The 226,432-nt window shown below is 67.4% G+C and carries 206 protein-coding genes and 2 tRNA genes (2 of these 208 only partly in view); 90 read left to right on the top strand and 118 right to left on the bottom strand.

Translation table 11 applies throughout. The features are described from left to right. Nucleotides 1–106, bottom strand: the beginning of a protein-coding gene (locus ACOTSS_RS03230; RefSeq protein ID WP_448690104.1) for a DUF1476 domain-containing protein. The gene continues 221 nt to the left of window position 1, outside the view; only the first 106 of its 327 coding nucleotides appear in the window; its start codon is at nucleotides 104–106; the stop codon falls past the left edge of the window. A 237-nt stretch (nucleotides 107–343) separates the two neighbouring features. Here ACOTSS_RS03230 and ACOTSS_RS03225 point away from each other — a divergent pair, with 237 nt between their 5' ends. The 7 genes from ACOTSS_RS03225 (at nucleotide 344) to ACOTSS_RS03195 (ending at nucleotide 19,107) form a co-directional block, all read left to right on the top strand. After that, nucleotides 344–3,415: a CHAT domain-containing protein gene (locus tag ACOTSS_RS03225; protein ID WP_448690103.1), complete on the top strand. Its 3,072-nt coding sequence runs from the start codon at nucleotides 344–346 to the stop codon at nucleotides 3,413–3,415. Between the two features lie 21 nt (nucleotides 3,416–3,436). Beyond that, on the top strand, nucleotides 3,437–5,506 hold the full coding sequence (locus ACOTSS_RS03220) for a CHASE2 domain-containing protein (RefSeq protein ID WP_448690102.1): 2,070 nt from the start codon (nucleotides 3,437–3,439) through the stop codon (nucleotides 5,504–5,506). Then, nucleotides 5,493–6,260 carry a hypothetical protein gene (locus ACOTSS_RS03215; protein WP_448690101.1) on the top strand — a complete coding sequence of 256 codons (768 nt, stop codon included), beginning with the start codon at nucleotides 5,493–5,495 and terminating at the stop codon, nucleotides 6,258–6,260. The genes ACOTSS_RS03220 and ACOTSS_RS03215 overlap by 14 nt, the downstream gene beginning before the upstream one ends. Before the next feature lie 180 nt (nucleotides 6,261–6,440). Beyond that, nucleotides 6,441–8,264 carry a ShlB/FhaC/HecB family hemolysin secretion/activation protein gene (locus ACOTSS_RS03210; protein WP_448690100.1) on the top strand — a complete coding sequence of 608 codons (1,824 nt, stop codon included), beginning with the start codon at nucleotides 6,441–6,443 and terminating at the stop codon, nucleotides 8,262–8,264. Nucleotides 8,265–8,294: 30 nt separating this feature from the next. Beyond that, the gene (locus tag ACOTSS_RS03205) at nucleotides 8,295–16,556 is read left to right on the top strand and encodes a beta strand repeat-containing protein (RefSeq protein ID WP_448690099.1); all 8,262 of its coding nucleotides are present in this window, start codon (nucleotides 8,295–8,297) and stop codon (nucleotides 16,554–16,556) included. Nucleotides 16,557–16,602: 46 nt separating this feature from the next. Beyond that, entirely contained in the window at nucleotides 16,603–18,063 is a 1,461-nt protein-coding gene (gene cysS / locus ACOTSS_RS03200) for a cysteine--tRNA ligase (protein ID WP_448690098.1), read from the top strand. Nucleotides 18,064–18,168: 105 nt separating this feature from the next. Beyond that, entirely contained in the window at nucleotides 18,169–19,107 is a 939-nt protein-coding gene (locus ACOTSS_RS03195; RefSeq protein ID WP_448690097.1) for a D-2-hydroxyacid dehydrogenase, read from the top strand. Here the strand turns inward: ACOTSS_RS03195 and ACOTSS_RS03190 are convergent. From ACOTSS_RS03190 to pyk, 9 genes are all read right to left on the bottom strand, one after another. After that, nucleotides 19,104–19,952: a phosphodiesterase gene (locus ACOTSS_RS03190; RefSeq protein ID WP_448690096.1), complete on the bottom strand. Its 849-nt coding sequence runs from the start codon at nucleotides 19,950–19,952 to the stop codon at nucleotides 19,104–19,106. The genes ACOTSS_RS03195 and ACOTSS_RS03190 overlap by 4 nt on opposite strands. 42 nt (nucleotides 19,953–19,994) lie before the next feature. Next, on the bottom strand, nucleotides 19,995–21,935 hold the full coding sequence (locus ACOTSS_RS03185; RefSeq protein WP_448690095.1) for a cytochrome c3 family protein: 1,941 nt from the start codon (nucleotides 21,933–21,935) through the stop codon (nucleotides 19,995–19,997). Nucleotides 21,936–22,112: 177 nt separating this feature from the next. Further along, complete coding sequence (locus ACOTSS_RS03180) at nucleotides 22,113–22,994, bottom strand: hypothetical protein (protein WP_448690094.1); 882 nt, start codon at nucleotides 22,992–22,994, stop codon at nucleotides 22,113–22,115. Continuing rightward, entirely contained in the window at nucleotides 22,994–25,432 is a 2,439-nt protein-coding gene (locus ACOTSS_RS03175; RefSeq protein ID WP_448690093.1) for an FAD-dependent oxidoreductase, read from the bottom strand. The genes ACOTSS_RS03180 and ACOTSS_RS03175 overlap by 1 nt, the downstream gene beginning before the upstream one ends. A 238-nt stretch (nucleotides 25,433–25,670) precedes the next feature. Beyond that, a complete protein-coding gene (locus ACOTSS_RS03170; protein ID WP_448690092.1) occupies nucleotides 25,671–26,060 on the bottom strand; it encodes a DUF3060 domain-containing protein in 390 nt (129 codons plus the stop codon). Nucleotides 26,061–26,141: 81 nt separating this feature from the next. After that, nucleotides 26,142–26,915, bottom strand: coding sequence for an arginyltransferase (locus ACOTSS_RS03165; protein WP_448690091.1), 774 nt, complete (start codon nucleotides 26,913–26,915; stop codon nucleotides 26,142–26,144). A gap of 244 nt (nucleotides 26,916–27,159) precedes the next feature. Next, a complete protein-coding gene (locus ACOTSS_RS03160; protein WP_448690090.1) occupies nucleotides 27,160–27,522 on the bottom strand; it encodes a hypothetical protein in 363 nt (120 codons plus the stop codon). 50 nt (nucleotides 27,523–27,572) lie between these two features. Next, nucleotides 27,573–28,370 (bottom strand): hypothetical protein, encoded by a 798-nt coding sequence (locus tag ACOTSS_RS03155; RefSeq protein WP_448690089.1) that lies wholly within the window; start codon nucleotides 28,368–28,370, stop codon nucleotides 27,573–27,575. A gap of 144 nt (nucleotides 28,371–28,514) precedes the next feature. Further along, on the bottom strand, nucleotides 28,515–29,966 hold the full coding sequence (gene pyk, locus ACOTSS_RS03150) for a pyruvate kinase (RefSeq protein ID WP_448690088.1): 1,452 nt from the start codon (nucleotides 29,964–29,966) through the stop codon (nucleotides 28,515–28,517). Between the two features lie 111 nt (nucleotides 29,967–30,077). On the opposite strand from pyk, the gene ACOTSS_RS03145 reads away from it, so the two are divergent. The 15 genes from ACOTSS_RS03145 to pal all read left to right on the top strand — a co-directional run bounded on the left by ACOTSS_RS03145 (nucleotide 30,078) and on the right by pal (nucleotide 39,714). Further along, nucleotides 30,078–30,407, top strand: a complete 330-nt coding sequence (locus ACOTSS_RS03145; RefSeq protein ID WP_448690087.1) for a DUF1244 domain-containing protein — start codon at nucleotides 30,078–30,080, stop codon at nucleotides 30,405–30,407. A gap of 54 nt (nucleotides 30,408–30,461) precedes the next feature. Then, entirely contained in the window at nucleotides 30,462–30,704 is a 243-nt protein-coding gene (locus ACOTSS_RS03140) for a DUF2312 domain-containing protein (protein WP_448691282.1), read from the top strand. A 31-nt stretch (nucleotides 30,705–30,735) separates the two neighbouring features. Then, the gene (locus tag ACOTSS_RS03135; protein WP_448691281.1) at nucleotides 30,736–31,053 is read left to right on the top strand and encodes a heavy metal-binding domain-containing protein; all 318 of its coding nucleotides are present in this window, start codon (nucleotides 30,736–30,738) and stop codon (nucleotides 31,051–31,053) included. Between the two features lie 72 nt (nucleotides 31,054–31,125). Continuing rightward, nucleotides 31,126–31,872, top strand: coding sequence for a YebC/PmpR family DNA-binding transcriptional regulator (locus ACOTSS_RS03130; protein WP_448690086.1), 747 nt, complete (start codon nucleotides 31,126–31,128; stop codon nucleotides 31,870–31,872). A 112-nt stretch (nucleotides 31,873–31,984) separates the two neighbouring features. Further along, the gene (gene ruvC / locus ACOTSS_RS03125; RefSeq protein ID WP_448690085.1) at nucleotides 31,985–32,458 is read left to right on the top strand and encodes a crossover junction endodeoxyribonuclease RuvC; all 474 of its coding nucleotides are present in this window, start codon (nucleotides 31,985–31,987) and stop codon (nucleotides 32,456–32,458) included. A 211-nt stretch (nucleotides 32,459–32,669) separates the two neighbouring features. Next, nucleotides 32,670–33,272 carry a Holliday junction branch migration protein RuvA gene (ruvA, locus tag ACOTSS_RS03120; RefSeq protein ID WP_448690084.1) on the top strand — a complete coding sequence of 201 codons (603 nt, stop codon included), beginning with the start codon at nucleotides 32,670–32,672 and terminating at the stop codon, nucleotides 33,270–33,272. Continuing rightward, entirely contained in the window at nucleotides 33,269–33,679 is a 411-nt protein-coding gene (locus ACOTSS_RS03115; RefSeq protein ID WP_448690083.1) for a GFA family protein, read from the top strand. Before ruvA ends, ACOTSS_RS03115 begins: the two co-directional genes overlap by 4 nt. Next, nucleotides 33,672–34,091 (top strand): hypothetical protein, encoded by a 420-nt coding sequence (locus tag ACOTSS_RS03110; protein WP_448690082.1) that lies wholly within the window; start codon nucleotides 33,672–33,674, stop codon nucleotides 34,089–34,091. Before ACOTSS_RS03115 ends, ACOTSS_RS03110 begins: the two co-directional genes overlap by 8 nt. A 6-nt stretch (nucleotides 34,092–34,097) precedes the next feature. Further along, entirely contained in the window at nucleotides 34,098–35,132 is a 1,035-nt protein-coding gene (gene ruvB / locus ACOTSS_RS03105) for a Holliday junction branch migration DNA helicase RuvB (RefSeq protein ID WP_448690081.1), read from the top strand. 100 nt (nucleotides 35,133–35,232) lie between these two features. Further along, the gene (locus tag ACOTSS_RS03100) at nucleotides 35,233–35,712 is read left to right on the top strand and encodes a YbgC/FadM family acyl-CoA thioesterase (RefSeq protein WP_448690080.1); all 480 of its coding nucleotides are present in this window, start codon (nucleotides 35,233–35,235) and stop codon (nucleotides 35,710–35,712) included. Continuing rightward, nucleotides 35,706–36,404, top strand: a complete 699-nt coding sequence (tolQ, locus tag ACOTSS_RS03095) for a protein TolQ (protein WP_448690079.1) — start codon at nucleotides 35,706–35,708, stop codon at nucleotides 36,402–36,404. Before ACOTSS_RS03100 ends, tolQ begins: the two co-directional genes overlap by 7 nt. After that, the gene (gene tolR, locus ACOTSS_RS03090) at nucleotides 36,404–36,868 is read left to right on the top strand and encodes a protein TolR (RefSeq protein ID WP_448690078.1); all 465 of its coding nucleotides are present in this window, start codon (nucleotides 36,404–36,406) and stop codon (nucleotides 36,866–36,868) included. The genes tolQ and tolR overlap by 1 nt, the downstream gene beginning before the upstream one ends. Nucleotides 36,869–36,904: 36 nt before the next feature. After that, on the top strand, nucleotides 36,905–37,702 hold the full coding sequence (locus ACOTSS_RS03085; protein WP_448690077.1) for a hypothetical protein: 798 nt from the start codon (nucleotides 36,905–36,907) through the stop codon (nucleotides 37,700–37,702). Nucleotides 37,703–37,707: 5 nt separating this feature from the next. Beyond that, nucleotides 37,708–39,084, top strand: a complete 1,377-nt coding sequence (tolB, locus tag ACOTSS_RS03080; protein WP_448690076.1) for a Tol-Pal system beta propeller repeat protein TolB — start codon at nucleotides 37,708–37,710, stop codon at nucleotides 39,082–39,084. A gap of 114 nt (nucleotides 39,085–39,198) precedes the next feature. Then, a complete protein-coding gene (gene pal, locus ACOTSS_RS03075; protein WP_448690075.1) occupies nucleotides 39,199–39,714 on the top strand; it encodes a peptidoglycan-associated lipoprotein Pal in 516 nt (171 codons plus the stop codon). On the opposite strand, the gene ACOTSS_RS03070 is transcribed toward pal, so the two are convergent. The 15 genes from ACOTSS_RS03070 to ACOTSS_RS03000 form a co-directional block, all read right to left on the bottom strand. Continuing rightward, entirely contained in the window at nucleotides 39,701–40,492 is a 792-nt protein-coding gene (locus tag ACOTSS_RS03070) for a prepilin peptidase (RefSeq protein WP_448690074.1), read from the bottom strand. The two genes, pal and ACOTSS_RS03070, sit on opposite strands and share 14 nt — an antisense overlap. 98 nt (nucleotides 40,493–40,590) lie before the next feature. Then, nucleotides 40,591–41,310, bottom strand: a complete 720-nt coding sequence (gene gspN / locus ACOTSS_RS03065) for a type II secretion system protein N (protein WP_448690073.1) — start codon at nucleotides 41,308–41,310, stop codon at nucleotides 40,591–40,593. Continuing rightward, entirely contained in the window at nucleotides 41,307–41,789 is a 483-nt protein-coding gene (gene gspM / locus ACOTSS_RS03060; protein WP_448690072.1) for a type II secretion system protein GspM, read from the bottom strand. Before gspM ends, gspN begins: the two co-directional genes overlap by 4 nt. Next, entirely contained in the window at nucleotides 41,786–42,937 is a 1,152-nt protein-coding gene (gspL, locus tag ACOTSS_RS03055; RefSeq protein WP_448690071.1) for a type II secretion system protein GspL, read from the bottom strand. The genes gspM and gspL overlap by 4 nt, the downstream gene beginning before the upstream one ends. Nucleotide 42,938: 1 nt before the next feature. Next, complete coding sequence (gspK, locus tag ACOTSS_RS03050; protein ID WP_448690070.1) at nucleotides 42,939–43,943, bottom strand: type II secretion system minor pseudopilin GspK; 1,005 nt, start codon at nucleotides 43,941–43,943, stop codon at nucleotides 42,939–42,941. Continuing rightward, on the bottom strand, nucleotides 43,940–44,518 hold the full coding sequence (locus ACOTSS_RS03045) for a type II secretion system protein GspJ (RefSeq protein ID WP_448690069.1): 579 nt from the start codon (nucleotides 44,516–44,518) through the stop codon (nucleotides 43,940–43,942). Before ACOTSS_RS03045 ends, gspK begins: the two co-directional genes overlap by 4 nt. A gap of 146 nt (nucleotides 44,519–44,664) precedes the next feature. After that, the gene (gspI, locus tag ACOTSS_RS03040) at nucleotides 44,665–45,039 is read right to left on the bottom strand and encodes a type II secretion system minor pseudopilin GspI (protein ID WP_448690068.1); all 375 of its coding nucleotides are present in this window, start codon (nucleotides 45,037–45,039) and stop codon (nucleotides 44,665–44,667) included. Continuing rightward, nucleotides 45,029–45,511, bottom strand: a complete 483-nt coding sequence (locus ACOTSS_RS03035; protein WP_448690067.1) for a GspH/FimT family pseudopilin — start codon at nucleotides 45,509–45,511, stop codon at nucleotides 45,029–45,031. The genes gspI and ACOTSS_RS03035 overlap by 11 nt, the downstream gene beginning before the upstream one ends. After that, nucleotides 45,498–45,989: a type II secretion system major pseudopilin GspG gene (gspG, locus tag ACOTSS_RS03030; RefSeq protein WP_448690066.1), complete on the bottom strand. Its 492-nt coding sequence runs from the start codon at nucleotides 45,987–45,989 to the stop codon at nucleotides 45,498–45,500. The genes ACOTSS_RS03035 and gspG overlap by 14 nt, the downstream gene beginning before the upstream one ends. A 2-nt stretch (nucleotides 45,990–45,991) precedes the next feature. Further along, on the bottom strand, nucleotides 45,992–47,209 hold the full coding sequence (gene gspF, locus ACOTSS_RS03025) for a type II secretion system inner membrane protein GspF (RefSeq protein WP_448690065.1): 1,218 nt from the start codon (nucleotides 47,207–47,209) through the stop codon (nucleotides 45,992–45,994). Further along, nucleotides 47,202–48,707 carry a GspE/PulE family protein gene (locus tag ACOTSS_RS03020; protein WP_448690064.1) on the bottom strand — a complete coding sequence of 502 codons (1,506 nt, stop codon included), beginning with the start codon at nucleotides 48,705–48,707 and terminating at the stop codon, nucleotides 47,202–47,204. The genes gspF and ACOTSS_RS03020 overlap by 8 nt, the downstream gene beginning before the upstream one ends. Then, nucleotides 48,704–50,863, bottom strand: a complete 2,160-nt coding sequence (gene gspD, locus ACOTSS_RS03015; RefSeq protein ID WP_448690063.1) for a type II secretion system secretin GspD — start codon at nucleotides 50,861–50,863, stop codon at nucleotides 48,704–48,706. Before gspD ends, ACOTSS_RS03020 begins: the two co-directional genes overlap by 4 nt. Nucleotides 50,864–50,868: 5 nt before the next feature. Then, nucleotides 50,869–51,747, bottom strand: coding sequence for a type II secretion system protein N (locus ACOTSS_RS03010; RefSeq protein WP_448690062.1), 879 nt, complete (start codon nucleotides 51,745–51,747; stop codon nucleotides 50,869–50,871). A 263-nt stretch (nucleotides 51,748–52,010) separates the two neighbouring features. Continuing rightward, nucleotides 52,011–54,692: a TonB-dependent receptor domain-containing protein gene (locus ACOTSS_RS03005; RefSeq protein WP_448690061.1), complete on the bottom strand. Its 2,682-nt coding sequence runs from the start codon at nucleotides 54,690–54,692 to the stop codon at nucleotides 52,011–52,013. Nucleotides 54,693–54,772: 80 nt separating this feature from the next. Beyond that, nucleotides 54,773–56,338, bottom strand: coding sequence for a hypothetical protein (locus ACOTSS_RS03000; RefSeq protein WP_448690060.1), 1,566 nt, complete (start codon nucleotides 56,336–56,338; stop codon nucleotides 54,773–54,775). Nucleotides 56,339–56,652: 314 nt separating this feature from the next. Here ACOTSS_RS03000 and ACOTSS_RS02995 point away from each other — a divergent pair. Beyond that, a tRNA-Leu gene (locus ACOTSS_RS02995) sits at nucleotides 56,653–56,739 on the top strand. Nucleotides 56,740–56,993: 254 nt separating this feature from the next. On the opposite strand, the gene ACOTSS_RS02990 is transcribed toward ACOTSS_RS02995, so the two are convergent. The 4 genes from ACOTSS_RS02990 to ACOTSS_RS02975 form a co-directional block, all read right to left on the bottom strand. Further along, the gene (locus ACOTSS_RS02990; RefSeq protein ID WP_448690059.1) at nucleotides 56,994–57,911 is read right to left on the bottom strand and encodes a TonB-dependent receptor domain-containing protein; all 918 of its coding nucleotides are present in this window, start codon (nucleotides 57,909–57,911) and stop codon (nucleotides 56,994–56,996) included. 292 nt (nucleotides 57,912–58,203) lie between these two features. Then, on the bottom strand, nucleotides 58,204–58,548 hold the full coding sequence (locus tag ACOTSS_RS02985) for an ATP-binding protein (protein ID WP_448690058.1): 345 nt from the start codon (nucleotides 58,546–58,548) through the stop codon (nucleotides 58,204–58,206). A gap of 217 nt (nucleotides 58,549–58,765) precedes the next feature. Further along, nucleotides 58,766–58,840: transfer RNA gene (locus ACOTSS_RS02980), tRNA-Gln, on the bottom strand. 53 nt (nucleotides 58,841–58,893) lie between these two features. Beyond that, on the bottom strand, nucleotides 58,894–59,979 hold the full coding sequence (locus ACOTSS_RS02975; RefSeq protein ID WP_448690057.1) for a branched-chain amino acid aminotransferase: 1,086 nt from the start codon (nucleotides 59,977–59,979) through the stop codon (nucleotides 58,894–58,896). A gap of 92 nt (nucleotides 59,980–60,071) precedes the next feature. On the opposite strand from ACOTSS_RS02975, the gene ACOTSS_RS02970 reads away from it, so the two are divergent. Continuing rightward, complete coding sequence (locus ACOTSS_RS02970) at nucleotides 60,072–60,584, top strand: MarR family winged helix-turn-helix transcriptional regulator (protein ID WP_448690056.1); 513 nt, start codon at nucleotides 60,072–60,074, stop codon at nucleotides 60,582–60,584. A 7-nt stretch (nucleotides 60,585–60,591) separates the two neighbouring features. Here the strand turns inward: ACOTSS_RS02970 and proC are convergent, their stop codons facing one another. Continuing rightward, complete coding sequence (proC, locus tag ACOTSS_RS02965) at nucleotides 60,592–61,422, bottom strand: pyrroline-5-carboxylate reductase (RefSeq protein WP_448690055.1); 831 nt, start codon at nucleotides 61,420–61,422, stop codon at nucleotides 60,592–60,594. Between the two features lie 35 nt (nucleotides 61,423–61,457). Continuing rightward, nucleotides 61,458–63,131, bottom strand: coding sequence for an alkaline phosphatase family protein (locus tag ACOTSS_RS02960; RefSeq protein WP_448690054.1), 1,674 nt, complete (start codon nucleotides 63,129–63,131; stop codon nucleotides 61,458–61,460). Nucleotides 63,132–63,256: 125 nt separating this feature from the next. On the opposite strand from ACOTSS_RS02960, the gene ACOTSS_RS02955 reads away from it, so the two are divergent. From ACOTSS_RS02955 to ACOTSS_RS02935, 5 genes are all read left to right on the top strand, one after another. Beyond that, nucleotides 63,257–65,302, top strand: a complete 2,046-nt coding sequence (locus ACOTSS_RS02955; RefSeq protein WP_448690053.1) for a protein-disulfide reductase DsbD family protein — start codon at nucleotides 63,257–63,259, stop codon at nucleotides 65,300–65,302. A gap of 115 nt (nucleotides 65,303–65,417) precedes the next feature. After that, on the top strand, nucleotides 65,418–66,152 hold the full coding sequence (locus tag ACOTSS_RS02950; RefSeq protein WP_448690052.1) for a TlyA family RNA methyltransferase: 735 nt from the start codon (nucleotides 65,418–65,420) through the stop codon (nucleotides 66,150–66,152). A 61-nt stretch (nucleotides 66,153–66,213) separates the two neighbouring features. After that, nucleotides 66,214–66,765 carry a TspO/MBR family protein gene (locus tag ACOTSS_RS02945; RefSeq protein WP_448690051.1) on the top strand — a complete coding sequence of 184 codons (552 nt, stop codon included), beginning with the start codon at nucleotides 66,214–66,216 and terminating at the stop codon, nucleotides 66,763–66,765. Between the two features lie 37 nt (nucleotides 66,766–66,802). Beyond that, nucleotides 66,803–67,129: an accessory factor UbiK family protein gene (locus ACOTSS_RS02940; RefSeq protein ID WP_448690050.1), complete on the top strand. Its 327-nt coding sequence runs from the start codon at nucleotides 66,803–66,805 to the stop codon at nucleotides 67,127–67,129. 138 nt (nucleotides 67,130–67,267) lie between these two features. Continuing rightward, on the top strand, nucleotides 67,268–67,774 hold the full coding sequence (locus tag ACOTSS_RS02935) for a YbjN domain-containing protein (protein WP_448690049.1): 507 nt from the start codon (nucleotides 67,268–67,270) through the stop codon (nucleotides 67,772–67,774). A gap of 48 nt (nucleotides 67,775–67,822) precedes the next feature. On the opposite strand, the gene ACOTSS_RS02930 is transcribed toward ACOTSS_RS02935, so the two are convergent. From ACOTSS_RS02930 to ACOTSS_RS02905, 6 genes are all read right to left on the bottom strand, one after another. Next, nucleotides 67,823–68,776, bottom strand: coding sequence for a right-handed parallel beta-helix repeat-containing protein (locus ACOTSS_RS02930; RefSeq protein WP_448690048.1), 954 nt, complete (start codon nucleotides 68,774–68,776; stop codon nucleotides 67,823–67,825). Between the two features lie 199 nt (nucleotides 68,777–68,975). Further along, nucleotides 68,976–71,594: a methionine synthase gene (gene metH / locus ACOTSS_RS02925; RefSeq protein ID WP_448690047.1), complete on the bottom strand. Its 2,619-nt coding sequence runs from the start codon at nucleotides 71,592–71,594 to the stop codon at nucleotides 68,976–68,978. 22 nt (nucleotides 71,595–71,616) lie between these two features. Next, nucleotides 71,617–72,141, bottom strand: coding sequence for an N-acetyltransferase family protein (locus ACOTSS_RS02920; RefSeq protein ID WP_448690046.1), 525 nt, complete (start codon nucleotides 72,139–72,141; stop codon nucleotides 71,617–71,619). Beyond that, a complete protein-coding gene (locus tag ACOTSS_RS02915; protein WP_448690045.1) occupies nucleotides 72,141–73,199 on the bottom strand; it encodes a homocysteine S-methyltransferase family protein in 1,059 nt (352 codons plus the stop codon). The genes ACOTSS_RS02920 and ACOTSS_RS02915 overlap by 1 nt, the downstream gene beginning before the upstream one ends. Then, nucleotides 73,196–74,137, bottom strand: coding sequence for a methylenetetrahydrofolate reductase (metF, locus tag ACOTSS_RS02910; protein WP_448690044.1), 942 nt, complete (start codon nucleotides 74,135–74,137; stop codon nucleotides 73,196–73,198). The genes ACOTSS_RS02915 and metF overlap by 4 nt, the downstream gene beginning before the upstream one ends. Next, complete coding sequence (locus ACOTSS_RS02905) at nucleotides 74,134–75,126, bottom strand: ArsR/SmtB family transcription factor (protein WP_448690043.1); 993 nt, start codon at nucleotides 75,124–75,126, stop codon at nucleotides 74,134–74,136. Before ACOTSS_RS02905 ends, metF begins: the two co-directional genes overlap by 4 nt. Before the next feature lie 238 nt (nucleotides 75,127–75,364). Between ACOTSS_RS02905 and ACOTSS_RS02900 the strand changes: the two genes are divergently transcribed. From ACOTSS_RS02900 to ACOTSS_RS02885, 4 genes are all read left to right on the top strand, one after another. Then, complete coding sequence (locus ACOTSS_RS02900; RefSeq protein WP_448690042.1) at nucleotides 75,365–75,694, top strand: hypothetical protein; 330 nt, start codon at nucleotides 75,365–75,367, stop codon at nucleotides 75,692–75,694. Nucleotides 75,695–75,885: 191 nt separating this feature from the next. Then, complete coding sequence (locus ACOTSS_RS02895; RefSeq protein WP_095388624.1) at nucleotides 75,886–76,182, top strand: entericidin EcnAB; 297 nt, start codon at nucleotides 75,886–75,888, stop codon at nucleotides 76,180–76,182. An 84-nt stretch (nucleotides 76,183–76,266) separates the two neighbouring features. Then, nucleotides 76,267–76,473, top strand: a complete 207-nt coding sequence (locus ACOTSS_RS02890) for a hypothetical protein (protein ID WP_448690041.1) — start codon at nucleotides 76,267–76,269, stop codon at nucleotides 76,471–76,473. After that, a complete protein-coding gene (locus ACOTSS_RS02885) occupies nucleotides 76,470–77,141 on the top strand; it encodes a DJ-1/PfpI family protein (protein WP_448690040.1) in 672 nt (223 codons plus the stop codon). The genes ACOTSS_RS02890 and ACOTSS_RS02885 overlap by 4 nt, the downstream gene beginning before the upstream one ends. 298 nt (nucleotides 77,142–77,439) lie before the next feature. On the opposite strand, the gene groL is transcribed toward ACOTSS_RS02885, so the two are convergent. The 4 genes from groL to ACOTSS_RS02865 all read right to left on the bottom strand — a co-directional run bounded on the left by groL (nucleotide 77,440) and on the right by ACOTSS_RS02865 (nucleotide 81,820). After that, nucleotides 77,440–79,083: a chaperonin GroEL gene (groL, locus tag ACOTSS_RS02880; RefSeq protein ID WP_448690039.1), complete on the bottom strand. Its 1,644-nt coding sequence runs from the start codon at nucleotides 79,081–79,083 to the stop codon at nucleotides 77,440–77,442. Nucleotides 79,084–79,145: 62 nt separating this feature from the next. Next, complete coding sequence (groES, locus tag ACOTSS_RS02875) at nucleotides 79,146–79,433, bottom strand: co-chaperone GroES (RefSeq protein ID WP_184096238.1); 288 nt, start codon at nucleotides 79,431–79,433, stop codon at nucleotides 79,146–79,148. Nucleotides 79,434–79,562: 129 nt separating this feature from the next. Beyond that, nucleotides 79,563–80,960: an MATE family efflux transporter gene (locus ACOTSS_RS02870; RefSeq protein WP_448690038.1), complete on the bottom strand. Its 1,398-nt coding sequence runs from the start codon at nucleotides 80,958–80,960 to the stop codon at nucleotides 79,563–79,565. Nucleotides 80,961–81,193: 233 nt separating this feature from the next. Next, on the bottom strand, nucleotides 81,194–81,820 hold the full coding sequence (locus tag ACOTSS_RS02865) for a Pycsar system effector family protein (protein WP_448690037.1): 627 nt from the start codon (nucleotides 81,818–81,820) through the stop codon (nucleotides 81,194–81,196). Nucleotides 81,821–81,919: 99 nt separating this feature from the next. Between ACOTSS_RS02865 and ACOTSS_RS02860 the strand changes: the two genes are divergently transcribed. The 3 genes from ACOTSS_RS02860 to ACOTSS_RS02850 all read left to right on the top strand — a co-directional run bounded on the left by ACOTSS_RS02860 (nucleotide 81,920) and on the right by ACOTSS_RS02850 (nucleotide 85,527). Then, the gene (locus tag ACOTSS_RS02860) at nucleotides 81,920–82,156 is read left to right on the top strand and encodes an acyl carrier protein (RefSeq protein WP_448690036.1); all 237 of its coding nucleotides are present in this window, start codon (nucleotides 81,920–81,922) and stop codon (nucleotides 82,154–82,156) included. 92 nt (nucleotides 82,157–82,248) lie between these two features. Continuing rightward, nucleotides 82,249–83,451 carry a serine palmitoyltransferase gene (gene spt / locus ACOTSS_RS02855; RefSeq protein WP_448690035.1) on the top strand — a complete coding sequence of 401 codons (1,203 nt, stop codon included), beginning with the start codon at nucleotides 82,249–82,251 and terminating at the stop codon, nucleotides 83,449–83,451. Between the two features lie 111 nt (nucleotides 83,452–83,562). Then, nucleotides 83,563–85,527 (top strand): ATP-binding protein, encoded by a 1,965-nt coding sequence (locus ACOTSS_RS02850; RefSeq protein WP_448690034.1) that lies wholly within the window; start codon nucleotides 83,563–83,565, stop codon nucleotides 85,525–85,527. Between the two features lie 145 nt (nucleotides 85,528–85,672). On the opposite strand, the gene ACOTSS_RS02845 is transcribed toward ACOTSS_RS02850, so the two are convergent. From ACOTSS_RS02845 to ACOTSS_RS02835, 3 genes are read right to left on the bottom strand one after another with little or no spacing between them, the layout of a single operon-like run. Then, entirely contained in the window at nucleotides 85,673–86,533 is an 861-nt protein-coding gene (locus ACOTSS_RS02845; RefSeq protein WP_448690033.1) for a hypothetical protein, read from the bottom strand. Between the two features lie 12 nt (nucleotides 86,534–86,545). After that, complete coding sequence (locus ACOTSS_RS02840) at nucleotides 86,546–87,517, bottom strand: diacylglycerol/lipid kinase family protein (RefSeq protein ID WP_448690032.1); 972 nt, start codon at nucleotides 87,515–87,517, stop codon at nucleotides 86,546–86,548. A gap of 2 nt (nucleotides 87,518–87,519) precedes the next feature. After that, entirely contained in the window at nucleotides 87,520–88,029 is a 510-nt protein-coding gene (locus ACOTSS_RS02835; protein ID WP_448690031.1) for a DUF2141 domain-containing protein, read from the bottom strand. 186 nt (nucleotides 88,030–88,215) lie between these two features. On the opposite strand from ACOTSS_RS02835, the gene lptF reads away from it, so the two are divergent. From lptF to ACOTSS_RS02820, 3 genes are read left to right on the top strand one after another with little or no spacing between them, the layout of a single operon-like run. Then, on the top strand, nucleotides 88,216–89,367 hold the full coding sequence (lptF, locus tag ACOTSS_RS02830; RefSeq protein WP_448691280.1) for an LPS export ABC transporter permease LptF: 1,152 nt from the start codon (nucleotides 88,216–88,218) through the stop codon (nucleotides 89,365–89,367). Next, the gene (gene lptG, locus ACOTSS_RS02825) at nucleotides 89,367–90,464 is read left to right on the top strand and encodes an LPS export ABC transporter permease LptG (RefSeq protein WP_448690030.1); all 1,098 of its coding nucleotides are present in this window, start codon (nucleotides 89,367–89,369) and stop codon (nucleotides 90,462–90,464) included. The genes lptF and lptG overlap by 1 nt, the downstream gene beginning before the upstream one ends. Before the next feature lie 12 nt (nucleotides 90,465–90,476). Then, nucleotides 90,477–90,752 (top strand): hypothetical protein, encoded by a 276-nt coding sequence (locus ACOTSS_RS02820; protein WP_448690029.1) that lies wholly within the window; start codon nucleotides 90,477–90,479, stop codon nucleotides 90,750–90,752. A gap of 30 nt (nucleotides 90,753–90,782) precedes the next feature. Here ACOTSS_RS02820 and ACOTSS_RS02815 read toward each other — a convergent pair whose 3' ends face one another. Beyond that, nucleotides 90,783–91,871 (bottom strand): fatty acid desaturase family protein, encoded by a 1,089-nt coding sequence (locus tag ACOTSS_RS02815; protein WP_448690028.1) that lies wholly within the window; start codon nucleotides 91,869–91,871, stop codon nucleotides 90,783–90,785. Between the two features lie 128 nt (nucleotides 91,872–91,999). On the opposite strand from ACOTSS_RS02815, the gene ACOTSS_RS02810 reads away from it, so the two are divergent. The 3 genes from ACOTSS_RS02810 (at nucleotide 92,000) to ACOTSS_RS02800 (ending at nucleotide 95,949) form a co-directional block, all read left to right on the top strand. Continuing rightward, a complete protein-coding gene (locus tag ACOTSS_RS02810) occupies nucleotides 92,000–93,169 on the top strand; it encodes an N-acetyltransferase (RefSeq protein ID WP_448690027.1) in 1,170 nt (389 codons plus the stop codon). Between the two features lie 218 nt (nucleotides 93,170–93,387). Next, nucleotides 93,388–94,824 (top strand): DUF1800 domain-containing protein, encoded by a 1,437-nt coding sequence (locus ACOTSS_RS02805; protein WP_448690026.1) that lies wholly within the window; start codon nucleotides 93,388–93,390, stop codon nucleotides 94,822–94,824. 3 nt (nucleotides 94,825–94,827) lie between these two features. Continuing rightward, the gene (locus ACOTSS_RS02800; protein WP_448690025.1) at nucleotides 94,828–95,949 is read left to right on the top strand and encodes a DUF1501 domain-containing protein; all 1,122 of its coding nucleotides are present in this window, start codon (nucleotides 94,828–94,830) and stop codon (nucleotides 95,947–95,949) included. 55 nt (nucleotides 95,950–96,004) lie between these two features. On the opposite strand, the gene xth is transcribed toward ACOTSS_RS02800, so the two are convergent. From xth to ACOTSS_RS02765, 7 genes are all read right to left on the bottom strand, one after another. After that, entirely contained in the window at nucleotides 96,005–96,775 is a 771-nt protein-coding gene (gene xth / locus ACOTSS_RS02795; RefSeq protein WP_448690024.1) for an exodeoxyribonuclease III, read from the bottom strand. A gap of 234 nt (nucleotides 96,776–97,009) precedes the next feature. After that, on the bottom strand, nucleotides 97,010–97,351 hold the full coding sequence (erpA, locus tag ACOTSS_RS02790) for an iron-sulfur cluster insertion protein ErpA (RefSeq protein ID WP_448690023.1): 342 nt from the start codon (nucleotides 97,349–97,351) through the stop codon (nucleotides 97,010–97,012). Nucleotides 97,352–97,438: 87 nt separating this feature from the next. Continuing rightward, nucleotides 97,439–98,080, bottom strand: coding sequence for a M23 family metallopeptidase (locus ACOTSS_RS02785; protein WP_448690022.1), 642 nt, complete (start codon nucleotides 98,078–98,080; stop codon nucleotides 97,439–97,441). A gap of 184 nt (nucleotides 98,081–98,264) precedes the next feature. Next, nucleotides 98,265–99,056 (bottom strand): ferritin-like domain-containing protein, encoded by a 792-nt coding sequence (locus tag ACOTSS_RS02780; protein WP_448690021.1) that lies wholly within the window; start codon nucleotides 99,054–99,056, stop codon nucleotides 98,265–98,267. Then, on the bottom strand, nucleotides 99,053–99,517 hold the full coding sequence (bcp, locus tag ACOTSS_RS02775; protein WP_448690020.1) for a thioredoxin-dependent thiol peroxidase: 465 nt from the start codon (nucleotides 99,515–99,517) through the stop codon (nucleotides 99,053–99,055). The genes ACOTSS_RS02780 and bcp overlap by 4 nt, the downstream gene beginning before the upstream one ends. Next, the gene (locus tag ACOTSS_RS02770) at nucleotides 99,514–102,222 is read right to left on the bottom strand and encodes a bifunctional [glutamine synthetase] adenylyltransferase/[glutamine synthetase]-adenylyl-L-tyrosine phosphorylase (RefSeq protein WP_448690019.1); all 2,709 of its coding nucleotides are present in this window, start codon (nucleotides 102,220–102,222) and stop codon (nucleotides 99,514–99,516) included. The genes bcp and ACOTSS_RS02770 overlap by 4 nt, the downstream gene beginning before the upstream one ends. A 226-nt stretch (nucleotides 102,223–102,448) precedes the next feature. Further along, entirely contained in the window at nucleotides 102,449–103,240 is a 792-nt protein-coding gene (locus tag ACOTSS_RS02765; protein ID WP_448690018.1) for a response regulator, read from the bottom strand. Nucleotides 103,241–103,451: 211 nt separating this feature from the next. Between ACOTSS_RS02765 and ACOTSS_RS02760 the strand changes: the two genes are divergently transcribed. After that, complete coding sequence (locus tag ACOTSS_RS02760; RefSeq protein ID WP_448690017.1) at nucleotides 103,452–103,622, top strand: NepR family anti-sigma factor; 171 nt, start codon at nucleotides 103,452–103,454, stop codon at nucleotides 103,620–103,622. Nucleotides 103,623–103,625: 3 nt separating this feature from the next. Here the strand turns inward: ACOTSS_RS02760 and tgt are convergent, their stop codons facing one another. From tgt to ACOTSS_RS02725, 7 genes are all read right to left on the bottom strand, one after another. Beyond that, the gene (gene tgt, locus ACOTSS_RS02755; protein WP_448690016.1) at nucleotides 103,626–104,750 is read right to left on the bottom strand and encodes a tRNA guanosine(34) transglycosylase Tgt; all 1,125 of its coding nucleotides are present in this window, start codon (nucleotides 104,748–104,750) and stop codon (nucleotides 103,626–103,628) included. 57 nt (nucleotides 104,751–104,807) lie between these two features. Further along, complete coding sequence (locus ACOTSS_RS02750; protein ID WP_448690015.1) at nucleotides 104,808–107,006, bottom strand: putative bifunctional diguanylate cyclase/phosphodiesterase; 2,199 nt, start codon at nucleotides 107,004–107,006, stop codon at nucleotides 104,808–104,810. 80 nt (nucleotides 107,007–107,086) lie between these two features. Beyond that, nucleotides 107,087–108,112: a tRNA preQ1(34) S-adenosylmethionine ribosyltransferase-isomerase QueA gene (gene queA / locus ACOTSS_RS02745; protein WP_448690014.1), complete on the bottom strand. Its 1,026-nt coding sequence runs from the start codon at nucleotides 108,110–108,112 to the stop codon at nucleotides 107,087–107,089. A 24-nt stretch (nucleotides 108,113–108,136) separates the two neighbouring features. After that, nucleotides 108,137–108,964 (bottom strand): peptidylprolyl isomerase, encoded by an 828-nt coding sequence (locus ACOTSS_RS02740; RefSeq protein ID WP_448690013.1) that lies wholly within the window; start codon nucleotides 108,962–108,964, stop codon nucleotides 108,137–108,139. A 196-nt stretch (nucleotides 108,965–109,160) separates the two neighbouring features. Continuing rightward, entirely contained in the window at nucleotides 109,161–109,667 is a 507-nt protein-coding gene (gene coaD, locus ACOTSS_RS02735; protein ID WP_448690012.1) for a pantetheine-phosphate adenylyltransferase, read from the bottom strand. Continuing rightward, nucleotides 109,667–110,548 (bottom strand): polyprenyl synthetase family protein, encoded by an 882-nt coding sequence (locus ACOTSS_RS02730; protein WP_448691279.1) that lies wholly within the window; start codon nucleotides 110,546–110,548, stop codon nucleotides 109,667–109,669. The genes coaD and ACOTSS_RS02730 overlap by 1 nt, the downstream gene beginning before the upstream one ends. A 45-nt stretch (nucleotides 110,549–110,593) precedes the next feature. Then, on the bottom strand, nucleotides 110,594–110,857 hold the full coding sequence (locus ACOTSS_RS02725) for an exodeoxyribonuclease VII small subunit (RefSeq protein WP_448690011.1): 264 nt from the start codon (nucleotides 110,855–110,857) through the stop codon (nucleotides 110,594–110,596). A 73-nt stretch (nucleotides 110,858–110,930) separates the two neighbouring features. Between ACOTSS_RS02725 and ACOTSS_RS02720 the strand changes: the two genes are divergently transcribed. The 4 genes from ACOTSS_RS02720 (at nucleotide 110,931) to ACOTSS_RS02705 (ending at nucleotide 115,208) form a co-directional block, all read left to right on the top strand. Beyond that, the gene (locus ACOTSS_RS02720; protein WP_448690010.1) at nucleotides 110,931–111,584 is read left to right on the top strand and encodes a hypothetical protein; all 654 of its coding nucleotides are present in this window, start codon (nucleotides 110,931–110,933) and stop codon (nucleotides 111,582–111,584) included. 79 nt (nucleotides 111,585–111,663) lie between these two features. Further along, complete coding sequence (purL, locus tag ACOTSS_RS02715; protein ID WP_448690009.1) at nucleotides 111,664–113,907, top strand: phosphoribosylformylglycinamidine synthase subunit PurL; 2,244 nt, start codon at nucleotides 111,664–111,666, stop codon at nucleotides 113,905–113,907. Beyond that, entirely contained in the window at nucleotides 113,904–114,461 is a 558-nt protein-coding gene (locus tag ACOTSS_RS02710) for a nucleoside 2-deoxyribosyltransferase domain-containing protein (protein WP_448690008.1), read from the top strand. The genes purL and ACOTSS_RS02710 overlap by 4 nt, the downstream gene beginning before the upstream one ends. Nucleotides 114,462–114,467: 6 nt before the next feature. After that, complete coding sequence (locus ACOTSS_RS02705; protein ID WP_448690007.1) at nucleotides 114,468–115,208, top strand: DUF72 domain-containing protein; 741 nt, start codon at nucleotides 114,468–114,470, stop codon at nucleotides 115,206–115,208. Nucleotides 115,209–115,220: 12 nt separating this feature from the next. Here ACOTSS_RS02705 and ACOTSS_RS02700 read toward each other — a convergent pair whose 3' ends face one another. After that, a complete protein-coding gene (locus tag ACOTSS_RS02700; RefSeq protein ID WP_448690006.1) occupies nucleotides 115,221–116,045 on the bottom strand; it encodes a Coq4 family protein in 825 nt (274 codons plus the stop codon). Nucleotides 116,046–116,277: 232 nt separating this feature from the next. On the opposite strand from ACOTSS_RS02700, the gene ACOTSS_RS02695 reads away from it, so the two are divergent. Beyond that, the gene (locus ACOTSS_RS02695; protein ID WP_448690005.1) at nucleotides 116,278–117,528 is read left to right on the top strand and encodes a DUF418 domain-containing protein; all 1,251 of its coding nucleotides are present in this window, start codon (nucleotides 116,278–116,280) and stop codon (nucleotides 117,526–117,528) included. On the opposite strand, the gene ACOTSS_RS02690 is transcribed toward ACOTSS_RS02695, so the two are convergent. The 6 genes from ACOTSS_RS02690 to panB all read right to left on the bottom strand — a co-directional run bounded on the left by ACOTSS_RS02690 (nucleotide 117,522) and on the right by panB (nucleotide 122,751). Next, nucleotides 117,522–117,926 carry an Hpt domain-containing protein gene (locus ACOTSS_RS02690; RefSeq protein WP_448690004.1) on the bottom strand — a complete coding sequence of 135 codons (405 nt, stop codon included), beginning with the start codon at nucleotides 117,924–117,926 and terminating at the stop codon, nucleotides 117,522–117,524. The genes ACOTSS_RS02695 and ACOTSS_RS02690 overlap by 7 nt on opposite strands. A 114-nt stretch (nucleotides 117,927–118,040) precedes the next feature. Next, a complete protein-coding gene (locus tag ACOTSS_RS02685; protein ID WP_095388588.1) occupies nucleotides 118,041–118,253 on the bottom strand; it encodes a sulfurtransferase TusA family protein in 213 nt (70 codons plus the stop codon). Next, a complete protein-coding gene (gene der / locus ACOTSS_RS02680; RefSeq protein WP_448690003.1) occupies nucleotides 118,243–119,628 on the bottom strand; it encodes a ribosome biogenesis GTPase Der in 1,386 nt (461 codons plus the stop codon). The genes ACOTSS_RS02685 and der overlap by 11 nt, the downstream gene beginning before the upstream one ends. Before the next feature lie 46 nt (nucleotides 119,629–119,674). Next, nucleotides 119,675–121,006, bottom strand: coding sequence for an outer membrane protein assembly factor BamB family protein (locus tag ACOTSS_RS02675; RefSeq protein ID WP_448690002.1), 1,332 nt, complete (start codon nucleotides 121,004–121,006; stop codon nucleotides 119,675–119,677). Between the two features lies 1 nt (nucleotide 121,007). Next, on the bottom strand, nucleotides 121,008–121,778 hold the full coding sequence (locus tag ACOTSS_RS02670; protein ID WP_448690001.1) for a tetratricopeptide repeat protein: 771 nt from the start codon (nucleotides 121,776–121,778) through the stop codon (nucleotides 121,008–121,010). A gap of 109 nt (nucleotides 121,779–121,887) precedes the next feature. Then, a complete protein-coding gene (panB, locus tag ACOTSS_RS02665; RefSeq protein ID WP_448690000.1) occupies nucleotides 121,888–122,751 on the bottom strand; it encodes a 3-methyl-2-oxobutanoate hydroxymethyltransferase in 864 nt (287 codons plus the stop codon). A 118-nt stretch (nucleotides 122,752–122,869) separates the two neighbouring features. Here panB and ACOTSS_RS02660 point away from each other — a divergent pair, with 118 nt between their 5' ends. Both ACOTSS_RS02660 and ACOTSS_RS02655 read left to right on the top strand, forming a co-directional pair. Beyond that, nucleotides 122,870–123,085 carry a helix-turn-helix transcriptional regulator gene (locus ACOTSS_RS02660; RefSeq protein ID WP_448689999.1) on the top strand — a complete coding sequence of 72 codons (216 nt, stop codon included), beginning with the start codon at nucleotides 122,870–122,872 and terminating at the stop codon, nucleotides 123,083–123,085. Nucleotides 123,086–123,144: 59 nt separating this feature from the next. Further along, complete coding sequence (locus ACOTSS_RS02655) at nucleotides 123,145–123,924, top strand: dienelactone hydrolase family protein (RefSeq protein WP_448689998.1); 780 nt, start codon at nucleotides 123,145–123,147, stop codon at nucleotides 123,922–123,924. A gap of 4 nt (nucleotides 123,925–123,928) precedes the next feature. Here ACOTSS_RS02655 and ACOTSS_RS02650 read toward each other — a convergent pair whose 3' ends face one another. The 4 genes from ACOTSS_RS02650 to ACOTSS_RS02635 all read right to left on the bottom strand — a co-directional run bounded on the left by ACOTSS_RS02650 (nucleotide 123,929) and on the right by ACOTSS_RS02635 (nucleotide 127,227). Beyond that, nucleotides 123,929–124,867, bottom strand: coding sequence for an aldo/keto reductase (locus tag ACOTSS_RS02650; protein WP_448689997.1), 939 nt, complete (start codon nucleotides 124,865–124,867; stop codon nucleotides 123,929–123,931). Beyond that, nucleotides 124,864–125,940, bottom strand: a complete 1,077-nt coding sequence (locus ACOTSS_RS02645) for a glycerophosphodiester phosphodiesterase (RefSeq protein WP_448689996.1) — start codon at nucleotides 125,938–125,940, stop codon at nucleotides 124,864–124,866. The genes ACOTSS_RS02650 and ACOTSS_RS02645 overlap by 4 nt, the downstream gene beginning before the upstream one ends. Continuing rightward, on the bottom strand, nucleotides 125,937–126,287 hold the full coding sequence (locus tag ACOTSS_RS02640) for an ArsC family reductase (RefSeq protein ID WP_448689995.1): 351 nt from the start codon (nucleotides 126,285–126,287) through the stop codon (nucleotides 125,937–125,939). The genes ACOTSS_RS02645 and ACOTSS_RS02640 overlap by 4 nt, the downstream gene beginning before the upstream one ends. A gap of 262 nt (nucleotides 126,288–126,549) precedes the next feature. Next, complete coding sequence (locus ACOTSS_RS02635) at nucleotides 126,550–127,227, bottom strand: Crp/Fnr family transcriptional regulator (protein ID WP_448689994.1); 678 nt, start codon at nucleotides 127,225–127,227, stop codon at nucleotides 126,550–126,552. A gap of 270 nt (nucleotides 127,228–127,497) precedes the next feature. Between ACOTSS_RS02635 and ACOTSS_RS02630 the strand changes: the two genes are divergently transcribed. Continuing rightward, nucleotides 127,498–128,871, top strand: a complete 1,374-nt coding sequence (locus tag ACOTSS_RS02630; RefSeq protein ID WP_448689993.1) for a class II 3-deoxy-7-phosphoheptulonate synthase — start codon at nucleotides 127,498–127,500, stop codon at nucleotides 128,869–128,871. 131 nt (nucleotides 128,872–129,002) lie between these two features. Here the strand turns inward: ACOTSS_RS02630 and ACOTSS_RS02625 are convergent, their stop codons facing one another. Both ACOTSS_RS02625 and ACOTSS_RS02620 read right to left on the bottom strand, forming a co-directional pair. Next, entirely contained in the window at nucleotides 129,003–130,514 is a 1,512-nt protein-coding gene (locus ACOTSS_RS02625; protein WP_448689992.1) for a M28 family peptidase, read from the bottom strand. A 201-nt stretch (nucleotides 130,515–130,715) separates the two neighbouring features. Next, nucleotides 130,716–131,525: an HpcH/HpaI aldolase/citrate lyase family protein gene (locus ACOTSS_RS02620; RefSeq protein ID WP_448689991.1), complete on the bottom strand. Its 810-nt coding sequence runs from the start codon at nucleotides 131,523–131,525 to the stop codon at nucleotides 130,716–130,718. Between the two features lie 82 nt (nucleotides 131,526–131,607). Here ACOTSS_RS02620 and ACOTSS_RS02615 point away from each other — a divergent pair, with 82 nt between their 5' ends. After that, a complete protein-coding gene (locus ACOTSS_RS02615) occupies nucleotides 131,608–132,522 on the top strand; it encodes an SPFH domain-containing protein (protein ID WP_095388576.1) in 915 nt (304 codons plus the stop codon). 1 nt (nucleotide 132,523) lies between these two features. After that, nucleotides 132,524–132,970 carry an NfeD family protein gene (locus tag ACOTSS_RS02610; RefSeq protein ID WP_448689990.1) on the top strand — a complete coding sequence of 149 codons (447 nt, stop codon included), beginning with the start codon at nucleotides 132,524–132,526 and terminating at the stop codon, nucleotides 132,968–132,970. A 45-nt stretch (nucleotides 132,971–133,015) separates the two neighbouring features. Here ACOTSS_RS02610 and ACOTSS_RS02605 read toward each other — a convergent pair whose 3' ends face one another. Then, nucleotides 133,016–133,546 (bottom strand): GNAT family N-acetyltransferase, encoded by a 531-nt coding sequence (locus ACOTSS_RS02605; protein ID WP_448689989.1) that lies wholly within the window; start codon nucleotides 133,544–133,546, stop codon nucleotides 133,016–133,018. Between the two features lie 39 nt (nucleotides 133,547–133,585). After that, the gene (locus ACOTSS_RS02600) at nucleotides 133,586–134,461 is read right to left on the bottom strand and encodes a metal-dependent hydrolase (RefSeq protein WP_448689988.1); all 876 of its coding nucleotides are present in this window, start codon (nucleotides 134,459–134,461) and stop codon (nucleotides 133,586–133,588) included. A gap of 75 nt (nucleotides 134,462–134,536) precedes the next feature. Between ACOTSS_RS02600 and ACOTSS_RS02595 the strand changes: the two genes are divergently transcribed. Next, on the top strand, nucleotides 134,537–135,145 hold the full coding sequence (locus tag ACOTSS_RS02595) for a TetR family transcriptional regulator (protein WP_448689987.1): 609 nt from the start codon (nucleotides 134,537–134,539) through the stop codon (nucleotides 135,143–135,145). A 58-nt stretch (nucleotides 135,146–135,203) separates the two neighbouring features. Continuing rightward, on the top strand, nucleotides 135,204–136,247 hold the full coding sequence (gene obgE / locus ACOTSS_RS02590; RefSeq protein ID WP_448689986.1) for a GTPase ObgE: 1,044 nt from the start codon (nucleotides 135,204–135,206) through the stop codon (nucleotides 136,245–136,247). On the opposite strand, the gene ACOTSS_RS02585 is transcribed toward obgE, so the two are convergent. Then, complete coding sequence (locus ACOTSS_RS02585; RefSeq protein WP_448689985.1) at nucleotides 136,248–137,309, bottom strand: class I SAM-dependent methyltransferase; 1,062 nt, start codon at nucleotides 137,307–137,309, stop codon at nucleotides 136,248–136,250. It abuts the gene before it with no gap. Between the two features lie 141 nt (nucleotides 137,310–137,450). Between ACOTSS_RS02585 and proB the strand changes: the two genes are divergently transcribed. From proB to sppA, 3 genes are all read left to right on the top strand, one after another. After that, nucleotides 137,451–138,557 carry a glutamate 5-kinase gene (gene proB / locus ACOTSS_RS02580; RefSeq protein WP_448689984.1) on the top strand — a complete coding sequence of 369 codons (1,107 nt, stop codon included), beginning with the start codon at nucleotides 137,451–137,453 and terminating at the stop codon, nucleotides 138,555–138,557. A gap of 118 nt (nucleotides 138,558–138,675) precedes the next feature. Further along, nucleotides 138,676–139,593: an SDR family oxidoreductase gene (locus ACOTSS_RS02575; protein WP_448689983.1), complete on the top strand. Its 918-nt coding sequence runs from the start codon at nucleotides 138,676–138,678 to the stop codon at nucleotides 139,591–139,593. A gap of 83 nt (nucleotides 139,594–139,676) precedes the next feature. Further along, entirely contained in the window at nucleotides 139,677–141,665 is a 1,989-nt protein-coding gene (gene sppA / locus ACOTSS_RS02570) for a signal peptide peptidase SppA (protein WP_448689982.1), read from the top strand. 25 nt (nucleotides 141,666–141,690) lie between these two features. Here the strand turns inward: sppA and ACOTSS_RS02565 are convergent, their stop codons facing one another. The 9 genes from ACOTSS_RS02565 to mdh all read right to left on the bottom strand — a co-directional run bounded on the left by ACOTSS_RS02565 (nucleotide 141,691) and on the right by mdh (nucleotide 153,562). Next, nucleotides 141,691–142,593: an alpha/beta fold hydrolase gene (locus tag ACOTSS_RS02565; RefSeq protein WP_448689981.1), complete on the bottom strand. Its 903-nt coding sequence runs from the start codon at nucleotides 142,591–142,593 to the stop codon at nucleotides 141,691–141,693. A gap of 13 nt (nucleotides 142,594–142,606) precedes the next feature. Beyond that, a complete protein-coding gene (locus tag ACOTSS_RS02560) occupies nucleotides 142,607–143,935 on the bottom strand; it encodes an oxygenase MpaB family protein (RefSeq protein WP_448689980.1) in 1,329 nt (442 codons plus the stop codon). A gap of 36 nt (nucleotides 143,936–143,971) precedes the next feature. After that, on the bottom strand, nucleotides 143,972–144,601 hold the full coding sequence (locus ACOTSS_RS02555) for a trimeric intracellular cation channel family protein (protein WP_448689979.1): 630 nt from the start codon (nucleotides 144,599–144,601) through the stop codon (nucleotides 143,972–143,974). 8 nt (nucleotides 144,602–144,609) lie between these two features. Beyond that, nucleotides 144,610–145,947 carry an amidohydrolase gene (locus tag ACOTSS_RS02550; protein WP_448689978.1) on the bottom strand — a complete coding sequence of 446 codons (1,338 nt, stop codon included), beginning with the start codon at nucleotides 145,945–145,947 and terminating at the stop codon, nucleotides 144,610–144,612. 26 nt (nucleotides 145,948–145,973) lie between these two features. After that, nucleotides 145,974–147,371 (bottom strand): dihydrolipoyl dehydrogenase, encoded by a 1,398-nt coding sequence (lpdA, locus tag ACOTSS_RS02545; protein ID WP_448689977.1) that lies wholly within the window; start codon nucleotides 147,369–147,371, stop codon nucleotides 145,974–145,976. Between the two features lie 97 nt (nucleotides 147,372–147,468). Further along, nucleotides 147,469–148,716 (bottom strand): 2-oxoglutarate dehydrogenase complex dihydrolipoyllysine-residue succinyltransferase, encoded by a 1,248-nt coding sequence (gene odhB / locus ACOTSS_RS02540; RefSeq protein WP_448689976.1) that lies wholly within the window; start codon nucleotides 148,714–148,716, stop codon nucleotides 147,469–147,471. A 21-nt stretch (nucleotides 148,717–148,737) separates the two neighbouring features. After that, nucleotides 148,738–151,551: a 2-oxoglutarate dehydrogenase E1 component gene (locus ACOTSS_RS02535; protein ID WP_448689975.1), complete on the bottom strand. Its 2,814-nt coding sequence runs from the start codon at nucleotides 151,549–151,551 to the stop codon at nucleotides 148,738–148,740. Nucleotides 151,552–151,644: 93 nt separating this feature from the next. After that, nucleotides 151,645–152,535, bottom strand: a complete 891-nt coding sequence (gene sucD / locus ACOTSS_RS02530) for a succinate--CoA ligase subunit alpha (protein WP_448689974.1) — start codon at nucleotides 152,533–152,535, stop codon at nucleotides 151,645–151,647. A 64-nt stretch (nucleotides 152,536–152,599) separates the two neighbouring features. Further along, nucleotides 152,600–153,562 (bottom strand): malate dehydrogenase, encoded by a 963-nt coding sequence (gene mdh / locus ACOTSS_RS02525; protein WP_448689973.1) that lies wholly within the window; start codon nucleotides 153,560–153,562, stop codon nucleotides 152,600–152,602. Nucleotides 153,563–153,876: 314 nt separating this feature from the next. Between mdh and ACOTSS_RS02520 the strand changes: the two genes are divergently transcribed. Together ACOTSS_RS02520 and ACOTSS_RS02515 are read left to right on the top strand one after the other, a co-directional pair. After that, complete coding sequence (locus tag ACOTSS_RS02520) at nucleotides 153,877–154,419, top strand: phosphatase PAP2 family protein (protein WP_095388558.1); 543 nt, start codon at nucleotides 153,877–153,879, stop codon at nucleotides 154,417–154,419. Between the two features lie 56 nt (nucleotides 154,420–154,475). After that, complete coding sequence (locus tag ACOTSS_RS02515) at nucleotides 154,476–155,519, top strand: polysaccharide deacetylase family protein (RefSeq protein ID WP_448689972.1); 1,044 nt, start codon at nucleotides 154,476–154,478, stop codon at nucleotides 155,517–155,519. On the opposite strand, the gene zapE is transcribed toward ACOTSS_RS02515, so the two are convergent. The 3 genes from zapE to ACOTSS_RS02500 form a co-directional block, all read right to left on the bottom strand. Continuing rightward, a complete protein-coding gene (gene zapE, locus ACOTSS_RS02510; protein ID WP_448689971.1) occupies nucleotides 155,469–156,611 on the bottom strand; it encodes a cell division protein ZapE in 1,143 nt (380 codons plus the stop codon). The genes ACOTSS_RS02515 and zapE overlap by 51 nt on opposite strands. Continuing rightward, on the bottom strand, nucleotides 156,608–157,099 hold the full coding sequence (locus tag ACOTSS_RS02505) for a PaaI family thioesterase (RefSeq protein WP_448689970.1): 492 nt from the start codon (nucleotides 157,097–157,099) through the stop codon (nucleotides 156,608–156,610). Before ACOTSS_RS02505 ends, zapE begins: the two co-directional genes overlap by 4 nt. Nucleotides 157,100–157,223: 124 nt before the next feature. After that, nucleotides 157,224–158,006, bottom strand: coding sequence for a succinate dehydrogenase iron-sulfur subunit (locus ACOTSS_RS02500; RefSeq protein WP_095388555.1), 783 nt, complete (start codon nucleotides 158,004–158,006; stop codon nucleotides 157,224–157,226). 117 nt (nucleotides 158,007–158,123) lie between these two features. Here ACOTSS_RS02500 and ACOTSS_RS02495 point away from each other — a divergent pair, with 117 nt between their 5' ends. From ACOTSS_RS02495 to ACOTSS_RS02485, 3 genes are all read left to right on the top strand, one after another. Next, nucleotides 158,124–159,656, top strand: a complete 1,533-nt coding sequence (locus tag ACOTSS_RS02495) for a lipopolysaccharide biosynthesis protein (RefSeq protein WP_448689969.1) — start codon at nucleotides 158,124–158,126, stop codon at nucleotides 159,654–159,656. Between the two features lie 160 nt (nucleotides 159,657–159,816). After that, complete coding sequence (locus tag ACOTSS_RS02490) at nucleotides 159,817–160,557, top strand: methyltransferase family protein (protein ID WP_448689968.1); 741 nt, start codon at nucleotides 159,817–159,819, stop codon at nucleotides 160,555–160,557. Nucleotides 160,558–160,561: 4 nt separating this feature from the next. After that, nucleotides 160,562–161,266, top strand: coding sequence for a nucleoside triphosphate hydrolase (locus ACOTSS_RS02485; protein ID WP_448689967.1), 705 nt, complete (start codon nucleotides 160,562–160,564; stop codon nucleotides 161,264–161,266). 108 nt (nucleotides 161,267–161,374) lie between these two features. On the opposite strand, the gene ACOTSS_RS02480 is transcribed toward ACOTSS_RS02485, so the two are convergent. After that, nucleotides 161,375–162,145: a nucleotidyltransferase family protein gene (locus ACOTSS_RS02480; protein WP_448689966.1), complete on the bottom strand. Its 771-nt coding sequence runs from the start codon at nucleotides 162,143–162,145 to the stop codon at nucleotides 161,375–161,377. Continuing rightward, nucleotides 162,142–163,038: an alpha/beta hydrolase gene (locus tag ACOTSS_RS02475; protein ID WP_448691278.1), complete on the bottom strand. Its 897-nt coding sequence runs from the start codon at nucleotides 163,036–163,038 to the stop codon at nucleotides 162,142–162,144. Before ACOTSS_RS02475 ends, ACOTSS_RS02480 begins: the two co-directional genes overlap by 4 nt. A gap of 309 nt (nucleotides 163,039–163,347) precedes the next feature. Here ACOTSS_RS02475 and ACOTSS_RS02470 point away from each other — a divergent pair, with 309 nt between their 5' ends. Genes ACOTSS_RS02470 through ACOTSS_RS02455 form a run of 4 tightly spaced genes read left to right on the top strand, consistent with a single transcriptional unit; the run spans nucleotide 163,348 to nucleotide 167,210 of the window. Further along, complete coding sequence (locus tag ACOTSS_RS02470) at nucleotides 163,348–164,178, top strand: diacylglycerol/lipid kinase family protein (RefSeq protein ID WP_448689965.1); 831 nt, start codon at nucleotides 163,348–163,350, stop codon at nucleotides 164,176–164,178. Continuing rightward, nucleotides 164,175–165,029, top strand: a complete 855-nt coding sequence (locus ACOTSS_RS02465; RefSeq protein ID WP_448689964.1) for a metallophosphoesterase family protein — start codon at nucleotides 164,175–164,177, stop codon at nucleotides 165,027–165,029. The genes ACOTSS_RS02470 and ACOTSS_RS02465 overlap by 4 nt, the downstream gene beginning before the upstream one ends. A 49-nt stretch (nucleotides 165,030–165,078) precedes the next feature. Beyond that, nucleotides 165,079–166,170, top strand: a complete 1,092-nt coding sequence (locus tag ACOTSS_RS02460) for a hypothetical protein (RefSeq protein ID WP_448689963.1) — start codon at nucleotides 165,079–165,081, stop codon at nucleotides 166,168–166,170. Continuing rightward, a complete protein-coding gene (locus ACOTSS_RS02455; protein ID WP_448689962.1) occupies nucleotides 166,167–167,210 on the top strand; it encodes a phosphotransferase in 1,044 nt (347 codons plus the stop codon). Before ACOTSS_RS02460 ends, ACOTSS_RS02455 begins: the two co-directional genes overlap by 4 nt. 306 nt (nucleotides 167,211–167,516) lie before the next feature. On the opposite strand, the gene rpsI is transcribed toward ACOTSS_RS02455, so the two are convergent. From rpsI to ACOTSS_RS02435, 4 genes are all read right to left on the bottom strand, one after another. Further along, nucleotides 167,517–168,014 carry a 30S ribosomal protein S9 gene (gene rpsI, locus ACOTSS_RS02450; protein ID WP_095388545.1) on the bottom strand — a complete coding sequence of 166 codons (498 nt, stop codon included), beginning with the start codon at nucleotides 168,012–168,014 and terminating at the stop codon, nucleotides 167,517–167,519. Further along, nucleotides 168,014–168,493, bottom strand: a complete 480-nt coding sequence (gene rplM / locus ACOTSS_RS02445) for a 50S ribosomal protein L13 (RefSeq protein ID WP_448689961.1) — start codon at nucleotides 168,491–168,493, stop codon at nucleotides 168,014–168,016. Before rplM ends, rpsI begins: the two co-directional genes overlap by 1 nt. Nucleotides 168,494–168,666: 173 nt before the next feature. Continuing rightward, entirely contained in the window at nucleotides 168,667–169,458 is a 792-nt protein-coding gene (locus ACOTSS_RS02440) for a hypothetical protein (protein ID WP_448689960.1), read from the bottom strand. Next, nucleotides 169,455–170,480: a COX15/CtaA family protein gene (locus ACOTSS_RS02435; RefSeq protein WP_448689959.1), complete on the bottom strand. Its 1,026-nt coding sequence runs from the start codon at nucleotides 170,478–170,480 to the stop codon at nucleotides 169,455–169,457. Before ACOTSS_RS02435 ends, ACOTSS_RS02440 begins: the two co-directional genes overlap by 4 nt. A 295-nt stretch (nucleotides 170,481–170,775) precedes the next feature. Between ACOTSS_RS02435 and ACOTSS_RS02430 the strand changes: the two genes are divergently transcribed. The 5 genes from ACOTSS_RS02430 (at nucleotide 170,776) to ACOTSS_RS02410 (ending at nucleotide 174,705) form a co-directional block, all read left to right on the top strand. After that, entirely contained in the window at nucleotides 170,776–171,702 is a 927-nt protein-coding gene (locus ACOTSS_RS02430) for a M48 family metalloprotease (protein WP_448689958.1), read from the top strand. Between the two features lie 56 nt (nucleotides 171,703–171,758). After that, entirely contained in the window at nucleotides 171,759–172,310 is a 552-nt protein-coding gene (msrA, locus tag ACOTSS_RS02425; protein WP_448689957.1) for a peptide-methionine (S)-S-oxide reductase MsrA, read from the top strand. A 136-nt stretch (nucleotides 172,311–172,446) separates the two neighbouring features. Beyond that, nucleotides 172,447–172,992: a YfiR family protein gene (locus tag ACOTSS_RS02420; protein WP_448689956.1), complete on the top strand. Its 546-nt coding sequence runs from the start codon at nucleotides 172,447–172,449 to the stop codon at nucleotides 172,990–172,992. Next, nucleotides 172,989–174,188 carry a diguanylate cyclase domain-containing protein gene (locus tag ACOTSS_RS02415; RefSeq protein ID WP_448689955.1) on the top strand — a complete coding sequence of 400 codons (1,200 nt, stop codon included), beginning with the start codon at nucleotides 172,989–172,991 and terminating at the stop codon, nucleotides 174,186–174,188. The genes ACOTSS_RS02420 and ACOTSS_RS02415 overlap by 4 nt, the downstream gene beginning before the upstream one ends. A 16-nt stretch (nucleotides 174,189–174,204) precedes the next feature. Further along, on the top strand, nucleotides 174,205–174,705 hold the full coding sequence (locus ACOTSS_RS02410; RefSeq protein WP_448689954.1) for an OmpA family protein: 501 nt from the start codon (nucleotides 174,205–174,207) through the stop codon (nucleotides 174,703–174,705). Nucleotides 174,706–174,730: 25 nt separating this feature from the next. On the opposite strand, the gene ACOTSS_RS02405 is transcribed toward ACOTSS_RS02410, so the two are convergent. Further along, the gene (locus ACOTSS_RS02405; protein ID WP_448689953.1) at nucleotides 174,731–175,510 is read right to left on the bottom strand and encodes a DUF2059 domain-containing protein; all 780 of its coding nucleotides are present in this window, start codon (nucleotides 175,508–175,510) and stop codon (nucleotides 174,731–174,733) included. Nucleotides 175,511–175,637: 127 nt separating this feature from the next. Here ACOTSS_RS02405 and galU point away from each other — a divergent pair, with 127 nt between their 5' ends. Continuing rightward, nucleotides 175,638–176,501 carry a UTP--glucose-1-phosphate uridylyltransferase GalU gene (gene galU / locus ACOTSS_RS02400; protein WP_448689952.1) on the top strand — a complete coding sequence of 288 codons (864 nt, stop codon included), beginning with the start codon at nucleotides 175,638–175,640 and terminating at the stop codon, nucleotides 176,499–176,501. Between the two features lie 42 nt (nucleotides 176,502–176,543). Here the strand turns inward: galU and aqpZ are convergent, their stop codons facing one another. Continuing rightward, nucleotides 176,544–177,269: an aquaporin Z gene (gene aqpZ / locus ACOTSS_RS02395; RefSeq protein WP_448689951.1), complete on the bottom strand. Its 726-nt coding sequence runs from the start codon at nucleotides 177,267–177,269 to the stop codon at nucleotides 176,544–176,546. Between the two features lie 156 nt (nucleotides 177,270–177,425). Here aqpZ and ACOTSS_RS02390 point away from each other — a divergent pair, with 156 nt between their 5' ends. After that, a complete protein-coding gene (locus ACOTSS_RS02390; RefSeq protein WP_448689950.1) occupies nucleotides 177,426–177,734 on the top strand; it encodes a hypothetical protein in 309 nt (102 codons plus the stop codon). Nucleotides 177,735–177,852: 118 nt separating this feature from the next. On the opposite strand, the gene pepN is transcribed toward ACOTSS_RS02390, so the two are convergent. Next, nucleotides 177,853–180,447: an aminopeptidase N gene (gene pepN / locus ACOTSS_RS02385; RefSeq protein WP_448689949.1), complete on the bottom strand. Its 2,595-nt coding sequence runs from the start codon at nucleotides 180,445–180,447 to the stop codon at nucleotides 177,853–177,855. Between the two features lie 166 nt (nucleotides 180,448–180,613). On the opposite strand from pepN, the gene ACOTSS_RS02380 reads away from it, so the two are divergent. Then, on the top strand, nucleotides 180,614–181,405 hold the full coding sequence (locus ACOTSS_RS02380) for an SDR family NAD(P)-dependent oxidoreductase (protein WP_448689948.1): 792 nt from the start codon (nucleotides 180,614–180,616) through the stop codon (nucleotides 181,403–181,405). A gap of 89 nt (nucleotides 181,406–181,494) precedes the next feature. Here ACOTSS_RS02380 and ACOTSS_RS02375 read toward each other — a convergent pair whose 3' ends face one another. The 21 genes from ACOTSS_RS02375 to pabB all read right to left on the bottom strand — a co-directional run bounded on the left by ACOTSS_RS02375 (nucleotide 181,495) and on the right by pabB (nucleotide 207,210). After that, the gene (locus ACOTSS_RS02375; protein ID WP_448689947.1) at nucleotides 181,495–182,745 is read right to left on the bottom strand and encodes a DUF445 domain-containing protein; all 1,251 of its coding nucleotides are present in this window, start codon (nucleotides 182,743–182,745) and stop codon (nucleotides 181,495–181,497) included. A gap of 92 nt (nucleotides 182,746–182,837) precedes the next feature. Then, nucleotides 182,838–186,443 carry an efflux RND transporter permease subunit gene (locus ACOTSS_RS02370; RefSeq protein ID WP_448689946.1) on the bottom strand — a complete coding sequence of 1,202 codons (3,606 nt, stop codon included), beginning with the start codon at nucleotides 186,441–186,443 and terminating at the stop codon, nucleotides 182,838–182,840. 41 nt (nucleotides 186,444–186,484) lie between these two features. Next, the gene (locus tag ACOTSS_RS02365; protein WP_448689945.1) at nucleotides 186,485–187,660 is read right to left on the bottom strand and encodes an efflux RND transporter periplasmic adaptor subunit; all 1,176 of its coding nucleotides are present in this window, start codon (nucleotides 187,658–187,660) and stop codon (nucleotides 186,485–186,487) included. A gap of 317 nt (nucleotides 187,661–187,977) precedes the next feature. Continuing rightward, complete coding sequence (locus ACOTSS_RS02360) at nucleotides 187,978–188,247, bottom strand: GlsB/YeaQ/YmgE family stress response membrane protein (RefSeq protein ID WP_448689944.1); 270 nt, start codon at nucleotides 188,245–188,247, stop codon at nucleotides 187,978–187,980. Between the two features lie 116 nt (nucleotides 188,248–188,363). Next, nucleotides 188,364–188,627, bottom strand: a complete 264-nt coding sequence (locus tag ACOTSS_RS02355) for a GlsB/YeaQ/YmgE family stress response membrane protein (protein ID WP_448689943.1) — start codon at nucleotides 188,625–188,627, stop codon at nucleotides 188,364–188,366. A 1,210-nt stretch (nucleotides 188,628–189,837) separates the two neighbouring features. Continuing rightward, the gene (nadA, locus tag ACOTSS_RS02350; RefSeq protein WP_448689942.1) at nucleotides 189,838–190,827 is read right to left on the bottom strand and encodes a quinolinate synthase NadA; all 990 of its coding nucleotides are present in this window, start codon (nucleotides 190,825–190,827) and stop codon (nucleotides 189,838–189,840) included. Nucleotides 190,828–190,897: 70 nt separating this feature from the next. Then, complete coding sequence (locus ACOTSS_RS02345; RefSeq protein WP_448689941.1) at nucleotides 190,898–191,608, bottom strand: adenylate cyclase; 711 nt, start codon at nucleotides 191,606–191,608, stop codon at nucleotides 190,898–190,900. 65 nt (nucleotides 191,609–191,673) lie between these two features. Then, nucleotides 191,674–192,288 carry a DUF4230 domain-containing protein gene (locus ACOTSS_RS02340; RefSeq protein ID WP_448689940.1) on the bottom strand — a complete coding sequence of 205 codons (615 nt, stop codon included), beginning with the start codon at nucleotides 192,286–192,288 and terminating at the stop codon, nucleotides 191,674–191,676. Further along, on the bottom strand, nucleotides 192,285–193,205 hold the full coding sequence (locus ACOTSS_RS02335) for an MBL fold metallo-hydrolase (protein WP_448689939.1): 921 nt from the start codon (nucleotides 193,203–193,205) through the stop codon (nucleotides 192,285–192,287). Before ACOTSS_RS02335 ends, ACOTSS_RS02340 begins: the two co-directional genes overlap by 4 nt. Nucleotides 193,206–193,484: 279 nt before the next feature. After that, nucleotides 193,485–194,780: an acyl-CoA dehydrogenase family protein gene (locus tag ACOTSS_RS02330; RefSeq protein WP_448689938.1), complete on the bottom strand. Its 1,296-nt coding sequence runs from the start codon at nucleotides 194,778–194,780 to the stop codon at nucleotides 193,485–193,487. Nucleotides 194,781–194,922: 142 nt separating this feature from the next. Beyond that, nucleotides 194,923–196,254, bottom strand: a complete 1,332-nt coding sequence (locus ACOTSS_RS02325; protein ID WP_448689937.1) for a phosphotransferase — start codon at nucleotides 196,252–196,254, stop codon at nucleotides 194,923–194,925. Nucleotides 196,255–196,328: 74 nt separating this feature from the next. Continuing rightward, nucleotides 196,329–197,204: a TonB family protein gene (locus ACOTSS_RS02320; protein WP_448689936.1), complete on the bottom strand. Its 876-nt coding sequence runs from the start codon at nucleotides 197,202–197,204 to the stop codon at nucleotides 196,329–196,331. A gap of 69 nt (nucleotides 197,205–197,273) precedes the next feature. Next, nucleotides 197,274–198,056: an enoyl-CoA hydratase gene (locus ACOTSS_RS02315; RefSeq protein WP_448689935.1), complete on the bottom strand. Its 783-nt coding sequence runs from the start codon at nucleotides 198,054–198,056 to the stop codon at nucleotides 197,274–197,276. A 71-nt stretch (nucleotides 198,057–198,127) separates the two neighbouring features. Further along, complete coding sequence (locus tag ACOTSS_RS02310; protein ID WP_448689934.1) at nucleotides 198,128–199,057, bottom strand: electron transfer flavoprotein subunit alpha/FixB family protein; 930 nt, start codon at nucleotides 199,055–199,057, stop codon at nucleotides 198,128–198,130. Then, nucleotides 199,054–199,803: an electron transfer flavoprotein subunit beta/FixA family protein gene (locus ACOTSS_RS02305; RefSeq protein ID WP_448689933.1), complete on the bottom strand. Its 750-nt coding sequence runs from the start codon at nucleotides 199,801–199,803 to the stop codon at nucleotides 199,054–199,056. Before ACOTSS_RS02305 ends, ACOTSS_RS02310 begins: the two co-directional genes overlap by 4 nt. 234 nt (nucleotides 199,804–200,037) lie before the next feature. Then, nucleotides 200,038–201,246, bottom strand: a complete 1,209-nt coding sequence (sucC, locus tag ACOTSS_RS02300) for an ADP-forming succinate--CoA ligase subunit beta (RefSeq protein WP_448689932.1) — start codon at nucleotides 201,244–201,246, stop codon at nucleotides 200,038–200,040. Between the two features lie 114 nt (nucleotides 201,247–201,360). After that, on the bottom strand, nucleotides 201,361–201,675 hold the full coding sequence (locus tag ACOTSS_RS02295) for a hypothetical protein (protein ID WP_448689931.1): 315 nt from the start codon (nucleotides 201,673–201,675) through the stop codon (nucleotides 201,361–201,363). Between the two features lie 63 nt (nucleotides 201,676–201,738). Next, nucleotides 201,739–202,881, bottom strand: coding sequence for a class A beta-lactamase (bla, locus tag ACOTSS_RS02290; protein WP_448689930.1), 1,143 nt, complete (start codon nucleotides 202,879–202,881; stop codon nucleotides 201,739–201,741). Between the two features lie 142 nt (nucleotides 202,882–203,023). Beyond that, on the bottom strand, nucleotides 203,024–203,710 hold the full coding sequence (gene msrA / locus ACOTSS_RS02285; RefSeq protein WP_448689929.1) for a peptide-methionine (S)-S-oxide reductase MsrA: 687 nt from the start codon (nucleotides 203,708–203,710) through the stop codon (nucleotides 203,024–203,026). 340 nt (nucleotides 203,711–204,050) lie between these two features. Then, the gene (locus ACOTSS_RS02280; RefSeq protein ID WP_448689928.1) at nucleotides 204,051–205,262 is read right to left on the bottom strand and encodes a pyridoxal phosphate-dependent aminotransferase; all 1,212 of its coding nucleotides are present in this window, start codon (nucleotides 205,260–205,262) and stop codon (nucleotides 204,051–204,053) included. Nucleotides 205,263–205,377: 115 nt separating this feature from the next. After that, nucleotides 205,378–207,210 carry an aminodeoxychorismate synthase component I gene (gene pabB, locus ACOTSS_RS02275; protein ID WP_448689927.1) on the bottom strand — a complete coding sequence of 611 codons (1,833 nt, stop codon included), beginning with the start codon at nucleotides 207,208–207,210 and terminating at the stop codon, nucleotides 205,378–205,380. 119 nt (nucleotides 207,211–207,329) lie between these two features. On the opposite strand from pabB, the gene ACOTSS_RS02270 reads away from it, so the two are divergent. From ACOTSS_RS02270 to ACOTSS_RS02250, 5 genes are all read left to right on the top strand, one after another. After that, complete coding sequence (locus ACOTSS_RS02270) at nucleotides 207,330–208,997, top strand: AMP-binding protein (RefSeq protein WP_448689926.1); 1,668 nt, start codon at nucleotides 207,330–207,332, stop codon at nucleotides 208,995–208,997. A gap of 188 nt (nucleotides 208,998–209,185) precedes the next feature. Next, on the top strand, nucleotides 209,186–210,832 hold the full coding sequence (locus tag ACOTSS_RS02265) for an acetolactate synthase large subunit (protein ID WP_448689925.1): 1,647 nt from the start codon (nucleotides 209,186–209,188) through the stop codon (nucleotides 210,830–210,832). 136 nt (nucleotides 210,833–210,968) lie between these two features. Beyond that, nucleotides 210,969–212,402 (top strand): aldehyde dehydrogenase family protein, encoded by a 1,434-nt coding sequence (locus tag ACOTSS_RS02260; RefSeq protein WP_448689924.1) that lies wholly within the window; start codon nucleotides 210,969–210,971, stop codon nucleotides 212,400–212,402. Nucleotides 212,403–212,632: 230 nt separating this feature from the next. Further along, nucleotides 212,633–213,514, top strand: a complete 882-nt coding sequence (locus ACOTSS_RS02255) for a UDP-2,3-diacylglucosamine diphosphatase (RefSeq protein WP_448689923.1) — start codon at nucleotides 212,633–212,635, stop codon at nucleotides 213,512–213,514. Next, a complete protein-coding gene (locus tag ACOTSS_RS02250; RefSeq protein WP_448689922.1) occupies nucleotides 213,511–214,557 on the top strand; it encodes a glycosyltransferase family 4 protein in 1,047 nt (348 codons plus the stop codon). The genes ACOTSS_RS02255 and ACOTSS_RS02250 overlap by 4 nt, the downstream gene beginning before the upstream one ends. Here ACOTSS_RS02250 and ACOTSS_RS02245 read toward each other — a convergent pair. Beyond that, complete coding sequence (locus tag ACOTSS_RS02245; RefSeq protein ID WP_448689921.1) at nucleotides 214,554–217,061, bottom strand: TonB-dependent receptor plug domain-containing protein; 2,508 nt, start codon at nucleotides 217,059–217,061, stop codon at nucleotides 214,554–214,556. The two genes, ACOTSS_RS02250 and ACOTSS_RS02245, sit on opposite strands and share 4 nt — an antisense overlap. Nucleotides 217,062–217,256: 195 nt before the next feature. On the opposite strand from ACOTSS_RS02245, the gene guaA reads away from it, so the two are divergent. The 10 genes from guaA to ACOTSS_RS02195 form a co-directional block, all read left to right on the top strand. Further along, complete coding sequence (gene guaA, locus ACOTSS_RS02240; protein WP_448689920.1) at nucleotides 217,257–218,846, top strand: glutamine-hydrolyzing GMP synthase; 1,590 nt, start codon at nucleotides 217,257–217,259, stop codon at nucleotides 218,844–218,846. 304 nt (nucleotides 218,847–219,150) lie between these two features. Then, entirely contained in the window at nucleotides 219,151–220,353 is a 1,203-nt protein-coding gene (locus tag ACOTSS_RS02235; RefSeq protein WP_000954590.1) for a tyrosine-type recombinase/integrase, read from the top strand. 147 nt (nucleotides 220,354–220,500) lie between these two features. Continuing rightward, a complete protein-coding gene (locus ACOTSS_RS02230) occupies nucleotides 220,501–220,722 on the top strand; it encodes a helix-turn-helix transcriptional regulator (protein ID WP_001179606.1) in 222 nt (73 codons plus the stop codon). Nucleotides 220,723–220,726: 4 nt separating this feature from the next. Next, nucleotides 220,727–221,554 carry a helicase RepA family protein gene (locus ACOTSS_RS02225; RefSeq protein ID WP_001162384.1) on the top strand — a complete coding sequence of 276 codons (828 nt, stop codon included), beginning with the start codon at nucleotides 220,727–220,729 and terminating at the stop codon, nucleotides 221,552–221,554. Next, nucleotides 221,541–222,422, top strand: a complete 882-nt coding sequence (repC, locus tag ACOTSS_RS02220; RefSeq protein WP_000743064.1) for a replication protein C, IncQ-type — start codon at nucleotides 221,541–221,543, stop codon at nucleotides 222,420–222,422. Before ACOTSS_RS02225 ends, repC begins: the two co-directional genes overlap by 14 nt. Nucleotides 222,423–223,454: 1,032 nt before the next feature. After that, nucleotides 223,455–223,643 carry a FitA-like ribbon-helix-helix domain-containing protein gene (locus tag ACOTSS_RS02215; protein ID WP_000024442.1) on the top strand — a complete coding sequence of 63 codons (189 nt, stop codon included), beginning with the start codon at nucleotides 223,455–223,457 and terminating at the stop codon, nucleotides 223,641–223,643. Between the two features lie 140 nt (nucleotides 223,644–223,783). Continuing rightward, nucleotides 223,784–224,563: a P-type conjugative transfer protein TrbJ gene (gene trbJ, locus ACOTSS_RS02210; RefSeq protein WP_000836966.1), complete on the top strand. Its 780-nt coding sequence runs from the start codon at nucleotides 223,784–223,786 to the stop codon at nucleotides 224,561–224,563. Between the two features lie 12 nt (nucleotides 224,564–224,575). After that, on the top strand, nucleotides 224,576–224,812 hold the full coding sequence (trbK, locus tag ACOTSS_RS02205) for an entry exclusion lipoprotein TrbK (protein WP_000718002.1): 237 nt from the start codon (nucleotides 224,576–224,578) through the stop codon (nucleotides 224,810–224,812). A 10-nt stretch (nucleotides 224,813–224,822) separates the two neighbouring features. Further along, a complete protein-coding gene (gene trbL / locus ACOTSS_RS02200) occupies nucleotides 224,823–226,250 on the top strand; it encodes a P-type conjugative transfer protein TrbL (RefSeq protein ID WP_001405816.1) in 1,428 nt (475 codons plus the stop codon). 4 nt (nucleotides 226,251–226,254) lie between these two features. Beyond that, nucleotides 226,255–226,432: the 5' portion of a hypothetical protein gene (locus ACOTSS_RS02195; protein WP_000213809.1), read on the top strand. 71 nt of this gene lie beyond the right edge of the window; only the first 178 of its 249 coding nucleotides appear in the window; the start codon lies at nucleotides 226,255–226,257; the stop codon falls past the right edge of the window.

Genomic DNA, 226,432 nt, shown 5'->3' with positions numbered 1-226,432 from the left:
ATTCGCCGAGCAGCCGGTTGCGCCGCGCGGTGATGCGGAACAGCACGTCCTGATCGCGGGCAAACTTCGCTTCATGGGCCCGTTCGCGGTCGTCGAATGCGCTCATCTCGTCCTCGTCTGGTGAAAATCCGTTCCAGTCGCAGATAGGTCGCGTGCCCCCGCGGCGCAAGCCGCCTGTGCGGCTGATCACTTCCCTTTTGCGAACAAAGGGTTTAGGGTCCGCGTCACGGGATGGGTCGTACCGCAGCACTATAAGACTGCGCCTTGCCGCCAAGCTGCCGCAGGGTCGAATTGCGTATGGCTTTGGGGGATTGCGACGATGACCGCTCGATATGGCTTTCCTATGCTTTTGGCCGCCCTCGCGCTCGGTGGGGGCAGCGCCGCGCGGGCGCAGGGCGACGACCCGACGCTGCGCGACAGCTTCGCGATCGGCAGCCAAGGCGGCTCGCTGTGCGAGGTGCAGGCGACCGTACGCGACAGCGTGATCGAGGGCATGTTCGATCGCGCGTGGATGATCCTGTGCCGCGACGCGAGCCAGCCGGTCGGCTATATCCGCATGCTGCGCGCGACCCCTGCCGAGGCCCAGGCGCGCGTCGAGCGCGGCCGCGCCGGCACGATCGATTGCGACGCAGCGGGCACCTGCACCGTCAAGGGCAGCGATGTCGCGTGGCGCACCCGGATCGAGGCCGATGGTGATACCAGCTATGCCGCCGAGGGCTTCGCGGCTTATGGCGATGCACTCGACCTCGCGCTCGAATCGATCCGCCGCCGCGCAGTCGTCCCCGGCGTGATCAAGGTCGCGACCACGTCGGTCGGCGGCGACGATGGCTTCGCGCGCACCCTTGCCGGCACCATAGATGTCGACAAGGCGCTCGCCGAGGGATACCGCCGCAACCACAGCGGCGATTATGCCGACGCCGCCGAATTCTTCGAGGCGCTGTCGCGCCGCGCGCCGGGCGAGCAACAGACCGCCGGGATCGACCCGACCGAATTCACTCTCAACCGCGCGCTTCAGAAATCGAACCTCGGCGAATTCGCCGAGGCGGAGCGGCTGTTCGCCGAGGTCGAGGCGATTCCCACCGGCGATCCGGTGCAGCAGCGCCTGCGCCGCAATTTCCGCGCGATCCATGCGCTCAACCAGCGCGATTACGACGGGGCGGCGGCGATCCTTCAGACGCCGATCCCGCCGCTCACCAGCGCGGTGACGGTCGAAGGCAACGCGGTGACGCTGACCCCCGAGATCGTCGCCGGGGTCAACGGCGGCAGCTCGGCGAGCGCGATCCAGCAGACCTCGGATCGCGAACGGCTGACCCCCGCCGAGCGCGCGACGATCATCGACGCGCAGGCGACGCATCTGCTCGGCACGGTGGAGCGGCTGCGCGGCAATGCCGAGGCGGCGAAAGCGGCGCAGCTCAAGGGGCTCGCCGACGCGATGGCGGTGCGCGAGGGGCGCGTGACCTCGATCGTCCGGCTGCGCTCGCAGATGCTCGGCGAACTCGCGCTCTCCGAGGAGGCGCTTGGCGACAATGGCGCTGCCGACGCGCGCTTCCGCGAATCGGTCGACGCACTCGCGGTCGAATATCCCGAAACCAACGCGCTCGCGTCGGCGCGCGCGCGCTATGCGGCCTTTCTGTCGCGGCACGGGCAGGACGAGCAGGCGCTGGGCATTTATCGCGAGGTCGTGACCGCGCTCGCGAACTCGCAGCGGTCGACGACCGGCATGGCGAACATGATGGCGCCCTATTACCGGCTGCTCGCGGCGCGCGCGGCAACCGATCCCTCGGCGATCGGCGACTTCTTCGTCGCCAGCCAGCTCCAGATCCGACCCGGCGTCGCCGACACGCAGGCGGTGCTCGCGCGCGAGCTGTCGGGCGGCGATGGCGAAGGTGCGCGGCTGTTCCGCCAGGCGACCAATCTCAATCGCGACATCGAGCGCGCGCGGATCGAGGATGCACGGCTCGCGCAGCTTCCCGCGACCCCCGAAATCGGCGCGCTGCGCGCCGATCTCAAGACGCGGCTCGACAATCTCGGCTTCCAACAGGCCGAAACGATCGCGCGGCTTTCGGCCTTCCCGCAATATCGCGTCGTCGAACCGGGCAAGCTCGACCTCGCCGAGCTCCAGCAGGTGCTGCGCGGCGACGAAGCCTATCTGAAGATGCTCGTCGTCGGCGACGCCGTCTATGCGATGCTGATCGGGCACGACGATGCCAAGCTGTGGCGCGCCGACATCGGCGCGGCGGGGCTGGAGAATGCGGTCGACGCCATCCGCTCGACCATCTCGATCGTCGAGAATGGCCGGCGCGTCACCTACCCCTTCGACGCCGCGACCGCGCGCAAGCTCTATACGCAATTGTTCGGCCCCGTCGCCGACCGCCTGCCGGGGATCGCGCATCTGATCTTCGAACCCGACGGCGCGATGCTGCGGCTGCCGATCACTCTGCTCGTCACGTCCGACCAGGGGCTTGCCGATTACGAGCAGCGGCTGCTCGATGCCAACGCCGACCCGTTCGACATGCGCCAGATCGCATGGCTGGGGCGGACGGTGCGGCCGAGCACCTCGGTCTCCGCGCTCGCCTTCCGCAATGCGCGGCAGACCGCGCCGTCGCACGCCGCCAACGAATATTTCGGGCTCGGGCAGAACCAGCCGGTCACCGGCGCGCTGCTCTCGACGGGAACGCGCGGCGGCGAGATGTCGGCGGTCGACGGCGACTGCCAGTGGGATATTTCGCAGTGGAGCCGCCCGATCTCGGCCGACGAGTTGGTCACCGCGCGGAACGCGATGGGCCGCGACGCCGCGACGCTGCTGACCGGCAGCGCCTTCACCGACACGGCGGTCAAGACCCGCGCCGATCTCGACCAATATCGCATCATCCATTTCGCGACGCATGGTCTGGTCACCGCGCCGCGGGCCTCGTGCCCAGCGCGCCCGGTGCTCGTCACCTCGTTCGGCGACGGCGATTCGGACGGATTGCTCAGCTTCCAGGAAATCTACGACCTCAAGCTCGACGCCGACCTCGTCATCCTGTCGGCGTGCGACACCGCGGGCGCGGCGTCGGTCGCCGCAACGCGCGAAGCCGGGGTCGCAAGCGGTGGTGGCAACGCGCTCGACGGGCTGGTCCGCGCCTTCATCGGTGCCGGCGGCCGCTCGGTGATCGCGAGCCACTGGCCCGCGCCCGACGATTTCGACGCGACCAAGCGGCTGATCGGCGGGCTGTTCACGGCACCGAAGGGCGAAAGCGTCGCCGACGCGCTATGGGCGACGCAGACGAAGCTGATGGACGACAAGCAAACCTCGCACCCCTATTATTGGGCGGGCTTCGCGATCATCGGCGACGGCGGACAGGCGCTGCTCCAGGCCCCAGCGACCACCGCCGCCGCGCCGCAGGCCGGGGAGGCCGCGGGACACGCGGGCTGAACGATGGCTCGGGGGGAGGATATGGTGACCGCGCCCGACCCGGCGGCGGCCGAGGATCGCCCCGCGGCGGTCCCGCTCGGCAAGCGCGTCCGGCGGCTGGCGACCCAGCTCGGCCCGTCGCGCCTCGCCGCAACGATCCTGTTCCTCTGCCTTGCGGTGCTGATCGCGCGGCTCGGCTGGCAGTTGCCGCTCGCGCGCGATGCCGAACGCGCGCTCTACGACGCGCGCGCGACCGCGATGGCGCCGCATGTCGGACAGGACAAGCGCATCGTCATGATCACCTATAATGACGAGACGCTGTTCAACACCGGCATCCGCTCGCCGCTCGACCGCACGCTTCTCGCCCGCGCGCTCGCCAATATCGACCGGATGGGGGCGAAGGCGATCGGCATCGACATCGGCTTCGATTCGCCGCGGCCCGACGACGAACTGCTGAAGACTCAGCTCCGCGCGATGCGGACGCCGACCTGGCTCGCCTATGTCGAGCAGGCGAGCAATCCCGACACGATCTTCTATGAGCAGCAGAAATTCCTGCAATCCTTCATCGCCGAGGTGACGACCGCCAGAACCCGACCAACGAGCGTACTGTTCCACACCGACGACGATGGCGTGATCCGCAACTGGCCCGAGCGGCCCACGGGACTACCGCCGCTGATGGCCAATGCGCTGGCGCCGGTGGATCCCGCACACGCCGACTATCGCGGCGCCATCCGCTTCCTCCTTCCCGCGCGCGCGGAGGCTGGTCAGGAAGAACCCGTGTTCGCCAACCTCCCCATCGACGCCTTCGCGATGCCGATGGATGACGAGACGCGCGCCGGCTTCGCCGAAATGGTCAAGGGGCGCTATGTGCTGATCGGCGGCGACATCATCGACGTCGACCGGTTCAACACCCCGCTCAGCCGCTTTCCCGACGCCGTGACCGGGCGCCACGAAACGATGATCGGGCTGGAGGTTCACGCGCATATGCTGGCGCAGCAGCTCGACCGGGCCTGGCTCGATCCGATCCCCGGTCCAGCGCTGTGGGTCATCGCGATCCTTGTCGTCGTCGCCGGCGGGCTGACCAGCCTGATCGACCTGCGCGCGCGGTGGGTCGCGCTCGCCTTCCTCGGCCAGATGGCCTTTTTCGTCGCCTTCCCCTTCTGGGTGCAGGGCCGGGGAGTCGACACCACGACGCTCCCCGCCTTCGGCTGGGCGGTCGGCTGGTTGTTCGGCTATGCCGCGGTCGGCACCGCGGCGCGCACGATCGGGTCGCGCCAGCGCGCCTTCGCGCAATCGGCGCTCGGCAAATATCTGCCCGCCGACGTCGCGGCGCAGATCATGCGCGACCCCGACCAGTTGTCGCTGCACGGCGAGCGCCGCAACATCTATTGCGTCTTCACCGATCTCGAGGGCTTCACCAAATTGAGCCACGCCGTCACCCCCGAAACGGTGGCGCGGCTGCTCAACGAATATCTCGACCGCCTGTCGGACATCGTGCTCGACCATGGCGGAACGATCGACAAGTTCGTCGGCGACGCCATCGTCGCCTTCTGGGGCGCGCCGATCAGCCGGCCCGACGACGGCGAACGCGCGGCGGCGGCGGCGGTCGCCATGTATCAGGCGGGCGAGGCCTTTCGCGTCGACATGGCCGAAGGGGTGCCGCCGCTCGGCATGACGCGCGTCGGGCTGCACGTCGGCGACGCGATCGTCGGCAATTTCGGCGGCGAGGGCCGCATCCAGTATACCGCGCTCGGCGACAGCATGAACACCGCGTCGCGCCTCGAATCGGCGAACAAGAGCCTCAACACCGGTGTGCTGATCTCGGCCGAGGCCGCCGAGCATGCCGGGCGCGACGATCTGGTGCCGATGGGCCGTGTCACGTTGCGCGGACGCGCGCGGCCGGTCGATGTCTTCACCCCGCGCCCCGATCTGACGGGCGAGCAGCGGGCGCGCATCGCGGCGATGGTCGCCGCGCACGAGGCGGGAGAAAAAATCGCCTTTGTGACCTGTGCCACAGCGGCGCAGGCCGAACATGCGCAGGATGCCGCCATCATGCTTCTGGTAAAACGCCTGAACGAGACCGAGAGAGGAGAAAGCTATGTTCTGTCCTGACGCCCGGATGCGCCGCCTGGGGCTGGCCGCCGCGGCCGCCGTGATGGCGGTCGCCGTCGCCGGAACCGCTGCCGCCCAGTCGATGGTCGTCCGTTCGACCGGCCCGTCGGCGAGCAAATATCCGACCGGCACCAAGCTCAAGGCCAGCGACAAGGTCACCCTCGTCGCCGGCGACCGCGTCGTCCTGATCCAGGGCGGCAAGACGCGCACGCTTTCGGGGCCGGGCAGCTACAGCGCGAGCGGCACCGTCCAGGCGAGCCAGACGACGGGCTCGACGGTCGCGCGCATGCTCGCCTCGGGTCCGCAAGGCCGCGCGCGCGGGGGCTTCACCCGTGGCGATCCGGCCGGTCCGCCGCCCGCCGATATCCATGCGCCCAACCTCTGGCTGCTCGATTATCGCGAGAGCGGCACCTTCTGCGTCGCCGATCCGGCGACCCTGCTTCTCTGGCGTCCGCATATGGGCAGCGACGAGCTGCTCAAGATCGAGCAGGGCGACCGGAGCGAGACCGTCGCCTTCGTCGCTGGGGCCAATTACCGCAAATGGCCCACCGAGACGGTCCCGGTGCAATATGGCGTCGACTACCGGCTGTCGGGCGCGGGGCTGGCCGCCCCCGTCTCGATCCGTTTCGCGCCGCTCGACGCGATGCCCGAAGGCGCCGAAGGCGCCGCGGCGATGCTGGTCGCCAAGGGGTGCCAGCCGCAGCTCGACCGGCTCGTCGACGCAATGGCGGAATCGGAAGCGGCGGGAGGCTGACGGGATCGGGTTGTCGTTGAATCGGCCCGATCCATCTGATAATAGGAAAAGAAAGCCGCCATTCGAGCGGTCCCTCCTTTCCTTGGGTCGAAAACTTCCTGCTGCCGGAATTCCGGCGGTATCGGAATGAATTTGGCGCGAGGTCGCAGCGGCGACCTTGCCGGCACGCAAGGGGTGGACATGGGCGACGCGGGGCTTTGGAATATCGATGAAGCGGCACGGCCCGCGCAGGTCGGGAAATATGCCGCGCTGATCTGCGCGGCGGGGCTGATCACCGCCGCGCTGCCCGCGGCCGCCTGGGCGCAGGCGACACCGCAAATCCCCACGCGCGAGGAGATCCAGCGCCCGACGCTGCCCCCCGCTGTCCCGCCCGCCGAACGGATCGTCGCGGCCGACGACAGCATCGAACGCGCGCCCTGCCCGCTCGCCGATCCCCAATATGCGAACGTCCGCATCGCGCTCCGTCAGGTGCAATTCTCGAGCGTCGAGGGGATCGACCCCGCCATGCTCGATTCCGCCTGGACCGACCGGGTCGGGCAGGATCTCCCCATATCGGTCGTCTGCGATATCCGCGACCGCGCCGCGACGATGCTGCGGTCGAAGGGTTATCTGGCCGCAGTCCGTGTGCCGCCCCAGACGATCGACGACGGCATCGTCCGGCTCGACATCCTGGCCGCGCGCATGACGCGCATCGAAGTGCGCGGCGATGCCGGCGCCAACGAAGGGTTGCTCCAGCGCTATCTGGCGCGGCTCGACGACCAGCCGGTGTTCAACATCCTCGACGCCGAGCGCTATCTGCTGCTCGCGCGCGACATCCCCGGCATGGACGCACGGCTGACGCTGCGCCCCGGCGCCAATCCCGGCGAGGTCGTCGGCGAGGTCACGGTCGTCCGCACCCCGCTGATCTTCGACGCCAGCATCCAGAATTTCGGATCGCACGACGTCGGCCGCTGGGGCGGCATCGCGCGAGCGCGCTTCGCCGGCATTACCGGCATGGGCGACCTGACCACCGCCAGCATCTATTCGACCGCCGACCTCAAGGAACAGCAGGTGGTCCAGCTCGCACATGAATTCCGCGTCGGCGGCGAAGGGCTGCGGCTCGGGGGTAGCTATACCTACGCGTGGACGCGTCCCGATCTGACCGGGCTCGCTATCAAGTCGAACACCCAGGTCGTTAGCCTCTTCGCCTCCTATCCGCTGACGCTGACGCAGGCGCACCGGCTGACGCTCGGCGGCGGGCTCGACTTCATCGACCAGGACATCCGACTCGGCGGCGTGCCGCTCAATCGCGACCGGCTGCGCGTCTTCAACCTGCGCGCCGACGCGAGCTGGATCGACCCGTCGTCGATCGCCGGGCGCAGCGGTTACAGCCCGTCCGAGCCGCGCTGGGCGCTTGCGACGTCGCTGGAGGCGCGCCAGGGCGTCAGCTTCCTCGGCGCCAGCGACGACTGCGGCCCCAGCGGCGTAGCCTGTTTCCTGCCCGGCGCGGTCCCGCTGTCGCGCATCGAGGGCAAGCCCGATGCCTTCCTGCTGCGCGCCAATGCGCTCGCCGAATGGCGGCCGGTCAAGGCGTTCACCCTGTCGGCAGCGCCGCGCGCGCAATGGGCGAGCGATCCGCTGCTCGCCTATGAGGAATTTTCGGGCGGCAATTTCACCGTCGGCCGCGGTTTCGACCCCGGCACGGTCATCGGCGACAGCGGCGCCGCGGTGTCGCTCGAGGCGCGCTACGGCTCGCTCGTCCCTGCCAATACCAAAAGTTTCGCGGTCCAGCCCTTCGCCTTCTTCGACGCGGCCTGGGTGTGGAACAAGGACAGCGCCTTCAACGGCCTCAACCCCCAGAAACTCTATTCGGCGGGAGGAGGCGTGCGCGTCACCTATGGCGACCTCGCGCGGCTCGACGTCACTTTCGCCGCCCCGCTCAACCGCCCCGCCCTGCTGGCCAAGCGGCCCGACCCCCGGCTGCTCGTCACGCTGACGACGCAGTTCGGCGTCCGGGCGCGCTGATCCATGACTTTCGAATCGAGGACAATTGCCATGCGCGCCACCTCCACCCCTTCGCCCGTCCGTCAAGGCAGACGGCGTCTGCTCGGCAGTTGCGCCATCGCGGCGGGCCTCGCCGCGCTTGCCTTCGGCGGCCCCGCGATGGCGCAGGTCGCCGGCACCGGACAGATCGTCAGCGGGAGCGGCACCATTTCTCCGCCCGACCCGCTCGGCCCCACCGCACCGCCCAATTCTACCCAGGTGCAGGTGACGGGTGCGGAGACGATCATCAACTGGACCCCCACCGACAACGCCCCGACGGGGGGTGCGATCGACTTCCTTCCCGCAGGCAACACGCTCGAATTCTATGGCCCCGGCCAGTACACGGTGCTCAACCGCTTCACCGACGCGAGCGGCGGGTCGATCGGCCGCCAGGTCGCGCTCAACGGCACGGTCAACAGCTATATCGGCTCGCGCTTCGCCACCGGCGGCAATGCGCAAGGCGGCAGCATCTGGTTCTACAACGCCGGCGGCGTGCTGATCGGCAGCACCGGGGTTCTCAACGTCGGCAGCCTGGTGCTGACCGCCAACGACATCGACACGACCGGAGGGCTGTTCGGCTCCAACGGCGAAATCCGCTTTCGCGGCGCCGCGGGAACCTCGACGGTCGAGATCGCGTCCGGCGCGAGCGTCAACGCCGCCTATCCGGGCAGCGTCCTCGTCGGCGCCAATCCCGGCGGCAGCTATGTCGCGCTCGTCGCGCCGCGGATCGTCCAGAACGGCATCGTCACCACCGACGGGTCGACCGCCTATGTCGCCGCCGAACAGGCCGACATTCGCATCAACGGCGGCCTGTTCGACATCAATGTCCTGGTCGGCGCGCAGGGCGGCACGGTCATCACCCACGGCGGACGCACCGTCGGCCCCGCGCACCAGCAGGGCGATAGCGATCAGAACCGCATCTATATGGTCGCGATTCCCAAGAATAATGCGGTGTCGATGCTGGTGTCGGGCCAGATCGGTTATGACGAGGCAACGACGGCGCAGACCGAACCCGACGGGTCGGTGGTGCTGTCGGCGGGCTATAACGTCAACGCCGGGACGATCGATGCCGCCCCGGCGAACGGCGTCGCGGCCAACATCACCCTCCACGACGTCTTCTTCGACAATGATACCGAAGCGCATGCCAGCGGCGCCTTCGTCGGCCAGCCGCTCGGTCAGATTCCGTCGGGGCCGCCCACTACCTTTTTGCCGGTCGGCCCCGGCCTGGTCGCGGTCGACGGCAATGCCACCTTCATCGGCGATGCCAGCGCGAGCCTGACCGTCGGCAATGGCGGCAGCGGGCAGACGATCGGCGCGACCGGCGACCTGACACTGCTGTCGGGCGGCGCCAATGGCGCGCCGGGGAGTGCGACGGTCACCGTCAATAACGGCGGCACCCTGGTCGCCGGCGGAACCCTGACGGTCTCCGCCGATGGCGCACTCGACGCGGCGACCGGCGACAGCCAGGGCGGCACCGCCAACTTTACCCAGAACGGCGGCGTCGTGTCGGCGGGCCAGCTTCGGCTCAGCGCCGACGGGATCGGCAGCACCGACGTCGGCAGCAGCACCGGCACCGGCGGCACCGCGACGATGAACCTGCTCGGTGGTACGCTCAATGTCGTGAGCCTCGTGGTGCAGGCCGACGGCGTCGGGGGCACGGGATCGGACGGCACCGACGACAGCTTGCCCCCGACCCCTGCGGGCGCCGGTGGCGCCGGACAGGGGGGCAGCGCGACGATCACTGTCGGCGGCACCGCAGCGGTCACTGCCGAGAATATGCAGGCCCACGCCGATGGACAGGGTGGCGCCGGCGGGGATTTCAGTGCCTTCGCGGGTGTCGGCGGCGATGCCGGCGCCGGCGCGAACGGCACCGGCGGCACCGCGACGATCAATATCGCCACCTCCACGCTCAATAGCGGCAGCGTGACCGCCAGCGCGAACGGTACGGGCGGCAATGGCGGCAACGTCTTCTCGTCGAGCAGCGGCGGCCCGTCGACGGGGTTGGGCACCGGGGGAACCGGCGGCACCGGTCAGGGCGGCACCGCGATGGTCAACACGAGCGTCGATATTCCCATTGCCAGCAACGCCCGGGGGCTCGGCGGCAATGGCGGCTTCGGCATCGCGGGCGGTGATGGCGGCAGCGCCGTCGGCGGGCTCGCCCATGTCATCGTCAATGATTTCGATGCGGGACTTGGCAACATGACCGTCGACGCCTCCGCCCAAGGCGGCAATGGCTCGATCTTTTCCGAGGCCGGCGCGGGCGGCGACGGCGGCGACGCAACGGGCGGCACGGGGCGCATCGAGGCGACCGGCCCCAACGGCGCCGTGACGCTGAACCAGTCGCAGTTCATCACTGGCGCAACAGGCGGCACCGGCGGCGATGGCGGTGCGGGCTTCTTTGCGACCTTCCCGGTCGGTCCGGCGGGCGGCCAGGGCGGCGACGGAACCGGCGGCACGATGGAAATCGTCGCCAGCAATGGCGCCACTGTCACACTCGGCAGCGATTCGCCGGGCTTCGTCCCGCTGGGCAGCGCGGGAACGGGCGGCGTCGGCGGCGCCGGCGCCTACAACGGCTTTGCAGAAGGCTCGGTCGGCGGCGCGGGGGGGGATGGCGGCGCCGGGGTTGGCGGCACCGTACACCTGCTGGCGAATGGCGGCACCATCACGTCGGGAACCGATACGGTCGCCATCGACGTCGCCGGCACGTCGGGAAGCGGCGGGGTTGGCGGTACCGGCGGCGCGACGGGCGGCAACGGTGCGGCAGGGAGTCAGGCTGCCACAACAGGCGGCCGCGTGGTCATCGAGATCGCGCCCGGAACCTCGCCAGGACAGATCAATCTCGGCGCCACCAGCCTGACCGCCAACGGCGACAACGCCGGGCGCATCGAACTGCGCGCGAACGGCGGCGGAATCAGCATGGCCAGCCTGACTGCGCAGGCGTCGGGGCTGGCCGATCCGACCAGCAACAACGCCGGAGTGGCGCCGGCCGGGATTTTCCTGGCCGCCAATGGCGGCGCGATCACCACCGGCGGCGACATGACGCTGACCACGGGCAGTTCGGTCGGCGCCTATAGCACGGCAAACGGGACGATCGGCGTCGGCGGCGCGCTGGCGATCACCGCCGGCGACCAGATCGACATTCGCCACGACGGCCGCACCGGCACCGCCGCGACCATCGGCGCCGACGGCAATATCACCGCCACCGCGACGAACGGCATAAGCGCGGCGACGGGCAGCCTGATCGACGCGGGCGGCACGTTATCGCTGACCGCCTCTGCGGGGCCCATCGCGGCCGACCGCCTGCACGGCGCCGACATCGTGCTGAGCAGCGGGGGCGCGACCACCGTCGAGCACGCCGAAGCGGACAATGATTTCATCGCCAACGCGGCGAGCTTCGCGACCGGGCTCAATTCGATCATTACCGGCGGCGACATCGACATTTCCGCCGTCGGAGCGGTCGACCTCGGCAATTCGACCGCGGGCGGCTATGTTTCGGTCCTTGGGGATTCCATCGACTTCAATGCGATCGACGCCGGGACGACGGTATCGCTCTATGCCGATGGCGCTGCTGCCAGCGGCATCACGGGCGGCGACATCACCGCGGGGGGCGCCATCAGCCTGACGGGCCAGGCGATCAACCTGTCGGGCACGGTCCAGACCCCGGCGTCGCTGTCGGCCTTTACGATCGACGGCGATCTCGCGATCGGCCTCGCCGATGTCGCGGGCAATATCGGGATATTCGCCAACGGCGACCTGACCGGCACGTATCGCGCCGGAGGCAACGTCAACCTGCGCGCGACCGGCAATGCGACGGTCGAAGCCGACGCTGCCGGCACCTACCTCAACCCGTCGGGCATCCCTTCGGAAGGCTATGTCTTCCTCGATGCCGCGGGCAATGCGACGCTGACCGACAGCAGCGCGGCGACGATGCTCGGCGTGCGGTCGGGCGGCGCTACGAGCATCACCGGCGGCAGCGCGGGCGAGGATATCTTCGTCCTCGCCGGAACCACCGCAACCCTCGCCAATCTGACCGCGGGCGACGACCTCGACGTGACGTCGGGCGGCGCGATGACGATCAGCAACGCTGCGACCCTCGGCACCGGCGCCGACGATCGCCGGGTCGTTTATGAAACCGGCCCCGCATCGGGTTCGAGCCCGCCGGTGACGATCCTGCAAATCCAGTCAAGCACCCCCGACCTGTCGAACGCCACCCTGTCGGCGCCGACCGCGACGATCGACGCAACCGACGTGACCGCCTTTTCCAACCTGACCGCGACCGCGGGCGGGACAGTGACCGGGGCGGGATTGCTGCAGTCGGGTCTCGTGACGAACATCAGCGGCAGCGGCCTGTCGCTCGAAGCCGTCACCGCGGGGACCGACGCCGTGCTGACCGCGACCTCGGGCGGCGTCACCGCCACCGGCGCGATCGCGGCAGGTCACGACGTGACGATCGGCGCGCCCGGCAATATCGCGGTCGCCGAACTCGGCGCGGGCGACGACATCCGTCTCGACGCCGGCGGCACGCTCAGCGCCGGGGCGGCCTTCGCCTATGGCACCGGCCTCGACAATGAAAGCGACGGCAGCAACGTCGTCGCAACCGCGGCCAGCACGCTGGGCTTTACCGGCGGCATCAGTGCGGCGAACGGCACCACGCTCACCGGCGCCTCGATCGCCGCGCAGGCGATCGACGCCGGCGGCGATATCACCCTCACGACAAGCTCTGGCGGCAGCGGCGCGATCGGCTTCACCGATGCGAGCGCGGGCGGCGATTTCCGGGCCACCGGCCAGTCGATCGCCTTCGCCAGCATCGATGCCAATGCGGTCGATCTCATCGCCAACGGCGCCACGGCGGGCGCCGCGGGTATCAGCGGCGGCGCGATCACCGGCGGCGACGACATCAACCTTTACGGCAACAGCATCGTCCTGACGGGACTGGTGCAAGCCAATGAAGACTTGTCCGCGACCGCCTTTGGCGGCAGCGCGAGCTTCGGCACGATCAATGCCATCGGCAGTGTGGACATCGACGCCGATGCCGACATCAGCGGTACCGTCCGCTCGACGGGCAATGTGACGCTGAACGCGGGCGGCAATGTCACCGGTTCGGTTCGTGCCGACGGCGGCGGCCCCGATCCCGACGGCTTCCCCTATGAAGGCAATCTGTTCGTCGATGCGGGCGGCAACATCACGCTGACCGACAGTGCGGCGGCGCGCCTGTTCGGGGTTCACGGCGACGGCAGCGTCTCCATCGCCGGCGCGACGGCGGGCGAGGATTTGTTCGTCAACGCCGGCACCACCGCGACGCTATCCGGCGTCACGGCCGGCGACGATCTGACGGTCGAGGCGGCCGGCGCCATCGCCGTTACCAATTCGGGAACGACCGGGGCCGGGGCCGACGGGCGCGAAATCTTCTATGCGCCCTGCTGCTCCAACCCGCTGTTCTTCGTCCTGCAAACGGTCGACGTCGGCCCCGATGGCTCGAACGTCGCGCTGACCAGCAGTGCCGGGAACATCGTCGCGAGCGACATCTCCGCGTTCAACGCGCTGACGGCGAACGCGGCGGGCACGCTTTCAGGAACCGGCTTGCTAAGCGCAGGCAACGACATCCAGCTCATCGCGGCCGGTGCGGTGGATATCGCCGACGCCGACGCCGGCAACACTCTGTCGATCGACGCCGCATCGATCAGCTTTAGCGACCTGTCGGCGGGCGACGGCACGGGACTGTTCGCCACCGGCGCCATCGCGGGCGGCACGATCACCGCCGGAGCCGATATCCAGCTCAGCGGCGCGAGCATCGTGGTGGACGGCATTGACGGCGACGGGTCGCTAAACGCGCAGGCGGCCGCCGGAGGCGTCGCCATTACCCAGGCCGACATCGCCGGCTTCGTCGATGTGGTCGCGACCGGGACCGTCGGCGGTTCCTATACGGCGGGCGGCGACATCCGGATGAGCACCACCGGTTCGATCAACGCCAGCGTCAATGCGCTCGGCGGCTATCTCGACCCGAGCACCGACACCCCGGCTGCCGGGAACGCCTATCTCGACGCCGGCGGCAACATCGTCCTTGCGGACAGCAGCGCCGCCGACATGCTCGGCATCCGCGCCGGCGGCTCGGCCAGCGTGACGGCGGCTTCGGCGGGTGAGGATGCGCTGGTCATCGCCGGCACGACCGCGAATCTGTCGGAGCTCAGTGTTGGCGACGACATCGACGTCCGCGCGGGCGGAGCGATCACCGCGGACGACGTTCGCGCGACGGGTGACGGGCCCGATGGCTTCGCGCTCTTCTATTCGTCCGGATCGGGCTTCACCATCGGCCAGGGTGAAGGCGTCTCGACGCTGGATGGCGCCGACATCGACCTTAATTCGTCGGGCGGCGCGATCAATGCGAGCGGGCTGTCGGCGGGCGACGATATCTTCCTCACCGCCGCGGCGGCGATTAGCTTCAACGGCGGCGGAACGCTGGGGCTCGGCGTCACCGGCGGCGACAGCAGCATCCGCACGCAAAGCGCGACCGCGACGCTCGGCAGCCTCAACGCCGCCGACGATGTCGTGGTGACCGCCACCGGCGCAGTCGGCGTTACCGCCCCCGTGACCGCGGGGCGCGACATCGCGATCACCGCCGGCTCGGCCGATCTCGCCACGTTGATGACGCCCGCGGGCGACCGTGTCGACACGCTCCGCGCCGTCGGCAATGTCGCGGTAACGACAACCGACGCCATCGATGGCGGCGCGATCGCCGCAGGGGGCAATGTCGCGCTCGATGGCGCAGGCGGGGTAACCGTTGACGCCATCGCCAGCCAGGGCACCACCAGCCTGACGAGCAACACGGGCGCGATCGGCGTCGGCAGCCTCGCATCGGACGGCGCGGTCGACGCGCAGGGCGACAGCGTCGAGATCAGGGGCAGCGGGGACCTCGTCTTCGCGAATCTGGTCACCGATGTCGGCGACGCCACGGTGCGGACCGACGGCAACCTCTCTGTGACGAATGGCGACGTCGCGGGGCTCGCCACGCTGGGCAGCGACAACGCGCGCCTGACGGTGACCGCGCTGACCGCGGGCGATACCCGGCTCGAAGCCTTCGACCAGATGGCGCTGACCAATGTCAACGTCGACGGCGATGTCTCGGTTTACGGCCAGTCGGCACTGCTTATCGACGGCGTCGTGACCGGCGAGTCCATCTCTCTCGCCTCGGCCGACATTTCCATCGGCTCCACCGCGCGCGTCGGCACCGCCGGCGTCACCGGAAGCCTGGGGATCACGAACAACGACAACAGCCGCCAGACCTTCATCGGCGGCGACGGCTCGGGCGACGGCTATAATATCGACGCCGGCGAGCTGAGCCGCATCTATGGAAGCGACGTCACCGTCCACGCATCGGCGGTCGACATGTCGAACGCCCGCTTCATCGGCAGCGGCCCGCCCGATGTCGTGATCGACGATTTCACGATGACCGCGGGCGGATCGACGTCGAACCTCGGCGCGAACGGATCGCTCACGATCGACACCGACGGAACGGCGCGGGTGATCGGCGACGTCGCGCTGACCGGCATGTCGGATGCCAATACGCTCAACATCCTGGCCGACGAATCGCTCGAGATCGTTCTGGGTGAAGGGTCGATCCGGCTGTCGGGCGCCAGCAGCAATGCGCCGGCGGGGATGCTCAACCTGGCATCGGAGGACGTCATCGTCGCGACCCTCGCAGCGATCGACGATGTCGCCGCGGCCACGACCACCGACGCGATCGAGGAACGGCTGGCGCAGAATGACGGGATCATAAGCGACGACGGCGCGCTCTACGCGGGCGGCATCAACGTCAGCGTCTTCAATGGCTTCTATGTCCAGAACAGCGGCGCGGGCACCGATTATGGCGAGCGCCGCGGCCTCACCTTCGGCGCGGGCGGTCTCAACGTGAACACCGAAGGGTCGGGAACACGGATCGTTATCAACGGCGTCCACCTCGGCCCCCAGGGGCCGGTGACCGGGCTCGACACCATCCCGTTGCTGACCGCCGGCGATTTCGATGAACGGTCGACCTTCAACGGCTGCGTGATCGCCAACACCGGCGCTTGCGCCATGGTCGTGGTCCCGAACGAAAGCGGCTTCCCGGTGCAGGATGTCATCGAAGAGGAAAGCAACGACGACGATGGCGACGGCACCAGCCTGCCGACGGCGCTGATCACGATGCGCGCGATCGATCCGCTGACCGGCGAGCCGCTGCTCGACGATCCGGTGACCGGCGCGGGCAACGACGATCTATGGACGCCCCCCGCCGAATAGGGGTTTCGGTTGACGGGGTGCCCTGGCGCAAGGCATGGGCGCGGCGATGACCGATGCCTCTGCCCCCGCGCCGCTGCGGCTGTTCAACAGCCTGACGCGCAGCCTGGAAGACTTCCGGCCCGTCCACCCCGGCGAGGCGCGCGTCTATTCGTGCGGGCCGACGGTCTATAACTATCCGCACATCGGCAATATGCGCGCCTATGTCTTCGCCGACACGCTGGGGCGCACACTGTCGTTCAAGGGCTACAAGCTCACCCACGTCATCAACATCACCGACGTCGGCCATCTGACCGACGACGCCGACGCGGGCGAAGACAAGCTGGAGAAGGCGGCGGCGGAAAAGGCCCAAAAAGGCGAAAAAACGTCGATCTGGGATATCGCGCGCCATTATACCGAGGCTTATTGGGCCGACGTGAAGGCGCTCAATATTCGCCAGCCCGCGCACTGGTCGATCGCGACCGACTATGTCCCAGCGATGATCGACTTCGCGAAAGCGATCGCGGACAAGCATTGCTACGAGCTCGACAGCGGCCTCTATTTCGACACCACGACCGTCGCCGACTATGGCCGCCTCGCGCGCCACGGCAGTGATGAGGGCGAAAGCCGCATCGACCCCGTCGACGGCAAGCGCCACCCCGCCGATTTCGCCATCTGGCGCAAGACCCCGCCGGGCGAAAAGCGCCAGATGGAATGGGATTCGCCCTGGGGCCGCGGCGCGCCCGGCTGGCACCTCGAATGCTCGGTGATGTCGGAGGCGCTGCTCGGCTTCCCCTTCGACATCCATACGGGCGGCATCGATCACCGCGAGATTCATCACCCGAACGAGATCGCGCAGAACCAGGCGCACGGCTGCTCGGCCGACAGCGGCGCACGCCTGTGGATGCACAATAATTTCCTCGTCGACCGCAGCGGCAAAATGTCGAAATCGAGCGGCGAATTCCTGCGCGTCCAGCTGCTGATCGACAAGGGCTACCACCCCCTCGCCTATCGGCTGATGTGCCTGCAGGCGCACTATCGCTCGGAACTCGAGTTTTCGTGGGAAGGGCTCGGCGCGGCGCTGACGCGGCTGAAGCGGCTGGTGATGGCCGCGGCACCGGCCCGCGAAGCCGAAGCCGCGCCGGTGACCGACCACCGCCTCGCCGACCTGCTCGCGCGCTTCGACGCGGCGATATCCGACGATCTCAACACGCCCGTCGCGCTGACGCTGATCGAAGACGTGGCGGCGATGAAGAAGGTCGACGCCGGACAGAAGCGCGCGGCGCTCGAAACGATGGATCGCGTGCTCGGTCTCGAAATCCTGACCCTGTCGCGCGCCGACCTTCGCATCCGCCCCAGGGCCGCGACGATCACCGAAGCTGAAATCGAAACCACGCTCGCCCGCCGCAAGGACGCGCGCGCCGCCAAGGATTTCGCTGCCTCCGACGCGCTGCGCGACGAACTCAACGCCGCCGGGGTCGAGGTGATGGACGGCGACCCGCTCGGCTGGGACTGGCGGCTGGAGCCATAGTTCCCCTCTCGCTTGCGGGAGGGGTCAGGGGAGGGCATGTAGAGCCAACCCGCAGCGGACGACAGGCCCTCCCCCGGGCTCTCCCGCAAGCGGGAGGGGAGATATATGACCATCACCGTCCTGTCCGGCCTGATCCGCCCGCTCGTCGAGAACCGCCTCCCCGACTGGGTCGAACCGCGCTTCTTCATGAGCAAGGAAGAAGCGATGACGCTCGCCCCCGAAGCCGAAATCGGCTGGTTCGACATGTACGACAAGAAGGACATGGCGGCAGCCATCGCCGCGGCGGCGAAGCTCAAATGGCTCAACTCGATTTATGCCGGGGTCGACGGCATGCCGCTCGACTTGCTGCAACAGCGCGGCACCGTCGTCACCAACGGCGCGGGGATCAACGCGATCACCATCGCCGAATATGTGGTGATGGGGATGCTGACCGTCGCCAAGGGCTATCGCGACGTCGTGCGCGCCCAGGAGCGGCGCGAATGGCTGATCGAGTCGCCCGGCAAGGTCGAGCTTTACGGGTCGAAGGCGCTGCTGCTCGGCTATGGCGCGATCGGCAAGCTGATCGAAGAGCGGCTGAGGGGCTTTGCGGTCGACGTGACGATCGTGCGCCGGTCGCCGGGCGCGAACAGCCTGTCGCCCGACCAGTGGCGCGCGCGGCTCGGCGAGTTCGATTGGGTGATCCTCGCTGTCCCTGCAACGCCGGAGACCGACGGCATGATCGGCCCCGCCGAGCTCGCCGCGATGAAGCCGAACGCGACGCTGATCAACATCGCGCGCGGCAGCGTCGTCGATCAGGATGCGCTCGTCGCGGCGCTCGACGAGCGGCGGATCGCCGCCGCCTTCCTCGACGTGACCACGCCCGAACCGCTTCCCGCCGACCACCCGCTGTGGAACCTCGACAATGCGCATGTCACCATGCACCTGTCGGGCCGCGCGCAGGACAAGATGTTCGTCCGCGCGGCGGAGCGCTTCCTCGACAACCTCTCCCGCTGGCGGCGCGGAGAGCCCGTCGCGCCGCAGGTCGACCTGACGCTGGGTTATTAGACCGGCCGCTCGGCCTTCAGCTCGCGCACCAGCGGTTGCAGCCGCTCGTCATATTTGGCGAGCATCGTGTGCCCACCGGCATGATCGTAGAAGCTGACGAGTTCGCGCCCGTTCCAGTGGTGGAGCGCATAGGCGGGGTCCTCGGCGACGATCATCGGGCGGTCGTCGGGGCGATCCTCGTCGATCGGGCGGAGATCAAGCGACACTTGCGGAGCGGTCGATGAGCAGATCGCGACGGTGCGGCCTTCCCAGGCGACGGTGACGCTGCGGTGGAGATGGCCGCAGATCAGCCCGCGTACCTGGAGATGGCGCCGCACGACCGCGGTGAAGCGATGAACCCAGGGCTCGTCGCTGTGCGTGTTCATCCAGTCGATGCCGCATTCGACCGGGGGATGGTGCATCACGATATAGGTCGGCTTCGCCGCATCCTTCGCCAGCTCGGCGTCGAGCCACGCCGCGCGCGCGTCGCAAAAGGCGCCGCCGTGGCGCCCCTCCTCGAGCGTGTCGATCGTGACCAGCCGCAGTTCGGGGAGGTCGATGCTGTACTGGATGAAGCCATTGCCGTCGTCGAAGCCGGGAAAATGATCGCGAAAATTGTCGCGCAGGTCGTGATTGCCGACGCTCGGCCACACAGGAAAGGGACAGCGCGAAAAGGCGGTCGCGAGGCGGCGGTAGCTTGCGGGATCGCCACGGTCGGTGATGTCGCCGGTGGCGAGCAGCAGGTCGGGCCGGTTGGGGCCCTTCATCAGCACGTCGAGCACCTCGTCGAGGCGCTTGCGGTTATATTCGGCCGGATTGTCCGGATCGAAACCGATATGGATATCGGTGATCTGGGCGATCAGCATCTCCGTCCCCTGCTCCGTGCCGGCGCGCCGGCCGGCCGATGATTAGCCACCCCCTCGCGTCCGACTCAAGGCCGGGGCGCGCCATGTCGCATCGTAAAGGTCCCGGCGTTCGAGCCCTGTGATCTGGCGCACAGCATAGACGCCGTGCGGCGGCCGATCTGTGATGGCGGTCACAGCCTTGCGACGCTGGCGCTCGGGCACCCAAGGCTTGCCGCCGTCGTCATGATATTCGTGGCACATCGCGCAGGGCGAAGCGGTCGCGGTCTCGACCTTGGCCGTCGCCAGCCGCGCGCCATCGCCGCCGACGTGGCAGGTTCGGCACTGCGCGAGCCCCGGCACGAGCAGCTCGCTCGCCTGCTTCGATCCCTTTGCGGCGGTGTGGCAGTCGGCGCAGTCGGTTTCCTTGTGCGCTGCATGATCGAACCAGCCCTTTTCGAGGAAGCGCGGCGTCTGGTGCACCGCCATCACGCGCCATTTGTTGCCCGACTGCGGCGCGAAGATGGTGTGGCAGTCGTAGCAGGCGCCCCCCTTCGAGAAGACCGCGCGCACCGCATCCTCCGCCCGGCCCGGGCGCACCGCCGCTTCGCGGAAATAGATGTTGTAGACCTGCCCCTCGGCATATTGGCCCGGGCGCCGGCGCGCCATGCCGCCGAGCTGGAGCGGCCGCGCCGGCGGGGTCGAGCGATAATAGGCATAGAGGTCGGCGACGACCTGATCGGGTTCGCCATGGCGGAGCGTGCGGGTGACATTGCCCACGGTCTCGAACGCGAGGCTGTGGCACATCGCGCAGTCACGCTCCATCGCCACCGGCGCGATGCGCACGCCGTCGGCCTCGGGCCGGTGGCAATTTTCGCACTCGAGCTTTTGCCCGAAGCCGAAGCGGCCGCGGAAGCTCGTCGCCATGCGCGCGACGCCGCCCCCGGCCTGAAGGTGAAGGTCGTGCGGGAATTTGAGGCCGTCATGATCGAGAGCGGGCTTGCCTGCCATCGCGCGCATCGGCCTGGCGCCCGGCGCGGCGCGGACGAGCGGGCGGAAGCCGGGATGGTCGGTGCCGAAATCGCCCGCGTCGGCGACGCTCGCCTTGAACCCCGCGGCCGTCAGCCGCGCCGCCATGCCCGTATGGCAGTCGGCGCAGAAAGCCTGTGGCGTCGCGGGCATCGGCCCCGCGCCCTCATGCTCGGTATGGCAGCTGACGCAGCGCCCCTGCGGCTTGTTGAACGCCTTGGCAAAGCCCGCCAGCACCGCCTCGCCCATCCCCGGCGGCGCGCGCGCGGCGAGCAGCATCGCGGTCGGAGCGCCGGCATGGCTCGCACTCATCGCCTTGTGCTCGCCGGTATGGCAGCCGACGCACGCCTTGTCGGTGACCGCGACGAAGGGTTCGACATGGCAGGCTTGGCAGTCGTTCTTCAGATTCGCATGCGCGCTCGACAGCGGCCCCGACAGCCAGGCGCTGTCGGCGTGATAGCCCTGCGGCCGTTCGTCGACGCCCTTGTAGCTGTGCCACGCCCAGATCGGCCCGATCAGGAAGGCGAGCAGCACGAACAGCGCGAAGGTCCAGGCGCCGACGCGCTTGCCGGGCATGGTGCCCGCGAGGGAGAAGGCCTTGGCCTCGTCGACATCCTTTGACGATTGCGACAGCTCGTCGATCCGCTCGACGAGCAGGATGATAGTCTCGCCCTCGCGCGCGATCGTCAGCCGGTGGCCGCCGAAGCGCAGCTCGGCGCCCGCGGCGCTGTCGATGTCGGCGCTGTCGAGCGTCCGCCCGTTGAGATCGAAGCCGAGCCCTTCGAGCGCGGCGATGCGCACGTGCCGCCCGTCGGCGCTCGCGATCGTGGCGTGATGCGGGTTCACCGCGAGATCGGCGATGTGGATCGCGTTGCCGCTGTCGCGCCCGAGCGAAATCGTGTCGCCCGGCAGCGCGAGGTCGCGGACGATCTGCTTGCCCGTCTTGGTCGTCGCGATGCGGCGCAGGATGAAGCTCATGACGTCGCTCCCCCAGCCGCAGACGCTTCAAACCCCCATGTTCGCATCCCCGAGCCAAGACGAGGGGCTCGTTCGAGCGAAGCGAGAACCGCAACACCGCAGCCTCGACTTCGCTCGGCTGGCCCCCTCGTCTTGGCTCGGGGATGCGGGGTTGGAGGCTGGTGTCTCATTCCGCGCCTACCAATAGAAGAAGACGCTGATGATGTGCGCCGACAGCGCCGCGATCAGCGCGAAGGTCAGCGGCACATGCACATAGAGCCAGATTTCGAGCAGCGCGCGCAGCCGGAGATGCTCGCGCAGCCGCGCCAGCGCCGCTTCCTTCTGCGACAGCAGCGCGATCACCTTCGCGCGCGCCTCGGCATCGCCGCCCAGGGCTTCGGCCAGCGCCGCGCGCGCCGCCGCGGTCGCGCGGTTGGGATAGCGCCCGGTCAGCCGTGCCGCGATCCCGCCGGCGAAGGGATCCTGTTCGAGCGAGGCGAGAACCGGCGCCGCCTCGTCCGGCGGCAGCGGCTGCGCGGCGGCGTGGAGCTGGCGGTCGAAGGCGCGGATCGCCTCGAGCATCTGCATCTGCGTCATCTGCTCGCGATTGTTCGACAGCGCCTGCGGCAGCAGCGCATAGACGGCGACGCCATAGAGGCCCGAGAGGATCACGAGCATCATCAGCGCCCAGGCGAGCGTGTGGACATTCCAGCCGAGCTGGAAGCCGGTGTGCCAGGTACCGATGACGATCAGGCTGAGCCCCAGATAGACATGCGCCGAGGTCCACGCCTTCAGCGACCAGAAATCGCTCGTCATCCGGCGCTTGCGATAGCCGAGCGCGGTGAGCCAGAGGATCAGCAGCGCGCCGATCGTCCCGAGCGTATAGCCGTACCAGCTGCCGCCATTGGGCCGCGGGGTCACGTCGATCAGCGTATAGGAGACGATGACGAGCAGGCAGAGCCCGCCCGAGATCTTCGCCCAGCGGAAATTGGCGTGGCGCAGGAAGCCTTCGTGCCGCCGCTCGCGCACCCGCTCGGTCTGCGTCGCTTTTGCGCGCCGACGACGAAAGAGCGTCGCCATCAGCCGGCGTCCTCTTCGAGCCGCGCGATCGACAGAAACTCCTCGGGCGACACGCGGATCGCGGCGCCGGTGGGACACGCCCGGACGCAGGCGGGACCGCCCGCCAGCCCCTTGCACATGTCGCATTTGACGGCGATCTTCTTCGGCTTCTTGCCTTCGGGCATGTTCGCCTTGGTCCATTTGGGCGATGGCTCGCCGGGCCCCGGCCCACGCCCCAGGAGCAGCCAGCTGAGCAGTCCCGGTTTCGGCGGCGGCGCCGCCTCCATGCGGATCACGCCATAGGGACAGTTGCGCATGCAGTTGCCGCAGCCGATGCAGCCCTCCTCCATGAACACCTCGCCGTCGGGGCCGCGGTGGATCACGTTGGGCGGGCAGTCGGCCATGCAGTGCGGATGCTCGCAGTGGCGGCAGCTCGTCGGAACATGCAGGTGCGCGAAGGTCTTGCCGGCCTCGCGGTCGAGCCGCGACAGGCCCTCGTGGCTGTCGGCGCACGCCTTTTCGCAATTGTCGCAGCCGACGCACAGATTCTCGTCGATCAGCAGCGCGTCGGTCGCCTCGCCGAGCCCCTCCTTCATGATGAAGCTCGCGGTGTCCGAATAAAGGTCGACCGCGCTCGAATAGCTCGCCTTGCGCGATTCGATGAAGCTGTTCATCTGCGCGCGCTCGGCGACCGCCTTTTCGGTCGCCTCGCGCACCTGCGGCCGCGCCGCGAGCATCGCCTGGAACCCCGCGCCGGTCAGCTTGATCACCTCGCTGCCGACCGCCGCCTTCACCGTTGCGTTGCGGGGCGCGCCGCTCAGCACCGCCATCTCGCCGAAATAGCTGCCGGCGGGCAGGTAGCGGAGGAAGATCGGCTTACCGCCGATGCCCTTCTCGACCACCATCGACCCCGAGCGGACGACATAGACGTCGTCGCCCTGATCGCCCTCCTCCAGCACCGCCTTGCCTGCGGGAACGCGGATAACCTCGGCGCCGTCGACGACGGGCGCGAGATCGTCGACGGTCAGCCCGCCCTTGAATATCTGGAGCAGCTGGCGTTCGAGCGAGATGCGCTCGATCACGCGCTTCGCGCCCGGCACTGCCCCCATCAGCTTGAGCGCCGCGGTGCGCGACACCTCGACGAAGATGCTGTCCTCGCCCGCGCGGATCGTCGCGCCGCGCTTGCGGCCCGAGATCAGCCCGACCTCGCCGAAGATCGACCCCTGCTCGATCGGCACCGTCACCCCCGGCGCGACCTCGACCAGCGCCTCGCCGTCGGCGATCGCGAACAGCGACGATCCGGGCTCATCCTTTTCGAACACCACCTCGCCCTTGGGATAGAAGGCGACCTTCGAATCGAGCATGAACTCGCGCATCTGCAGCGGCGACACATCAGCGAAGATGCGCACGCGCGTCCGCAGGAATTCGAGCCATTCGCTGACCGATTTCCGCCCCGGCAGGCCCGCGAAGATCGCCGCCAGATCCTTTTCGTCGGCGGGGGTCAGCGCGGCGTTGCCGTTCAGGAATTCGACGACGTCATAGCCCTGGTTCATGCAATGCTTGATCAGCGGATAGCCCGCGAGCGCGCCGATGACATAGATGCCCGGCACCACCGTTTCGAAGGTCGGCGACAGCTTCGGAAAGGCTTCGCGGTCGGGGCCTGTGAATTCGATCCCCATCGATTCGACGAAGGCGCGCGGCGCGACCGAGCCGAGGCGCGCGACGATGACGTCGCACTGGATCTTCTCGTCGCCGGTCGGCGTCTCGAGCGTCAACCAGCCTTCCTCGACCAGCTTCGGCTGGGTTTCGGTGCGGACGCTGATCGCGCCATTCTCGCCCGCTTCCATCAGATCGGAGACATTCTTGGCCTTGGCGCGTGCGAAATCCTTCGATCGATTGAGGATGGTCACCCGGTTCTCGAGCGCCTCCTCGGCGACGCCGAGCGCATTCTCGATCCCCGCGTCGCCCGACCCGACGACGGTGATATGCCGGTCCTTGAAATCCTCTGGGTCGTCGACCTGATAGATGATGTGCGGCAGGTCGTTGCCGGGGCAGCGCATCCGGTTCGGATTGCCCTGCGTCCCGATCGCGAGCACGATCGTCTCGGCGGCGATCGCATCACCCTTCGCCGTCTTGATCTGAAAGGCCCCCTTCGCGCCCGTCACCTCGACGACCTCGGCGCGATAAAGGATGTTCACCTTGTTGGTCGCGGCATCCTCATCCCAGATGCCCAGAATCGCCTCGCGCGAGCCTTCGTCGAAGCGGCAGTCGGAGCGCAAGTCGAGGCGATTGGGCGTCGCCATGACATGCTTGCCCTTCTGATATTTGAAGATGGTATCGGAAAGATGGTCGGTCTTTTCGAGCAGCACGTGACTCAGCCCGAGCTGCGCCGCGCGCGCGGCGGCGCTGAGCCCGGCCGGGCCCGACCCGATGATCGCGACCTTGACCAGCTCGCTCATGCCGCGAACGCCATGACGCAGGCCGCGCTTCGCGACCGATTCCAGTGGATGCAGACAAACGCGCGCACGGGCATCCTACCCCCCATCGCCAGCCCCCGGCGATCAATAACGGATGCGACCCGGACTTATGTCCTGGATGCGAAGCTATGCCCTTGAAAGCGGGAGGAGGTCAACTGGTGACGAAGCGAGCAAAATCCCCGTCGCATTTCGAACTGCGTCATCACCCGCGTCGCCGGCGCTAACGCGCCGGCCGTACCTGATTGTCGACCCCGCTCACCGCGAGGCGCGGCTTGCCCTTTCCGGCCACCCGCCAAGTCACGACATTGTCGACGCCTGACACGCTGAGCGGGGCGCCGGGGCGCAGCGTGATGCTGATCTGATTGCCGACGCCGTTGACGGTCAGGCCCGGACAATCGCCGACGAAATCGATATGGTTGTCCGAACCCGACACCTGAGCGGGCTGCCCGCCGCAGTCGATCCGGTGCGCCTGATCGACTCCGCTGACGGCCGCGCCGTCGCGCGTTCCCGTGCCGTTGTTCCGCTGAGCGGCAAGCGGCGCGGCGGTGAAGGCGAGGCTGGCAGCCAAGGCGGGAAGCAGATATTTCGCGGCAGCATGATAGCGGAACAAGGTCGTCTCCTTCGTTCCCCGCCCCGAAATTCCCTTCGCGTTCAATGCTATGGAAAAATGCCCGCGTCAACGGGCCGTGTGTCAGGCGAGTTCGAAGATCGCGGCGATCCGGTCCGATGCGATCGGCTCGAAGCGCGACCAGCCGTCGGGGCCCAGTTTTTCGAGCGGGCGGAACCGCGCCTTGTAGGCCATGCGCGCCGAGCCCTCGATCCAATAGCCGAGATAGACATAGGGCAAACCCGCGCTTGCCGCGCGCTGCACATGGTCGAGGATGATATAGGTGCCGAGCCCCTCGCGCAGCGGATGCGCTGTGTCGAAGAAGCTGTAGATCATCGACAGTCCGTCGCCCTGCCGGTCGGTCAGGCAGCAGCCGACGAGGCGACCGCGGCTGCCGTCGGCCGTCGGCTCGCGATATTCGATCATATAGGAATCGACGGGGGTCTGCTCGACCATGTCGGCGAAATCCTGTTCGTCCATGTCGGCCATGCCCCCATTGGGGTGGCGCGACTGGAGATAGGAACGCAGCAGCGCATATTGCTCGTCGGTCGCCCAAGGCTTGCACGCAGTGGCAGCGAGGTCGCCGTTGCGGCGCAGGTTGCGCTTCTGCGACTGGCTGGGCGCAAAATCGTTCGCGCATACCCGCACCGAAACACAGGCGGAACAGTCGGCGCAGCTCGGCCGATAGGCGACCGACTGGCTGCGACGAAAACCGATGCGGCCGAGCGCGTCGTTGAGCTCGTTCGCGTTATGGCCGCCGAGTTCGGTGAACACCTTGCGCTCGGTCTTGCCCGCCAGATAGGGGCATGGCGCCGGGCTGGTGACGAAGAAGCGCGGAAAACGAAACGGCGCGGACACGCGAGACAGGCCTCCGGACTATGGTGCGGGCCGCCCCACGCGCGGCCCCGACGGACTAGATGCAGCGACTATGCCGCGCGCCGTCAATGGTGCAAACATCATTTACCATTTTTGTCCGTCCCGAACTGAATCAGAAGCGAAATTTTCTGAATCGCGCGGTAACTTTTGTGCCGAACTGAATCAAAATCTGCGTCAACCGCCAAACGGAACGCAGCTCAGCTATAACCCTTGAGGCCGTCGCCGGTTAGCGCCAGTGGATCTGCGCTCCGGGTTCGATAAGGGCTTTGAGCTTCTGGAGCTCGGATATCAGGACGTCCAGGCTTTCGCGCTTGAAAACGAACGGCAGTTCGGCCCCGCCGCGAAGCGTCATGAACAGCATCGGCTCACCCTGCTCCGTCTTTCCGGTCTGCATCCCGACCGGGCGGAGCAACTGCGCTTCACGCTCCGGCCCGTCGAGCTTTTCGAATTCGGCGACCAGCGCACCCGCCAGGATCGCGGAACATTCGGCACCCACCTCAAAGCGGTGAAGCGCCTGGTCCTCATCCTTCATGGTGAAGTGAACGCCGCCGTCCTTCGCCGACCATTCGACAACCTCGACATATTTCAATGTAAATTCCTCTTGATTCGACAATCATTGCGCAGGCGAACCGGGACCGCTCAATCCTTGGCGTAGAGCAGCCTCGCCGGCCGGCGCTCGCGGGCCGTCTTGAACAGCGAATAGGTCTGCCCGACGATTTCGGTGACGCCCGTAATCGACGCCATATAGCTTTCGAGCTCGGGCGTCTTCTTCGCCTCGATCAGCCGCGTCGGCGCCGCCGGATCCGGGCCATCGAACCGGACATAGAAAAGCGGTTCGCCGCGCCGCAGGATCAGGTCCTTCGTCGTGTCGTGCCACTCGAACGCCCACTGCAAGGGGCGCGGCCAGATATCGATCGGAAAGCGGCCGCTGATCTGAATGCCCGGCCGGTCGGGCGTATAATGGAATAGTGGCGGATACTGATTGACATAGACCGGGTCGTCCGAAACGAAGACATAGGACGTCAGCATCTGCAGCACAGGGCGCTCCGGGTGGCGCCATTCGTGCCGCGGCTGGAACACGATCCACCGTTGCAGCGCCTCGGCGCGAATCGGGCTTTTGTCTGCGAGCACATTCGTGATTTCCATCCCTCCGCCCGTCAGGTTGAGCCGCAGGTGGACGTCGATGGGGCAATTGATCACGAAATGGCGGCGGTCGAAATCCAGCACGGAGGGGCATTGCCCGACCGATCGGGGGTCCTTGCTCTGCGACTCGATCCGTACCGGCCGCGGAGTGTCCCAGATGACGCTGGCGCCTTCGACATTGAGCAGCCAGCCGACGGTATAGGCGCGGGATTCGCTTGCCGCAGGCCCTTCGGAACTTGGCTCAGGTTCGGTCTCGGTGGCGGCCGCACCCTTCGAAAACAAATTCCTCAACATATGCGAACGGGCACCCTTCTCTCACCGCTGCCGGGACCAGCGCATTACCGTATCGACCTTTCGAATCATAGACAGGAGATTCGGACGGGACGCAGCATCCCCGAACGGAAAAGCCGCACCGGGCTTCCCCATTCTGCCGTCACATCATCCATATCCCTTCAATTCATCGCCGGTCAGCGTCGCGACGTGCAGCACGTTGGTCGATCCCGGCGTCCCGAAGGGAACTCCCGCCATCATCACCAGCTTGGCGCCCGCGCGGCCGATGCCGTGGCGCAGCGCCATGCGCTTGCCCTTGGCGATCATCTCCTCGAAGCTGCCGATGTCCTTCGTCGGAACCGCATGCGCGCCCCACAGCAGGCCGAGCCGCCGCGCCGCCTCGCGCTTCGGCGTCAGCACGAGCAGCGGCGCGCCCGGACGTTCGCGCGCAACGCGGCGCGCGGTCGATCCCGACGCGGTGAAGCAGATGATCGCGTCGGCGCCGATCGTGCCGATGATGCTCCCCGCCGCCTCGGCAAGCGCATCGGCGGTCGTCGCGTCGGGAAAGGTCTCGGTGAAATGGAGCCGGCGGTAATAGTCGGGGTCGCTTTCGACCGAGCGCGCGATCGAATCCATCATCGTCACCGCCTCGACCGGCCAGGCGCCCGCGGCGGTTTCGGCCGAGAGCATGATCGCGTCGGCGCCGTCGTAGATCGCGGTCGCGACGTCGGACACTTCGGCGCGGGTCGGGGTCGGCGAGACGATCATCGATTCGAGCATCTGCGTCGCGACGACCACCGGCTTGCCCATGGCCCTCGCGGTCGCGACGATGCGCTTCTGGAGCGGCGGCACCGCCTCGGGCGGCAGTTCGACCCCCAGGTCGCCGCGCGCGACCATCGCGGCGTCGGCGATCTCCAATATCTCCTCGAGCCGCTCCACCCCCGACGGCTTCTCGAACTTGACGAGCAACGCCGCCTTGCCGCCGATCAGCCGCCGCGCCTCGGCGACGTCCTCGGGACGCTGCACGAAGGACAGCGCGATCCAGTCGACATGCTGGTCGAGCGCGAAGGCGAGGTCCCTGCGATCCTTCTCGGTCAGCGCCGCGAGCGGCACGACGACATCCGGGACATTGACCCCCTTGCGATCCGAGATCCGGCCGCCGACCTCGACGATCGTCTCGATGCGATCCGGCGACACGCTTTGCACACGCAGCACCAGCTTGCCATCGTCGACGAGCAGGCGCGTACCGGGCTCGAGCGCGGCGAACAGCTCGGGGTGCGGCAAATGGACGCGCGTCGCGTCGCCCGGCGTCTTGTCGGTATCGAGAACGAAGCTCTCGCCCTTCACCAGGTCGGCGGGGGCCTTGAAGGTCCCGACGCGCAGCTTCGGCCCCTGCAGGTCGACGAGGATCGTCGTCGGGCGGCCGGTGTCCTTTTCGAGCGCGCGGATCGCCGCGATGACCTTCGCATGGCCTTCGTGGTCGCCGTGGCTCATGTTGACGCGGAAGGCATCGGCGCCGGCGCGGTGCAGCGCCGCGATCATTTCGGGATTCGCGCTCGCAGGACCAAGGGTCGCCAGGATGCGCACCTTGCGCTGGCGGGGGGTGAAACTCTGGACCACGATTGCTCCGCTTGTCATTTTGCCGTTACGGTTCTTGCGGGGCATGGCGCGTTGATCGCGCCAAGGCAACCGCCGTATAGCTATTCAGTCCCCAAAGGAGAGAAACGCCCGATGTCCTGCAGCGAAGACCAGACCGCCGCCGCCGATGCGCTCGACACCCTCGACGACGCCATCGCGGCGGCCGCCTTCCGCCGGCTGGTGCGACTGCTCCGCCATCGCCACGATGCGGCGAACATCGACCTGATGGGCCTCGCCGGCTTCTGCCGCAACTGCCTCGGCGACTGGATCGCCGAGGCGGGGGACATGGACAAGGAAGCGGGCCGCGCGATCGTCCACGGCATGCCGACCGCCGAATGGAAGGCGCGCCACCACACCCCCGCGACCGAGGAACAACTTGCCCGGATGGAAGAAAGCATGGCGAAGAATCCCGGACCCCGCTAGGTGGGCGCCGAGGCGATTCTCGCCGCGCAAAATCCAACCCCAGCGGAGTCCAAAATGAGCGAAGCCACCACTGCCGACGAACAACTGCGCCTTTTCATCGAGCGCATCGAGCGGCTGGAAGAAGAGAAAAAGGGCATCGCCGACGATATCCGCGACGTCTACAACGAATCCAAGTCGCAGGGTTACGACCCCAAGATCATGCGCCAGATCGTCCGCTTGCGCAAAATGCCGATCCACGATCGCAAGGAGATGGAGGCGATCCTCGACGTGTATAAATCGGCGCTCGGCATCGACTGACGCGAGCGCGAAATCATCGGGAGACGATATGATGTTCAGCACCACGACCAACGCCGTCGAGGGCCATCCGGTCCGCGAATATCTGGGCATCGTCACCGGCGAGGTGATCGTCGGCGCGAACATCTTCCGCGACCTGTTCGCCAGCATCACCGACATCGTCGGCGGCCGATCGGGCAAATATGAGGACGTCCTTGCCCGCGCCCGCAAGGAAGCGATTGCCGAGATGGAAGCCGAGGCCGCGCGTCTCGGCGGCAATGCGGTGATCGGCGTCGACCTCGACTATGAGGTGCTCGGCCAGAACGGGTCGATGCTGATGGTGTCGGCGAGCGGTACCGCGGTCGTTCTCTGACACGGCGGTTGTCTCGAAAAGCCGCGCAGGCTAGGGCGGCGCCACATTTTTCCATATCGATGGAGGTAGGCCGTGGCCGGCCATAGCAAATTCAAGAACATCATGTACCGCAAGGGCGCGCAGGACAAGAAGCGCAGCGCCCTCTTCTCCAAGCTCGCGCGCGAAATCACCGTCGCGGCCAAGATGGGCCTGCCCGATCCCGACGCGAATGCCCGTCTTCGCGCCGCGGTCAACGCGGCGAAAGCGCAGTCGATGCCCAAGGATAATATCCAGCGCGCGATCGACAAGGCGTCGGGCGGCGAAGGCGAGAATTACGAGGAAATCCGCTACGAGGGTTACGGCCCCGGCGGCGTCTCGCTGATCGTCGAGGCGCTGACCGACAACCGCAACCGCACCGCGACCAACGTCCGCACCGCCTTCGCCAAGAACGGCGGCAACCTCGGCACGTCGGGCAGCGTGTCGCATGGGTTCGACCGGCTCGGCCAGATCACCTATCCGGCGGGCGCGGGCGACGCCGACACGGTGTTCGAGGCCGCGCTCGACGCCGGCGCCGACGACGTCGAATCGTCCGAGGACGGCCACGAGATCTGGACCAGCGTCGAGAATCTGCACGAGGTCGCCAAGGCGCTCGAAGCCAAGCTCGGCGACGCCGAGGGGGTGAAGCTCGCCTGGCGCCCGACGCTGAAGAGCGAGGTCGCCGACGAAGCGACCGCGCAGACGCTGTTCAAGCTGATCGACACGCTCGACGACGACGACGACGTCCAGACGGTGTGGGGCAATTACGATATCCCCGACGCGGTGATGGAGAAACTGGGGTGAATTTATCCCCCCTCCCCTTCAGGGGAGGGGTCGGGGGTGGGGTCCATCGGCCTCGCGCAACCTCGACAGCCCCCACCCCAACCCCTCCCCCGAAGGGGAGGGGCTTCCGGTCATGATCATCCTCGGTCTCGACCCTTCGCTCTCTTGCACCGGCTGGGGCGTGATCCGCGTCGAGGGCAGCCGGATCAGCCACGTCGCCAACGGCCAGGTCAAGACCGACGCCAAGGCCGCGCTGCCCGACCGGCTCGCCCATCTCGACACCGTCCTCGCCGCGGTGATCGCCGACCATGCGCCCGTCTCGGCCGCGGTCGAGGAAGTGTTCGTCAACGACAATCCGCAATCGACCCTCAAGCTCGCGCACGCGCGCGGTATCGCGCTCCTTGCCTGCGCGCGCGGCGGCCTCCCCGTCGCCGAATATGCCCCGCGCCTCGTCAAAAAGGCGATCGTCGGCACCGGCGGCGCGGCGAAGGAGCAGGTGCAGGCGATGCTGCGCGTGCTGCTGCCGGGCGCGAAGGTCGCGGGCGCCGACGCGGCGGACGCGCTGGCAGTCGCGATCTGCCACGCCAATCATCGGAGCCTGGGATAAGCATATTCCAAAGTTCAGGAAAGTTCAGCCCAACGACGTCCCCCTTGGCCTTCCGTAATGCGCCCGACTCGACCAGCCGCATCCTTCGCCTGAAAAGTCCGATGAAGGCTGACACGGCCGAACAATGTAGGAAAGGCCTAATTGACGGTGCGAAGGAGACGGCGGCGGGAAATTGATTCCCTTTTCGTTCCCCCCGCGCTAGCACCGGTCCATGATCGCAAAACTGACGGGACGGCTCGATTCAAGCGGCGCAGGCCATGCGGTGATCGACGTCGGCGGCGTCGGCTATCTGGTCGAGGCGTCGGCGCGCACTTTGGACGCGCTCGGCCCCGCCGGCGGCGAGGTCACCATCCACACCGAAATGCTGGTCGGGGAGGATTTCCTGCGCCTTCTGGGCTTCGCGCGCGCCGAGGAGCGCGACTGGTTCCGCCTGCTCATCAGCGTCCAGGGCGTCGGCGCCAAGGTCGCGCTCGCGATCCTCTCGGCGCTCGAAGTCGCCGAGTTGCAACGCGCGCTCGCCGGCGGCGACAGCGCGATGATCGCACGCGCCAACGGCGTCGGGCCGAAACTGGCGCAGCGGATTACGCATGAACTGAAGGACAAAGCCGGGGCGCTGGGCGGTATCGCCGGGGCCGCGGGCTCCGCGGCAGCCCCCGCGTCGGGCCCGCTCGGCGACGCGGTCGCCGCGCTCACCGGCCTCGGCTTCAAGCCCGGCGAAGCGAGCAGCGCCGTCGCCGCCGCGAACGAGGAACTCGGCGCGGGCGCGACCCTCGACGCGCTGGTGCGCGTCGCCCTCAAAAAGGCAGCGAAATGACCGAAACCATCCGCCACGCCTCCTGCCGCTGCGGCGAGATCCGCATCGCCTGCACCGACGAGCCGATCCGCGTGTCGGTCTGCCACTGCCGCGAGTGCAAGGCGCGGAGTGGCAGCGCCTTCGCCGCGCAGGTCCGCTTTCCGGCCGAGCAGGTCCGCATCGAGGGCGAAGCGAAAACGAAGATGTGGCAATATACCGGCGCCAGCGGCAACACGGCCGACTTCTTCTTCTGCGGCACCTGCGGCTCGGGCGTCTGGTATCGGGCGCGGCCCTATCACGACGCCTATGCGATCCCGCTCGGGAATTTCGAGCCCGGCCACGGCTTCGTGCCCGACTATTCGGTCTACGAAGAGCGCAAGGAGCCTTGGGTTTCGATCGCCGGCGAGGCGATAGAACATTATGACTAAGCGCCGGGATCATCTTGGATATCCCGCGCAAGGTCTGTCACCCTATGCAATGGGCTGGGTTGCGTTGGCGCTGGAAGGACTGGCCTTTATAGCCATCGCCGCTGCCGCCCTGCTTGCAATGTGGGGGCTGTTCGGCGACCGGATCGCAGAATGGCTTCCATTCCTCCCGCCGGCGGCATGGTCGACCATAATTGCTGTCGTGTTGCTCAAGCTGGTCATGCCATGGGTCCATCCGGTCACACGTCGGGTGAGCCTGTGCCCCTCGTGCGGCAAGCCTACGCTGCTGACCAGCCCCGATCTCGACGAATGGAATGTCCGCGCCAACCCCAATGGCCACGCCGCAGGCGATCGCCGCTTCCATCCCGAAGAACGATGCTCGCAGTGCCATGCCGACTTGCGCAAAGCCGCATAGCGGGGGATGAGCGAAACCGTGACCGACCTCACCACCCCCCTGCGCACCCCCGAGGACGCCGACGCGGCGCTGCGTCCCAAGTCGCTCGCCGAATTCGTCGGGCAGGCGGCGGCGCGCGAGAATCTGCGTATCTTCATCGAGGCGGCGAAAACCCGGTCGGACGCGCTCGACCATGTGCTCTTCTTCGGGCCGCCGGGGCTCGGCAAGACGACGCTGGCGCAGATCGTCGCGCGCGAGCTTGGCGTCGGCTTCCGCTCGACCTCGGGGCCGGTGATCGCCAAGGCGGGCGACCTCGCGGCATTGCTCACCAATCTCGAGGACGGCGACGTCCTGTTCATCGACGAGATCCACCGGCTCGCGCCCGCGGTCGAGGAAATTCTCTACCCGGCGATGGAGGACCGCGCGCTCGACATCATGATCGGCGAGGGGCCATCGGCGCGCAGCGTGCGGATCGACCTGCCCAAATTCACGCTCGTCGGGGCGACGACGCGGCAGGGCCTGCTGACGACGCCGCTGCGCGACCGCTTCGGCATTCCGGTGCGGCTCAATTTCTATACCCATGCCGAGCTCGAACAGGTGATCGGCCGCGCAGCGCGGCTGCTGGGCCTCGGCATCGCGCCCGACGGCGCGCTCGAAATCGCCAAACGCTCGCGCGGAACGCCGCGCATCGCCGGGCGGCTGCTGCGCCGCGTACGCGATTTCGCGACGGTGGCGGGTGCGGCGGTGGTCGATGCGAAAGCCGCCGATGCCGCGCTCAACCGGCTCGAGGTCGACGCGCTCGGGCTCGACGCGATGGACCGGCGTTACCTCACGATGATCGCCGACATTTATCGCGGCGGCCCGGTCGGGGTCGAGACGCTGGCGGCGGGGCTTTCGGAGCCGCGCGACACGATCGAGGACGTGATCGAGCCCTATCTGCTCCAGGTCGGCCTGATCGCCCGCACCGCGCGCGGGCGGATGCTCAACGCGAGCGCGTGGAAGCATCTCGGGCTCAATCCGCCGGCGGGCACGCAGGACGGGCTGTTCGACCAGGGAAAATAGGCCGGAAAACCGCCGCTCCTTCCGCCAAATGCCGCTGGCCTGCGACGAATGGTGAAAGGGGGGTTTGCGACGAGTCGTGCACCGGCTATCGGTCTGAGCAATGGCTGACGTCCCTCCCCCCTTCGTCCCCGGCGCTTTCGTGGGGGCCGCGCATCATTACCGGGCGCGCGTCTATTTCGAGGACACCGACCTCAGCGGCATCGTCTATCACGCCAATTATCTGCGCTATATGGAGCGCGCGCGGTCGGACATGCTGCGGCTCGCCGGTATCGACCAGCGTGCGGCGATGGAGGCGGGCGACGGCGCCTGGGCGGTGACCGATCTCGCGATCAAATATCTGAGGCCCGCAAAGCTCGACGACGACCTGCTGGTCGTCAGCACCGTCGAGGCGGTGCGCGGCGCGAGCGTCGTCATCGCCCAGCGCATCCTTCGCGGTCATCATACGTTATCGGGCGAAATGTTGACGGACGGCCGCGTCACGGCGGCCTTTCTGTCGCCCGAAGGTCGGCCGCGGCGCCAGCCGGCGGGCTGGGCCAGCCGTTTCACCGCGATCATGAATGGAGAGAGCATCCCTTGCTAGACAATATCAAGCTGGCCGCCGACGCGGCGACCCTGTCCCCCGTCGCGCTGTTCCTGCAGGCCGACATCATCGTCAAGGCCGTGATGATCGGCCTGCTCGCCGCGTCGGTCTATGTCTGGGCCACCATCTTCACCCACGGTCGCGGCGTCGGCAAGCTGATGCGTGCGTCGGAACGGTTCGAGCGCGATTTCTGGCGCGCGGGCAATATCGACAAATTCTATGACGAGAACGGCCGCGAGGAGCTGCCGAGCGCCAAGGTGCTGGCCGCGGGCATTTCCGAATGGCGCCGTTCGACCGCAGGCAAGACGGTCGACCGTGACGGTACGCGCGAACGGCTGGGCATCGCGATGAACAGCGCGATCGCGGGCGAAGTCGACCGACTCGCGGAGAAGATCGGCACGCTGGCGACGATCGGATCGGTCGCGCCCTTCGTCGGGCTGTTCGGCACCGTCTGGGGCATCATGCGCAGCTTCACCGCGATCGCAGCGGAGAATAACAGCAGCCTCGCGGTCGTCGCGCCGGGCATCGCCGAGGCGTTGTTCGCGACCGCGATCGGGCTGTTCGCGGCGATTCCCGCGGTCATCGCCTACAACGCCTTCTCGCAGCGGCTGAACCGCCTCGAATCGCGGCTCGGCCGCTTCGCCGACGGGCTGCACGCGACCTTCAGCCGCGAACTGGAGGTCGAGGCCTGATGGCGATGTCCGGCCCCTCTGGCGGCGGCGGCGGACGCCGCAGGCGCGGCGGGCGGCGCACGCCGATGTCGGAGATCAACGTCACCCCGCTCGTCGACGTGATGCTGGTGCTGCTGATCATCTTCATGATCACCGCGCCGCTGCTCACCGCCGCGGTGCCGATCGACCTGCCCGACAGTCGCGCCAAGCCGCTCGATACGGAGGAGCGCGAGCCGGTGCAGCTGTCGATCGGCGGCGACGACACCATCTATATCGGCGAGGATCCGGTCAGCGAGGCCGAACTGCCCGCGCGGCTCTCGGCAATCGCGCAGACGGATGCGGGCCAGGACCGGCCGCGCCAGATCATGCTGCGCGCCGACAAGGGACTCGACTACGGCCGGGTGATGCAGGTGATGGGCGAGCTCAACCGCGCCGGCCTGTCGCGCATCGCCTTGGTCACGACGGGTTCAGAAACCGGGCAATAGGCTAGGAAAATGGCCGAACAACGGGCATCAAGGGGCATGGAAAGGAACGGCGTCGCCATCGCGGTGGCGCTGCACGTCCTCGTCATCGGCCTGCTCTCGGTGCAATGGACCGCCGGCGACCGGCGCTTCGACAACCCGCCGATGGAGGTCGACCTGATCGCCGAGACCGCCGCGACCTCGACCGCTCCCGAGATCAGCGAACTGCCGCCCGCGGCGCGGCTGGGTGAGGAATATGCGACCGACATAGCGGCGCCCGAGCCCGTCCCCACGCCGCCGCTCCCCGAACCGGTTGTCGCACCGACCCCCGCTCCGTCGCCGAGGCAGGTGACGCGCCCCAAACCCGCGCCGCCCAAGAAGCAGCAACCGGCGCAGAAAGCACAGCCCAAACCCTCGCCCAAGGCGACGCCGAAGCCCAAGGACCGGCCGACGCGCCCCACCGGCCGGCTCGACGGCATCGCCGAGGGATTGTCGCGGTCGCAGCCCAAGCAATCGTCGAGCAAGGGCGCCCCGGCGGCAGCGACCGCCGCCGAGGTCAAACGCTCGATCGACGTCAGCATCAAGGCGGCGGTGGGGCCGCGCTGGAACAGCTGCCGCGTTTCGGGCGTCGACGTCGATCAGCTCAAGACCGTGGTGAAATTCCGCCTGACCCGGTCGGGCGCGCTCGCGGGCTTCACGAGCGTCACCACCACCGGCGAGAACGACAGCAACACATTCCAGATCAAGCGTCACCAGGAATGCGCGAAACGCGCGGTCGAACTCGCCGCACCCTTCGATCTGCCAGCCGAGAATTATGATTTCTGGCAGAATTACACGCTCGATTTCATCAAGAGGTAAGAGAGATGACCCTCCGCCCACTCAGCCTTTCGCTCGCGCTTCTGCTCACCGCCGCGCCGGTTTTCGCCCAGGAGACGGCGCCCGCCGCGCCGACCCCGCCCGCCGTCACGCAGACCACCCCCCACGAGACGATCGAGGGCCAGCTGTCGCAGGAACGCACGATCATCGCGGTGCCCGCGCTCGCGACCCCCGCGGTCGCGACCGTCGCGGGGCTGCGCACCGATAATCTCGGCCGCCAGATCGCCGAGGTGATCGCCGCCGACCTCGAGCGCAGCGGGCTTTACGCGCCGCTCGGCCCCGGCAGCGTCCGCGCGATCACCATGCCCGAGGTCACCGCGCCGCGCTTCGCCGACTGGAAGGCGCGCAATGCCGAGAATGTCGTCCAGGGCTTCGTTCGCACCAGCGGCACCGGCGGGCTGATCGTCGGCTGCTACCTCTACGACACCGCGCTCGGCAGCGAGCTGGTGCGCCAGGGCTTCGAGATCCAGCCGGGCGACTGGCGCCGCGCCGCGCACAAATGCGCCGACGCCATCTATTCGCGCCTGTCGGGCGAATCGCCCTTCTTCGACAGCCGCATCGCCTATATCGCCGAGAGCGGCCCCAAGGGGAACCGCACCAAGCAGCTCGCGATCATGGATTCGGACGGCGGCAACCACAAATTCATCACCAACGGCCAGGCGCTCGCGCTGAGCCCGCGCTTCTCGCCCGATTACAAGAAGATCGTCTACGTCAGCTATCTGGCCGACCGCGTCCGCGTCTTCATCTACAATGTCGATACCGGGTCGCAGAAGCTGGTGACCGAAAGCCGCAACGCGACCTTCGCGCCGCGCTGGTCGCCCGACGGCCGCCAGATCCTCTTTTCGATGGCGGTCGGCGGCAACACCGACATCTATCGCATCTCGGCCGAGGGCGGGACGCCGGTGCGGCTGACCAACACCCCCGGCATCGACGTCGGCGGCAGCTTCTCGCCCGACGGCAGGAAGATCGTGTTCGAAAGCGACCGGTCGGGCAGCCAGCAGCTCTATACGATGAACATCGACGGATCGAGCCAGCAGCGGATCAGCTTCGGCGGCGGGCGCTACGCCACCCCCGAATGGTCGCCGCGCGGCGACCTGATCGCTTTCACCCGCATGGGCGGCGGCGAGTTCCGCATCGGGGTGATGACGCCCTCGGGCGGCGGCGTGCGCATGCTGACCAACAGCTGGCAGGACGAGGCCCCGACCTGGGCGCCGAACGGCCGCGTGATCCAGTTCTTCCGCACCACGCCGGGGCGCGACGGCAAGTCGAGCATCTGGCAGGTCGACCTGACCGGCGTGAACCTGCGCCGCCTGCCGACCCCGCGCGACGGATCGGACCCGAGCTGGGGCCCGATCCGGCCCTGACGCAGCGGAACCAAAGCGCGCCCCTAGGGTTCAAAAGGGGTTCCGTAATCACTTCAACCTAGGTTAACCCCGCTTCGTGCGGATGAAATGCACAACAACAGAAGGACCGATGCCATGACGATACGCAAAACCACCGCCATGATCGCGGCCATCACCATGCTGGCGGTCGGCGCCTGCTCGAAGAAGGCGCCCGAAGTCCTGCCCCCGGCGCCCGAAGGCACCGACACCGGTTCCGCCGACAGCGGCATCGGCAACGCGGTGATCCCCGGATCGCAGCAGGATTTCGTCGCCAACGTCTCGTCGGATCGCGTCTTCTTCGATTTCGACCAGTATAATGTCGATGCCGAAGACCAGGCGACGCTGCAGAGCCAGGCGCAATGGCTGCAGCGCAACCCCGCCGTCCGCGTCACGCTGGAGGGTCATGCCGACGAACGCGGCACCCGCGACTACAACCTCGCGCTCGGCGAGCGCCGCGCCAATGCCGCGAAGAACTATCTCGCTTCGCTGGGGATCGACCCGAGCCGCATCCAGGTCATCAGCTATGGCAAGGAACGTCCGGCCGAGCTCGGTTCGAACGAAGCCGCCTGGGCGAAGAACCGCCGCGCGGTGACGGTCGTCATCGGGCAGTAAGGTCCGCGAGCCACGGCCAGAGCGGCACCGCCGCGAAGGCCGCGACACACAGGAAAACACCGAAGGGGACCCGCCGCGACGCCAGCGGCCGGTCCCCTTCTCTTTGCGTGACGAGCGCCCAGCCGATCCCGCCGAGGCTGGCGAGCAACAGCAGCAGTGGCAGCGGCTGCCAGCCGAGCCAGGCGCCGATCGCGGCAACGAGCTTGGGGTCACCGCCGCCCATAGCGTCGTGCCCGCGCGCGCGGCGCCAGCCCCAGGCGACGAGCGCGAGAGTCACCCCGCCGGCGAGCGCGCCGATCCAGCGGTCGAACAGCGCGGTGCCGAGTAGCGGGCCTGCTAACGCCAGCCCGACAACCGCGAGCAGGGCGTTGAGCGGGTCGGGCAGCCAAATATGGCGCGCATCGAGCAGTGTCAGCGGCAGCAGCAGCCAGCCGAACAGCGCCCAGAGCCAACCCGAAGTGCCCGGTATTACAGCTAACGCGAGCGCGCCGATGAGCGCGGACACGAGTTCGACGCGGCCGTGAAAGGGATCGATCGGTGCACCGCACCGGCGGCAGCGGCCGCGCAACCGGAGCGCCGACAGCAGCGGCACGAGATCGCGCGCGCCGAGCGGTGCGTCGCAGCCGTCGCACCGCGACCGCCCCGCGAGCGAGCGCCCGGCGGGCCAGCGCAGCACGAGGGTCGCGATGAAGCTGCCGAAAATCGCGCCGATCAGCGCCGCGAGGGCGATCCCCGCGCCGATCGGGAGCGCATTCAGGAACGCAGAACCCGCTTCCACTACCCTACCCCGTTCGCGTCGAGCGAAGTCGAGACGCCCCTCGATCCAGCATGGCGTCTCGACTTCGCTCGACGCGAACGCAGGGAAGAAGGCATGTCCTAGAAGCGGCCGCTGGTCGCGAGCCGGAAGCCGCCCTGTCCGGCCCGGAAGCCGAGCGCGACAAGCGCCGCCGCCATCGCGGGGTCGTCGTCGACGTTGATCGCGAACTCGGCCCGCCAGGCGCCGCTGCCGTCGAAGGAGAGGATCAGCCGCTCCATGCCCGACTGGCTGGCGAGCGCCGCCTGCGCCCGCCCCTTCGCGCAGGACAGCGGGCCCGACAGGCCGCGCGACAGGTCGAGCCCCGCGATCGGCGCCGCGACCGACAGTTGCAACCGCCCGCCCGCCTCGACGCATTTCCCCGCCGCATCGAAGCGGACTGTCGCGCCCTCGAACCGCAGCGTGTCGACCGGAATCACGCCGAGGCCGCCCGACAGGCTGGTCACGCCATTGACCTCCGAAAGGCCGCGGGGGTCGCTGCCGTGCAGCCGCCCCGCGAGCGCGCCGAGCCGCTCGTCGCCGCGCTCGAAGGCCAGCTCGGTGCGCCCGCTCAGCAGCGCGAGCGGCGACAGGCTGGCGTCGAGCGTGCCGAGCGGCAGGGCGCCCAGCCGCGCGTCGACCAGCTCGGCCGACCAGACCGACCCGCGCACCGCGCGCGCGCTGAACCCGGCGTCGGACGCGCCCGACAGGGCGAGCGCGAGGCGCATCGGAAAGGTCGCGGCGATCAACAGCAGCGCGAACAGCGCCGCCGCGACGATCCAGCGCTTCGTGCCGCGCGTCATTGGCCGCCCTTTCGAAGTTCGGCGGTCATGCCGACCGTGCCGTCGGCGGCCGGCGTGATGGTGAGCTGGTCGACGACGAAGCCCTGCGTCTCGAGCGAGGCGAGCCAGTCGGTCAGCACCGGCGCCTTGGCCGTCGCGATCGCTATGGTCGCCTGCGCCGCGCCGCGCGCCTCGTTGCGGTCGAGCGTCAGCCCGATCTCGCCCGCCGACTGCGCGAGATATTGGTCGATCGCCACCGCGTCGACCGCCGCGGCGACCGATTTCGCGGGGCGCCGCGCGAGCAGGGCGACCTTGGCGGCGACGCGCCCCTCGCGCTCGATCGCGGCGCGGTGATCACCCTCCAGATCGGCGAAGGCGGCATAGGCCGGACGCCCGAGCGCCCACAGGAGCACGCCGAGCGCCAGCGCGCCCGCGATGCCGACCAGCCAGCGCTCGCGCAGCGACAGTCCCGTCCACCAGCTTTGCACCCGTTCCATCATGGCACCGCCCGGATCGTGATATTCGCCATCTGCTGCCCGTCGGCGCCCGCCATCGGCTGCGCGGTGACGCGGTAGCCGCGCGTCTGGAGCGCAAGCAGCACCCGGTTGAGGTCCTCGACGCGCGGCGCCGCCAGCGACGTCGTCAGCGTGCCATCGGTACGGTGCGACAGCGTCTTCAGCGTCACCCCCGGCGTGTCCTGCATCGCGTCGTAGAGCGCCGACGCGGGCACCGAAAAGGCGAGCGGCCCGCCACCCGCCGCCGCGAGGCGCCGGTCGATCTCGGCTTCCGCCGCCTCGGCGTCGGGAGCGGCGACGCCCGCTTTCTTCGCCATCGCGACGACCGCCGCGTCGGCGCGCCGCGTGTCGGAACCGAGGCGGATCGCGTGGACGAGCGGGATGGCGAGGCTGACCGCGACGAGCGCGAGCAGCAGCCGCTTTCCCCACAGGACCAGTGCGGGATCGACCGCCCAGCGCCGCTTCGGCTTCCACGCGCCGCTGAGCAGGTCGAGCGGCGGCGCGGCGAGCGACAGCAGCAGCGCCTCGCGCATCCGTTCGGCATCGAGCGGTATAATGGTGCGTCCGGCGGCGATCAGCGCATCGAGCTCGGGGTCGGAGACATAGGCGCGGTCGTCGGTGCGGACGATCTGTTCGCGCCCCACCGCGGCGGTCCACAGCGTATCGGGCTCGGGCGGCGGCACCATGGCGCCCGCCGGCACGATCGCCGCGGGGTCGAGGCCGCGCGCCTGCAGCCACTCGGTCCACGCCGTCATCGCCGCGTGCGTCGTCACCGCGACCGGCACCGCCTGCCCCGCGGTCGCGGGTTGCCCCGCGGCGATGTGGAGGTCCGCGGGATCGCCGAGACAGTGTTTCAGCGCCTCGATCCGCGCCGCCGCCGCCGCCTGCGCCGGCGCGGCGTCGGGGAAATGATGCCAGCGAACCGGAACGTCGGCGGCCGGAGCAAGCGCGATCAGCCGAGCCTCGCCGCGCGCGTCGTCGCGGGGTCGTTCCCACGCATCGACCCAGCCGTCATCCTGCCCCGAATCGACGACGACGCCGTCGTCGACGCGCAGCCACGCGATGTCGGCGGCCGCGGAGGCGGCATCGAGCGCCGCGAGCGGCGGCAACCAGAGAATCAGCGTCGACGTCATCTCAATCGCTTTCGCCCCAGTCGCGGCGCACGATCGCCGGGGGCGCGGCTCCGGCCGCCGGTGCGCCGCCCCAGGCATCGATGAGAGATTGTGCCGTCAAATCCCCGTCCCCCATCGTCACATGCGTCGTCAGCGCGAGCCACCGGCTGGTCACGCCCGCCTGTTCGTCGACCCCGTTCGGCGGCGCGAACCGTTCGAGCGCGCGCGTCTGCCAGAATCGCACGCTGCTGCCATAGCCGCCGGCGGGCCGCGCGGCCAGCGCCGCCCGCGCGTCGGCGAGGCCGATTTCGCCGGGCATCAGCATCGCGATCAACGGCGCTTGTTCGGGAGCGAGCGTATTGACGTTGAGCTTCACCGGATCGGCGGCGGGCAAGGCGCAGATCCACGGTTTCAGCCGCGCATGGATTTTGGAGGTCACGCCGCGCACCGCGCGCCATTCGCTGACGTCGGCCATCATGCGGTTGGCGGGCAGGTAACTCGTCTCCAACCCGCGATAGACGCCGTCCTCGGCACCCAGCGGACCTTCGTTGCTGTCGCTGTCGATCCAGTCGGCGGTCGCGCCGGCGATCGATTCCGCCTCGCCGCGATCGACGCCGAGCAGCGCCATCAGCTCGGCGAACTGGCGAACCGCCACCGCGCGCTGGCTGAGCCGGCCGGGTGCCGCCTCGATGACCAGACTGTTGAGATTGAAGCAATTGTTCGCATCGGTGAGCCGCGCCGTCCCCTGCCCGCCCGGCAGCGGCAGAACGAATTCGCGCCCCAGCCAGTCGCCCGCGAGCGTCAGCCTGGCGGGGTCGCGCGCGACGAGATCGGCGACGCGGCGCAGCGCGATCTGTTCGGCGGCGAAACTGTAGGCGCGCCCCTGGTCGACCGCGGCGGCGCTGCCCGCGATCCGCGTCGCGAGCGTCAGCCGGTCGAGCGCGGTCGCCGCGATCACCGCCATCACCGCGACGAGCAGCAGGACGCTGAGCAGCGCCGCGCCGCGTTCCTGGGGTCCGCGCGTCATGGTGCCGGAACCTCGACGCCGGGCGGCGGAGGCGGGGTCGGCGCGGTGAGGAAGAGGAGGACCAGCGGCGCGCGGCCGGCGCGCGTCAGCCGCAGCTCGAGCGCGCGCGGCAGGCGATCGGCGGGCCCCGAATTCCACGTCTCGCTCCAGCTGCCGGCCTCGTCGCGATAGCGGATCGCGGCGCCGGTCACCTCACCCGCCAGCCGGTCGCCGTCGCCGAGCGCGGTGCCGTCAAGCATCGGCTGCGTCGCGCGGCGCCACTCACCGCCGACGAGCGCATAGCCGACGCGCTCGACCGCGGGGCGCGGCCCCGCATCGAGCGCGCTCGCGCCGCCGTGCACGAAGGCGAAGCCGGTCGCCGACCCGACGAAGGCGGGCACCGCCTCGCCCGAGGGGCCGCGCGTCGCGCGCGGCAGCGCCTGTGCCAGATCGTTCGCCATCACCGCGCGCAGCCGGTTGATGCCGCCCATAGCCTTCAACCGCCCCTGCACGGCATCCTGCGTGTCGACGCTGCTGCGCAAGAGGCCGACGCCCATCGCCGCGATCGCCGCGAAGATCGACAGCGCGACGAGCATTTCGACGAGCGTGAAACCGCGCTGCCCGTCAGAGCGGCGCGCCCCGGCGGAAGCCGGGGCCTCCAGAGGCCGCGCGGACCGTCGCTTTGCAGCGCTCTGGACCCCGGCTTTCGCCGGGGAACACGGGAATGGTAGTCGACGATGCCTCATCGCGACGGCCGGATGATCGTCAGCACCGCCTGCCCGCGCCCACGTTCGGGTCGCACGGCGAGGTCGATGCGCAACAGGCTGTCGTCGGCGGTCTTCGCGACGCGCTGGTCGATCCGCCAGCTGCGGCCGCCGTTGGCGACACGGCTGGTGCTCGCGCCGATCGTCGGCGGCGCGGGGTCGGTCCAAAGCTCGACCGCGCGGTTCTGCGCGACGATGCCCGCCATCGTGCTTTCGTCGAGATCGCCCGCGGTGCGCACCGCATAGGCGTCGAGCCGCACCAGCGTCAGCGCCGCGATGCTGATGATGCTGAGGGCAACGAGCATTTCGAGCAGGGTGAAGCCGCCTTCGCCCGCCGGGACGTCACGGACCACGGCTGACCTCCCCCGTCGCCGAGACGCGCACGACCTCGCGCGCGTCGCCGCCCGTCAGCACGACCGCCTGCGGCGTCGGGCTGGTGCCGACGCGGTCGAAGAGGATGCGCGTCACGCCCTCACCGCTGGCTGCGATGAAGCGCAGTCCGCCCGGCCAGTTCCGCTGTTCGAAGGCGCGGCCGGGGAGCGGCTGCCACGCGCCGCTCACCCGCCGCTCGAAACCATAGCCCGACGGCGCCAGATTGACCGCGACGCTCCGCCCCTCGATCACCGCGACGTCGCGCGCGGCGGCTAGGCGCGCGGCGAGCCGGTCGGCCTCGCTCCGCACATCACGTTCCTCGCCCGGAATGGTGAGCACGACCGCGGCGGCCGCGAGCGCGAGGATCGAGAGCACGACCATCAGTTCGACCAGCGTGAAGCCGTTCGCGCGCGGCTTGCCGTCACCGGGCCGTCCGGCCCTAGCGGTCTCCACCGTGGATGTCCGCATTGTCATCGGCCCCACCGGGCGCGCCGTCGGCGCCCAGCGACCAGACGTCGAAGGCCGCGCCATTCGGCCCCGGCGCCTGATAATTATAGGGGCGGCCCCACGGGTCCGCGGGCAGCTTCTTGATATAGCCGCCGCGGCGATAGCGTTCGGGTTGGGCGAGCGACGGCGGCGCGGTGACGAGCGCGTTCAGCCCATCGGTCGATGCGGGATAGGTCAGATTGTCGAGCCGATATTGTTCGAGCGCGTTTTCGAGCGTCGCGATATCGGCCTTCGCCTTGGTGACCATCGCGCGGTCCTGGCTCGGCAGTACGTTGATCATCACCACCGTCGCGAGCAGCCCGATGATGAAGATCACGACCATCAGCTCGGTCAGCGTGAAGCCGCGCTCGCCCTTGCGGCGGCGCGGCGCGGCGGGGCGCGAGGTGTCGAGCATCAGGCGAAAGATTAGCTTCATCAGCGACATTTTCATAGTCCTGCAAGGTTCTGCAACTGGAGGATGGGCAAGAGGATGGCGAGGATGATCAGCGCGACGCACGACCCCATAACGACAATTATGACAGGTTCGAGTAGGGCCATAGAGGCGGCGGTGAAGCGGTCGAACTCGCGCTCCAGATAGTCCGCCGCGCGCTCGAGCATCTGCTCCAGCCGCCCCGCGCTCTCGCCGCTCGCGGTCATGTAGACGAGGAGCGGCGGGAAGACCCCGGCGTCGCGCAGCGCGGCCGACAGGCTGCCCCCGGCGCGCACCTGGTCGACGAGCCCCGCGGTCGCCCCGGCGAGCGCGGCATTGCGGATCGTCGGGACGGTCAGGCGCAGCCCCTCGACCAGTGGCAGGCGGCTCGACACCATCGTCGACAGCGTCCGCGCGAAGCGCGCGGCATAGAGATCGCGGAGCAGCCGCCCGATCAGCGGCAGCCGCAGCAGCCGCGCATCGACGCTCGCCTTGAACGCCGGGCGCCGCATCGCGCTGACCCAGCCGAAGGCGGCGGCGGCGATCAGCAGCGCGATCAGCCACCACCAGTTCGCCGCGAAACTCGACAGCGCGATGACGGCGCGGGTCAGGAAGGGAAGCTGCTGCCCGACGTCGGTGAACTGTTCGACAACGCGCGGGACGACGAAGATCATCAGCGCCGCGACGACGCCGATCGCGACGACCGCGAGCACCAGCGGATAGGCGAGCGCCGCGACCAGCTTGCCGCGCACCGCCGCCTGGCGTTCGAGCAGGTCGGCGAGGCGCGCGAGGATCACCGTCAGGCTGCCTGTCGTCTCGCCCGCCGCGACCATCGCGCGATAGAGCGGCGGAAAGCTCGGCGCCTGCCGCGCCATCGCATCGGCGAGGCGGCGGCCTTCGAGGAGGCCGGCGTGGACGTCGCCGATGACGAGCCGCGCGCTTTCTGCCTCGCTCTGGCGGGTGAGCGTCCTCAGCGCCTCCTCGAGCGGCGCGACCTCCGCAAGCGTCGCGAGCTGGCGGGTGAAAAGCGCGAGTTCCTTGGCGGACAACCGGTTCCGGCGAAAGGCGAGCAGCGAGCGCCCCGCCGAGGCGCGCGACCCCGCGGGTTCGACCGCGACGATGTGGAAATGCCGCCGGATGAGGTCGGCGCGCGCGGCGGCGTCGTTGGCCGCGGTCAGCCGCCCCTTGCGCTCGCGGCCCTGGCGGTCGATCGCCACATAGCGAAAGTCAGGCATCGACATCCTCGCGCCGCGCGACGCGGATCGCCTCTTCGGGCGTCGTCAGCCCCTTGGCGACCATCGCGCGCGCCGCACTGGCGAGCGTCGGCGCCTTCAGGAAAGCATGTTTGGCGATCATCGCCTCGTCGCCGCCGGCGTAGATGTAGCGGCGGACGGTCTCGTCGACCTTGATCGCCTCGAACACGCCGATTCGGCCCTTGAAGCCCGTGTGGCCGCACTGGTCGCAGCCCTTGGGGCGCCAGATGACGGTGCCGATATCGAGCCCGAGCATCGCCGCGATGCTGTTGTCGGCCTGCACCGGCTCGCGGCAATGGTCGCAGAGCTTGCGCACGAGGCGCTGCGCGATGACCGCGCGGAGCGTCGAGGCGAGAAGGAAGGGCTCGACCTTCAGATCCTTGAGGCGCGTGATCGCGCCCACCGCATCGTTGGTGTGGACGGTCGACAGCACGAGGTGGCCGGTCAGCGACGCCTGCACCGCGATGTCGGCGGTCTCGCGGTCGCGGATTTCGCCGACCATCACCACGTCGGGGTCCTGACGCAAAATAGCGCGCAGCCCCGCGGCGAAGTCGAGCCCGACCTTGGCGTTGACCTGCGTCTGGCCGACGCCGTCGACCGCATATTCGACCGGATCCTCGACGGTCAGTATGTTGCGCTGGCCGTCGTTGAGCTGCTTCAGCGCGGCATAGAGCGTCGTCGTCTTGCCCGATCCGGTCGGGCCGGTGACGAGGATGATGCCGTTGGGCTCGGCGAGCGCCTCGCGCAGGATGCGGTCGGCCTCGCCCGACAGGCCGAGCACGTCGAAGTCGATCCCCGCCGTATCCTTGTCGAGGATGCGCATCACGACGCGCTCGCCCGCGCGGCTGGGCAGCGTCGAAACGCGGACGTCGATCGCTTTCCCGGCCAGCGTCAGCGCGATGCGCCCGTCCTGCGGCACGCGGCGCTCGGCGATGTCGAGCCGCGCCATCACCTTGATGCGGCTGACGACGACGGGCGCCACGTGGGGCGGCATGCGCAGATGCTCGCGCAGCACGCCGTCGGTGCGCATCCGCACGACGAGCCCGCTTTCATAGGGCTCGATATGGATGTCGCTGACGCCCTGGCGGACGGCTTCGGCGATGATCGCGTTGATCAGGCGGATCGCGGGGGCGTCGTCGGCGCTGTCGAGCAGATCCTCGGCGCTCGGCAGGCTGAGGTCGAGGTCGCCGCCATCGAGCGACCCCGCCATCGCGCTCGTCGCGTCAACGGCATAATGGTCGGAAAGCAGCCGGTCGAAATCGGCGGCGTTGGCGCTCACGACGCGCAGCGGCTGCGCGAGGTGGCGCTTGACCTCGATCAGCACCGCGGCGTCACTGCCCTCGCGCAGGGTCGCGAGCCAGCGGCCCATGTTGTCCGGGGCGCCATCGGGCGCGATCACGACGCCATGAGCGCGCGCGAAGCCATAGGGAATGTCGACCGGCGCCGCGGGCGGCGGCGCGGCCGGATCGCCGTCGCTCACGGCTGTTCTCCATCGGCGGCGGTCGAGGGCGGGATGTCGACCGGCACGGGCGGCGCGGGGGCTATGGTGACGTCGGCGGCGGTCGGCGCGCTCGGCGCCGGCGGCACGGTGCCCAGATAGTCGCGCACCAGCGCGTCGATCGCGGGCTCCCGGTCGGGGTTCCGCTGGGCCTGGAAGTCGCGGATATAGCCATAGCGGCGCGCGGTGAGCGCGGCATTGTCCTCGCGATTGCGGAGGATCGTCGGGCGGATGAAGACCATCAGATTGGTCTTGGCGCGGCTGCGGCTCCGCGACTTGAACAGCTCGCCGATCAGCGGAATGTCGCTCAAGAGCGGAATCCGCTCGATCGTGCGGCGCTCGTCGTCGTTGAGCAGCCCGCCGATCGCGAACATCTCGCCGTCGTCCACGGTCAGCACCGTCTCGAACGAGCGCTTGTTGAGGATGAGGTCGCTGTTGCGCGACGACACCGGGCCGGCGACGCTCGACACCTCCTGCCGGATGAACATCTTGACCTCGCCCGCACCGTTGACCTGCGGCGTGACCTCGAGCTTGATGCCGACCTCTTCGCGCTGGACGGTACGGAAGGCGTTGTCGAAATTGTCGGACAGCGCTTCGCCGGTGGTGATCGGCACCTCCTGCCCGACGAGGAATTTCGCCTGCTGGTTGTCGAGCGTCACGATATGCGGGGTGGCGAGCAGGTTCGACGTGGTGTCGGACTTCACCGCGTTGATGATCGCGCCGAACACGGTGTTCTTGCCGATGTCGCCCGCGAAGCCCGCGAAGCCGCCGGTCGCCGACAGCAGCGACGCCGCGGCGGCCTCTTGCAGGCTGTTGCCGAGCGAGCTGTTCTGCTGGGTCACCACCGTGTCGCCGTTGACCGTCGTCGTTTCCTGCGACAGCTGGTGCGCGGCATAGGCGCCGCCGAGCGTCAATATGTTGGGCGAGGCGTTGCCGTAGCTCGTCGCGGCGAAGGGGATGTTCTTGCCGCCGAGCAGGAACTGGACGCCGAGCTTCTTCGCGGCGTCGTCGCCGATTTCGACCACGATCGCCTCGACCAGCACCTGCGGGCGCCGCGTGTCGAGCTGGCGGATCAGTTCGCCGAGCTGGCGCTGCACATCGGCGTTGGCGGCGACGATGATCGCATTGGCGCCTTCGTAGCGGGTGATGATCGCGGGCCCGCGCGTCGCGATGCTGCCGCCCGAGCCGCTGGTCGAAGCGGGCGTCGTCGCCGCCGGGGCGGCAGCGGGCGCCGCCGCGCCGCCGTCGGAAGAGGACGACGAAGCCGGCGACAGGCCGGCTTTCTGCGCCGGATCGCTGCCGCCGCCGACCAGCTGCTGCAAGGTCGGAAGCAAGGTTTCGGCATTGGCATGTTCGAGCCAGTAGACGCGCAGTTCGGTGCCGCCCGCCGCCTTCTGGTCGAGGTCGTTCGCCATCGCGACGAAGCGCGCGACGAGCGCCTGATCGCCCCGCAGCGCGATCGCGTTGCTGCTGTCGATCGGCACGATCGCGACCGGCGCTTGCGCGCCCTCGCCCGCCGCCGGGACGAGCGCCTGCAGCGCGGCGGCGATCTCGCGCGCGCCGGCGTTCTTCAGCGTCACGATCTGGCTGGTCGAGCTGTCGCGGTCGATGCTCGCCGCGAGCGCGCGGATGCGGCGGATATTATCGGCGAAGTCGGCTACGACCAGGCTGTTGGCGTTGCGGTTGGCGGTCAGCGAGCCCTGCGGGCTGACGAGCGGGCGCAGCGTTTCGACCGCCGCCACCGCGTCGATATGCCGAAGGCGGATGATCTCGGTCACGAACTGGTTCTGCGCCGCGCGCGCGCTGCCGATGCGGCCCGGCTGCGACGCCGCGCCGTCGATCGGCTGGATGCGGTAGCTGCCGTTCGGCCCCGGCACCGCGACGAGCCCGTTCGAGCGCAGCGTCGCGAGGAAAATCTCGAAATATTCGCTTCGCGACAGCGGCCGGTCGGTGACGACCGACACCTTGCCGTTGACGCGCCCGTCGATGACGAAGGTGCGCCCGGTGATCCGGGCCGCATCCTGGATGAAGGCGCGAATGTCGGCGTCGCGGACGTTCAGCGTATATTGGGCGAATACCGGTGCCGGCGTGGCGGAAACCAGCGCGGCGGCGAGCATCAAGGACAGTTTGAGACGCATAAACCCTATTGCTTCGACAGGAAGATGGCGACGGGGAGGACATTGGCGCCGCGCTCGACTTCGAGCGAGAGGCGCGCGCCGGGGGTGAACTGGCCCGCGAGCCCGGCGGCGTCGCCCGCCGAGCCGATCGGGCGGCCATTGACCGAGCGAATCACGTCGCCGGGACGCAGGCCGGCGGCGCGGAAGGTCGCCCCGTCACCCTGCGGCTGGACGACGAGCCCGGTCACCCGGCCGTTTTCGGTGCGCGGCGCGAAGCCGACCCCGGCCTTCAGCGCCGCGGGCGACAGTTCGCCGCCCGCGTTCGGGGCGCCCGCCGAGCCCGGCTCGGGGGTCGGCGCGGGCAGCGGGGTCGCCGGATTGGCGACCGGTGCGTCGCCGCTCTGGTCGAGGAACAGGCTTTCCTGCGCGCCGCCGCGATCGAGCGTGACATGATCGAAGGCGACACCAGCAAGCCGGACCCCCGGGGCGATCTCGTCGCCGACGGCGTGGCTCGCCTGCACCCCGTCCTCGCCCGCGATGATCGCCGACCCGCCGCCCGTCGCCTCGTTGAGGTTGATGCCGTAGAGGGTGAGTCCGAGCGAGGTGACCGTCGCGCTCGCGGGGCCCTGCGCGCCCGTGCGGAAAAAGGGATCGAAGCCCGCGAACAGCGCGCGCCGTTCGGCGGGCGAGGCGATCACCGCGGTCTGCGGCTGCCACGCGCCGAGCGGCGACAGCGGAACGATGAGGGTCCAGAGCAGGCGCACGCATTGCCAGACGAGCAGCGCACCGAGCAGCGCGAGGACGAGCCGCGGTCCCAGATCGCGCGCCGACCGCGCGCGGGGACGCAGCCAGGCGGGCAGCGCACGCGGCAGCCGAACGGCCGATCCGGACATCAGCGTCGCCATGAAATCTTCCTGTCCCCCAAAAATTGCCGTCTCGCGAATCGCCTAGGGGCGATTGGTGACAATCGGTTGACAGGAAGATTACAGTTTTTTGTCAGAGGGGCGAGTCCGGCCTCGCAAAGCCCCTCCCCTTCAGGGGAGGGGTTGGGGTGGGACTATCGGCCTTGCGCAAGGCCGATGGGCCCCACCCCGCTCGACTAAGGCCCGGCTAACGCCGGACCAAGTCTCTCTGCCCCTCCCCTGAAGGGGAGGGGCTTGTTTTCTTGTCAGAACTTCACCGACGCGCTCAGCGAGAAGCTGCGCCCCAGCTTGTAGCGGTTGAAGTAGATGCGGTTGTCGCCCGCTTCCTGCACTTCCTTGTAGCTGCGGCCGGTCAGGTTGCGCGCCTCGAACTTCAGTTCGATCTCCTTGCCCATCAGCTGCAATCCCTGACGCGCGACGAAATCGAGCGAGATGCCCGGCTTTTCGAGGAGGTCGGGCTGCCCCGAGGGGCCGCGGCTGGTGACGCGCGGGCTGGCATAGGTGAGGAGCAGCGTCTGCTGCGACAGCCTGTCGGTATCCTCGAGCCCGATCTGGACGTTGACCAGATGGTCCGACTGGCCGGTGAGCGGCGAGCCGTCGAAGAAATAATCGCCCGCATCGTGCACCACGCCGTTGATCGTGGTGGTGTCGCCGTCGCGGACCTGAATGTCCGACTTGGTATAGGTGTAGTTGCCGATCAGCACGAGGCGGCGGCTCTGCCAGAAGGCCGCATCCGACATGGTATCGAGCGGGATATATTTCTGCAGCTCGAACTCGGCGCCATAGAGCGTCGCCTTGGGGGCGTTCGCATAGCTGGTGTTCACCGAGGAATCGGAGATCGAGGTATAGGCCTCGATCGGATTGTCGATCGACTTGTAGAAGGCGGCGGCCGAGAAGCGCTGGTCGCGGTCGAAATACCATTCGTAGCGCGCCTCGGCATTCCACAAAGTGCTGTCGGTCAGCGAGGGGTTGCCGCGGAACAGGCGGTTCGATTCAGGATCCTGATAGACCTGCGCGACCAGTTCGCGGAACTGCGGACGCGCGATCGTCTTCGACCCGTTCAGGCGAAGCTGCATGTCGGGCGCGACTTCCCAGGTCAGGGTGATCGCGGGCAGCCAATAGTCGTTCTTGAGGTTGGTCTGCGCGATCGCCGACGAACCGCTGTTGAACAGGTCGATCGGCGCGACCGTCTGCTTCGCATCCTCGTAGCGCACGCCGGCGTTGACGTTCAGCCCCGCCATCAGCTCGGCCTGGAGCTGGGCATAGCCCGCGTGGGTGGTCAGATTGGCGTCGAACGCCGCGGTGCCGTCCTGCGCCGAGGTTTCGAGCAGCGTGATGTCGTAGAGCTGGATGGTCGCGTCGGAAAGCAGATAGTCGGGGCGCAGCTGCTGCACGGCGACCGGCAGGTTCGAGGCGCGGTACTGGAACGAGCGGCGCGACGAGACGCGGTGCGTGTCGCTATAGGCATAGCCGACCGTCGCGGTGAGCTGGGGCGCGAGTTCGTAGGAGAGGTCGACGCCGCCCGACCACAGATCCTCGTTGAGGTCCGAAAAGGCGATCGTCGCGTCGCCCTTGTTGCCGCCGAGGTCGTTGACGAACTTGTCGCCGGTCGGGTCCTGCTCGACGGGAAGATTGGTGCGGACATAGGTGAAGCTGCGCTCATAGGGCGCCTCGCGCTGCGAATTGGCGTAGCCGCCGCGCAGGTCGACGCTCAGCCGGTCGAACTGGAATTCGCCGACGAGCTGCGTGTTGATGAGCTGGCGTTCGTACCAGGCCGTGTCCTGCTTCATGATATCGCGGTCGGACTGGTTGCGGTCGGTGCCGAGCGCGAGCCGCGCCTGTTTCAGCGTGTCGCGGATATAGAGGTTGGTCCAGCGGATCTTGTGGTCGCCGAGTTCGAGCCCGAAGCCGAGCAGGCCGTTCACCACGACGCGGTTGTCGGTGACGACGCGGTTGTAGCTCGTCTGCGGATCGCCCGACAGGTCGGCGTTGACCGACGTCTGCTGCAGCGTGTCGCGCGTGCGCCACTTGTTGCTGATCCCCGCGGTCGCGATGATGCCGAGTTCGCCGCCCGCCAGCGCGATCGTCGTGCCGCCGGTGAGGCCCGCCGACCAGTTCACCGGAATATGATCATTCTGCTGGAGCAGCGTCGTCGGCGCGTTGACGAGATCCATCGCGATCGCTTCGAGATCCTCGTCGCTGAAGTCGGCACCCTCGAGGATCGGCTTGCCGCTGGCGAGCGCGGCGGCGAGCGAGTGCGGAATGTCGCGCGTGCCGTCGTCGAAGCCCGTCCAGTCGGTGTCGCTGCCATAATAGGTGTAGCCGAGCTGGTTCGTCGTCTCGCTGTCCCAGCCGATTCCCCCCGACACGGTGAGGAAGGTCTCGCGCGGGCTCGCCTTGGTCGTGAGGTTGATCACGCCGCCACCGAATTCACCGGGGAAGTTCGCCGAATAGCTTTTCTGGACCAGCGTCGAATCGATGACGTTCGAGGGGAAGATATCGAGCGGGACGACGCGCTTCAGCGGTTCGGGGCTGGGCAGCGGCGAGCCGTTCAGAAGCGCGAGCGAATAGCGGTCGCCGAGACCGCGGACATAGACGAAGCCGCCGCCGACGACGCTGAGGCCGGTGACGCGCTGGAGCGAGCCCGAGATGTCGCCTTCGCCGGTGCGGGCGATGTCGGCCGACGACAGCACCGAGACCACCTCGGGCGTCGCGCGCACGACATTGGGGGTGAAGCGGCCGGTGACGACGATCTCCTGCCCACCGCCGCCGGGGATCGAGACGTCGCCCTGCTCGTCCTCCTGCGGCGCGGGTTCGTCGGCCGCCTGAGGGGCCGGCTCGGCCGCCGCCTCCTGGGCCAGCGCCGCGGGCGCGACGAGAGCGGAGCTGAGAAGGAGCAGGCTGGCAAAGATCGGCCGCTTGGTCATGTCGAATGTCCCTGAGACTATGCAAGAAGGGGAGCGGGCCGCCCTCGGGCACGCCCGCTCCCCGAATGGATCGCGGGCGATCAGGTGGTCGGCAGGCTGGCGCAGCTGCCGCTGCTGGTGCCGAAGTCCGCGGTCGCAGAGTTGCAGGTCCAGCCCTGATACCAGGTGTCATTGGCGTCGCGGACCGCGCCGACATAGGCCGTGGTGTCGAAGAAGCTGTTCAGCGTCTTGGCGTCGAAGGCGGCGAAGCCTGTCTCGGTCGCGCCATTGACGAACAGGTTCGACAGCGATGGCGCATAGTCGAAGCGGTTGTTCGTGCCCGCGGTGAAGATCGTCTGCACCTCGGTATCGGTGACCGCCGGGCTGCCGCCGCCGCGGAAGGGGCGGCTGCCGCACTTCAGCGAAACCGAGAAGAACTTCGGCGGACCCTGCTCGTCCGCACCCGTCGTCTGCGTCGTCGAGGTGCTGTCGATGCGGATGCACGAAGTGTCGGAGGTCATCAGGCCGTTGACGAACGTATAGTCTGCACCGCCGCGGATGCGGATCGCGGCGGCGTTGCTCGCCGCGGCGTTGCGATGGATGAAGGTGAAGTTGGAGATCGTCACATTCTGGCGCGGCACCGCATTCTCGTTGCCGTCCGAGTCGATTTCCATCATCGAGTCGCCCACCGAGCCACCGGCGCGCTGCACCGCAATCGCATATTGGATGTTGCCCTTGTAGCCGACGTCGGTGTCGAAGCTGTCGTCCTCGGCGCCGGTCACGACCATATATTTGAAGTTCGGACGGCCGCCGAAGACTTCCATGCCGTCGTCCGAGCTGTTGTGAACCTGGACATGGTCGATCTGGGTGCCCGAGCCGACGCCCGACGGGGTCAGGCCCTGCAGTTCCTTGTCGGCGCTGAGGATGAAGCCCGAATAGCGGATCTGGACATAGGAGAGGCGCCCCGAATTGTCCGCGGGCTGCGCGCCGCCATAAAGCGCGTTCGACGTGCCTTCGGTGTCGCGCTCGCACGCGACGGTGCCTTCGGCGGCGCCCGGCGCGAGGCAGTCGGTGACCGGCGCGCGGCCGAGCAGCACGACGCCGCCCCAAAGCTGCGACGTATTGTCGGTCGCCGTGCCGACGATGTTGCCGCGGCCGGTGAAGATGATCGGCTGGGTCGGCGTGCCGACCGCGTCGATGCGGTTGCCGCGGTTGACCACGAGATAGGAGACGCCCGTCGAGCCGAAGACGATGACGCCCGGGTCGATCGTCAGCGTGACGACATTGTTGGTGCTCGCGGCACCCTGGTCGGTGCCGACGTCGACGCGGCCGGGCAGCGAATAGACGACACCCGCGACCTTCGGAATGGCGGTCGACGCGGTGAAGCGCGACGGGAAGCCGCAATTGCGCCACGTGCCTTCGGGGCCCGAAATGGTACCGAGATCGCTGAGCTGATTGCTGCCCGGAATCGTCGGGCAATTCGCGGCGGGGGTGACGCCGGTGGGCGTCGGGGTCGGGGTGGGGGTCGGCGTCGGGGTGGGGGTCGGCGTCGGAATGACGATCACGCCTTCGCCGGGCGATGCGACGCCGTCGGCCCCGCAGGCCGCCAGAATGGAACAGGCCACGCCGCTGAGCATGACCAAACGAACGCGTGCGAAAGCCGCCATGAAAATCTCCGTTCCCGGTGCACGCCCGCCGGGCGGGCGCCCCTGATGAAAAAGCCACCGGCAAACGAGCAAGGGATTGGCCCCGCGCCCCCGGTGACGCCGCCACTAGGGCGATTCGATGACGCTCTGACGGTAGAGCGATGACATTTCGGAGACTCTTCGGCGTCGGTTCGGTGACAGCGGCCAAGGCGGCGCCTTTCGCGTCTTCGCGCCTGCCATGAAGAAATGCGGCGAAGCTCGCTTGCATCGCCCGGAAAGCTTTGCTAGGCGCCCGCTCCTACCTGGTACCGGATGCGTCCGGACCATCATGATGTGCGGTCGTGGCGGAACTGGTAGACGCGCAACGTTGAGGTCGTTGTGGCCGAAAGGCCGTGGAAGTTCGAGTCTTCTCGACCGCACCATTCTCCCTTGGAAAACAAGGATTCCTTGAAGTCCTTGGCATGGATGCCATCGACCGGGGGCCATCGCCGTCCTTGCGCCCCCCAACCTCGCGCGCCGCATGCAAGAAGGCCGCCGTCCCGTGCCGGGACGGACGGGGGCGGCGGCCAGTTGTCCCTCAGGGGAGGGAGTGCGAGAGAGGTTTTCCGGTCCAGAAAACCGGGCCGATGCTTGCCCGGGAGCAAACACCGGCCCGAGGCTGCCCTGTGGAGAGGGTCTAGAATTTCTTCGCGATGCTGAACCCGATGATGCGCGGGTCGAGGGTGAAGACGTTGGTGGTCAGGCCGCTGTCGTCGCTGTTCAGAAAGGCATCGGTGATCGGGGTCGAGTTGAAGACATTCTTGACATAGGCCTCGATCGACAGGTCGTCGGGGCCGTCGACGCGGAGCGAGAGGTTGAAGTTGGTCCAGCTTTTCAGCCGATCATAGGGATCGAAATTATAGACGCGCGCCCAGCTCTTGGCCTGCCAGTATCCGTCGACGCGGATCGTTGCATTCCAGTCGCCATCGAACGGGATAGAATATTGCGCTCCGATGTTTGCGGTCCAGTGCGGGGTGTTGGGCAATTCAGTGCCGGAAAGATCGGTATAGAAGCCCGCTCCACCGTTGATCTCCGGGTAGTTCGCGGGGTCATAATCGGCTCCGGTCGCGGGGTCCGTGAGCGGGAATCCGAAAAAACCCACCAGGCCGCGCACGCCGCCGCACATCGACCAGAAATTCTGAATGCCCTCCGACCGCTGCAGCCAATCTTCGGCGACACCGATGGGAACGACACAATTCGAAGGTAATTGTACCCACGGCTTGGCCACGACGAAATCGGGATTGCCGAGGGTTCGATTCATCGGGTCGATCGATTTTTCGCCATCGGCGATACGGGTGTGCGTATAGCCGATATTGGCATTGATCCGCAGGCGTTCGGTTGCAGCGAAATCGGCCTGCAATTCGGCGCCATAGATGGTCGCGTCGAAATTCTGGTTCACGGCACTGCGGTCGCGAATCTGCGAAACCTGATAATCCTTGTAATCATAGTAGAATGCACTGGCATTCAGCGTCAGCCGACCGCCGAGCATGCTGTTCTTCATGCCGATCTCGAGCGCGTTCACATATTCGGGCTTGAAGGTCGGCCCATAATCCACGTTCGGAAGCTGCAGGATCGGATAGATGGGATAGGGTGATTCCGCATCTGCATCCGCCTCTTCCTGCGTTATCAAACCCGCATCGACCAGGTCCTGTGTGGTGGCGAACCCGGGAAGTGTCAAACGGCGTTCAAAAGGGACCCCCTATCGGCGTCGAAGAGGGACCCCCTTTTCGGATATGATGCCGGTTAGTTGAAGGTCGCCTTGCGCTGCGTGCGGCGGAGGGCGGGCGTAGCCCGACCGGAGGCGCGCGCAGCGCAAGATAGATTTTTGAAGGGGCCGAAGGTGGCGGTCAGCTGCGGTTTTTGAAGCGCCAGCTGTCGTTGCCCGTCTCGATGATATCGCAGTGGTGGGTGACGCGGTCGAGCAGCGCCGTGGTCATCTTGGGATCACCGAAGACGGTAGGCCACTCGCCGAAGGCGAGGTTGGTGGTGATGATGACGCTGGTGCGCTCATAAAGCTTGCTGATGAGGTGGAACAGCAACTGCCCTCCGGAGCGGGCGAACGGCAGATAACCGAGCTCGTCGAGCACGATCAGGTCGAGCCGCGACAGCTGCGCCGCCAGGGTCCCGCCCTTGCCGATCCGGGTCTCCTCTTCGAGGCGTGTCACCACCTTGATGACGAGGTTCGTGAGCATGGCACAGCCTTTCCCGTCACGCGAACAGGTTCGAATCCTGCGCGCGCGAAATTTGTTGGTAGAAGCGGAATTGCTACCAACAATCTGTCGAAAAACGGGTCGCGCTGCAAGGGGACCCCCTGAGCGGAATCGCGAATCCGTCTCAAGATAACTTATTGTTTTTATTGGTTTAGATGAGGCGACCTGAGCGCTTCTGGAGCGCTCTGGAAACACCGGCTGGCTGGGGCGGCAGGATTCGAACCTGCGCATGCCGGTACCAAAAACCGGTGCCTTACCGCTTGGCTACGCCCCAACAGCCGGTGCGAGCGCGTCTATAGCGGCTCGCCGATGATTGGCAAGGCGGCCTTAGAGCCGCATGACCCAGCCGTGGGGGTCGGGGGCCTGGCCGCGCTGGATGGCGACGAGCCTGTCCTTGAGCGTGCCGGTGACCTGCCCCGGACCGCCGGCGCCGATCGTGAAGCTCGCGCTTCCGCGCGTCACCTTGCCCACCGGGGTCACCACCGCGGCGGTGCCGCAGGCGAAGCTTTCGGTCAGGCGGCCGCTTTCCGCATCGGCCTGCCACTGGTCGATCGCATAGCGTTCCTCGCGCACCGTCAGCCCGGCGTCCTTCGCGAGCGTGATGATCGCGTCGCGGGTGATGCCGGGCAGGATCGTGCCGGTCAGCGGCGGGGTGACGAGGCTGCCGTCGTCGAACACGAAGAACATGTTCATGCCGCCCAGTTCCTCGATCCAGCGATGCTCGGCGGCATCGAGAAAGACGACCTGGTCGTGCCCCTTGGCGATCGCCTCGCTCTGCGCGACGAGGCTCGCGGCATAGTTGCCGCCGCATTTGGCGGCGCCGGTGCCGCCCGGCGCGGCACGGGTATAATCCTCCGACACCCACAGCGACACCGCGGGGGCGCCCGACTTGAAATAATTGCCGACCGGCGAGGCGATGACGAGGAAATGATATTCGGCCGCGGGCTTCACCCCCAGGAACACCTCGCTCGCATACATGAAGGGGCGCAGATAGAGCGCGCCGCCCGCGACCGGCGGGAACCAGTTCGCGTCGACGCGGACGATCTCCTTCACCGCCGCGATGAACAGCTCCTCGGGCAGTTCGGCCATCGCCATGCGGCGCGCGCTGGCGTTGAAGCGCGCGGCATTGGCCTCGACGCGGAACAGCGCCATCGACCCGTCGTCGAGGCGATAGGCCTTCAGCCCCTCGAAAATCTCCTGCGCATAATGGAGCACCGCGGTCGCGGGATCGAGCGACAGCGGACCGCGCGGCATCACCTGCGCATCGTGCCAGCCCTTTGCCTCGCTGTAGCGGATCGACACCATATGATCGGTGAAGACGCGCCCGAACACCGGATCGGCGATCGCCGCCGCGCGGACATCGTCCGCGACCGGAGCGGGATGCGGCAGATGGGCGAAAGCGGGAGCGGACATGGACGGAAAACCTTGTGGCTGGGGTTGCGGGTCAGGATCGACCGGTGCGCGCCTCTTGCCAAAGCCGGGCGCCCGGCGCAACGGTAGTGACCATGCCCGATGAAAATTTTCTTTCACAAGTTCCCGCTGCCTCTGCCCTTTTCTTGCGCGAAGAAGAAGTGCGCCGCGGCATCGAATATCTGTTTTTCGCGCATGGCGCGCTGTGGCGGGCGATCGACGCGCGGCTCGCCGAAAAGGCGCTCGGCCGCGCGCATTACCGCGCGCTCTATTTCATAGCGCGCCAGCCCGGGCTGACGATTTCGGACCTGCTCGCGCTGCTCGGCATCACCAAGCAGTCGCTGGGGCGGGTGGTCAAGGATCTCGAGGCGCGCGCGTTGCTGACGACGCGGCCGGGGGGCCGCGACCGGCGGCAGAAGGAGCTGCGGCTGACGCCCGAGGGTCGCGCACTCGAAAGCGCGATCTTCTCGCAACTGCGCGACACGATGAGCCGTGCCTATACCCATGCGGGCCAGGCGGCGGTCACCGGATTCTGGCAGGTCAGCGAGGCGCTGCTGCCGCCGCGCGACCGGGGACGGGTGGCGCGGCTGGGCCAGCCCCCCGATTGAGCGGCGGCTACCCCTCGCCGCGCGCGAGGTCGGCGAGTTCGCGCCCGCGGTCGCGCGCCGCGCGCAGCACATTGGTCATCAGCGCGACGAGCTGTCCGTCGGCATCGAGCACGTCGAGCCCGGCCTGCGTCGTGCCGCCCTTGCTCGCGACCTGCGAGACCAGCGCTCCGGGCTTCTCGCCGCTGCCGGCGAGCAGCGCGGTCGCGCCGGCGAAGGTCGCGGTGGCGAGCTTCAGCGCATCGTCGGCCGACAGGCCGAGCCGTTCGCCCGCGGCGGCATAGGCTTCGATCAGCCGGAAGACGAAGGCGGGGCCGCTGCCGGTGAAGGCGGTGACGAGGTCCATCGTCGAATCGTCGGCAAGCGGAACCACCGTGCCGAGCGGTTCGAGCAGCGCCGTCACCGCCGCATCGTCGGCATCACCGAGGCTGGCGACCGCCGACACGCCTGCGCCGATGCGCGCGGCGAGGTTGGGGAGGATGCGGACCTGCGCCTTCGCCTCCGGGAAGCGCGCCGCAAGATCGGCGAGCGACACGCCCGCGAGGATCGAGAGCAGATGCGTCCCGCTGTTCGCCACCGGCGCGAGGTCGCCCGCGACCTCGCCGAGCTGCTGCGGCTTCATGCCGAGCATCACCCATTCGGCGGCGCCGTCCGCGGAGAGCCAGTCGGCGAGCGACGCGAAATGGGCGATGCCCTCGCGCGGCGCCGCGAAGGGGTCGACGATTGCGACCTGCGACGGGTCGAGCCCCGCCGCCAGCCAGCGATCGAGCATCGCCCCGGCCATATTCCCGCAGCCCACCAGCAGCAGCCGGCCGGTAAAATTCCCCAATATCTTCGTCATGGTCCCTGGTCTTCTTTTCTGGTCGTTGTGCTTTTCTAGCGGCAACTGCTTTCCGGCCCCGACAGCAGGTCGAGGCAGCGCCCGTCGATCTTGCCCGCATCGACCGGCAGGCCGATCAACGCCGCGAGCGTCGGCAATATGTCCACCGTCATGACCGCATTCGGCTGCTCGAAACTCTCGATTCCCCGGCGCCAGAAGAGAATCGGAACCCGGCGATCATAGTCCCATACCGACCCGTGCGTCGCGACATAGCCGATGCCCGGTTCGGGGATCGGCGTGACTCGCGGCTTGAGCGCGATGATGAAATCGCCGGAGCGCTCCGGATTGTAGGAGGCGCGCAGCTTGTCCATCAGCGTCCAGACGTCGGCCGGCCGGTTCGAGATCGGATGGGCGGCCAGTTCCTCGGCCGTCACCACCGCCTCGACCTGCGGATGCGCGCGCAGCCGTGGCAGGATGTCATCGAGCGCCGCCTTGCGCTGCGCCGGCGTCAGCGCCTTCGACAGATAATAATCGCCGCCGTCGCCATAGAGCAGGGGCTGCGGCAGGCCGAGCTTTTCGGCAACCGCCTTGCCGATCTTGTCCGGGTCGAGCGCGCGGTCGACGCGCTGCGCGTCGGGCCAGGCATTCTGGCGATTGCGTTCGGGCAGGTCGTGCCCGCCATGATCGGCCGTCAGCGCCACCAGATAATCGATGCCGGTCGCGTCGAGCCGCGCGAAGAAATCGCCGAGTTCGCGGTCGAGCGCCAGCATCTGCAGGCACATCTCGCTGCCTTCGGTACCCGTGCCGTGACCGATATAATCGGTGGCCGACAGGCCGACGATCAGCAGGTCGGTGCCCTCTCCCTCGCCCATCTTGCGGGCCTGCCGTAGCGCGGCCGCGGCCGCGAGCACCGCGCCGTCGGCCTGGGGCGAAGCCCGGAAGGCACGGAAATCGCCGCCCTCGCGCGCGAAGCGCCCGGTTCCGACGCTGCCGCCCTTGCCGCCGTCGAGCGGGATGGCGATGTCGTGCGCCGCGCAATCGGCGGGCAGCGTCAGCCCCGGCTGCGGCGCGGCGATGGCGGCGGCGATCGCCGCGCTCGCCTGCTGGGCGACTGGCGACAAGGTCGTACCGCGATAGCTGGTGAGGCCGGTGGGGGCGAGCCACATCAGCTCGTCCGCCTTGTGCCCGCCCATCATGATCGCGGAGCGGTCCTTGCCCGACACCGACACGACCTGCGCGCGCGGATCGCGATCCTTCATCAGATCGCCGAGGGTCGGCACGAGCAGATGCTTTGCCGACGGCGCATATTGATCGCCTTTCGACGAAGTGCCGGGCACCGTCTCGTCCTCGGCGCAATAGAGGCGCTTGTCCTCGCGCGCCGCCGACAGGTCGAAATAATTATTGGCGATGATGCCGGTGTGCGCGGGATGGTTGCCGGTCAGGATCGTCGAATGGCCGGGGCAGGTCTCGGTCGCGCCGTGCGCCTGATAGCCCGAGGGGAAGACGACCCCCGAGGCGAGCCGCGCGAGGCCGCGGGTAAAATGGCTGCGATATTCGGCGAACAGGTCAGCGGAAAACTGATCGACCGCGATCATCACGATCAGTTTGGGCGGCGGGGTCGCCGCCGTAACCTTTTGCACCGGCGCGACCGAATCCTGTGCGAAACCAACGCCGGCACCCGCGACGCAAAGGGCAGCGGCGAGGGTGGCGGTAAGGGTCTTGAGCTTCACGGGCGGAGTCTCCGTTGGACGAGGGTGTCGGCGCGGGCTGTCCTCTCGGCCAAAGCCGCCTATATGGCAAGCCTCGAACGACGGACAGGTGCGGGATGGGCATGGATCGGCTGAGGGACGACTTTATGACAGCGGCGTGGCGCGCGGTGCTCGCCCTGGTGACGCTCGCGCTGCTCGCGCTCGCCCCCGCCGCCGCACAGCCCACGCATATCCAGCCGAAACTCGTCGCCGAATCGCCCGCGCCCGCGCCGGGCGGATCGACTGCGGTCGCGCTGACCATGGCCCCCGACAAGGGCTGGCACGGCTATTGGTCGAACGGCGGCGACGCCGGCTTCGGCCTGCAGGTCGAATGGAACGCGCCGGAGGGGGTGACGGTCGGCGCCTTTCGCTACCCCGTCCCCGACGCGCTGATCCTCTTCGGCATGATGAACCATGTCTATGAGCATCCCTATGCGCTGATTGCCGATGTTCGCATCGACAAGAGCGTCGCGCCGGGAACCGACCTGACGCTGTCGGGCGTCGCCAACTGGCTCGCCTGCACCGACAAGGTGTGCGTACCTGAAAAGGCGGTGATCGCCGTCGCGCTGAAAGCGGGCGACGGGACGATAGCTGCGACCTCACGCAACAGGTTCGATGCTTGGCGCGCCAGGCTGCCGCAGCCGCTCGACCGCGCGGGGGCGTGGGAACGCAAGGGTGCAACGATACGCTTCGGTGTGCCGCTTCCCGAAGGGACGATGCTGAGCGAGCCTCATCTCTTTCTCGAAACGCAGAATCTCGTCGACTATCCCGCCCCGCAAAGTTTCAGTCGCAACGGCGACTGGATCATCATCGAAACGCGCGGCAAGGGCGATGCGACCGGGACCGCCGAGGGGCTGCTCAAGCTGTCGGACGGACGCGGGCTGACGGTTCGTTTCGAGCCCGCCGCGGTCCGCCGCGCCGGCGACCCGATCGCCGCGGCGCCCAACGCGGTCGATATCGGCCTGTTCTGGGCGGCGCTCGGCGGCGCGATCCTCGGCGGGCTGATCCTCAACCTGATGCCGTGCGTCTTTCCGATCCTGAGCCTGAAGGCGCTGAGCCTCGCGCGGTCGGGGGGCGAGGCGCGCACGGCCGAGGTCGAGGCGCTCGCCTATACCGCGGGCGCGGTCCTCGTCTGCCTGGCGCTCGGGGGGATTCTCCTGGGCCTGCGCGCGGCGGGCGAGCAGGTCGGCTGGGCGTTCCAGCTTCAGCATCCCGTGAGCGTGCTGATCCTGCTGCTGCTCGCCGTCGCCATCACGCTCAACCTGTTCGGCACCTATGAGCTGCCGTCGTTCGGCGGCGGGCAGAAACTCGCGAGCCAGGGCGGCGCGGCGGGCGGTTTCTGGACCGGCGCCCTCGCCGCCTTCGTCGCGACGCCGTGCAGCGGGCCTTTGCTGGGCGCGGCGCTCGGCGCGACGTTGGTGCTGCCGGCCTGGGCGGCGCTGCCTGTCTTCGGCGGGCTGGGGCTGGGGCTCGCCCTTCCCTTCCTCGCGATCGGCTTCATCCCTGCGCTACGCAACCGCCTGCCTAAACCGGGGCCGTGGATGGCGAAGTTTCGCAAGTGGATGGCGCTGCCGATGGGACTGACCGCGCTTGGGCTCGCCTGGCTCTTGTGGCGGCAGGTGGGGGAGAGCCAATGGGTAAGCCTCTTCCTCGTTTTATTGACGCTCATCAGCTTGCTCGAAGCCTGGGGTCAGAAGCAGAAGGGGAAAGCGCGGTCAGCGACGGCGATTTGGGTTTTTGCTATCCTTTTTGTCGGGAACCTGACCGTGTCGACCCTCTTGATAGTCCAGAACGAAAGGACCGCACCGGCGACCGTGGGGGCCAATTTCTCCCCCGCCGCGCTCGCCAAGGCGCGCGCGACCGGCAAACCCGTCTTCGTCTATTTCACCGCCGACTGGTGCCTGTCGTGCAAGGCGAACGAGGCGGGCGCGATCGATCGCGCGGCGGTGCAGGAGGCGTTCCGCGACAAGGGCGTCATCACCCTCGTCGGCGACTGGACGAACGGCGATCCCGTCATCACGCGGACCCTCGCCGAACATGGGCGCAACAGCGTGCCGCTCTACCTCTGGTATGCGCCGGGCGCCGAAGCACCCGTCATCCTTCCGCAGATCCTGACCTCCGGCACGCTGATTGAGCAGGCAGGCGCGCAATGATTTTTCCTCATCGTCATTGCGAGCGAAGCGAAGCAATCTCCAGCCGTCGCACCGCCTTGCCGATAGCTGGAGATTGCTTCGTCGCTGCGCTCCTCGCAATGACGGAGAATGCATGATGGCCAAGCAGCGCGCTGATCAGCTGCTCGTCGACCGTGGGCTCGCCGAAAGCCGGACGCGGGCGCAGGCACTGATCCTCGCGGGGCTCGCCTTCGTCGGCGACCGCAAGATCGACAAGGCGGGGCAGCAGATCGCCGATGATGCCGACATCAGCGTCAAGGGCCGCGACCACCCGTGGGTGTCGCGTGGCGGGATCAAGCTCGACCACGCGCTCGCGCATCTCGGCTGGGACGTCGCGGGCACGGTCGCGATCGACGTGGGGTCGTCGACCGGGGGCTTTACCGACGTGCTGCTGAGCCGCGGCGCGGCGCGCGTCTATGCAGTCGATTCGGGCACCAACCAGCTCGCGTGGAAGCTGCGGCAGGACGATCGCGTCATCGTCCACGAACAGACGAGCGCGCGCATCCTGACCGCCGGCCACATTCCCGAGCCGGTCGACCTGATCGTCTGCGACGCGAGCTTCATCGCCCTGTCGAAGGTTCTGCCGGTGCCGATGTCCTTCGCGCGCGGCGGCGCGCGGCTGGTCGCGCTGATCAAGCCGCAGTTCGAGGCCGAGCGGCACGAGGTCGGCAAGAAGGGCGTGGTGCGCGACGCCGCGGTCCACGCGCGCGTTTGCGGCGAGGTCCGGGCGTGGCTGGAGGGCGAAGGCTGGCCGGTCGCCGATCTGGTCGAAAGCCCGATCACCGGACCCGAGGGCAATGTCGAATTTCTGATCGCCGCCCAAAAGCGTTGACGCGGGCGCTGCGGGCCGCAAAACCCTTGCACGACCGAATTTTGCGCAAGGGGGCGTGTGCATGACCGAATTGGCCACTCCGGGGCAGCTTCGCATGTCCTATTGGCGCTGGGCGATGGTAACGGTTCCGGCGATCGTGTTGATCGGCAGCCTGTCGGGGCTGCTCTCGAACAGCGGCTATGGCAATCGCTGGTTCGCCGCGCTCGACCTGCCCGCGATCACCCCGCCGGGATGGGTGTTCGCGACCGTCTGGCCCGCTCTCTACGTCTGCCTCGGCCTGTCGCTCGCGATGGTGCTCCATGCGCGCGGCGCCAAGGGGCGCGGCTTCGCGCTGCTGCTCTTCTTCGTCCAGCTCGCCGCGAACCTCGCCTGGTCGCCGCTCTTCTTCGGCGCGCATCAGGTGACGACCGCGCTCTACCTGATCATCTTCATCCTGATGGTGACGGTCGCGACCGCCTTCGCCTTCTCGCCCATTCGCAAGGCGGCGGCATGGCTGCTCGTTCCCTATATGGCGTGGCTCTGTTTCGCCGCGATCCTGAATTTCCAGATCGACCAGCGCAATCCCGATGCCGAAACCCTTGTCCCCGCCGCCGCGAGCACCCAGATAGGGTGACGGCAAGGGGGCACTCCCCCACAAAGGAATTTTTGACATGCAAAGCGAGAACCGGATTTTCGACGACTTCGCCAAGATGGTGAACGGCATCGCCGGGACCGTCGCCGGCGCCGGCCGCGAGGCCGAAGCGGCGATGCGCGAGCGCGCGAAGGAATGGATCGGCCGCATGGACTTCGTCAGCCGCGAGGAATTCGAGGCGGTGAAGGAAATGGCCGCGAAGGCGCGCGCCGAGGCCGAGGCGCTGAAGGCGCGGCTCGACAAGCTGGAGGGCGCGGCGAAGCCCGCTGCGGCACCGAAGGCGGCAGCAAAACCCGCGACGGCGTCGAAGGCAGCGACGAAACCCAAAGCCGCCCCAAAAAAATGATCGTCACCCCGGCGAAGGCCGGGGTCTCGACCTGGCGTCCGGACGCCCCATTTGAGATCCCGGCCTCCGCCGGGATGACGATCGATGGGGCCGTTTGCAGACTCGCGTGCGACTGCAAGAACGTCTAGGGCGATGGTCATGAGCGACGATATCTACGACGATGACGACGGCCAGGAAGCGGCGCCGATGGAGATGCTGGCGTCCTATTTCGCCGCGCACGACTGGCCGCACGAGATGGTCGGCGAGGACGAGATCGTCGCGACCGCGCAGGGGAGCTGGACGACCTACGAACTGCGCGCGGTGTGGCGCGCCGACGATGGCGTCATCCAGTTGCTCGCCTTTCCCGACATCCGCGTCGTCGAGGACAAGCGCGCCGTCGCGCACGAGGCGCTGGCGCTGATCAACGAGCAATTGTGGCTCGGCCATTTCGAGCTGTGGTCGAACAGCGGCACGATATTGTTCCGCCACGGCATGCTGATCGGCACCAACGCCGCGCTGCCGCTCGACCTCACCGAAACCCTGGTCGAAAGCGCGATCGACGAATGCGAGCGCTTCTATCCCGTGTTCCAGTTCGTGCTGTGGGGCGGCAAGTCGCCTGCCGAGGCGCTGGCGGCCTCGCTGATCGAAACGCGCGGCGAGGCTTGAGCCTTTTTTTGCTCCGACGCGGTCTGAATCAATGACGGGACCGAAAAGCTAGCGCCTCTCGAACTTCGTCAGCCGCGGTCCCAGCTCGTTGGCGCCGATCGCCAGCGGCTCGCCGCTCCAGTCGGCGACGAACACCGACGGCCAGCTCACCCCTTCGGACAGGCGCGCGCGATTGCCCGCGATGGCGAGGCCGCGCGAGGAATTGTCGCGCCTCTCGGCCGCGACCGCGATGAAGGCCGAATGATTTTCCTTGTCGCTTCCCTGCACGAACAGATTGTTCGCGATCCGCCCGGTCGATCCCGACGGCAGGTCGATCATGTAATTGGTCGCCTGGCCCTGCGTGTCGTCGAAGCTGTTGTCGCTGACGTCGACGCGGACCGCGTGCGTCTTCAGATAATGGCCGCCGCTGCCCTTTTCGAAGCGGCTGTGGGTCACGGTGACCTGGCCGTAGGTGCCGGTATAGACGCTATGCGCGCAGCTCAGCCCGCGGTCGCAGCGGCCGAGGCGCGAGAAGGTCGAGCGGTCGATCGTCAGCGCCGCCTGCGGGTCGTCGGCGGTCAAGATGCCCTGCTCGCTGGCCCGAAACAGGCTGTTCACGACCTCGAGATCGCTCTTTTCGAGCCGGATGCCCGCACCGTTGCCGTCGGGGACGCGCATGTTCTGGAAAACGATGCCGTCGACCCGCGCGCCCGCGCCGCGCAACACCAGCGCCGCCTTGCCCTCGCAGGTCACGCCGTCGAAGATCGCACGGCCCGGTTCGGCGGCGACGAAGGCGATGCGCCCCGCGGTCTGCACCGCGCAGTCGCGGTGATAGCCGGGCGCGATGCGGATCGTCCCCTCGCCCCCGCCGAGCGCGTCGACCGCATCCTGCAGCCGCGAAAAGCCCCTGCCGTCAACACTGTAGGGCGCACTACCCGACTGCGCGGGCGACGGCACCGGCGCGAGCAGGAGCGGAAGGGCGAAGAGCGGCAGCAGCGGCCGGCGAAAGAGCGATTTTGCCATGAACGACTTATAGCCAATCTCGCGGGGCCAGTCGTTTGCAATGCTGGTTAATCCGGGGGCTGTATCGTTATCGGACAAGCTCCGGCCCAAATCTTGCCGTTCCCCCGCGAAAGCGGGGGCCCAGGGCGCCCTCCAAGCAAACGCCGGTGTTCGGACGCCCGGGGTCCCCGCCTGCGCGGGGACACTCAAAGGGACAAGATCAATCGAGGTTCGGCCGAAGCCAGCGCGTCGCGGTCGCGAGGTCGACCCCGCGCCGCTCGGCATAATCGGCAAGCTGGTCCTCGCCGATCCGCGCGACCCCGAAATAGCTCGCGTCGGGATGGCCGAAATAAAAGCCCGACACGGCCGCCGTCGGCAGCATCGCGAAATGATCGGTGAGCGTCGCGCCCGAATTGGCGCCCGCGTCGAGCAGCTCGAACAGGATCGGCTTCAGGCTGTGGTCGGGGCACGCCGGATAGCCGGGCGCGGGACGGATGCCGCGATATTCCTCCTTGATGATCGCCTCGGGCGTCAATTGCTCGCCCGGCGCATAACCCCACAATTGGGTGCGGACATGCGCGTGGAGCCGCTCGGCGAAGGCTTCGGCGAAGCGATCGGCGAGCGCTTTCAACAGGATGTCGCTATAATCGTCGTGCGCCGCCTTGAAGCGCGCGAGATGCGGCTCGATGCCATGGATCGCGACCGAAAAGCCCCCGATCCAGTCGCCATCGGGGCTGATGAAATCGGCGAGGCACATGTTGGGGCGCCCCTCGCGCTTGGCGATCTGCTGGCGCAGGAAGGGGACGCGGACATGCCGCTCCTCTTCCTCCAGATGGATGATGACGTCGTCGCCCTCGCGCCGGCACGGCCACAGCCCCGCGACGCCGCGCGCGTGAAGCCAGCCCTCGGCGATGATCGTGTCGAGCATCGCGCGCGCGTCGGCGAACAGGTTGCGCGCGCTCTCCCCGACGATCTCGTCGTCGAGGATCGCGGGATAGACGCCCGCAAGCTCCCACGCGCGGAAGAAGGGCGTCCAGTCGAACCATTCGGCAAGCTCGGCGAGGTCCCAATTGTCGAATGCGTGCACCCCCGGTTTTTCGGGCGGAAAGGGCCGGATATGCTCGTCGATCGCGAAGCCGTTGGCGCGCGCGTCGGCAATGGGGACGAGCGCGCTCTGCCCCTTGTTCGCGCGCACCTCGCGGATATGCTCATAATCCTGCTTGTAGCCGCCGACGAAGGCCTCGAATCCTGTGTCGCTGACCAGCGCGGTCGCGACGCCGACCGCGCGGCTCGCGTCGAGGACATGGAGCACCGGACCTGCATAGGCCGGGTCGATGCGCAGCGCGGTGTGGACCCGCGACGTCGTCGCGCCGCCGATCAACAGCGGCATCGTCATGCCCGCGCGCTGCATTTCCTCGGCGACGGTCACCATCTCGTCGAGCGACGGGGTGATCAGGCCACTGAGGCCGATCATGTCGGCGTCATTCTCGTTCGCCGCCTCGAGGATTTTCGACCAGGGCACCATCACGCCGAGGTCGACGATCTCGAAGCCGTTGCACTGGAGCACGACGCCGACGATATTCTTGCCGATGTCGTGGACGTCGCCCTTGACCGTCGCCATCACGACCTTGCCCTTGCCCTTCGCGCCGGGCTCCTTCGCCGCCTCGATGAAGGGGAGCAGGTGCGCGACCGCCTTCTTCATCACGCGCGCCGATTTCACCACCTGCGGCAGGAACATCTTGCCCGAGCCGAACAGGTCGCCGACGACGTTCATCCCGTCCATCAGCGGGCCTTCGATGACCTCGATCGGGCGGTCCATCGCGAGGCGCATTTCCTCGGTGTCCGCGACGATATGCGCGTCGATGCCCTTGACCAGCGCATGTTCGAGCCGCTTGCGCACCTCCCAGCCGCGCCATTCCTCGGCCGCCTTTTCCTGCGCGGCGTCCTTGCCCTTGTAGCGTTCGGCGAGCGCGATCAGCCGTTCGGTCGGGCTTTCCGCCTCGCCCTCGACCTTGCGGTTGAGGATGACGTCCTCGCAGGCGTTCCGCAGCTCGGGATCGATCGTGTCGTAGACGTCGAGCTGGCCTGCATTGACGATCGCCATATCGAGCCCGGCGGGGATCGCATAATAGAGGAACACGCTGTGCATCGCGCGGCGCACGACTTCGTTGCCGCGAAAGCCGAACGACAGGTTGGAGAGGCCGCCCGAGAAATGCGCGTGCGGACAGCGGACGCGGATTTCCTTCACCGCCTCGATGAAGTCGACCGCATAATTGTCATGTTCCTCGAGCCCCGTCGCGATGGCGAAGATATTGGGATCGAAGATGATGTCCTCGGGCGGGAAGCCGATGCCGGTGAGCAGCTTGTAGGCGCGTTCGCAAATCTCGATCTTGCGCGCTTTCGTGTCGGCCTGCCCGACCTCGTCGAACGCCATCACGACGACCGCAGCGCCATAGGCCATGCACTTACGGGCGTGCGCGAGAAAGGGCTCTTCGCCCTCCTTCATGCTGATCGAATTGACGATCGGCTTGCCGGGCACGCATTTGAGGCCGGCCTCGATCACGTCCCATTTCGACGAGTCGATCATCACCGGCACCCGCGCGATGTCGGGCTCGGCGGCGATCAGCTTCAGGAAGGTGGTCATCGCGCGCTCGGCGTCGAGCAGCCCTTCGTCCATGTTCACGTCGATGACCTGCGCGCCATTCTCGACCTGCTGGCGCGCGACCTCGACCGCGGCGGTGAAATCGTCGGCGAGGATCAGCTTCTTGAACGCCGCCGATCCGGTGACGTTGGTGCGCTCGCCGATGTTGACGAAACTGGAGGAGGCGGCGGTTGTCATGGGGTAATCCTGAATATGAATATTAGACAGCAAGCGGGCGGGCGAGGACGCGGTCGTCGTAGAGCTTGCCCCCGACGTTGAAGCGGCGCGTTCCGATGTCGGCGAAGCCCTGCTTGCGGTAGAAGGCGAGCGCGCGTTCGTTGCGGGCATAGACGCCGAGGAGCAGGCGGCGATGACCATCGGCCGCCGCGACCGCCTCCCGCATCAGCGCGGCGCCGAGGCCGCTGCCGTGGAAGCGCGACAGCGAATAGATGCGCTTGAGCTCGATATCGCCCTCCTCCGCCGCGTCGAGGTCGGGCTTGCCGACGAGCGCGAAGCCGATCGGCGCGCCACCGGGCTGCGCCTCGGCGAGCCACGCCCGCGCGCCCGACGCCAGCCGGGCGCGATAGGCGCCCGCTTCATGCTGCGCGGCGCAATGCGCGACGATCGCCGCGCCGTCGAGAATGCCGGCGAAGGTTTCGAGGAAGGTCGCCGCACCGATCAGCGCGAGCGCGGCGGCGTCATCCTCTCCGGCCTCGCGGATCGTCCATGTTGGTCCGTCGTCCATCAGGACGCGGCCGCCATGGTGAAGGGTTCGAGCCCGGCCAGCCGCGTGCGCACCGGCACGTCGGGGACATAGCGCGGCGCAAGACCCTCGACCGCCTTCGCCATCGCGGCGATGTGCGCCGGCGTCGAACCGCAGCAGCCGCCGAGGATATTGACCTGGCCATGCTCGGCCCATTCGCGCACCAGCCCGGCGGTCGTGTCCGGCATCTCGTCATATTCGCCGAGCTCGTTGGGCAGCCCTGCGTTCGGATAGACCATCACCAGCGTGTCGGCGAGGTCGGAGAGAACGCGGACGTGCGGGCGCAGCTGCGCCGCGCCGAACGAGCAGTTGAGCCCGACGGTCAGCGGCCGTGCGTGGCGCACCGCGTACCAGAAGGCCTCGACCGTATGACCCGACAGGTTGCGGCCCGACAGGTCGGTGAGCGTCATCGAGATCATCAGCGGCAGTTCGCGCCCCACCTTGGCCTCGGCTTCGAGCGTGGCGGCGATTCCGGCTTTGGCGTTCAACGTGTCGAAGATCGTCTCGATCAGGATGAAATCGGCGCCGCCCTCGGCGAGCGCGACCACCTGGTCGAGATAGACGTCCTTCAATTCGTCGAAGTCGATCTCGCGATAGCCGGGGTTATTGACGTCGGGCGACAGCGACAGCGTCTTGTTCGTCGGCCCGACCGCGCCGGCAACGAAACGGCGGCGGCCGTCCCGCGCCTGAAACTTGTCGGCCGCCTCGCGCCCGAGCCGTGCGCTTTCATGGTTGATGTCGGCGACCAGCGCCTCGGCGCCATAGTCGGCCTGGCTGATCCGGTTGGCGCTGAAAGTGTTGGTCGATACGATGTCGGAGCCCGCCGCGAGATAGGCTTCGCCAATCGCCGCGACCACGTCGGGGCGGGTCAGCGCGAGGATATCGTTGTTGCCCTTCTGGTCGTGGGACAGCCCAAGGCTTCCCGCATAATCGGCCTCGCCGAGCTTGCGGAGCTGGATCTGCGTGCCCCAGCCGCCGTCGGTGAGGAGGATACGCTCCTTCGCGGCAACCTGCAGGGCTTCGCGGGCGCTGGTCGTCATGCGGCTTGTTCCTTCGCGGGGGCTGCGGCCGGACGCAGGCCGAGCAGATGGCAAATGGCGTAGCTCAGCTCCGCCCGGTTGAGCGTGTAGAAGTGGAAATCGCGCACCCCGCCCGCATAGAGGCGGCGACACATTTCGGCGGCGATCGTCGCGGCGACGAGCTGGCGCGCCGCGGGCAGGTCGTCGAGCCCCTCGAACAGCGACACCATCCACGACGGGATCGCCGCGCCGCACATATCGGCCATGCGCCGCGTCTGCGACACGTTCGACACCGGCAGGATGCCGGGAAGGATCGGCGCGTCGATACCCGCCGCGGCGGCGGCATCGCGAAAGCGCAGGAAGGCGTCGGGCGAGAAGAAGAATTGCGTGATCGCGCGCGTCGCGCCCGCATCGAGCTTGCGCTTCAGATTGTCGAGGTCGGCCTGCGGGCAATCGGAATCGGGATGGACCTCGGGATAGGCGGCGACCGAAATGTCGAACGGCGCGATAGCCTTGAGCCCCGCGACCAGTTCGGCGGCATTGGCATAGCCTTGCGCGTGCGCGCGATAGGGCTCGCCACCCGGAACGTCGCCGCGCAGCGCGACGATATGGCGCACCCCGGCGTCCCAATAGGCGCGCGCGACCGCGTCGATCTCCTCCTTCGAGGCCTCGACGCAGGTCAGGTGCGCCGCGGGCGGCACCGCGCTCTCCGCCGCGATGCGCGCGACGGTCGCGTGGGTGCGCTCGCGCGTCGACCCGCCCGCGCCATAGGTGACCGAGACGAAGCTCGGGCCGAGCGGCTCCAGCGTGCGGAACGTGTCCCACAGCTGCGCTTCCATCTTCTCGCTCTTGGGCGGGAAGAATTCGAAGCTGACGCCGATGTCGCCCGCAAGATCGGCGAACAGCGGCGATGCGGCGGCGCGGCGCGCCTCTGCGATAGAATTGAGGGGCGATGTCATGCCGCAAGCCTTTTACGCGGGCCGTCGCCTTCGCGGGCGACCGGCGGTTGATCCTCGTCGCTGCGCCGGCGGCCGAGCCAGAGCTTCACGGCCAGCTCCCCGCCTTCGAGCGTCTGGGTGGTTTCGAGCAGCAGGCCCGACGAGGCGAACCAGCCGCGGATCTGCGCGTCCGAAAAGCCGAGGCGCGCGTGCGCCGCGAGCGTGCGCAGTTCCTCATCCTCGTGCGGCGCGAAATCGACGACGAGCAGGTGTCCGCCGCCACGCAGCACCCGGCCCGCCTCGGCGATGACGCGGTCGGGTTCGTGCGCGAAATGGAGCGCCTGATGGATGACGATGCTGTCGATGCTCGCGTCCTCGACCGGCAGGTTCAGGAAGTCGCCCTGGACGAGGTCGATCGGCACCGGCTGGCCGGCGAGCTTCGCCCGCGCGATGCGCAGCATGTCGGGGCTGCGGTCGAGCGCGGTGATGCGGCGCACCGTCGGCGCGAAGATTTCGGCCATGCGCCCGGTGCCCGTGCCGATATCGAGCAGGTGCCCGAGCCGGCGCCCCGCAACCATCGCGAGCATCGCCGCCTCGACCTCGCTCTCGGCGACGTGGCGCGACCGGATCGCGTCCCATTCGGCGGCATGCTCGGCAAAATAGCGCTCGGCGGCGGCGACGCGGTCGGTTCGCACCGCCGCGAGCCGGTGCGCATCGTGCGCGACCACCAGCGCCTCGCGCGCCGAAAAGGGCCACTCGTCGGCGCGCGCGATGATGTCGCTCACCGGCCCCTCCTCGACGATGCGCAGGAAAACCCAGCTCCCCTCGCGCCGACGCTCGACGATTCCGGCGTCGGCGAGGATGCGGACGTGGCGCGATACGCGCGGCTGGCTCTGCTCGAGCACGACCGCCAATTCGCCGATCGCCAGCTCCATCTCGCGCAGCAAGGCGACGATCCGCAGACGCGTCGGATCGGCCAGAGCGCGGAAAATGTCGAGCAGCTCGGTCATGAACCTACATATAAAGCTTTCTTTATATCCGGTCAACCGGACAAGGGCCCGCCTTTTCCTGCCGCTTGCACGGGCAACGCGACGCGCGATGCGACGAATAGGGCGCGCCGGCTCCAAAAAGGTCGTTGCACGCTATTTGGCGAGATTGTAGCTCTAAGCGCGATTGGCAATGTGCCGGGGCGAAAGGGTTCGCGTCCGAATGCCGGTCGATCAGTTCAATCGAGAGGGATATGCCCAAATGAAGAAATCGATCACTCTGTCGCTCGTCCTGGCTGCGTCGCTCGGCCTCGCCGCTTGCGGTGAAAAGGCTGCCGACGATGCGGCGGCGACCGCCGACGACACCACGGCGACCATGGAAGGCGCCGCTGACGGCGCGATGAACGCCGCCGAAGGCGCGACCGACGCCGCCGCCGCCGCCGGCACCGCCGCCGATGCGGCTGGCGACGCCGCCAACGCTGCCGCGGCCGGCGACACCGCCGCCGCAACCGACAAGGCCACCGAAGCCGCCGACGCCGCCAAGGAAGCGACCGACGCGGCCAAGGGCGCGATGGAAGAAGCCAAGAAGTAAGCTTCTTTCCGGCGTTCGAGCCGAACAGAAAAGGGGGTCGCCGGCAAGGTTCGGCGGCCCCTTTTTTCATTCCGGAACAAGCAACAAGAAGCGCGATCGGCGCTACATAGTTGCCAAGGAGTTCATCTGGGGTTAGGTCTTCGCGCTTGGCGGACGGAACCGGATCGCCAAGCCATTCGAAAGGAATTACCATGCGCAAGTTCATCATCGTCTCGATGGCCGCCGCGGCCTTCAGCCTCGCCGCTTGCTCGGAGAAGGCGCAGCAGGAAACCTCGGAAGCCGGCGCTGCCGTCGCTGACGATGCCGCCGCCGCGGGCGATGCGGTCGCCGAAGGCGCTGCCGATGCCGCCGACGCAACCGCCGACGCTGCGAAGGACGCGGGCAACGCCGTCGAAGGCGCGGTGAACGCCGCTGGCGACGCCGCCGCGACCGCCGGCGACAAGGTCAAGGAAGAGACCGCGAAGGCGGAAGCCAACGACAAGCAGTAATCGGGCTTGCGCGCCGCGGCGCGCAGTCGGAAAACAGGGGCTCCATTCCACGCGAATGGAGCCCTTTTTCGTGAGAGGCGAGCGATGGCGATACGGATATGGCGCACGGCCCTGCTGGCGGCCGCGCTCGCGGCGGCAACAGGATGCAGCCGCACCGACAACGAGCCCGGCCCCGGCGGCGTGACGGTCAGCGAGGCGAAGGCGCTCGACCAGGCGGCGGAGATGCTCGAAAGTCGCGATAGTCCGCCGCCATCCGATGCGGCCAAGCCCGTCGAGGAGCCGCCCCGGTGACGGACCCCATCACCATCGTCTTTCTGCTGTTCCCCGGCATCACCCAGCTGGACTTCACGGCGCCGGCGCAGGCGCTGAGCCGCATGCCAGGCGCACGGCTGGCGGGCGTGGCGGCGAACCTCGACCCGATCGCGACCGACAGCGGCTTCGCGATCGTGCCGACGCATGATTTCGGCCATGCACCGCAAGCCGACATATTGTGCATCCCCGGCGGGCACGGCGTCGCCGACGCGCTCGGCGATGCCGCAACGATCGATTTCATCGCCCGCCAGGCCGCGGGCGCACGCTGGGTGACGAGCGTGTGCACCGGCGCCTTTCTGCTCGGCCGCGCCGGGCTGCTTCGGGACAAGCGCGCGACGACGCACTGGGCCTACACCCATTTGCTGCCGCTGGTCGGCGCCGAGCCCGCTCCCGACCGGGTCGTCGAGGACGGCAATCTGGTGACCGCCGGCGGCGTGACCTCGGGACTCGACTTCGCGCTCACCCTGATCGCCCGGCTCCGCGGCGACGCGGTCGCCCAGGCAATCCAGCTTGCGATCGAATACGACCCCGCCCCGCCCTTCGCCGGCGGCCACCCCGACCGCGCGCCGGTAGCGGTGACCGAAGGGTTGAAAGCGCGAGTCTATGACGCGGCGGCGGCGCGGATGGAGGCGGCGCTGCGGGGCTGAGGGGTCGAGTGTGCGTCGGCTTTGGTGTGGGGAGCTGACGTTGCATCCGATAAGCCCCTCCCCTTCAGGGGAGGGGCAACGCAGACTTGGCAGCTTGCTGCCTAGTCGTAGTGGGGTGGGGTCTATCGGCCTTGCGCAAGGCCGATAGACCCCACCCCCTCCCCTGAAGGGGAGGGGCTTTCTCTCTGCCTATGGCCGCTACCGGCCGTTAGCAGACCCACCCTCACGCAAAAAAAGGCCGGAGAGTTTCCTCCCCGGCCCTTTCTGTCAGCTTGCGCCGAACGGCAGGTGCAGGACTTTAGAAGTCCATGCCGCCCATGCCACCCATGCCGCCGCCGCCCATCGGCATCGCCGGCTTGTCTTCGGGCAGCTCGCTCACCGCCGCTTCGGTGGTGATGAGCAGGCCCGCGACCGAAGCCGAGTCCTGCAGCGCGGTGCGGACGACCTTGGTCGGGTCGATAACGCCGGCCTTGACCAGATCCTCATAGGTGTCGGTCGCGGCGTTGAAACCGAAGTTCGCGTCCGACTGGTCGAACAGCTTGCCCGCGACGACGGCGCCGTCGAAGCCGGCGTTCTCGGCGATCTGGCGGACCGGAGCCTGCAGCGCGCGACGGATGATGTCGATGCCGCGGGTCTGGTCTTCGTTCGCGCCGGTCAGGCCTTCGAGCGACTTGGTCGCATAGAGGAGCGCGGTACCGCCCCCGGGGACGATGCCTTCCTCGACCGCGGCGCGGGTCGCGTGCAGCGCATCGTCGACGCGATCCTTGCGCTCCTTCACCTCGACTTCCGACGCGCCGCCGACCTTGATCACGGCAACACCGCCGGCGAGCTTCGCCAGACGTTCCTGCAACTTTTCACGGTCATAGTCGCTGGTCGTCGTTTCGATCTGGGCGCGGATCTGTTCGACGCGGCCCTTGATCGCGTCGGCTTCACCGGCGCCATCGACGATCGTCGTGTTGTCCTTGTCGATGGTGACGCGCTTGGCCTGGCCGAGCATGTTCAGCGTGACCGATTCGAGCTTGATGCCCAGATCTTCGCTGATCATTTCGCCGGCGGTCAGGATCGCGATGTCCTGCAGCATCGCCTTGCGGCGATCGCCGAAGCCCGGCGCCTTGACCGCCGCGACCTTGAGGCCGCCGCGCAGGCGGTTCACGACCAGCGTCGCGAGCGCTTCGCCCTCGATATCCTCGGCGATGATCAGGAGCGGACGGCCCGACTGCACCACGGCTTCGAGAATCGGCAGCATCGACTGGAGGTTCGACAGCTTCTTTTCGAAGATCAGGATGTAGGGATCGGCGAGCTCGACGAGCATCTTTTCCGGGTTGGTGATGAAATAGGGCGACAGATAGCCACGGTCGAACTGCATGCCTTCGACGACGTCGAGCTCGAAATCGAGGCCCTTGGCTTCCTCGACGGTGATCACGCCTTCCTTGCCGACCTTTTCCATGGCTTCGGCGATCTTCTCACCGACCTCCTTGTCGCCGTTGGCCGAGATGATGCCGACCTGGGCGATTTCGGACGAGCCCGAAACGGCCTTCGACTGGCCCTTGAGCGTGTCGACGACCTTGGTCACCGCAATGTCGATGCCGCGCTTCAGGTCCATCGGGTTCATGCCGGCGGCGACCGACTTCATGCCTTCGCGCACGATCGCCTGGGCGAGGACGGTCGCGGTGGTGGTACCGTCGCCCGCCTTGTCGTTCGCCTTCGACGCGACTTCGCGCAGCATCTGGGCGCCCATGTTTTCGAACTTGTCCTTGAGCTCGATTTCCTTGGCGACGGTGACGCCGTCCTTGGTGATGCGGGGGGCGCCGAAGCTCTTGTCGATCACGACATTGCGGCCCTTGGGGCCGAGGGTGACCTTCACCGCGTCGGCGAGGATGTCGACGCCGCGCAGAATGCGTTCGCGCGCGTCGCGGCTGAATTTAACGTCTTTCGCAGCCATGTGCTAATTCCTTTCAAGGCGCAGAAAACTACGCAACTTCACACTGAAATCGATGAACAGGCTCAGGCGATGACGCCGAGGATGTCCGATTCCTTCATGATCAACAGCTCTTCGCCGTCGACCTTGACTTCGGTGCCCGACCATTTGCCGAACAGGATGCGGTCGCCGGCCTTGACGTCGAGCGGCGTGACCTTGCCGTCCTCGGCCTTGATGCCGGTGCCGACGGCGACGACTTCGCCTTCCTGCGGCTTTTCCTTGGCGGTGTCGGGAATGATGATGCCGCCAGCCGTCTTTTCTTCGGCTTCGATGCGGCGAACGAGCACGCGGTCGTGCAGCGGACGAAATTGCATGGATATCCCTCCAGAGGTGCAATGGATGTCATTTTAGCACTCACGCGGGGCGAGTGCTAACAGGCGGGCATATGGGTCGAGGGCCGGGGGGCGTCAAGCGGGCGCAGAGATTCTTTTTCGCCTTTTTCGTCAGGCCGGGAGAAGGCCGAGACGAGCCCGCATCCGCCAGCGGGTGAGGAGCAGCCCGGCGACGACGACGAGCCCGACCGCGAGGCCGATCCAGATGCCGACGCCCGCGAGCGGGGTCCAGAAGCCGAGATAGATGGCGGTGCCATAGCCCGCGAGCCAATAGCCGCACACCGCGATGATCATCGGGACGCGCGTGTCCTGGAGGCCGCGGAGCACGCCCGCCGCGACCGTCTGCGCGCCGTCGAAGAGCTGGAAGGCGGCGGCGACCACCAGGAACTGCATCGCATAGCCGACGAGCGCGGCGTTGCGCGCCGCGTCGACGTCGACATAGATCGACAGCACGAGCCGCGGGAACAGCCACATCGTCGCCGCGGTGAGGATCATGAAGCCGATGCCGAGGATCAGCGACGCCCGCCCCGCAAGCGCGATGCCGTGCGCATCGCGCGCGCCGTAGGAAAGGCCGACGCGGATCGTCGCCGCCTGCGCGACGCCGAAGGGAATCTGAAAAGCGAGCGCCGCGACCTGGAGCGCGATCGTGTGCCCCGCGAGTTGCACCTCGCCGATCCGGCCCATCAGGAAGGCCGCGCCGGTGAACAGCCCCGCCTCGGCGAGGATGATCAGCCCGATCGGCGCGCCGATGCGCAAAATCTCGCGAAAGCGCGCCCATTCGGAGCGCCACCAATTGCCGAACAGATGATAGCGGCGAAGCTGGCGGTCGGACTGGATCACGACGACATAGGCGAGCAGCATCACCGTGCTCGTCGTCACGCTCGACAGTGCCGAGCCATGGAGGCCCAGCGCGGGCAGGCCGAGATGGCCAAAGACGAGCGCCCAGTTGCCGAGCGCATTGACCCCGAGCGCGAGGAAGGTGATCGCGGTCGCGATCTTCGGCCGGCCGAGCGCCGAAACGAAGATGCGCAGCACGCTCGCCGCGACCATCGGGAACATGCCCCACATCAGGATGAGGAGGAAGCTTGCCGCGTGCGCCGAAATATCCGCCGCCTGCCCGGTCGCGATCATGATCGGCCCGCCCGCCGCGCAGATGCCCATCGCGGCGATCGACACGAGCAGGCTGAGCCACAGCGCCATGCGCACCGTGCGCCGCACCTCGCGCACCGCATGCTTGCGGCGCCCGAGCTCGGCGGCGATCAGCGGCGCCGACGCGCCGACGAGCCCGGTGCCCGTCCACAGCAGCAGCCCGAAGATCGACACGCCGAGCGAGGCCGCCGCAAGCTCCGCATCGCCGAGCCGCGCGACGAAGATCACGTCGACCGCATGGACCATCATCTGCAGCAGGTTCGCCGCCGCGAGCGGCCAGGCAAGCGCCAGCGTCGCGCCGAACTCGGCGCGCAGGCTCCGCGGGGCGTCCGCGGTCAGGGGGTGGGCCTGCTGAAGCATAGCCGGCCCGGATAGGCGGGCGAATATGACGGTTCAATAGCGGGAGAGCGCGGCGCCGCATTTGGGGAGCGGGGGGTAGCAAAAAGGCAACAGCGACGCCCTGCCGCTCCTTTCACCGTCACCCCGGACTTGATCCGGGGTCCATTCACGCCGGCGCTCGGACAATGGATCCCGGATCAGGTCCGGGATGACGAAAGGGAATGGGGCATCGCCTCACCGAAAGCGCGGCGGCGTCATTGGCTCCACAGCATCGCCATCTCATAGGCGAAGGCGAGGAAAGTCAGCGTCAGCCCGACGACGAACAGCCGGTAGGCATAAGCGAGATATCGATATTTGCGCCGCGCGAGGACGACGCCATTCTGGTAGGTGTCGCGCAATATGGTCTCGTAGAGATCCTCTTCGGTCCGCATCCGCGCCTTCACCGCCGCGATGAATTCATCCTCCTCCATCTGCGCGAAGCGGCCGAAGAAGAGGATGTTGCTGTGGTCCTTGCCGTCCTTGGAGACGATCGGCGGCGCCTGGCCGACGCGCGGCAGCACCGCCGAGACCGCGAGCAGCGCCGACAGGAAGGAAAAGGTCGCGAGGATCGTCAGCGGCATCGCGAACGCCCCCGCGCCGGCGCGCGCCTGCCCGACCGCGAGGGTGAAGACGACGAAGGTGGCGCCCATCAGGATCGACGCCTTCTGGTCGGCCATCTGCGACAATTGCATCGTCAGCTGCTGGTTGGTGCGCGCGAGATGCACCGCATTGGCCGGAAAGCCGGTCGCGCCCGGCGGAGCCGCCGCAATGTCCTGCCGGTCGTCCTCCATCGGCACATCCCCTGTTCCCGACCCGGCCCAGCGATGGCATGTTCGGCGCATATCGGCAAGATGCTGCCCGATTGCCGCCGCAATCGCTTGCCAAGCGAAAGCTGGCGCGGCATTCCCGCGCGCAAGTTCACCATTTTAGGGACGCACCCCATGAGCACCGCCCTCACCGACCGGATCCACGGCCTGATCGAACCCTTCAACAAGAAGGGCGTCGAACTGACCGACGCCACCACCTTCGCCGGCGACCTCGAATGGGACAGCCTGACCGTCATGGATTTCGTCGCCGAGGTCGAGGACAGCTTCGACATCATCATCAGCATGAACCAGCAGGCCGAGATCGAGAATGTCGGCCAGCTCGTCGCCGCGGTGGAAAAGCTGCAGGGCTGAAAGCCCTGTATCCCGGCGAAAGCCGGGATCTCCCGCGAGATCGCGCAACCTGTCTGGACCCCGGCCTTCGCCGGGGAACATGGAAACCAAAGATGACCGACCTCTTCTCCAAATTCGACCCGCTGATCCAGCAGCGCGAGGCGCTTCTCGCGACCGGGGTCACCGACCCGTTCAGCCTGGTGATGGAAAAGGTGCTCTCGCCGACCGTCGCGATCTGCAACGGGCGCGAGACCATCCTGCTCGGCACCTATAATTATATGGGCATGACCTTCGACGAGGATGTCATCGCCGCGGGCAAGGACGCGCTCGACAAATTCGGCAGCGGCACCACCGGCAGCCGCGTCCTCAACGGCACCTATCAGGGGCACCGCGAAGTCGAGGAAGCGCTCAAGGACTTCTACGCCATGGATCACGCCATGGTCTTCTCGACCGGATACCAGGCGAACCTCGGCATCATCTCGACCATCGCCGGCAAGGGCGACTATGTCATCCTCGACATCGACAGCCACGCCTCGATCTATGACGGGTGCAAGATGGGCGACGCCGAGATCGTCGCCTTCCGCCACAACGACATCGAAGCGCTCGAAAAGCGCCTGAAGCGCCTGCCGCCCGAGGCAGGCAAGCTCGTCGTGCTCGAAGGCGTCTATTCGATGCTCGGCGACGTCGCACCGCTGAAGGAGATGATCCGCGTCTCGAAGGAAGCCGGCGCGATGGTGCTGGTCGACGAGGCGCATTCGATGGGCTTCATCGGCGAGCACGGCCGCGGGGTCGCCGAGGCGCAGGGAGTCATCGACGACGTCGACTTCATCATCGGCACGTTCAGCAAGAGCGTCGGCACCGTCGGCGGCTTCTGCGTCTCGAACCACCCGAAGTTCGAGATCATGCGGCTGGTCTGCCGTCCGTACGTGTTCACCGCCTCGCTGCCGCCGAGCGTCGTCGCGACCGCCGCGACGAGCATCCGCAAGCTGATGCTTGGGAGCAACAAGCGCGCGCATCTGTGGGAAAATTCGAAGACGCTGCACAAGGGGCTCAGGGATCTGGGCTTCACGCTCGGCACCGACGAGCCGCAGTCGGCGATCATCGCGGTGATCATGCCCGACCTGGAGCGCGGCGCGATGATGTGGGAGGCGCTGCTCGAGGAAGGGCTTTACGTCAATCTCGCCCGCCCGCCCGCGACCCCCGCGGGCATGACGCTGCTGCGCTGCTCGCTGTGCGCCGAACATTCGAGCAAGCAGGTCGGCGAGATCCTCGGCCGCTTCGAGCGCGCCGGCAAGCGCATCGGCATCATCAGCTGAACCGGACATCCGCCGACCAGCGGGCGCATTTTCGGGGCGAAACGAAGGAGGCGGCCGCTTCGGCGCCCTTCCCCGCTTTGCGGCGCCCCGGTGAAACGGTAAGAGGGGCGCGTGTTCGAGAGGGATAGCGACCATGAGAGCGAGGGCCGCCGGGAGCGTCTGCGCTTCTGGCTGACGATCGGCGTCGGGACGATCCTGACCGGGGTCGTCGCGGCGCTCGTCCTGCTGCTGATGCGCGCCAACGACGCCTATGACCGCTCGCTCGGCTGGCAGGCGCACAGCCTCGAGGTGATTTCGCAGACCCGCTCGCTCGACGCCGCGCTCGCCCGCGCCGAGGCGGCGCTCGGGCGTTTCGCGGTCGGCCTGCAAAAGGACGACGGCCGCATCTATCAGCAGCAATATGGCGTCGCGATGCAGTATCTGCGCCTGTTGCAACGCAACGTCCGCGACAGCCCCGAGCAGGCCGAGCTGGTGCGCCAGCTCGGCGTCGAACTCGAGCGGCGCGGCGAACAGCTCGGCGACGCAGCGCTCAGCGCCAACTACCGCCAGACCATCGCCGCCATCTCCAAATACAACGCCGCAGCGCACGATCCGGCACTGGGGCGGATCAACAAGCTGCTCGCGCAGCTGATCCGCGACGAGCGCCAGCGCCTGTCGGAACGCAACCGGATCGCGGCGTCGGACCGGGCGAGCCTCAACCAGGCGATCATCATGTTCTCGCTGCTCGGCGCCGCCGCGGCGATCATCGCGATCGCCGCGACCTTCTCGCTGCTTCGCGTCGAGGGCGACCGGCGGCTCGCGCGGCGCGAGCAGTTCGCCGAAAGCGAGCGCGCGATGGAACTCGAGGCCGCGGTCGAGGCACGGACCGCAGAACTCGAACGGGCGAACGTCGCGCTGCGCAGCGAAATGACCGAACGCGAAACCGCCGAGGCGCGGCTGCGTCAGGCGCAGAAGATGGAAGCGGTCGGCCAGCTCACCGGCGGCATCGCGCACGACTTCAACAATATGCTCGCGGTGGTGGTCGGCGGGCTCGAACTCGCGCAGCGCTGGCTGTCCGAAGCCCCCGACAAGGCCGAGCGGCATATCCACAACGCGCTCGATGGGGCCAACCGCGCCGCCGACCTGACCCGGCGGCTGCTGACCTTCGCCCGCTCGGAGCCGGCGCGGCCCGAAATGACCGAGATCGACGCCTGCATCGCCTCCTTTGCCGAGCTGATCGAACGGACGATCGGCGACCGCATCGCGCTGACGCTCGACCTCCAGGCAGACGGGCTCGCCTGCTGGGTCGACCGGCAGCAGTTCGAAAATGCCCTGCTCAACCTCGCGGTCAACGCACGCGACGCGATGGACGGCCATGGGTCGCTGACCATCCGCACGCTGCGCGACGAGGAGGAAGAGTCGGCGGCGCTCGCGGTGCAGGTGATCGACACCGGCTGCGGCATGTCGCCGGAGGTGCTCGAACGCGTCTTCGACCCCTTCTACACCACCAAGCCCGCAGGCCAGGGCACCGGCCTCGGCATGAGCCAGGTCTTCGCCTTCTGCCGCCAGTCGGGCGGCGAGGTGCAGATCCAGTCGACCGAAGGCGAAGGCACCAGCGTCGCGATGCTGCTGCCGGTCGCCAGGCCGAAGGCGGCGGGCGTCGAGGACGATGCCGGCGACGGGGCCCTTTCGCCGGCGGATCCCGCCGACATGTTGAACATCCTGGTGGTCGAGGACGATCACCGCGTGCTCGCGGCGACGGTCGACGCCGTCAGCGAACTGGGTCACAAGGCGGTGGCCTGCGGCAACCCGCTCGAAGCCGAGGCAATGGTCGAAGGGCATGGCGGCTTCGACCTGATCCTGTCCGACGTGCTGATGCCCGAACTGACGGGGCCGGAGATGGTCGCGCGGCTCAAGCAGCGCTGGCCCGACCTGTCGGTGCTGTTCGTCACCGGCTATGCCGGCGATGCGAGCGAGGACGCGAGCTTCGGCGACCACGACGTGCTGCGCAAGCCCTTCACCCTCGCCGCGCTCGACCGGGCGATCCGGCGCAGCGGCGATGCACGCGCGGTCGAGGCTCAGCGGCTCGCGAGCTGATTAGGGCATGATCGGGTTAGACTGAAACACGGCCCCACTTATCTCGTCATCCCGGCGAAGGCCGGGATCTCGCCGGTCCGTCAGGCCGAGGCGATGAGATCCCGGCCTTCGCCGGGATGACGGTTCCATAAAGAACGATCATATTCTATCGTATCGCCCCGCTCTTCATCAAGCGCGGCACGAGCGTCAGCGCCGCGACGAGCGGCCAGCGGCGCTGCCACGGCTTGATCTCGATCTTCGTGCCGGCGTGGCGATTGATCTTCCACGCGAGATAATCGATGCCGCCGGCATAGGTCAGGCTCGCCTTCGCGAGCCGGGCGATGCTGAGCAGCTTGCCCTCGATGCGCCGTCTTGCCCAGCCGCCGCTCGGCGCCCCCGCCGGAATCGCGGCCATCGCGGGCGCGCTGAAGCGCAGATAGCGGCCGGGATCGGCATCGACGACCGATTGGGCGCGCGTCGTGCGTTCGGCCCTGAGTTCGACCGAATAAGTAAGGCCGAAGGCGCGGCGCCACCAGTCGAGCGGTTCCTCTCCGTCGCGCGGTCCCGCGGCGGCGAGCAGCGTCGGCGCGGCGCGAGATACGGCGGCGACCGCGCGGCTCCGCGCGGTGTCGTCGACCGCCCACACCAGCCGCGACGGTTGCGCGAAGCGCGCCCAGACCGACACATTGCGCGTCCCGGGCCCGTTCAGCCGCTCGAAGTCGGCTTCGCTCAGCACCGCATATTTGGCGATCAGCCCGCCCGACTGGAAGGGAAAGACATTGGGCGGGATCAGCCGGTTGGCGAGCCGCAGCCAGCGCTTCGGATAGGCGTCGGCATAGTCGGAGACGATCAGGTAGAAATCGAGCATCAGCCCGTCGAGCTGCGTTTCGCGGAGGCAGCTTCCGTAGAAGAGCACCGCGCGCGCGCTGCCCGGATATTCGGCCGCGACCGCCGCCGCCATCGCGGCGACGCGCGGATCGACGGGCGTCGACAGTTCGTCGCGGACCAGATCGGCCAGAGCGGACATTGTGGCGCCCCGTCAGGCCGCGAGGCGCAGGAAAGGCACCGGCTGCGTCGAGGTCAGGATGATCGGCCGGCCGCCCGTCGCCTCGAAAATTTCGCCGTCGAGGATGACGTTCGAGCGTTCGCCCTCAATGCGAATCTCGTCGCCCTGCTGGAAATGGACGCCTGCGAGTTCATTCTGCCCCAGCGTGCCGCGCCATGTCGCGCCGAGCATGCGGAACAGCGCGCCGACGCTGCTTTCGGTCGCGAGCAGCTTCATATGGCCGTTGGTGCCGTGCTTGTCGCTGGTGCGGATGCTGAGCAGCAGCTTTTCGAGCGTGGTGACGATCAGCAGCGAGAATTTGCCCTTGAACTCGCCCTGGCGAACGAGCGACACCGTCATCGGCTCGGGCTTGGGCGGCAGCCGCCCGCCACCGATACCGAACAGGATCGAGAAGAAGGCGAGCATCGCCGCCAGGAAGTGCGACACGCCGTTGGGCAGGCCAAGCGGATAGATGCGGTGGCGGCAATAGAGCATCACGTCGGCCAGATAGGCGCCGCCGAGGAACATGCCGAGCACGGGACGCGCGCCGCCGCTGTCGAGCGCGATGAGCTGGCGTTCGATCACATGATCCTCGAGCCGGCCGTCGCCGACCAGCTCGACCACGCGTTCGAGCGCCTTGATCGGATCGCCCTCGGCGCCGAGGTCGAGCGCGATCAGGTTGGTCTTGCCGTTGGGCAGCACCGCGACCGGCGGCGGCGAACCGCCGAAATGGCCGCCCGAGTAAAGCTCGGTCAGCGCCGCCTGGACGGTACCGTCGCCGCCGTTGATCGCGACAACGCGCGGGGACACCATCGCGATGGTGCGGATGGCCTCGCCGATCTGGTCGACGGCCTCGACCTCATAGTGGAAGATGTCGGGATGCGCCGCGCAATATTCGCGCACTCGGGGCAACAGCGAGCGGTTGCCCGTCGAGCGTGGATTGGAAAGGAGCGCGACGCTGGCCACCTTCAGACCGGATCGAACGACAGGCCGTTGACGTAGTTCAGCGTGATCGGCACCCGCTTGGTGGTGCCGCCGACCGCGAAGCTGACCTGCGCCAGCTTGGGCTTGCGCTTGAAGATGAAGTCGGTGAGCTTCATGTCAGGGTTGCCCGACAGGCCGCCGCCGTCGCTCTTGTCCGACTTGCCGTTGCCGTTGATGTCGTGACGGACCGAAACGACATAATTGCCCGGACCCTTCACCGGCACGCAGACCTGCACCGCGCCGTTGCGCACCGGAACGTCGACCCGCTCCAGCCATTTGCGCTTTTCGAGATAGCTCTTGTCCGCGTTGTAGATCTGCACGCGCAGCGTCCCCGTGCGCGCCTTGAATCCGCGCACGTCGACCAGCACGGCGGTCGCGTTGCTGTTGCAAAGGGCGGCCGCCGGACCCAGCGTGGCGCCCTGCGCCGCGACGGGCGCGATCAGCGCTCCTGCGGCGCCGGCGGCGAGTATCCCGGCGAAAAACATTTTCGACATGACCTCAATACCTCCAGAGGTTATAGCCACGCCAGCCGCGCGAAAGCGCACGCCGACATGGGTCCCTGTCGCCCTTGAATCGGCATATCGGAAACATTTGCGGCCAAATCATGGTGATGGGGCGACGAAAGCTTGAACAAGATACCCGCCATCGACCGCTATATCGCGCGGCTCATCTTCTTTCCCATGCTCGGCACGCTCGTCCTCTCGGCCATGCTGCTGGTCCTCGAAAAGATGCTGCGCCTGTTCGATTTCGTCGCGACCGAGGGCGGCCCGGTCAGCGTCGTGTGGCGGATGCTCGCCAATCTGATCCCCGAATATCTGTCGCTCGGCATCCCGATCGGGCTGATGCTCGGCATCCTGCTCGCCTTCCGCCGCCTCGCGACGTCGAGCGAGCTCGACGTGCTGCGCGGGGTAGGGATGAGCTTCGGGCGGCTGATGCGCATCCCCTATGTCTTCGCCTTCGCGCTCGCGCTGCTCAACCTCGCGATCGTCGGCTTCATCCAGCCCTATGCGCGCTACGCCTATGAAGGGCTCCAGTTCGAGCTGAGGTCGGGGGCGCTCGGCGCGTCGATCAAGGTCGGCGAATTCACCAAGCTCGGCAGCCGGATGACGCTGCGCATCGAGGAAAGCTACAACGACGGGCGCAGCTTGCGTGGCATTTTCGTGCGCGGCGAGAACAAGGACGGGCAGGCCGTGTCGGCGACCGCGTCGCAGGGGCAGTTTCTGGCCACCGATGATCCCGATACGATCATCCTGCGGCTGACACAGGGGGTGCTGATCCACGAATCCCCGAAATTCGCTGTCCCGCGCGTGCTGACCTTCGACAACCACGACCTGCCGATCCCGCTGCCCAAGATCGAGGCGTTTCGCACGCGCGGCGGCGGCGACCGCGAAATGACGATCCCCGAGCTGTTCGTCGCCGGCAAGGACCAGAGCGAATCGGCCGCCACCCGGCTGGAAGTCCGCGCGAATTTCCATTTTCGCATCGTCGAGGTGATGTCGATGTTCCTGATCCCGCTGATCGCGATCGCGCTCGCCATCCCGCCCAAGCGATCGACCTCGTCGCTGGGGGTGTTCCTGTCGATCGTGCTGCTCGTCACCCAGCACAAGATCAACCAATATGCGGAGGATATGGGCGCGCGCGGGGTCGTCGACCCGGTCATCGCGTTGTGGGTGCCCTTCCTGCTGTTCGCGGCGCTCGCGGTCTGGATGTATTATACGCTCGCGCATGTTCCCGGCGGCCAGCCGATCGGCGCGCTCGAACGGGTCGCGGCAAAGGCCGGGCAGAAGGTGCGCGCGCTGGCGCGCCTCTTCCAGCGCAAGCAGGCCGCCTGATGCACCAGCTCCACTTCTTCCCCTCGCGCACGATGGCGCTCTATGTCGGGCGGCTGTTCCTCGTCCGCAGCTTCGCGATCCTGTTCGCGCTGGTGCTGATCCTGCAGACGCTCGACCTCCTCGGCGAAAGCGGCAAGATCCTGGCCGTCGCGGGCAACAGCGACAGCGACGTGTGGCGCTATGTCGGCATGCGGATGCCGCAGATCATCGAGACCTTCCTGCCCTTTTCGGTGCTGCTCGGCACGATCCTGACGCTGATCACGCTCAACCAGAACAGCGAGGTCATCGCGATGAAGGCGTCGGGCATGTCGGCGCATCAGGTGCTTGCGCCGCTGTTCCTCGCCGCGTTGCTCGTCGCGGGCATCAGCTTTGCCTTCAACGAACGCATCGTCACGCGCGCGAACGCCGCGCTCAGCGCGTGGCAGAAGGTGCAATATGCGCAAGTGCCCAAGGACAGCGGGGTGCGCAGCAACATCTGGGTGCGCGCCGGCGATGACCTGATCAATGCCCAGACCGTACAGACCGGGGGCCCCGTGGTCGTGCTCGGCAAGGTCGCCATCTACGAACGCACCCAGGGCGTGCTGTCGTCGATCCTGTCGGCCGACAGCGCGCGCGCGGTGGCCGGCGGATGGGAACTGACCAACGCGAAACGCTTCCTGCGCCGGTCGGGAACGCTTGAACCGCTCGGCAATATCGTCGCCGCGAAGGGCGTGCGGCCCGACCAGTTCACCCTCGCGCAGGTCGACGGCGACGAATTGCCCTTTCTGAAGCTCCAGTCGGCGATCGCCGATCTCGAAGCCGCGGGACGCCCCGTCGACTCGCTGAAGGGCGTGCTGTGGCACAAGATTTCGGGGCCGCTCTCGGCGATCCTGATGCCGCTCCTGGGCGCAGTCGCCGCCTTCGGCCTCGCGCGGTCGGGCAAGCTGTTCGTGCGCGCGATCCTCGGGATGGCACTGGGCTTCGCCTATTTCGTCGCCGACAATTTCGCGCTCGCGATGGGCGACCTCGGCGCCTATTCGCCTTTCCTCGCCGCGTGGGGCCCCTTCATCCTCTTCGCGCTGATCGGCGAGATGATCTTGATCCGAACCGAGGAATAGGCGTTTCGACGAATGGATCCCTACCCGTCAGCCCGGAGCGTTCCCTCGACCACAGCCGAACGCTTGCTCCTTGGCATTTGGGGGGCGACATCGCTGGGCTCGATCATCGTCTTCGCACTGATGATGTTACGTCACCCCGAAGATGCGCGGCTGATGCTCGGCTCCGCGGGTTTTGCATTGATCTGGTGCGGATTATTCGGGGTTGCAGGATTTCTGCTTCGGAGAAGGCGGCTCAAGCGCCTCGCCGCGCGAGAAAAGTTTATCGCTTCGCTCGCCAATCTGCCCTGAGCATCTGCTCTGACCCCAGTTCGGGATGGTTCAGACCGCCCCGCCCCGCGCCGACCCCGCAACCAGCTTCGCGACCAGCCCCGGCAGCCCCTTGTAGTTCGCCTTGTGATATTGCGAATCCTGCGGCAGCGCCTCCTTCAACCGGCGGTGCGCCTCTGCCAGCGAATGATAGGGTACGCCCGGCAGCAGGTGGTGGAGCGCGTGATAGCGCAGGCCCACCGGCGCCCACAATTCGGGGAGCAGGCCCGGCGGCGGGACGTTGACGCTGTCGAGGAACTGCGCGGTCACCGTCAGCACTTCGCCGTCATTCTCCCACAGATGCGCGACGAGGGTGCGGATCTGGTTGAGCACGATGCTCGCCGAGGCGATGCCGCCGAAGATCAGCAGCGCGCGCAGCGGCACCCAGCCGAAGACGGCGGCGGCCACGAGCAGGGTCGACCACGCCCAGGCGCCGCCCTCCTGCCACGCCCATTGGCGGCGGAACTCGCCTTCGGGGGGCTTGCGGCGGAACATCGGGTTGATGATCAGCCCCGAATAGCGCTCCATCACGATCCGGCGCAGCGGCGGGATCAGGAAGGACAGCGGGGTCAGCACCGCATAGCGGAAGACGAGCGCGATCGGCGCGAACGCCGCGGCGACGACGAACAGCGGCACCGTCCACGGCTTCATCAGCGCGAGCGGCAGATATTCGGGATCCTCGACCGTGCCATATTTGGTGCGGTTGTGGTGGAGGCTGTGGATCCCCTCGTACATGAAGGAGGGGATCAGCAGCGGCACGCCGGCGAGGACATTCCACCAGAGGCGAAAACCCGGCAGCGCATTCTTGCGGATATGGGTGATCTCGTGGATGAAGCTGCCCGCGCGGTAGAGCGCGAGCACCGCGACCAGCGCCGCAGCGAGCATCCAGGGGGTCGAGGGCGCGAGGATCGCGGCGGCGACGCCGGCATAGCCGGTGAAGGCCGAGGCGAGGAAATCGGCCCAATAGATGCGCGCGCTGGGCGCGACGAGATCGCGCGTCAGCTCCGACGCCGCGCGGATCATCGCCATATCGTCGGCGATCGCCGACTTCGGAACCGGCGCCGCGGGCGCGGCCGAATGCCGGTCGACAAGGGTGTTCATCGCAAACATATCGGGGTCTTCACCATGATTTCGTGGCAGCAAGATGGCCAAATGCGGGTCGCCAGCGCCGCAGCTATGCCCTAATGCGTCGCGCATAAACATAGGAAGTCCAGTTCAGGAAACCAGCCATGGCCGCGCACACCCCAGGTCCGATCACCATAATTCCCGTCCAGACCAAGGCCGACAAGCGCGAGTTCGTCGAGCTCGCCTTTCGCCTCAACCGCGGCGATCCGGCGTGGGTGCCGCCGCTGAAGGGCGAAGTTTACGGCCTGCTGACCCCAGGCAGGAATCCCTGGTTCGAGCATGGCAAGGCGCAGCTGTTCCTCGCGCGCCGCGACGGGCGGACGGTGGGGCGCATTTCGGCGCATATCGACGCGCTCGCGCTCGCGCAGCCCGCCGAGCAGGGGATGGGGCCGGGCACCGGCAACTGGGGTCTGCTCGAAGCCGAGGATGCAGAAACCGCGACCGCGCTGCTCGCCGCGGCCGAGGATTGGCTGCGCGGCCAGGGCATGCATCGCTCGCTCGGGCCGCTGTCGATCTCGATCTGGGACGAGCCGGGGCTGCTGATCGAAGGCTTCGACACCCCGCCGACGATCATGCTCGGCCACAACAGCCCGCTCTACCGCGCCTGGGTGGAGGCGGCGGGCTATCGCCCGGTCAAGCGGCTGATCAACTATTCGGTCGCCATTACCGACGGATTTCCGCCGATCGTCAACCGCATCGTCGCCGCGGGCGAGAAGAACGACCGCATCCGCATCCGCCGCGTCGACAAGAGCCGCTTCGACGCCGAGGCGAAGCTGATCATGGGCATCTTGAACGACGCCTGGTCGGACAATTGGGGTTTCGTGCCGCTGACCGACAGCGAGATCGCCTATGTCGGCAAGAAGCTGAAAACCCTGGTGTTCGAGGATCTGATCCGCGTCGCGGAGGTCGACGGCGAACCCGTCGCCTTCATGATCGTGCTGCCGAACATCAACGAACTGCTGATCGACATGGAGGGATCGCTCCTCCCCTTCGGCTGGGCGCGGCTGCTCTGGTGGCTTCGGAAGCCCAAGAGCCGCGTGCTGCGCGTGCCGCTGATGGGCGTGGTGAAGAAATTGCAGAACAGCCGCATGGCGAGCACCCTCGCCTTCATGATGATCGAATTCATCCGCCGCGACGGCGTCGCCCTCTATGGTGCGCAGCAAGGCGACATCGGCTGGGTGCTCGACGACAATCAGGGGATGATCGCGGTGGCGAAAGCGATCGAGGCGACCGAGAATCGCGTGTACCAAATCTACGACAAGCCGCTGGATTAGGGTCGGGACGAGCAGGCATTTCCTTCTTTCGTCATCCCGGACCTGATCCGGGATCCATTCGTCCAGCGCCGGCATGAGTGGACCCCGGATCAAGTCCGGGGTGACGACGGGATATATTGCGTTCGATCGTTGATGGCTGCACGAACCCAAATCCCGCACTGGGATAGCTTTGCGACAAACGCGCGCCAACCTGAGCCGTCATCAGGAAGGGCTTTGTCATGGCGATCCACTATCTCGCCGCCAACCGCTTCGGCCTCGGCCGCCGTTATGACGATCTCGCGCCCGCGGGCGCCGCGCGCGCGGCGCTGATCGCCGAGCTCGGTGCTTTCGACCCCGCGCCGCCGCTGATCGCGGCACTGGCGGGACGCGCCGCGATCGCCGATGCCTATATCGAATATCGCGACGAACGCGCCGCGATGCGTAGGACCGCAAAGGACGCGCAGCCGGTGGACGCGGCGGACAAGGGGATGCCGCCCGAGCTGCAAGGCCTGTCGCGCTCGGCGATCCGCGGCCATTATGTCGACGCGGTGCGCGCGCGCCTTGCCGCCGCCGTCGCCTCGCCCACCCCCTTCCCCGAGCGGCTCACGCATTTCTGGGCCAATCATTTCGCGGTGTCGGCCGACAAGCTGCCGGTGATCGGCTTCGCCGGCAATTTCGAATATGAGGCGATTCGCCCCCATATCCTCGGCAAATTTTCCGACCTGCTGATCGCCGCGGTGCGCCACCCGGCGATGCTGCTCTATCTCGACCAGGCGCAGAGCTTCGGCCCCGACAGCCCCGTTTCGACCCGCATCCGTACCCGCCGGGGCCGCCCCGGACCGGGGCTCAACGAGAATCTGGGGCGCGAGATATTGGAACTCCACACGCTGGGGGTGCGCACCGGCTATACGCAGGCCGACGTCACCGCCTTCGCCAAGGCGCTGACCGGGCTGACCGTCGCGGGGCTCGGGCGCGGAGCGGGGCAGCGGCTGATGCCCGCCGACGCGACGCCTGGCGATACGGTGTTCATCGACCGGCTGCACGAGCCGGGGCCGCAGACGATCCTCGGCAAGCGTTACGACCAGCCCGGCGCGAAACAGGCCGAGGCGGTGCTGCGCGACCTCGCGACCCATCCCGCGACCGCGCGCCACATCGCGACCAAACTCGCGCGCCATTTCGCGGGCGACACGCCGCCCGCGGCGCTGGTCGACCGGCTCGCGGCCGATTTTCAAGCGACCGGCGGCGACCTCTCTTCGCTCTACCGCACCCTCGTTGCCTCGCCCGAGCCCTGGGCGGCCGAGCCCGCGATGTTCAAATCGCCGTGGGACTGGACGGTGTCGATGCTGCGCGGCCTGAAGGCCGAGGCGCTCGGGCCGCGCCAGAATATCGCGGCGATGTTCACCCAGCTCGGCCAGCCGCTGTGGCGCCCGGGCTCGCCCGCCGGCTATGACGACAGGGTCGCGACCTGGGCGGGCTCGGCGGCGCTGATGCAGCGCGTCGAACTCGCCAGCCGCGTCGCGGGGCGGATCGGCGACCGCGCCGACGCGCGCGCCCTCGCGCCGCTGCTGCTCGCCGATGCCCTGACCCCCGCGGCCGCGAAGGCGATCGCGCGCGCCGACAGTCCGGGACAGGGCCTCGCCATGCTGTTCGCCACCCCGGCCTTCCTGCGGAGATAGGCTATGATATTCTCGCGCCGCACTCTCCTCCTTTCGGGCCTCACCGCCGCCGCCGCGAGCGCGATGCCGCGCGTCGCCTGGGCGGCCGCGGGGACGGCCAAGCGTCTCGTCTTCGTCATCCAGCGCGGCGCCGCCGACGGGCTGTCGATCGTCGCACCGACCGGCGACCCCGCCTTCGCCGCCGCGCGCGGCGCGCTCGCCGAGGATGTGGCGGGCGGCGCGAAGCTCGGCGGGCTGTTCACGTTGCACCCCGCGCTCGCCACCGGCGCGACGCTCTATGCCGCTCGCCAGGCCCATTTCGCCCATGCCGTCGCCACCGCCTATCGCGACCGATCGCATTTCGACGGCCAGAATGTCCTCGAGGGCGGCGGGTCGCGCCCCTATGAACACGCCGACGGCTGGGTCGGGCGGCTGCTCACCCTGCTCCCCGAGAGCGAGCGTGACGCCCTCGCGATCGCTCCGGCGGTGCCGCTGGCGCTGCGCGGCGACGCGCCCGTCGCCACCTATGCGCCGAGCCGCCTGCCCCAAGCCGACGCCGACCTGATCGCGCGGCTGACCGCGCTATACGAAGGCGACGCGCTGCTCCACCCGCTTTGGGAGAGCGCAGTCAGGACGCAGGAACTCGCGAGCGACATCGGCGGCAACAACGGCCGCAACGGCGCCGACCTCGGCACGCTCGCGGCGTCGCTGATGACGCCCGCCGACGGCGCGCGGGTGATGATGGTCGAAACCGGCGGCTGGGACACGCACAGCGGCCAGCGCGGGCGCCTGAACGCGCAGCTCCGCGGGCTCGACCGGCTCGTCGGCGCGCTGCAGGCGGGGCTGGGGCCCGCATGGACCGACACGCTGGTGATCGTCGCGACCGAATTCGGCCGCACCGTCGCGGTCAACGGCACCGGCGGCACCGACCATGGCACCGGATCGGCCGCGATGTTCTTCGGCGGCGGGCTCGCCCAGGGTGGGCAGGTGTCGGCCGACTGGCCGGGGCTCGCCGTGGCGGCACGCTTCGACGGGCGCGACCTCAAGCCGACGCGCAGCCTCGAAAGCGTGATCGCGGCGGCGATCGCGCATCATTATGCGCTCGATCCCGCCCGGGTGACGAAGACGCTCTATCCGGACGTTTGAATGGAATCGTCATCCCGGCTAAGGCCGGGATGACGAATGGTGAGGCGATCGAAACCTAGCGCAAAACCACCCAGGTCGGCGCATGGTCGCTCGCCTTTTCGCGGCCGCGATGGTCCTTGTCGACGCCGGCATCGACCAGCCGGTCGGCGAGCGCGGGGCTCAGCAGCAGATGGTCGATGCGAAAGCCGTGATCGCGCTGCCAGCCGCCCGCCTGATAGTCCCAGAAGGTCCAGACGCCTCCGGCCGGGTGGCGGCTGCGGATCGCGTCGGTCCAGCCGTCGCCGAGTATCCGGAAATACGCGTCGCGCGAATCGGGCTGCATCAGCGCGTCGTTCGCCATCGCGCGCGGGTCCCAGACGTCATCATCGTGTGGGATGACATTATAGTCGCCGGTCAGGATGGTCGGGATTTCGGCAGCGAGCAGCGCCTGCGCACGCTCGCGCAGCCGCTTCATCCAGCGGAGCTTGTAGTCGAATTTCGGGCCCGGCTGCGGATTGCCGTTGGGAAGGTAGATCGACGCGACGCGGATGCCGTGGACGTCGGCCTCCAGATAGCGCGACTGCTCGTCCTCGGCCTCGCCGGCGAGGCCGCGCTGAATCTCGACCGGCTCGGTCCCGCGCGCGAGGATCGCGACGCCGTTGAACCCCTTTTGCCCGTGATAGAGCATGCCGTACCCCGCCGCCTCGATCTCGGCCGTCGGCATCGTCTCGTCGCTCGATTTCAGTTCCTGCAGGCAGGCGACGTCGGGCTGGGTTTCCTCGAGCCATTCGACGAGACGCGGCATCCGCGCCTTGATGCCGTTGATGTTGAAGGTGGCGATTTTCATCGCCCGTCTATGGCAGGAAGACAGGGCCGATCCCAGTCCCTTCGTCACCCCGGATCAAATCGGCAATTATCCCGTTCGCATCCGCTACCTCGTCATTGCGAGGAGCGAAGCGACGAAGCAATCCAAAGCGGGGCAAGGCCGCTCTGGATTGCTTCGCTCCGCTCGCAATGACGAATTGGGAAGAGGTCGTGGATACTGAAACAAGTTCAGCATGACGGGAAAGAGGGGCGAGCCTTAGATCGAGAAGCTCGATCCGCAGCCGCAGCCCGAGGCGGCGTTCGGATTCTCGACCTTGAACGACGATCCGCCGAGCGAATCGACGAAATCGACGGTGCAGCCGCGCACCAGGTCGATGCTGACGGGGTCGACGACCAGCTTCACCCCGTCGGTCTCGGTGACGATGTCGTCGGCGTCGATGGCCTCGGCCAGATCGAAGCGATAGGTGAAGCCCGAGCAGCCGCCGCCGTCGACCGCGAGTCGCAGCGCGGGAAGATCAGCGCCCTTGCGCTCGGCGATCCAGCGCACGCGCGCCGCCGCGGCGGGGGACAGGGCGATATCGGAAAGCTGGGTGGCCATGACGCCAAGATAGGGCTTCGGGCGCAAATGAAAAGGGCGCCCCGGCCTTTGGCCGGAGGGCGCCCCTCCTCTCCGACCCTGAAAGCCTTATTCTTCGGGACCACCCATCGCGAGCGCCTTGCCGTCGCCCGAGAGCGCGGCGATCGCCATCGAGTCCGAGCGGACGAAGGGCAGCGGGTTGACCGGCGCGCCGTCGATGCGGACTTCATAGTGCAGATGGTTGCCGGTCGAACGGCCCGTCGAGCCGACATAACCGATGATTTCGCCCTTCTTCACCTGCTGCCCCGGATGGACGATGTAGGAGGACATGTGGCCGTAGCGCGTCTCGATCGCGTTGCCATGCTCGATCTCGACATAATTGCCGTAGCCGCCGAGGCGCTGGGCGCGGCCGACAATGCCGTCGGCGGTCGCGTAAATGGGAGTGCCGCGGGGCGCGGGAATGTCGATGCCGTTGTGGCGCGCGACGCGGCCCGTGATCGGGTGGGTGCGCATGCCATAGGAGGAAGAGAGCGACATCTGCTCGATCGGGCGGCGCGAGGGCACCGACACGCCGAGCGAGGCGGTGAGGCCGGTGTCGAGGCGCTTCCACGCCTGGAACACCGCGCGCGCCTCGCCGTCTTCCTTGACCGAGGGGGTCACGCCCGCGTCGAAGCCTTCGTCGTCGGGCTCGTCGGGGACGGGAACGCCAGCGGCGGCGCTCGTTTCGACCGCGTGCGCCGGGGCGGTCATGCCCATCGACGCCAGCGCGCAGAAAATCAGTCCGAGATGAAACCTTTGCGTTCGTGTCGCGTTCCGCACGTATCGACCCCGCTCTTAGCCATGTCGCCGACGGTGTTTTTGCTCCGCCGGTGCCGGTTGTTTGTCTGGATGGGATAATTCCCTGCCCGCGGAAGCCCTGGTGCATGGGCAAAGGTTACGAAGCAATAACCGCGTAGTATTCTTGCGTTAAACCGGCGTCACGGCGCGCCGAGTCGTTGAACGGCGGCTTCAATATCCCGCGAAAGCGCGATTTTACGAGGCTTTGCCACGTTTCGACCGCGTTGAATCCCCGTTCGTCGCACAGCCAGCCGAACCAGGCTGTGCCCGCGCGCACATGCCGGATTTCATCCTTGTAAATGCGCGATAAAATCCGCGCCGACGCCTCGTCGCCGACCGCGCGGAAGCGATCGACCGTCGCCGGGGTGACGTCGAGCCCGCGCGCCTCGAGCACCATCGGCACGATCGCGAGCCGGGCGAGCGCATCGTCGGCGGTCGCCGCTGCCGCTTCCCAGAGGCCGGCGTGCGCCGGAAGCGCGCCATAATGGCTGCCGAGCGCGCGCAGCCGCCGGTCGAGCAGCGCGAAATGCATCGCCTCGTCGGCCGCGACGCCGAGCCAATCGTCGACGAAGCCGCGCGGAAATGCGCTGCCGAAACGCCCCACGAGGTCAACCGCGAGGTCGATCGCGACGAATTCGATATGCGCGAGCGCGTGGAGCATCGCGATGCGGCCGCGTTCGGACCCGCCCTTGCGGCGACGCGGCATCTGGCTGGGCGCCAGCAATTCGGGCGCCGCGGGCCACGCCGGCTGGTCGGGCATCGGCGTATCGCAGCGATGATCGAGTGCGCCGCGCCGCCACGCCCGCGCCAGCGCGCGCGCCGCGCGGCGCTTGTCGTGCGGATCGGGCGTCAGCAGGACCGCCCGCGCGGCTTCGCCGAGGCTGTTCAAAGCGCCTTCGCCGCCTCCAATACCGCCTCGGCATGCCCCTTCACGCGCACCTTGCGCCATAGCTTCGCGAGTTTGCCGTCGGCGCCGAACAGGAAGGTCGAACGCTCGATCCCCATATAGGTGCGGCCGTAATTCTGCTTTTCGACCCAGGTGCCGAACGCCTCGCACACCTTGCCATCCTCGTCCGAGGCAAGCCGCACGGTGAGCCCATATTTATCGCGGAACTTGCAGAGCTTCGCCGGCGCGTCGCGCGACACGGCGAGGACCTGCGCGTTCAGATGCGCGAACTCGGGCGCGAGGCGGGTGAAATCCTGCGCCTCGACCGTACAACCCGGCGTATCGGCCTTGGGATAGAAATAGACGACCAGCGGTGCGCCCTTCAGCGTCTTCAGGTCGATCGCCGCGCCGTCGGCATCGAGCAGCGTCACGGCGGGAATGGCATCGCCGATGGCGAGAGTCATGGCTTGGTCTCCTGCTGCGGCGGACGAATCGAGGCCCACCAGTTCGCGATCTCCTGCCGCGCGGCGTCATGCGCGGCAAGCAGTTGTGGCCAGCCCGGCTCGCCGCAGGCGCTCGCGACGAGCTGACGCGCGGCGGGGGTCGCGGGTTCCCCGTCGGGCGCGGTCAGCCGCAGCATCACGAGCATCCGCCCGAGCAGGCCGTGCGCGTCGCACACCTCGGCGGGCGCGAGCCCGCTCGCCTTCAGGCAGGCGAGCGCCGAGCCGATATTGGGGTCGTGGCACTGGCCGCTCGCGAGCTGCGTGACCTGCATCGCGAATTCGAGGTCGACGAGCCCGCCCGGCCCGCCCTTGATGTCGAGCGGGCCTTTCGCGGGCTTGTGCGCGGCGATCTTGTCGCGCATCTCGGCGGCGTCCCGCGCCAGCTTTGCGGGCTCGCGCGGGGCGGCGAGCAGATCGTCGACGATGCGCTGCACCGCCGCCTTCGCTGCGTCCGAGCCGTAGACCGGCCGCGCGCGGAGCAGCGCCATATGCTCCCACGTCCACGCCTCCTCGCGCTGATAGCGTTCGAAACTGTCGAGCGTGACGACGAGCGGACCCTGCGCGCCCTGGGGGCGCAGGCGCGTGTCGACGTCGTAGAGCTTGCCCGCCGCCGTCGGCACCGACATCGCCCCGGTCACGCGCTGCGCGAGGCGGTTGTAATAGGTCGTCGCGCCGAGCGGCCGCGGCCCATCCGATTCGGCGAGATGATCGCCGGTGAAGAGATAGATGAGGTCGAGGTCCGACGCGTGGGTCAACGCCCTGCCCCCGAGACGGCCGAGCGCGAGCACGACCAGCTCGCTTCCCGGAACGCGCCCGTGCGCCGTCTCGAACTCGGCGACGGTCGCGTCGGCGAGCACCTGCAGCGCCGCCTCGGCGAGCTCCGAATAGCCGCAGGCGATCGCCATCGGGTCGGTCGCCCCGGCGATGAGCTGCACCCCATAGGCGAAGCGCCGCTCGCCGACGCGGTCGCGCGCGCGGTCGAGCAGCCGCTCATAGTCGAGCCCCGCGAGCCCCGGCGCCCATTCGGCCAGCAGTTCGGCCTTGGTCGCGGGCGCGTCGAAGGCGCGCTTGTCGATCAGCCCCTCGATCAGCTCGACCCGCGCCCCGAGCGCGTCGGCGAGCGTCGGGGCGATCGACAGGATGCGCGTCGCGATCTTCGCGAGCTCGGGCTGAGCCGCGAGCAGGTGAAAGAAGCCCACCGCGCTCGGCAGCCCCGCGACCAGCTTGTCGAAGCGCACCAGCGTCGCCTGCGGATCGGGCGCCGCGCCGATCGCCTTGACCAGTTCGGGAAGCACCGCCTCGAGCGCTTCGAGCGCCGCGGGGCTGCGCAGCGCGCGCAGCTTGCCGCCGCGCCATTCGGCGATGGCGCGCAATGCCCCGTCGGGTGGCTCGAAGCCCGCCGCCATCAGCGTCCCCGCAAGCTCGCCTTCATCGCGGGGGAGCCCGCCGGTCGCGGCGCGCTCGACCACCAGGCTGTCGTAGCAGGCACCAACGTCGGTCACGACGGGCAGAAGCGTCGCGAGCAGCCCCGCGCCATCGGCCTCGCCGTCGAGCCGCGCGACCGCGTCGAGCGCATCGGGCTGGATCGGCAGGCTGTGCGTCTGCTGGTCCTCGATCATCTGCAGCCGATGCTCGATCCGGCGCAGCGTGGCGTAATGGCCGGTCAGCCGCGCGGCGACATCGCCATCGATCCGCCCGGCCTTCGCGAGCGCGGCGAGCGCGTCGACTGTCGCCGGAACCCGCAGCGACGGGTCGCGCCCGCCATAGATGAGCTGGTGGACCTGCGCGAAGAATTCGATCTCGCGAATGCCGCCACGCCCGCGCTTGAGGTCGTAGCCGGGACCGAATTGCTGGCCTTGCGCGAAATGGTCGCGGATACGGTCGCTCATCGCGCCGATTTCCCTGAGTTGCCGGAAATCGAGGCTGCGGCGCCAGATGAAGGGCTGGATCGCGGCGAGGAAATTCCCGCCGAGCGCGCGGTCGCCCGCCGACGCGCGCGAGCGGATGAAGGCCGCCTGCTCCCACGCGAGCGCCTCGGATTCATAGTAAGAGATCGCCGCACTCACCGGCAGCACGATCGGCGTCACCTCGGGATGCGGACGCAGCCGCAGGTCGACACGCAGCACATGGCCGTCGGCGGTGCGCGCCGAGAGGATTTCGACCATCCGCCGCGCGATCCGCACCGCCGCCTCGTCAGGGTCGTCGCGCGAGCGCCGGGGCAATGTCTCGGGGTCGAAGATCAGGATCGGGTCGATGTCCGACGAGTAATTGAGCTCGTGACTGCCGAGCTTGCCGAGCGCGATCACCGAAAGCCCGCGCGGCTCCTCGTCCGGCACCCGCTCGGCGAAGGCCGCGGCGAGCGCCGCGTCGCACGCCTGGTCGGCGAAGGCCGAGAGCAGCCGGGTGGTCGCGGCGACGTCATGCTCGCCCGACAGGTCGCCGAGCGCGAGGAGCAGCGCGATGCGCCCGCGCCACTGACGCAGCCCGCGCATGACGTCGTCATCCGCGGGCGGCGGCGCAACGCGCGCGAGCGCCGCATCGGTGCCCTCGGCCAGATAGCGCGCGACATCATCGGGATAGAGATCGGCGAGCCGCGCGAGGAAAGGTGCGTTGGCGGTCAGCCGGGCGAGCGCCGACTGGCGGGCGGAGGCGTCGGATGCGGTCATCGCCCGCCGCTATCGCCTGCCCCTGTCCACGGGGCAACCCCAAGTGCGTCATTGCAACGCTGCCGTCCCCAACCTCGTCACCCTGAACTCGTTTCAGGGTCCATGGCCTGCCCTCGAATGTCGGGGTCGCCTGGAAGGAAAGACCTGGCCATGGATGCTGAAACAAGTTCAGCATGACGAAGCGGTGATGATGGCGTTTCGCCCAACAGGAGCGACCCGCCCGCCCTCACGCCGGAACCGTACTCTGGTCGAAGAACAGCACCTGCGATACCGCGGCGCGGAGTGTCGCAGGCTGATAGGGCTTGGTGAGCAGGAAGGCGGGCTCGGGCCGGTCGCCGGTCAGCAGCCGTTCGGGGAAGGCGGTGATGAAGATGACCGGCACCTTCAGATCATTCAATATCTCCTGCACCGCCTCGATCCCCGAACTGTTGTCGGCGAGCTGGATGTCGGCGAGGACGAGCCCCGGCTGGTGCGCCTGCGCCTCGGCCACCGCCTCGCGATGCGTCGTCGCGACCGCGACCACCTCGTGCCCCAGGTCGCGGACGATCATCTCGATATCCATCGCGATGATCGGCTCGTCCTCGATGATCAGGATGCGCGCGCGCGTCTGGCGGTCGATCTCGTCGAGCGCCTCGGCGATCAGCTTGTGCACCGCGTCAGCGTCGCGCCCGATGATGCGCCCCGTCTCGGCTTCGCCGAAGCCTTCGACCGCGGTGAGCAGCAGGGCCTGGCGGGCGAGCGAGGGAATGCGCCGGAGCCGCGCGTCGGCGATCGCGATATCGGCGGCCGTTTCGGCGTCGGGCGGCGCCTGTTCGCTCGCAAGGCCGAAATTGTCGTGAACCATGCGATAGAGCTGGATGCGAAGGTCGGGGCCGGTGCTGACGGCGTCCGGATTGGCGACCAGCGTTTCGAGCAATTTGGCGACCAGCGCGTCGCCGCTCGTCTGGCTTCCCGAAATGGCACGGCCATAGCGCCTCAGATAGGGAAGATGCGGCGCGATTGCCTGACCCAATGACATATGAAAACCTCCTGATACAGGCCCGGAAACCTGCCTCGAACCCCAATGATACGGGCGCTTCCACCCCAGCGCCACCCGCGCCCGGCATAATTGCTCCGTAGCGGAACGATTTAGCCGCAGATTAGTTTCATGGGAAAGCAGCAAACGCGCCATTGCTCTTTGGTGAAGGCGCGGTTAGCAGAAGGCCCCATGTTCAGCGGATATCTCGACAATGTCGTCTGAATCCGGATCGCCTCAACCCAAGGCTTCCGGAAAAGGCGCCGAAAAGAAAAATCCCCGGAAAGGTCAGGACGTCAACATCGCCCTGCGCCGCGCTTACGAGTCGGCGGTCGACGAGACGATTCCGCAGTCGATGCTCGATCTGCTCAACAAGCTGAACTGATCCTCAGCGCCGGTAACGCGCTTCGAAATCCGCTTGGAAGGCGGTGAAACGCCCCGCCGCGATCGCATCGCGCATCGCCTGCATCAGTGCCTGGTAGAAATGCAGATTATGCTGGGTCATCAGCATCGCGCCGAGCATCTCGCCCGAGCGGACGAGATGGTGGAGATAGGCGCGCGACCAGGTGCTGCACACCGGGCAGTCGCACGACGCATCGAGCGGGCCCAGATCCTCGGCATGCTTCGCATTGCGAATGTTGACCGGCCCGTCCCAGGTGAAGGCCTGGCCGTTGCGCCCGGATCGCGTCGGCAGCACGCAATCGAACATGTCGACCCCGCGCGCGACCGCACCGACAAGGTCGTCGGGCTTGCCCACCCCCATCAGATAACGCGGTTTGTCGGCGGGAAGCTGCGCGGGCGCATAGTCGAGCACGCCGAACATCGCCTCCTGCCCCTCGCCCACCGCAAGCCCGCCGATCGCATAGCCGTCGAAGCCGATGTCGACGAGCGCCGCGGCCGAACGCGCGCGCAGCCGCTCGTCGAGCGATCCCTGCTGGATGCCGAACAGCGCCGATCGCGCCGCATGGTCTTCGCCCGTGTCGAAGCCCGCGCGGCTGCGGGCCGCCCAGCGCATCGAACGCTCCATGCTCGCCTCGGCGCGCTTCGCGTCGACGCCGTTCGGCGGGCATTCGTCGAACGCCATGACGATGTCGCTGCCGAGCAGGCGCTGGATCTCCATCGAGCGTTCGGGGGTCAGCATGTGGCGCGAACCGTCGAGGTGGCTCTTGAACGCCACCCCTTCCTCGCTCTGCCTGGTGAGCGCGGAAAGGCTCATCACCTGATAGCCGCCGCTGTCGGTCAGGATCGGCCGGTCCCAGCCCATGAAGTTGTGTAGCCCGCCGAGCCGCGCCATGCGTTCGGCCGTCGGGCGCAGCATCAGATGATAGGTGTTGCCGAGGATGATGTCGGCGCCAGTCGCACGCACTTCGGCCGGCCGCATCGCCTTCACCGTCGCCGCGGTGCCGACGGGCATGAAAGCGGGGGTACGGATCTCGCCGCGCATCATGCGGATGACGCCGGTGCGCGCGGCGCCGTCGGTCGCGGCGACCTGGAAGGCGAATCTGTCGGTCATGGCGCGCGCCCTATGACGGGAGTGGCGCTGAAAGTCGAGACGGCGGGAGAGGCGCGGTCAGGCGGCTTGCCAGTCGCTCGTCGTGGTGAAGGCGGGCAGCGCCATCGCCGGCGTGTTCTGGGCCGCCGCGGCGATCAGATAGGGCGAGACGCGGTGGCGCGTGCACAGGCCGCCATTGCCGTCGCTGACCAGCGACTGCTCGAATTCGATGCCCTGCTGATGCTTCATCGAGCGGCGCACGACCGCGGTGACGAGCTGCCCCTCGCCGAAATCGATCACGAAGCGGGTGCCGACCGGAACCTCCAGCAGCCCCTCGATGAAGGCGCCCGACGCCGACAGGTTGCGCATCACGACGCCATAGCGATGATTGTCGTGGATCGCGGCGACCTTGCGGAACAGCGAGACGCGGTCGGTGCGCTGCTTGGCGGGGCCCGCGGGCTTGATCATCCACGACCCGGCCTCGGCATGCTCCAGAAGCTCGCCATGCGGCACCGGCTTGCTGTAGACGAAGCCCTGCACATGACTGACGTGGAGCTTGCGGATCAGGTCGAGCTGGTCGAGCGATTCGATGCCCTCGGCGGTCGTTTCCATCTCCAGCGCCTCGGCCAGTGCGACGATCGCCGCAATGATCGCCCCGTTCCGTGACCCCCTGACCGTCGCGCCGCGCACGAAGCTCTGGTCGATCTTGATCTTGTCGAACGGCGCTGACTGCAGATAGCCCAGCGACGAATAGCCGGTGCCGAAATCGTCGAGCGCGAGCCGGACGCCGAGCCCCTTCAGCGCCTTGAACATGCGCGCGGTCTCGTTCGAATCGCCAAGGAAGACGCTTTCGGTGATCTCGAGTTCGAGCCGGTCGGGTTCGAGGCCCGTCGTCGCCAGCGCGCTCGCCACCACCCTCGGCAGATCCTCGTTCGCGAACTGGATCGGCGAGACGTTGACCGCGACGCGCATGTCGCCCGGCCAGCGCGCGGCGTCCTCGCACGCCTTGCGCAATACCCATTCGCCGAGCGCCCAGATCAGATTGGCCTCCTCGGCGATCGGGACGAACAGCGACGGCGAGATCGGCCCGCGCTCGGGGTGGTTCCAGCGCACCAGCGCCTCGACGCCGGTCACCATGTTCGACTTCGCCTGCACCACCGGCTGGTAATGCAATTCCATCTGTCCCCGGCCGAGCGCGTCGCGCAGATCCTCTTCGAGCGCGCGGCGGTCTTCGGCCGCCTGGTGGAGGTCGCTCGAATAGAAGCGGAAACGGCCGCGGCCGCCACCCTTCGCGGCATAGAGCGCGAGGTCGGCGTTGCGGACGAGGTCGTCGCTGGCCACGCCGTCGAAGGGGCTGATCGCGACGCCGACCGAGGCGCCGATGATGCAGCGGCTGCCCTCGACCGAATAGGGTTGCGACAGGCTGGCGATGATGTCGGCGGCGACGTCGCCCAGCTTGCCGCGATCCTCCTGATCGGGGAGGATGATCTGGAATTCGTCGCCGCCGAGGCGGCTCACCATTTCCTTGTCGCCGACGATCTTGAGCAGCCGCTCTGCGACCTGCTTGAGCAGCGCGTCGCCCGCTGGATGGCCGAGCGTGTCGTTGACCTGCTTGAAGCGGTCGAGGTCGAGCAGCATGATCGCGCACGACCGCTGCTGCTGCGCAAAGGCGGCGAGCGTCGAATCGAGCTTCTTCGAGATGTGGAAGCGGTTGGCAAGGCCGGTGAGCGAGTCGTAGAGCGCGAGCCGCGACGCGTCTTCGGCCGACCGGCGCTGCGCCGTGATGTCGGTGCCGCTGCCGCGATAGCCGGCGAAATCGCCGCCGCCGCCAAAATGCGGACGTCCCGACACTGCCCACCAACGCTCCTCGCCGTCGGCGGCGGCGCTCGCGGCGCGCAGCGGCAGATCGTCGAACTTCGACTGGCGGGTGAGGAGGAAGGGCAGCGTCCGCTGCCGCTCGCCATTGCTGTCGGCAGGCAGGAAGAGGTCGACGAAGGGCGTGCCGAGCAACTCGCCGCCGCTCCGGCCCATCAGCCGCGCGACCGCGTCGGTGATATAGGTCAGGCGCCCCGCGGCGTCGGTCGACCAGAACCAGCCCTGGCGGCTTTCCTCGTAGTTCTGGAGCAGCAGCAAGGCTTCGCGCGTGTGCAGATTGGGCGCGGAATCGTTCCGCCCCTTGCCGATGCGCGCGCCGAACCGGCCGAAAAAACCGCGCTGTTCCGCGTCGTCGGCATTCCCCTCAACGTCGCCCGCATCGATCCGCGATGCCCTGTCCATCGGCTCAAAAACTCTTGCTGGCCCCAACCAAGCGCCCGCTATGCCCGGAATGCCTTGCAATAATGTAAATATACGCCCGCTCAGGGGAGCAGCAGGCTCGCGTCGCCATAGCTGTAGAAGCGATAATTTTCAGCGATCGCATGGGCATAGGCCGCCTGCATCGTCTCCAGTCCCATCAGCGCGCTGACCAGCATGAACAGGGTCGAGCGCGGCAGGTGAAAGTTGGTCATCAGCCCGTCGATCGCCTTGAAGCGATAGCCGGGGGTGATGAAGATCGCGGTATCGCCTTCGAACGGCGCGATGACGCCGTCCTCGCGCGCCGCGCTTTCGAGGAGGCGGAGGCTCGTCGTGCCGACCGCGATGACGCGCCCGCCCGCCGCGCGCACCGCGTTGAGCCGGTCGGCGGTCGCGGCATCGATGCGGCCCCATTCGGCGTGCATGACATGGTCTTCGGTGTCGTCGGCCTTCACGGGCAGGAAAGTGCCGGCACCGACGTGAAGCGTCAGCGTCTCGCATCCGATCCCGGCGGCGGCGAGCGCATCGAGCAGCGCGGGGGTGAAGTGCAGCGCCGCGGTGGGCGCGGCGACCGCGCCGTCCTGCCTCGCGAACATCGTCTGATAGTCGCTGCGGTCGGCGTCGTCGGTCGCGCGCTTGCCCGCGATATAGGGCGGCAGCGGCATCGTGCCTGCGCGTTCGAGCAAGATCTCGACCGGCTCATCGCCGGCGAAGGCGAGGATGAAGCTGCCGTCGGGAAGTCGCTCCTCGGCGAGCGCCGCGACCCTCGCGCCGAAATCGACCGTCTCGCCGACGCGCAGCCGCTTCGCGTTGCGGACGAACGCCTGCCAGCGGCGAAGGTCGATGCGCTTGTGGAGCGTCGCGCCGATCTTTGCTTCGCCGCGGTGCCCCTCGAGCTGCGCCGGGATCACCCGCGTGTCGTTGAAGACGAGGCAATCGCCGGCGCGCAGCCGGCCGGGAAGGTCGCGCACGACCGCATCGCCGATCGTGCCGCCCTCGACGACGAGCATCCGCGCCGCATCGCGCGGCCGCGCGGGGCGGAGCGCGATGCGTTCCGGCGGCAGCTCGAAATCGAAGGCGTCGACGCGCATGAGGGTCCGCGCGTCCTTGCCCGGTTACTGCGCGATCGGCGCGTTGAGCTGGTCGGCGGTGATCGCGGGCGCGGCGGGCTGCGTTTCGGTCAGCATCGCGGCGGGCGGCACCGGCTTGTTGTCGGCGGCGACCGACACCTGCACCATGCGCGACATCAGCGCGGGCGGCTCGCCCTTCTGGATCGCATCGACATATTGCATCCCCGACACCACGCGTCCGAACACCGTATAGCGATGGTCGAGCGCGAAGCGCGGCTGGAACATGATGAAGAACTGGCTGTTCGCGCTGTCCTCGCCCTCGGCGCGCGCCATCGACACCGTGCCGCGCAGGTGCGGCATGTCGTTGAATTCGGCCTTGAGGTCGGGGAGCTTCGAACCGCCCTGCCCGGTCGCGGTCGGATCGCCCGTCTGCGCCATGAAGCCGTCAATCACGCGGTGGAACTTGACCCCGTCGTAAAAGCCGGCGCGCGCGAGTTCCTTGACCCGTGCGACATGGTTCGGCGCGACGTTGGGATAGAGCTGGATCACCACCCGCCCCCCGGTCGAGAGATCGAGGTCGAGCATATATTCGGGATTGTTCAGATATTGGTCGGGCGTCATCGCCGGGATCACCGGCGGCGCGACCGCCGGAGCCGCATCGGCCGCGGCCGGGGCGTCGGCCGGCGGCGTCTCGGCCGGCGGCGCTTCAGGGGGAGGCGTTTCGGCGGGCGGCGGCGGAGCCGGGATTTCGGTCGGGGCCGGATTTCCCTCTGGCGTCGGCCCCGGCGGCGGCGGCGCTTCCTGCGCGACGGCCGAAGCCGCGAGGCCGAGCGCCATCACCGTCAGGATCATGGGGCGAAAAGTGAATTTCATACTATATCGGCCTTTGTCAGTGAATCCGGTTTGCGCCCCGTCGGCGCGACCTAGCGGGAAAAAGCTGAACGCTCAATGATTGCGTATGAATGAAGCGGCACCGGCCCGCTCCTCCACCCGGCCTCCCACAGGCTACTATCGTCGGGGAGGCCGAGTGGGGGAGCGGGCCGGTGCCGCGCATTCCAGAAAATAACGATCAGCCTTCGCCCTGCCGAAGCCCCCGTTCGGCGATGCGGCCGACGACCGCCTCACGCACCGCGGGGGTGACGAATTTGTGGATCTCGCCGCCGAAGATCGCGATTTCCTTGACCAGCCGCGACGCGATCGGCTGCAGGCCGACGTCGGCCATCAGGAAGACCGTCTCGATCCGGTCGTTCAATTGCTGGTTCATCCCCGCCATCTGATATTCATATTCGAAGTCGGCGACCGCGCGCAGGCCGCGTACGATGACGCTCGCGCCCTCGCGCTCGGCGAAATCCATCAGCAGCGCGTTGAAGCCGACGACGCGGATGTCGCCTTCGATCGCCGCGACCTCGCTGCGCACCATCGCGATGCGCTCGTCGTCGTCGAACAGCGGCGATTTGGTGATGTTGGTCGTCACCCCGATCACGAGCCGGTCGACCAGCTTCGCGCCGCGGCGGATGATGTCCATATGCCCGAGCGTGATCGGGTCGAACGTCCCGGGATAAACCCCAATGCGCATCAACGGTCCCTTTCCACCACATAGCGCGCGATGGCGCGCAGCAGCGCGGCCTCCTCGCCGAAACCCGACAGATGGGCGATCGCCTGGTCGACGAGCAGCGCCGCCTGTTCGCGCGCGCGCTCGATCCCCATCAGCGTGACGAAGGTCGCCTTGCCCGCGGCGGCGTCCTTGTGCAGCGCCTTGCCCGCCAATTGCTCGTCGCCCTCGATGTCCATGATGTCGTCGGCGATCTGGAAGGCGAGCCCGATGTCGCGCGCATAGCCGCGCAGCGGCGTGCGACCCTCTGCCGGGATGCGGGCGAGGATCGCGCCCGCCTCGACCGAGAAGCCGATCAGCGCGCCGGTCTTGAGCTGCTGCAGCCGCGTCACGGTCGGCAGGTCGAAATCGGCGGTTTCGGCGGCGAGGTCCATCATCTGCCCGCCCGCCATACCGGCCGGCCCCGCCGCGCGCGCCAGTTCGCGCACCAGCTCGCCGCGGACGAACGGGTCGGCATGGGTCGCGGAATCGACCAGCCACTCGAAGGCGAGCGCGTGGAGCGAATCGCCCGCGAGGATCGCGGTCGCCTCGCCATAGGCCTTGTGCACCGTCGGCTTGCCGCGGCGCATGTCGTCGTCGTCCATGCAGGGCAGATCGTCGTGGATCAGCGAATAGACGTGCATCGCCTCGACCGCCGCCCCGACACGCAGCGCCGGCGCGCGGTCGACATGATAAAGGTCGCCCGCCGCGCGCACGAGCAGCGGGCGCAGCCGCTTGCCGCCGCCGATCGCGGCGTGGCGCATCGCTTCGTAAAGCGGACCGCGCGGGTCGGTCGGGATGGCGAGCAAGCGGTCGAAAAGCCCGTCGATTCCGTCGGCGACCTCGGCCTGCGCCGCGCGCACGATGAGCGCGTTCGCCTCCGTGCCGCCCTCGACGAGCGCCGCCACGGGTCAGGCTTCGCCGAAGGGCGCGGTTCCCGCGGGCTGACCGTCGGCGCCGAGGCTGACCTGTTCGATACGCGCCTGCGCCGCGGCGAGCCGCGCTTCGCAATGCGCGCGCAGCGCATGGCCGCGTTCGTAGAGCGCAACCGATTCCTCGAGGCTGACATCGCCGCTTTCGAGCCGCCGCACGATCGTTTCGAGCTCGCCCATCGCCGCCTCGAACGACAGCGAGGCGAGTCCAGCGGCGGCGGCGGGTTCGGGGGTGTCCGTCATGGCGCCTGCTTTGGCCTCTTCGGCCCCATGCGGTCAAGCTTGACGTCGCCCGGCGCGGCGATAGGCTCGCATCATGTTCGTCGGTCATTTCGCCCCGGCGCTGGTCGCCGCCGCCCGCCCCCGCGCCGCCGGGCTCGGCACTTTGTTCGTCGCCGCGCAGATCGTCGACATCGGCTTCGCGGCGTTGCTGATCCCGGGCGTCGAGGCGATGCGGATCGTCCCCGGCATCACCGCGATGAACCCGATGGACCTCTATCACATGCCCTATACGCACAGCCTGCTCGGCGCGCTGCTGTGGGGCGCGGTGTTCGGCGGGCTGGTCGGGCTCGCGACGCGGCGGCGCACGGCGGCGATCGGCGCGGGGCTCGTCGTCCTTTCGCACTGGCTGCTCGACCTGATCGTCCATATCCCCGACCTCACGCTGTTCGGTGCGCCGCCGAAGCTGGGGCTGGGCCTCTGGAACCATCCGCTGATCGAAATGCCGCTGGAGATCCTGCTGACCGGCGGCGCGCTCGTCTATTATGCGGCGCGGACGCGAGCGCCCTCGGGTCCTCTGCGGCTGTGGGTGCTGGCGGGGCTGCTCGCGCTGTTTCAGGCGATCGACTGGTTCGGCCCGAAGGAACCCGCCTATTCGCTCGCCATCCCCGCGACGATGCTTTTCGCCTATGCGCTGCTCGCGCTGACGGCCTGGTGGGCGGGGCGCAACCGCGTCCCGGCCGCTGCCTGAACCGGCGATCGCGCGGCCCGATCCCAAAAAGGACGCATGGGGTCTGTTCCTATCGCGCGCGCGCGGCTAAAGGCGCGCCATGACTCAGCCCGCAACCGCCATCACCCCCGAAATCGTCGCCGAGCACGGCCTTTCGCCCGAGGAATATGATCGCGTCCTCCACGCGCTCGGGCGCGAGCCGAACCTCGTCGAACTCGGCATCTTCTCGGTCATGTGGTCCGAACATTGCAGCTACAAAAGCTCGCGCATCCATTTGAAGAAGCTGCCGACCGAGGCGCCGTGGGTGATCTGCGGCCCCGGCGAGAATGCCGGCGTGATCGACATCGGCGAAGGCCCGGACGGCAAGAAGCTCGCCGCCATCTTCAAGATGGAGAGCCACAACCACCCGAGCTACATCGAACCCTATCAGGGCGCGGCGACCGGGGTCGGCGGCATCCTGCGCGACGTGTTCACCATGGGCGCGCGTCCGGTCGCGAACCTCAACGCGCTGCGCTTCGGCAGCCCCGACCATCCGAAGATGAAGCATCTGATCTCGGGCGTCGTCCACGGCATCGGCGGCTACGGCAATTGCGTCGGCGTCCCGACCGTCGGCGGCGAGGTCAATTTCCACAAGGCCTATGACGGCAACATCCTGGTCAACGCGATGACCGTCGGCGTCGCCGAGCAGGACAAGATCTTCTATTCGGCCGCGAGCGGCGTCGGCAATCCGATCGTCTATGTCGGCTCGAAGACCGGCCGCGACGGCATCCACGGCGCGACGATGGCGTCGGCGGACTTCGGCGAAGATGCCGAGGAAAAGCGTCCCACGGTGCAGGTCGGCGACCCCTTCACCGAAAAGCTGCTGATCGAAGCGTGCCTCGAGCTGATGGCGTCGGACGCGATCGTCGCGATCCAGGACATGGGCGCCGCAGGCCTCACCTCCTCGTCGGTCGAGATGGCGTCGAAAGGCGGCGTCGGCCTCCACCTCAAGATGGACGACGTGCCGCAGCGCGAGACCGGCATGACGGCGTATGAGATGATGCTGTCGGAAAGCCAGGAACGCATGTTGATGGTCCTGAAGCCCGGCCGCGAGGACTTCGCCGCCGCGATCTTCCACAAATGGGAGCTCGACTTCGCGGTCATCGGCACCGTCACCGACACCGGGCGCATGGTGCTCGAGCACAAGGGCGAGATCGTCTGCGACATCCCGCTCGCCCCGCTCGCCGACGACGCGCCGCTCTATGACCGCCCGCACGTGCCGACCCCGAAGCAGGCCGAGCTCGCGAACGTCCCCGAGACGAAGGATGTCGCCGCCGACCTCAGGACGCTGATGGGCACCCCCGACATCGCCAGCCGCCGCTGGATCTGGGAGCAGTATGACAGCCAGGTCGGCGCCGACACGGTGCAGACCGGCGGCGACGCCGCGCTCGTCCGCATCCACGGCACCAATCGCGCGCTCGCGATGAGCACCGACTGCACCCCGCGCTATTGCTACGCCGACCCGGTCGAGGGCGGCAAACAGGCGGTCGCCGAAACCTGGCGCAACATCACCGCGGTTGGCGCGACGCCGCTCGCGATCACCAACTGCCTCAACTTCGCCAACCCGCAGCGGCCCGAGATCATGGGCCAGATCACCGGCTGCCTCGACGGCATGGGCCAAGCGTGCCGCGCGCTCGACTATCCGATCGTGTCAGGCAACGTCAGCCTGTATAACGAGAGCAAGGCGACCGGCGGCGGCAGCGCGATCCTGCCGACCCCCGCGATCGGCGGCGTCGGCGTGATCGACGACCTGTCGAAAGCGGTCGGCATCGGCTTCAAGCACACCGGCGACATCGTGCTCGCGGTCGGCGAGCGCGCCGGGCACCTCGGCCAGTCGGTGTGGCTGCGCGAAATCCTCGGCCGCGAGGAAGGCCCGCCGCCGCCCGTCGACCTGAAAGCCGAAAAGCGCACCGGCGACTTCATCCGCGGTGCAATCAATGCGGGATGGATCACCGCCTGCCACGATGTTTCCGACGGCGGTGTCGCGGTGGCGCTCGCCGAAATGGCGCTCAAGTCGAACATCGGTGTCCTCGTCAGTGAAGAGCAGCCCTTCGGCATCGCCGAGAGCTTCTTCGGTGAGGATCAGGGTCTCTACCTCGTCACCGTCTGCGACACCTGCCTCGCCGACTTCCTCGACGCCGCGGGCCGCGCCGACGTGCCGGTCGACCCGCTCGGTCGCACGATCAAGGACCGCATCGTCTTCGAGCTGCCCGAGAGCGATCATCAGGTGACGCTCGCCGAGCTTCGCGACGCGCATGAGGGCTTCTTTCCGAACCTGATGGGGGCCGACGCGGCGCTCGCATGATGCGCAGCGCGCTGACCGCCCTTGCCCTGCTCGCGGTCGGCGCGCCCGCTTATGCCGCGCCGCCGGTCGTGACCTCGCCGCGGCCCTTGCCGACCGGACACGATCGGCCGCGCATCTTTCTCGGCGGCAGCATCGACATGGGGCGTGCGGCCGACTGGCAGGCGGAGCTCGTCCGGTCGCTCGGCGACCTCGATGTGGTGTTCCTCAACCCGCGGCGAGCCGACTGGAATCCGGATTGGAAGCCCGTCGCGGAAGAACCCGAATTCCGCCGCCAGGTCGAATGGGAACTCAGCGCGCTCGAATCGGCCGACATCATCGTCATGTATCTCGCGCCAGGATCGCAGAGCCCGATCAGCCTGCTCGAAACGGGGTTGCATGCGCGCGGCGGAAAGCTGATCCTGCTCTGCCCCGACGGCTTTTGGCGCAAGGGCAATGTCGATATCACCGCCGAACGCTATGGCATCGAGCAGGTCGCGACGATGGACGAACTCGCCGCGGCGGTGCGGCGGCGGGTGGCGGGCTGGACGATGCCGGAGACGGCTTCGCAGGAGTGATGGACCATGGGCATCTACGTCGGAATCGGGGGCTGGACCTATGAGCCGTGGCGCGGCCCCTTCTATCCGCCCGGCCACCCGCAAAAGCGCGAGCTCGAATATGCCGGGCAGCATCTGACGGGCATCGAGATCAACGGCACCTATTACGGCAGCCAGAAGCCCGAAACCTTTGCGAGCTGGGCCGAAGCGGTGCCCGATGGTTTCAGGTTCAGCGTCAAGGCGTCGCGCTTCGCGACCAACCGCAAGGTGTTGGCCGACGGCGCGGGTTCGATCGAGAAATTCCTGACGCAGGGGCTGACGCGGCTCGGCGACCGGCTCGGGCCGATCCTGTGGCAGTTCATGGCGACGAAAAAGTTCGAGCGCGACGATTTCGCGGCTTTTCTCGACCTGCTGCCCGAAACGCAGGACAGCCTGCCGCTCCGCCACGCGCTCGAGGTGCGTCACGAAAGCTTCCGCGACCCGGCCTTCGTCGACCTCGCGCGCGAGCGGAACATGGCTATCGTCTTCGCCGACAGCGACGAATTTCCCTGCATCGACGAGGATACGGCGGATTTCACCTATGCGCGGCTGCAGCGCAGTCAGGAAGACGTCGAAACCGGCTACGACGACAAGGCGCTCGACGCCTGGGCGAAGCGCGCGCGCGATTGGGCGAAGGGCGACCGCGACGTCTATCTCTTCTTCATCGCGGGCGCGAAGGTGCGCAATCCGGCAGCCGCGCAGGCGCTGCTCGCGAAATTGGGTGGATGACGGCGGCGGCCGTCAGGCCGCCTTCGCCAGTTCGGGTTGCGCCGCTGCCGCCGCGGCCTCGGCCGCCTTGGTCCCGAGCAGATCATATGGATCGATCCCGTCGGCACGCATCATCGCATGGACCTGCTTGTAAACCGTCGGCTCCGTGATGCCGAGCCGGACGCGTGCCGCGTCGAGCGGCTCGGCGAGGAGCGCACGGATGTCCTGGTGCGCGATCTGCTGGGCGACGCGGCCGATGCGCTGGCCCTCGCGAACCGCGGCGTAGATCGGATAGCGGCGGCCGAAGCCCTTGCGGATCTCGCGCGCGCCGGCCCAGGCGATGAACAGCGTCCCCCAGCTCGGGGTCTGGCTGTAGGAGAAGGCCAGCACGCATTGCTCGCCGAGCGCGTCGCGGCCGTAGCCGGTCAGAATGTGGAACAGGTCGTGCGTGTCGCGCAGCCGGTCGCCGTAGAGCTCGAGCATGTCGTCATAGCTCGGCTTGCCGCGGCGGAACTTCAGCGATTCGTCGACCAGCCCCTGCGCGGTCAATCCCTCGCGCTCCATGAAGTCGACATAGACGCGCCCGACGCTGCCCTCGGGCAAGCGGCGCAGCGCGTCGTGATCGTCGAGCATCGCGGGGAGATAGGGGCGCTCGGCCAGAATCTTCCTGCCCTCTTCCGTGGCGAAGAATTTTTCGACCGAGCGGCCGAAGCGATTGTCGCGCAGCGCGTCGATGATGTGGAACACCTGCTCGGTGTCCTCCTTGTCGGCGATCAGCTTGCGGAAGTGGCTCAGTGCCTTGAGCGGACGAAAGCCGGCGTCGGTGCGGTCGGGGTGGGAGAGCGGCAAGCTTGTCATGTTCGGTCTCGCTGAGAATCGATGTGGAATCCCAATTAGCACTACTGACACAAATGTCAATACTGTCCCGGCGCGTGATGTCGAGGGCGTCTGGCTTGGAAGGCTCGATCCCCTCCTCGTCACCCCGGACTTGATCCGGGGTGACGAAGCTCTCCAAACCCGGTCACCACCTCGCACTGGACGCCGCCACCCATCCACCGTATCGCCCCCGTAAGACAGCAAGGGGCAGGCCATGAACGCGGTGACGAACGAGCGCTTCGAAAGCCTCGACGCGATCCGGGGCGTCGCGGTGATGGGCATATTGGCGATGAACATCGTCGCTTTCGCCCTGCCCTTTTCGGCCTATTCGAATCCCGCCGCGGGCGGGCCGCCCGGCACCGTCGACCTCGCCGCCTGGTTCTTCAATTTCCTGTTCGTCGATTCGAAGATGCGCGGGCTGTTTTCGATGCTGTTCGGCGCGAGCACCCTGCTCGTCATCGAGCGCGCCGAGGCGTCGGGGCGCAGCCCGCCGCGCGCCCATTATGCGCGGATGCTCTGGCTGGCGCTGTTCGGGCTCGCGCATTATTATTTCATCTGGTTCGGCGACATATTGTTCCTCTACGCCGCGTGCGGCCTGCTGCTCTTCCCCTTCCGCCGCCTCTCCGTGAAGGCGCTCGGCTGGTGGGCGGCCGGCTTCTTCCTGATCGGCGCCGCGCTCTTCCTCGCGCTCTGGAGTTCGCTCCTCGCCGCGCAGGCGGGCGCGCTGCCGGGCGATGGCGGCGCCGGGATGCGCACCGCGCTCGACCAGGTCGAAGCGGCGATGGGCGCGAATTCGCCAGATTATGCGAAGGACGTCGCGCTCTATCTCGGCAGCTATGGCTCGATCGTCGCGCATCGCACCACCGAGACCGCGGGCGAGCCGGTGCAGGGTCTGATCATGATGCTTTGGGAAAGCATGGGGTTGATGCTCGCGGGCATGGCGCTGTTCAAGTCGCGGATGCTGACCGGCGAGTGGCCGGCGGCGCGCTATCGGACGTGGGCGATCGTGTGCTTCCTCGTCGCCGCGCCGCCGCTCGCCGGGCTCGCCGTCTATCAGTGGAACGCGGGTTTCGACGGCGTGGCGGTGTTCGGCGGGACGGCGGCGCTGTCGATGCCGTTCGACATCGTCATGACCTTCGGCTGGGCGGCGCTCATCCTGTGGCTGATCCGGGTCGCGGCGAGCGACGCGGTGCGCGCGCGGCTCGCCGCGGCGGGGCGCATGGCCTTTACCAACTATCTGACGACGTCGATCGCGATGACGACGATCTTCTATGGCTATGGCCTCGGCCTGTTCGGCAGCGTCGGCCGCGCCGCGCTCTATCTCTTCTGCTTCGGCATGTGGACCGCTATGCTGCTCTGGGCGAAACCGTGGCTCGACCGCTTTCACTATGGCCCGTTCGAATGGCTGTGGCGCAGCCTGTCGCGCGCGAAGCTGCAGCCGATGCGGCGCGCTCCGGCTCAGTAACCGACGGCGCTGCCGAAGCTCGCGGGACGGCGCTGGACCAACGGATTGGCCTCGCGTTCGAGCGCGGCGAGCGTCTTTTCGAACAGCGGGCGCAGTTCGACGACACGCGGCAGATATTCCTCGGGGCTGACCTGGCTTTCGACGCAGCGGCGCGCGAACATCTCGATATCCTCGGCCAGTTCGCCCAGCTTTTCGGCGCCGAACTGCCGCGCTTCGCTCTTCAGAGTGTGCGCCGGCATGACGAGTCCGCGCGCGTCGCGCGCGCGCATCGCCTCTTCGATCACGGCGACCGACTTGGTGCCGTCCTCGCGAAAATAGCCGAGAATCCGGACGAAAGCGGCGCCCAGCTGGGCACGCGTCGCGCGGAATTCATCCCAATCGACCAGGATCTCGTCCAATGTTCCGTCCCTTGGTGTTCAATTTGGTCCTTGGTCCCTGCCGCCTCCATGACGAACTTGGGTAAAAAAGCCGTTACGGCCAGCGGAGCGCGGCGCGAAGCGTCCCGGAACGGGTCAGCGGCCGACCCGCCAGCGTCCCTCGCCCTCGGCGTCGACCGTCCAGCCATGACCGGCGGCGAGCGCCGCGACCTCGCGCGCCGCCTGCGGATCGTCGGCGAGCAGGACGACATGATGCTCGCTGCGCATCGCGCGCGCGAGGCGCAGCGCCGGCCACGGACAGCGCATGCCGCGCGCATCGACCACCGCGGCGGCCGGCTCATTCGTCATAGGGATTGCGCGAATTGCGGAAATTGAGGCGAACGGGGACGCCCTGGAAGCCCAGTTCCTTGCGCATGCCGTTGACCAGATAGCGTTCATAGCTTCCCGGCAGCGCGTCGGTGCGAGTGCCGAAGACGACGAAGGTCGGCGGTCGGGTGCGCGCCTGGGTGATATAGCGCAGCTTGATCCGCTTCCCGCCCGGCGCCGGCGGCGGGTTGGCGTCGACCGCTCCCTCGAACCAGCGGTTGAGCTTCGCGGTCGAGACGCGATTGGTCCAGATCGCGCGCTGTTCGAAGGCGACGCGGACCAGCGTGTCGATGCCCTTCCCCGTCGCGCCCGAAATGCTGAGCACGGGCACGCCCTTGACCTGGCTGAGCCCGTCGTCGAGCGCATTTCGCACGCCATTGAACAGCGACGAGGGATCTTCGGCGATGTCCCATTTGTTGAGCGCGACGATCAGCGCGCGCCCTTCCTGCAGCACCCGGTCGGCGATCCGCAGGTCCTGCGCCTCGAGCCCCTTGGTGGCGTCGAGCAGCAGCACCACGACCTCGGCGAAATCGACCGCGTGGAGCGCGTCGGCGACCGACAGTTTCTCCAGCTTGTCCTGCACCTTGGCGCGCTTGCGCATCCCCGCGGTGTCGAACAGCTGGATTTCGTGGACCTCGCCGTCCTGTTCCCACTGCCAGTCGACGCGGATCGAATCGCGGGTGATCCCCGCCTCGGGCCCGGTGATCAGGCGGTCCTCGCCGATCATGCGGTTGATCAGCGTCGACTTGCCAGCATTGGGCCGCCCGACGATCGCGAGCTTCATCGGGCCGAGCGGCGCGTCTTCATCCTCGTCGCCTTCGGACGCGGGCGGCGCTTCGCCTTCGGCCGCGTCATAGGCTTCGACGATCGGGCGCAGCGCGTCGAACAGATCGACCACGCCTTCGCCATGTTCGGCGCTGAGCGCGATCGGGTTGTCGAAACCGAGCGCATAGGATTCCATCAGGCCGGTTTCGCCCTGCTTGCCCTCGGCCTTGTTGACGATCAGGATGATCGGCGTGTCCTCGCTGCGCAGCCAGCGCGCGATTTCCTCGTCGAGCGGAGTGACCCCGGCGCGGCCGTCGATCATGAACAGCGCCGCGTCGGCCTCGCGCACCGCTTTCTCAGTCTGCACCCGCATCCGGCCGGGCAGCGTCGCGGCGTCATGATCCTCGAAGCCCGCGGTATCGACGATGCGGAATTCGAGCCCCAACAGCTTGCCGTCGCCCTCGCGCCGGTCGCGCGTCACCCCCGGCTGGTCGTCGACGAGCGCCAGGCGCTTGCCGACGAGCCGGTTGAACAGCGTCGATTTGCCGACATTGGGCCGGCCGACAATGGCGATCGTCGCGGATCGCGCCATGCTTCTATCCTATCCGTCGGCCAGGCCGCACGCGGCCGAGCCCCTGTTACCGCCAGGCGGTGATGCGTCCGTCGTCCGCGAGAATGTAGAGCGTCTGGTTCGCGACAACCGGGGTCTGCGACAGCGGCGTCTTGAAATCGGTCGTCGCGAGCGTCGAACCGTCGGTCGGCGAGAATTCGGCGAGCTGGCCCTCGCTGTTCACCGCGATCAGCCGTCCGCCGGCGAGAATCGGCCCCGTCCAGCGGATCGGATCCTTCTTCTTCTTTTCGGTCTCGACGCGATAGCGGCGCAACTGCTGGATCCAGCGGATCTTGCCCGACCCGCGCGCGACGCAAAGCAGCTTCGCATCGTCGGTCATCGCATAGACCCACTCGCCGACCACATAGGGGGTCGAGATGCCCGCGATCGAGATTTCCCAGGTGCGCTGGCCGGTGTTGAGCTCGTAGCTCGCCATGCGGCCGCCCTGCCCGAGCGCGAAGACACGGCCGCGGTCGATGACCGGATCGGCGTCGACATCGGTCAGGGTCGAAACCGACAGCGCCATCGAGGTGCGCGCGAGCGCATCCTCCCAGAGGTCGCGGCCGTTCTCGTAGCGATAGGCCTGAACCTCGCCCGACGAGAAGCCGGCGACGATCGTCGCTTCGCCCGCGGCGGGCGACGCCGCGCCGAACACGCTGCCCGCTTCGAGCGAAGCGGTCGCCTGCCACAGCACCGCGCCATTGGCGGCGTTGAGCGCGAGGATCTGATTGTCCTGGGTAATCACATAGACGCCCCCGAACGCGATCGTCGGCGCGCCGCGCAGCGGCCCTGCGGGCTTGACCTTCCAGATCACCGATCCGTCGCTCGCCTTGAGCGCCGCGACGTCGCCGACGCCGCTGGTCGCATAGACGATATCGCCGTCGACCGCCGCGCCGCCACCGAACAGCGAATCCTGGAAATCCTTGCCTGTGCTGCCGATCGCGGCGCTCCACAGCTTCGCGCCGGTATCGGCGGCAAAGGCCGACACGACCGCGTCGGTGTCGACGACGAACAGGCGGTTGTCGGCGACGACCGGCGACGAGGCGAGGCGCTGCTTCTTGGTGCTGCCCGCGATCGTCGCGGTCCACGCCTGACTGCGCGAGGCCGCGAGCGCGAGGTGGCCCATCGATTTCGACGCATTGCCGCCCGACTGCGCCCAGGCGGCGTTGACCACCGGTTCGGGCAACACGACCGCGGTCTCGGCGAGCGCGGGATCGACCTTGATGCTGTTGTCGTTCGACAGGATGGAGATGCGATCGCCGACGGTCGGAGTCTTTGGCCCGCCATTGCCCTTGAGCACGCCGCAGGCCGCGAGCGGCAGCGTCAGCAGCGCCGCGTAGAATACATACCGGCTTTTCATCCTATTTGGCTTCCTCACTCTTCGCGGCCGCTGCCTTGGGCGCGGCATCACCTTTCGTTTCGGCTGCTGCGCTGTCGGTCGCACGGTCCGCGACCGCGTCGACACCCAGCATCCCCGCCATCTGAACGGCGCGAGACTGCAGCGACTGGGGAATATCGGGCAATTTGGCGATGCGGCCATAAAGCGCGCCCGCCTGATCGAACTGGCCGAGCTGATAATGCGCGATCGCGCTCAGCTCGGCGGCGCTCGCGAACCAGCTCGACGCCGGGTCCTTGGCATCGACCATCGGCTTCATGCGCGCGATGACCGTTTGGGGTTTCAGCGTGTCATATTCGAAGGCGGTCTGGCGGATGAGCGCGAGGTCGCGCAGCGCCTGGTCGGCCTTTGTATCGCCCGCGACCTTCGCCATCAGCGCGGCCGCCGCCTTGAGGTCGCCCGTCTGCGCTTTCAGATTCGCCTGCTGGATCAGCGCCGCGGCGCGATAGGCAGGGCCGCCGTCGGCGATCAGCTTGTCGAGCTCGGCGGACGCGGCGCGCGGCTGGCTGGTCTTCGCCTTGTCGAACGCCGCGAGCAGCGCTTCGGCCTGTTCGCCGCGTTTCGCTTCCTGCGTGTGATTCCAGAACAGATAGCCGCCGAAGGCCAGCACCGCCGCGATCACCGCGACGACGATCCAGCGTCCGTAATCCTTCCAGATCGAATCGAGCCGGTCCTTGCGGACGGCTTCGTCGACTTCCTGCAACAGCGCGGCATTATTGGTCGGGCTCAGCGCCAATCAAACCTCCATCTCGTCCATCCGGCTTTCGGGCACGCGTCCCGCCGGTCGCCTCCTTAGCGGTGGCACCGGAAAAGGCCAAGCGATTCACTCGATCCGCGGCGGCGCGTCAACCGGCGTAGATCTGATCCTCGGTCGGGAATGAACGGGACCTGACCTGGTCCGCATATTCCTGGACGGCGCCGCTGACGACGCCCGCCATGTCCTGATAACGCTTCACGAATTTGGGGACACGTTCGAACATGCCGAGCATGTCGTCGGTCACCAGCACCTGCCCGTCGCATTGCGCCGAGGCGCCGATGCCGATCGTCGGGCAGGCGACCTTGTTGGTGATCTCGACCGCGATCGATTCGAGCACGCCCTCGATGACGATCGAAAAGGCGCCGGCCTGCGCGACCGCGATCGCATCCTCGACGATCGAGCGGGCTTCCTCGTCGCTCTTGCCGCGCACGCCATAGCCGCCGAGGATGTTGACCGCCTGCGGGGTCAGCCCGACATGGCCCATCACCGGAATGCCGCGCTGGGTCAGGAATTCGATCGTCGGGGCGAGCACTTTGCCGCCCTCGACCTTGACCGCGGCGGCGCCGGTTTCCTTGAGCAGCCGCGCGGCATTGTCGAACGCCTGCTGGGGGCTGCCCTCATAGCTGCCGAAGGGCATGTCGACGATGACCGCGGCGTGATAGCTGCCGCGCACGACCGCCGCGCCGTGCAGCGACATCATGTCCATCGTCACCCCGACCGTGTGCGGCAGGCCGTAGATCACCTGCGCGAGCGAATCGCCGACGAGCAGCATGTCGCAATGCGGGTCGAGAAGCTGCGCCATGCGGACGGTGTAGGCGGTCAGCATGACGAGCGGCTCGCCACCCTTGCGCTGGCGAATCCGCGGCACCGTCAGCCGCTTCATCGGCTGCGGCGTCGGATTGGCGCGGCTGGTGGAGGTGGGAAGGGTGAGCGTCTTGGGGAGCGTGGACATGGCTCGCGGCTTAGACCCGAATGTTGCAGTGCAAAAGCGGTTCCACCGTTTGTGTATTTCTTATTTTACTCTATGTTAGATATATATAACATTTACACAGATCACAGAGAGGATCGACGTGGCGAGGCCACCCTTCACCAACGACATCCGCACATTGCGCTTTCTGGCCGGCGAGATGACGCAGGGCGAACTCGGCGAGCGGGTCGGCGTGACGCGCCAGACGATCGCGGCGATCGAGCAGGGCAAATATTCGCCGTCGCTCGAAGCCGCCTTCCGTATCGCGCGCGTCTTCGGCCGGCCGCTCGAGGCGGTGTTCCGGTGGGACGAGGGCTGAGGCCCGACTTGGTCGGCAGCGCGATCGGGCGTAAAAGAGCGGGCGGAAAGGACTCCGCCATGCGCTCGCTGACGCTACTCTGCCTGCCTCTCTTCCTCTCCGTGGCACCCGCCGGGGCGCAGGACGCGCTTCCCGTCGACCTGCACCTGATCCCTGCTACCGCCGATACGAAACCGCGCCCGTGGGCGATCTTCTTCCCGCGCGCCGAAGGCATCGGAAAACTCGCGCCCGGCAATCAATATGCCGACCTCGCCGCCTTCCTGAACCAGCGCGGGATCGACGTGCTGGTCGTCGACGACGATGCGGCGCTCAAGCGGCTGAAGCCGCCGGGATCGGCGGGCGAGAAGCGGGCGGCGATCGCCATCGACGCGCTCGCCAGGCTGCGCGCCGCGGGCCGCTTCGACATGCGCTGCCCCGGCGTCGCCGTCGGCTGGTCGCGCGGCGGCGAGGGCGCGCTGACGCTCGCCTCGACGCCGGGCGGCCCCGACAGCGGCTTTCGCGCCGCGATCGTCTATTACCCCTCGGTGCGCGGCCAGCCCTCGCCCTGGCCGCAACGGTTGCCGGTGCTGGCGCTGCAAGGCACGGACGACGGCACCGCACCCGCGAAACGGCTCGAAGCACTCGCGGCGACCCGCGTCCGCAATCCCGAATATCCGTTCGTTCTCAACCTCTATCCCGGTGCCGGGCACCGCTTCGACGTCGCGCACCCGGTCGACGATCCCGGCAGCACCAGGGCGCCCGGCGATTTCAACGCCGCCGCGCATAAGGCGGCGCTGGAGGCGATCGACGCCTTCCTGACCGAGCGCGCGATCGGCGGCGCAAGCTGCGCGCTCGACTAGGCGACTAGGCCTTGCCGGCCCCGGTCAGCGCCGCGAGCTGCTCCGGCGACAGGCGCAGGGCCTCGCTCCCCATGATCTCGTCGAGCTGTTCGACGCTCGTCGCGCTCGCGATCGGCGCGGTGACGCCGGGCTGGACCGCGACCCAGGCGAGCGCGATCTGGGGCAGCGTCGCGCCGGTTTCGCCCGCGATCCGTTCCATCGCCGCAAGCACCGCCGGCCCGCGTCCCTCCATATAAGGCTGGACGCGCGCACCGCGGGGGCTCTTCGACAGATCGCCCGCATCGCGATACTTGCCCGATAGATAGCCCGAGGCGAGGCTGAAATAGGTGACGACGCCCAGCCCCTCGGCGATGCACAGTTCCTGCAGCGCGCCCTCATATTGATCGCGGTCGAGCAGGTTGAGCTCGGGCTGCATCACCGTGAAGCGCGGCAACCCCGTCTCTGCCGACACGCGCAGCGCCTCGGCAAGCCGCTCGGCCGAATAGTTGGACGCGCCGATCGCGCGCACGGTGCCCGCATCGACCAGCTCGCCGAACGCGCCGAGCATTTCATCGAGCGGCACGTCGGGATCGTCCTTGTGCGCGAAATAGAGGTCGATGACGTCGACGCCGAGCCGGTCGAGCGAGCCCTGCACCGCCGCGCGGATGCGGTCGGGTTTCAGCCCGCCCTCCATCATCCCGACCTTGGTCGCGATGAGGATCCGGTCGCGCGCGCCGCTCGCCTTCAGCCATTCGCCCATCATGGTTTCCGATTCGCCGCCCTTGTGGCCCGGCACCCACGCCGAATAGACGTCGGCGGTGTCGATCATCCCGCCGCCGCGCTCGACGAAGCGGTCGAGCACCGCGAAGCTCGCGGCGCGGTCGGCGGTCATGCCGAAGACGTTGCCGCCGAGGACGAAGGGGCGGACGGCAAGGCCGCTCCGGCCCAAAGCGCGTTCGGTCATCGCGTTTCTCCTTGTTTCGCCGCGGGAACGGCCTCGCGGGGATTGTCGCTGAACAGGCCGTCGATGCCGGTCTTCAGATAAACGCGGATCTCGGCAGCCAGGTCGCCGTGCCCGGCGGGATTGATGCCGCCCTTGTCGGCGAACGGCAGGAAGTAATTTTCACGGCGGAAGGTCCACGGATGCACCTTGAGCCCCGCGGCATGCGCGTCGCGCACGAGCGAGGTCGGCTCGCCGAGCGTTCCGAGCGCGCCGCTCGGGATGACCATGTCCTTGTTCGGCCCGATGCCGTCGGCATAGGCAGCGACGGCCTTCAGCCCCGCGGGCGTCGCCATCGCGGCATAGCTCGATTTCGGATCGTCGGCCGGCCCGCCCTCGCCGTCCATCAGCTGGATCAGCGGCAGGTCGCTCTTCGCCCGGATCGCCTTCAGATTGCCGACCTCGAAGCTCTGGATGAACACCGGCGCGGCGCGGCCGCGATAGCCGTATCGGTCGAGCAGCGCGAGCATGGGCCCCTCGTGCGGCAGGCCGATCGCGGCGAAATAACTCGGATGCTTGGTCTCGGGATAGACGCCGACCCGATGCGCGCGCCCCTTGTTGACGCGGGCGAGAAGGTCGAGAATCTCCTCGAAGGTCGGAATCGCGAACTTGCCGTCGTTGGCCGTCCCGCGCAGCTTCGGGATGCGCTCCTTCGCGCGCAGCGTCTTCAATTCGGCAAGGGTGAAATCCTCGGTGAACCAGCCCGTGACCTCCTTGCCGTCGATCCGCTTGGTCGCTTTTCGGTTCGCATATTCGGGATGATCGGCAACGTCGGTCGTCTCCGAAATCTCATTCTCGTGCCGCGCGACGAGCACCCCGTCCTTCGTCAGCACCAGATCGGGCTCGATGAAGTCGGCGCCCTGCTCGATCGCCAGCTCATAGCTCGCGAGCGTATGCTCGGGCCGCTCGCCCGACGCGCCGCGATGCGCGATGACGATCGGCGGCTTGCCGCCCAGCGTAGGCTCCGCCGCCATCGGCTCAGCCCCGCAGCCCGCGAGCGCCAGCAGCGCGAGCGACGCGGCGCGCCAGCGCCTCATGCCGCAAAGCGGGCCTGCCAGTCACTCTCGGAAAATCCGACGCTGACGCCGTCCGCCGCCTCCACCACCGGGCGGCGGATCATTGCCGGCTGGTCCAGCATCAGCGCCTTGGCCTTCGCCGCGTCGAGCCCCGCCTTGTCGGCATCGGGCAGCTTGCGAAAGGTCGTTCCGCCCTTGTTGAGCAGCTTTTCCCAGCCGACCGCGTCGATCCAGCCCTGCAGCTTCGCGGGATCGAGCCCGTCCTTGCGGAAATCGTGGAAGCGATAGGAAACGCCCGCGCCGTCCAGCCAGCGCCGCGCCTTCTTCACCGTGTCACAGTTACTGATTCCGAACACGGTTAACGTCATTTTCGTTTCCTTCGAAGCCATGCTCGCGCTGAGCGAGGGAAAAAATAGGCGCACCCCAAGATGCTGGCTCCGGCGATAGCAAGAATGCAGTTCGTGGCGAAGGCACTCGCTGAAATCAATGCGCTCAGATTTGCTCCAGCCAGCAGCACGCAAACGAAGGCGAACAAGGAGATGACTGATCCCAGATGGATCTTTCTCTCCATCATGCCAGCCTGCTCTTCGTGATTTTCTTGTCTACGAGAGTCAGTGCCATCTTGCGACTCTAGGAGAGCGGCGGCATGTCGGCAATGCGCGTGTTGGCGCTCGCCAATTTGCCGCGCAGCGCGCGCGCGAAGCCCTGGTGCAGCGCCGCAGCGATGTCGGGATTGGCGGCGAGATAGGCGCGCAGCGCCGCCGCGGGCACGAACCACAGCCGCGCGTTGGTGGTCAGCGTGACCGTGCCCGTCGCATGCGCGCCGTCGAGCACCGTCGCCTCGCCGATCAGCGCGCCGTCGGTCAGCGTCCCGACCTCCGCGCCGTCGCGCTGAATCAGCGCGCGGCCTTCGGCGAGGTAGAAGAGGCTGGGCGCCGCCTGATTCTCGCGGATCAGCACCTCGCCGCGCTTGGCCGAAATCCAGTGCCCCTGGTCGATCAGGCGCCGGACGCCGGCGGGGCCGAGATCGGCGAAGTGCAGCGCGCGCAGCGCCTGTTCCTCGGGCGAGAAGCGGATGCCGGCGTCGCGCAGCCAGCCGCGCGCCGCGAGCGCGCCGTTCACCGCCAGGATCGCCAGCAACAGCAGCGCGTAGCCGACGCCATGCCAGGTGAAGACCGCGATCGGCAGCGCGAGCAGCGCCGCAACGGCGACGCCCAGGCGCACCTGCTCGATCCGCGCGGCAAAGCAGGTCGCCAGCAGCAACAACAGGGCGCCATAGCCGAACAAGGCGGGATTGAAATTCGCCATAGCTATATCGTTTCGCGTCGCTGCCTGGTGGTTAGGACACTTAGATATATAAGGTTACCGATTACCGAACGCTCGACGCAACCCCGATCCGGCACTCCCCTGCCGTCCGCCACCCCTTCGGGAGCGGCAGCAAATTAGCAGTTTCCGCGCCTCAAGAAAAGCATAGGTGCGCAAAAGCGCGGACAATGCTAATTTCCTTGCCCTTGCTTCCCCGGTGCGTTCGCGCCAAGGCAGCGCGCGATTCGGGTTTTGATGCAGAAGACGATAGAGATGACGAAAACATGGCAACCGCATAGCTGGCGTTCGCACGAGGCGCGCCAGCTCCCCACCTACGCCGACGGCGCCGCGCTCGAGGCGGCCGAACGCGAGCTCGCAAGCTATCCGCCGCTCGTCTTCGCCGGCGAAGCGCGCGAACTGACGAACGAGCTCGCGCGCGTCGCGGAGGGCAAGGCCTTCCTGCTCCAGGGCGGCGACTGCGCAGAGAGCTTTGCGGAATTCCACCCGAACAACATCCGCGACACCTTCCGCGTCCTCCTACAGATGGCGGTCGTGCTGACTTTCGCGTCGAAGATGCCGGTGGTGAAGCTCGGCCGCATGGCGGGCCAGTTCGCCAAGCCGCGCTCGGCCGACATGGAAGATGTCGATGGCATCTCGCTGCCCAGCTATCGCGGCGACATCATCAACGACATCGGCTTCGAGGCGAAGGGCCGCGAGCCCGACCCGGCGCGCATGGTCAAGGCGTACAACCAGTCGGCGGCGACGCTCAACCTGCTGCGCGCCTTCGCGAACGGCGGTTACGCCAATCTGCACCAGGTCAACGCCTGGACGCACGATTTCATGGACCGCAGCCCGTGGGCGAAGAAATATCAGGAAACCGCCGCGCGCATTTCCGAAGCGCTCGCCTTCATGGAAGCCTGCGGCGTGACCCCCGAAACCGTCCCGCAGATCAAGGGCACCAGCTTCTACACCAGCCACGAGGCGCTGCTGCTTCCCTATGAGCAGGCGCTCACGCGGCAGGACAGCCTGACCGGCGGCTGGTACGACACGTCGGGCCACATGCTGTGGGTCGGCGACCGCACCCGCTTCGAAGGGTCGGCGCATATCGAATATCTGCGCGGCATCGGCAACCCGGTCGGCATGAAGTGCGGGCCGACCCTCGAGCCCGACGCGCTGCTGCGCCTGCTCGACACGCTAAACCCCGGCCATGTGCCCGGCCGCATGACGCTGATCACCCGCTACGGCCACGACAAGATCGAGGCCCATCTGCCGAAGCTGGTGCGCGCGGTGAAGGAATCGGGCCACCCCGTCGTCTGGTCGTGCGATCCGATGCACGGCAACGTCATCAAGACGCCCAACGGCTACAAGACGCGACCCTTCGAGCGCATCCTCGCCGAAGTGCGCGGCTTCTTCGCCGTGCACCGCGCCGAGGGGACGCATGGCGGCGGCATCCATATCGAGATGACCGGCCAGAACGTCACCGAATGCACCGGCGGCGCGATGGACGTGACCCAGATGGACCTCGCCGACCGCTATCATACCCACTGCGACCCGCGCCTCAACGCGGGGCAGAGCCTGGAGCTGGCCTTCCTGCTGGCCGAGATGCTCAACCAGGAAATGAGCGAGCGGGCGAAGCAGGCGGCGTAAACTCAACTCACCTGCCTTCCGCATCCCCGAGCGAAGACGAGGGGCATTGCCGAGCGAAGTCGAGGCCCGCAGCGCCCTAGCTTCTCGCTTCGCTCGAAGAAGCCCCTCGTCTTCGCTCGGGGATGCGGTGATTAATTTTCGGCGTTGCCCGCCCATCGCTTCGTATCGGCGAACGCCCGCCCGAGCGCGACGTGCAAGTCGGCATCCTCCGCCGCGCCGCCGAGCGGCACCTTGTCGGTGAAATTGTCGCCCGGGCCGTGATAGTCGCTGCCGAGGAACGCCTCGAGCAGCCCCATGTCGGAAAAGCTGCCACCCACCATCAGCGCGGGGACGTCCTTCGCGCCGAGCGCCCAGCCGTCCTGCCGCTGGACGAAGGCGTCGGCCTCGCCGTCGGTGTCGATCCGGCGCCCGAGCTTGGTCGCGACATCGCGCACCATCGCGTCATAGGCGGGGCGGCCGCGGCCGATCGTCGCGACCGGCGTGCCGCGCGGCGAGATGGCGATGGTGTCGATGTTGAGCGCGACGGTGATGTCGCCGAGCGGGACCACCGGATGATCGGCGAAATAATAGGCGCCGAGCAGCCCCTTCTCCTCGGCGGTGGTCGCGAGGAAATAGATGTCGCGGTCGGGGCGCGGCCCGCTCGCGAGCCGCTTCGCGACCTCGATCAGCACCGCGATCCCGCTCGCATTGTCGACCGCGCCGTTGCAGATGCGGTCGGCCGCTCCTTCGGGACGGCAGAGGCCGAGATGGTCCCAGTGGCCGAGGAACAGCACCGCCTTGCCGTCGGGCTTCGCGCCGGGCAGCTTCGCGATCACATTGTTGCTGGCGAAGGGCCGCACGGTCGAGGTCGCCGCGAAATCGGCAGTCACCGGCAGCGCGATGCCGCGATAGTCGGGCGCCTTCGCCGCCTCGCGCAGCGCGCCGCCGTCCTGCCCCGCACGCGCGAACAGCGCATCAGACGCCTCGAGCGACAGGAAGCCGCTGATCGCCGGTCCCTGGCTCGCCTCCTCGGCGGGCCGCACCGTCTTGCCGGCGAGCGCGCCGCGAAGCTGCGCCCAGGGCACGGCGTCGGTCGCGACCACCAGCACCGCCGCGGCGCCCGCCTCGGCGAGCATCCGCCGTCGCTCGCGGTAGCGCGGCGGCTTGTCGCCATAGGGCGGATTGTCGAACAGCATGATCGCGAGCTTGCCCTTGACGTCGGTCGCGACCTTGCCCGCGCCGTCGATGCCATAGCCGACGAACACCGCGGGCACGTCATTCAGCGTCACCGCGGGGTCGCGGCCGGTCAGGATGATGCCGTCATCCTCCAGCGCGAAGTCGCGGCCGTGGACGCGCAGCCTGGCGCTGCCCGAGACCGCCTCGCTCTCGACCAGCGGCACCGGCTGCAGCCACGGCGTCGCGCTGCCCGGCACGGCTTCGAGCCCGGCCTTCGCCCATTCGCCGACGATATAGGCGATCGTGCGGTCCTCGCCCTCGGTGCCCGGCGCCCGCCCCTCGAAGGCGTCGCCCGCCAGGATGCGGATATGCTCGGCCAGCTGCGCTTCGGTGACGGGAGTGTCGGCGTCCCTGGCGAAGGCGGCGGGGGCCGCGAAAGCGGTGAAGGCGATGGCCGCGACGGCGGCGCGAAGGGCTGTCTTCTGCATGGATCGGCCGCATGACATGGACCGCCGGGGGAGGCAAGGCGCGTTCGTCGAACGACGAATGGTGCACTGATAAGCCCTCCCCTTCAGGGGAGGGCAGCGAGACTTGGCAGCTTGCGGCCTAGTCGCAGCGGGTGGGGGCCATCGGCCTTGCGCAAGGCCGATGGCCCCACCCCAACCCCTCCCCTGAAGGGGAGGGGCTTGTCAGCGCCCCGCCCGCTCCAGCAGCGCCCTCGCCGCGGCGACGTGCATGTCCTCGATCATCCGTCCTTCGTGCCGCTGCGCGCCGCCGGTCGCCGCCGCGACCAGCGCCTCGGCGACGGCGATCTCGCGCTCCGATGGCGCGAAAGCGCCGTTGCACGGATCGACCTGCGACGGGTGGATCAGTGTCTTGCCGTCGAAGCCCAGCCGCCGTCCTTCGCCGGCCTCGGCGGCGAAACCCGGCGCGTCGTCGATCGCGTTGTAGACGCCGTCGAAGCACCAGACGCCGCCCGCGCGCGCGGCGAGGACGATCGCCTGGATCGCATGGCCCATCGCGCCGCGGTCCGTACCGTCCGGAAGCCGCAACTCGTGCGCGAGATCGTTGAGCCCGGCGATCAGCCCGCGCGTCGCGGGGTCGGCGGCGATGGCGCGCGCGGCATAGATGGCGGCGGGGCTCTCGATCATCGCGAGCAGCGGCAGCCCGAGCCCGCGCGCCGGGTCGAGATCGGTGGGCGCGTCGACCTTGGGCAGCACGACCGCGTCGAGCGCCAGCCCCGCGACCGCGCCGAGGTCGGCGGCCTGATGCGCGCTGCCGCTGCCGTTGATCCGCACCGCCACCCGCTTTCCGGCAAAGCCCGCCGTCACCGCCGCGCGCATCGCCTCGCGCGCATCGGCCTTGCGGTCTTCGGGCACCGCATCCTCGAGGTCGATGATCAGCATGTCGGCGGCAAGCGCATGCGCCTTTTCGAGCGCGCGGGCGTTGGATGCGGGAACGTAGAGGAGCGAGCGCGGAGCGAAATCGGCCTGTGTCATGCGCTTTTCTGTGGCGCAGCCGCGCCATAGCCGCAATAAGGAAGGCGGTTTACGCGGACGATTTTGCGGGAGGGGATGGTCTATGTATTTCGCGATCGCGCTGGTGGTGCTGGCGCTCGTCTTCCTGATCTGGGCGCTGACGCCGGTGCGGCAGGGCTATGCCTATACGATCGAACGCTTCGGCCGCTACACGCACACCGCGCAGCCGGGACTCAACTTCATCATGCCGATCTTCGACCGCGTCGGGCGCAAGGTGAACATGATGGAGCAGGTGCTCGACATTCCGGGGCAGGAGATCATCACCAAGGACAATGCGATGGTCGCGGTCGACGGCGTCGTCTTCTTCCAGGTGCTCGACGCCGCGAAGGCGGCCTATGAGGTCAGCGACCTTTATCTCGCGATCATGAACCTGACGACGACGAACCTGCGCACCGTCATGGGCTCGATGGACCTCGACGCGACGCTGTCGAAGCGCGACGAGATCAACGTCCGGCTGCTGCACGTCGTCGACGATGCGACGACGCCGTGGGGGGTGAAGATCACCCGCGTCGAGATCAAGGACATCCGCCCGCCCGCCGACATCTCGAACGCGATGGCGCGCCAGATGAAGGCCGAGCGCGAAAAGCGCGCCGTGATCCTCGAGGCCGAAGGGTCGCGTGCCTCCGAAATCCTGCGCGCCGAGGGCGAGAAGCAGGGCCAGATCCTGCAGGCCGAGGGGCGCCGCGAGGCCGCGTTCCGCGACGCCGAGGCGCGCGAGCGGCAGGCCGAAGCCGAGGCCAAGGCGACGCAGATGGTCTCCGATGCGATCGCGAGCGGCAATACGCAGGCGATCAACTATTTCGTCGCGCAGAAATATGTCGACGCGGTGAGCCAGTTCGCGACCAGCCCGAACAGCAAGACCATCCTGTTCCCGGTCGAGGCGACGCAGCTGATCGGCACGCTGGGCGGCATCGGCGAACTCGCGCGCGACGCGCTCGACCGCAAGGCGGGGGGCTGACATGCCCGACTGGCTGACGAACATGGAGCCGCACTGGGCGTGGCTGTCGCTCGGCGTGCTGCTCGCCGCGGCGGAGATCGTCGCGCCGGGCTTCTTCCTGATCTGGATCGGCGCCGCGGCGATCGTCACCGGCGTGATTGCGTGGGTCGTCCCGCTCAGCATCCCGCTCCAGCTCGGCATCTTCGCGATCCTGTCCTTCGTTGCCCTCTACGGCGGGCGGCGCTGGCTGAAGGCGAACCCGATCACCTCGGCGGACCCGCACCTCAACCAGCGCGCCGGGCGGCTGGTCGGCGAGGTGCTGACCGTGACCCAGGCGATCGAGGACGGCCGCGGCCGCGCCAAGGTCGGCGACGGCGAATGGCCGGTGCGCGGGCCTGACGTGGCCGAAGGCGCCAAGGTCCGCGTCGTCAGCGCCGACGGCGGGGTGCTGGTGGTGGAGGCGGCCTGACGGAAACGCGTCGCCCTCGCGAAGGCGGGGGCGACGATGATTATCTTATCCCCCACGCGGCCGCGAATAGATCGCCACCACTTCGCCCAGCGCGTCGCTTTCGCCGATGCGCCGGAAGCCGAGCTTTGCCGCGACCCGCTCCGACGCCACATGCCCCGGATCGATGATGCAGCGCACGTCGGCCGTCTCGAGATGCGCGTCGGCCCAGCCAAGCGCGGCGGTCATCGCCTCGGTCGCATAGCCCGCGCCCCAATGATCGGCGTCGAAGGCCCAGCCCGCCTCGGGAACGCCTTCGAGTTCGGGGATGCCGCGGCCAAAATAGCTGAGCCCGCCCATGCCCACCAACCGGTCGGCCGCACGGTCGGCGAACACCCAATAGCCAAAGCCCATCACCGGCCACAGCCCGGCGGCGCCCAGGAATTTGCTCCAGCTGACATCGGGGGTGCGCGGCTCGCCGCCGATGAAGCGCGTCACGCGCGCGTCGGCCCACATCGCGATATGGTCGTCCTTGTCGGCAAGGCGCGGTTCGCGCAGGCGCAGGCGCGGCGTGTCGATGACGGGAGGCGATGCGGGCATGGCGCCGCGCTATCAGCGCGCCCCGCCGGCGGCAAGCCGTCAGGCGGCGGCCGCCACCTCGCCGCCGGGCATCACCGCATCGGCATAATCGCTTTCATATTTGCCGATCAGCGCGCGGTCGTCGTGGTTCCACGGGTGGAAGCCGGGCATGAAATAGGCGAGCCAGGGCAGGAAGCTCTTGCGCAGGATGCCGGGTTTGCCCAGCAGATACCACCAGATGCGCGCCGTCACGCGCCAGCCGGTCAGGCCGTCCTGCGCAAGCAGCGCCTTCATGCCGCGCACCCGCTTCGGCCAGAAGCGCGTCGTGATCGCCAGCATCATCAGAGACTTCGCCTTCCAGCGCCGCCAGCGGCTCCAGTCCTTCGTCGCGTGGAGCCAAGTGTCGTAGGCGACGCCCTTATGCTCGATCTCCTCGATCGCGTGCCATTTCCACAACGCGCCCCATTCGGGCTCGGCGCCCTCGTACATCCGCGCATCGCCCAGCATGATCGCCGCCATCATCGCAGTATAATGCTCAAGCGCGATCGTCGCCATCAGGTTGACGATCGGCGGGCGCTGCCGGATCAGCTCCATGACATTGTCGACATCGGCTTCGAGCGCCGACAGATCATAGCCCGCCTCGGCCGCCTTGCGGTTGAAGACGACATGCTCGCGGCTGTGGATCACTTCCTGCTGGGTGAAGGCGCGGATTTCGCGGGCGAGCTTGTCGGGCACCCCGTCACGGTGCGCCTTCACCGCCTCGATGAACATCGCCTCGCCCTTGGGAAAGGTCACCGACAGCGCGGTGTGAAAGGCCGAGGCGACCGGATCGCCGTTCAGCCACCAACGTCCCTGCCGGTCGTCGCGGCCAAAGCGCCGGTCGCGCGGGGTGATCGACAGGTCGGCGGGGGTCGGGGAGAGCGAAAGGCTGGACATATCTTCCTCACCGGCGAATAGGGGTGATGGCGCGGCGGCGCCGTAGGGGCATGTATCTAGGAATTACTTACAGTGGTGTCAATAGTAAAGAAGCGGCTCAGCCCGGAGGAAAGCCGCTCGGTCGCGCTCGAAGCGGCGCGGCAGATTCTGATCGAGAGCGGGCCACAGGCGTTGACCTTGAAGGCGGTCGCGGCGCGAATCGATCGCACCCACGCCAATCTGCTCCACCATTTCGGCAGCGCCGCGGGGCTGCAGATCGCGCTCGCGGCCTATCTGGCCGACACGGTGTGCGACACGATCGCCGCCAAGATGACCGCCTCGCCGCCGGGCGAGCGCAACGTGCGCGAGATCGTCGACCTCGCCTTCGACGCGTTCGGCAGCGGCGGCGCGGGCGCGCTCGCGACCTGGATGGCGGCAACGGGCAACGAGGGCGCGCTCGATCCCGTGATCGATGCGATCCACCGGCTGATCGACGGCATGGCGCCCGACGCGCACGAAAAGCGCCTGATGCACGAAGATACGCTCGCGCTTGTCCTGATGGCGATGGGCGACGCGCAGATGGGCGGCGCGATGGCCGAGGCGCTCGGCCTGCCGCGCGACACCGCGCGTGCGCTCGCCGCCGAGCTGATCACGGGGCGGATCGCGACCTTCTGGGCCGAGCAGAGCGGGAAGGCGGACTGCTGACCCTGCCCTTGGACGACGGTCCCTAGCCAAATCCCCGCCTTCCCCCTAAAGGGCGGCGATGCATTTCCTCGACCAGGCCAAGATCTTCATCAAGTCCGGCGACGGCGGCCCCGGCGCCGTGTCGTTCCGGCGCGAGAAATATATCGAATATGGCGGCCCCGACGGCGGCAACGGCGGCAAGGGCGGCGACGTGGTGTTCGAGGCGGTCGCCGGGCTCAACACGCTGATCGACTTTCGCTACACCCAGCATTTCAAGGCGAAGCGCGGCACCCCCGGCGCCGGGCGCGACCGCACCGGCGCGGGCGGCCCCGACCTCGTCATCCAGGTCCCCATCGGCACCCAGATTCTCGACGACGACGAGGAACGCAGCCTCCTCGCCGACCTCACCAAGGAAGGCGAGCGCATCGTCTTCCTGCGCGGGGGCGACGGCGGGCGCGGCAATGCGAGCTACAAGACCAGCACCAACCGCGCCCCGCGCCAGCACGGCCCCGGATGGCCGGGCGAGGAAATGTGGGTGTGGCTACGGCTGAAGCTGCTCGCCGACGCGGGTCTCGTCGGGCTGCCCAATGCCGGCAAGTCGACCTTCATCAACGCGGTGACCAATGCGCAGGCCAAGGTCGGCGCCTATGCCTTCACCACGCTCCGCCCGCAGCTCGGCGTCGTCAGCCACAAGGGGCACGAGTTCGTCATCGCCGACATCCCCGGCCTGATCGAGGGCGCGGCCGAAGGCGCCGGGGTCGGCGACCGCTTCCTCGGCCATATCGAGCGCTGCCGCGTGCTGCTCCATCTGGTCGACGCGAACGACGCCGATGTCGCGACCAGCTATCGCATCGTCCGCGACGAACTCGAAGCCTATGGCGCCGATCTGGTCGACAAGCCGGTGATCGTCGCCCTGAACAAGATCGACACGCTCGACGACGAGCTGATCGCGGCGCTCTCGGCCGAGCTCGCCGCCGAAAGCGGCCACAAGGTCATGGCGCTCTCGGGCGCGAGCGGCGCGGGGGTCGATGCGGTGCTCGACAAGCTGCTCGAGGCGATCGGCCATCCCGAACCGGGCGAGGACGAAAGCGAAGATGTGGGCGGCGACTGGTCGCCGATCTGATCACTGCGCTTCGAGCACCATGTTGAACGGGCCTTCGGTCGCCCGCCGCACCGTTCCAAAGCCGCCCTCGCGGATGATCTGCGACAACCGCGCCTCGCCCGCCTGCGCGCCGAGCGCCTCGCCGACCTCCTGGTCGAGCGAGGTCGGCACGCAGATCATCGTCGAGGCGTTGTAATAGAGACGCCCGACCGGATTCATATTCTCGGCGGGCGCGTCCCCCGCGATCGGCTCGACGATCATCCAGCGGCCGCCCGGTGCCAATATGCGCCGCATATGCGCGGCGCAGCCGCGGGGATCGCCCATGTCGTGCAGGCAGTCATACATAGTGATCAGGTCGAAGCCGTCCTCGGCGATTTCCTTCGCCGCGGCGACCTCGAACCGCACGCGGTCGCCATAGCCATGCGCGGCCGCATGCCGCCGCGCTTCGTCGATCGACGGCGCGTGGAAGTCGAAGCCGACGAACGCGCTCTCGGGATAGGCATCGGCCATCAGTAACGTCGAGAAGCCGACTCCGCATCCGACATCGGCGACCTTCGCGCCGCGGCGCAGCTTCGCCTCGACCCCATCCAGCGCCGGAATCCAGTTCTGGACGATATTGTTGACATAGCCCGGCCGGAAGAAGGCCCCGGTCGCGCAGAACAGGCAGCCCGCATGATCGCCCCAGCGCACGCCGGTGCCGTGGCGGAAACATTGTTCGACCTTGGGTTCGGCTTCGATCATCGCCGCGATCAGCTCGAAAGCGCCGGCCAGATAGACCGGGCTGTCGGGTTCAGCGAATATCATCGACTGTTCGGGTGAAAGGCTGAACCGATCCGACGCCGGATCATGGTCGATATAGCCGTTCGCGGCCTGGGCGAGCGCCCATTCGCGGACGTAGCGCTCGTGCAGCCCGCCGGCGCGCGACGCCAGTTCGGCCGCCGTTGCCGGTGCCTCCGCGAGCGCATCGAACAGGTCGAGCCGAAATCCCAGCCGCACCGTCGGCACGCTCATTCCGCCGCCGAGATCGCCCAGCATCTTGCCGACGAACGCGTGCAGCCTGTCTTCATCGATTGCCGTCGCCATCTATCCTCTCCTGCAAAGGGGGTGTGCGACTCTCCAGAAGGGCTCGATGAGAAGACCAGCATAGCATATCGCGAGGGAAACGGCACCACGGCACGGATATTCGCATTGGCACCCCTGCGCGCGCGCGCTATCGGCGCAGGAATGACCCTGTTCCCCCCCGCCTCCTGCTCCCGGCTGATCGTCAAGATCGGATCGGCGCTGCTCGTCGACGAAGGCGGCGCGGTGCGGCGCGACTGGCTCGCGGGGATCGCCGCCGATATCGCGGAACGGACGAAGGCGGGCCAGCAGGTCGCGGTGGTCTCGTCGGGCGCGATCGCGCTCGGCGCGCGGCGGCTGGGGCTCGCCAAGGGCGGCCGCGCGAGCCTCGAGGATGCGCAGGCCGCCGCGGCGACCGGACAGATCGCGCTGTCGCAGGTCTGGGCCGAGGTGCTCGGCGCCGAGGGGCTGACCGCCGCGCAGATGCTCGTCACCCTCGACGATCTCGAACATCGCCGCCGCTATCTCAACGCCGCGGCGACGCTCGACCGGCTGCTGTCCTTGCGCGTCGTGCCGATCATCAACGAGAATGACAGCGTCGCGACCGCCGAAATCCGTTTCGGCGATAACGACCGGCTCGCGGCTCGCGTCGCGCAGGCGGCGGGCGCGGGCGGCGTCATTCTGCTCTCCGACATCGACGGGCTCTACGATCGCAACCCGGCGCTGGAAGGCGCCCGGCATATCGCACGCATCGAGCGCATCGATGCCGCCATCGAGGCGATGGCCGACACCGGCTCGGCGTCGGGCATGGGGTCCGGGGGCATGGTGTCGAAGATCGCGGCGGCGCGCATCGCCGGTGCCGCCGGCGCGCATCTCGCCATCGCCTCGGGGCGGATCGACCGGCCGCTGTCGGCCGAGGCGCGCCACACGCTGTTCGCCGCAGAGAAAGGCGCGAGCGCGCGCAAGGCGTGGCTCGCCGGCGGGCTGACCGCCAAGGGCCGCCTGTCCATCGACGCGGGGGCGGTGAAGGCGCTCGGCGGCGGCGCCAGCCTGCTCGCGGCGGGCGTCACCGGCGCGAGCGGCGGTTTCAAACGCGGCGACATTCTCGACATCGCGGGCCCCGACGGCCGCGTCGTCGCGCGCGGCCTGTCCGAATATCCCGCCGCCGATATCGCGGCGATCCTCGGCCTCGGCCGCGACGCGCAGGAAGCCGCGCTCGGCTATGCCCCGCGCAGTGCCGTCGTCCACCGCGACCATCTGGTGTTGCTGTGAGCCGGGGCGCTCTTAATGCCCATCCCCTTCAGGGGAGGGGTTGGGGTGGGGCCTCGAAGCCTTGCGCAAGGCCTATGGCCCCCACCCCCTGCCCCTCCCCTGAAGGGGATGGGAGAAGATGACCCCCACCCTCGCGATGACCGGCGCGACCGGTTTCGTCGGCGGCGCGACCCTGAGGCAAGCGGTCGCGGCGGGCTGGCACGTCCGCGCCCTCACCCGCCGCCCGCAGCCCGAGCGTGAGGGTGTGACCTGGATTCGGGGCGCACTCGATCAACCCGGCAGCCTCGCCGAGATGGCGGCGGGCAGCGACGCCGTGCTGCACATCGCGGGCGTCGTCAACGTGCCGACGCGAGCGGCGTTCGAGGCCGGCAACGCGGCCGCGACCGGCCATGTCGTCGACGCCGCGCGCGCCGCCGGGGTGACACGCTTCGTCCACGTCTCCTCGCTCGCGGCGCGCGAGCCCGAAATTTCCAACTACAGCTGGTCGAAGGCGCGCGCCGAGACGATCGTCCGCGCGAGCGGGCTCGACTGGACGATCGTGCGCCCGCCCGCGGTTTTCGGCCCCGGCGACACCGAGATGCTCGACCTGTTCCGCATGGCACGGCGCGGCGTCGCGCTGCTGCCGCCCGCGGGGCGCCTATCGGCGATCTACGTCGACGAACTCGCACGCCTGCTCGTCGCGCTCGTCGCCGACCGCGACGCGAGCATCGGCGCGACCTACGAGCCCGACGACGGCCATCCGAACGGCTGGTCGCACCGCAGCTTCGCGCGCGCGATCGGCCGCGCGGTCGGTCGCAGCCATGTCTCGACGCTCGCGGTGCCCGGGATCGTGCTCAGGGCCGGCGGGCGGCTCGACACGCTCGTCCGCCGCAGCCGCGCCAAGCTGACCCCCGACCGCGCGCGCTATATCGCGCATCCCGACTGGGTGGTCGCCGAGGGCGCCTGTCCGCCCGCCGCGCTCTGGCAGCCCGAAACCGCGACCGGCGACGCACTCGCGGAAACGGTGCGCTGGTATCGCCGCGAAGGCTGGCTCTGACGCTCACGTCGCCGATGGGGCAGCATGGCCCGCCGGTCGAAGCGTGCATTGCCAAGGGCAAGGCGCATCTCTAGGTTTTGGGCATGACCGATAGCACCGCCACGCCGCCGAACAGCAACCAAGGTCCCTGGGCGATCCCCGTCCGCCGTCCGCTGCCGGGCGACGACAAGCCCAAATCGACCACCAGCTTCCCGCGCAAGGTCTGGCACCTGCTCGTCGCGATCAAGGACGGGCTCGCGCTCGTCTTCCTCCTCATGTTCTTCGCGCTGCTGTTCGGCCTGCTCTCAGGCCGCCCGAACGCGGCGCTGCCGGTCAGCGAGGGCGCGCTGCTGCTCGAACTCGACGGCGTCGTCACCGAACAGCCGGCCGAGATCGATCCCTTCGCCGCGCTGTCGGGCGGGCAGGACCTCAAGGAGTATCGCGTCCGCGACGTCGTCCATGCGCTCGAAACCGCGGCCGACGACAAGCGCGTCACCTCGGTCGTGCTCGACCTCGACCGCTTCCTCGGCGGCGGGCAGGTCTCGCTCGCCGAGATCGGCGCCGCGATCGACAAGGTGCGCGCGAAGAAGAAGCCGGTGCTCGCTTTCGCGACCGCCTACACCACCGACAGCTATCAGATCGCCTCGCACGCGAGCGAGATCTGGTCCGATCCGATCGGCGGCGTCGCCATCGCGGGGCCGGGCGGGTCGCACCTCTATTACAAGGGGCTGATGGACCGGCTCGGCATTACCGCGCACATCTACCGCGTCGGCACCTTCAAGAGCGCGGTCGAACCCTTCCTGCGCAGCGACCAGTCGCCCGAGGCGAAGGAGGCCGATCTCGCCTATGCCTCGGTGCTGTGGGACAAATGGCGGAGCGACGTCCAGAAGGCGCGGCCGCAAGCGAAGATCGACGCCTTCATCGCCGATACGCCGGGCCTCGTGAAAGCCGCCGGAAACGATCTGTCGAAGGCGTCGCTCGACGCCGGGCTGGTCGACAAGCTCGGCAGCCGGATGGCGTTCGGAACGCGCGTCGCCGAAATCAGCGGCGCCTATGACGACAGCCAGCCGTGGGACTATAACGCGATCCCGCTCGACAATTGGGTCGCCGCCAACCCGCCGGGGAAGGACGGCACCGCGATCGCCGTCGTTCCCGTGATCGGCGAGATCGTCGACGGCGAAGCCTCGAACGGCACCGCGGGCGGCGAAACGATCGCGCAGCACGTTCTCGACGCCGCGGCCGACGACGGGGTCAAGGCGATCGTCCTCCGCGTCGATTCGCCCGGCGGCTCGGTGCTCGCTTCCGAGGAAATCCGCCAGGCGCTGCTCGCCGCGAAAGCGAAGAAGAAGCCGATCGTCGTGTCGATGGCGAATGTCGCGGCGTCGGGCGGCTATTGGGTGTCGACCCCCGCCGACCGCATCTTCGCCGAGCCCGACACGATCACCGGGTCGATCGGCGTCTTCGGCATCCTGCCGAGCTTCGACCAGGCGCTCGCCAAGATCGGCGTCACCGCCGACGGCATCGCGACGACCCCGCTGTCGGGCCAGCCAGACATCCTCGGCGGGGTGAACGACGAGTTCAACCAGCTCGCGCAGGCAAGCGTCGAGGACATTTACGCGCGCTTCACCGGGCTTGTCGCCAAGAGCCGCAAGCAGCCGGTGGAGAAGATCGAGACCATTGCCGAGGGCCGCGTCTGGGCGGGCGGCACCGCGCGCCAGCTCGGCCTCGTCGACCAGTTCGGCGGGCTGCCCGAGGCCCTCGCGGCGGCGGCGAAGCTCGCCAAGGTCGACGGCGATTATCACGCCAAATATTTCGAGGACGAGCCGAGCGAATTTTCGAAGATGCTCGCCGGGCTGTTCGGCGTCGATCAGGAAGAGGCGGCGATGGCGCCGCGCGGCTGGTTCGGCATCGCGGCGATGAAGCGCCAGCTCACCGAGCGGCGACTGGCGCAGGACCTGTCGTTGCTGACCGAGGCGGGCTCGGTGCAGGCCGCCTGCCTCGACTGCCGCGCCTATCTGCCCGCCGTGCCGCATCCGCGCGGCGCGGACACGACCGGCCTGCTGGCGAAGCTGGCACTGCTGTTGAAACCCTGATCCCCCTCCCGCGGGAGGAGAGAAATCAGGCCGCGACCACCGCGTCCTTCGCATGCTCCGCGATCGCGCCGGTCAGCGTGTCGACCAGCGCGAGCGGGAGGTCGTGCCCCATGCCGGGGATCGTCATCAGCCGCGCCCCGGCGATGCTCGCGGCGGTGTCGCGTCCGCCCGCCAGCGGCACGAGCGGATCGTCCTCGCCGTGGATGACGAGCGTCGGCGCCTTGACGCCCTTCAGCATCGCGCGCCGGTCGCCGTCGGCGACGATCGCCGCCATCTGGCGCGCGACACCCTGCGGATAGAAGCCGCGCTCGTAATCGGCGCGCACCCGGCGCTGCAGCCGCGCCTCCTCGGCGGGATAGCCGGGACTGCCGATCACCCGCGCCGCGCGCACCGAATAGGCGATCATGTCCTCGGGATCGCCGCCCATCGGCCGGTTCGCGAGCACCTGCATCGCCTCCTTCCGCGCGCGCGGCAGGCGGCGGTTTCCCGTCGTCGACATGATCGAGGTCAGCGACAGCACGCGCTCGGGATAGCGCGCGGCGATATGCTGCGCGATCATCCCGCCCATCGACGCGCCGACGATGTGCGCGCGCTCGATGCCGAGCCGGTCGAGCAGCGCCATGCCGTCGGCCGCCATGTCGGCGAGCGTATAGGCCGGGCGCACCGGCAACCCGATCGCCGCCTTCACGAACATCCATTTGAGGTTGGGCACCCCCGCCGCCTCGAAGCGCGTCGACAGGCCGACGTCGCGATTGTCGTAGCGGATGGTGCGGAACCCCCGCGCGTTCAGCGCATCGACGAATTCGTCGGGCCACAGGGTCAGCTGCCCACCCAGCCCCATCACCAGCAGGATCACCGGCCCGTCGCGCGGCCCCTTGTCCTCATAGGTGATCGATAGGCCGTTCGCGGTCGTCTGTTCGGTCGTCATGCGGTTATATCCGTCAGCTGGCGGTTGCCGGGCGATAATGCGCGGAGTCGGTGGTGAATTCGGCGCGGCCATAGCCCGCAAGCTGGCGCTCGATCCGGCGCACGAGCCGCCGGTCGGCGAGGCGGCGGACGACGGGCAGGCGCGACGCGGCGCGATAGGCGGCCATGCGCCCCGCGACCGCCAGCATCGTCGCGCCGTAGATCAGATGGTCGCGGCGCGAGACCGGTACGCCAACATCGGCCGCGCGCTCCTCGTCCCCGCTCAGAAACGCCTTCACGAAGAAGACGCGGCTGACCGAGCGCTCGAGCCGCCGCTTGACGCGTCCCTTGGGCGAGGGGTCGGCCGACAGCTCGGCCTCCATCGTCGCGCGCAGCAGGCCGCCGCAGACGCGGTCGTCATATTCGTAGCGCAGGGTGGCGCTGCGCGTGCGCCAGATGCGGACGATCTCCTGCGGCGTGTCGGCGAGCAGATCCTCGGGCAGGCCGAGAAGATAGCAGCGGTAGCGCGCGAGCTCGACCCGCCCGCGTTCGAGCCGGTTGAAGCGGGTGCGCCCCTTCGCCAGCACCTCCTGCGACAGGAAATAGACGGGGATGAGCCCCGCGGGCATCTGGTCGAGCTGCGGGATCGGCATGCCATAGGTCTCGGCGTCCCACATGTCCGGTCGCGACAGCACGTTGACGCGCACCATCGAGTGCATCAGCCGCACCATCGCCGCGGCCTTGAAGCCGGGCCCGAAGCGTCCCAGCGCGCCCGGTAGCGCGGTCGTCGCAAAGAAGGTCGCGGTCTCCTTCACCCGCCGCGCCGCGGTCCCGTGGCCGAGCGTGCCGGTCAGCGCCATCGGCAGCGCCGAATATTTGTTGAGGAAGGTCGCGATGAAGGCGCCGCGGATCAGGAAGGGCGAGAGGTTCGCGGTCGCATTGCGCTCGTAGGCCGCGCCCTCCTCGACCAGTTCCATGTCGAGCCACGTCGGCTTCTGCTCCATCTCGTGGATCAGCGCCGCGAGTTCGGGCGGCGCGTCCTCGACCGCCGCCACGCCGCGATCGCACGCCTCGACCAGCATCGCGACGGTGCGCTGGAAACCATAGCGCGGCATCAGCGCCGCATAGGCGTCGCCGGTGCGGTCGCCGAGCATCGTATATTCGCGGATGCGCGCGAGCAGCTCCGCGTCCTCCAGATAGGCGGCCCGGTCGGCTCCCCGGACCCGGCCGAGCTCGCTGACCGCATCGGCTTCGGGCGCCCAGCGCTCGGGCGCGTTGTCGAAATCGAAGCGCCCGAACAGGTCGGGCAAGGCATCGGCCTGGCCGCGCACCCGGCGGGCGATCGTGCTGACATCGCTGTTCATAAGGCGAACCTGCCACAGATTCGCGATTTGGCAAGCCTATCCGGTTTTCGGGCCGCGATAGGCCGGAAGCGCGAGCGACCAGCGGATCGCCGCGCCGCGCAGCGCAAAGCCCGCCCCGGCGCCCGCAACCGCCGCGACGGGCGTTCCGGCCCCCAGCCATTGCAGCAGGAGGAAGAGTCCCGAGGCGAGCGCCGCGGCGGTGACATAGACTTCGGGCCGCATGATGATCGACGGCACCCCCGCCAATACGTCGCGGATCGTGCCGCCGACGCAGCCGGTGATCACCCCCATCATCAGCGCGGGCACCGGAGGCACGCCCCACGCCATCGCCTTCGCGGTGCCGAACACGGCATAGGCGGCGAGTCCGACCGCATCGGCCCATTCGAGCAGTTGGCCCTGCCACCAGCGTTCGGGCGTCACCCAGACGACCAGCGCGATCACGATGCACATCGCGGCGATCGCGCCGTCGTGCACCCAGAACACCGGCGCGCCGATGAGCAGGTCGCGCACGCTGCCGCCGCCAACCCCGGTGACGAGCGCGAAGAAACTCGCGGTGACCAGCGTCTGCCGCAGCCGCACCGCCATCAGCGCGCCCGACAGCGCGAAGACGCCAATGCCGACCAGGTCGAGCAATCGGACGATCAGCGCATTGTCGAACTCGGGCATCGCCGACGCTATTCCGCCGCCGGACGCACGCCGCCGATGATCGACAGGACGATGGCGGTCACCGCGTTGCGGATCGCGGGCTCGGCCTGGGGCGCGAAGAAGGGCGAGTGATTGGTCGGCGCCGGCTCGCCCTTCGCCTTGAGGTCGGCGAGGACCGCGGGATCATAGCCGCCGATGCCAAAGAAGACCGACGGCACCCCCGCCTCGACATATTCCGAATAATCCTCGCTGCCCGACAGCGGCGCGGCGCTGGCGGGCGCGAAGACCAGTCCCTTGCCGAACACCGGCCCGAGCAGCCCGGCTGCCGACGCCGCCATCGCCTCGTCATTCATCAGCACGCCGGTGCCGCCCAGATAGGTGACCGTCGGTTCGGGGGCGTTGCCCATCGCCGCCGCGGCCTTGGCCGCGCGCGCCGTTCCGGTGCGCAGCAGGTCGCGCACCTCGGGCGACTGCGAGCGGAGGTTGACCTTCACCTCGGCGCTGTCGGGGATGATGTTCGGGGCGCTGCCGGCATGGATCGCGCCGACCGTCAGCACGCCGAACGCCGCCGGGTCCTTTTCGCGGCTGATCAGCACCTGCGCGTCGGTGACGAAGCGCGCCGCGATCGGGATCGGGTCGATCGTCGCGGCGGGCATCGAACCGTGGCCGCCGCGGCCGTGGAAGATCACCGAATAGCTGTCCGACGCCGACGAGGACGGTCCGGCCTTGATCGCCACCACGCCCGAGGGAAGGTTGCTGACATGCGCGGCGAAACCGAAGTCGGGCTTCGGAAAGCGGGTCAGCAGCCCGTCGTCGAGCATCGCCCGCGCGCCCTTCAGCGTTTCTTCGGCGGGCTGGCCGATCAGCACCACCGTGCCCGACCAGCTGTCGCGCATCGCCGAAAGCGCCTGCGCGACGCCGACCAGATAGGCGACATGGGTGTCGTGCCCGCAGGCGTGCATCACGGGCACATCCTTGCCCTCATAGCTCGCACGCGCCTTGCTCGCCCAGGGAAGGCCGGTCTTCTCCTCCAGCGGCAGCGCGTCCATGTCGGCGCGGATAAGGATGGTCGGGCCATCGCCATTCTTCAGCACGCCGACGACGCCGGTGCCGCCGACCTTCTCGGTCACGGCAAAGCCCGCTTTGCGGAGCTGCTGGGCGAGGATGCCCGCCGTGCGCACCTCCTGCATCCCGAGTTCGGGGTGGAGGTGCAGATCCTTGTAGATCGCCTCCAGCGCGGGATAGTTCTTGTCGAGCAGCGCCGACAGCCGCGTATTGGCGGCCGCCATGTCGGGTGCCGCCTGCGCGCCGGTCGCCGCCAGCGACAGGGCCAGCGAAGCCGCCGCCCAGAGCCCGCGCTTCGCCATATCCCGTCTCCCCCTCATGCTGTCCGTCAGATGTGGATGGGCTTGCCCGTCACCGCCATCGCGGCTTCCTTGATCGCCTCGCTGTGTGTCGGATGCGCGTGGCAGGTGTAGGCGATGTCCTCGCTGGTCGCGCCGAATTCCATTGCCTGCGCGGCCTGCGCGATCATCGTGCCGGCGACGCTCGCGATGCACCACACGCCGAGCACGCGATCGGTCTTGGCATCGGCGATGACTTTCACGAAACCGTCGGGTTCGTGGTTGGTCTTGGCGCGGCTGTTGGCGAGCATCGGGAATTTGCCGACCTTGACCTCCCCGCGCTCTTTTGCCGCCTCCTCGGTCAGCCCGACACCGGCGATCTCGGGCCAGGTGTAGACGACCGACGGGATGACGTCGTGGTTCACGATGCCGGTCTGGCCCGCGATATTCTCGGCACAGGCGATGCCTTCGTCTTCGGCCTTGTGCGCGAGCATCGGGCCGGGGATCACGTCGCCGATCGCCCAGATGCCGGGGACGCTCGTGCGGAAATCATGGTCGGTTTCGATCTGGCCGCGCTTGTTGAGCTCCAGCCCCGCCTTGTCGAGCGCGAGGCCGTCGGTGTTCGGGCGGCGCCCGATCGACACGAGCACGACGTCGGCCTCGAGAGTCTCGGCATCACCGCCCGCCGCGGGTTCGAGCGTCAGCACCGCCTTCTTGCCCTTCACCTCGGCCTTGGTGACCTTGGTCTTGAGCTTGAACTCGATACCCTGCTTCTTGAAGATCTTGTTCGCTTCCTTGCGGACGTCGCCGTCCATGCCGGGCAGGATCTGGTCGAGGAATTCGACGCAGGTCACCTTGGCGCCAAGACGGCGCCACACGCTGCCGAGTTCGAGCCCGATCACCCCGCCGCCGATCACGACCATATGCCCAGGCACCTTGGCGAGTTCGAGCGCGCCGGTCGAATCGACGATGATCCCCTTCGCATTATCGACCTCGACGCCCGGAAGCGGGGTCACCGACGATCCGGTGGCGATGATGATGTTCTTCGCGCGCACGGCTTTGCCCGCGACTTCGACCGTGTCAGCGGCGGTGAATTTGGCATAACCCTTCAGCCAGTCGATCTTGTTCTTCTTGAACAGAAACTCGATGCCGCCGGTCAGGCCCTTCACCGCATCCTTGCGCTGGCCGTGCATCGTGCCGAGGTCGAGCTCGGGCTTCACCTTGATGCCCATCGCCGCCATCGCGCCGCCCGCCGCCGCCTCGAAATATTCCGACGCGTGGAGCATCGCCTTCGACGGGATGCAGCCGACGTTGAGGCAGGTGCCACCCAGCGTCTCGCGCCCTTCGGCGCACGCGGTCTTGAGGCCCAACTGCGCCGCGCGGATCGCCGCGACATAGCCGCCGGGGCCGGCACCGATGACAAGGACGTCGTAGTCGTAATCAGCCATTATCAACTCCATTCGTCATCCCGGCGAAAGCCGGGATCGCTGGCGTCGATAGCGGCGCCAGGGGGATAGCGGCCCCAGCTTTCGCTGGGGCGACGTGTTACAAATCGATCAGCAGCCGCGTCGGATCCTCGATCGCTTCCTTGATCGTCTTCAGGAAGGTCACCGCCTCGCGGCCGTCGACCAGCCGGTGGTCATAGCTGAGCGCGAGATACATCATCGGGCGGATCACGATCTCGCCATTGCGCACGACCGGGCGGTCCTCGATGCGGTGGAGGCCGAGCACCGCCGACTGCGGCGGGTTGATGATGGGGGTCGACATCAGGCCGCCGAACACGCCGCCGTTCGAGATGGTGAAGGTGCCGCCGGTCATGTCGTCCATCGTCAGCGTGCCCTCCTTGGCGCGCTTGCCGAGGTCGGCGATCGCCTTTTCGATTCCGGCGAAGGACAGGCTTTCAGCGTTGCGGACGATCGGCACCACGAGGCCGTTGGGCGCGCTGACCGCGATCGAGACGTCGAGATAGTCGTAATAGACGATCTCGTCGCCGTCGATGCGGCCGTTGACCGCGGGAATGTCGTGCGCCGCGAGCGCGACCGCCTTGGTGAAGAAGCTCATGAAGCCGAGGCGCACGCCGTGCTTCTTTTCGAAGCTGTCGCGATATTTCTCGCGCGCCTCGATCACCGCCGACATGTCGCAGTCGTTGAAGGTGGTCAGCATCGCCGCGGTATCCTGCGCCGACTTCAGCCGCTTGGCGATCGTCTGGCGCATCCGCGTCATCTTGACGCGCTCCTCGCGGCGGCCCGGCGCACCGCTCGCGGCGGGAACCGGCGCGGCAGCAGCAGGTGCCGGAGCAGCGGCCGCATCGGGCGCCGCATTGGCGGCGGCTAGCACGTCCTCCTTGGTCAGCCGGCCATCCTTGCCGCTGCCCTTGATCTTGCTCGGGTCGAGCCCGTGCTCGAGCACCAGGCGCCGCACTGCGGGCGACAGCGTCGTCACCGTGTCGGCCGCCTCGTCGCCGGTCGTCGCCGGCGCGGGAGCCGCGGTCTCCGCCTTCGCAGCGGGAGCGGGAGCCGCCGCCGGAGCGGGCGCAGCGGACGCCGCCTTGCCCTCACCTGCCTCGATCGTCGCGATCACCGCGCCGACATTGACCGTGTCGCCGACCGCGACGACCTGCTGGCCCATCACGCCCGCGATGGGGGACGGGACCTCGACCGCGACCTTGTCGGTTTCGAGGCTGGCGATCGGCTCGTCGGCCGCGACCGCATCGCCCGGCTGCTTCAGCCATTCGCCGATCGTCGCTTCGGTGACGCTTTCGCCGAGGGTGGGAACTTTGACTTCGGTGCTCATGGGGTCATTCCTTGCGGGAGATCAGGCTTTTTTCTTGGTGCGGCGGATTTCGGCGCGGACGCTGAGGTCGAGCGCGTCGGCGACGAGCGCCGCCTGTTCGGTCTGGTGACGGCTCATCAGGCCCGTCGCGGGCGATGCCGCGGCGGCACGGCCGGCGTAGCGCGGCCGCATCCCCTTGTGCCCCGCCGCGTGCAGGCTTTCCTCGATCAGCGATTCGACGAAGAACCAGGCGCCGTTGTTGCGCGGCTCTTCCTGCGCCCACACCACCGCTTCGAGATTTGTCATCCGCTTGAGCCGGACGGCGAGCGCCTCGCCGGGGAAGGGGTAGAGCTGTTCGATGCGCACCACGCTGACATCGTCGAGGCCCGCGCTGTCGCGCGCCTCCATCAGGTCATAGGCGACCTTGCCCGAACAGAGCACCAGCCGCCGAATCTTGTCGTCGGCGGGCGGCGTCATGTCGGACTTGATCCGCATGAAATGGCTGTCGCCGAGGAACTCGTCGCGGCCGCTGACTGCGAGCTTGTGCCGCAGCAGCGACTTGGGTGTCATGATGATCAGCGGCTTGCGGAAGTCGCGGAGCATCTGGCGGCGCAGAACGTGAAAATAATTGGCCGGCGTCGTGATGTTGCAGACCTGGATATTGTCGCCGGCGCAGAGCTGGAGGAAGCGTTCGAGGCGCGCCGAGCTGTGCTCGGGACCCTGCCCTTCGTAGCCGTGCGGCAGCAGCAGCACGAGCCCGTTGGCGCGCAGCCATTTGGCTTCGCCCGACGCGATGAACTGGTCGATCATGATCTGCGCGCCGTTGGCGAAGTCGCCGAACTGCGCTTCCCACAGCACGAGGCTCTTCGGATCGGCCATCGCATAGCCATATTCGAAGCCGAGCACGCCATATTCGCTCAAGGGACTGTCGAGCACCTCGAAGCGGCCGTGCGGCAGCGTCTTCAGCGGCACATATTTGGCCTCGGTCGTCTGGTCGACCCAGACGGCGTGGCGCTGGCTGAAGGTGCCGCGGCCCGAATCCTGGCCCGACAGGCGGACCTGATAGCCCTCGCTGAGCAGGGTGCCGAAGGCGAGCGCCTCGCCGGTCGCCCAGTCGAAATTCTCGCCCGACCTGAACATCTCGGCGCGCCCGTCGATCACGCGGCGCAGCGTCTTGTGGACGTCGACGTCGTCGGGGATCGTGGTGATCGCGCGGCCGACCGCGTCGAACAGCTTGCTTGTCACCCCGGTTTCGACGTTGCGGCGATTGCCGTCGTCGTCCTTGGGCGCATAGAGCCCCGACCAGCGGCCGGCGAACCAGTCGGCCTTGTTGGGCTTGTAGTCGGCGCCGAGCTTGAATTCCTCTTCGAGATGCGCGGTGAATTCGGCGCGATGCTGCGCGACGAAATCGCCCCCGATCACGCCTTCGTCGACCAGCCGCGCCGCGAACAATTCGCTGACCGGCGGATGCTTGCGGATGATCTTGTACATCAGCGGCTGGGTGAAGCTCGGCTCGTCGCCCTCGTTGTGGCCGAAGCGGCGATAGCACCACATGTCGATGACGATGTCGCGCTTGAACTGCTGGCGGAAATCGATCGCGAGCTTGCACGCGAAGGTCACCGCCTCGGGATCGTCGCCGTTGACGTGGAGGATCGGCGCCTGGACGCCCTTGGCGACATCCGACGGATAGGGCGAGGAGCGCGCGAACTGCGGGCTTGTCGTGAAGCCGATCTGGTTGTTGACGATGAAATGGATGCAGCCGCCGGTGTTGTAGCCCGGAACGCCCGAGAAGCCGAGGCATTCCCAGACGATGCCCTGCCCCGCAAAGGCCGCGTCGCCGTGGATCAGCACCGGCAGCACCTGCTCGTGCTTTTCGAGGTCGTCGCGGTGGACCTGCTGCGCGCGCACCTTGCCGAGCACGACGGGGTCGACCGCCTCGAGGTGCGAGGGGTTGGGGACGAGCGACATATGGACGCTGATCCCGTCGAACTCGCGGTCGGTCGAGGTGCCGAGGTGATATTTGACGTCGCCCGACCCGCCGACGTCGGTGGGGTTGGCGCTGCCGCCGTGGAATTCGTGGAAGATGACGCGGTAGGGCTTCGCCATGACGTTGGCGAGCATGTTGAGCCGCCCGCGGTGCGCCATGCCGTACACGATCTCGCGCACGCCGTACTGGCCGCCATATTTGATGATCGCTTCCATCGCCGGGATCATCGCCTCGCCGCCGTCGAGCCCGAAGCGCTTGGTGCCGACATATTTCTTGGCGAGGAACTTCTCCCATTCCTCGGCGTCGATCACCTTCTTGAGGATCGCCTGCTTGCCCTCGGGGGTGAACTCGACATGCTTGTCGGCGCCCTCCATCCGGTCCTGCAGGAAGCGCCGCTCCTCGACGTCGGCGATGTGCATATATTCGAGGCCGACGTGCCCGCAGTAATTGGCCTGCAGGATCGCGACGATCTCGCGCACGCTCGCCTTTTCGAGGCCCAGCGTGCCGCCCAGATAGACGGGCCGGTCCTGGTCGGCGCCGACGAAGCCGTGATATTCGGGGGTCAGGTCGGCGGGCAGTTCGCGCTTCGACAGGCCGAGCGGATCGAGCTTCGCTGCGAGGTGACCGCGCACGCGATAGGTGCGGATCAGCATCATCGCGCGGATCGCCTCGTCGGCGGCGCGCTCGACCTCGGCGTTCGACAGTGGCGCGCCGGCCTTGGCGGCGGCGGCTTTCACCGCCACCTGCATCTGCTGCGGGTCGAGCGCCGCGGTAAGGTCGTCGCCATCAATCTGGGGCCAGTTCTTCGGCGCCCAGCTCGGGCCGGCCTGCGGCTCGTCGATGTCAAAGCTCTGTCGTTCGAGGTTCATTGTCTTTTTCCATTCTCGGGGAGGAATGGGGGAGAAGGGATTTCGGGGATCAACGCCCGCCGGCCGCTTTGCGTTGCCGGCGGGCGCGGATCGTCAGACGCGTTCCTTCAGCACCTCGGCGAGCGTCGTGCCGAGCTCGGACGGGCTCGCCGACACGGTGATGCCCGCGGCTTCCATCGCCGCGATCTTGCTTTCGGCGTCGCCCTTGCCCCCCGACACGATCGCGCCGGCATGGCCCATGCGGCGGCCCGGAGGCGCGGTGCGGCCCGCGATGAAGCCGACCATCGGCTTCTTGCGGCCGCGCTTCGCCTCGTCGATCAGGAACTGCGCCGCCTGCTCCTCGGCGTCGCCGCCGATCTCGCCGATCATGATGATCGACTTGGTGGCCTCGTCGGCCAGGAAGAGTTCGAGCACGTCGATGAAGTTGGTGCCGTTGACCGGATCGCCGCCGATGCCGACCGCGGTGGTCTGGCCGAGTCCGACGTTCGAGGTCTGGAACACCGCCTCATAGGTCAAGGTGCCCGAGCGCGAGACGACGCCGACGCTGCCCTTCTTGAAGATCGAACCCGGCATGATGCCGATCTTGCATTCGTCCGGCGTCAGCACGCCGGGACAGTTCGGGCCGATCAGCCGCGACTTCGAACCCGACAGCGCGCGCTTCACCTTGACCATGTCGAGCACCGGAATGCCTTCGGTGATGCAGACGATCAGCTCCATCTCGGCGTCGATCGCCTCGAGGATCGAGTCGGCGGCAAACGGCGGCGGAACGTAAATGCAGCTCGCGGTGGCGCCGGTCGCGGCCTTGGCTTCCTCGACGGTGTTGAAGTTCGGCAGGCCGATATGCGTCGTGCCGCCCTTCCCCGGCGTCACGCCGCCAACCATCTTGGTGCCATAGGCGAGCGCCTGTTCGGTGTGGAAGGTACCGGTGGCGCCGGTCATCCCTTGCGTGATGACCTTGGTATTCTTGTCGATGAGGATGGACATAATCTAAGTCTCCCGGGGAGAGTCAGCCCGCCCGGCCTGTCCGGCCGGGCGGGCCAGAAAGGGTTCAGGCGAGGCTGGGATCCAGCGCCTTGCATGCGTCGAGCAGCTCCTTGACCGCGTCGACCGATACCTGCAGGCCCGCCTTGTCGGCGCCGTCGAGTTCGATCTCGACGATCTTCTCGACGCCGCCGGCACCGATCTGCACCGGCACGCCAACATAGAGGCCGTCGACGCCATATTCGCCGTCGACATAGGCGGCGCAGGGCAGGATGCGCTTCTGGTCGCCCAGATAGGCTTCGGCCATCGCGATGCCGCTCGCAGCCGGCGCGTAGAAGGCCGAGCCGGTGCCGAGCAGCGCGACGATCTCGCCGCCGCCGCCGCGGGTACGCTTGACGATCGCGTCGATCTTCTCCTGCGTCGACAGGCCCATCTTGACCAGATCAGGAACGGGGATGCCGTTGACGGTCGAGTAGCGGACGACGGGGACCATCGTGTCGCCGTGGCCGCCGAGCACGAAGGTGTTCACGTCCTTGACCGACACCGCGAATTCGTCGGCAATGAAGTGGCTGAAGCGCGCCGAATCGAGCACGCCCGCCATGCCGACGACCTTGTTGCGCGGAAGCCCGGAGAATTCGCGCAGCGCCCACACCATGGCATCCAGGGGGTTGGTGATGCAGATGACGAAGGCGTCGGGGGCGTTGGCCTTGATGCCCTCGCCGACGGCCTTCATGACCTTCAGGTTGATGCCGAGCAGATCGTCGCGGCTCATGCCCGGCTTGCGGGCGACGCCGGCGGTGACGATGATCACGTCGGCGCCCGCGATGTCCTTATAGTCGTTGGTGCCGGTGATCTTCGCGTCGAAGCCCGCGATCGGGCCGACCTGCGACAGGTCGAGCGCCTTGCCCTGCGGCACGCCCTCGACCACGTCGAACAGGACGACGTCGCCGAGTTCCTTCTGCGCGGCGAGCAGCGCCAGCGTTCCGCCGATATTCCCGGCTCCGATCAATGCGATCTTCTTGCGTCCCATGGCGCGCGGCACTCCCTTCTGGCAAGCCCGGCAATGCTTCACGGAACCGGCGGGGGCACGGGCCATTACCGCCCAGCCGGCCAAAGACTGGCGACGCCCCTACGCCGATTCCCTTAAGGAAACAACCGCCAAAAGGGCGAAAATCGGGCTTTTTCTGCAAATAGTTCGCAATAGCAATAATGAGTTCCTCGTGGAACCCGGAAGGTGGGCATCGCAGACCTTCCCGGCAAGGCCCCGGCTTTGTCTTGGCCTCCGCACGCGGCTGCGATAAGTCTTCGTTCCGCACACGGAGCGAGACCTTTCGGGAGATCCGCATGTTCAGACGCAGCACCGCCGGACTCGCCTTCGCCCTGTCGCTTAGCATCGCCGCGCCGGCCCAAGCCAGCGAGAAGGGTTGGGACGATGCCGGCACGATCGCGAAGAATGCACTGGTCGTCGCCGCCTTCGGCGTGCCCGCGGTGCAGGGCGACTGGGAAGGCGTGCTGGAGGCGGGCGGCAGCATCGGCGGCACGATCCTGATCACCCAGGGCCTGAAGGAAGCCTTCCCCTCGCAACGTCCCGACGGCAGCGACGACAAGAGCTTTCCCTCGGGCCACACTTCGACCAGCTTCGCCGCCGCCGCGACGCTGCACAATCGCTATGGCTGGAAAGCCGGGCTGCCTGCCTATGTCGTCGCATCCTTCGTGGGGCTGAGCCGCGTCGAGGCGAAGCGGCACCGGGTCGGCGACGTGCTGGTCGGTGCGGCGATCGGCACCGCGACCGGGCACCTGATCACGACCAGGGCGAACGACCGCGTCCATATCCTCCCCTGGGGCGATACGAAAAGCGCCGGGGTCGATGTGACATTGCGTTTCTAAAAAGCCCCTAGACGGCGCTTAACCCTCCCTTATCCCTGCCTTGCTAGGCCCGCGCCATGACGCGGGCGATCATCAGCTTCGACACCGAATTGTCGGCGGGCCTCCATCAACGGGGTCTCGACGCGCGCGCCAATTTCGAAAGCTCGATCCTCGGCCGCTGCCGCGAGGGCGACTTCGGCATCCATTTCCAGATGGACATGCTCGATCGTTTCGGCCTCAAAGGCGTGTTCTTCGTCGATCCGATGCCGGCGCTGGTCTATGGCCCCGCGATCATCGAGGAGATCGCCCGGCCGATCGTCCGGCGCGGACACGAGGTCCAGCTCCACATCCACACCGAATGGCTGCAATTCGCGCGACTGAATCCGGTCGGCAGGCTCACGGGACGCAACATCGGCGATTTTCCGCTGGCGGCGCAGAAAAAGCTGATCGGCCTCGCGGGCGACATACTGACCCGTTCGGGGGCGCCGCGTCCCACTGCCTTTCGCGCCGGTAATTTCGGCGCCAATGACGATACGCTGCGCGCGCTCGCCGCGCTCGGCTTTCGCTACGACAGCAGCTTCAACGCCGCCTGGATCGGTCAGAGCTGCGCGGTCGCGCACGATCCAGCCAACCTCGGCATGCGCGTCCACCACGGTGTCTGCGAGGTGCCGGTCAGCGGGCTGCTCGAGGGCACCGACCGTTTTCGCCCCGCCCAGCTGTGCGCGATGTCGGAGGAGGAAATGCGCGACGCGCTCGATCATGTGGTTGCGAGCGGCGCGATCCAGTTCTCGGCCTTCAGCCACAGTTTCGAACTGCTCAGCCGCGACCGCGCCGTACCGAACCGGCTGGCGATCGCGCGAATGGAGGCATTGTGTCGCGCGATCGCCGAAAACCCGCGGGTGACGAGCGGCGGCTTCGCCGGGCTGCCTTTGCCGCCGCCGCACCCGGACCGCATCCATGTCGCCGAGCCCCGCATGCTGCGCACTATCCGCCGCCGGATCGAGCAGGCGGTCGGACATCTGGCCCACGAACTGCGCTATGTGCGCAGCCTGATCTACGTCACGCTCAACTCATCGCGCTGGGGCGGAATCACCGCCGGCGTCATCCTGACCGTGGCCTAGGGCCAAATAATCGTCCGACTGCATCTCGGCGAGCCGGCTCGCGGTGCGCTCGAATTCAAAAGCTCCGTCGCCCGCAACATAGAGCGCGTCGGGCTCGGCCGCCGCGCTGGCGAGCAGCTTGACCTTATATTCGTAGAGCGCGTCGATCAGCGTCACGAAGCGCGCCGCCTCGTTGCGGTTTTCGGGTCCCATGCGCGGGATGCCGACGAGGATGACGGCGTGAAAATGGCGCGCGACCGCCAGATAGTCGGCCGCGCCGCGCGCTTCGCCGCAGAGACGCTTGAAGGAGAAGACCGCGACGCCCTTCAGCGCCTTCGGCACATGCAGCGTCCGCCCGCCGCCGACGTCGAGGTCGAGCGAGGGAACATGCGCGCGGTCCTCGGGCGGATAGTCGGTGAGGCGGAAGAAGGCGGCCGACAGTGCCTCGGTCGCCGCCGCATCGGCGGGGACGAACCAGCGCCTGCCGTCGCCGAGCCGGTGGCGGCGATAGTCCGTGGGGCCATTCAAACCCATCACGTCGAGCCGCGCCTCGACCAGCGCGATGAAGGGCAGGAAATGCTCGCGGTTGAGCCCGTCCTTGTAAAGATCCTGCGGCGGCCGGTTCGAGGTCGCGACCACCGTGACGCCGCGCTCGATCAGCGCCGTGAACAGGCGCGAGAGGATCATCGCGTCGGCGCTGTTGTTCACCACCATCTCGTCGAAGGCGAGACAGCGGACATTCTCCGCGAGCGCCGCGGCGACGATCGGGATCGGGTCGCCCGCCTCGCTCTTGCGCACCTCGCGCATCCGCGCGTGGACATCCTGCATGAAGGCATGGAAATGGACGCGTCGCTTCCGCTGGATGTGAAGCTGATCGGTGAAGAGATCCATCAGCATCGACTTGCCGCGCCCGACCGCACCCCACAGATAGACGCCGCGCGGGGCCTCGGGCTTGCGGCCCGCGATCCGCCACAGCAGGCTGCCGCGCGGCGGCGACGCCTCCAGTTCCGCCTGCAGGCGGTTCAGACGCTCGGCGGCGGCGCGCTGTTCGGGGTCGGACTTGAGCTCGCCGGCGGCAACCAGCGCGTCATAGGCCGCAAGGACCGAGGTCACTTCCGGCTCGCCTTCCGGATCGTTCCTGCAAAGCTCAGCACGATATGGGCGTCATCCGCGCCCTGCACCACGAGGCCGCGCAGAAAGATGAGCCGGCCGGTCTCGCGCACCAGCTCGACGAGGGCGTCGAGCGGCTCGCCGACGCGCCCTGCCCCGACGAATTGCGTCGACAGATCGAGCGTCACCGAATGGCCCGCGTCGAGCGAACCGAACTGGTGCGAAGCGGCGAAGAGCGCGATGTCGACAAGCCCCAGCGTCACCGCGCCGTGGACATTGTCGCCGAGATTGCTGTGCTTGCGCTCGGGAAGCATCCGCACGCGGGCGCGCGGGCGGCCGTCGGAGGTCGGCGACTCAGCGCGCACCGACAGCGGCTCGAGAAAGGCGTTGAAGCGCGTCGGATCCTTGAGGTTCCAGCTTACCCAGCCGTCGTTCAGCGCCTCGGCGCTGAAATTCTCGCGGCGCTTCGGCTCCTCGATACTGTCGTTCACGAATAGTCATCCGCCAAGGCGGAGCGGCACCGACCCGCTCCCCCACCCGGCCTCCCATAGGCTACTATCGTCAGGGAAGCCGGGTGGGGGAGCGGGCCGGTGCCGCTCTTGGCGTCAGCCAACATCAAACCTGCCGCTCGGCCTCGAGCTTCTTGATTTCGGCGATCGCGCGCGCCGGGCTCAGGCCCTTGGGGCAGGCGTTGGCGCAGTTCATGATCGTGTGGCAGCGATAGAGGCGGAACGGATCCTCAAGTTCGTCGAGCCGCTCGCCGGTATATTCGTCACGGCTGTCCGCGAGCCAGCGATAAGCCTGGAGCAGGATCGCGGGGCCGAGAAACTTGTCGCTGTTCCACCAATAGCTCGGGCAGCTCGTCGAGCAGCAGGCGCAGAGGATGCACTCGTAGAGCCCGTCGAGCTTCTCGCGTTCCTCGGGCGACTGCAATCGTTCCTTGCCGCTCGGCGTCGTCGTCTTGGTCTTCAGCCACGGCTCGATCGACGCATATTGCGCATAGAAATGGGTGAAGTCGGGGACGAGGTCCTTGATCACCTCCATGTGCGGCAGCGGGGTGATCGTGATGTCGCCCTTCAGATCCTCGATCGCGGTGGTGCAGGCGAGGCCGTTCTTGCCGTTCATGTTCATCGAGCAGCTGCCGCAGATGCCCTCGCGGCACGAACGGCGGAAGGTCAGCGACGAGTCCTGCTCGCTCTTCATCTTGATCAGCGCGTCGAGCACCATCGGACCGCATTTTTCGGTGTCGATCTCGAACGTGTCGAAATGCGGGTTGCGGCCGCTGTCGGGGTTATAGCGATAGACCTTGAATTTCTTGACGCTGGTCGCCCCCTCGGCCTTGTGGACCGTGCCGCTCTTCTCGATGCGGCTGTTCTTGGGCAGGCGAAATTCGGCCATGTCGCGGGCTCCCTTGTGCAATTGCGGGCTGCCTAGACCCGATTGAGGGAGTCGACAAGGGGTTGAAAGCGCGAAAGCCGCTGGCGAGCGAGCGGGCAAGCGGCTAGGGGCGCTGCGATGAGCGAAGACGCCGCCGCACCCCCTGCCGTGACCAGCCGCCACGTCGCGCGCGGGCTCGGCACCACCGTGCTCGCGCGGCTCGGCGCGGTGGTCGAGATCGTCGCGCAGCCGCTTTACGTCCTGATGTTCGGGCTCGCGGGCTATGGCCTCTACGCGGTGCTGTGGGCGACGATCAACCTGCTCGAGAATATCTTCGACACCGGCATGACGAGCGCGATGCAGCGCACCGTGCCGCAATCGGCGAGCGATGCCGAGGCGGCGGCGGCGCTGCGCACCGCGATGGTCTTCGGGGTGGGCCCGTGCCTGATCGTCGCGGGCGGAATCGCGCTCTTCGCCGCCGATCTCGCGCCCTTGCTCAACGTTGCCGACAAGGACCGGCCGCTCGTCGTTCCCGCGATCCAGCTGTTCGTCTGGGCACTGCCGCTCTGGGCCTTCGTCGAGATCGCGACCTCGGCGATGCGCGCGCGCATGGTGTTCGGGGCCGAGATTCGTCTGCGCATCGTCTGGGAACAGATCATGCGGCTGGTCTTCGCGGGCCTCTTCTTCGCGGGCGGGCTCGGCCTCAAGGGGCTGTTCATCGCGCATCTCTGCTCACTCGCCGTCACCGCCTTCCTCTGCGTCCGCCTGCTCGCGCGCTATTACAGCTTCACCGACCTCTGGCGCGGCCCGTGGGCGAGCGACACCGCGCGCAGCACCTTCTGGGCCGGCCTGTCGATCCTGCCGTCGAACATCATCGCGCGGCTGTTCGGCGACGCCCCCGCGCTGATCCTCAACCTGCTGCTCCCCGGCGCAGCGGGCGCGGCGGCGGCGGGTCTCTTCACCATCGCGCGCAAGCTGTCGAGCGTCGTCCAGCTCGTCCGCATCGCCTTCGTCTATGTCCTCGCGCCCCTCGCGGCCAGCGCCGAGCGATCCGACCGCGCGCAGGTCGCCGACATCTACGCCTATGCGACGCGCCTGATCTTCGCGATCGCACTGCCGCTCGCCGCGGTGCTCGCCGCGGGCAGTTCGTCGCTGCTCGGCCTGTTCGGCGCACAGGCGCATATCGCGCAGGGTGCGGTGATCATCCTGCTTTTCGCGCGCGCGCTCGAAGCCGTGCTCGGCATTTCGCTCCCGGTGCTGCAGGTCGTCGCGGCCTTCCGCCACCAGCTCACCGCGAGCCTGTTCGGCGTGATCGTCGCGATCGCCGCAGGCTGGTTGATCGTCGGCCATATGGACGCGCTCACCGGCGTCACCCTCGCCATGTCGATCGGCCTCGTCGTGATGGCGGGCATCCCGATGATCCAGCTCGCAGCGGGCGAGCGCCTCCATCCCTTCGACCAGCAATTTCCGAAGGTCGCAGCGATCGGGCTCGCGATCACGATCGGCGCCGGCGCCGTCGCGCTTCTCGCGAGCCGCCTGCCCGATGCGGTCGCACTACCGCTGATCACCGCCATCGCCGCGAGCGCGATCTGGCTTTCGCTGCGCTTCGCCCTCCCCCACGCCGACCGCGCCTCGCTCGGCAAGACGGCCCGCAAACTGCGGCTCGTATAGCTTTCCTTCGTCATTCCCCACGCGCGCAGATGGACCCCGGATCACGTCCGGGGTGACGAAGGAGGGATAGGTCTTATTTTGGCCGCAAAATTTGCTAGAGGGGGCGACTGATTTTTCGCCGCCAGGGATTTGATCCCGCGCGGCCAACAGGCGGAACTCGATGTACCAGCAAGAACTCGCCCGCAGCGGCAAGCGCCTCTTCTTCATTCGCGGCACCTATATCTACATCACCATCGCGATCTCGGTGTTGATCGCATGGGTAGCGCAGGATTGGGGTCCGTTCAGCAGCGCGAGCGGCGACTGCGCCTGGTTCTGGCTGTCGCTCGGCGTCGCGAGCGCGGGCGCGATCGTCCGCGTCTTCACCAGCGGCTGGGCCGCGCTCGGCACCTCGGGCCGCGCCAAGGTCGCCGCCGAGGCGAGCGAACTCAACACCACCGGCCCCTACAGCCTGGTGCGCAATCCGCTCTATGTCGGGCGCATCCTCAACTTCACCGGGCTCGCGATGCTGTCGGGAAGCTGGGTGTTCGGCGCGATCGTCTTCCTGCTCGCCATCCTGATCTACGAGCGCATCTCGATCTATGAGGAAGAGTTTCTGCGCGAAAAGTTCGGCGCGGCGCACACCGAGTGGGCGAAAGAGGTTCCCGCGCTGCTCCCCCGCCTCCACGGCTGGGTGAAACCCAAATATCCCTTCTGGTGGAAACGGATGATCTGGCGCGAACAGAACAAGCTGTTCCTCCTCGCGACGACCGTTTTCCTGACCTGGTTCGCGCGGCTCGATTTCAACTTCGACGCGCTGACCCCGGCACAGTGGAACTGGGTCTATGCCTTTGCCGCGCTCGTCGTCGTCCGCTTCTTCATCGGCGGACTGAAGATGATCGGCTTCTTCAAGGAACTGAGCTGAGCGCATGGGGGGCGAGCTCGCTCCCCTGATCGCAGTCGTCGGCAGCGACGGATCGGGCAAGTCGACCCTGTCGGCCGACCTGCTCGCGCATATCCAGCAGACGCGACGCGCCGAGGCCGGCTATCTCGGACTCGGGTCGGGCGAGCAGGGGCGCCGGATCGGGCGCTGGCCGATCATCGGACCGCCGCTCCACCGCTGGCTCGACGGCATCGCCGACCGGCTGCGCGATCCGGGCGAACCGATCCCCAGCCTGTTCGCGGCGCGCTATGCGCTGCACCGGTCGCGTCGGCGGCGGGCAAAGTTCGACGCGCTGGTCGCGCAGCGCCGCGCCGGCATCACCGTGGTCACCGACCGCTATCCGCAGCTCGAGGTGCCCGGCCTCCACGACGGCCCGATCCTCGCCGGCCGCGCGACCAACCCGCGCCTCGCCGCGATTCAAGCGGAGGAAGGCGCGCTCTATGCCGAAATGGCATCCTATGTTCCGACGCTGGTCATCCGCCTGCACGTCGACGTCGACACGGTGATGGCGCGCAAGCCCGATCACGACCGCGCGCTGATCGTGCGCAAGGTTGAAACGGTGCCGCTGCTGACATTCAACGGGGCGCCGATCGTCGATATCGACGCGACGATTCGCTATGAGGAGGAGCTGGCGTTGGCGACGGCGGCGGTGGACCGGGCGTTGGCGAACGAAAGGATCATCCGCACCTAACCGTCATCCCGGCGAAGGCCGGGATCTCGACCTCACATCATGACGCACCGGTGAGATCCCGGCCTTCGCCGGGATGACGGAGAGAATGGAAAAGTGGTGGTGGCAAGGTCAGCGGGCGTTCCGCCCCGCCATGATCTTCTCGATCAGTTCGACGTCCGCGGGCTTGTCGGCGTCGATGCACGCCTCGCCCTCCGACATGGGTACCACCTTCGCCTTCAATCCGAAGCGCAGCCCCGCGCGCGCGACGCCCTGGTGGATCGTAATCAGCCGCAGCACCACCGCGAGCAGCAGCGCTGGACCGAAGGCGGCGACGATCTTCAGCCCTTTCTTGCGGTTGCGCTCGATCTGCCCCCAGAAGTCGAGCAGGGGAAGCGCGCGGCGCCCGCGCAGGCGGAACAGGTTCGCGCCCGACCACCAGCCGCCGCGGAACTTGAGCCAGGTGCGCTTCGATTCGGGATAGCGCGCGAGCAGCACATCCCGTTCGACCATCGCGACCGCGACGTCGCTTTCCTCGGCGCCGGTCAAGAATTCGGCGATCATCGCAGGGGTCAGCAGCACATTGTCGGCGGTCGTCACCAGCAGCGGCGCATCGCCCTGGGGCAGCGCGGCGGCGAGCGAGCTGCTGATCCCCTGCCCCGAGTCCGCGAAATGCAGGTCGGCGAGCCCGGCGAGGGCCGGTTCGGCGGCAAGCTCGGCGCTGTTCTGCGCGAGGATGGTGATCGGCCCGACCAGCGGCGAAGCGCGCAGCGCGCGCGCGACATGCGCGAGCATCGGCCGTCCGGCGATCGGGAGCAGCGCCTTGGTCGAAACGCCGCTGCCGGTCAGCAGCGGATCGGGGCCGGGACGGCTGCCGGCCATGACGATGGCGGGAATCGTCATCGTGCCGCCTCCGCGAGCGGAGCGACGCGCCGTCCCGTGACGCCGCGCAGGAAATCGCTCGCCTCGGCAAGTACCGGCCCCTTCGCGCGGAAAGGCGCGGCGAGCGCCATGACGATGCCCGTGTGGCCGACGCCGGGATAGACGCGCAGGTCCGCCGAGCCGCCCGCCGCCTGTATCGCGGCGGCGAGATTCTGGCTGTTGCGCGGCCGCACCGTTTCATCCTCGTCGCCGGTCGCGAGCCACAGCGGCGGCGCGGCGGCGCGCACGAAGGCGATCGGCTGGGTCTTTTCGGCCGGTCGGACCTTGCCCATCGCCTTGTCGGCGCGGCCGCCCTTTTCCATCGGCAGAAAATCATAGGGACCGGCGAGCCCGGCGACGCCGCGAATCGCGGCGGGGTCGCTTCCCGCGCCGCGCAGCCATTGCGGATCGAGCGCGAGCATCGCGGCATTATAGGCGCCCGCCGAATGACCCATCAGCGCGATGCGGTCGGGATCGCCGCCGAAATCACCGATATGCGCCTGCACCCAGGCGACCGCGGCCGCGCTGTCGTGGAGGAAATCGGGCCAATGCGCCTTGGGGGCCAGGCGGTAATCGGGGATGACGGTGACGAACCCCTCTTCGGCGAGCGCGCGGCCGGCAAAGCCATAATGCTCGCGATCGCCGCTGCTCCAGCCGCCGCCGTAGAAGAAGACGATCACCGGCAGCCGGTCGCCCGCCTGCGCCGCTTCGGGCGCCCAGATGTCGAGGAGGCGGCGCGGGCCCTCGCCATAGGACTGGCCCGACATCACCCGCCGCGCACCACCGCGCCCGAGCAGCCGGTCGGCCATGTCGAGCGAGCGGGCGCCGCCCGCGACGACCGCCTTCGCGCCGCCGCCGAACAGCAGCAGGAGCACGGCCGCCAAGAAGAGGAATTTGATCAACCGCCGTTCCCTGACATCGTGATCCGTCGCCAGCTCCGCGCCCTACAGGGCACCGCGCCCGCGAACAAGCGCCGAACCGCGCGACAGTAAGGGCGCAATTGGAAGAGTGGGACTTGATTCCCTTGCCGTCACCCCGGACTTGATCCGGGGTCCCGCTTTTCGACGTTCCTGAGCGGGACCCCGGATCAAGTCCGGGGTGACGGGGAAGGTAGGCATCGCCTTCCAAAGCCGAACTGCGTCATCGCCCGCGCGACCTTTTCCGCCTTCGGGCGTAGGACAGGCATGACCAGTCCTTTCACGCGCCCCGCCCTCCTGTGCAACAGCCAGAGCGGCAGCCACGATCCCGCCATCCACGATGCCATCGTCGAGGCCTGCCGCGCGGCGGGCACGCCGCTTGTCGCGACTTTCGCTCTGCCCCACGACAAGATTCCGGACGCCGCGGCCTTGCGCGCGCAGGACATCGACCTGCTGCTCGTCTGGACCGGCGACGGGACGATCAACGCCGCGGCGAGCGGCGCGGCGGGCTGGGACGGCGCGCTGCTGCCGCTCCCCGGCGGCACGCTCAACCTCTTGTCGAAGGCGCTGCACGGCGACCGCCCGGCGCCCGGAATCCTGACCGACGCGCTGGGCGGCAAGGGACGGCGGCGCACCATACCGGTCATCCGCGGCAAGGATGGCGATGCCTTCATCACCATCGTCGCCGGGCCCGCGACGCGCTGGGCCGAGGTGCGCGAGACGATGCGGCAGGACGGGCTGCTCGAAGCGGCGGGCGCCGCACCCGACGCGCTCGACGAGATGCTGAACGCGCCCGGCGTCCGCGTCGCGGGACACGGCCAGGCCTATCCCGCGATCATCCTGACCCCGACCGAAGCGGGCGTCCGCGCCGACGGCATCCTAACCGAGGGGACCGCCGACGTGCTGCGCCACGGCCTCGCCTGGCTCGGCGGCGATTTCCGCGACGGGCCGAGCGAGGAGATCGCGTCCGGCGAGACGATCATCCTCGAAAGCGAGGCGCCGATGAGCCTCGAATATGACGGCGAGCTTCGCGAAACCCCTTCGCCCGCCCGCTTCGCGCTCGGCACGAGCACAGTCGACTTCATCGCGACGGCATGACCCTGCTCTTCCACATCAGCGACCTGCATTTCGGGCTCGAGGATCCCGCGGCGCTCGCCTGGTTCGCCGACTGTGTCGCGCGCGAGCGGCCGGCCGCGGTGCTGATCACCGGCGACCTGACGATGCGCGCGCGGCCCCGCGAATTCACCGCGGCGTGCGACTGGATCGGCGCGCTCGACGTGCCGGTGACGGTCGAGGTCGGCAACCACGACCTGCCCTATTTCAACCTCGTCGAGCGCTTCCTCGACCCCTATCGGCGGATTCGCGGAATCGAGGCGCTGCTCGAACGCGAGCTCGACCTGCCCGGAATCACGATCGTCCCGCTCAAGACCACGGCGCGCGCGCAGTGGCGGCTCGACTGGTCGAAGGGCCGGGTGACGCCCAAAGCGCTCGCGCGGACGCTCGCCGCGATCGACGGCGCGCCGCCGGGCAGCCGCATCCTCGTCACCGCGCATCATCCGCTGGTCGAGGCCGGAACGAAAGGCCGCGCGCTGACCCGCGGCGGCGCGCGGGCGCTGCGCGAGCTCGCGGCGCGCGGCGTCGCGGCGGTGCTGACCGGCCATGTCCACGACGCCTTCGACCTCGTCCAGTCGACCGCGGCGGGCCCCATCCGCATGATCGGCGCCGGAACCCTGTCGCGGCGCATCCGGTCGACGCCGCCAAGCTTCAACGCGCTGCGCCTCGATCCCGCGACCGGCGCGCTCGAGGTCCGCGTGCGCAATCTCGCCGCGGTTCCGACGCCCGACATGCAGATTCGCGACATCCCGCCCGACGCTCTGCCGCCGCGCGAACCCGGCGACCCCGTGGCACCGGTCGGCACCGTGCCCCCGGTCGATCCGCCGGTGCATTGACGCCGCGCATCTTCCCGTTAGGTTGCAAGAAAAAACGGGATGAGGGAAGATGCTGACAAAAGGCGACGATTACCCGCTGCACCAGACGAGCGAGCCGGTCGCGTTCGCGGGAACCGACCGCAATTTCTACGATCGCTATTTCTTCAACGGCACCAGCCCCGACGGATCGGTCTTTTTCGCCGCAGCGATGGGTTTCTATCCCCAGCTCGGCATCGTCGACGCGAGCTTCTGCGTCATCGTGGGCGGGGTTCAGCATAATCTGCGCGCGAGCCGGCGCTCGGCGGGCGAGCGGCTCGACCTGACGGTCGGCCCGATCGCGATCCAGATCGACGCGCCGCTGGAAAAAGTGACGCTGCGCATTGCCGCCGGCAACGGCCCACTGGCCGGCGAACTCACCTTCACGGGCCGCCATTTCCCGATCGAGGAACCGCGCTTCATCCGTCGCAACGGCACGCGGCTGTTCATGGACTATACGCGGATGACGCAGAACGGCCGCTGGTCGGGCTGGCTGTCGGTCGATGGCGAGCGCACCGAGGTAGGCGCCGGCTGGACCGGCACGCGCGACCGGAGCTGGGGCATCCGCCCGGTAGGCGCGAGCGAGCCGCAACCGCCGCCGGGGGGCAATTTCAACCAGTTCTTCTGGCTGTGGACGCCCTGCAATTTCGAGGACCGCTCGCTCTTCTTCCACAGCAACGACGACGGCGCGGGGACGGCCTGGAACCGCCGCGCGGTGATTGTTGCTGACGGCGGAACGGAGCGGCATTTCGACGCCGCGACCTTCGCCGTCGACTGGCAAGCGGGGTCGCGGCGAATCGCGAGGATGACCGCCGACCTCGGCAGCGGCCGTGCGCTGACGCTGGAACCCTCGGGGCCGGTCTTCGCGATGAGCGGGCTCGGCTATACCCATCCAGTCTGGGGTCATGGCCTCGATCATGGCGCCGAGCTTGCGGTTGCGCACGACAGTCTTTCCGAGGCCGAACGCGGCTGGGGCAATCCGCTCGCGATGCACATCCAGGCGCTCGTCACCGCCGAGCTCACCGATGGCGACAGCCGGCACCGCGGCATCGGCGTGCTCGAACAATTGTTCGTCGGCCCGCACGCTCCGACCGGCCTTTCGGGCCTGATGGATCCCGTCCGATGAGCTTTCCGACATCGCCGGAGGCGATGACCCCGGCGTGGCTCGCGGACAAGCTCGGAGCGCCGGCCGGGACTTTGCGCGGCTTCACCTCGGCGAAGGTCGGCACCGGGCAGATGTGCGACAGCTTTCGCCTGACGCTCGACTGGACGGAAGATGCCGGGGCGCCCGCGACGATCATCGCCAAATGCCCGAGCCACGACGCGGCGAGCCGCCATATCGCCAAGCTGACCGGCACCTATGTCAAGGAAGTGAGCTGGTATCGCGAACTGGCAGACGGCAGCGGCGTCGCCGCGCCGCTCTGTCACCATGCCGAAATCGCGGACGACGAGGTCGATTTCATCCTCCTGCTCGGAGACCTTGCGCCCGCGCGGCAGGGCGACCAGCTTGCGGGGCTGGGGCTCGACGCGCTGGGCCCGTGCATCGACGCCGCGGCGGGCCTCCATGCGCTGCTGTGGAACGACGCGCGGCTCGACGCGCTGCCCTGGCTCACGCGCGACAATGGCGAGATCATTCGCACGCTGTTTCCGCAGCTCTATCTGGGCTTTCGCGAACGCTATGCCGAGCGGCTGGAGCCCGACGTGCTCGACCTCGGCGCCGGGATCGTCGAGCGGATGGACGCCTATCTGACCCGCCAGCCGGCGGCGCGGACGATCGTCCACGGCGACCTTCGCATCGACAATATCCTGTTCGCGCCAGACGGCGCGCGCTGCTGGCTCGTCGACTGGCAGACGCTGGGGCGCGGCAGCGGGGCGAGCGACCTCGCCTATCTGATCGGCACCAGCATCGCCGACCCCGTCGAGCGCGCCGCCGCCGATCGTCCGGCGTTCGACCGGTGGAGCGCGGCGCTGCGACGGCGCGGCATCGACCCCGATCCTGCGGGGCTGTGGGACGACTATCGGATCGGCGCGCTCAGCGGTTATTTCATGGCGGTGTTCGCATCGATGAGTGTCGAACGCACCGCGCGCGGCGACGAAATGTTCGCGGTGATGGCCGAGCGCCCGGCGCGCCAGGCGCTCGCACTGGGGAGCCTCGACCTGCTGTAGCCGGATAAGGCATGTCGGCTTTCGACCGATAGCGGCCATAGGCAGAGAGAAAGCCCCTCCCCTTCAGGGGAGGGGGTGGGGGTGGGGTCTATCGGCCTTGCGCAAGGCCGATAGACCCCACCCCACTACGACTAGGCAGCAAGCTGCCAAGTCTGCGTTGCCCCTCCCCTGAAGGGGAGGGGCTTATCGGGACGCAACGTCCGCTCCCCACCCCAAAACCGTCGTTCGCAGTTGGTTTCTGCGTAGAAAAAGGGCGGCCCGTTGCCGGACCGCCCTTTCTTTTCCACCCGTCGGCGGAAAAAGTCGTTAGCGCTTCGAGAACTGGAAGCTGCGGCGGGCCTTCGCCTTGCCGTACTTCTTGCGCTCGACCGCGCGGCTGTCGCGGGTCAGGAAGCCGGCCGACTTCACGGCGCCGCGCAGCGCGGGCTCGAAGCGGGTCAGCGCCTGCGCGATGCCGTGCAGCACCGCGCCCGCCTGGCCCGACAGGCCGCCGCCCTTGACGGTCGCGACGATGTCGTAGCTGCCGACGCGGTCGGTCAGGCCGAAGGGCTGGTTGATGACGAGACGCAGCGTCGGACGCGCGAAATAGACTTCCTGATCGCGGCCGTTGATCGTGATCTTGCCCGAGCCGGGCTTCAGCCAAACGCGGGCGACGGCATCCTTGCGGCGGCCGGTCGCATAGGCGCGGCCCTGCTTGTCGACCTGCTTTTCGCGCAGCGGCGCGGCCGGAGTTTCGGGAGTCGCGACGGCATCGACGGCGCCGGCGAGATCCTTGAGATCGGTCATGGTCTGTTCGTCAGCCATTATGCACCCACCTTGTTCTTGCGGTTCATCGACGCGACGTCGATCACTTCGGGGTTCTGCGCCTCATGCGGATGGTCGGTGCCGGCGAAGATGCGCAGATTGCGCATCTGCTGTCGGCCGAGCGGGCCGCGCGGGATCATGCGTTCGACGGCCTTTTCGAGCACGCGCTCGGGGAAGCGACCTTCGAGAACCTTCGCCGGGCTCGTTTCCTTGATGCCGCCGGCGTAGCCGGTGTGCTTGTAATAGCGCTTGTCGGCCATCTTCTTGCCGGTGAACGCCACCTTTTCGGCATTGATGACGATGACATTGTCACCGCAATCGACGTGCGGGGTAAAGCTCGGCTTGTGCTTGCCGCGCAGGATGTTGGCGATGATCGTCGCGACGCGGCCCACGACCAGGCCGTCGGCGTCGATCAGCACCCATTTCTTTTCGACCGTCGCGGCATTCGCCGACTGGGTCGTCTTGGTCAGCGCCTTCATGGCACGCTCCTTGAAGAGATGGACGAGGGCGATGGGATCATGATCCCGCCGCCCGAAAAAAGCCGCGCCGCCAGTCCCGAAGGGACGAAGCGGCGCTTCGGAGCGGGCCAATGGCGATAAGCGGCCCGAAAGTCAAGCGATCGGCGGCTTTGCTGACGGGTATTATGATACCCTCAAAAGAAATCCAGCGCGCGCACCCGCTCTTCCACCAGCGTCCGCGCGCCGCTTGCGGGGTCGGTGAGCCAATTCTGCTGCCGCTCGTGCACCAGCAGCCCGGTGGCGGCATCGACCGTCCACGCCGATTCGATGCGCAGCGGGCGGTCGCCGCCGGCGGTGGAGACCGTGCCCGCTCCGACGCTGGTGATCCGGCGCTGTCCGTCGTGGGTCGCGACCCTGACATCCGCACCGCCGCGGGCCAGCGTCTCGTTCGCGGGTCCAACGAGCGCGCGAATGTCGGCGATCGCCATTTCCTCGCGCTCTTCCGCGGGCAGACTGGCGAGCATCGTCGCCGCGGCGCGCGCTTCGGGCCGCTGAGCCCGGGCGCCCAGCGCTTCGGTTCGCGCCGCCACCCGCGCCCAAAGCCCATCGGGGTCAGCGAGCTCGACGCTCCGTCCATCGGCCGAAACGAGATAGGACACCGCCTCGCCGACCAGCGGCTGGAGGATGCCGGTCAGGACGCCGACCAACTGGGGGCGTGCGTCGGATTCGATCCGCTCGAGCGTCGCATCGAGCCGGTAGCCGCGACCGAGCCGGTGCCACTGCAGCGCATAGACGAGCGAGAAACTGATCAGTCCGCCCTCGCGGCTCAACCGGCGCGTCGTCACCCGATAGGTCATCGCCCGATCGAGCGGCGGCGCGAAAGCCAGCGCACCGGCCGTCGTCTGCGCGGTCGCAGGCTGGGCGAGCGTGGAGACGGGCGCGGCGAGCACCAGAAGCGCGCCCGCCAGGGCCCGCGCGCGCGTCATGCCGCGCGGCGCCCCAGCCGGTGCAGCGATGCCGCCGCGACCGCGACGAGGATCGCCCCGGTCACCTGATGCAGCACCGCGATCCACATCGAAACCCCGGTGACCACGGTGAGGATGCCGAGCGTCATCTGCGCCGCGACGACCAACAGCAGCAGCCGCGCCTCGGTCCGCCCGCCGCGCCGCCACAGCGTCCGTGCGAGCAGCAGCATCGTCACCGCGGCGGCCCACGACCACCAGCGGTGGAGGAAATGGATGAGGAAGGGATCGTTGGTGATCGCCGACCACGCGCCACCCGACCAGTCGATGCCCTCGGGCACGAAATGGTCGTTCATGAGCGGCCAGTCGCTCGCGACATAGCCGGCGTTGAGCCCGGCGGTCCATGCGCCGAGCAGGAGCTGGACGAAGAGGATCGCGATCACCGCGACCGCCGCGCCGGTCAGCCGCGCGGGACGCGCCGCCGGGTCGCGCGCCAGCACCGCGAGATCGCGCGCGGTCCAGACGAGCCCGCCGAGCAGGAAGAGCGCGGTCAGCAGATGGGTCGCGAGCCGGAAATGGCTGACGTCGGTGCGCTGGGTGAGCCCCGAGGCGACCATCCACCAGCCGATCGCCCCCTGCAGCCCGACGAGCGCCGCGAGCGCGAATAGCCGCCAGCCGTAACCCGCCGGAACCGCGCGCCGCAGCGCGTACCAGGCGAGCGGCACGAGCAGCGCCATGCCGACCAGCCGGCCGAGGATGCGGTGGAGCCATTCCCAGAAGAAGATGCCCTTGAACGCCGCAAGCGACATGCCGAGATTGATCTCGCGATATTCGGGGATCTGCTTGTATTTCTCGAACTCGGCGAGCCATGCCGCCTCGCTGAGCGGCGGCAGTACGCCGGTCACGGGATCCCATTCGGTGATCGACAGCCCCGATTCGGTGAGGCGGGTGATGCCCCCGACCGCGACCACCGCGATCACGAGCAATGCGACGGCCCACAGCCAGCGCGCGAGCGCCGCGGGGCGAGGGTTGGCGACCTGGGTCATGGCCCGCCCTATCGTCGCTTGCCGGACGATAGGCAAGGGGCCGAAGCGGGGGTGGCGACGTCGTTCGGCTTTGGGTGGGGGAGGTGACACCCCCATCTTCGTCATTCCCGCGAAAGCGGGAACCCAGAGCGTGCGTCGGTTAACCCCACGCTGGGTTCCCGCTTTCGCGGGAATGACGATGTTATGAGACCCGGGATGTCGCTGACCGACCGAAAGCCGGCGCAAGCGGGTTTGCAAAATACATAATCGCCAAAATTCATGGCCGCGACAGGCGCCCGCTGGTAACAGGCGCGCGATGCGGTGGCCGCTCTTCTTCCTGTCCGTCGGCACGCTAGCGGTTCCCGCCGGCGCGCGCAGCCCGTCCGACATCGTCGAATTCGCGGCGCAGGAAGCACGGCTGGCGCAGGTTTCGTATCGCCTGACCACCGCCAGCGCGCGCTGGTGTCCCGACACCATGCCCCAGCCCGGCTGGTTGCTCGAGGACCGGCGGCGATTCGACGCGGGCGATTGGAGCGCGGCGCAGCAAGCCTATGGCGCGACGGGCGACGGTCCGTTTATCGCCGCCGTCGCGCCCGGGTCGCCCGCCGATCGCGCGGGGCTGACGCGCGGGACCTCGATCGCGGCGATAAACGGGGAACCCGTGCCGACGCTCGGCGATGCGCCGACGATCCGGATCGACGCCACGATCGTCACGCTCGCAGAACTCGATCCGGCCGCGCCGCTGACCGTGACCGACGGCGCCGGTCGCACCTACCGGCTGGAGGCCGCGCCAGGTTGCGCCAGTGCCTTCCGCATTGAGCGCAAGGGGGCGCAGGCGGCCGCAAATGGAACACTGGTGCGCCTTCGCTTCGATCTCGCACGCGAGGTCACGGACGAGGCCGAACTCGCGGCGGTGATCGCGCACGAGCTCGCGCACAATATCCTGCGGCATCACGCCCGGCTGGCGGCGGCCGGAAATCGCGCGGCGCGCCTCGTCCGCGCGACCGAACTCGAGGCCGACCGGCTGTCGGTGTGGCTGATGGCAGACGCGGGCTATGACCCCGCCGCCGCGGTCCGCTTCTGGACCCGGCACAAGCGGCCGCTGATCCGCGCCGCGACCCATCCGCCGCGCAAGGAACGGATCGCCGCCGTCGAGGCCGAAATGGCGGCGATGACCGCGGCGCGCGCCGCCGATGCCGGCGCACGGCCGCCGCTGGTCGTGGCGCCGCCGCCCTTGGAATAGCGGCGCGCGCGCCTATCTTGGAGGCCTGCCCTCCCCTTTCGCGAAGGATCGACGCCATGACCAAAGAGACCGCCATTTTCGCCGGGGGCTGCTTCTGGTGCACCGAGGCGGTGTTTCAGTCGCTCGCGGGCGTCGAGAGCGTCGAAAGCGGCTATACGGGCGGCCACGCCGCCAACCCGACCTACAAGCAGGTGTGCGGCGGCGACACCGGGCATGCCGAGGCGATCCGCATCGGCTATGACCCGGCGGTCATTTCCTATGACGATTTGCTCGACGTCTTTTTCGCGACGCACGACCCGACACAGCTCAACCGCCAGGGCAACGACGTCGGCACCCAGTATCGCAGCGCGATCTTCCCGCTCGGCGACGCGCAGGAAGCCGCGGCACGCGCCGGAATCGCGCGCGCGCAGGGCGACCGCGCCGAACCGATCGTGACCGCGATCGAGCCGCTGTCGGACTGGCATCCGGCCGAGGATTATCATCAGGCCTATTGGGACGGCGAAGGCCAGCGCAATCCCTATTGTCTCGCCACCATTCCGCCGAAGCTCGCCAAGCTCCGCAAGGGCTTCGCCGGGCGGCTGCGCAGTGACGAGGCCGCGGCATCCTGACGGCCGCGGTCGGGCCGCAGTGTTGCATATTGGCCGCATGACGTCACTTTTCCTTGACTTTCAGGCGGTTTGGACTAGCGGACGCGGCCTTGTTGGGGCAGCTTGATCCCCGCAGCGAGGTAGGGATCGCTAGAGGGTGTTGGCGTCGTTATTCCTGATCGGGGCGGTGTTCGCGACGCCGCAGATGTCGGTTCAGGCCGCAAGCCAGACGATTGTCGAAAATGACGGCGACGGAATGACGCGCGCCGTGAACCGGATGGTCGGCGGAATCATCACCTATGTCCGCTGGCCCGACGGGCGCGCCGCCGCGCCGCGCACGATGTGCCTGGTCGGCGCGCCGCGCCTGACCGGCTCGATCGCGCCCGATATTCCGGGAGAGCGCCGGGTCATAGTGCGCCGGACCACCGCGGGCGGGGCGATGACCGGCGGCGGGTGCGACATCCTGTTCCTCGGCCGGATGCCGGGCGACGAGCGCCGGCGCCTGATCGAATGGGTCCGCGGAAAGCCGACGCTGACGATCACCGACGACGATCCGGCCTGCCGCACCGGCGCGATGTTCTGCCTCGCCCGCAAACCGGCCGGGCTCAGCTTTTCGGTCAATCTCGACGCGATCGGCCGCGGGCCGCTCCGCGTCGATCCGCGCGTCCTCAAGATCGGCGGCGCCGACGGAGGCGCATCATGACCGACCGGGCTCCGCGCCGCACCACGCTGCAAAAGCTGCTTTCGCGCTTCCATTTCGGCATCACCCTTTTCGCGGTGGCGCTGTCGGGCATCACCATCCTCCTCGCGGGGATCACCGCGATGCGCGGCTATGCCGACCGCAATATCGAGCTGGCGGCGCAGCTCGGCGCCTATGGCGTCGAGCCCGCGCTGGTCTTCAACGACCCACAGGCGGCGCGCGAGGGGTTGAAGCCGCTGATGAAGATTCCCGGCATCGCCCATCTTCGCGTGCTCGACGACCGGGGGCGTCCCCTCGTCGAATGGCGGTCGCCGACCAAGGATCCCGCCCCGATCCTGACCCGCATCTTCTTTCCCGAACCCTTCGCGATGACGGTGCGCCGCAACGGGTCGGCGATCGGCACGATCGAGGTGTGGGGCGATTCGACAACGCTGACCGACTATGTCCGCATCGGCCTGCTCGCCGGGCTCGCCTGCCTGCTGATCACCGCGCTCGGCACCATCGTCCTCGCGCGCCGGTTCGAATATGAGCTGGTCAAGCCGCTGGGTGAGATCGCCACCGTCGCGCACGACGTGCGCCTCCACCGCCGCTTCGACAAGCGGGTGAAGAGCCTCAGCATCGCGGAGCTCGACCGGCTGGGCGGCGACATCAACGCGCTGCTCGACGAGCTGGAGGGCTGGCAGGGGCATATGGAGGACGAGCGGGCGGTGCTCGCCCACCGCGCGGCGCACGATCCGCTGACGACGATGCCCAACCGCTCGGCCTTCGACGAGCAGTTGAAGCGCCGCCTCGAAGCGGCGGCGCGGCAGCAGCACCGCTTTGCGCTGCTGTTCATCGACGTCGACAATTTCAAGGCGGTGAACGACGGGTTCGGCCATGCGGCGGGCGATGCGGTGCTGGTCGCGATGGCGACGCAGATCCGGGCTGTGTTGCGCTCGGGCGATTTCGCGGCGCGGATCGGCGGCGACGAATTCGTGGTCATCATCGATCCGGTCGACCCCGCGGTCCTGCCCGCGGCGCTCGTCGAACGAATCCGCGCCAGCGTCGCCGAACCGGTCGCGCTTCAGGGCGGCCAGGACTATAGCACCGCGATCAGCGTCGGCGCGGCGCTCTATCCCGACGACGGCCGCGACGCCGCGGCGCTGCTGACCGCCGCCGATGCCGCCATGTATGCCGACAAGCTCCGTCATCGCTCATGATACGCAAGGACATGCCGTGACCCACCGCCTCCAGTCGATCCGCCTTCTTTTCCTGACCGCCGTGGCCGCGCTGCTCGCGGCCTGCCAGAGCGTGCCACCACCGCCGACCGGCTTCAGCCCGGCGCAAATCGCGGTGCTGCAATCCGAGGGATTCATCGAGACCGACACGGGCTGGGAACTGACGCTCAACGAACGGCTGCTTTTTCCGAGCGACGAAAGCCGCCTGCAGCCGGGTCAGGAGGAGCGCATCGCGACCCTCGCGCGCCATCTGCTTTCGGTCGGTATCACCACCGCGCGCGTCGAGGGGCACAGCGATTCGACGGGCACCAGCGCTTATAATCTGAAACTGTCGCAGGCCCGCGCCGAGGCGGTCGCCGCGCCGATGCAGGCAAGCGGCATGCGCTTCACCCCCGACCAGGTCGTCGGCCGCGGCGAGGCGGATCCCCTGTCGAACAACGCGACCGCCGAAGGGCGGCAGGACAATCGCCGTGTCGTCGTGATCGTGACCCCGGCCTGAGCGCCGCAGCGGCGCGACGAGCCGCCTATTTGGCGGCGCGCTTGCGGTCTTCGGCCGCCATGAAGGCAAGCAGCGCCTCGGGAACTTCCTTTTCCATCCGCGCCATCGCTTCGGCGGACAGTTCGCGGTTCGCCCATTGCCGGTCGATCTCGGTGCGCTGCGGCGACAGGCGCGCCAATTTGCGGCCGGTCGAGGTTAGGCCGAACCGGATCACCGCCGCCCTGTGAGAGGCCGAAAGCCGGCCGAGCCCCGCCATCGCGGCGTCCTGCTTGTCCTTGGTGATCGCATTCTCGCTGATCGTGAAATCGGCCCCCGGGGTCGAAATCTGATCGACGACCTCCTTGGTCATCGAGCTGTAATCAGCGGCGCCCGACACCGACGAGACGAGCGCCTGGCCGGCGGGCGAACGCCAGAAGGCCAGCAGTTCGCCAAGTTCCGCCTGCGTGAAATTCGACGCAAAGAAGCCGGCCGTGGCTTCGTTGTAGGCCGGCATCATTCGCGCGAGCTCTTCGGCCATGATCGGCCGGATCGCCTCCACGAACGCGCGGTCGGCGCCGGGATATTCCTGGCTCAGCGCCGAGAGCGACGGATCGGTGGCGAAGGCCTGCCGCGCCATGTTGCCGAGCAGGGCGTCGAGCTGTTCCTCGACCAGGCTCGTCGCATTGACGAGCTGCGCAAGCTCGCGCGCCGCGGGCATCCGCGCATCGGCGGGCGCCGGCGCCACCTGGGCGTATAGCGGCGCTCCCGCTATGCCCGAACCGGCGAACGCCGTGGCGGCAAGAAAGGCAAAGATCGGTCCGCGCATATATCCCCCTGTCCGCCGATCCCCCCGAGGACCCGCACCCATCCTGCCTTGCGCAGAACGGACGCGCGCGCAATCGGCTTTTTGGGCTTCTTCCCTTGGCGGACGTTCGCGGCTAAGCCGCTGGCCCATGAGACCGATCCGCAAAGCCGTCTTTCCCGTTGCCGGCCTCGGCACGCGCTTCCTGCCCGCGACCAAGGCGATCCCCAAGGAGATGCTGCCGGTGGTCGACCGGCCGCTGATCCAATATGCGGTCGACGAGGCGCGCGAGGCGGGGATCGAGCAGATGATCTTCGTCACCGGACGCGGCAAGAGCGCGATCGAGGATCATTTCGACATCGCGTTCGAGCTCGAGAAGACGATGTCGGAGCGCGGCAAGGACCTGTCGGTGCTCGAACCGACGCGGCTCGGCCCCGGCAACTGCGCCTATGTCCGCCAGCAGGAGCCCCTCGGGCTCGGCCACGCCATCTGGTGCGCGCGCGACATCGTCGGCGACGAGCCCTTCGCCATCTTCCTTCCCGACGAGTTCATGCACGGCAGACCCGGCTGCATGAAGCAGATGGTCGACGCCTATGCCCGCGTCGGCGGCAATCTGATCTCGGTGCTCGAAGTGCCCCACGAGCAGCTATCCTCCTATGGCGTGATCGCCCCCGGAAAGGCCGACGGCGCGCTCACCGAGGTCACCGGGCTCGTCGAAAAGCCGAAGGTCGAGGCGGCGCCGTCGAACCTGATCATCTCGGGCCGCTATATCCTGCAGCCCGAGGTGATGCGCGTGCTCGCCGCGCAGGAAAAGGGGGCGGGCGGCGAAATCCAGCTGACCGACGCGATGGCGGCGATGATCGGGACGCAGCCCTTCCATGCGGTGACCTTCACCGGCGCGCGCTACGACTGCGGGTCCAAGGCCGGCTATATCCAGGCCAATCTCGCCATCGCGCTCGAACGTCCCGACATGGCCGACGACGTCCGCGCCTTCGCGGTCGACCTGCTCAAATGATAATGGCGCCAGCCGGGACGAACCCGGCCGGCGCCATCCCCCTTATTCGCCTTCGATATTGGGTTTCGGGAAGCTGTCGGCGCCGACCGTGCGATAGAGCCAGCCGCCGACCGCGCCGCCGATCAGTGGGGCGACCCAGAAGAGCCAGAGCTGGTGGAGCGCCAAGCCGCCCACGACCAGCGCCGGACCGGTGCTGCGCGCCGGGTTGACCGAAGTATTGGTCACCGGAATCGCGATCAGGTGGATCAGCGTCAGCGCAAGGCCGATCGCGAGCGGGGCGAAGCCCGCCGGCGCGCGGCCGTCGGTCGACCCCATGATGATCCACAGGAAGAAGGCGGTGAGCACGATCTCGATGATCAGGCCCGACCAGAGGTCGTAGCCGCCGGGCGACCCTTCGCCGAAGCCGTTGGCGGCGAGGCCGTTGGTCGCGAGATCATAGCCTGGATTGCCGCTCGCGATATAGAAGAGCAGGAAGGCCGCGATGATCGCGCCGAGCACCTGCGCCACGACATAGAGCGGAATGTCGCGCGCGTCGAAACGCCCGCCCGCCCAGAGCCCGACGGTGACCGCGGGGTTGAGGTGGCATCCCGAAATATGGCCGATCGCATAGGCCATGGTGACGACCGTCAGGCCGAAGGCGAGCGCGACGCCGAGGAAGCCGATGCCGAGATCGGGAAAGCCGGCCGCCAGTACCGCGCTGCCGCAGCCGCCGAAGACAAGCCAGAAGGTGCCGATAAATTCGGCCAAGCCCTTTTGCATGTTGTTCATATGACCCTCTCCTCCCGCCGGACGGTCACGTGCGCCGCCGGCGCGGGCGTCACTCTAACATGTTGAGAGATCACGGCAAGCAAGTCATGGCCGGTTCACATGAAGCGCGCTACAAGAGCGCGGGACCATCCGCATGGATTGCCGAAAGGATATGTCATGGGCGCAAGGCCTCTCCTGCTCGCTACCGCCTGCCTGGCGCTCACCGGATGCGTCAGCACGGTCAAATCGGTCGTCACCGCGCCGGTCAAGGCGGTGGGCAAGGTCGCCGACTGGTCGACCACCAGCCAGGAAGAATCCGACCGCAACCGCGGCCGCGCGATGCGCGAGCGCGAGGCTAAGCTGGGCAAGCTGTCGCGCCAACGCGACAAGGCGACCGAGAAATGCCGCGCCGGCAACGAAGCGCAATGCCAGCGCGCCGAGGTTCTCGATCACGAGATCGAGGCGGTGATGGCGGAACCGATCTGAAGGGGCGGCCGCGCCGTCGCGTATCGGCCGTTAGTGGACGTTCTTCTCCCCTCCCGCGGGCGGGAGGGGACATCAGATCAACCTTCAAACGACAGCTCCCCGCCCCAAAGCCGCCTACCTACCCCGCCAGGCTCTTCGAGGCCTGCTCGGTCACGTCGCGCGAGAGGCCGGGCTGCGCCAATATCCGCGCGAGCTCGGCCTTCATCATCGCGGCGCGCGCGTCGTCGAAGCGCTTCCAGCGTCCGAGCGGCGGAATCATGCGCGCGGCGGTCTGCGGATTCTTTGGATCGAGCGCAATGACGAGGTCGGCGAGCAGGCGATATCCCGCACCGTCGGTCTGATGGAACGCCGCCTGATTGCCCGCGAAGGCGCCATAGAGCGCACGCACGCGATTGGGGTTGGCAAGCGTGAAATCGCCATGCCGCGCCAGCTCGGCGACCGCCGCCACCGTATCGGCACGCTGCGACCAGGCCTGTACCTGGAACCATTTGTCGAGGACGAGCGGATTGTCGCGGTAGCGCTGATAGAAGATGTCGAGCGCATGCGCGCGCTCGTCGCTGTCGCCGTGCGCCAGCGTCGCGAGCGCCGCCTGCCGCTCGGTCATCCCATCGGCGTTCGAGAAGATCGCGAAGGCAAGGCCGGGCACATCGCCCTTCCCGCTCGCCGCGAGATAGGCGAGCGCGACGCCGCGCAGACGGCGGCGCCCCTTGGCGGCGGGGGTGAGGTCGGTCGCGGGCGGCGCGGCCTGCGCCAGAATTGCCCGCCATTCGCGCTCGAGCCCCGCGCCGATCGCCGCCTGCAGCGCGAGCCGCTCGCGGCGGATCGCGTCGGGGTCGACGGTCACCATCTGGTCGCCGATGAAGGCTTCGCTCGGCAGCAGCACCGCCTCGGCGACGAAGGCCGGGTCGTCGACCGCGCCGGTCAGCGTCTGCGCCACCGCGCCGATCACCGCCTCGCGGCCCTTCGCCTCGCCCGACACGGCCGCGACCAATGTATCGAGCATCAGCTGCTGGAGCGCCTCGTAGCGCGCGAAGGGATCGTCGTCGTGCGCCGCGAGCCACGCGAGCTCACCCGGCGCGCGCTCGAAATCGACGATGACCGGCGCCGAAAAGCCGCGGTTGACCGACAGCGCCGGCCGCGCGGCGAAGCGGCCGAGCGGGATGCGCTGCACCGCGCCGGTCAGCGTCGCCAGCGTGTCGGGCAGCGCCGCCCCGCTGCCGCCCATCGCGAAGGCGGCGAGGCGCAGCGGCATCATCATCGGCGCCTTGTCGCCCTGCCCCGGGGTCGGCGGCACCGCCTGCGTCACGTCGAGGAACCACTCCTCGCCCTCCTGCGCCAGCGCGAGGTGCAGCTTCGGCGTCCCCGCCTGCTCGTACCAGCGGCGGAACTGGGCGAGGTCGATGCCGCCGCCCTCCTCCATCGCGCGGACGAAATCCTCGCAGGTCGCGGCCTCGCCGTCGTGGCGCTCGAAATAGAGATCGGTGCCCGCCCGAAACCGCTCCGGCCCCAGCAAGGTCGCCATCATGCGGATCACCTCGGCGCCCTTGTTATAGACGGTCGCGGTGTAGAAGTTCGAAATCTCCTGATAGCTGTCGGGCCGGATCGGGTGCGCGAGCGGCCCCGCATCCTCGGGGAATTGCGCGGCGCGGAGCAGGCGGACGTCCTCGATCCGCTTGACCGGCGGCGACCCCATGGCGGCCGAGAAGCTCTGGTCGCGATAGACGGTGAAGCCCTCTTTCAGGCTGAGCTGGAACCAGTCGCGGCAGGTGACGCGGTTGCCCGACCAATTGTGGAAATATTCGTGCGCGACGACGCCCTCGACCCCGTCGTAATCGGCGTCGGTCGCGGTGTCGGGGTCGGCGAGAATATAGCGGGTGTTGAAGATATTCAGCCCCTTGTTCTCCATCGCCCCCATGTTGAAATCGCTGACCGCGACGATGTTGAACAGGTCGAGGTCATATTCGCGGCCATAGACATCCTCGTCCCACTTCATGCTGTGCTTCAGCGCCGTCATCGCATGATGGGTGCGGTCGAGGTCGCCCGCGCGCACCCAGATGCCGAGTTCGACCTGGCGCCCCGATAGCGTCGTGAAGCTGTCGCGGTTGACGACGAGGTCGCCCGCGACGAGCGCGAAGAGATAGGAAGGCTTGGGCCACGGATCCTCCCACAGCGCCCAGTGCGTGCCGTCCGCACCCTCGCCGGTCCGGGTCCGGTTGCCGTTCGACAGCAGGATCGGGAAGGCCGCCTTGTCGCCCGCCATCCGTACCTTGTAGCGGCTCAGCACGTCGGGCCGGTCGGGATGGAAGGTAATGCGGCGGAATCCCTCGGCCTCGCACTGGGTGCACAGCATGTCGTTCGAGGCGTAGAGGCCCGACAGCTGGGTGTTGGCCGCCGGATCGATGACGGTGTCGACCTCGACCGTGGCCGCGGCGCGGTCACCGAGGTCGACGATCAGGTCGCCGCCGTCCATGCGCCAGTCGTTCCACACCGCCCCGTCGACGCGCACCTCGGCGGCGGTCAGCCCGTCGCCGCGCAGCAGCAGCGGCGCGGGCGCCGCGGCCCCGCGCACGACCGAGAGCGCCGCGGTGACGCGCGTCTCCGCGATCCCCAGCGCGAAATCGAGCGCGATGTCGGGAATCTGCCATTCGGGCGGGCGATAGTCGCCGCGGTGGATGGTGGCGGGGATGGCGGGAGAGGAAGAAGCGTCGGTCATGCCGGATATCGGGTCCTCACTATCCGTTCGCCCTGAGCTTGTCGAAGGGCCGTCCTTCTCTTCCCCTGAAGACAAAGAACGGTGCTTCGACAAGCTCAGCACGAACGGGAAAAATGGTCACTTATTATCCTAGGCTTGCGGCGCCCTCCGCGCAATAAGGCGGCCGATGAGCCATATGCTGATTTTCGGAATGGGCTATGCGGCGAGCCGGCTCGCCGACCGCCTGCTCGCGCGCGGGTGGGCGGTGACGGGGACGACGCGCGACGGCCGCGGCGGCACGCTCGCCTTCGACGATGCGCCGTCGGTGATCACCGCCCTGCGCGGCGCGACGCATATCCTGTCGTCGGTGCCGCCCGCCGAGGGTGCCGATCCCGTGCTCACCCGCTATGGCGAGGCGATCGCGATCGCGCCTGCCCGCTGGGTCGGCTACCTCTCCTCTACCGGCGTCTACGGCGATGCACGCGGCGCGTGGGTCGACGAAAGCGCGCCCATCAAGGGCCGCCGTCCCGACCGCAATGCCGCCGACGCGGCCTGGGCCATGCTGCGCGGCGACGCAAGCGTCTTTCGCCTCCCCGGCATCTACGGCCCCGGCCGCTCGATCCTCGACCGCATCGGCGAAGGGCGCGCGCACCGCATCGACCTGCCGGAACAGGTTTTCAGCCGTATCCATGTCGACGACATCGCGGGCGGCGTCATCGCCTCCTTTGCGGGCCCATCGGGCGTCTACAATCTCGCCGACGACGAACCCTGCCATCAGAATCGCCTCGTCGAATGGGGTTGCGCGATGCTCGGCGCGCCGCTGCCGCCGCTGCAATCGCTCGACGAAGCCGGCCTGTCGCCCGCCGCGCGCGCCTTCTATGCCGAAAACCGCCGCGTCGCGAACGGCAAGGCGAAGCGGCTGCTGGGCTGGACACCGCGCTATCCGAGCTTTCGCGAGGGGCTGGCCAGCCTCATCTAAATCCGTCATTGCGAGCGTAGCGAAGCAATCCAGAGTTGCGCAAACCCGCTCTGGATTGCTTCGCTACGCTCGCAATGACGAAGAAATAGTCAAATCAAAACATCCACCGCGTGGATCAGCACCCCGACCAGCCCGCCGACCAGCGTGCCGTTGATGCGGATATATTGCAGGTCGTCGCCGACCGCATTCTCCAGCCGGTCGGTGATCGTCTTCGCGTCCCAGCCACGGATCGTGTCCGAGACGAGGCGGAGCGCGGTCTCGCCATAGCTGTCGACCGCGCCGACCACCGCGCGCCGCGCATAGCGGTTGAGCGTGCGCTTGATCGCCTCATCCTCGCCCAGCATCGTGCCGAACTGGGTGACGAGTTCGCCGATCCGGCCCGCGAGCATCGTTTCGGGGTCGCGCGCCGCCTTGAGCAGCGCGCTGCGCCCCTGTTCCCAAAGGCCATCGAGCCAGCGCTTGACCGCGGCATTGTCGAGCAGCTCGTCGCGGACCTTCGCGACCTTCGCCTGAACCTCGGGGTCTTCCTGAAGGTCGAGCGCCATCTTGGCGAGCCCCTCCTCGACGCGCAGGCGGATCGGATGGTCGGGCTCGGCCGCCATGTCGGTGAGCAGCTTGCCGAGCCCCGCGACGATGCGGTTGGCGATGCTTTCGTCGAGCCCGGTGAAGCGCACGATCGCGTTCGAATTGTCGTGCACCATCTGGTGGATCAGATGCGCGTTGAGGTCGAGCGTCTTCGACCCCCATTTGACCATCGCGTCGAGCAGGGGCTGGTGCCGCCCCTCGGCGAGCGCCGCCTGCAGCGCCTGGCCGAGCAGCGGCGCGATGTCGAGTTCGCGCAGGCGGTCGGCGATCGCCGATTTGACCATGCCGCCCAGCCGCTTCTGGTCGAGCGCGCCGAGCGCGTCGGCGATGATCCGCGATGCCCCCAGCTTCAGCCGCCCGCCGCCCGCCGCGGGCTGCGACAGGAAATGGCCGACCGCGCCCGCGACGTCGACCGTCTGCATCTTGCGCGCGATCAGCCGCGGCAGCAGGAAATTGTTGAGCAGGAAGCGCGCGAGCGTATCGCCGATGCGGTTCTTGTTGCGCGGCACGATGGCGGTGTGCGGGATCGGCAACCCCATCGGATGGCGGAACAGCGCGGTGACCGCGAACCAGTCGGCGAGCCCGCCGACCATCGCCGCCTCGGCGAAGGCACGCACGAAACCGACGGCGGGGTGCGCATCCTGAAAATATTTGGCGGTCACGAAGATGAACGCCATGACGATGAGCATGCCGGTCGCGACGACGCGGATGTTGAGCCCACCCGTCGGAACGGCAACGCCCACCCCCCGGTCCATATGGGGGGGGTGGGCGCGTCCGGGATCGGCAGGCGGAGAAACGCGGTCCGTCATGCCCTGTCAAATGGCGCCGCGGCGCAAAGGTTGCAACCTCACTCCGCCGGGTGCGGAACCGGGTCGGCGTGCGGCCTGGTGTCGTCGCCCGGCCGATAGGTCAGCAGGTTGCGCGAGAAGAAGCGGCCGAGCCGTTTCTCGATGCTGTCGGCAAGGCTGAAGCCTGCGGGAACGATCAGCAGCGTGAGCAGGGTCGACAGGATCAGCCCGCCGATCACCACCACCCCCATCGGCGCGCGCCACGCCCCGTCGCCCGACAGCGACAGTGCGGTCGGCACCATGCCCGCGACCATCGCCACGGTGGTCATCACGATCGGCTGCGCGCGCTTGCGCCCCGCATCCTTCAGCGCTTCGGCCTTGTCGATGCCCTTGTCCATTTCCTCGATCGCGAAATCGACGAGCAGGATCGAGTTCTTCGCGACGATGCCGAGCAGCATCAACAGCCCGATGAACACCGGCATCGAGATTTCCATGCCTGTGATCAGCAGGCCGAGCAGGCCGCCAAGCGGAGCAAGCAGCAGCGACGACATATTGACCAGCGGCGACAGGAAACGGCGATAGAGCAGGACCAGCGTCGAAAAGACGAGCATCAGCCCCGCGATGAGCGCGATGAAGAAATTCTGCATCATCTCGGCCTGCCACTTGGCGTCGCCCTGGATCACCTTGCGGATGCCCTGCGGCATATTCTTGACCGCGGGCAGCGCATCGATCTTTTCCTGCGCATTGCCCGTCACCAGCCCCGGCGCGAGGTCGGCGCCGATCACGATGCGCCGCGTCTGGTTGTAGCGGCGAAGCTCGGTCGGCCCCGCGCCGAAGCCGATCTCGGCGACCGATTTCAGCGGCACCGTCGATCCGCTCGCGGTGGGTACCGGCAGATTTTCCAGCGTCGCGAGGCTGCGTCGCGAATCTTCGGAGAGCAGCACCCGGATCGGAATCTGGCGATCGGACAGCGAGAATTTCGCCGCATTCTGGTCGATGTCGCCCAGCGTCGCGATGCGGATCGTCTGGCTGAGCGCCGCGGTCGTGACGCCGAGGTCGGCGGCAAGGTCGAGCCGCGGCTTGATGATGATCTCGGGCCGCGGAATATCGCCCTCGATACGCGGCGACCGGATTTCCTTCAGCCCCTTCATCTCGTCGACGATCTTGAGCGCATGCTTTTCGAGCGCGACGGGATCGTCTCCGCCGAGGACGAAGGTGATGTCGCGGCCCGAAAAGCCGCCCGACTGGCTCTGGAAGGTCACCCGCGCGTCGGGAATCGCCGCAAGCTTGGGCTGCAGGCTGCGCTCCCATTCGACGCTGGTGACCTCGCGGTGTTTCTTGAGCGTCAGGAAGGCATTTCCGCCGCCGACATTGACGTCGTAGAAGGCGGTGTCGACCACCGGGCTGTTGTCGAGGATCGCCCCGATCTGCCGCGCGATCGTCTCGCTCTGCTCGAGCGTCGACCCCGGCGGCAGTTCATATTTGACCTGGCTGTAGTCGCTGTTGGTCGTCGGCTGGAACTGCTTCGGGATGACCGCGAACAAGATGAGGCTCATCACAAAGGCAAGGACGCCGATGCCGACGATCCACACGCGGTGGTCGAACAGGCGTGCATAAACGCGCTGGGCCATGTAATGAGCCCAAAGGGCGACACGCCATTCGTGCATCCCGAACAACCTGCCCGCCAACCAGGCCAACACTCCAAACAGAATGGCGCTCAATACAACTCCCGCAAAAATGGTCGCGGCTGTTGCGATCGGCGCGAGTATCCCGACCAGCCAGAGGATAGCGAAAAGCAGGGCGAAGACGCCCGCGACCCACGAGTAGACCTTCACTACCGTCCGCAGCGCTGCGCGATTGATCCACACCACCAGCGCTCCGAATGATATCATGGCCAAATTGCCCAGCAAGAAGGCCATGATCGCGGTGATTGGAGTCAGCAGCAGGAAGTACATCGCCGGGTTGGGCGCATCCTGTCCGGCAGGGACGGGCTGGAAATATCGCACAACCAACGCCAGCACCGCCAAGCCCGCCAAGACCAAGCCCGGCGATAAGAAACTTGGCCGCGTCGGCACGGCCTCATAGCGTGCCCGCACCGCCCTGTGCTTCTCGCTGTTCAGCGTCCAGCCGAGCAGGCGCTCGTAACGGTCGACCCACGGGCCCGACGCATGGTCCTGCTCGCCCTGCGCCGACAGGAAATAGGCGGCGATCATCGGGGTGATCATGCGCGCCACCGCCAGGCTGACCAGAACCGCGAAGACGACGGTCATACCGAACTGGATGAAGAACTGCCCCGACACGCCGGGCATCAATGCGACGGGCAGGAACACCGCGACGATCGAGCTCGTCGTCGCGACCACCGCAAGGCCGATTTCATCCGCTGCGTCGATCGCCGCCTGATAGGCTGTCTTGCCCATCCGCATATGCCGGACGATATTCTCGATCTCGACGATCGCGTCGTCGACGAGCACCCCGGCGACAAGGCTCAGCGCGAGCAGCGACAGGCCGTTCAGCGAAAAGCCCATCAGTTCCATGAACCAGAAGGTCGGGATCGCCGAAAGCGGGATCGCCATCGCGCTGATCAGGGTCGCGCGCCAGTCGCGCAGGAACAGGAAGACGACGACGACCGCGAGCACTGCACCCTCGATCATCGCGGCCATCGAACTGCGATACTGCTCCTTGGTATATTCGGTGCGCGTGAAGAGGATCTTGAAGTCGACCTTGGGGTTGTTCTTCTTGATCTCCGCGAGTTTCTTCATCGTCTCATCGTGGACGGTGACGTCGGAGGCCCCCTTCGCCTTCTCGATCGAGAAGCTGAGCACCTGCCGACCGCCGAGCTTGGCGAGGTTGCGCTGTTCGGCATAGCCGTCGCTGACCTTCGCGACGTCGGTCAGCCGGATGGTCCGGCCATTGCCGATCGCGATGCGTGTCTGGCCCAGGTCGAAGGCGCTCGCGGCGTTGCCGAGCACGCGCACCGCCTGTTCGGACCCCGCGATCTCGGCGCGCCCACCCGCCGCGTTCAGGTTCACCTGCCGCAATTGCTGGTTCACCTGGCTCGCGGTCAGACCATAGCTTTGCATCCGCGCCGGATCGAGGATGACGCGGATTTCGCGGTCGACGCCGCCCGAGCGGCTGACCTTCGCCATGCCGGGGATCGACAGCAATTCCTTCGCCACCGTATTGTCGACGAACCAGCTGAGCTGTTCGAGCGTCATGTCGGCCGCCTCGACCGAGAAATAGGTGATCGGACCGCCCGCGATGTCGACGCGCATGATCTGCGGCTCGAGAATGCCGTCGGGCAATTCGCTGCGGATCTGCGAAACCGCCTGATTGACGTCGTTATAGGCGCGGTCGATCGGTGTGCCGATCGCGAATTGGACAAAGGTGCTGCTGTTGCCTTCGCCGACATAGGAGGACATTTCGTCGACACCGCTGACCCCGCGCACCGCCGCCTCGACGCGCTGGGTGACCTGGGTTTCGAGCTCGGTCGGCGCCGCGCCGGGCTGCACCACGATGACCTGCACCGCCGGGAATTCGACGTCGGGATTGTCGTTGACGTCCATCCGGTTGAAGCTGATCAGCCCGGCGAGCAACAACAGCACGAACAGGACGATCGGCGGCACCGGATTGCGGATGCACCAGGCGGAGATGTTGCGAAAACTCATGATTCAAGCGCCCTGTATGCGATCACGCGCGGTGCGACCGGTTATTGCGACGATTTCTGGACGACGGGCTTCACCTTGTCGCCGGGGTTGAGGAAGGCGCCCGCGAGCACGACCACCCGCTCGTTGCCGGTCAGCCCCGACGCGATCGACACGCCGCCGTCGGTGACGGTGCCGACCTTCACCGCGCGGCGCTGGACCTGATTGTTCTTGTCGACGATCAGGACGAAATTGCCTTCAGGACCGCTCTGCACCGCGCTTTCGGGCAGCAGCGGCGCCTGCTCGGCGCCGGAGACGAGGCGCGCGTCGGCGAAGCCGCCAGGGCGCAGCGCCGCGCTGTAGGGTAGCGCGATGCGAACCGTCCCCTGCCGCGTATCGGGGTTGATGATCGGCGATTCCTGCCAGATCTGCCCTTCGATCTGCAGGTCGGTGCCGACCGGCGTCACTGTCGCGCGCGTGCCGACCGACACGCGCTGCAGATCGGCCTCGGCGAGCTGGGCGAGCATTTCCATCTCGCCCCCCTTCGCCATGCGGAACAGCACGCCGCTGCCCGCGCCGACGATCTGACCGGGCTCGACCTGGCGCGTCAGCACGAGGCCCGCCGCGGGCGCGACGATGTTGAGCCGGCCGTTGCGCGCGACGGCTTCGCGATATTGCGCCTGCGCGACGCCGACGCGTGCCCGCGCCGCATCGCGGGTCGCGCGCTTGCGGTCCATGTCGGCCTTGGAAATGAAACCGCGCGACACGAGCGCCTCGGCGCGCTTGAGCTCGGCCTCGGCGAGGTCGGCGTCGGCCTGCGCGACGCGGATCGACGCCGCGAGGCTCGCGGCCTGCTGCGCCTGGACCGAGCGGTCGATCACCGCCAGCGTCTGGCCCGCGCCGACCCATTGGCCGGGTTCGACGAGCACGCTCACCACCTGGCCGCCTTCGCCCGCGACGCCGACCGGCATTTCGCGGCGCGCGGCGATCGTGCCGTTGGCTGCAATCGCCGACTGCACCGACTGCATCCCCGGCACCATGACCGTGACCGTCGGCGCGGCGGCAGCGCCCGCGGCACCGTCCGCGGCCGCGTCGCCGCCGCCCTTGCTCGCCGAAAAGGCGTACCAGGCGAGCGCCAGCACCAGCGCGATGAGCACCAGCGCGATGATCAGGCGCGTGCGCTTGCGGCGGTTGTCCGCCTCTTCGTAAAAGCCATGCGTCGAGCCCGCCAAGCTGTCCATCGAATCCACTTTCCGCTCGTAGTTCACGCCGAATTCCCCTCTGCGGTCCACAAAGGCCGGGCTCGCGATAGCGTGCGACCCGTCGCTCAGCCCCCACGGCCGGACCCAGATAATTTCGAAGGTGTATTATCGAATTAAATCACCGCTGGCAAGCGGGAAACTGGAATCCGACCACGCCCCCGGAGGGCGGGGCTCATAGGCGCTTCGCACAGCGAATTCCAGTGGTGGGCGCGCATGAAAAAGGGCGGCCGACGCCTTGTCGACCGCCCCTTTTTCCGGTTCGGCTCCCCGAAGGGAGCCGCGTCACGGTCGCCGGCTCAGCGCACGCTGCCGCGGCGCACCAGATTGACGATGGCGAGCAGGATCACCGCGCCGATGAACGCCGTCAGCAGCGTCATCGGGTCGAAGGCGTCGCCGCGCAGATGGCCACCGCCCAGAAAGCGGCCGAACAGGAAGCGGCCGAGGATCGACCCCAAGCAACCGACGACGATATTGAGGAAAATACCTTGCTGTGCATCGGTGCGCATGACGATGCTCGCCAGCCAGCCGATGATACCGCCCATGATGATTGCGATAATCCAAGTCATAAGATGACCCCCTTACGATCTTCGTTGCCGCCCGCCGTGGCAGGCGCCGTGATGGTAACGCAAATTTTTCAATTCTCCTAATGGAATGGCAGCGGCATGGCGCCGCTGCCGATCCATCAGCGCACGCTGCCGCGACGCACCAGATTGATGATCGCAAGCAGCACGATCGCGCCGATGAAGGCCCACAGCAGGCCGACAGGACTGAAGGTGCTGAGCGACGCGCCGCTGCCGAACATGCCGCCGAGGATATTGCCCAGAAAGGCGCCGACGACGCCGACGACGACGTTGAGGAAAATGCCCTGCTGCGCGTCGGTGCGCATGACGATGCTCGCCAGCCAGCCGATGATGCCGCCGACGATGAGCGTGATGATGATACCCATATATTTGCTCCCATAATGGACCGGGGCGATGGGCCGCACGAGGGCGTTTTCGTCAGCGCCTTGTCGTGTCCGAACATCGCTTTGCCGATGTCAGCACAATGCCAGCGCGGCGCAAAAGGTTCCCGGCCGGACCCGAACGACCCGGCCGGGAAAGTGGGATCAGTTCCTGATCGGGAACTGTTCCGGGTCGCAGTCGGAGGGATAGGATGCACGCGGCGGCGGCGATGTGACGGGGGTCACACCGCGTGATTTTTCTCCATGCTTTTCGGATGGCCGCTTTGGGGTGGGGAGCGGACATTCAAATCCTCCCCACTTGTGGGGAGGTGGCAGCCCCGCAGGGGCTGACGGAGGGGGTTCGCGTCCTCACGCCACGCCGCTTCAGGCCTCCCGCCCCTCCACCGCCTTCGGCGGTCCCCCTCCCCGTGCCGGGGAGGATCTTATGGCCGCTACCGGTCGCTTTTAGACCTACGTCATCCCGGACTTGATCCGGGATCCACTCCTCCAGCGCTGCGCGAATGGATCCCGGATCAAGTCCGGGATGACGATTAAAATAATGTCAGCTTCCGGCCGTTTCGCGCCATTTCACTTTGCCGCCCACGCGAAATGGGGGCCGGCATCGCTGCCAACCCCCACTATCCGGTCCTGCCTCCAGCCGCTCGCTCCGGTTCATCCCGGTCCGCTTCTCTTGCGATCAGCGGCCCGCAAAACGATCCGTCGCCGCGCGCACGGAACCAATCCGGCGGCGGTTTGGTCGGCCCCCTTTCGGGGGCCGGCCGCACCTGGAAAGCCCTTCATCATCTGGTCCGAGCCTCTGCCGAAACAGTCGCTCTTGTCCGGCGATGGACTGCATTTCCATTCCGATCGGGTTCGCTTCAACTCGTGGGAATTGCTGCGTTCCGTGACCGGAGTATCGGTCTACGTCCTCGTCGATCCGCTCCGCTTCCTTCGGGTTGGTCTTGCAACCATCCTTCGTGTCCCGGTGGTCCGACGTCTCTGTCGTCCGATGATTGGAAGCTGACACGAAGCCCGTGGACCACCAACAAAAAACACGCCGAAAGCCGCCGCGCTTGTGGATAAGTCCGGCATTAGCAACTTGGCTTTGCTGCGCAGCATTTTTGTAACAGCAGCGCAACATTTTCGGATTCGAATCGGGCCCTTCCCCGCCTCGAGGTGAACGCGACTCGAACGTTTCGATCCCCGACTCGGGGGATCAGGCGCGTCCCAGATCACCCTTCCCCACCGTGCCCGACGCCATGTCGAGCATGCGATCGAGGCTCTTCTTCGCGGCGACGCGCAGTTCCTCGTCCATCTCGATCCGCGGCTGGAGGTCGCGCAGCGCGAGGTAGAGCTTCTCCATCGTGTTGAGCGCCATATAGGGGCAGATGTTGCAGTTGCAGTTGCCGTCCGCGCCCGGCGCGCCGATGAAAGTCTTCTCGGGCAGCGCCTTTTCCATCTGGTGGATGATGTGCGGCTCGGTCGCGACGATCAGCGTGTCGCCCGGAAAGCTCTTCGCGAATTGCAGGATGCCGCTCGTCGAGCCGACATAGTCGGCGTGATCGATGATGTGCGGCGGGCATTCGGGATGCGCCGCGACCGGCGCGCCCGGATGCTGCGCCTTCAGCTTCAGGAGCTCGGTCTCGCTGAACGCCTCGTGCACGATGCACACGCCCGGCCACAGCAGCATCTCGCGCCCGAACTTGCGGTTGAGATAGCCGCCGAGGTGGCGGTCGGGGCCGAAGATGATCGGCTGGCTCTCGGGGATCTGGCTGATGATCGTCTCTGCGCTGGACGAGGTGACGATGATGTCGGAGAGCGCCTTCACCGCCGCCGAGCAGTTGATGTAGGTCAGCGCGATATGGTCGGGATGCTCGGCGCGGAAGCGCTTGAACTGCTCGGGCGGACAACTGTCCTCGAGGCTGCAGCCGGCGTCCATGTCGGGCAGCACGACGATCTTTTCGGGCGACAATATCTTCGCGGTTTCGGCCATGAACTTGACGCCGCAAAAGGCGATGACGTCGGCATCGGTGTCGGCGGCCTTGCGCGAGAGTTCGAGGCTGTCGCCGACGAAATCGGCGAGGTCCTGAATCTCGGGCTTCTGGTAGTAGTGCGCCAGGATCACGGCATTCCGCTCCTTGCGCAGCCGGTCGATTTCAGCGCGCAGGTCGAGGCCGGTCAGGTTTTCGCGGATGGGAGCAGTCATGGCTTGTCCTTGTCGTGGCGTTGGCCACGCGCCTCCTACACCGCGCCCGGCGGCAGGGCAATTCGGCGTATCAGCCGCCGGCGAGCCGCGCCGCGAGCGCAATGACGGGGGGCGTCATGGCAAGCAGCGATATGGCGATGCGCGTCGCGATGACAACCGCCGCGATCGCCCAGGTCGCGGGATGGACGGCGCTGCGCGTCCGCCGGTCATGCGCGGCGACGATGGCAACCGCCGCGAGTTGACAGAGCGCGACCGCAGGCTCGGCCCAGGCGCCCATCAGCGGGATCGGCAGCAGCCGGCCGAGCGCGGGCTCGAGAACGACGATCGTCGCCCCGATCATCAGCCGCCGGTGCCAGTCGGTCACGCGTCGCCGCCGGATCGCCCAGGCCGCCATCGCCCCGAAGACGAGCGACTCGACCGTCGTCAGCGCCAGGAAATAGGCCGGCACGAAGAAAGGCGGCTGGCGATGCAGCACCAGCGCCATGACGCCGGTGAAGACGCCCAGGACGGTGATGACCAGCGCGAGCCCGGCGCCGAGCCAGCCAAGCCGGCGATGGAGGGCAAGGTTGCGGCGCGCGACCAGCGACGGCTGGACGATCAGCAGCGCGAGCCAGCCGAGCATCGCCAGCCCGTGCAGATGCACCCATGCGGGCGCTCGCCATGGATCGACGAACCCGCGTGCCGTGAATTGCAGGAAGCCGAAGACGATGAAGACGGCGAGGCCGATCGCCATCCGTTGCCAGAATCGTTCGGCGCTTGCCGCGCCCCCCGCTGTCGCCATATCCGCATCTCCCGATGCGACCCGGGGATTGTCTACTCCAGCCTGCGCCGCGCAGGAAGCCCGATTCAGCCGGCGGGCTGCCCGGCGAAGCGCGCGGTCACCTTCGCGTCGATCCCCGCGGCCGTCAGCGGCATGGCGAAGCTCTGTTCGATCGCGGTCCGCGCCGCGCCCTGCGCGAGGCGCATCGGCGTCGGCCCCTTGGCCTGCTTGATCAGCTCCTCCTGCGCCGCCTTGCGGTTCGCGGCGTCGAGAAGCTCCTCGGCGTCGGTCAGGGTCAGCAGGATCGCGCCGTCGCGGAACTCGCTGATCGCGTCGATGTCGATCTCCGGCCCCGCGAGCCGCAGCGGTGGCAGCGTCACCGTCAGCGCGTTCGTCGCCGCATCCCAGTCGAGGTCCGATGGCTTCAGTTTCGCCAGATCGAGTTCGTAGCGCACCGTTCCGGGCATGATCAGCGTCTTCTTGGCGCTCAGCCCGAGCCGGCTCTGCGTCGAGGTGACCACCGCGACATAGCGCGCGGTGAAGGGAACGAGGATATTCTGTTCCTGCAGCCCCTGCAGGCTCGCGGCGACGACGGTTTCGGGATCATAGCCGCGCTGCCAGCCGTCCCACGCGCGCCAGCCGAGAAACAGCGCAAGCGCGAGCATCGCGAGCAGCGCGATGCGGAAGACCCCGCGGCTCACGACGCGAGCCTCCACGCCTCGGCCTCGCGCGTCACGCGGCCGCGCGCTTCGAGGTCGAGAAGATGCGCGAGCACCGAGCGACCGGCAGCGCCGGTCAGGCGGGGGTCGAGTCCCTTGTACATATGCTTCACCATGTCGGGGATGACGTCCGTCCCCTTTTCGAGTTCGCGCAAAATCTGCCGCTCGCGCTGCCTGCGGTGGCCGAGCATGCCACGGACGAGTTGCCGCGGCTTGGTCACCGCGGGACCGTGGGCGGGATAATAGACGCGATCGTCGCGATCGTAGAGCTTGTTCAGCGAGGCCATATAAGCCGCCATGTCGCCGTCGGGCGGGCTGACGACGCTGGTCGACCAGGCCATGACATGATCGCCGGTGAACAGCGCGCCGCTTTCGACAAGCGCGAAGCAGAGATGATTGGAGGTATGCCCCGGGGTCGCGACCGCTTCGAGCGTCCAGCCGTCGCCCGCGATGCGCTCGGCGTCGGCGAGCACCCGGTCGGGGGCATAGTCGGGGTCGAAAGCCGAATCCGCGCGCGGCCCGTCATCGGACAGAGCAAGCGGCGCGCAGCCGACGATCGGCGCCCCGGTCGCTTCCTTCAGCGGCGCCGCGGCGGGGCTGTGATCGCGGTGGGTGTGGGTGCAGAGGATCGCCGCGACGCGCTGCCCTTCAACCGCGCGCAGGATCGCGTCGACATGGCCGGCGCCGTTCGCGTCGGGCGGATCGCCGATGCTCATCCCCGATCCGGTCGGGCCGGGATCGATCACCGCCACGTCGTTTCCGGCACCGACGATCCAGGTCTGCGTGCCGGTGAAGGTATAGGGCGAGGGATTGGGGGCGAGCACGCGGCGCACCAGCGGCTCGTGCTGCTCGCACCCGCCGGCGCGGATCGTGTCGGGCCAGGGCTTTTCGTCGCTCATATCCTCCATGTGGCATCGGCAGGGCGCGGACAAAAGAGGATTGGCGAAGAAAATCGACCGGACGAACAGCCTGGAGCCGCAAAAGCCCCGTAGCGGACGTTATTCTCCCCTCCCGCTTGCGGGAGGGGTCGGGGGTGGGCAGCGACGGTGCGGTGTGCCCACCCCGCCGCGGCTAGCGGACAAGTCCGCAAGCCTCGCTGCCCCTCCCGCAAGCGGGAGGGGAGAAGGCGCGCCACCCTCAACGACGGCTCCCCACCCCAAATCATCCGTCGTCCCGGTTCAAATCTTCCCCAGCGTCTCCCGCCGCGGTCCCAGATAGCCGAACAGATAGGCCGCTACTTTCCGCATCTGGATCTCCTCGGCGCCCTCGGTGATCCGGTAGCGGCGGTGGTGGCGATAGATATGCTCGAAGGGCTTGTGGCGCGAATAGCCGATGCCACCATGGACCTGCATCGCGCGGTCGGCGGCTTCACAGACGAGGCGGTTCGCCCAGTAGTTGCACATGCTGACCTTGTCCGACAGGCGGTGCTCGACCTCCTTGTGCGGCATATTGTCCATTTCCCACGCGGTCTTGCGGATCAGCAGGCGGAGCATCTCTGCCTGCGTCGCGAGTTCGACGAGCGGGAACTGGATCGCCTGGTTCTTCGCCAGCGCCGCGCCGAACGGCTTCCTCTCGCGCGCGTAACGCACGCTTTCCTCGATGCAATAGACCGCCGCGCCCAGCGATGAGGCTGCCTGGCGAATCCGGTTCTGGTGGACGAAGCTCTGCGCGATCGACAGCCCCCCGTCGACCGGGCCGAGCCGCGCGCTGTCGGGCACCCAGACGCCCGTGAAGCTGACGCGCGGATGGTCGGTCGGCATGTTGAAGGTCCAGAGATATTCCTCGATGACAAGCCCCGGCGACGGATTGGGAACGAGCAGGCAGGTGATGCCCTTCGCCTCGCCGTCATTGCCGCTGGTGCGGCAGAAGGTCGCACAGTGGGTGGCGACGTGCATGCCGGTCGTCCACATCTTCTCGCCGTCGATCCGCCAGCCGTCGACCCCGTCGCGGACCTCGCGCACCGCGCGCGTCTCCATATGCGTCGCGTCCGACCCGTGGTCGGGCTCGGTCAGGCCGAAAGCGGTGCGGCGCTTGCCCTCGAAGCCGCCGAGGATGAACTCGGCCTTCTGCTCGTCGCTGGTGCCGAACTGCTCGAACATCTCGACGAAGGGGAAGTTGCCGACGATGCTGTGCTCGTTCTGGAGGTCGTTGTGAAGGCCGAGCCCCTTCGCCGCGAAATGCTCGCGGATCACCGCCATCCACAGGTTCGACCCGTCCTTGCCGCCATATTTCTTCGGCGCCGAAAAGCGCCAGTGCCCGGCGGCATCGGCCAGCCTCGTCGCCTGTTTCAGCAGCGCTTCCCATTCGTGGCGCGGCAGACCCTGATTGTCCCAGTCGGTGCGGCTGTGCTCGCGGCGATGGTCGAAGAAGCGGATATTGTCGTCGGCCTCTTCGAGCGGCTTGATCTCGGCCGCGATGAAGGCGTCGAGTTCGTCCAGATAGGCCTGCAGATCGGGTGCCATCGCGAAATCCATCTTCGTCTCCCTTTGATCCGTCCTTCGCTACCCAACTCCGTTTGCCCTGAGCTTGTCGAAGGGCTGTTCTTCTTTCGGACGTCGGAAAGAAGAACGGTGCTTCGACAAGCTCAGCACGAACGGCAGGAGGGGCGTAGATTCCTTAACCGCCCCATTCGCTCTTCGCCCGCGCGAGCGCGGCATATTTGGGGCTGTCGACGGCGCATTTTTCGAGCACCGCGCGGCGCAGATTCGCGAGCAGCCCCGGTTCGGCAAGCGTCGTCCGGCCGGCCAGCAGCGCGGCGGCGAGCGCCTTGTCCTCGGCGCGCGTACCAGCATCGAGGTCGCGCATCGCTATGCCGAGCGCGTTCATCGCCACCGCGACCTGGAATTTGCCATGCCCTTCGGCGTGCGGCTTGATCGCCTCGCCCAGCCAGTCGCGCACCGCCTGCACCATTTCGCGCGTCGTCGGCTCACCTGCCGGCGGCGCGGCGGCCGGCGGCGCGGGCGGCAGCGGGCGCGAGCGTTCTTCCTGGGGCGCTTCCTCCTCCAGAAGCCGGACGAGATCGAGTTCCTGCTCGGCGGTGCGCCGCCCGACGACGACGCGCTCGACCGTGGCGTCGGCGCCGCTGCGCCACGCCTGCCCCATCTGGAGGCAGCCGAGCGCCCACCACAGGGTGCGGTAGACAAGCCAGAAGCGAAAGCGGCCCCTATCGACCGCCCGGCCGCCCGCGGCCTCATAGGCGGCGAAATAGTCCTCGAGGCTGCCGACCCCGAACGCCGGCCGGTCGAGCTCGCCGAAGCGCCATACGGTCATGCAGCCGAACGCCAGATCCTCGTGCGCGTCACCGAGATGCGCGAGTTCCCAGTCGAGCACCGCGGCAAGGCCATCCGCTTCGACCATGACATTGCCCATGCGATAGTCGCCGTGGACGAGCACCGGCTCGGCGGGCGCGGGCAGATGATCTTCGCACCATTTGATCGCGAGCGCGATCACCGGCCGGTCGCCACCATAGGAGAGGAAGCGCGCCCTGAGCTCGGCGAGCGCCTCGGCGGTATCCATCACCGGAATGCCCTCGGGGATCGCGGCGCGCGGCAGCGCGTGGATGCGCGCAAGCTCGCGGCCGAGATCGGCGACGAGCGAGGGCGGCGGCGCGGCCAATATCTTCGCGGGCGACACGTCGGCAGTGATGCGCCGCATCACATAGCCGGTGCCTATGCCATCGGCATCGGCGAGCACCCCGACGACTTCGGGCGCCCTCACCCCGCCCGCGTGCGCGGCGCGGACGAGCGCCGCCTCGACCGCATGGCCATAGGGCCGCCCTTCCATATAATCCGCCGAGGGGGCGCGACGGAGGACATAGCCTTCGCCAGCCCAGTCGAACGCCCAGCTTTCCATGTTCGCGCCGCCCGACAGACGCGACAGGCCCGACAGCGCGCCGGGACCCGCGGTGCGCGACATGAAGGCGGAGAGCGGGTCGGCAAGCTCGGTCATTACTTAACCTTGCTAAGTATTTTTCGGGACCGCAAGAGGCAATCGGGCGGGCCGGTCAGGGCGCGCACCCGCTCCTAGTTGGGAATGGCGAACTGCACGGTGTCGCGATAATAGGAGGCCATTGGCTTACCAGCCTTGTCGAGCGCGGGCTCGAAGCGGGCCCGCTTCATCAGTTTTTCGCAAACCGTCCGGTCAAAGCCCTCGGGATTGGTCGATTGCTGGATATGGCAGGCCGTGGGAACTCCGTCCGCCCCGACGGCCAGCCGGAATTCGACAATGCCGGGCTGTCCCTTTTGCAGCATGTCCATCGGATAATCGCCACTCTTTAGCCAAGTTCCCGGCGAGTCGGCAGGGGTCGCGGGTCGCGACCGCGTCTTGTAGCGCGCGACGTCGATCCCCCAATGGGTCAGCAGTTCATCGGTGCAGGCATCCATGGCGGCAAAACTCGCCTTCATCGGGCCCGTGTACAGGCGCAGCGGATGCCGCAGCGGTCTGCCGATGTCGATGGCGGTCACCGATGCCTTGTCCCCGTCGGTGACCGGCGCGACCGGAGTGCTGCCTTGTGCGGAGAGTGCTGCCTTTTCGGCTTCGGACAGCGGCCGGATGCGGATGTCGGAAGCGAATATCCAAGCGGGATTCTTGCCGACCGAACCCGAATAGAAAAAGACATCCTGTTCGGGCAGGATCGCGCCAAACCGGATGCGGGCGTCGGCGCTGCCGGCCGGGCGCTTCATCCGCTTGCCTATCAACGACATGCGAAACCTGTCACCTGGCTCGAACTGGTCGATGATCAGCGTGACCGCCTCTTTGCCGCTGCCGAACACGCGTATCAATCGGCAGGAATCATCCGCGTAGTGGACGTTCCAGGGCGACGACGGTTCGAGCACGACCGGCGCGCTCTTGTCGGCTGCACACAGCGGCGCACTGCTCGACAGCAGCGCGGCGCCCACGACCCATCCCCCCGTTTTCATGGGAAGAAGGCTAAGGCGTCAGCTTCCCGATGGCAAGCCGCGCCGCGATCAGCCGGCGCGCTCGCGCCCCCGCGCCATCACCGCGAGCCGCCGCGCCTCGACCTCGTCGGCGCTGACCGCGCGGTTCGCCGCAGTCGATCGCGCCTGTTCGAGCGCGAGACCCTCACCGAGGGGCAGCGCATAGCCGTCGTCGATCAGCGTCTTGTAGCGCCGCACCATCGCCGGGTCGGCGCTCGCGATATCGCGCGCGAGCGCCTGCGCCGCGGGAAGCAGCTCCTCGGGTGCCACGACGCGATTCACGAGTCCCCAGTCGCGCGCCGCCTCGGCGCCCAGGAAATTGCCGGTCAGCGATAGTTCCTTGGCGCGGGCGATGCCGATCATCCGCGACAATTTCTGCGACAGGCCCCAGCCGGGCATGATGCCGACGCGCGCATGGGTGTCGGCGAACCGCGCGTTGGTCGATGCGATCAATATGTCGCAGGCGAGCGCGACCTCGAACCCGCCGGTGATGGCAACCCCGTTGATCGCCCCGATCACCGGCTGCGGGCACAGCTCGATCGCCTTCACCGGATTCTCGTCGGCACTCTCCGCATTGGCGGCGCCCAGATTCCCGGTGTCGGCGCCGAGTTCCTTCAAATCGAGCCCGGCGGTGAAAGCGCGCGTCCCCGCGCCGGTCAGCACGATCGCGCGCACGCCGCCATCGGCGGCGAGATCGCGCATCGCCGCCGCCAACTCGGCGCGCAGCGCCCGCGACAGCGCGTTCATCGCCTCGGGCCGATTGAGCGTGACGGTCGCGACGGCGTCGTCGCGGGTGACGAGGATCAGGGACATGTCACTCTCCCGAAAAGAAAAAGGGCGGCCACGACGGGCCGCCCTTTCGGTTCATGTCATGGCGGCCCGGTTCAGATCTTGCTGGTCAGCTCGGGCACGACATTGAACAGATCGGCGACGAGGCCGAGGTCGGCGACCTGGAAGATCGGGGCGTCCTCATCCTTGTTGATCGCGACGATCGTCTTCGAATCCTTCATGCCGGCGAGGTGCTGGATCGCGCCCGAGATGCCGATCGCGAAGTAAACCTCCGGCGCGACGATCTTGCCGGTCTGGCCGACCTGATAGTCGTTGGGGACATAGCCCGCGTCGACCGCGGCGCGGCTGGCGCCGAGCGCGGCGCCGAGCTTGTCGGCAAGCGGGACGATGACTTCCTGATATTTCTCGCTCGAACCGAGCGCGCGGCCACCCGACACGATGATCTTCGCGCTGGTGAGCTCGGGACGCTCCGACTTGGCGATCTCGGCGCCGACGAAGCTCGAGATACCGGCGTCGCCGCCGGCCGAGACGGCCTCGACCGCACCCGAACCGCCCGAGGTGGCGGCCTTTTGGAAAGCGGTGCCGCGGACGGTGAGGACGAGCTTCGCATCCGACGATTCGACGGTCGCGATCGCGTTGCCGGCATAGATCGGGCGGGTGAAGGTCTTCGGACCCTCGACCGACAGGATTTCCGAAATCTGCATCACGTCGAGCAGCGCGGCGACGCGCGGCGCGATATTCTTGCCGGTCGTCGTCGCGGGCGCGACGAAGGCGTCGTGACTTCCCATCAGCTCGGCGACGAGCGGCGCGACATTCTCGGGCAGATTGTGACCGAAAGCGGCGTTATCGGCGACATGCACCTTGCCAACGCCGGCGATCTGCGCCGCGGCTTTCGCGACGCCATCGACGCCGGCGCCGGCGACGAGGAGATGGACTTCGCCGAGCTTCGAGGCGGCGGTCACCGCGGCGAGCGTGGCGTCCTTGACGGCGCTGCCGTCATGTTCGACCCAAACGAGCGTTTTCATGAATGCACTCCCATCGCCTTCAGCTTGGCAACCAGTTCATCGACATCGGCGACCTTGACGCCGGCCGAGCGGACGGGCGGCTCCGACACCTTGACCGTCTTGACGCGCGGCGCGGTGTCAACGCCATAATCGGCGGGCGCCTTCGTATCGAGCGGCTTCGACTTCGCCTTCATGATGTTGGGCAGCGAGGCATAGCGCGGCTCGTTGAGGCGAAGGTCGGTGGTGACGATCGCGGGGAGCTTCAACTTCACCGTTTCGAGGCCGCCGTCGACTTCGCGGGTGACGCTGACGCTGTCGCCCTCGACATTGACCGCGCTGGCGAAGGTGCCCTGCGCCCAGCCGGTCAAGGCTGCGAGCATCTGGCCGGTCTGGTTGTTGTCGTCATCGATCGCCTGCTTGCCGAGGATCACGAGACCCGGCTGTTCGGCGTCGGCGATCGCCTTGAAGATCTTGGCGAGCGCGAGCGGCTCGACCGGATCGTCGGTCTGCACCAGGATCGCGCGATCGGCACCCATCGCGAGTGCGGTACGCAGCGTTTCCTGCGCCTTCGCCGGGCCGACGCTCACCGCGACGATTTCGGTCGCGACGCCCTTTTCCTTCAGGCGAATCGCCTCCTCGACCCCGATCTCGTCGAACGGGTTCATCGACATCTTGACGTTGGCGAGATCGACGCCCGTGCCATCGGACTTGACCCGCGGCTTGACGTTGTAATCGAGCACCCGCTTCACGGGAACGAGGATTTTCATGGGCTCAAAGCTCCTCTCGAAAAATTGTGCACTGCGCCATAATTGGCGTTTACGTAAACGTCAACCTTGCAGTCCCCTTCTCCTCTCCCCTTGGGGGAGAGGATAGGAAGACTTGGTCCGCAGGACCTAGTCGGACTTGGTGAGGGTCCGAACGTTGCCGCCCTCACCGCTGCGACTAGGCGGCAAGCCGCCAAGTCTCGCTGCCTCTCCCTCAAGGGGAGAGGCGATTCTCTATCACGCCGCTTTGGCGACTTCGGCGACGATCTTCTTCGCCGCATCGCCCAGATCGTTCGCCGCCACGATCGGCAGCCCCGAGTTCGCAAGGATATCCTTGCCCTGCTGGACGTTGGTGCCTTCGAGGCGGACGACGAGCGGCACCGAGAGATTCACTTCCTTCGCCGCGGCGACGATGCCCTCGGCGATGATGTCGCACTTCATGATGCCCCCGAAGATGTTGACGAGGATGCCCTCGACCGCCGGATCCTTGAGGATGATCTTGAACGCCGCGGTGACCTTTTCCTTGCTGGCGCCGCCGCCGACGTCGAGGAAGTTCGCCGGGAAGGCACCATTCAGCTTGATGATGTCCATCGTCGCCATCGCGAGACCGGCGCCGTTCACCATGCAGCCGATGTTGCCGTCGAGCTTGATGTAGGCGAGGTCATATTCCGACGCCTCGACCTCGGCCGGGTCTTCCTCGGTCAGGTCGCGGAGGTCAGCGATGTCCTTGTGGCGGAACATCGCATTGCCGTCGAAGCCGAGCTTGGCATCGAGGACGAGCAGTTCGTCGCCGTTCGCGCCTTCGCAGACCGCAAGCGGGTTGATCTCGATCTGCTCGGCATCGGTCGCGAGGAAGGCGTTGTAGAGGCCGGCGAGAACCTTGGCGGCCTGCTTGGCAAGATCGCCTTCGAGTTCGAGCGCCGCGGCGACGCTGCGGCCGTGGTGCGGCATCAGGCCGGTGGCGGGGTCGATGACGATGGTGTGGATCTTGTCGGGCGTGTTGTGCGCGACGGTTTCGATGTCCATCCCGCCTTCGGTCGAGGCGACCACCGCGATGCGGCTGGTGGCGCGGTCGACGAGCAGCGCGAGATAATATTCCTTTTTGATGTCGGCGCCGTCGGTGATGTAGAGCCGGTTGACCTGCTTGCCGGCCTCCCCGGTCTGGATGGTCACCAGCGTGTTGCCGAGCATTTCGCGCGCATGGCTTTCGACTTCCTCGAGCGTCTTGGCGAGGCGGACGCCGCCCTTGGCATCGGGGCCGAGTTCCTTGAACTTGCCCTTGCCGCGGCCACCGGCGTGGATCTGCGACTTCACGACATAGAGCGGCCCCGGGAGCTGCTTCGCGGCCGCGACGGCCTCTTCGACGCTCATCGCGGCGATGCCCTTGGGGACAGCGACGCCAAATTTCGCGAGCAGTTCTTTCGCCTGATATTCGTGGATGTTCATGGGGTCTGCCGGGCCTTTCGACTCTGGAGCGGGAGATATTCGGCGCCGCCTAAGCACAAGTTTGGCGGCAAGGCTACCCCTTGGTTCCCCCCGGCAGCGGAGAGATTTTCTACCTCAGCGGAAAGCGCAGACCGCCGCCGAGCTGGTCGACACCGCCAATATCTCGGCGTCCTTGAGCGCGCGGACCTTGTGGAGGAACTGGTCGAGCGTCAGGTCGACGATCCGCCGGCCCTTGAGGCTGCCGAGCGACGACAGGCGGCGCAATTGCAGCAGCGACAGCCGCTCGACCATCCGCTCGGCCATGCACGCCGACATCGCCGGCGACAGCCCGGCGTCGACGAGCCCGCTGCGCAGCCGCGTCTCGGGCGTCGCGCACGCCGACAGCGCGAGCGAAAGGGCGATGAGGGGCAGCGCGAGATACGTCTTCATGCGCGGCCCATATGCAAAAGCGGCAGGGCCCGCAAACCGTTTATCCCGAAGCAGGGACGGCGGTTAGTTCCCGTGAAATTCGGCGACAGCGCCCGATACCGCCTGCATCAGCGCCATGCGCTGCGGGATCGAGGCGGTGGTGCTGCCGAGCATGACGACGATCGCATAGCGCGTGCCGTCGGGCGCGGTCGCGATGCCGATGTCGTTGTAGCCCGCGGTCATGCCCTTGTAATCCTGTCCGGTGCCGGTCTTGTGCAGGAATTTCCAGCCCGACGGCAGCCCCGCCTTCAGCCGCTTCGGGCCGCTGTGGGTGCGGCTCATCACGTCGAGGATATAGTCGGTCGACTCGGGCGACAGCAGCGTGCCGCGCGCGAGCCGGGTCAGCGCGCGCGCGATCGCCGAGGGGCTCGCGCCGTCGACCGGATTGGCGAGATAATCGTCCATCGCCGCCTTCCGCGTCGCGTCGGGCAGCGCCGCGCGCGCCTGCTGGAAGGCGCGGCCGACCGAATAGGCCTGCTGCCATTTCAGTCCCGCGGTGCCGCTTTGCAGCAACCGTTCGCCGGGGCCGAAGCGGATCGAGCCCAAGTCCTTCGCCGCGATGAAACGGCGCACCGCTTCGGGGCCGCCGACGGTGCGCAGCAGGCTGTCGTTCGCGGTGTTGTCGCTGTGCGTGATCGCCGTCTCGATGAGGTCGCGCACGCTCATCGTCACCGTTCCCTCCGCGCGCACGCGCGCGGCGAGCGGCTGGTGGAACAGGGTGAGGTCGGCGGGGGTGATGCTGACCTTGCGGTCGAGGGTCAGTGCGCCGCGATCGACCGCGTCGAGCACGGTCAGCGTCACCCACAGCTTCGACACGCTCTGCTGCGGAAACAGTTCGTCGCCGCGCTGCTCGAGCGTCCATTCACCGTCGATGCGCTGAACCGCGATGCCGGTCTTGCCCGGAAAGGCGCGCCACAGCCCGAAGATCCGCTCCTCGAGGCCGGCGGGCGGGCGGCGGAAGCCGGGGTCGATCACCCGCTGTGGAGCCGGCGTCGCGGCGCGCACCGGCTCGCCGATCGGGACCGTCACCGATCCCGCGGGACCGCGCGCCGCCGGAACCTGTCCGCGCGGCGCCGGTATCACGGCGGCGCTGCCGACGCATCCCGCCAGCACGGCGGAGCTCATCACCACGGCGAGCAGCGGCCTGCCCGAAAACTTGACCTTCATCCAAACCCCAAAGCGGCTGCGACCGTCTGTCTCTTCCGGCCCCCGCGGCCGGAATTCGTTCGTCCCGCACCCCCGGCGGCCGGACCAGCGATTTGCGACGAACGATTCTCCCCGCACGACAAGCGGCGGAACGGAGCGCGATTCAAGGGGCCGGAGTGGCGCGCACCCACGCCGGATAGAGCCGCTTGAACGCCGCCAGCTTGGGCGCGTCCCAGCGGACGATATAGGCGTGCGAGGGGTGCCGCCGCATGAAATCCTGGTGATAGGCCTCGGCCGGATAGAAGCCCGTGTAGCGTTCGACCTTCGCGGCGATCGGCTTCGCGAACATGTCGCCCTTGCCGATCTGCGCGAGATAGGAGACCGCGACCTGGCGCTGCGCGGCGTCGAGCGGCACGATCGCGGCGCGATATTGCGTTCCCCGGTCGGGGCCTTGCCGGTTCTTCAGCGTCGGGTCGGCGACCACCGAGAAAAGAATGCGGAGCAGCGAGCCGTAGCTGACGACGCGCGGGTCATAGGTGATCCGCACCGCCTCGGCATGGCCGGTCGTCCCGCTCGACGTCCGATCGTAGCTTGCGGTCGCCTTGCTGCCGCCGTGATAGCCCGATTCGACCGAAATCACGCCCTTGACGTTCGAAAAGACGCCCTCGACGCCCCAGAAGCAGCCGCCCGCGAGTATCGCGGTCGCGCGCGGCGCCTTCGCGGCGGGATCATAAGCGGGGGCGGGCAGCCGGACGATATTTTCGGCCTGCGCCGGCGCGCATTGCGCGAGCACCACGCCGGCGATCAGGGCTGCGATGGACTGGCGGGCAGGATTGCGCCGCGGCGGCATCAGGCCGGGATCGGCAGCGCCGGTTGATTGAGGATGACGAGGGTCGCGCCAATCGCGAAGCCGGCGAGCATCGACAGAAACCAGTCGGAGCGGAGGAGAGTCAGCATGGGAGCCTCTTGTTTTCATATCTGTCTGTTCGCGGGCAGCCCCGCACCGGTTACACCGAACGATATGGCGCGCCCCTTGCCGTCGTGCAGTGATCGCGATCACCCTAGACGGCAGTGCTTACCATGTGGTGAACCGGCTGCTTAACCGCCGTTCATGCGGGCAGATAGGCGCGCGCGCCGGCCATATCAAGACCGATCGGTATAAAATTCCGGTGCCGGCGGTGAAAGTGGCGTCAGACGAGCGCGGCGCACGCCTGCTGGATGCGCACGCACGCTTCCTTGAGCACCGCCTCCGACGTCGCATAGGAGACGCGGAACGCCGGCGACAGGCCGAACGCCGCGCCATGCACCGCCGCGACGCGCGCGGCGTCGAGGAAATAGTCGATCAACGCCTCGTCGCTGTCGATCACATGGCCCGCGGGCGTCTTCTTGCCGATGCAACCCGACGCGTCGGGATAGACGTAGAAAGCGCCATCGGGGACCGGGCACGACAGGCCGGGCGCGTCGTTGAGCATCGCGACGACCATGTCGCGGCGCTTGCGGAATGCGGCGTTGCGCTCTTCGAGGAACTGCTGCGGCCCACCGAGCGCGGCGACGGCGGCGGCCTGCGCGACCGAGCAGGGGTTCGACGTCGACTGCGACTGGAGCTTGCCCATCGCCTTGATGATCCATGCCGGGCCGCCGGCATAGCCGATGCGCCAGCCGGTCATCGCATAGGCCTTCGAACAGCCGTTCACGGTCAGGATGCGGTCGACGAGGTCGGGGCAGCGCTGCGCGAGGGTCGAAAAGGCGAAATCGGCGTACCAGACATGCTCGTACATATCGTCGGTCATCACCATGACGTGCGGGTGGCGGCGGACCACCTCGCCGAGCGCGTCGAGCTCCTCGGGCGAATAGGCGGCGCCCGACGGGTTCGAAGGCGAGTTGAAGAGGATCCAGCGGGTCTTCCCGGTGATCGCGGCGTCGAGCTGCTGCGGCGTGATCTTGTAATTCTGCGCCGCGGTCGCCTCGATCGTCACCGGAGTTCCGCCCGCGAAGGCGACGATGTCGGGATAGCTCACCCAATAGGGCGCCGGGATGATCACCTCGTCGCCGGGGTCGACGGTCGCGACGAGCGCGTTGAACAAGGTGTGCTTGCCGCCGACGTTGACGCTGATCTGGTCGAGCCCATAGTCGAGGTCGTTGTCGCGGCGGAACTTGCCACGGATCGCTTCCTTGAGCGCGATCGTGCCGTCGACCAGCGTATATTTTGTCTGGCCGGCCCGGATCGCCTCGATCGCCGCTTCCTTGACGAAATCGGGCGTGTCGAAATCGGGCTCGCCCGCCGACAGGCCGATGACGTCGACGCCCGCGGCTTTCAGCGCGGTCACGCGCGCGGTCATCGCGAGCGTCGCCGAGGGCTGGATGCGGTCGAGGGCGGCGGAGGTGTGCGGCTTGAGCGACATGGACGATGCTTTCCGGGACGGCGGATTGACAGGAAATTGCGCGCGGCCGCGCCTATATCGTCCGCCCGCAAATCGCAAGGCGCGCGGCGGATAATTTACCTATGCAGGTCCGTGGTCAGCCTATCGGCGTTTCGAGGGCGTCCGCGAGCCGCGCCGGCACCAGTCCGCGCAGCGAATTGCCGATGAAGAAACCATCGGCGAGGTCGGCGACGCGCAGATGCGATTCGACCGCGCGTCCCTTGTCGATCAGCTCGGCGCGCAGCACGCCGGGAAGCAGGCCGAGCGAGAGCGGCGGGGTGAGCAGCACGCCCTCGCGCTCGACGAAGATATTGCTCCAGCTTCCCTCGGTGACGAAGCCGGGTTCGTCGACGAACACCACCTCGGCCGCGCCGCTCGCCGCGCGCGCCTCGTCATAGGGCGCGCGCAGGCTGGTCTTGTGCGCGAGGCGGAAATCGCCGTTCGCCAGCGGCGCGGACTGCACCGCCACCGGCACCGGCAGCTCGGCGAGCCGCGGCAGTGGCGTCACCTCGACCGCGAGCGCGCCCGAGGGGGCGAGTCGCATCCGCACCCGTGCCGCGCTGCGCAGGCGAAAGGTCGCCGATTGCAGGCTGTTGCGCGCGCCGTGCCGGTCGAAGGTGAAACCGAGCGCCTCGGCGCTCGCCTTCATGCGGGCGAGATGCCCCTCGAGCCGCTGGACGCCCTCGACCGGGTCGAATTGCATCGTCTCGATGAGGTCGAAGCTTTCCCCCGCTGCGCCCACAAATTCCCCCTTGGCCAGACATTCGCGCCACTCTTCAGCCGCTTGGCTGTCGGCGACAATAGCCGATCCCAGCCCCAGCGTGGCGCAAGCCGGCGTATCGCGCAAGTCACCCGCTGCGGGAAAGACCAAAGTGCGGATCGCGACGTTGAAGGCGGCGTCGCCGCTGGGCTCGATGAAACCGATCGACCCGGTGTAGAGGCCGCGCGGCTCGGTTTCCAGTTCGTCGATAATCTCCATCGCCCGCACCTTGGGCGCGCCGGTGATCGACCCGCAGGGAAAGGCGGCGCGCAGCACATCGACCGCCCCCGCCCCGTCGGGCAGCCGCGCCGCGACGTCGGAGACGAGCTGGTGGATCGTCGGAAAGCTCTCGACGCGGAACAGCTCGGGCACCGTCACCGACCCCGGCGCCGCGACGCGCGACAGGTCGTTGCGGATCAGATCGACGATCATCAGATTCTCGGCGCGCTGCTTGGGGTCGGCGGCAAGATCGCGGGCGGCGCGCGCATCGGCGTCGGGATCGGCAAGCCGTGCCGCGGTCCCCTTCATCGGGCGCGCGATCACCGCGCCGCCCCGCAGCGCGAAGAAGAGCTCGGGCGACAAGGAGGCGATCGCCTGCGCGCCCATCCAGACGAAACCGCCATAGCCCGCGCGCGCGGTCCGCCGCAGCCGCGCATAGGCGGCGAGCGGGTTGCCTTCGATGGGCACATCGGCGCGGAAGGTCAGATTGGCCTGATAGATGTCGCCGGCGCGGATATAGCCCAGCACCGCCTCGACGGCGGCTTCATAGGCCGCACGCGACACCCGCGGCGCCGGCCGCCCGACCCAGGCGCCCGCCGGATCGGGCAGCATGTCCGGCACTGCCTCGGCCTCGATCCGGTGGACGCGATCGAACAGGCCGAACCAGGCGATAGGCGCATCGCCTTCATCGCCGCCGGGGCCGCGCCAGGCTGGCGCGAGCCCCTTGCCGGCTTCGTAGGCGAGATATCCCGCAGCGTGGAGTCCCCGCGCCCGCGCCGCTTCGAGCGCATCGAGCAGCGCCGGCACTTCGCGCGCGCTCCGCGCGGTCAGCGCCTCGACGGGATCGCGGAACAGCCGCGCCGGAACGGCGCCCTCGGCGCGCGCGTCGTCGAGCAGGACGAAGGGCGGGCTTCCCGGCCCGGGAACGGGGATGGCCGCATCGTGTGTCATGTCCTGTGGGCTCCGCCTAGCCGCGCCCCGCCCGCGCCGCAAGCGGGCCGGATTGCAGCGACGGCTTACTTACCCTAGTGTCAGGAACGCCCGCCATTGCGAAAGGACAGATCGCCCCGATGAGCAGCCCCTTTTCCTGGTCGACCGACTATCGCCACCCGACGGCATGGGACCAGGATTTTCCGCCGCTCTCGCTGCCCGAGATGCTCGCGGCGAGCGCGGCGCGCAAGGGCTCGGCGCCGGCACTCGACTTCATGGGGCGGCGCTTCACCTATGCCGAGGTCGCGGGCGGCGCGGCGCGCGTCGCACGCGGGCTGCAACAGCGCGGGATCGGCAAGGGCAGCCGCGTCGGCCTCTTCCTTCCCAACGTCCCGCACTATGTCGCGGCCTATTATGGCGCGCTCGCCGCCGGCGCGACGGTGGTCAATTTCTCGCCGCTCTACACCGTCGCCGAGCTCGAAGCGCAGGTCGAGGATTCGGGCACCGACATATTGTTCACGGTCAGTGCTGCGGCACTGCTTCCGACCGCGCTCGCGGTGCTCGACGGGTCGAGCCTGAAACAGCTCGTCGTCGGCTCGGTCGCGGGCGGGCTGCCCGCCGCCAAGTCGCTACTCTATCGCCTGCTCCGCCGCCGCGAGGTCGCGCCGCTGCCCGAGGATCCGCGCATCATCCGCTTTTCGGCGCTCACCGACAACGACGGCCGCCCCGACCCCGTCGCGATCGATCCCGAGCGCGATATCGCGCTGATCCAATATACCGGCGGCACCACCGGGACGCCGAAGGGCGCGAAGCTCACGCACCAGAATCTCACCGCCAATGCGCGGCAGGTGAACGCGATCGACCCCGACCATGAGGCTGGCGACCGCATCCTCGGCGTCCTGCCCTTCTTCCACGTCTTCGCCAACACCTGCGTCCTCAATCGCACCATCCTCAACGGCGGGATGATCACCATGCTGCCGCGCTTCGACGCGAAGCAGGCGCTGCAGGCGATCACCCGGACGAAGGCGACCGCGCTGCCCGGCGTGCCGACCATGTACCAGGCGCTGCTCGACCATCCCGACCTTGCCAAGACCGACTTCTCCAGCCTGCGCATCTGCATCTCGGGCGGCGCGCCGATGCCCGCCGAGCTGCGCGAGAAATTCGTCGCCGCAACGGGCGCCTCGCTCGTCGAGGGCTATGGCCTCACCGAAAGCTCGGGCGTCGTCGCGACCAACCCCTATGAGGGGCCGGTCAAGGCCGGGACGATCGGGCAGCCGATCCCCGCGACGCACATCCGCCTACTCGACAAGGAGGACCCGTCGAAGGACGCGCCCGCGGGCGAGGCGGGCGAGCTCGCCATCAAGGGGCCGCAGATCATGCAGGGATATTGGAACCGCCCCGATGCCGACACCGACAGCTTCACCGCCGACGGCTGGCTGCGCACCGGCGACGTCGCGGCGATCGACGCCGACGGCTATATCCGCATCGTCGACCGGCTGAAGGACATGATCGCGGTGGGTGGCTTCAAGGTCTATCCGAGCGTGATCGAAGCGCATCTGCACCAGCATCCCGCGATCAAGGAAGCGATCGTCCTCGGCGTGCCCGACGCCTATCGCGGCGAAAGCCCCAAGGCCTTCGTGACGCTGGAGGACGGGTTCGACGTTTCGGGCGACGCCCTTGCCGCCTGGCTCAACCCCCAGCTCGGCAAGCACGAACGCGTGAGCGCGGTGGAGGTGCGCAAGGAGCTGCCCAAGACGATGATCGGCAAGCTCGACCGCAAGGCGCTGCGCGCCGAAGCGATGGGGTAACGCGCCAGGCCCGCGCGGGGCGCCCGCGCTGGTGACAACCCCTTCGCCCCTCGTTACAACCCCGATCCGGTGCAGCAGGGACTCGCGATCCACGACGAGACCCGCCGCATCGCGGCAGGTGCTGCCGGGTCGCCGGCACGGGCTTTGGACCGCACCCGAAGGTGGTGCGAAGAGGGGGGCGACTGACCGTGAAAAAAGCATCCGACCTGTTCATCGAATGCCTCGAGGAAGAAGGCGTCGAATATATCTTCGGCGTTCCCGGCGAGGAGAATCTCGACTTTCTCGACAGCCTGTCGCGCTCGAAGACGATCAAGCTGATCCTGACGCGCCACGAACAGGGCGCGGGCTTCATGGCCGCGACCTATGGCCGCCATACCGGCAAAACCGGCGTGTGCCTTGCGACGCTCGGCCCCGGCGCGACCAATTTCGTGACCGCAGCCGCCTACGCCCAGCTCGGCGGAATGCCGATGATGATGATCACCGGGCAAAAGCCGATCAAGAAATCGAAGCAGGGCCGCTTCCAGATTCTCGACGTCGTGCGGATGATGGGGCCGATCACCAAATATACGCACCAGATGGCCTCGTCGGACAATATCCCGAGCCGCGTGCGCGAGGCGTTTCGCCTGGCTGAAGAGGAAAAGCCCGGCGCGGTGCATATCGAGCTGCCCGAGGATATCGCCGACGAACACACCGACAGCCTGCCGCTGAAGCGTAGCCATAGCCGCAGGCCGACCGCCGACGTGAAGTCGATCCGCGAGGCGGTGAAGGCGCTCGAGGAAGCGACCTCGCCCGTTCTCGTGATCGGCGCGGGCGCGAACCGGACGATGACCAGCCGCATGCTGCTGCAGTTCATCGAAAAGACCGGCATCCCCTTCCTCACCACGCAACTCGGCAAGGGCGTGATCGACGAGCGGCATCCGAAATTCCTCGGCTGTGCGGCGCTGAGCGCGGGGGATTTCGTCCACCGTGCGGTCGAGGCGTCGGACTGCATCGTCAACCTCGGCCATGACGTGATCGAAAAGCCGCCCTTCTTCATGAAGGCGGGCGGCCCGACGGTGATCCACGTCTCGACCAAGACCGCCGAAGTCGACCCGGTCTATTTCCCCGATATCGAGGTGATCGGCGACATCGCCAATGCGATCTGGCAGATCAAGGAGGACATCGTCCCCAACGGCGGCTGGAAATTCGACCATATGCTCGCCTATCGCAAGGCCGAGGTCGATCATACCGCGCCGCTCGCCGCCGACGCGCGCTTCCCGATCTTTCCGCCGCATCTGGTGCAGCAGGTGCGGGGCGCGATGCCCGACGATGCGATCATCTGCCTCGACAACGGCGTCTACAAGATCTGGTTCGCGCGCGGCTACACCGCCTATCGCCCGAATACCGTGCTGCTCGACAATGCGCTCGCGACGATGGGCGCCGGGCTGCCGAGCGCGATGATGTCGGCGATGCTCTATCCGGAGCGCAAGGTCATGGCGATCTGTGGCGACGGCGGCTTCATGATGAACAGCCAGGAAATGGAGACCGCGGTGCGGCTGGGGCTCAATATCACCGTGCTGATCCTCAACGACAACAGCTATGGCATGATCCGCTGGAAACAGGCGAACATGGGGTTCAAGGACTGGGGACTGACCTACGGCAACCCCGATTTCGTCAAATATGCCGAAAGCTATGGCGCCAGCGGCTACCGCGTCGAAAGCGCGGCGCATTTGAAGGAACTTCTCGCTCACACGCGCGATACGCCCGGTGTGCATCTGATCGATTGTCCGGTCGATTATTCGGAGAATGACCAGATATTGAACGTCGATATCAAGCGGTTGTCGAAGGAGCTGTGACCTTTGGCTCCCCTCCCGCCTGCGGGAGGAGCAGCGAGACTTGGGAGCTTGCTCCCTAGTCGCAGCGGGGTGGGTCATAACACCGCCGCTGGCCCACCCCCGACCCCTCCCGCAAGCGGGAGGGGGGAGAAATGGAATGAAACTCAAGGACGTCTACCCGCTCTACCTGAACAACAAGGCGGCGCAGCCGAACACCGACCTCGCGGTGACCGACAAATTCACCGGCGAGGTCGCCTTCCGTACCGCGCTCGCGACCCCCGACGTCATCGACGAAGCGATCGCCGGCGCAGTCCGCGCTGCCGAGCCGATGGCGCGGCTCGCGAGCTTCGAGAAGCAGGATGTGCTGAACCATTGCGTCGGGCGCTTCCGCGAACGCTTCGACGAACTCGCCTATGCGCTGTGCGTCGAGGCGGGGAAGCCGATCGCCGACGCCGAAGGCGAGGTGACCCGACTGATCGACACCTTCCGCATCGCCGCCGAGGAAGCGGTGCGCAACTATGGCGAGGTCCAGCCGCTCGACATCTCGGCGCGCGCCAAGGGCTATATGGGGATGTGGAAGCGGGTGCCCATCGGCCCGTGCAGCTTCATTTCGCCGTTCAATTTTCCCCTCAACCTCGCCGCGCACAAGATCGCGCCGGCGATCGCGATGGGCTGTCCGTTCGTCATGAAGCCCGCGTCGATGACGCCATTGGGCGCGATCATCATGGGCGAGGTGCTCGCCGAATGCGACATATTGCCCGAGGGGGCGTTCAGCATCCTGCCCGCGACGCGCGACGGCGCCGACCTGTTCACCACCGACGAGCGGCTCAAACTGCTGAGCTTCACCGGCTCGCCCGCGGTCGGCTGGGATCTGAAGGCCAAGGCGGGAAAGAAGAAAGTCATCCTCGAACTCGGCGGCAACGCCGCGGTGATCGTCGACAGGGACGCCGATCTCGACCATGCGCTCGCGCGGATCATCTTCGGCGCCTTCTATCAGTCGGGCCAGTCGTGCATCGGGGTGCAGCGGATCATCATCCACGCCGACATCTACGACACGTTCCGCGACATGCTGGTCGCCAAGACGAAGACGCTGGTCGCGGGCGACCCCAAGGACCGCAAGACCTTCATCGGCCCGATGATCTCCGAAAAGGAAGCCTCGCGGCTGGACGGGTGGATCGAGGAAGCCATCGCGGGCGGCGCGAAACTGCTCGTCGGCGGCAAGCGCGACGGGGCGATGCTCGAGGCCACCCTGCTCGAAGGCGTCGACCGCAGCGCCAGCGCCTATCGCGAGGAAGCCTTCGGCCCGCTCGCGATCCTGTCGAAATTCACCGATTGGAGTGACGCGCTGGCCGAGATCAACGACAGCAAGTTCGGGCTCCAGGCCGGTCTGTTCACGCGCGATATCAACCAGGTGCTCGAGGCGTGGGACCGGCTCGAGGTCGGCGGGGTCGTCGTCAACGACGTTTCCTCCTACCGCGTCGACAACATGCCCTATGGCGGAGTCAAGGATTCGGGGCTCGGCCGCGAAGGTATCCGGTTCGCGATGGAGGATATGAGCGAGATACGGAATCTGGTGATCCGTCGGGTTTGACCGGAAAAGCCCGTCATTGCGAGGAGCGCAGCGATGAAGCAATCTCCAGCCATCGTCATCGATGGACAAAAGCTGGAGATTGCTTCGCTTCGCTCGCAATGACGAATTCGGTCCATTGTCACAGAACTGCCCTCAAACCGTCGCCGAACCGTCCTCGCTTTGATTCGCAGGGTGTAACAAAAGCCGTGTCTAGGCCGTGGGCAGCCACAAGCTGCCTCAAGGAGTGCGACATGGCCTCGATCTCGACTCTGCCGATCCCGGCGCGCTTCCCCGATCCCTTCACCACCGATCCGCACGTCCCCGAGCGCGTGATCGGCAAAAGGCGAAGCTATCGCGCGGTGTGGGTCAGCGACATCCACCTCGGCACCCGCGGCTGCAATGCCGGGCTGCTGATCGATTTCTTCGATCATGTCGATTGCGAGACGCTCTACCTCGTCGGCGACATCATCGACGGCTGGCGGCTCAAGAAGCGGCATTTCTGGCCGCCCGAGCATAACGACGTCGTCTGGCGCGTCCTGAAGCGCGCCAAGCGCGGTACCCGCGTCGTCTATGTTCCCGGCAACCATGACGAGATGGTCAAGCCCTTCGACGGCTTCGATTTCGGCGGGGTCGAAATCCGCCGCGAGGCGATCCACGAAACCGCCGATGGCCGCAAGCTGCTCGTCGTCCACGGCGACGAGTTCGACGCGGTGATGCTTGCTCACCGCTGGCTCGCCTTCGTCGGCGACGCCGCCTACACCGCGCTGATGAAGTGCAATGTGGTGGTGAACGCCATCCGCAGCCGCCTCGGCCTGCCCTATTGGTCGCTGTCGCTGGTCGCCAAGCACAAGGTCAAGAACGCCGTCCAGTTCATCGGCCGCTATGAGGAGGTCGTCGCCCACGCGGCACGCTCGCGCGGGGTCGACGGGGTCGTGTGCGGCCATATCCACAGCGCCGAGATGCGCGCGATCGACGGCGTGGACTATTATAACGACGGCGACTGGGTCGAGGGCTGCACCGCGCTCGTCGAGCACCACGACGGCACGATGGAGATCCTGCGCTGGGCTGAAGAAGTCGCGGCGCGCGCCGTACCCGCGGCGATCGAGCTGCCCGCCCCGGCACGCGCGGCATGAGGATCCTGATCGTCACCGACGCGTGGGAGCCGCAGGTCAACGGCGTCGTCCGCACGCTGCAGGCGACGATCGCCGAGCTGCGCGGCGCGGGCCATGAGGTCGCGGTGATCTCGCCCGACCTGTTCCGCTCGATCCCCTGCCCTACCTATGGCGAAATCCGCCTCGCTTTCGCAGGGCGGCGCAGCGTCGGTCGGCGCATCCGCGCCTTCGCGCCGCAGGCGATCCATATCTCGACCGAGGGGCCGCTCGGGCTCGCGGCGCGGCGCTGGTGCCTCCAGAACGGTTTTCCCTTCACCACCGCCTATCACACGCGTTTCCCGGACTATGTCGCGGCACGCCTGCCCATATCGCCCGCTTTCGTATGGCGCTTCATCCGCTGGTTCCACCGCCCGGCGCGCCACATCATGGTCGCGACCCGCAGCCTCGCGCGCGAGCTTGCCGATCAGGGGCTCCCCCAGACGATGCTGTGGGAGCGCGGTGTCGACCACGCGCTGTTCCGCGCCGACCGCGCACCCCATCCCGCACTCGCCGCGCTGCCGCGCCCCATCCAGCTCTATGTCGGACGCGTCGCGGTCGAAAAGAATATCGAGGCCTTTCTCGAAACGCGGCAGCCCGGAACCAGGGTGATCGTCGGCGACGGTCCCGCGCTCGCCGATCTCGCGGCGCGCTATCCCGACGCCGCCTTTCTGGGCAAGCTCGGCGGCGAAGCGCTCGCCGCGGCCTATGCCGGCGCCGACGTCTTCGTCTTTCCAAGCCGCACCGACACATTCGGGCTGGTGGTGATCGAGGCGCTGAGTTGCGGCACCCCGGTCGCCGCCTACCCCGTGCCCGGTCCCGGCGATATCGTGACCGGCGGCGCGGGCGCGCTCGACGAGGATCTCGACGCCGCGATCGCCCGCGCACTCGCCTGCGACCGCTCCGAGGCCGCGGCGCTCGGCGCACGCTACAGCTGGTCGGCCTGCACCGCACAGTTTATGAACGCACTGACCTTCGTTCCGGCCGAGCCGGCGGCGGCGCCCGCCGGCGCCGCCCTCGCCGCCTAGAAGGCCTTGCGCCACTCCAGCTCGACATAGCGGCCGAGCGAGTCGGTGTAGCCGGGCTGATAAGTCAGCGGCACCGTGCCGCTCGCATCGGTGACCTTGCGCTGGGCGTCGAACAGATTGTTCACCGACAGGCGCAGCCGCGAGTTCTTGAGGAACGGCAGGTCCCCGGTCAGCGCGGGCATCTGGTTGAAGTCCGCGAAGACGCGCAGATTGAAAGTCGCGAGATCGTGGAAGTCGAGGTCGCCGTTGGCGCCGCCGACCACTGTGCTGCCGCTGTCGTATTTGGCGCTGACCCGCGCGCCGAACCCCTTGTAGAAGACGCCGCCATCGAGCTCGACGAGGTGACGGTTGCTACCGCCGCCATTGCCCGTCGCCGAGCCGTTCAGCAGATCGAGCTCGGGCACGCCGGGGCCGATCAGCACTTTGTCGGTCAGCTTGATCGTATGATAAAGCGACACCTGCCAGCGGCCGCCCTGCTGGCCGCCGCCGAACGGCCCGCCACCGCCGCCGCGCCGGCCGAAACCGCGGCCACCGCCACCGCGCCGCGGGCCCGCCTCCGCCGCAGGAGGCGGCGCGGCCTGCTGGCCCTCGCCGCGCGCCGCGCCTTCGGCCGGCGGCGGTGCGTCACCGCCTGCGGAAGGCGGCGCGCCCGCACCCGACCGGCGACCGCCGCGACCTTCGCCGCCGCCACGCGCGCCCGGCTCGGGCTGGCCGAAGCTCTTGCCGAAGTTGAAGCCCCAGCGGATCTGCGAATTGCTCGCGCGGTCGAAATTGACCGGACGCTGGTCGATCGCCAGCAAGGTGCCGTCGGGCGCGCGCGTCACCCGGTCGGGGAAGGCCGCTTCGATCTCGGGGGTCAGCAGCGGGAAGCCGTTCGCCGTGTCATAGCTTTTGTTGCTGTTGTAATTGACCGAGACGCGCAGCCCCTCGACCATCGGCACTTCCCAGTTCAGCCCGAGCTTGAAGTCGCGCCGCCGCTCGGCGAGCAGGAAGGGATTGCCGCCCGTCGTGGTCGTGATCAACCCCGTCTGGCCGGTCTTGAGGTCGTAATAGGTGACCCCCTCGGTCGTCAGCGGCGCGGCGCCGAGCTGCGTCACGCTGGGCGCTTCCTCGTCGCTGTTGAAGCTCGCGACCAGCGACAGATTGTCGGTGAAGACGAAATTGAGGTTGGCGCCCCAGTTCTTCAGCGTCTGGAAATCGCTTGGCTTCTGCACCTGGCCGCTGAGCGTCGCCGACACGCGGATCGGGCCGACCCCATAGTCGGGATCGAGCAGCGGGACGTTGAGCGACCCGAAGACGCTCGGCACGTCGCGCGACAGGTCGGTGGTCGTGACCACCCCGCCGCGCTGCGACTGGCTGTCGAAGCGCAGCCCCGAATAGCTCGCGGTCGCCGACAGGCGGAGCGGCCCCGCCCAGCCCTCGCCGAGGCTGCCCGAGACATTGGTGTTGGCGCCGAAGCTCTGCTGGCTGCTGTCGAAACGGTCGCGGGTGCCGCCGGCGCGGTCGGTGAAGGTGCGCGTGTCGGCATCGGCATAATTGCCGGTCACCGACCAGCGCCAGTCGCCGAGCATGCCGTTGACACTCGCCGAGCTCGTCCAGTTCTGGGTGCGGCTGTCGCGGCGCAGCGGATCGCCCGGCCCGCCCGTGTCGGGGCCGAGCAGGCTGAGGCTGTCGGTCTGGTCGAAGCGCAGGCTGACCGACGCCTCGGTCACCTTGTCGATGTTGCGCACCAGCGTCCCGTCGAGGACATATTGATCGCTTGCGGACGACAGGCTGCGTGCGGACGCGCCCGCGGCAAGGACCGGATCGTCGTAATCGAGGTCGCGCTCGCTTTCGAGCAGCATCGTCTGATGCTCCCAGCTCGCGTTGAGGTTGAGCCGGCCGTTCTTGCCGATCGCGGTGAAGGCGGGTTCGAGCTCGCTCTTGAACTGGCCGCCCTGCGTCGGCACCCCCGCCTCCGCCTCGACCGACACCTGCCGGAAATCGGGCTTGAGCACGAAATTGACGACGCGTTCGGTCGCGGCATAGCCATATTGCAGCGCGACCTCTTCGGGAAAGACCTCGACCTTGGCGATCGCCTCGGGCGGGATGTTGCGCACCGCGCCGAACCCCGACGTGCGGCGGCCGTTGACGAGGATGACCGGACGCCCGCCGCCGCGGCCGCGGCCCGAGCGCGTCATCGGCTCGAGCGCGTCGAGCAGTTCCTCGATCGACGACGCGCCATAGCTCGCGATCGCGGCCTCATCGAGTTCGGCATCGGCGGCGATGTCGGTTTCGAGCTGCCCCGCGAGGCGCTGCGCGGTGACGACGATTTCGCCTTCCTCCTCTTCGCCCTGATCGTCGTCCGGCGCGCTTGTATCGGCATCGACCGGCTGAACGGCGGGCGCAATCGCGGCCGCATCGGGCAGCGTATCGGCGGCGGCAGCCATAGCCGGACCGGCAACAGTTGCGGCACCAGCAAGCAACAGCGCACGTGCGGACAGCGAAAGGCGGATCTTTTTCATGGGAAGGGGAGCCTTCTTATAATCTTGTCTTGGTTTTTTCTTAGCGTGTCGGGCTGAACCCGGCATGACATGGATTTGCCCCGGCGGTTCATCTGGTCGCAATTTGTCGCAACAATATGGCAGCGCGACAAAAGTTCGACCGGCGCCCCATAGCGACCGCTGGACAGCGGCGGCGCGCCTCTTTATCGGCCAGCCATGCCGACTCCAGACACCGCCGCCACGCTCCCCGAATCCATCCTGATCGTCGATTTCGGCAGTCAGGTCACCCAGCTCATCGCCCGCCGCGTCCGCGAGGCCGGCGTCTACAGCGAGATCGTCCCGTTCAGCGGCGCCGAAGCCGCGCTCGAACGGATGAAGCCCAAGGGCGTGATCCTGTCGGGATCGCCGGCCTCGGTCCCCGCCTCCGGCAGCCCGCGCGCGCCGCAGTCGGTGTTCGACAGCGGCCTGCCCATCCTCGGCATCTGCTACGGCCAGCAGGTCATGAGCCAGCAACTCGGCGGGCAGGTCGAGCCGGGCGGCGCCGATGGCGAGCGCGACGGCGAATTCGGCCGCGCCTTCCTGACCGTCACCGAACCCTGCGTGCTGTTCGATGGCCTCTGGGACGTCGGCGAGCGCCATCAGGTGTGGATGAGTCATGGCGACCGAGTCACGCAATTCGCGCCCGGCTTCCGCATCGTCGCGATCAGCGACGGCGCGCCCTTCGCGCTGATCGCCGACGATGAGCGCCGCTATTACGGCACCCAGTTCCACCCCGAGGTCGTCCACACCCCCGACGGCGCCAAACTCATCGCGAACTTCGTCCGCCACGTCTGCGGTTGTTCGGGCGACTGGACGATGGCCGAGTTTCGCGCCACCAAGATCGCCGAGATTCGCGCGCAGGTCGGCGACCAGCGCGTGCTCTGCGGCCTGTCGGGCGGGGTCGACAGCGCGGTCGCCGCGGTGCTGATCCACGAAGCGATCGGCGAGCAGCTCACCTGCGTCTTCGTCGACCACGGCCTTCTGCGCCTCAACGAGCGCGAGCAGGTCGAACGCCTGTTCCGCGACCATTACAACATCCCGCTCGTCGTCGTCGACGCCGAGGAGCGCTTCATGGCGGGCCTCGCGGGGGTCACCGACCCCGAAAAGAAACGCAAATTCATCGGCGCCGAATTCATCAACGTGTTCGAAGAGGAAGCGAAGAAGCTCGGCGGCGCCGACTTCCTCGCGCAGGGCACGCTCTACCCCGACGTGATCGAAAGCGTGTCCTTCACCGGCGGCCCGAGCGTGACGATCAAGAGCCACCACAATGTCGGCGGCCTGCCCGAACGCATGAACATGAAGCTCGTCGAGCCCTTGCGCGAGCTGTTCAAGGACGAGGTCCGCCTGCTCGGCAAGGAGCTCGGCCTCCCCGACATCTTCGTCGGCCGCCACCCCTTCCCCGGTCCCGGCCTCGCGATCCGCATTCCGGGCGAGGTGTCGAAGGAACGCTGCGACATCCTCCGCAAGGCCGATGCGGTCTATCTGGAAGAGATCCGGAGTGCGGGCCTCTATGACGCGATCTGGCAGGCCTTCGCGGTGCTGCTCCCCGTCAAGACGGTCGGCGTGATGGGCGACGGGCGCACCTACGACCATGTCTGCGCGCTGCGCGCCGTCACCTCGACCGACGGCATGACCGCCGACATCTACCCCTTCGACGCGAGCTTCCTCAGCCGCTGCGCGACGCGGATCATCAACGAGGTGCAGGGCATCAACCGCGTGGTTTACGACTATACGTCGAAACCGCCGGGGACGATCGAGTGGGAATGATTCCGCGTCTGGCACAGCCAGGCACCTGATGGCATGAAATGCCGCTAAGCCCGCGTAATTGCGGGCTTTTTTTTGTTTGTGTTTGGCACGATCTGGCAACGGGAGGAAGCGCCAAGCACCGTTTGAGCATGGCATTAAAGCTGGTATTATGGTTTGGCGATGCCATGATTGATGCCGATACCATGCTGCGTTCTTTTGTGTGTTCATGGTATTAATATTCTATAAGTTACTGTTTCGTAAGAAAAAATACGATAAATTCGAGATTTTTTCAGCATGGTATCGGAGACGAAGAAGGACAAGGTACATGCTGACCGATACCAAGCTGCGCAATCTCAAGCCCAGGGACAAACTCTACAAAGTGAATGACCGGGAAGGTCTCTATGTGGCAGTGACTCCAGCCGGCTCCATCTCGTTCCGTTACAACTACTCAATCAACGGTCGGCAGGAGACCATCACCTTTGGGCGTTATGGTGTCGGTGGCATCACCCTGGCCGAAGCCCGCGAGCTGTTGGGTGACGCCAAGAAGATGGTTGCGGCGGGCAAGTCGCCGGCCAAGGAGAAAGCCCGAGACAAGGCGCGGGTGAAAGATGCAGAGACGTTCGGTGCCTGGGCGGAGAAGTGGCTGCGTGGCTACCAGATGGCCGACTCCACCCGCGATATGCGCCGCTCGGTTTATGAGCGTGAGCTGAAGCCGAAATTCAGCAATCAGAAGCTGGTGGAGATCACCCACGAAGACTTGCGGGCGCTGGCTGATGCCATTGTTGAGCGAGGCGCACCGGCCACCGCCGTTCATGTGCGTGAAATCGTGTTGCAGGTATTTCGCTGGGCCATCGAGCGTGGGCAGAAGGTCGAAAACCCGGCAGAACTGGTGCGCCCAACAAGCATCGCTCGATTCGAGCCACGTGACCGAGCGTTGACGCCAGAAGAAATTGGGCTGATGTACCAGTACATGGAGCGAGTGGGCACAAGCCCAACAAACCGTGCGGCGGCCAAGCTGTTATTGCTGACGATGGTGCGCAAGAGCGAGCTGACCAATGCGACCTGGAGCGAGATCAATTTCAGCGAAGCGTTGTGGACGATTCCAAAGGAGCGGATGAAACGCCGTAACCCGCACCTGGTATTTCTGTCCCAGCAGGCTCTGGATATTTTCATTGCCATGAAAACCTTTGCCGGTGGTTCCGACTTCGTTTTGCCATCACGGTACGACTCGGATGCGCCGATGAGCGCTGCCACACTTAACCAGGTGCTGACGCTGACTTACAAGGCGGCGCAGAAAGATGGGAAGTCACTTACCAAGTTCGGACCGCATGATTTGCGGCGCACAGCCAGCACGCTGTTGCATGAGGCCGGCTACAACACCGACTGGATCGAGAAGTGCCTGGCGCACGAGCAGAAGGGCGTGAGGGCTGTCTACAACAAGGCTGAGTACCGCGAGCAGCGGGCGGCGATGTTGCAGGATTGGGCCGATATGATTGATGAGTGGACTTCGGGAGGCAGTAAGGGTTGATGTTTTTGCTATCTTTGATAGCATTGAAGTTGATGCCGTGAATTTATAAATAAGGCCGCCATTGGCATCGGGCAGGTCAATTACCGATTAGCTGCTTCGCGCAGCTACTCGATGAATAGCAACTATTCATTTGAGAGGTATTGACCCATGCAAAATATAAAGACCCTCATCAACAGGAAGAAGCTCCTGGAGATGATCCCGCTTTCGACACGAACAATTTATAACCTGGAGCAGCGAGGGGATTTTCCACGCCGTATCGCGTTAACCAGTAGAAATGTCGCCTGGGATTTGTCAGAGGTCGAAGAGTGGATTGAGGCACGTAAATCATCGGGTGATCAAGCTGCGCGACCTGGCCCTATAGAGGGCTAGTTATATGGCTCTTGATCTTATGGCGGCTTTCACGGAATTGCCGCCACCCATTGATTATGTTCTGCCTAATATGGTTGCTGGCACTGTTGGTGCTCTTGTGTCGCCTGGTGGGGCTGGTAAATCCATGTTGGCCCTTCAATTGGCTGCACAGATTGCAGGCGGGCCTGATTTACTTGAAATAGGCGAGTTTCCCACCGGGCAAGTGGTCTATCTGCCTGCTGAAGATCCACCGGCCGCTATTCACCATCGTCTGCACGCCCTTGGGGCACACCTCAGCGCAGCGGAACGGCAAGCCGTGGCTGATGGTTTGCTCATTGAACCCTTGATCGGTAAATGCCCAAACATCATGGCTGCTAGCTGGTTCGATGCTCTCAAACGAGCCGCTGAAGGTCGTCGCTTGATGATCTTGGACACTTTGCGGCGCTTCCACATTGAGGAGGAGAACGCTAGCGGGCCGATGGCGCAGGTTGTTGGGCACATGGAGGCCATAGCCGCTGATACAGGCTGCTCCATTGTGTTTCTGCACCACGCGAGTAAAAGCGCAGCCATGATGGGGTCGGGCGATCAACAGCAGGCCAGTCGTGGATCGTCCGTACTGGTTGATAACATCCGTTGGCAATCGTACCTATCCGGCATGACGCAAGGCGAGGCCGAGATACTGGGGGTCGATGATTGTCAGCGTGGGTATTTTGTCCGCTTTGGCGTCAGCAAGGCCAACTATGGCGCACCTTTTCAAGAACTCTGGTTTAGACGGCACGACGGCGGCGTGTTGAAGCCTGCTGTACTGGAGCGGCAGTGCAAGGTGAAAAGGAGACAGCGTGAAGAAGCCTAAGCATGACCTGACCCACGTCCGACATGATCCCGCGCACTGTTTGGCACCTGGCCTGTTCCGCAGCCTCAAGCGTGGCGATCGCAAACGCTGCAAGCTGGACGTGACCTACACCTTTGGCGAGGACGAATCCATGCGTTTCGTCGGATTCGAACCTCTCGGGGCCGATGATATGCGTCTTTTGCAAGGCATCGTGGCCCTTGGCGGCCCGAACGGCATCTTGCTAACCCCGGAACCGACCAGTGAGACGGGGCGACAGCTACGGCTATTCCTTGAACCCCGTTTCGAAGCCATTGAGCAAGACGGCTTGGTGGTTCGTGAGAGCCTGACCAAACTGCTCTCAGAAACGGGCATGACGGATAGCGGCGACAACATCAAGGCGCTCAAAGCCAGCCTGCTGCGCATGTCGAACGTCACCATCCTTGTGACGAAGGGACGGCGGCAAGCCGCGTTCCACCTGATGAGTCATGCTTTTGACGAGACGGACGGCAGGCTATGGGTTGCCCTGAATCCGCGTATTGCCGAAGCGATCCTGGGGCATCGTCCATATGCCCGTATCGACATGGCGGAAGTGCGGGTGCTACAGACTGATCCGGCACGGCTGATGCACCAACGGCTATGCGGCTGGATCGACCCCGGCAAATCCGGGCGCGTGGAACTGGACACGCTTTGCGGCTATGTCTGGCCAGATGAAGCCAATGCCGAAGCTATGAAAAAACGCCGTCAGACTGCCCGGAAGGCACTGGCCGAACTTGCCGCCGTGGGTTGGGTAGTGAACGAATACGCCAAGGGAAAATGGGAGATCAAGAGGCCTGGCCCCACGGCAACTGCACCCGTTTACCGTCGTAACGTTCCCTTGTTACCGTCGTAACGCTCCCCTTCTGCCGTCGTAACGTTCCCCGTCCCAATTTGGAAAACCCAGACGGTGCGCTGCTTTGCGGGCAGTTTGGGAAATCCATCCAAGATTATCTAAAGATAATCCATCATGCGCGGTGCAGCTCGCGCCTTGAGGGCGCGTTCTGACCTTGCCAATAAAGCCCTGGCGGGCTTTATCAATCGGCCATAGGCCGATGGTTTAACGCCAAGAAGAGAAGGCGGCTTCAGTGGCCGCTGAAACGCCTTGTGAGAGGGGAAAACAACCCGGAGTCCCTTATTCCATGAGCTGAAGCAGAATCTGCGTCTAACGGTGCTGGAGGGCCGCTGTGTGCACTTGTAGTTATCTGTACTGAAACCTTGGCTCGAAACGTGAAATGGCTAAGCAGTGCCCATTCGTTCGGTAAGAATAATAAGAAGATTATTATTCTTATTATTACCAAGCAGGAATGAGCCGTGTGTGTTGGACGCCCATAACCAGTAACCTGCGTGAAGGTGTCAACATCAGGAAAGGTTGCCCCTCAAGTATCAATACGTCGCCTTAGTGGTATGACGGGAGGGGAGGCAAATTTCTTGTGTTCATTGACACTTGAGGGGCGGGTTATGCCCTTCTTTTTTGGCGTCCAACTCGCCCCATCGGGGCGAATGGTTTGTGTCGATTGTTGGCATTTTAGGTTCCGATTTAAAGCCGATTGAGCAGCGATTTTGAAGCGACTATGTCGATTGCAGGCCGATTTGGTGACGATTACGGTTATGTTGCCAAGAATCGGTGTTTGTTTGACGATAAAACGCTTTACGTTCGATATGCGCTAGATTTTCAATAGTGGGTGAAATGCGGGCAGGATGGGTGAAGTTAGCTAACCGGCAAGCCGGTTATCTATCTTCACTGTCCCTTATTCGCGCCGGGGGCACTCAACGGGAATCCTGCCCTGCGGGGCTGATCGGCTACCGCCGGTTGCAAGAGTATAGGTCTTGCTATTTTTAATATCTTTGATAGCATGGTTGTCGGGTACACCAAAAGGGTATTGATATGGCAAATGTGCTTATCAGGAATTTACCCGCCGAGGTGCACCGTGCGTTGAAAGTTCGAGCAGCGCTCAACGATAGGAGCACCGACGCGGAAATACGCGAAATACTGACGGCGGCAGTACAGCCGCTAGAGCTTGAAGAGATTGGCCGGGAAGTTGGCTTGTCCGAAAGCGATAAAAAAACAGAGTAGTTTTACGTTTGTAAGTCCGGGCCTCAGCGCCAAGGGCAATACCGATCAGCTAGTGGCGTAGCTCTTCGATGAAACGTTGCCGAGAACAAGCACAACGCTTGGTCAAGGCAATGCCTTCTTTTCATCGACGGAGTACGACCATGAAGTCCAAAATTTTAGCGGCTAAAAAAACCGCTCTAGCCGTTGCACTCGCAACCGGCTTTATCACCACTACCACCGCCCCTGTGCAAGCTGGTATCCCCGTCATCGACGGCGGCAACCTGGCCCAGAACATCATGACGGCCATCGAGTCGGTGGCGCAGACGCTCAAGCAGATTGAGCAGTACCAGACCCAGTTGCAGCAGTACGAAAATCAGCTCCAGAACACGATGGCCCCAGCCGCGTATATCTGGGATCAGGCGCAGACTACGATCAACCGGCTGATTGCCGCGCAAAACACGCTGGCCTATTACGAGAACCAGCTAGGCAGCCTGGATCGTTACCTGGCCAAGTTTCAGGACGTGGCCTATTACCGCAGCTCGCCATGCTTCAACGGCAGCGGCGGATGCACGCCGGCCGAAAAGGCAGCGATGGAAGAGAACCGCCGCCTGGCGTCAGAGTCGCAAAAGAAGGCCAACGATGCCCTGTTCCAGACCGTTGCCGACCAGCAAAAGGCTTTGAAGGATGACGCCCGTACCCTGGAGCGGCTGCAAGGCGCGGCCCAGGGTGCAACTGGCCAGCTACAGGCCATCGGCTACGCCAACCAGCTCGCCAGCCAGCAGGCCAATCAGCTCTTGCAGATTCGCACCATGTTGACCGCCCAACACAACGCGGAGGCAGCCCGGATTGCAGCAGAACTCGATGCCGAGGCGCGAGGTGATGCCAGGGCCGAGCAAATGCGTACCTGGACGTTTCGCCCGAGTCCGGCAGACAACTACTAGGGAGGCGGTGAGATGAAAAAAATCTTTTTTACTACCGCGGCTACGTTGCTGTTGTTGGCTGGATGTGAACAGGAAAGGATGCCCGAACCAAATGCGGCGACGTGTGCCCCCGATGCGTTCCAGGCAGCACTGAATGAAATGCGCAGCGAAGCGAACCGAGAGGCCTTTACCGAGGAATGCAGAGCATTCCAGAAGGCCAAGCAGATGCGTCAGTGGGAGTTCAAGCCCAGCCCTAAAGATGATTATTGAGGTGGTCGCCATGAGAAAGAAAATTGCTCTAGGTGGCTTGATGATGGTCGCCACAATGGTGCTGGCTGAACCTGCAATGGCGCAGGAGCTAAGTAGCAGCGGTGTTATGAATGATGTGCTCAAGCGTTTTCATGATGCTGCCGCAACATGGGGGCCAGCTATTGAGTCCGCTGCATCGCGTTTGTTCTGGACGCTGGTTGTGATTTCGATGGTCTGGACATTCGGCATGATGGCTTTGCGCAAGGCCGACATTGGCGAGTTCTTCGCGGAGTTCGTTCGCTTCACGATCTTCACCGGCTTTTTCTGGTGGTTGCTGACGAATGCGAACCAGGGCATGAATATCGCCGGTACGATTGTTCAGTCATTGCAAACTCTGGGCGCGCAGGCGGGGGGACTTTCCAATAGCAATCTTGGGCCCTCCAGCATCCTTGATCTTGGTTTCGAGTTATACAACCGCACAGTACAGGCCACCTCGGAGCTGGGATGGCGGCAGATGGCAACTGCTCTGGTCATGGAGCTAATGGCCCTGGCTGTTTTGTTTGTCCTGGCGTTGATTGCGGTCAACCTGTTGCTGTTGCTCGCATCAGCCTGGATTCTGTTGTATGCCGGTGTGTTCTTCCTTGGCTTTGGTGGAAGTCGTTGGACTTCCGACATGGCGATCAATTACTACAAGACCGTGCTGGGCCTGGCCGCACAGCTTATGGCAATGGTGCTTCTGGTTGCGATTGGCAAAGAGTTCATCAATCACTACTACACGCAAATCAGCGAGAACATGGCATCCCAGGAACTGGCCGTGATGTTGGTTATATCGGTCATCTTGCTTTTCTTGGTCAACAAAGTTCCGCCGATGATTTCTGGTCTTGTGTCTGGTGGTGGTATTGGCGCAGCCGGTGGAATTGGAAACTTCGGTGCGGGTGCGGCAGTTGGGGCGGCGGTGACGGCGGCCAGTATGGCAACTGGCGGCGCTGCCCTGGCAGGTAAAGCGGTTATGGGTGCCGCAGCCGGTGCAGCCGGAGGTGCAAGTGCACTCCAAGCGGCTTTTCAGAAAGCATCAGCGAGTATGGAAACCGGCGGTGACATGTCCAGCATGGGGTCAGTTGTCAGCAGTGGCGGAAACGGTGGTGGTGAAGCGGGTACTGCTGGCAGTAGCCCATTCGCCCAAGCGGCTGGCTTTGGTGACAGCGGCAGTAGCTCAAGCGGTGGCGGCTTTGCCAAGGCCGCGAAGCTGGCCACAGGCACGGCCTCCGAGTTAGCCAAGGGTGTCGGCTCTCAAGTGAAGCAGGGATTCCAGGAGCGAGTGAGCGAAACCACAGGCGGAAAACTGGCTGCTTCGATACGCGAAAGCATGGAGCCGAAAGAAGCAAGCCAATCTGGCCAGTTCGAGGGCAATAGCTTGGGCGCCGATTCTGGCCCAGATAGTAACGAAGTCAGGAGTTAGCACGATGACGACATCAACATACATGGCCGCATTGGCGGCCCTGGATGAAGCGCCAAGGGAAGAAGTCAGCCAGGTATTTATTTCGCCGCTGGGTGATCAATCGACCGAGGTCGATGCAGAGACAGAAACAGCCGCTTTTGTATCACGGCCAGACCCTATGAGAGAGAGCGAAACTAAGCCGA

This window comes from Sphingopyxis sp. NJF-3 (assembly GCF_053514865.1).
This window is presented reverse-complemented; position numbering and strand designations above follow the sequence as displayed.

Excerpts from the sequence above, each read along its gene's own strand:
- ACOTSS_RS03225 (WP_448690103.1), top strand. The coding sequence starts at position 344 with ATGCTTTTGGCCGCCCTCGCGCTCGGTGGGGGCAGCGCCGCGCGGGCG.
- ACOTSS_RS03220 (WP_448690102.1), top strand. The coding sequence starts at position 3,437 with ATGGTGACCGCGCCCGACCCGGCGGCGGCCGAGGATCGCCCCGCGGCG.
- ACOTSS_RS03215 (WP_448690101.1), top strand. The coding sequence starts at position 5,493 with ATGTTCTGTCCTGACGCCCGGATGCGCCGCCTGGGGCTGGCCGCCGCG.
- ACOTSS_RS03210 (WP_448690100.1), top strand. The coding sequence starts at position 6,441 with ATGGGCGACGCGGGGCTTTGGAATATCGATGAAGCGGCACGGCCCGCG.
- ACOTSS_RS03205 (WP_448690099.1), top strand. The coding sequence starts at position 8,295 with ATGCGCGCCACCTCCACCCCTTCGCCCGTCCGTCAAGGCAGACGGCGT.
- cysS (WP_448690098.1), top strand. The coding sequence starts at position 16,603 with ATGACCGATGCCTCTGCCCCCGCGCCGCTGCGGCTGTTCAACAGCCTG.
- ACOTSS_RS03195 (WP_448690097.1), top strand. The coding sequence starts at position 18,169 with ATGACCATCACCGTCCTGTCCGGCCTGATCCGCCCGCTCGTCGAGAAC.
- ACOTSS_RS03190 (WP_448690096.1), bottom strand. The coding sequence starts at position 19,952 with ATGCTGATCGCCCAGATCACCGATATCCATATCGGTTTCGATCCGGAC.
- ACOTSS_RS03185 (WP_448690095.1), bottom strand. The coding sequence starts at position 21,935 with ATGAGCTTCATCCTGCGCCGCATCGCGACGACCAAGACGGGCAAGCAG.
- ACOTSS_RS03180 (WP_448690094.1), bottom strand. The coding sequence starts at position 22,994 with ATGGCGACGCTCTTTCGTCGTCGGCGCGCAAAAGCGACGCAGACCGAG.
- ACOTSS_RS03175 (WP_448690093.1), bottom strand. The coding sequence starts at position 25,432 with ATGAGCGAGCTGGTCAAGGTCGCGATCATCGGGTCGGGCCCGGCCGGG.
- ACOTSS_RS03155 (WP_448690089.1), bottom strand. The coding sequence starts at position 28,370 with ATGTTGAGGAATTTGTTTTCGAAGGGTGCGGCCGCCACCGAGACCGAA.
- ACOTSS_RS03145 (WP_448690087.1), top strand. The coding sequence starts at position 30,078 with ATGTCCTGCAGCGAAGACCAGACCGCCGCCGCCGATGCGCTCGACACC.
- ACOTSS_RS03140 (WP_448691282.1), top strand. The coding sequence starts at position 30,462 with ATGAGCGAAGCCACCACTGCCGACGAACAACTGCGCCTTTTCATCGAG.
- ACOTSS_RS03135 (WP_448691281.1), top strand. The coding sequence starts at position 30,736 with ATGTTCAGCACCACGACCAACGCCGTCGAGGGCCATCCGGTCCGCGAA.
- ruvC (WP_448690085.1), top strand. The coding sequence starts at position 31,985 with ATGATCATCCTCGGTCTCGACCCTTCGCTCTCTTGCACCGGCTGGGGC.
- ruvA (WP_448690084.1), top strand. The coding sequence starts at position 32,670 with ATGATCGCAAAACTGACGGGACGGCTCGATTCAAGCGGCGCAGGCCAT.
- ACOTSS_RS03115 (WP_448690083.1), top strand. The coding sequence starts at position 33,269 with ATGACCGAAACCATCCGCCACGCCTCCTGCCGCTGCGGCGAGATCCGC.
- ACOTSS_RS03110 (WP_448690082.1), top strand. The coding sequence starts at position 33,672 with ATGACTAAGCGCCGGGATCATCTTGGATATCCCGCGCAAGGTCTGTCA.
- ruvB (WP_448690081.1), top strand. The coding sequence starts at position 34,098 with ATGAGCGAAACCGTGACCGACCTCACCACCCCCCTGCGCACCCCCGAG.
- ACOTSS_RS03100 (WP_448690080.1), top strand. The coding sequence starts at position 35,233 with ATGGCTGACGTCCCTCCCCCCTTCGTCCCCGGCGCTTTCGTGGGGGCC.
- tolR (WP_448690078.1), top strand. The coding sequence starts at position 36,404 with ATGGCGATGTCCGGCCCCTCTGGCGGCGGCGGCGGACGCCGCAGGCGC.
- ACOTSS_RS03085 (WP_448690077.1), top strand. The coding sequence starts at position 36,905 with ATGGAAAGGAACGGCGTCGCCATCGCGGTGGCGCTGCACGTCCTCGTC.
- tolB (WP_448690076.1), top strand. The coding sequence starts at position 37,708 with ATGACCCTCCGCCCACTCAGCCTTTCGCTCGCGCTTCTGCTCACCGCC.
- pal (WP_448690075.1), top strand. The coding sequence starts at position 39,199 with ATGACGATACGCAAAACCACCGCCATGATCGCGGCCATCACCATGCTG.
- gspN (WP_448690073.1), bottom strand. The coding sequence starts at position 41,310 with ATGACGCGCGGCACGAAGCGCTGGATCGTCGCGGCGGCGCTGTTCGCG.
- gspM (WP_448690072.1), bottom strand. The coding sequence starts at position 41,789 with ATGATGGAACGGGTGCAAAGCTGGTGGACGGGACTGTCGCTGCGCGAG.
- gspL (WP_448690071.1), bottom strand. The coding sequence starts at position 42,937 with ATGACGTCGACGCTGATTCTCTGGTTGCCGCCGCTCGCGGCGCTCGAT.
- gspK (WP_448690070.1), bottom strand. The coding sequence starts at position 43,943 with ATGACGCGCGGACCCCAGGAACGCGGCGCGGCGCTGCTCAGCGTCCTG.
- ACOTSS_RS03045 (WP_448690069.1), bottom strand. The coding sequence starts at position 44,518 with ATGCTCGTCGCGCTGTCGATCTTCGCGGCGATCGCGGCGATGGGCGTC.
- gspG (WP_448690066.1), bottom strand. The coding sequence starts at position 45,989 with ATGTCGCTGATGAAGCTAATCTTTCGCCTGATGCTCGACACCTCGCGC.
- gspF (WP_448690065.1), bottom strand. The coding sequence starts at position 47,209 with ATGCCTGACTTTCGCTATGTGGCGATCGACCGCCAGGGCCGCGAGCGC.
- gspD (WP_448690063.1), bottom strand. The coding sequence starts at position 50,863 with ATGCGTCTCAAACTGTCCTTGATGCTCGCCGCCGCGCTGGTTTCCGCC.
- ACOTSS_RS03010 (WP_448690062.1), bottom strand. The coding sequence starts at position 51,747 with ATGGCGACGCTGATGTCCGGATCGGCCGTTCGGCTGCCGCGTGCGCTG.
- ACOTSS_RS03005 (WP_448690061.1), bottom strand. The coding sequence starts at position 54,692 with ATGACCAAGCGGCCGATCTTTGCCAGCCTGCTCCTTCTCAGCTCCGCT.
- ACOTSS_RS03000 (WP_448690060.1), bottom strand. The coding sequence starts at position 56,338 with ATGGCGGCTTTCGCACGCGTTCGTTTGGTCATGCTCAGCGGCGTGGCC.
- ACOTSS_RS02985 (WP_448690058.1), bottom strand. The coding sequence starts at position 58,548 with ATGCTCACGAACCTCGTCATCAAGGTGGTGACACGCCTCGAAGAGGAG.
- ACOTSS_RS02975 (WP_448690057.1), bottom strand. The coding sequence starts at position 59,979 with ATGTCCGCTCCCGCTTTCGCCCATCTGCCGCATCCCGCTCCGGTCGCG.
- ACOTSS_RS02970 (WP_448690056.1), top strand. The coding sequence starts at position 60,072 with ATGCCCGATGAAAATTTTCTTTCACAAGTTCCCGCTGCCTCTGCCCTT.
- proC (WP_448690055.1), bottom strand. The coding sequence starts at position 61,422 with ATGACGAAGATATTGGGGAATTTTACCGGCCGGCTGCTGCTGGTGGGC.
- ACOTSS_RS02955 (WP_448690053.1), top strand. The coding sequence starts at position 63,257 with ATGACAGCGGCGTGGCGCGCGGTGCTCGCCCTGGTGACGCTCGCGCTG.
- ACOTSS_RS02950 (WP_448690052.1), top strand. The coding sequence starts at position 65,418 with ATGGCCAAGCAGCGCGCTGATCAGCTGCTCGTCGACCGTGGGCTCGCC.
- ACOTSS_RS02945 (WP_448690051.1), top strand. The coding sequence starts at position 66,214 with ATGACCGAATTGGCCACTCCGGGGCAGCTTCGCATGTCCTATTGGCGC.
- ACOTSS_RS02940 (WP_448690050.1), top strand. The coding sequence starts at position 66,803 with ATGCAAAGCGAGAACCGGATTTTCGACGACTTCGCCAAGATGGTGAAC.
- ACOTSS_RS02935 (WP_448690049.1), top strand. The coding sequence starts at position 67,268 with ATGAGCGACGATATCTACGACGATGACGACGGCCAGGAAGCGGCGCCG.
- ACOTSS_RS02930 (WP_448690048.1), bottom strand. The coding sequence starts at position 68,776 with ATGGCAAAATCGCTCTTTCGCCGGCCGCTGCTGCCGCTCTTCGCCCTT.
- metH (WP_448690047.1), bottom strand. The coding sequence starts at position 71,594 with ATGACAACCGCCGCCTCCTCCAGTTTCGTCAACATCGGCGAGCGCACC.
- ACOTSS_RS02920 (WP_448690046.1), bottom strand. The coding sequence starts at position 72,141 with ATGGACGACGGACCAACATGGACGATCCGCGAGGCCGGAGAGGATGAC.
- ACOTSS_RS02915 (WP_448690045.1), bottom strand. The coding sequence starts at position 73,199 with ATGACGACCAGCGCCCGCGAAGCCCTGCAGGTTGCCGCGAAGGAGCGT.
- metF (WP_448690044.1), bottom strand. The coding sequence starts at position 74,137 with ATGACATCGCCCCTCAATTCTATCGCAGAGGCGCGCCGCGCCGCCGCA.
- ACOTSS_RS02905 (WP_448690043.1), bottom strand. The coding sequence starts at position 75,126 with ATGACCGAGCTGCTCGACATTTTCCGCGCTCTGGCCGATCCGACGCGT.
- ACOTSS_RS02900 (WP_448690042.1), top strand. The coding sequence starts at position 75,365 with ATGAAGAAATCGATCACTCTGTCGCTCGTCCTGGCTGCGTCGCTCGGC.
- ACOTSS_RS02895 (WP_095388624.1), top strand. The coding sequence starts at position 75,886 with ATGCGCAAGTTCATCATCGTCTCGATGGCCGCCGCGGCCTTCAGCCTC.
- ACOTSS_RS02890 (WP_448690041.1), top strand. The coding sequence starts at position 76,267 with ATGGCGATACGGATATGGCGCACGGCCCTGCTGGCGGCCGCGCTCGCG.
- groL (WP_448690039.1), bottom strand. The coding sequence starts at position 79,083 with ATGGCTGCGAAAGACGTTAAATTCAGCCGCGACGCGCGCGAACGCATT.
- groES (WP_184096238.1), bottom strand. The coding sequence starts at position 79,433 with ATGCAATTTCGTCCGCTGCACGACCGCGTGCTCGTTCGCCGCATCGAA.
- ACOTSS_RS02870 (WP_448690038.1), bottom strand. The coding sequence starts at position 80,960 with ATGCTTCAGCAGGCCCACCCCCTGACCGCGGACGCCCCGCGGAGCCTG.
- ACOTSS_RS02865 (WP_448690037.1), bottom strand. The coding sequence starts at position 81,820 with ATGCGCCGAACATGCCATCGCTGGGCCGGGTCGGGAACAGGGGATGTG.
- ACOTSS_RS02860 (WP_448690036.1), top strand. The coding sequence starts at position 81,920 with ATGAGCACCGCCCTCACCGACCGGATCCACGGCCTGATCGAACCCTTC.
- spt (WP_448690035.1), top strand. The coding sequence starts at position 82,249 with ATGACCGACCTCTTCTCCAAATTCGACCCGCTGATCCAGCAGCGCGAG.
- ACOTSS_RS02845 (WP_448690033.1), bottom strand. The coding sequence starts at position 86,533 with ATGTCCGCTCTGGCCGATCTGGTCCGCGACGAACTGTCGACGCCCGTC.
- ACOTSS_RS02835 (WP_448690031.1), bottom strand. The coding sequence starts at position 88,029 with ATGTCGAAAATGTTTTTCGCCGGGATACTCGCCGCCGGCGCCGCAGGA.
- lptF (WP_448691280.1), top strand. The coding sequence starts at position 88,216 with ATGCTCGGCACGCTCGTCCTCTCGGCCATGCTGCTGGTCCTCGAAAAG.
- lptG (WP_448690030.1), top strand. The coding sequence starts at position 89,367 with ATGCACCAGCTCCACTTCTTCCCCTCGCGCACGATGGCGCTCTATGTC.
- ACOTSS_RS02820 (WP_448690029.1), top strand. The coding sequence starts at position 90,477 with ATGGATCCCTACCCGTCAGCCCGGAGCGTTCCCTCGACCACAGCCGAA.
- ACOTSS_RS02815 (WP_448690028.1), bottom strand. The coding sequence starts at position 91,871 with ATGAACACCCTTGTCGACCGGCATTCGGCCGCGCCCGCGGCGCCGGTT.
- ACOTSS_RS02810 (WP_448690027.1), top strand. The coding sequence starts at position 92,000 with ATGGCCGCGCACACCCCAGGTCCGATCACCATAATTCCCGTCCAGACC.
- ACOTSS_RS02805 (WP_448690026.1), top strand. The coding sequence starts at position 93,388 with ATGGCGATCCACTATCTCGCCGCCAACCGCTTCGGCCTCGGCCGCCGT.
- ACOTSS_RS02800 (WP_448690025.1), top strand. The coding sequence starts at position 94,828 with ATGATATTCTCGCGCCGCACTCTCCTCCTTTCGGGCCTCACCGCCGCC.
- xth (WP_448690024.1), bottom strand. The coding sequence starts at position 96,775 with ATGAAAATCGCCACCTTCAACATCAACGGCATCAAGGCGCGGATGCCG.
- erpA (WP_448690023.1), bottom strand. The coding sequence starts at position 97,351 with ATGGCCACCCAGCTTTCCGATATCGCCCTGTCCCCCGCCGCGGCGGCG.
- ACOTSS_RS02785 (WP_448690022.1), bottom strand. The coding sequence starts at position 98,080 with ATGACCGCCCCGGCGCACGCGGTCGAAACGAGCGCCGCCGCTGGCGTT.
- bcp (WP_448690020.1), bottom strand. The coding sequence starts at position 99,517 with ATGACTCTCGCCATCGGCGATGCCATTCCCGCCGTGACGCTGCTCGAT.
- ACOTSS_RS02770 (WP_448690019.1), bottom strand. The coding sequence starts at position 102,222 with ATGACCGCATCCGACGCCTCCGCCCGCCAGTCGGCGCTCGCCCGGCTG.
- ACOTSS_RS02765 (WP_448690018.1), bottom strand. The coding sequence starts at position 103,240 with ATGTCATTGGGTCAGGCAATCGCGCCGCATCTTCCCTATCTGAGGCGC.
- ACOTSS_RS02760 (WP_448690017.1), top strand. The coding sequence starts at position 103,452 with ATGTCGTCTGAATCCGGATCGCCTCAACCCAAGGCTTCCGGAAAAGGC.
- tgt (WP_448690016.1), bottom strand. The coding sequence starts at position 104,750 with ATGACCGACAGATTCGCCTTCCAGGTCGCCGCGACCGACGGCGCCGCG.
- ACOTSS_RS02750 (WP_448690015.1), bottom strand. The coding sequence starts at position 107,006 with ATGGACAGGGCATCGCGGATCGATGCGGGCGACGTTGAGGGGAATGCC.
- queA (WP_448690014.1), bottom strand. The coding sequence starts at position 108,112 with ATGCGCGTCGACGCCTTCGATTTCGAGCTGCCGCCGGAACGCATCGCG.
- ACOTSS_RS02740 (WP_448690013.1), bottom strand. The coding sequence starts at position 108,964 with ATGAAATTCACTTTTCGCCCCATGATCCTGACGGTGATGGCGCTCGGC.
- coaD (WP_448690012.1), bottom strand. The coding sequence starts at position 109,667 with ATGCGCATTGGGGTTTATCCCGGGACGTTCGACCCGATCACGCTCGGG.
- ACOTSS_RS02725 (WP_448690011.1), bottom strand. The coding sequence starts at position 110,857 with ATGACGGACACCCCCGAACCCGCCGCCGCCGCTGGACTCGCCTCGCTG.
- ACOTSS_RS02720 (WP_448690010.1), top strand. The coding sequence starts at position 110,931 with ATGTTCGTCGGTCATTTCGCCCCGGCGCTGGTCGCCGCCGCCCGCCCC.
- purL (WP_448690009.1), top strand. The coding sequence starts at position 111,664 with ATGACTCAGCCCGCAACCGCCATCACCCCCGAAATCGTCGCCGAGCAC.
- ACOTSS_RS02710 (WP_448690008.1), top strand. The coding sequence starts at position 113,904 with ATGATGCGCAGCGCGCTGACCGCCCTTGCCCTGCTCGCGGTCGGCGCG.
- ACOTSS_RS02705 (WP_448690007.1), top strand. The coding sequence starts at position 114,468 with ATGGGCATCTACGTCGGAATCGGGGGCTGGACCTATGAGCCGTGGCGC.
- ACOTSS_RS02700 (WP_448690006.1), bottom strand. The coding sequence starts at position 116,045 with ATGACAAGCTTGCCGCTCTCCCACCCCGACCGCACCGACGCCGGCTTT.
- ACOTSS_RS02695 (WP_448690005.1), top strand. The coding sequence starts at position 116,278 with ATGAACGCGGTGACGAACGAGCGCTTCGAAAGCCTCGACGCGATCCGG.
- ACOTSS_RS02685 (WP_095388588.1), bottom strand. The coding sequence starts at position 118,253 with ATGACGAATGAGCCGGCCGCCGCGGTGGTCGATGCGCGCGGCATGCGC.
- der (WP_448690003.1), bottom strand. The coding sequence starts at position 119,628 with ATGGCGCGATCCGCGACGATCGCCATTGTCGGCCGGCCCAATGTCGGC.
- ACOTSS_RS02675 (WP_448690002.1), bottom strand. The coding sequence starts at position 121,006 with ATGAAAAGCCGGTATGTATTCTACGCGGCGCTGCTGACGCTGCCGCTC.
- panB (WP_448690000.1), bottom strand. The coding sequence starts at position 122,751 with ATGTCCACGCTCCCCAAGACGCTCACCCTTCCCACCTCCACCAGCCGC.
- ACOTSS_RS02655 (WP_448689998.1), top strand. The coding sequence starts at position 123,145 with ATGCGCTCGCTGACGCTACTCTGCCTGCCTCTCTTCCTCTCCGTGGCA.
- ACOTSS_RS02650 (WP_448689997.1), bottom strand. The coding sequence starts at position 124,867 with ATGACCGAACGCGCTTTGGGCCGGAGCGGCCTTGCCGTCCGCCCCTTC.
- ACOTSS_RS02645 (WP_448689996.1), bottom strand. The coding sequence starts at position 125,940 with ATGAGGCGCTGGCGCGCCGCGTCGCTCGCGCTGCTGGCGCTCGCGGGC.
- ACOTSS_RS02640 (WP_448689995.1), bottom strand. The coding sequence starts at position 126,287 with ATGACGTTAACCGTGTTCGGAATCAGTAACTGTGACACGGTGAAGAAG.
- ACOTSS_RS02635 (WP_448689994.1), bottom strand. The coding sequence starts at position 127,227 with ATGGCGAATTTCAATCCCGCCTTGTTCGGCTATGGCGCCCTGTTGTTG.
- ACOTSS_RS02630 (WP_448689993.1), top strand. The coding sequence starts at position 127,498 with ATGACGAAAACATGGCAACCGCATAGCTGGCGTTCGCACGAGGCGCGC.
- ACOTSS_RS02625 (WP_448689992.1), bottom strand. The coding sequence starts at position 130,514 with ATGCAGAAGACAGCCCTTCGCGCCGCCGTCGCGGCCATCGCCTTCACC.
- ACOTSS_RS02620 (WP_448689991.1), bottom strand. The coding sequence starts at position 131,525 with ATGACACAGGCCGATTTCGCTCCGCGCTCGCTCCTCTACGTTCCCGCA.
- ACOTSS_RS02615 (WP_095388576.1), top strand. The coding sequence starts at position 131,608 with ATGTATTTCGCGATCGCGCTGGTGGTGCTGGCGCTCGTCTTCCTGATC.
- ACOTSS_RS02610 (WP_448689990.1), top strand. The coding sequence starts at position 132,524 with ATGCCCGACTGGCTGACGAACATGGAGCCGCACTGGGCGTGGCTGTCG.
- ACOTSS_RS02605 (WP_448689989.1), bottom strand. The coding sequence starts at position 133,546 with ATGCCCGCATCGCCTCCCGTCATCGACACGCCGCGCCTGCGCCTGCGC.
- ACOTSS_RS02600 (WP_448689988.1), bottom strand. The coding sequence starts at position 134,461 with ATGTCCAGCCTTTCGCTCTCCCCGACCCCCGCCGACCTGTCGATCACC.
- obgE (WP_448689986.1), top strand. The coding sequence starts at position 135,204 with ATGCATTTCCTCGACCAGGCCAAGATCTTCATCAAGTCCGGCGACGGC.
- ACOTSS_RS02585 (WP_448689985.1), bottom strand. The coding sequence starts at position 137,309 with ATGGCGACGGCAATCGATGAAGACAGGCTGCACGCGTTCGTCGGCAAG.
- proB (WP_448689984.1), top strand. The coding sequence starts at position 137,451 with ATGACCCTGTTCCCCCCCGCCTCCTGCTCCCGGCTGATCGTCAAGATC.
- ACOTSS_RS02575 (WP_448689983.1), top strand. The coding sequence starts at position 138,676 with ATGACCCCCACCCTCGCGATGACCGGCGCGACCGGTTTCGTCGGCGGC.
- sppA (WP_448689982.1), top strand. The coding sequence starts at position 139,677 with ATGACCGATAGCACCGCCACGCCGCCGAACAGCAACCAAGGTCCCTGG.
- ACOTSS_RS02565 (WP_448689981.1), bottom strand. The coding sequence starts at position 142,593 with ATGACGACCGAACAGACGACCGCGAACGGCCTATCGATCACCTATGAG.
- ACOTSS_RS02560 (WP_448689980.1), bottom strand. The coding sequence starts at position 143,935 with ATGAACAGCGATGTCAGCACGATCGCCCGCCGGGTGCGCGGCCAGGCC.
- ACOTSS_RS02555 (WP_448689979.1), bottom strand. The coding sequence starts at position 144,601 with ATGCCCGAGTTCGACAATGCGCTGATCGTCCGATTGCTCGACCTGGTC.
- ACOTSS_RS02550 (WP_448689978.1), bottom strand. The coding sequence starts at position 145,947 with ATGGCGAAGCGCGGGCTCTGGGCGGCGGCTTCGCTGGCCCTGTCGCTG.
- lpdA (WP_448689977.1), bottom strand. The coding sequence starts at position 147,371 with ATGGCTGATTACGACTACGACGTCCTTGTCATCGGTGCCGGCCCCGGC.
- odhB (WP_448689976.1), bottom strand. The coding sequence starts at position 148,716 with ATGAGCACCGAAGTCAAAGTTCCCACCCTCGGCGAAAGCGTCACCGAA.
- ACOTSS_RS02535 (WP_448689975.1), bottom strand. The coding sequence starts at position 151,551 with ATGAACCTCGAACGACAGAGCTTTGACATCGACGAGCCGCAGGCCGGC.
- sucD (WP_448689974.1), bottom strand. The coding sequence starts at position 152,535 with ATGTCCATCCTCATCGACAAGAATACCAAGGTCATCACGCAAGGGATG.
- mdh (WP_448689973.1), bottom strand. The coding sequence starts at position 153,562 with ATGGGACGCAAGAAGATCGCATTGATCGGAGCCGGGAATATCGGCGGA.
- ACOTSS_RS02520 (WP_095388558.1), top strand. The coding sequence starts at position 153,877 with ATGTTCAGACGCAGCACCGCCGGACTCGCCTTCGCCCTGTCGCTTAGC.
- ACOTSS_RS02515 (WP_448689972.1), top strand. The coding sequence starts at position 154,476 with ATGACGCGGGCGATCATCAGCTTCGACACCGAATTGTCGGCGGGCCTC.
- ACOTSS_RS02500 (WP_095388555.1), bottom strand. The coding sequence starts at position 158,006 with ATGGCCGAATTTCGCCTGCCCAAGAACAGCCGCATCGAGAAGAGCGGC.
- ACOTSS_RS02495 (WP_448689969.1), top strand. The coding sequence starts at position 158,124 with ATGAGCGAAGACGCCGCCGCACCCCCTGCCGTGACCAGCCGCCACGTC.
- ACOTSS_RS02490 (WP_448689968.1), top strand. The coding sequence starts at position 159,817 with ATGTACCAGCAAGAACTCGCCCGCAGCGGCAAGCGCCTCTTCTTCATT.
- ACOTSS_RS02485 (WP_448689967.1), top strand. The coding sequence starts at position 160,562 with ATGGGGGGCGAGCTCGCTCCCCTGATCGCAGTCGTCGGCAGCGACGGA.
- ACOTSS_RS02480 (WP_448689966.1), bottom strand. The coding sequence starts at position 162,145 with ATGACGATTCCCGCCATCGTCATGGCCGGCAGCCGTCCCGGCCCCGAT.
- ACOTSS_RS02470 (WP_448689965.1), top strand. The coding sequence starts at position 163,348 with ATGACCAGTCCTTTCACGCGCCCCGCCCTCCTGTGCAACAGCCAGAGC.
- ACOTSS_RS02465 (WP_448689964.1), top strand. The coding sequence starts at position 164,175 with ATGACCCTGCTCTTCCACATCAGCGACCTGCATTTCGGGCTCGAGGAT.
- ACOTSS_RS02460 (WP_448689963.1), top strand. The coding sequence starts at position 165,079 with ATGCTGACAAAAGGCGACGATTACCCGCTGCACCAGACGAGCGAGCCG.
- ACOTSS_RS02455 (WP_448689962.1), top strand. The coding sequence starts at position 166,167 with ATGAGCTTTCCGACATCGCCGGAGGCGATGACCCCGGCGTGGCTCGCG.
- rpsI (WP_095388545.1), bottom strand. The coding sequence starts at position 168,014 with ATGGCTGACGAACAGACCATGACCGATCTCAAGGATCTCGCCGGCGCC.
- rplM (WP_448689961.1), bottom strand. The coding sequence starts at position 168,493 with ATGAAGGCGCTGACCAAGACGACCCAGTCGGCGAATGCCGCGACGGTC.
- ACOTSS_RS02440 (WP_448689960.1), bottom strand. The coding sequence starts at position 169,458 with ATGACGCGCGCGCGGGCCCTGGCGGGCGCGCTTCTGGTGCTCGCCGCG.
- ACOTSS_RS02435 (WP_448689959.1), bottom strand. The coding sequence starts at position 170,480 with ATGACCCAGGTCGCCAACCCTCGCCCCGCGGCGCTCGCGCGCTGGCTG.
- ACOTSS_RS02430 (WP_448689958.1), top strand. The coding sequence starts at position 170,776 with ATGCGGTGGCCGCTCTTCTTCCTGTCCGTCGGCACGCTAGCGGTTCCC.
- msrA (WP_448689957.1), top strand. The coding sequence starts at position 171,759 with ATGACCAAAGAGACCGCCATTTTCGCCGGGGGCTGCTTCTGGTGCACC.
- ACOTSS_RS02415 (WP_448689955.1), top strand. The coding sequence starts at position 172,989 with ATGACCGACCGGGCTCCGCGCCGCACCACGCTGCAAAAGCTGCTTTCG.
- ACOTSS_RS02405 (WP_448689953.1), bottom strand. The coding sequence starts at position 175,510 with ATGCGCGGACCGATCTTTGCCTTTCTTGCCGCCACGGCGTTCGCCGGT.
- galU (WP_448689952.1), top strand. The coding sequence starts at position 175,638 with ATGAGACCGATCCGCAAAGCCGTCTTTCCCGTTGCCGGCCTCGGCACG.
- aqpZ (WP_448689951.1), bottom strand. The coding sequence starts at position 177,269 with ATGAACAACATGCAAAAGGGCTTGGCCGAATTTATCGGCACCTTCTGG.
- ACOTSS_RS02390 (WP_448689950.1), top strand. The coding sequence starts at position 177,426 with ATGGGCGCAAGGCCTCTCCTGCTCGCTACCGCCTGCCTGGCGCTCACC.
- pepN (WP_448689949.1), bottom strand. The coding sequence starts at position 180,447 with ATGACCGACGCTTCTTCCTCTCCCGCCATCCCCGCCACCATCCACCGC.
- ACOTSS_RS02380 (WP_448689948.1), top strand. The coding sequence starts at position 180,614 with ATGAGCCATATGCTGATTTTCGGAATGGGCTATGCGGCGAGCCGGCTC.
- ACOTSS_RS02375 (WP_448689947.1), bottom strand. The coding sequence starts at position 182,745 with ATGGACCGGGGGGTGGGCGTTGCCGTTCCGACGGGTGGGCTCAACATC.
- ACOTSS_RS02370 (WP_448689946.1), bottom strand. The coding sequence starts at position 186,443 with ATGAGTTTTCGCAACATCTCCGCCTGGTGCATCCGCAATCCGGTGCCG.
- ACOTSS_RS02365 (WP_448689945.1), bottom strand. The coding sequence starts at position 187,660 with ATGGACAGCTTGGCGGGCTCGACGCATGGCTTTTACGAAGAGGCGGAC.
- ACOTSS_RS02360 (WP_448689944.1), bottom strand. The coding sequence starts at position 188,247 with ATGACTTGGATTATCGCAATCATCATGGGCGGTATCATCGGCTGGCTG.
- ACOTSS_RS02355 (WP_448689943.1), bottom strand. The coding sequence starts at position 188,627 with ATGGGTATCATCATCACGCTCATCGTCGGCGGCATCATCGGCTGGCTG.
- nadA (WP_448689942.1), bottom strand. The coding sequence starts at position 190,827 with ATGACTGCTCCCATCCGCGAAAACCTGACCGGCCTCGACCTGCGCGCT.
- ACOTSS_RS02345 (WP_448689941.1), bottom strand. The coding sequence starts at position 191,608 with ATGGCGACAGCGGGGGGCGCGGCAAGCGCCGAACGATTCTGGCAACGG.
- ACOTSS_RS02335 (WP_448689939.1), bottom strand. The coding sequence starts at position 193,205 with ATGAGCGACGAAAAGCCCTGGCCCGACACGATCCGCGCCGGCGGGTGC.
- ACOTSS_RS02330 (WP_448689938.1), bottom strand. The coding sequence starts at position 194,780 with ATGGATTTCGCGATGGCACCCGATCTGCAGGCCTATCTGGACGAACTC.
- ACOTSS_RS02325 (WP_448689937.1), bottom strand. The coding sequence starts at position 196,254 with ATGACCGAGCTTGCCGACCCGCTCTCCGCCTTCATGTCGCGCACCGCG.
- ACOTSS_RS02315 (WP_448689935.1), bottom strand. The coding sequence starts at position 198,056 with ATGTCCCTGATCCTCGTCACCCGCGACGACGCCGTCGCGACCGTCACG.
- ACOTSS_RS02310 (WP_448689934.1), bottom strand. The coding sequence starts at position 199,057 with ATGAAAACGCTCGTTTGGGTCGAACATGACGGCAGCGCCGTCAAGGAC.
- ACOTSS_RS02305 (WP_448689933.1), bottom strand. The coding sequence starts at position 199,803 with ATGAAAATCCTCGTTCCCGTGAAGCGGGTGCTCGATTACAACGTCAAG.
- sucC (WP_448689932.1), bottom strand. The coding sequence starts at position 201,246 with ATGAACATCCACGAATATCAGGCGAAAGAACTGCTCGCGAAATTTGGC.
- ACOTSS_RS02295 (WP_448689931.1), bottom strand. The coding sequence starts at position 201,675 with ATGAAGACGTATCTCGCGCTGCCCCTCATCGCCCTTTCGCTCGCGCTG.
- bla (WP_448689930.1), bottom strand. The coding sequence starts at position 202,881 with ATGAAGGTCAAGTTTTCGGGCAGGCCGCTGCTCGCCGTGGTGATGAGC.
- msrA (WP_448689929.1), bottom strand. The coding sequence starts at position 203,710 with ATGCCGCCGCGGCGCAATCCTGCCCGCCAGTCCATCGCAGCCCTGATC.
- ACOTSS_RS02280 (WP_448689928.1), bottom strand. The coding sequence starts at position 205,262 with ATGTCGCTCAAGCCGCACACCTCCGCCGCCCTCGACCGCATCCAGCCC.
- pabB (WP_448689927.1), bottom strand. The coding sequence starts at position 207,210 with ATGACACACGATGCGGCCATCCCCGTTCCCGGGCCGGGAAGCCCGCCC.
- ACOTSS_RS02270 (WP_448689926.1), top strand. The coding sequence starts at position 207,330 with ATGAGCAGCCCCTTTTCCTGGTCGACCGACTATCGCCACCCGACGGCA.
- ACOTSS_RS02260 (WP_448689924.1), top strand. The coding sequence starts at position 210,969 with ATGAAACTCAAGGACGTCTACCCGCTCTACCTGAACAACAAGGCGGCG.
- ACOTSS_RS02255 (WP_448689923.1), top strand. The coding sequence starts at position 212,633 with ATGGCCTCGATCTCGACTCTGCCGATCCCGGCGCGCTTCCCCGATCCC.
- ACOTSS_RS02250 (WP_448689922.1), top strand. The coding sequence starts at position 213,511 with ATGAGGATCCTGATCGTCACCGACGCGTGGGAGCCGCAGGTCAACGGC.
- ACOTSS_RS02245 (WP_448689921.1), bottom strand. The coding sequence starts at position 217,061 with ATGAAAAAGATCCGCCTTTCGCTGTCCGCACGTGCGCTGTTGCTTGCT.
- guaA (WP_448689920.1), top strand. The coding sequence starts at position 217,257 with ATGCCGACTCCAGACACCGCCGCCACGCTCCCCGAATCCATCCTGATC.
- ACOTSS_RS02235 (WP_000954590.1), top strand. The coding sequence starts at position 219,151 with ATGCTGACCGATACCAAGCTGCGCAATCTCAAGCCCAGGGACAAACTC.
- ACOTSS_RS02230 (WP_001179606.1), top strand. The coding sequence starts at position 220,501 with ATGCAAAATATAAAGACCCTCATCAACAGGAAGAAGCTCCTGGAGATG.
- ACOTSS_RS02225 (WP_001162384.1), top strand. The coding sequence starts at position 220,727 with ATGGCTCTTGATCTTATGGCGGCTTTCACGGAATTGCCGCCACCCATT.
- ACOTSS_RS02215 (WP_000024442.1), top strand. The coding sequence starts at position 223,455 with ATGGCAAATGTGCTTATCAGGAATTTACCCGCCGAGGTGCACCGTGCG.
- trbJ (WP_000836966.1), top strand. The coding sequence starts at position 223,784 with ATGAAGTCCAAAATTTTAGCGGCTAAAAAAACCGCTCTAGCCGTTGCA.
- trbK (WP_000718002.1), top strand. The coding sequence starts at position 224,576 with ATGAAAAAAATCTTTTTTACTACCGCGGCTACGTTGCTGTTGTTGGCT.
- trbL (WP_001405816.1), top strand. The coding sequence starts at position 224,823 with ATGAGAAAGAAAATTGCTCTAGGTGGCTTGATGATGGTCGCCACAATG.